The 193,232-nt window shown below is 66.6% G+C and carries 186 protein-coding genes, 3 tRNA genes and 4 pseudogenes (1 of these 193 only partly in view); 92 read left to right on the forward strand and 101 right to left on the reverse strand.

Going from position 1 to position 193,232, the window contains the following annotated elements:
* Together AAHH99_RS05160 and AAHH99_RS05165 are read right to left on the reverse strand one after the other, a co-directional pair.
* Window positions 1-417 carry the start of a DUF4344 domain-containing metallopeptidase gene (locus tag AAHH99_RS05160; protein ID WP_418767875.1) on the reverse strand. The gene continues 471 nt to the left of window position 1, outside the view, so 417 of the gene's 888 nt are visible here — the first part of the coding sequence; its start codon is at window positions 415-417; its stop codon lies off the left edge, out of view.
* A gap of 200 nt (window positions 418-617) precedes the next feature.
* Window positions 618-1,271, reverse strand: a complete 654-nt coding sequence (locus AAHH99_RS05165; protein ID WP_418767704.1) for an SDR family oxidoreductase — start codon at window positions 1,269-1,271, stop codon at window positions 618-620.
* Between the two features lie 68 nt (window positions 1,272-1,339).
* Here AAHH99_RS05165 and AAHH99_RS05170 point away from each other — a divergent pair, with 68 nt between their 5' ends.
* Together AAHH99_RS05170 and AAHH99_RS05175 are read left to right on the forward strand one after the other, a co-directional pair.
* Window positions 1,340-1,678, forward strand: a complete 339-nt coding sequence (locus AAHH99_RS05170; RefSeq protein ID WP_418767705.1) for an ArsR/SmtB family transcription factor — start codon at window positions 1,340-1,342, stop codon at window positions 1,676-1,678.
* 44 nt (window positions 1,679-1,722) lie between these two features.
* Entirely contained in the window at window positions 1,723-2,217 is a 495-nt protein-coding gene (locus AAHH99_RS05175) for an SRPBCC family protein (protein ID WP_064394920.1), read from the forward strand.
* Window positions 2,218-2,240: 23 nt separating this feature from the next.
* On the opposite strand, the gene AAHH99_RS05180 is transcribed toward AAHH99_RS05175, so the two are convergent.
* Window positions 2,241-3,596, reverse strand: a complete 1,356-nt coding sequence (locus AAHH99_RS05180) for an acetamidase/formamidase family protein (protein ID WP_418767706.1) — start codon at window positions 3,594-3,596, stop codon at window positions 2,241-2,243.
* 186 nt (window positions 3,597-3,782) lie between these two features.
* Between AAHH99_RS05180 and AAHH99_RS05185 the strand changes: the two genes are divergently transcribed.
* The 3 genes from AAHH99_RS05185 (at window position 3,783) to AAHH99_RS05195 (ending at window position 5,408) form a co-directional block, all read left to right on the forward strand.
* Window positions 3,783-4,118 (forward strand): hypothetical protein, encoded by a 336-nt coding sequence (locus AAHH99_RS05185; RefSeq protein WP_418767707.1) that lies wholly within the window; start codon window positions 3,783-3,785, stop codon window positions 4,116-4,118.
* Between the two features lie 227 nt (window positions 4,119-4,345).
* The gene (locus AAHH99_RS05190; protein ID WP_418767708.1) at window positions 4,346-5,020 is read left to right on the forward strand and encodes a LuxR C-terminal-related transcriptional regulator; all 675 of its coding nucleotides are present in this window, start codon (window positions 4,346-4,348) and stop codon (window positions 5,018-5,020) included.
* 154 nt (window positions 5,021-5,174) lie between these two features.
* Window positions 5,175-5,408, forward strand: a complete 234-nt coding sequence (locus AAHH99_RS05195; RefSeq protein ID WP_418767709.1) for a hypothetical protein — start codon at window positions 5,175-5,177, stop codon at window positions 5,406-5,408.
* A gap of 12 nt (window positions 5,409-5,420) precedes the next feature.
* Here the strand turns inward: AAHH99_RS05195 and AAHH99_RS05200 are convergent, their stop codons facing one another.
* A complete protein-coding gene (locus AAHH99_RS05200; protein WP_418767710.1) occupies window positions 5,421-5,900 on the reverse strand; it encodes a hypothetical protein in 480 nt (159 codons plus the stop codon).
* 148 nt (window positions 5,901-6,048) lie between these two features.
* On the opposite strand from AAHH99_RS05200, the gene AAHH99_RS05205 reads away from it, so the two are divergent.
* Window positions 6,049-7,575 carry a hypothetical protein gene (locus AAHH99_RS05205; RefSeq protein WP_418767711.1) on the forward strand — a complete coding sequence of 509 codons (1,527 nt, stop codon included), beginning with the start codon at window positions 6,049-6,051 and terminating at the stop codon, window positions 7,573-7,575.
* 5 nt (window positions 7,576-7,580) lie between these two features.
* On the opposite strand, the gene cynS is transcribed toward AAHH99_RS05205, so the two are convergent.
* Window positions 7,581-8,030, reverse strand: a complete 450-nt coding sequence (gene cynS / locus AAHH99_RS05210; protein WP_418767712.1) for a cyanase — start codon at window positions 8,028-8,030, stop codon at window positions 7,581-7,583.
* Between the two features lie 92 nt (window positions 8,031-8,122).
* On the opposite strand from cynS, the gene AAHH99_RS05215 reads away from it, so the two are divergent.
* From AAHH99_RS05215 to AAHH99_RS05230, 4 genes are all read left to right on the forward strand, one after another.
* On the forward strand, window positions 8,123-9,484 hold the full coding sequence (locus AAHH99_RS05215) for an NAD(P)/FAD-dependent oxidoreductase (protein ID WP_418767713.1): 1,362 nt from the start codon (window positions 8,123-8,125) through the stop codon (window positions 9,482-9,484).
* A 111-nt stretch (window positions 9,485-9,595) separates the two neighbouring features.
* Complete coding sequence (locus tag AAHH99_RS05220) at window positions 9,596-10,210, forward strand: hypothetical protein (protein ID WP_418767714.1); 615 nt, start codon at window positions 9,596-9,598, stop codon at window positions 10,208-10,210.
* Window positions 10,207-10,764, forward strand: coding sequence for a hypothetical protein (locus AAHH99_RS05225; RefSeq protein ID WP_418767715.1), 558 nt, complete (start codon window positions 10,207-10,209; stop codon window positions 10,762-10,764). Before AAHH99_RS05220 ends, AAHH99_RS05225 begins: the two co-directional genes overlap by 4 nt.
* A complete protein-coding gene (locus tag AAHH99_RS05230; RefSeq protein WP_418767716.1) occupies window positions 10,761-11,276 on the forward strand; it encodes a hypothetical protein in 516 nt (171 codons plus the stop codon). Before AAHH99_RS05225 ends, AAHH99_RS05230 begins: the two co-directional genes overlap by 4 nt.
* Here AAHH99_RS05230 and AAHH99_RS05235 read toward each other — a convergent pair.
* Entirely contained in the window at window positions 11,233-12,549 is a 1,317-nt protein-coding gene (locus AAHH99_RS05235; RefSeq protein WP_418767717.1) for a hypothetical protein, read from the reverse strand. The two genes, AAHH99_RS05230 and AAHH99_RS05235, sit on opposite strands and share 44 nt — an antisense overlap.
* A gap of 176 nt (window positions 12,550-12,725) precedes the next feature.
* Here AAHH99_RS05235 and AAHH99_RS05240 point away from each other — a divergent pair, with 176 nt between their 5' ends.
* On the forward strand, window positions 12,726-13,406 hold the full coding sequence (locus tag AAHH99_RS05240; protein WP_418767876.1) for a TetR/AcrR family transcriptional regulator: 681 nt from the start codon (window positions 12,726-12,728) through the stop codon (window positions 13,404-13,406).
* The gene (locus tag AAHH99_RS05245; RefSeq protein WP_418767718.1) at window positions 13,403-14,341 is read left to right on the forward strand and encodes a R2-like ligand-binding oxidase; all 939 of its coding nucleotides are present in this window, start codon (window positions 13,403-13,405) and stop codon (window positions 14,339-14,341) included. The genes AAHH99_RS05240 and AAHH99_RS05245 overlap by 4 nt, the downstream gene beginning before the upstream one ends.
* Before the next feature lie 17 nt (window positions 14,342-14,358).
* On the opposite strand, the gene AAHH99_RS05250 is transcribed toward AAHH99_RS05245, so the two are convergent.
* Both AAHH99_RS05250 and AAHH99_RS05255 read right to left on the reverse strand, forming a co-directional pair.
* Window positions 14,359-14,973: a YdcF family protein gene (locus AAHH99_RS05250; RefSeq protein ID WP_418767719.1), complete on the reverse strand. Its 615-nt coding sequence runs from the start codon at window positions 14,971-14,973 to the stop codon at window positions 14,359-14,361.
* Window positions 14,974-15,217: 244 nt separating this feature from the next.
* A complete protein-coding gene (locus tag AAHH99_RS05255; protein ID WP_418767720.1) occupies window positions 15,218-15,877 on the reverse strand; it encodes a hypothetical protein in 660 nt (219 codons plus the stop codon).
* Window positions 15,878-16,319: 442 nt separating this feature from the next.
* Between AAHH99_RS05255 and AAHH99_RS05260 the strand changes: the two genes are divergently transcribed.
* From AAHH99_RS05260 to AAHH99_RS05270, 3 genes are all read left to right on the forward strand, one after another.
* Window positions 16,320-16,817: a hypothetical protein gene (locus tag AAHH99_RS05260; RefSeq protein WP_418767721.1), complete on the forward strand. Its 498-nt coding sequence runs from the start codon at window positions 16,320-16,322 to the stop codon at window positions 16,815-16,817.
* 158 nt (window positions 16,818-16,975) lie between these two features.
* A complete protein-coding gene (locus AAHH99_RS05265) occupies window positions 16,976-18,517 on the forward strand; it encodes an alpha/beta fold hydrolase (RefSeq protein ID WP_418767722.1) in 1,542 nt (513 codons plus the stop codon).
* Window positions 18,514-20,061, forward strand: coding sequence for a serine hydrolase domain-containing protein (locus AAHH99_RS05270; RefSeq protein WP_418767723.1), 1,548 nt, complete (start codon window positions 18,514-18,516; stop codon window positions 20,059-20,061). The genes AAHH99_RS05265 and AAHH99_RS05270 overlap by 4 nt, the downstream gene beginning before the upstream one ends.
* A gap of 341 nt (window positions 20,062-20,402) precedes the next feature.
* Here AAHH99_RS05270 and AAHH99_RS05275 read toward each other — a convergent pair whose 3' ends face one another.
* The 3 genes from AAHH99_RS05275 to AAHH99_RS05285 form a co-directional block, all read right to left on the reverse strand.
* A complete protein-coding gene (locus tag AAHH99_RS05275; protein ID WP_418767724.1) occupies window positions 20,403-21,248 on the reverse strand; it encodes a class I SAM-dependent methyltransferase in 846 nt (281 codons plus the stop codon).
* Window positions 21,249-21,300: 52 nt separating this feature from the next.
* The gene (locus tag AAHH99_RS05280) at window positions 21,301-23,106 is read right to left on the reverse strand and encodes a response regulator transcription factor (RefSeq protein ID WP_418767725.1); all 1,806 of its coding nucleotides are present in this window, start codon (window positions 23,104-23,106) and stop codon (window positions 21,301-21,303) included.
* Between the two features lie 18 nt (window positions 23,107-23,124).
* Window positions 23,125-23,198: transfer RNA gene (locus tag AAHH99_RS05285), tRNA-Leu, on the reverse strand.
* A 125-nt stretch (window positions 23,199-23,323) separates the two neighbouring features.
* On the opposite strand from AAHH99_RS05285, the gene AAHH99_RS05290 reads away from it, so the two are divergent.
* Complete coding sequence (locus tag AAHH99_RS05290; RefSeq protein WP_418767726.1) at window positions 23,324-23,668, forward strand: hypothetical protein; 345 nt, start codon at window positions 23,324-23,326, stop codon at window positions 23,666-23,668.
* Here the strand turns inward: AAHH99_RS05290 and AAHH99_RS05295 are convergent.
* The 4 genes from AAHH99_RS05295 to AAHH99_RS05310 all read right to left on the reverse strand — a co-directional run bounded on the left by AAHH99_RS05295 (window position 23,652) and on the right by AAHH99_RS05310 (window position 27,783).
* Complete coding sequence (locus tag AAHH99_RS05295; protein WP_418767727.1) at window positions 23,652-23,849, reverse strand: hypothetical protein; 198 nt, start codon at window positions 23,847-23,849, stop codon at window positions 23,652-23,654. The genes AAHH99_RS05290 and AAHH99_RS05295 overlap by 17 nt on opposite strands.
* A 10-nt stretch (window positions 23,850-23,859) precedes the next feature.
* Window positions 23,860-25,455 carry a phytoene desaturase family protein gene (locus AAHH99_RS05300; RefSeq protein ID WP_418767728.1) on the reverse strand — a complete coding sequence of 532 codons (1,596 nt, stop codon included), beginning with the start codon at window positions 25,453-25,455 and terminating at the stop codon, window positions 23,860-23,862.
* Window positions 25,452-26,228, reverse strand: coding sequence for an SDR family NAD(P)-dependent oxidoreductase (locus tag AAHH99_RS05305; protein ID WP_418767729.1), 777 nt, complete (start codon window positions 26,226-26,228; stop codon window positions 25,452-25,454). Before AAHH99_RS05305 ends, AAHH99_RS05300 begins: the two co-directional genes overlap by 4 nt.
* Before the next feature lie 97 nt (window positions 26,229-26,325).
* A complete protein-coding gene (locus AAHH99_RS05310; protein ID WP_418767730.1) occupies window positions 26,326-27,783 on the reverse strand; it encodes a DUF222 domain-containing protein in 1,458 nt (485 codons plus the stop codon).
* Between the two features lie 181 nt (window positions 27,784-27,964).
* Between AAHH99_RS05310 and AAHH99_RS05315 the strand changes: the two genes are divergently transcribed.
* Entirely contained in the window at window positions 27,965-30,478 is a 2,514-nt protein-coding gene (locus AAHH99_RS05315) for an ATP-binding protein (RefSeq protein ID WP_418767731.1), read from the forward strand.
* Here the strand turns inward: AAHH99_RS05315 and AAHH99_RS05320 are convergent.
* The gene (locus AAHH99_RS05320) at window positions 30,475-31,338 is read right to left on the reverse strand and encodes an alpha/beta fold hydrolase (RefSeq protein WP_418767732.1); all 864 of its coding nucleotides are present in this window, start codon (window positions 31,336-31,338) and stop codon (window positions 30,475-30,477) included. The genes AAHH99_RS05315 and AAHH99_RS05320 overlap by 4 nt on opposite strands.
* 40 nt (window positions 31,339-31,378) lie before the next feature.
* On the opposite strand from AAHH99_RS05320, the gene AAHH99_RS05325 reads away from it, so the two are divergent.
* The 8 genes and pseudogenes from AAHH99_RS05325 to narI all read left to right on the forward strand — a co-directional run.
* A complete protein-coding gene (locus AAHH99_RS05325) occupies window positions 31,379-33,247 on the forward strand; it encodes a propionyl-CoA synthetase (RefSeq protein WP_418767733.1) in 1,869 nt (622 codons plus the stop codon).
* Between the two features lie 343 nt (window positions 33,248-33,590).
* Window positions 33,591-34,073: a DUF4383 domain-containing protein gene (locus tag AAHH99_RS05330; RefSeq protein ID WP_418767734.1), complete on the forward strand. Its 483-nt coding sequence runs from the start codon at window positions 33,591-33,593 to the stop codon at window positions 34,071-34,073.
* 88 nt (window positions 34,074-34,161) lie between these two features.
* A complete protein-coding gene (locus AAHH99_RS05335; RefSeq protein WP_418767735.1) occupies window positions 34,162-34,584 on the forward strand; it encodes a DUF4383 domain-containing protein in 423 nt (140 codons plus the stop codon).
* An 88-nt stretch (window positions 34,585-34,672) separates the two neighbouring features.
* Window positions 34,673-35,893 carry a nitrate/nitrite transporter gene (locus tag AAHH99_RS05340; RefSeq protein ID WP_418767736.1) on the forward strand — a complete coding sequence of 407 codons (1,221 nt, stop codon included), beginning with the start codon at window positions 34,673-34,675 and terminating at the stop codon, window positions 35,891-35,893.
* Entirely contained in the window at window positions 35,890-39,585 is a 3,696-nt protein-coding gene (locus tag AAHH99_RS05345) for a nitrate reductase subunit alpha (RefSeq protein WP_418767737.1), read from the forward strand. Before AAHH99_RS05340 ends, AAHH99_RS05345 begins: the two co-directional genes overlap by 4 nt.
* A complete protein-coding gene (narH, locus tag AAHH99_RS05350; protein WP_418767738.1) occupies window positions 39,582-41,249 on the forward strand; it encodes a nitrate reductase subunit beta in 1,668 nt (555 codons plus the stop codon). Before AAHH99_RS05345 ends, narH begins: the two co-directional genes overlap by 4 nt.
* Complete coding sequence (gene narJ, locus AAHH99_RS05355) at window positions 41,246-41,899, forward strand: nitrate reductase molybdenum cofactor assembly chaperone (protein WP_418767739.1); 654 nt, start codon at window positions 41,246-41,248, stop codon at window positions 41,897-41,899. Before narH ends, narJ begins: the two co-directional genes overlap by 4 nt.
* Window positions 41,898-42,632, forward strand: a pseudogene (narI, locus tag AAHH99_RS05360) (respiratory nitrate reductase subunit gamma); the annotation flags it as partial. The gene narJ and the pseudogene narI, both read left to right, overlap by 2 nt.
* Window positions 42,633-42,650: 18 nt before the next feature.
* Here the strand turns inward: narI and AAHH99_RS05365 are convergent.
* Entirely contained in the window at window positions 42,651-43,319 is a 669-nt protein-coding gene (locus AAHH99_RS05365; RefSeq protein WP_418767740.1) for a helix-turn-helix transcriptional regulator, read from the reverse strand.
* 92 nt (window positions 43,320-43,411) lie between these two features.
* Here AAHH99_RS05365 and AAHH99_RS05370 point away from each other — a divergent pair, with 92 nt between their 5' ends.
* From AAHH99_RS05370 to dosR, 6 genes are all read left to right on the forward strand, one after another.
* Window positions 43,412-43,864 (forward strand): DoxX family protein, encoded by a 453-nt coding sequence (locus AAHH99_RS05370; RefSeq protein ID WP_418767741.1) that lies wholly within the window; start codon window positions 43,412-43,414, stop codon window positions 43,862-43,864.
* A 169-nt stretch (window positions 43,865-44,033) separates the two neighbouring features.
* Window positions 44,034-44,372, forward strand: coding sequence for a ferredoxin (gene fdxA / locus AAHH99_RS05375; RefSeq protein WP_418767742.1), 339 nt, complete (start codon window positions 44,034-44,036; stop codon window positions 44,370-44,372).
* Window positions 44,373-44,452: 80 nt separating this feature from the next.
* On the forward strand, window positions 44,453-45,862 hold the full coding sequence (locus AAHH99_RS05380; RefSeq protein ID WP_418767743.1) for a WS/DGAT/MGAT family O-acyltransferase: 1,410 nt from the start codon (window positions 44,453-44,455) through the stop codon (window positions 45,860-45,862).
* Window positions 45,863-45,867: 5 nt separating this feature from the next.
* Window positions 45,868-46,320, forward strand: coding sequence for a pyridoxamine 5'-phosphate oxidase family protein (locus AAHH99_RS05385; RefSeq protein ID WP_064419068.1), 453 nt, complete (start codon window positions 45,868-45,870; stop codon window positions 46,318-46,320).
* 16 nt (window positions 46,321-46,336) lie between these two features.
* Window positions 46,337-47,305 carry an Acg family FMN-binding oxidoreductase gene (locus AAHH99_RS05390; RefSeq protein ID WP_418767744.1) on the forward strand — a complete coding sequence of 323 codons (969 nt, stop codon included), beginning with the start codon at window positions 46,337-46,339 and terminating at the stop codon, window positions 47,303-47,305.
* Window positions 47,306-47,327: 22 nt separating this feature from the next.
* Window positions 47,328-47,966 (forward strand): hypoxia response regulator transcription factor DosR/DevR, encoded by a 639-nt coding sequence (gene dosR / locus AAHH99_RS05395; RefSeq protein WP_418767745.1) that lies wholly within the window; start codon window positions 47,328-47,330, stop codon window positions 47,964-47,966.
* Here dosR and AAHH99_RS05400 read toward each other — a convergent pair.
* The 10 genes from AAHH99_RS05400 to AAHH99_RS05445 all read right to left on the reverse strand — a co-directional run bounded on the left by AAHH99_RS05400 (window position 47,963) and on the right by AAHH99_RS05445 (window position 59,795).
* A complete protein-coding gene (locus tag AAHH99_RS05400; RefSeq protein WP_418767746.1) occupies window positions 47,963-48,940 on the reverse strand; it encodes an Acg family FMN-binding oxidoreductase in 978 nt (325 codons plus the stop codon). The two genes, dosR and AAHH99_RS05400, sit on opposite strands and share 4 nt — an antisense overlap.
* 106 nt (window positions 48,941-49,046) lie before the next feature.
* Window positions 49,047-49,988, reverse strand: a complete 942-nt coding sequence (locus AAHH99_RS05405; protein WP_418767747.1) for an exopolyphosphatase — start codon at window positions 49,986-49,988, stop codon at window positions 49,047-49,049.
* Window positions 49,981-50,478, reverse strand: a complete 498-nt coding sequence (locus AAHH99_RS05410) for a DUF501 domain-containing protein (protein ID WP_418767748.1) — start codon at window positions 50,476-50,478, stop codon at window positions 49,981-49,983. The genes AAHH99_RS05405 and AAHH99_RS05410 overlap by 8 nt, the downstream gene beginning before the upstream one ends.
* The gene (locus AAHH99_RS05415; RefSeq protein ID WP_418767749.1) at window positions 50,471-51,178 is read right to left on the reverse strand and encodes an FtsB family cell division protein; all 708 of its coding nucleotides are present in this window, start codon (window positions 51,176-51,178) and stop codon (window positions 50,471-50,473) included. Before AAHH99_RS05415 ends, AAHH99_RS05410 begins: the two co-directional genes overlap by 8 nt.
* Before the next feature lie 14 nt (window positions 51,179-51,192).
* Window positions 51,193-52,482 carry a phosphopyruvate hydratase gene (gene eno, locus AAHH99_RS05420; RefSeq protein ID WP_064426978.1) on the reverse strand — a complete coding sequence of 430 codons (1,290 nt, stop codon included), beginning with the start codon at window positions 52,480-52,482 and terminating at the stop codon, window positions 51,193-51,195.
* 85 nt (window positions 52,483-52,567) lie between these two features.
* A complete protein-coding gene (locus AAHH99_RS05425) occupies window positions 52,568-53,299 on the reverse strand; it encodes a lytic transglycosylase domain-containing protein (RefSeq protein WP_418767750.1) in 732 nt (243 codons plus the stop codon).
* A 103-nt stretch (window positions 53,300-53,402) separates the two neighbouring features.
* Complete coding sequence (locus AAHH99_RS05430) at window positions 53,403-54,473, reverse strand: nucleoside triphosphate pyrophosphohydrolase (RefSeq protein WP_418767751.1); 1,071 nt, start codon at window positions 54,471-54,473, stop codon at window positions 53,403-53,405.
* Between the two features lie 167 nt (window positions 54,474-54,640).
* Window positions 54,641-55,210: a hypothetical protein gene (locus tag AAHH99_RS05435; protein ID WP_418767752.1), complete on the reverse strand. Its 570-nt coding sequence runs from the start codon at window positions 55,208-55,210 to the stop codon at window positions 54,641-54,643.
* A 258-nt stretch (window positions 55,211-55,468) separates the two neighbouring features.
* Window positions 55,469-59,113 carry a transcription-repair coupling factor gene (mfd, locus tag AAHH99_RS05440; protein ID WP_418767753.1) on the reverse strand — a complete coding sequence of 1,215 codons (3,645 nt, stop codon included), beginning with the start codon at window positions 59,111-59,113 and terminating at the stop codon, window positions 55,469-55,471.
* A gap of 76 nt (window positions 59,114-59,189) precedes the next feature.
* The gene (locus AAHH99_RS05445; protein ID WP_064401528.1) at window positions 59,190-59,795 is read right to left on the reverse strand and encodes a TetR/AcrR family transcriptional regulator; all 606 of its coding nucleotides are present in this window, start codon (window positions 59,793-59,795) and stop codon (window positions 59,190-59,192) included.
* Between the two features lie 159 nt (window positions 59,796-59,954).
* Between AAHH99_RS05445 and AAHH99_RS05450 the strand changes: the two genes are divergently transcribed.
* The 8 genes from AAHH99_RS05450 to pth all read left to right on the forward strand — a co-directional run bounded on the left by AAHH99_RS05450 (window position 59,955) and on the right by pth (window position 66,061).
* A tRNA-Gln gene (locus tag AAHH99_RS05450) sits at window positions 59,955-60,026 on the forward strand.
* A gap of 84 nt (window positions 60,027-60,110) precedes the next feature.
* Complete coding sequence (glmU, locus tag AAHH99_RS05455; RefSeq protein ID WP_418767754.1) at window positions 60,111-61,589, forward strand: bifunctional UDP-N-acetylglucosamine diphosphorylase/glucosamine-1-phosphate N-acetyltransferase GlmU; 1,479 nt, start codon at window positions 60,111-60,113, stop codon at window positions 61,587-61,589.
* A 98-nt stretch (window positions 61,590-61,687) separates the two neighbouring features.
* Complete coding sequence (locus AAHH99_RS05460) at window positions 61,688-62,668, forward strand: ribose-phosphate diphosphokinase (protein WP_418767755.1); 981 nt, start codon at window positions 61,688-61,690, stop codon at window positions 62,666-62,668.
* On the forward strand, window positions 62,669-63,010 hold the full coding sequence (gene arsC / locus AAHH99_RS05465) for an arsenate reductase (glutaredoxin) (protein WP_094293034.1): 342 nt from the start codon (window positions 62,669-62,671) through the stop codon (window positions 63,008-63,010). It begins immediately after the preceding gene.
* A gap of 32 nt (window positions 63,011-63,042) precedes the next feature.
* Window positions 63,043-63,690: an LpqN/LpqT family lipoprotein gene (locus AAHH99_RS05470; RefSeq protein WP_418767756.1), complete on the forward strand. Its 648-nt coding sequence runs from the start codon at window positions 63,043-63,045 to the stop codon at window positions 63,688-63,690.
* A 95-nt stretch (window positions 63,691-63,785) separates the two neighbouring features.
* Window positions 63,786-64,658, forward strand: coding sequence for an oxidoreductase (locus tag AAHH99_RS05475; protein WP_418767757.1), 873 nt, complete (start codon window positions 63,786-63,788; stop codon window positions 64,656-64,658).
* A gap of 140 nt (window positions 64,659-64,798) precedes the next feature.
* Window positions 64,799-65,476 (forward strand): 50S ribosomal protein L25/general stress protein Ctc, encoded by a 678-nt coding sequence (locus AAHH99_RS05480; protein ID WP_418767758.1) that lies wholly within the window; start codon window positions 64,799-64,801, stop codon window positions 65,474-65,476.
* A 6-nt stretch (window positions 65,477-65,482) separates the two neighbouring features.
* A complete protein-coding gene (gene pth / locus AAHH99_RS05485) occupies window positions 65,483-66,061 on the forward strand; it encodes an aminoacyl-tRNA hydrolase (protein ID WP_418767759.1) in 579 nt (192 codons plus the stop codon).
* Window positions 66,062-66,063: 2 nt separating this feature from the next.
* Here the strand turns inward: pth and AAHH99_RS05490 are convergent, their stop codons facing one another.
* The 4 genes from AAHH99_RS05490 to AAHH99_RS05505 are packed head-to-tail and all read right to left on the reverse strand — an operon-like array spanning window position 66,064 to window position 70,035.
* A complete protein-coding gene (locus AAHH99_RS05490; RefSeq protein ID WP_418767760.1) occupies window positions 66,064-66,786 on the reverse strand; it encodes a cutinase family protein in 723 nt (240 codons plus the stop codon).
* A 57-nt stretch (window positions 66,787-66,843) separates the two neighbouring features.
* Window positions 66,844-67,872 (reverse strand): epoxyqueuosine reductase, encoded by a 1,029-nt coding sequence (locus AAHH99_RS05495; RefSeq protein WP_418767761.1) that lies wholly within the window; start codon window positions 67,870-67,872, stop codon window positions 66,844-66,846.
* Between the two features lie 60 nt (window positions 67,873-67,932).
* A complete protein-coding gene (locus AAHH99_RS05500) occupies window positions 67,933-69,096 on the reverse strand; it encodes a hypothetical protein (RefSeq protein WP_418767762.1) in 1,164 nt (387 codons plus the stop codon).
* A 6-nt stretch (window positions 69,097-69,102) separates the two neighbouring features.
* Complete coding sequence (locus AAHH99_RS05505; RefSeq protein WP_418767763.1) at window positions 69,103-70,035, reverse strand: metal-dependent hydrolase; 933 nt, start codon at window positions 70,033-70,035, stop codon at window positions 69,103-69,105.
* A gap of 122 nt (window positions 70,036-70,157) precedes the next feature.
* On the opposite strand from AAHH99_RS05505, the gene AAHH99_RS05510 reads away from it, so the two are divergent.
* On the forward strand, window positions 70,158-70,727 hold the full coding sequence (locus AAHH99_RS05510; RefSeq protein ID WP_418767764.1) for a TetR/AcrR family transcriptional regulator: 570 nt from the start codon (window positions 70,158-70,160) through the stop codon (window positions 70,725-70,727).
* Here AAHH99_RS05510 and AAHH99_RS05515 read toward each other — a convergent pair.
* Window positions 70,702-71,544 (reverse strand): alpha/beta fold hydrolase, encoded by an 843-nt coding sequence (locus AAHH99_RS05515; protein WP_418767765.1) that lies wholly within the window; start codon window positions 71,542-71,544, stop codon window positions 70,702-70,704. The genes AAHH99_RS05510 and AAHH99_RS05515 overlap by 26 nt on opposite strands.
* 82 nt (window positions 71,545-71,626) lie before the next feature.
* Here AAHH99_RS05515 and AAHH99_RS05520 point away from each other — a divergent pair, with 82 nt between their 5' ends.
* The gene (locus AAHH99_RS05520; RefSeq protein ID WP_418767766.1) at window positions 71,627-72,676 is read left to right on the forward strand and encodes a phosphotransferase family protein; all 1,050 of its coding nucleotides are present in this window, start codon (window positions 71,627-71,629) and stop codon (window positions 72,674-72,676) included.
* On the opposite strand, the gene AAHH99_RS05525 is transcribed toward AAHH99_RS05520, so the two are convergent.
* From AAHH99_RS05525 to AAHH99_RS05540, 4 genes are all read right to left on the reverse strand, one after another.
* Complete coding sequence (locus AAHH99_RS05525) at window positions 72,673-73,536, reverse strand: ABC transporter permease (protein ID WP_418767767.1); 864 nt, start codon at window positions 73,534-73,536, stop codon at window positions 72,673-72,675. The genes AAHH99_RS05520 and AAHH99_RS05525 overlap by 4 nt on opposite strands.
* Entirely contained in the window at window positions 73,533-74,477 is a 945-nt protein-coding gene (locus AAHH99_RS05530) for an ATP-binding cassette domain-containing protein (protein WP_418767768.1), read from the reverse strand. The genes AAHH99_RS05525 and AAHH99_RS05530 overlap by 4 nt, the downstream gene beginning before the upstream one ends.
* A 114-nt stretch (window positions 74,478-74,591) precedes the next feature.
* Window positions 74,592-76,226, reverse strand: coding sequence for a fatty acyl-AMP ligase (locus AAHH99_RS05535; RefSeq protein ID WP_418767769.1), 1,635 nt, complete (start codon window positions 76,224-76,226; stop codon window positions 74,592-74,594).
* A gap of 339 nt (window positions 76,227-76,565) precedes the next feature.
* On the reverse strand, window positions 76,566-77,540 hold the full coding sequence (locus AAHH99_RS05540; RefSeq protein WP_418767770.1) for a 4-(cytidine 5'-diphospho)-2-C-methyl-D-erythritol kinase: 975 nt from the start codon (window positions 77,538-77,540) through the stop codon (window positions 76,566-76,568).
* An 80-nt stretch (window positions 77,541-77,620) separates the two neighbouring features.
* Between AAHH99_RS05540 and AAHH99_RS05545 the strand changes: the two genes are divergently transcribed.
* Window positions 77,621-78,418 (forward strand): serine/threonine-protein kinase, encoded by a 798-nt coding sequence (locus AAHH99_RS05545; protein ID WP_418767771.1) that lies wholly within the window; start codon window positions 77,621-77,623, stop codon window positions 78,416-78,418.
* Here AAHH99_RS05545 and rsmA read toward each other — a convergent pair.
* The 3 genes from rsmA to AAHH99_RS05560 all read right to left on the reverse strand — a co-directional run bounded on the left by rsmA (window position 78,405) and on the right by AAHH99_RS05560 (window position 81,376).
* The gene (rsmA, locus tag AAHH99_RS05550; protein WP_094293049.1) at window positions 78,405-79,313 is read right to left on the reverse strand and encodes a 16S rRNA (adenine(1518)-N(6)/adenine(1519)-N(6))-dimethyltransferase RsmA; all 909 of its coding nucleotides are present in this window, start codon (window positions 79,311-79,313) and stop codon (window positions 78,405-78,407) included. The two genes, AAHH99_RS05545 and rsmA, sit on opposite strands and share 14 nt — an antisense overlap.
* Window positions 79,310-80,437 carry a transglycosylase family protein gene (locus AAHH99_RS05555; protein WP_418767772.1) on the reverse strand — a complete coding sequence of 376 codons (1,128 nt, stop codon included), beginning with the start codon at window positions 80,435-80,437 and terminating at the stop codon, window positions 79,310-79,312. Before AAHH99_RS05555 ends, rsmA begins: the two co-directional genes overlap by 4 nt.
* 90 nt (window positions 80,438-80,527) lie before the next feature.
* On the reverse strand, window positions 80,528-81,376 hold the full coding sequence (locus AAHH99_RS05560) for a TatD family hydrolase (RefSeq protein ID WP_418767773.1): 849 nt from the start codon (window positions 81,374-81,376) through the stop codon (window positions 80,528-80,530).
* 24 nt (window positions 81,377-81,400) lie between these two features.
* Here AAHH99_RS05560 and metG point away from each other — a divergent pair, with 24 nt between their 5' ends.
* From metG to AAHH99_RS05595, 7 genes are all read left to right on the forward strand, one after another.
* The gene (metG, locus tag AAHH99_RS05565; protein WP_418767774.1) at window positions 81,401-82,984 is read left to right on the forward strand and encodes a methionine--tRNA ligase; all 1,584 of its coding nucleotides are present in this window, start codon (window positions 81,401-81,403) and stop codon (window positions 82,982-82,984) included.
* A gap of 8 nt (window positions 82,985-82,992) precedes the next feature.
* The gene (gdhA, locus tag AAHH99_RS05570) at window positions 82,993-84,342 is read left to right on the forward strand and encodes an NADP-specific glutamate dehydrogenase (protein ID WP_418767775.1); all 1,350 of its coding nucleotides are present in this window, start codon (window positions 82,993-82,995) and stop codon (window positions 84,340-84,342) included.
* A gap of 61 nt (window positions 84,343-84,403) precedes the next feature.
* Entirely contained in the window at window positions 84,404-85,618 is a 1,215-nt protein-coding gene (locus AAHH99_RS05575; RefSeq protein WP_418767776.1) for an NAD(P)/FAD-dependent oxidoreductase, read from the forward strand.
* Window positions 85,615-86,520 carry an RNA polymerase sigma-70 factor gene (locus tag AAHH99_RS05580; RefSeq protein WP_418767777.1) on the forward strand — a complete coding sequence of 302 codons (906 nt, stop codon included), beginning with the start codon at window positions 85,615-85,617 and terminating at the stop codon, window positions 86,518-86,520. The genes AAHH99_RS05575 and AAHH99_RS05580 overlap by 4 nt, the downstream gene beginning before the upstream one ends.
* A 128-nt stretch (window positions 86,521-86,648) precedes the next feature.
* Window positions 86,649-87,836, forward strand: a complete 1,188-nt coding sequence (locus tag AAHH99_RS05585; protein ID WP_418767778.1) for an NAD(P)/FAD-dependent oxidoreductase — start codon at window positions 86,649-86,651, stop codon at window positions 87,834-87,836.
* A complete protein-coding gene (locus AAHH99_RS05590) occupies window positions 87,833-88,735 on the forward strand; it encodes an RNA polymerase sigma-70 factor (RefSeq protein ID WP_418767779.1) in 903 nt (300 codons plus the stop codon). The genes AAHH99_RS05585 and AAHH99_RS05590 overlap by 4 nt, the downstream gene beginning before the upstream one ends.
* A 12-nt stretch (window positions 88,736-88,747) precedes the next feature.
* Window positions 88,748-90,001 (forward strand): aminodeoxychorismate synthase component I, encoded by a 1,254-nt coding sequence (locus AAHH99_RS05595; protein ID WP_418767780.1) that lies wholly within the window; start codon window positions 88,748-88,750, stop codon window positions 89,999-90,001.
* On the opposite strand, the gene rsmI is transcribed toward AAHH99_RS05595, so the two are convergent.
* Entirely contained in the window at window positions 89,957-90,793 is an 837-nt protein-coding gene (gene rsmI, locus AAHH99_RS05600; RefSeq protein ID WP_418767781.1) for a 16S rRNA (cytidine(1402)-2'-O)-methyltransferase, read from the reverse strand. The two genes, AAHH99_RS05595 and rsmI, sit on opposite strands and share 45 nt — an antisense overlap.
* 23 nt (window positions 90,794-90,816) lie before the next feature.
* Here rsmI and AAHH99_RS05605 point away from each other — a divergent pair, with 23 nt between their 5' ends.
* Window positions 90,817-92,358, forward strand: a complete 1,542-nt coding sequence (locus tag AAHH99_RS05605) for a dolichyl-phosphate-mannose--protein mannosyltransferase (protein WP_418767782.1) — start codon at window positions 90,817-90,819, stop codon at window positions 92,356-92,358.
* Between the two features lie 145 nt (window positions 92,359-92,503).
* On the forward strand, window positions 92,504-93,328 hold the full coding sequence (locus tag AAHH99_RS05610; protein ID WP_418767783.1) for a hypothetical protein: 825 nt from the start codon (window positions 92,504-92,506) through the stop codon (window positions 93,326-93,328).
* A 1-nt stretch (window position 93,329) separates the two neighbouring features.
* Here the strand turns inward: AAHH99_RS05610 and arcA are convergent, their stop codons facing one another.
* On the reverse strand, window positions 93,330-94,541 hold the full coding sequence (gene arcA / locus AAHH99_RS05615) for an arginine deiminase (protein WP_418767877.1): 1,212 nt from the start codon (window positions 94,539-94,541) through the stop codon (window positions 93,330-93,332).
* A gap of 37 nt (window positions 94,542-94,578) precedes the next feature.
* Between arcA and soxR the strand changes: the two genes are divergently transcribed.
* On the forward strand, window positions 94,579-95,013 hold the full coding sequence (gene soxR, locus AAHH99_RS05620; protein ID WP_064399538.1) for a redox-sensitive transcriptional activator SoxR: 435 nt from the start codon (window positions 94,579-94,581) through the stop codon (window positions 95,011-95,013).
* A gap of 33 nt (window positions 95,014-95,046) precedes the next feature.
* Window positions 95,047-95,643: an alpha-ketoglutarate-dependent dioxygenase AlkB gene (locus AAHH99_RS05625; protein WP_418767784.1), complete on the forward strand. Its 597-nt coding sequence runs from the start codon at window positions 95,047-95,049 to the stop codon at window positions 95,641-95,643.
* Here the strand turns inward: AAHH99_RS05625 and AAHH99_RS05630 are convergent.
* Both AAHH99_RS05630 and AAHH99_RS05635 read right to left on the reverse strand, forming a co-directional pair.
* On the reverse strand, window positions 95,640-96,302 hold the full coding sequence (locus tag AAHH99_RS05630; protein ID WP_418767785.1) for a DUF5642 family protein: 663 nt from the start codon (window positions 96,300-96,302) through the stop codon (window positions 95,640-95,642). The two genes, AAHH99_RS05625 and AAHH99_RS05630, sit on opposite strands and share 4 nt — an antisense overlap.
* Before the next feature lie 29 nt (window positions 96,303-96,331).
* A complete protein-coding gene (locus AAHH99_RS05635) occupies window positions 96,332-97,024 on the reverse strand; it encodes a DUF5642 family protein (RefSeq protein WP_418767786.1) in 693 nt (230 codons plus the stop codon).
* A 24-nt stretch (window positions 97,025-97,048) separates the two neighbouring features.
* Here AAHH99_RS05635 and AAHH99_RS05640 point away from each other — a divergent pair, with 24 nt between their 5' ends.
* Window positions 97,049-97,360, forward strand: a complete 312-nt coding sequence (locus AAHH99_RS05640; protein WP_068194682.1) for a hypothetical protein — start codon at window positions 97,049-97,051, stop codon at window positions 97,358-97,360.
* 5 nt (window positions 97,361-97,365) lie between these two features.
* On the opposite strand, the gene AAHH99_RS05645 is transcribed toward AAHH99_RS05640, so the two are convergent.
* Window positions 97,366-99,141: a PE-PPE domain-containing protein gene (locus AAHH99_RS05645; RefSeq protein WP_418767787.1), complete on the reverse strand. Its 1,776-nt coding sequence runs from the start codon at window positions 99,139-99,141 to the stop codon at window positions 97,366-97,368.
* 187 nt (window positions 99,142-99,328) lie between these two features.
* On the opposite strand from AAHH99_RS05645, the gene AAHH99_RS05650 reads away from it, so the two are divergent.
* On the forward strand, window positions 99,329-100,033 hold the full coding sequence (locus AAHH99_RS05650; RefSeq protein WP_418767788.1) for an LpqN/LpqT family lipoprotein: 705 nt from the start codon (window positions 99,329-99,331) through the stop codon (window positions 100,031-100,033).
* Window position 100,034: 1 nt separating this feature from the next.
* On the opposite strand, the gene AAHH99_RS05655 is transcribed toward AAHH99_RS05650, so the two are convergent.
* Together AAHH99_RS05655 and AAHH99_RS05660 are read right to left on the reverse strand one after the other, a co-directional pair.
* A complete protein-coding gene (locus AAHH99_RS05655; protein ID WP_418767789.1) occupies window positions 100,035-100,853 on the reverse strand; it encodes a shikimate 5-dehydrogenase in 819 nt (272 codons plus the stop codon).
* Complete coding sequence (locus AAHH99_RS05660; protein ID WP_418767790.1) at window positions 100,853-101,851, reverse strand: GNAT family N-acetyltransferase; 999 nt, start codon at window positions 101,849-101,851, stop codon at window positions 100,853-100,855. Before AAHH99_RS05660 ends, AAHH99_RS05655 begins: the two co-directional genes overlap by 1 nt.
* A gap of 353 nt (window positions 101,852-102,204) precedes the next feature.
* Here AAHH99_RS05660 and AAHH99_RS05665 point away from each other — a divergent pair, with 353 nt between their 5' ends.
* Both AAHH99_RS05665 and AAHH99_RS05670 read left to right on the forward strand, forming a co-directional pair.
* A complete protein-coding gene (locus AAHH99_RS05665; RefSeq protein WP_418767791.1) occupies window positions 102,205-102,825 on the forward strand; it encodes a superoxide dismutase in 621 nt (206 codons plus the stop codon).
* A gap of 54 nt (window positions 102,826-102,879) precedes the next feature.
* A complete protein-coding gene (locus tag AAHH99_RS05670) occupies window positions 102,880-103,680 on the forward strand; it encodes an SDR family oxidoreductase (protein ID WP_418767792.1) in 801 nt (266 codons plus the stop codon).
* Window positions 103,681-103,831: 151 nt separating this feature from the next.
* Here AAHH99_RS05670 and AAHH99_RS05675 read toward each other — a convergent pair whose 3' ends face one another.
* Window positions 103,832-104,176: an ArsR/SmtB family transcription factor gene (locus AAHH99_RS05675; RefSeq protein ID WP_418767793.1), complete on the reverse strand. Its 345-nt coding sequence runs from the start codon at window positions 104,174-104,176 to the stop codon at window positions 103,832-103,834.
* Between the two features lie 97 nt (window positions 104,177-104,273).
* Here AAHH99_RS05675 and AAHH99_RS05680 point away from each other — a divergent pair, with 97 nt between their 5' ends.
* On the forward strand, window positions 104,274-106,265 hold the full coding sequence (locus tag AAHH99_RS05680; RefSeq protein ID WP_418767794.1) for a heavy metal translocating P-type ATPase: 1,992 nt from the start codon (window positions 104,274-104,276) through the stop codon (window positions 106,263-106,265).
* A gap of 244 nt (window positions 106,266-106,509) precedes the next feature.
* Entirely contained in the window at window positions 106,510-106,836 is a 327-nt protein-coding gene (locus tag AAHH99_RS05685) for a hypothetical protein (protein ID WP_418767795.1), read from the forward strand.
* Window positions 106,837-106,904: 68 nt separating this feature from the next.
* Here AAHH99_RS05685 and AAHH99_RS05690 read toward each other — a convergent pair.
* The 5 genes from AAHH99_RS05690 to AAHH99_RS05710 all read right to left on the reverse strand — a co-directional run bounded on the left by AAHH99_RS05690 (window position 106,905) and on the right by AAHH99_RS05710 (window position 111,166).
* A tRNA-Ala gene (locus AAHH99_RS05690) sits at window positions 106,905-106,980 on the reverse strand.
* Between the two features lie 72 nt (window positions 106,981-107,052).
* Window positions 107,053-108,066, reverse strand: coding sequence for a gephyrin-like molybdotransferase receptor GlpR (gene glpR, locus AAHH99_RS05695; RefSeq protein ID WP_418767796.1), 1,014 nt, complete (start codon window positions 108,064-108,066; stop codon window positions 107,053-107,055).
* Between the two features lie 223 nt (window positions 108,067-108,289).
* Window positions 108,290-108,943 (reverse strand): GNAT family N-acetyltransferase, encoded by a 654-nt coding sequence (locus tag AAHH99_RS05700; protein ID WP_418767797.1) that lies wholly within the window; start codon window positions 108,941-108,943, stop codon window positions 108,290-108,292.
* A 17-nt stretch (window positions 108,944-108,960) separates the two neighbouring features.
* The gene (gene glp / locus AAHH99_RS05705) at window positions 108,961-110,226 is read right to left on the reverse strand and encodes a gephyrin-like molybdotransferase Glp (protein ID WP_066841608.1); all 1,266 of its coding nucleotides are present in this window, start codon (window positions 110,224-110,226) and stop codon (window positions 108,961-108,963) included.
* A 28-nt stretch (window positions 110,227-110,254) separates the two neighbouring features.
* Window positions 110,255-111,166, reverse strand: coding sequence for a UTP--glucose-1-phosphate uridylyltransferase (locus AAHH99_RS05710; protein ID WP_066841607.1), 912 nt, complete (start codon window positions 111,164-111,166; stop codon window positions 110,255-110,257).
* 76 nt (window positions 111,167-111,242) lie between these two features.
* On the opposite strand from AAHH99_RS05710, the gene AAHH99_RS05715 reads away from it, so the two are divergent.
* From AAHH99_RS05715 to mscL, 4 genes are all read left to right on the forward strand, one after another.
* Entirely contained in the window at window positions 111,243-111,857 is a 615-nt protein-coding gene (locus tag AAHH99_RS05715; protein WP_418767798.1) for a 5-formyltetrahydrofolate cyclo-ligase, read from the forward strand.
* Window positions 111,858-111,916: 59 nt separating this feature from the next.
* Entirely contained in the window at window positions 111,917-112,273 is a 357-nt protein-coding gene (locus tag AAHH99_RS05720) for an FmdB family zinc ribbon protein (RefSeq protein ID WP_418767799.1), read from the forward strand.
* Between the two features lie 69 nt (window positions 112,274-112,342).
* Window positions 112,343-112,993 carry an SAF domain-containing protein gene (locus tag AAHH99_RS05725; protein WP_418767800.1) on the forward strand — a complete coding sequence of 217 codons (651 nt, stop codon included), beginning with the start codon at window positions 112,343-112,345 and terminating at the stop codon, window positions 112,991-112,993.
* A gap of 111 nt (window positions 112,994-113,104) precedes the next feature.
* The gene (gene mscL, locus AAHH99_RS05730) at window positions 113,105-113,563 is read left to right on the forward strand and encodes a large-conductance mechanosensitive channel protein MscL (RefSeq protein WP_418767878.1); all 459 of its coding nucleotides are present in this window, start codon (window positions 113,105-113,107) and stop codon (window positions 113,561-113,563) included.
* 61 nt (window positions 113,564-113,624) lie between these two features.
* Here mscL and AAHH99_RS05735 read toward each other — a convergent pair whose 3' ends face one another.
* The 8 genes from AAHH99_RS05735 to rpmF all read right to left on the reverse strand — a co-directional run bounded on the left by AAHH99_RS05735 (window position 113,625) and on the right by rpmF (window position 120,550).
* Window positions 113,625-114,269: an MspA family porin gene (locus AAHH99_RS05735; protein WP_418767801.1), complete on the reverse strand. Its 645-nt coding sequence runs from the start codon at window positions 114,267-114,269 to the stop codon at window positions 113,625-113,627.
* A 527-nt stretch (window positions 114,270-114,796) separates the two neighbouring features.
* Window positions 114,797-115,441, reverse strand: coding sequence for an MspA family porin (locus AAHH99_RS05740; RefSeq protein ID WP_418767802.1), 645 nt, complete (start codon window positions 115,439-115,441; stop codon window positions 114,797-114,799).
* A gap of 371 nt (window positions 115,442-115,812) precedes the next feature.
* Entirely contained in the window at window positions 115,813-115,983 is a 171-nt protein-coding gene (locus AAHH99_RS05745) for a hypothetical protein (protein WP_418767803.1), read from the reverse strand.
* Between the two features lie 41 nt (window positions 115,984-116,024).
* Window positions 116,025-116,570, reverse strand: a complete 546-nt coding sequence (locus AAHH99_RS05750) for a MogA/MoaB family molybdenum cofactor biosynthesis protein (RefSeq protein WP_094286979.1) — start codon at window positions 116,568-116,570, stop codon at window positions 116,025-116,027.
* A gap of 23 nt (window positions 116,571-116,593) precedes the next feature.
* Window positions 116,594-117,964, reverse strand: coding sequence for a trypsin-like peptidase domain-containing protein (locus AAHH99_RS05755; protein ID WP_418767804.1), 1,371 nt, complete (start codon window positions 117,962-117,964; stop codon window positions 116,594-116,596).
* Between the two features lie 185 nt (window positions 117,965-118,149).
* Window positions 118,150-119,619 carry an ATP-binding protein gene (locus AAHH99_RS05760; protein WP_418767805.1) on the reverse strand — a complete coding sequence of 490 codons (1,470 nt, stop codon included), beginning with the start codon at window positions 119,617-119,619 and terminating at the stop codon, window positions 118,150-118,152.
* Entirely contained in the window at window positions 119,619-120,305 is a 687-nt protein-coding gene (locus tag AAHH99_RS05765; RefSeq protein ID WP_418767806.1) for a response regulator transcription factor, read from the reverse strand. The genes AAHH99_RS05760 and AAHH99_RS05765 overlap by 1 nt, the downstream gene beginning before the upstream one ends.
* 71 nt (window positions 120,306-120,376) lie before the next feature.
* On the reverse strand, window positions 120,377-120,550 hold the full coding sequence (gene rpmF, locus AAHH99_RS05770) for a 50S ribosomal protein L32 (protein WP_064350598.1): 174 nt from the start codon (window positions 120,548-120,550) through the stop codon (window positions 120,377-120,379).
* Window positions 120,551-120,750: 200 nt separating this feature from the next.
* Here rpmF and AAHH99_RS05775 point away from each other — a divergent pair, with 200 nt between their 5' ends.
* From AAHH99_RS05775 to AAHH99_RS05800, 6 genes are all read left to right on the forward strand, one after another.
* A complete protein-coding gene (locus AAHH99_RS05775; protein WP_418767879.1) occupies window positions 120,751-122,508 on the forward strand; it encodes an acyclic terpene utilization AtuA family protein in 1,758 nt (585 codons plus the stop codon).
* Window positions 122,505-123,653, forward strand: coding sequence for an acyl-CoA dehydrogenase family protein (locus AAHH99_RS05780; protein ID WP_418767807.1), 1,149 nt, complete (start codon window positions 122,505-122,507; stop codon window positions 123,651-123,653). The genes AAHH99_RS05775 and AAHH99_RS05780 overlap by 4 nt, the downstream gene beginning before the upstream one ends.
* Window positions 123,650-125,245, forward strand: coding sequence for an acyl-CoA carboxylase subunit beta (locus AAHH99_RS05785; RefSeq protein WP_418767808.1), 1,596 nt, complete (start codon window positions 123,650-123,652; stop codon window positions 125,243-125,245). The genes AAHH99_RS05780 and AAHH99_RS05785 overlap by 4 nt, the downstream gene beginning before the upstream one ends.
* 91 nt (window positions 125,246-125,336) lie before the next feature.
* Entirely contained in the window at window positions 125,337-127,274 is a 1,938-nt protein-coding gene (locus tag AAHH99_RS05790; protein ID WP_418767809.1) for an acetyl/propionyl/methylcrotonyl-CoA carboxylase subunit alpha, read from the forward strand.
* The gene (locus tag AAHH99_RS05795) at window positions 127,256-128,431 is read left to right on the forward strand and encodes an acyl-CoA dehydrogenase family protein (protein WP_418767880.1); all 1,176 of its coding nucleotides are present in this window, start codon (window positions 127,256-127,258) and stop codon (window positions 128,429-128,431) included. Before AAHH99_RS05790 ends, AAHH99_RS05795 begins: the two co-directional genes overlap by 19 nt.
* On the forward strand, window positions 128,431-129,210 hold the full coding sequence (locus tag AAHH99_RS05800) for an enoyl-CoA hydratase family protein (RefSeq protein WP_418767810.1): 780 nt from the start codon (window positions 128,431-128,433) through the stop codon (window positions 129,208-129,210). The genes AAHH99_RS05795 and AAHH99_RS05800 overlap by 1 nt, the downstream gene beginning before the upstream one ends.
* On the opposite strand, the gene AAHH99_RS05805 is transcribed toward AAHH99_RS05800, so the two are convergent.
* Entirely contained in the window at window positions 129,207-130,175 is a 969-nt protein-coding gene (locus AAHH99_RS05805; RefSeq protein WP_418767811.1) for an HTTM domain-containing protein, read from the reverse strand. The genes AAHH99_RS05800 and AAHH99_RS05805 overlap by 4 nt on opposite strands.
* Complete coding sequence (locus tag AAHH99_RS05810) at window positions 130,172-130,747, reverse strand: hypothetical protein (protein ID WP_418767812.1); 576 nt, start codon at window positions 130,745-130,747, stop codon at window positions 130,172-130,174. Before AAHH99_RS05810 ends, AAHH99_RS05805 begins: the two co-directional genes overlap by 4 nt.
* 119 nt (window positions 130,748-130,866) lie before the next feature.
* Between AAHH99_RS05810 and AAHH99_RS05815 the strand changes: the two genes are divergently transcribed.
* Complete coding sequence (locus AAHH99_RS05815) at window positions 130,867-131,628, forward strand: SDR family oxidoreductase (protein ID WP_418767813.1); 762 nt, start codon at window positions 130,867-130,869, stop codon at window positions 131,626-131,628.
* A gap of 93 nt (window positions 131,629-131,721) precedes the next feature.
* Window positions 131,722-132,303: a DUF1707 SHOCT-like domain-containing protein gene (locus AAHH99_RS05820; RefSeq protein WP_064399507.1), complete on the forward strand. Its 582-nt coding sequence runs from the start codon at window positions 131,722-131,724 to the stop codon at window positions 132,301-132,303.
* A 12-nt stretch (window positions 132,304-132,315) separates the two neighbouring features.
* Here AAHH99_RS05820 and AAHH99_RS05825 read toward each other — a convergent pair whose 3' ends face one another.
* The 8 genes from AAHH99_RS05825 to sfnG form a co-directional block, all read right to left on the reverse strand.
* A complete protein-coding gene (locus AAHH99_RS05825; RefSeq protein ID WP_418767814.1) occupies window positions 132,316-134,304 on the reverse strand; it encodes a VWA domain-containing protein in 1,989 nt (662 codons plus the stop codon).
* A gap of 48 nt (window positions 134,305-134,352) precedes the next feature.
* Complete coding sequence (locus AAHH99_RS05830; RefSeq protein ID WP_418767815.1) at window positions 134,353-135,735, reverse strand: sigma 54-interacting transcriptional regulator; 1,383 nt, start codon at window positions 135,733-135,735, stop codon at window positions 134,353-134,355.
* Between the two features lie 92 nt (window positions 135,736-135,827).
* A complete protein-coding gene (locus AAHH99_RS05835) occupies window positions 135,828-136,487 on the reverse strand; it encodes a hypothetical protein (RefSeq protein ID WP_418767816.1) in 660 nt (219 codons plus the stop codon).
* A 51-nt stretch (window positions 136,488-136,538) separates the two neighbouring features.
* Complete coding sequence (purH, locus tag AAHH99_RS05840; RefSeq protein ID WP_418767817.1) at window positions 136,539-138,104, reverse strand: bifunctional phosphoribosylaminoimidazolecarboxamide formyltransferase/IMP cyclohydrolase; 1,566 nt, start codon at window positions 138,102-138,104, stop codon at window positions 136,539-136,541.
* Window positions 138,101-138,730: a phosphoribosylglycinamide formyltransferase gene (gene purN / locus AAHH99_RS05845; RefSeq protein ID WP_418767818.1), complete on the reverse strand. Its 630-nt coding sequence runs from the start codon at window positions 138,728-138,730 to the stop codon at window positions 138,101-138,103. Before purN ends, purH begins: the two co-directional genes overlap by 4 nt.
* 10 nt (window positions 138,731-138,740) lie before the next feature.
* Window positions 138,741-140,183, reverse strand: a complete 1,443-nt coding sequence (locus tag AAHH99_RS05850; protein WP_418767819.1) for a DUF6350 family protein — start codon at window positions 140,181-140,183, stop codon at window positions 138,741-138,743.
* Between the two features lie 71 nt (window positions 140,184-140,254).
* Window positions 140,255-141,136, reverse strand: a complete 882-nt coding sequence (locus tag AAHH99_RS05855; RefSeq protein WP_418767820.1) for a DUF5336 domain-containing protein — start codon at window positions 141,134-141,136, stop codon at window positions 140,255-140,257.
* Between the two features lie 51 nt (window positions 141,137-141,187).
* A complete protein-coding gene (sfnG, locus tag AAHH99_RS05860) occupies window positions 141,188-142,318 on the reverse strand; it encodes a dimethylsulfone monooxygenase SfnG (protein ID WP_418767821.1) in 1,131 nt (376 codons plus the stop codon).
* 104 nt (window positions 142,319-142,422) lie between these two features.
* Between sfnG and AAHH99_RS05865 the strand changes: the two genes are divergently transcribed.
* Window positions 142,423-143,271, forward strand: a complete 849-nt coding sequence (locus AAHH99_RS05865; protein ID WP_418767822.1) for an LLM class F420-dependent oxidoreductase — start codon at window positions 142,423-142,425, stop codon at window positions 143,269-143,271.
* On the opposite strand, the gene modA is transcribed toward AAHH99_RS05865, so the two are convergent.
* The 4 genes from modA to sucC form a co-directional block, all read right to left on the reverse strand.
* Complete coding sequence (gene modA, locus AAHH99_RS05870) at window positions 143,272-144,015, reverse strand: molybdate ABC transporter substrate-binding protein (protein ID WP_418767823.1); 744 nt, start codon at window positions 144,013-144,015, stop codon at window positions 143,272-143,274.
* A gap of 19 nt (window positions 144,016-144,034) precedes the next feature.
* A complete protein-coding gene (locus tag AAHH99_RS05875; protein WP_418767824.1) occupies window positions 144,035-145,573 on the reverse strand; it encodes an acetyl-CoA acetyltransferase in 1,539 nt (512 codons plus the stop codon).
* A gap of 202 nt (window positions 145,574-145,775) precedes the next feature.
* Window positions 145,776-146,678 carry a succinate--CoA ligase subunit alpha gene (sucD, locus tag AAHH99_RS05880; protein WP_418767825.1) on the reverse strand — a complete coding sequence of 301 codons (903 nt, stop codon included), beginning with the start codon at window positions 146,676-146,678 and terminating at the stop codon, window positions 145,776-145,778.
* Between the two features lie 12 nt (window positions 146,679-146,690).
* On the reverse strand, window positions 146,691-147,854 hold the full coding sequence (gene sucC, locus AAHH99_RS05885; RefSeq protein WP_418767826.1) for an ADP-forming succinate--CoA ligase subunit beta: 1,164 nt from the start codon (window positions 147,852-147,854) through the stop codon (window positions 146,691-146,693).
* A gap of 283 nt (window positions 147,855-148,137) precedes the next feature.
* On the opposite strand from sucC, the gene AAHH99_RS05890 reads away from it, so the two are divergent.
* Both AAHH99_RS05890 and AAHH99_RS05895 read left to right on the forward strand, forming a co-directional pair.
* Window positions 148,138-149,202, forward strand: a complete 1,065-nt coding sequence (locus tag AAHH99_RS05890; protein WP_418767827.1) for a M23 family metallopeptidase — start codon at window positions 148,138-148,140, stop codon at window positions 149,200-149,202.
* A 9-nt stretch (window positions 149,203-149,211) separates the two neighbouring features.
* Window positions 149,212-149,862 carry a hypothetical protein gene (locus AAHH99_RS05895; RefSeq protein WP_418767828.1) on the forward strand — a complete coding sequence of 217 codons (651 nt, stop codon included), beginning with the start codon at window positions 149,212-149,214 and terminating at the stop codon, window positions 149,860-149,862.
* Here AAHH99_RS05895 and AAHH99_RS05900 read toward each other — a convergent pair.
* Together AAHH99_RS05900 and pcrA are read right to left on the reverse strand one after the other, a co-directional pair.
* A complete protein-coding gene (locus AAHH99_RS05900) occupies window positions 149,859-150,269 on the reverse strand; it encodes a RidA family protein (RefSeq protein ID WP_418767829.1) in 411 nt (136 codons plus the stop codon). The two genes, AAHH99_RS05895 and AAHH99_RS05900, sit on opposite strands and share 4 nt — an antisense overlap.
* Window positions 150,270-150,302: 33 nt before the next feature.
* Window positions 150,303-152,642 (reverse strand): DNA helicase PcrA, encoded by a 2,340-nt coding sequence (pcrA, locus tag AAHH99_RS05905; RefSeq protein WP_418767881.1) that lies wholly within the window; start codon window positions 152,640-152,642, stop codon window positions 150,303-150,305.
* Between the two features lie 247 nt (window positions 152,643-152,889).
* Here pcrA and AAHH99_RS05910 point away from each other — a divergent pair, with 247 nt between their 5' ends.
* Window positions 152,890-153,165 (forward strand): chorismate mutase, encoded by a 276-nt coding sequence (locus AAHH99_RS05910; protein WP_269845533.1) that lies wholly within the window; start codon window positions 152,890-152,892, stop codon window positions 153,163-153,165.
* Window positions 153,166-153,228: 63 nt separating this feature from the next.
* Here the strand turns inward: AAHH99_RS05910 and AAHH99_RS05915 are convergent, their stop codons facing one another.
* Together AAHH99_RS05915 and AAHH99_RS05920 are read right to left on the reverse strand one after the other, a co-directional pair.
* Complete coding sequence (locus AAHH99_RS05915; RefSeq protein ID WP_418767830.1) at window positions 153,229-155,229, reverse strand: acyltransferase family protein; 2,001 nt, start codon at window positions 155,227-155,229, stop codon at window positions 153,229-153,231.
* 58 nt (window positions 155,230-155,287) lie between these two features.
* Window positions 155,288-156,736: an NAD-dependent succinate-semialdehyde dehydrogenase gene (locus AAHH99_RS05920; protein WP_418767831.1), complete on the reverse strand. Its 1,449-nt coding sequence runs from the start codon at window positions 156,734-156,736 to the stop codon at window positions 155,288-155,290.
* A gap of 48 nt (window positions 156,737-156,784) precedes the next feature.
* Here AAHH99_RS05920 and pgi point away from each other — a divergent pair, with 48 nt between their 5' ends.
* Entirely contained in the window at window positions 156,785-158,452 is a 1,668-nt protein-coding gene (gene pgi, locus AAHH99_RS05925; RefSeq protein ID WP_418767832.1) for a glucose-6-phosphate isomerase, read from the forward strand.
* A gap of 1 nt (window position 158,453) precedes the next feature.
* On the opposite strand, the gene AAHH99_RS05930 is transcribed toward pgi, so the two are convergent.
* The 6 genes from AAHH99_RS05930 to AAHH99_RS05955 all read right to left on the reverse strand — a co-directional run bounded on the left by AAHH99_RS05930 (window position 158,454) and on the right by AAHH99_RS05955 (window position 162,177).
* Window positions 158,454-158,825: a hypothetical protein gene (locus tag AAHH99_RS05930; protein ID WP_418767833.1), complete on the reverse strand. Its 372-nt coding sequence runs from the start codon at window positions 158,823-158,825 to the stop codon at window positions 158,454-158,456.
* Window positions 158,826-158,879: 54 nt separating this feature from the next.
* Window positions 158,880-159,425, reverse strand: coding sequence for a hypothetical protein (locus AAHH99_RS05935; protein WP_418767834.1), 546 nt, complete (start codon window positions 159,423-159,425; stop codon window positions 158,880-158,882).
* Window positions 159,400-159,711 (reverse strand): helix-turn-helix transcriptional regulator, encoded by a 312-nt coding sequence (locus tag AAHH99_RS05940; protein WP_418767835.1) that lies wholly within the window; start codon window positions 159,709-159,711, stop codon window positions 159,400-159,402. The genes AAHH99_RS05935 and AAHH99_RS05940 overlap by 26 nt, the downstream gene beginning before the upstream one ends.
* Before the next feature lie 219 nt (window positions 159,712-159,930).
* Window positions 159,931-160,308 carry a hypothetical protein gene (locus tag AAHH99_RS05945; protein WP_418767836.1) on the reverse strand — a complete coding sequence of 126 codons (378 nt, stop codon included), beginning with the start codon at window positions 160,306-160,308 and terminating at the stop codon, window positions 159,931-159,933.
* A 68-nt stretch (window positions 160,309-160,376) separates the two neighbouring features.
* Entirely contained in the window at window positions 160,377-161,366 is a 990-nt protein-coding gene (locus tag AAHH99_RS05950) for an SDR family NAD(P)-dependent oxidoreductase (RefSeq protein ID WP_418767837.1), read from the reverse strand.
* 61 nt (window positions 161,367-161,427) lie between these two features.
* Window positions 161,428-162,177: an SDR family oxidoreductase gene (locus AAHH99_RS05955; protein WP_418767838.1), complete on the reverse strand. Its 750-nt coding sequence runs from the start codon at window positions 162,175-162,177 to the stop codon at window positions 161,428-161,430.
* Window positions 162,178-162,218: 41 nt separating this feature from the next.
* Here AAHH99_RS05955 and AAHH99_RS05960 point away from each other — a divergent pair, with 41 nt between their 5' ends.
* Entirely contained in the window at window positions 162,219-162,785 is a 567-nt protein-coding gene (locus AAHH99_RS05960; RefSeq protein ID WP_418767839.1) for a chorismate mutase, read from the forward strand.
* Here the strand turns inward: AAHH99_RS05960 and AAHH99_RS05965 are convergent.
* The 3 genes and pseudogenes from AAHH99_RS05965 to AAHH99_RS05975 all read right to left on the reverse strand — a co-directional run bounded on the left by AAHH99_RS05965 (window position 162,778) and on the right by AAHH99_RS05975 (window position 164,065).
* Window positions 162,778-163,236 (reverse strand): zinc finger domain-containing protein, encoded by a 459-nt coding sequence (locus tag AAHH99_RS05965; RefSeq protein ID WP_231984675.1) that lies wholly within the window; start codon window positions 163,234-163,236, stop codon window positions 162,778-162,780. The two genes, AAHH99_RS05960 and AAHH99_RS05965, sit on opposite strands and share 8 nt — an antisense overlap.
* 177 nt (window positions 163,237-163,413) lie before the next feature.
* Window positions 163,414-163,656, reverse strand: a pseudogene (locus tag AAHH99_RS05970) (DNA-formamidopyrimidine glycosylase family protein); the annotation flags it as partial.
* A 16-nt stretch (window positions 163,657-163,672) separates the two neighbouring features.
* Entirely contained in the window at window positions 163,673-164,065 is a 393-nt protein-coding gene (locus AAHH99_RS05975; RefSeq protein ID WP_418767840.1) for a phage holin family protein, read from the reverse strand.
* A gap of 40 nt (window positions 164,066-164,105) precedes the next feature.
* On the opposite strand from AAHH99_RS05975, the gene AAHH99_RS05980 reads away from it, so the two are divergent.
* Window positions 164,106-164,588, forward strand: a complete 483-nt coding sequence (locus AAHH99_RS05980) for a nucleoside deaminase (protein WP_418767841.1) — start codon at window positions 164,106-164,108, stop codon at window positions 164,586-164,588.
* A 39-nt stretch (window positions 164,589-164,627) separates the two neighbouring features.
* On the opposite strand, the gene cobF is transcribed toward AAHH99_RS05980, so the two are convergent.
* Both cobF and AAHH99_RS05990 read right to left on the reverse strand, forming a co-directional pair.
* Window positions 164,628-165,392, reverse strand: coding sequence for a precorrin-6A synthase (deacetylating) (gene cobF, locus AAHH99_RS05985; protein ID WP_418767842.1), 765 nt, complete (start codon window positions 165,390-165,392; stop codon window positions 164,628-164,630).
* Window positions 165,393-165,408: 16 nt separating this feature from the next.
* The gene (locus AAHH99_RS05990) at window positions 165,409-166,470 is read right to left on the reverse strand and encodes a YihY/virulence factor BrkB family protein (protein ID WP_418767843.1); all 1,062 of its coding nucleotides are present in this window, start codon (window positions 166,468-166,470) and stop codon (window positions 165,409-165,411) included.
* Window positions 166,471-166,574: 104 nt separating this feature from the next.
* Here AAHH99_RS05990 and AAHH99_RS05995 point away from each other — a divergent pair.
* Together AAHH99_RS05995 and AAHH99_RS06000 are read left to right on the forward strand one after the other, a co-directional pair.
* Window positions 166,575-167,483, forward strand: a pseudogene (locus AAHH99_RS05995) (AurF N-oxygenase family protein).
* Window positions 167,480-167,752 (forward strand): DUF4873 domain-containing protein, encoded by a 273-nt coding sequence (locus AAHH99_RS06000; protein WP_418767844.1) that lies wholly within the window; start codon window positions 167,480-167,482, stop codon window positions 167,750-167,752. The pseudogene AAHH99_RS05995 and the gene AAHH99_RS06000 overlap by 4 nt, the downstream one beginning before the upstream one ends.
* On the opposite strand, the gene AAHH99_RS06005 is transcribed toward AAHH99_RS06000, so the two are convergent.
* Both AAHH99_RS06005 and AAHH99_RS06010 read right to left on the reverse strand, forming a co-directional pair.
* The gene (locus tag AAHH99_RS06005) at window positions 167,749-169,521 is read right to left on the reverse strand and encodes a thiamine pyrophosphate-requiring protein (RefSeq protein ID WP_418767845.1); all 1,773 of its coding nucleotides are present in this window, start codon (window positions 169,519-169,521) and stop codon (window positions 167,749-167,751) included. The genes AAHH99_RS06000 and AAHH99_RS06005 overlap by 4 nt on opposite strands.
* A gap of 6 nt (window positions 169,522-169,527) precedes the next feature.
* Window positions 169,528-169,794: a DUF4235 domain-containing protein gene (locus tag AAHH99_RS06010; RefSeq protein ID WP_064399482.1), complete on the reverse strand. Its 267-nt coding sequence runs from the start codon at window positions 169,792-169,794 to the stop codon at window positions 169,528-169,530.
* A gap of 65 nt (window positions 169,795-169,859) precedes the next feature.
* Between AAHH99_RS06010 and AAHH99_RS06015 the strand changes: the two genes are divergently transcribed.
* The gene (locus AAHH99_RS06015; protein WP_418767846.1) at window positions 169,860-170,726 is read left to right on the forward strand and encodes a TIGR03619 family F420-dependent LLM class oxidoreductase; all 867 of its coding nucleotides are present in this window, start codon (window positions 169,860-169,862) and stop codon (window positions 170,724-170,726) included.
* A gap of 38 nt (window positions 170,727-170,764) precedes the next feature.
* Complete coding sequence (locus AAHH99_RS06020; protein ID WP_418767847.1) at window positions 170,765-171,514, forward strand: STAS domain-containing protein; 750 nt, start codon at window positions 170,765-170,767, stop codon at window positions 171,512-171,514.
* Here the strand turns inward: AAHH99_RS06020 and AAHH99_RS06025 are convergent.
* On the reverse strand, window positions 171,464-172,525 hold the full coding sequence (locus AAHH99_RS06025; RefSeq protein WP_418767882.1) for an AraC family transcriptional regulator: 1,062 nt from the start codon (window positions 172,523-172,525) through the stop codon (window positions 171,464-171,466). The two genes, AAHH99_RS06020 and AAHH99_RS06025, sit on opposite strands and share 51 nt — an antisense overlap.
* A 249-nt stretch (window positions 172,526-172,774) precedes the next feature.
* Here AAHH99_RS06025 and AAHH99_RS06030 point away from each other — a divergent pair, with 249 nt between their 5' ends.
* Both AAHH99_RS06030 and AAHH99_RS06035 read left to right on the forward strand, forming a co-directional pair.
* Window positions 172,775-173,779, forward strand: a complete 1,005-nt coding sequence (locus AAHH99_RS06030) for a hypothetical protein (RefSeq protein ID WP_418767848.1) — start codon at window positions 172,775-172,777, stop codon at window positions 173,777-173,779.
* A gap of 57 nt (window positions 173,780-173,836) precedes the next feature.
* On the forward strand, window positions 173,837-174,448 hold the full coding sequence (locus tag AAHH99_RS06035; RefSeq protein WP_418767849.1) for an FHA domain-containing protein: 612 nt from the start codon (window positions 173,837-173,839) through the stop codon (window positions 174,446-174,448).
* Here AAHH99_RS06035 and AAHH99_RS06040 read toward each other — a convergent pair.
* On the reverse strand, window positions 174,441-175,253 hold the full coding sequence (locus AAHH99_RS06040; protein ID WP_418767850.1) for a Kelch repeat-containing protein: 813 nt from the start codon (window positions 175,251-175,253) through the stop codon (window positions 174,441-174,443). The two genes, AAHH99_RS06035 and AAHH99_RS06040, sit on opposite strands and share 8 nt — an antisense overlap.
* A gap of 33 nt (window positions 175,254-175,286) precedes the next feature.
* Entirely contained in the window at window positions 175,287-177,440 is a 2,154-nt protein-coding gene (locus tag AAHH99_RS06045; RefSeq protein ID WP_418767851.1) for a protein kinase domain-containing protein, read from the reverse strand.
* Window positions 177,441-177,636: 196 nt separating this feature from the next.
* Between AAHH99_RS06045 and AAHH99_RS06050 the strand changes: the two genes are divergently transcribed.
* Entirely contained in the window at window positions 177,637-178,284 is a 648-nt protein-coding gene (locus AAHH99_RS06050; RefSeq protein ID WP_418767852.1) for a glyoxalase, read from the forward strand.
* Between the two features lie 35 nt (window positions 178,285-178,319).
* The gene (rnhA, locus tag AAHH99_RS06055) at window positions 178,320-178,778 is read left to right on the forward strand and encodes a ribonuclease HI (RefSeq protein WP_418767853.1); all 459 of its coding nucleotides are present in this window, start codon (window positions 178,320-178,322) and stop codon (window positions 178,776-178,778) included.
* On the opposite strand, the gene AAHH99_RS06060 is transcribed toward rnhA, so the two are convergent.
* Window positions 178,765-181,041, reverse strand: coding sequence for an ATP-dependent DNA ligase (locus tag AAHH99_RS06060; protein ID WP_418767854.1), 2,277 nt, complete (start codon window positions 181,039-181,041; stop codon window positions 178,765-178,767). The genes rnhA and AAHH99_RS06060 overlap by 14 nt on opposite strands.
* Before the next feature lie 34 nt (window positions 181,042-181,075).
* On the opposite strand from AAHH99_RS06060, the gene AAHH99_RS06065 reads away from it, so the two are divergent.
* Together AAHH99_RS06065 and AAHH99_RS06070 are read left to right on the forward strand one after the other, a co-directional pair.
* Window positions 181,076-181,303 (forward strand): hypothetical protein, encoded by a 228-nt coding sequence (locus AAHH99_RS06065; protein ID WP_418767855.1) that lies wholly within the window; start codon window positions 181,076-181,078, stop codon window positions 181,301-181,303.
* A gap of 136 nt (window positions 181,304-181,439) precedes the next feature.
* Window positions 181,440-182,306: a hypothetical protein gene (locus AAHH99_RS06070; protein WP_418767856.1), complete on the forward strand. Its 867-nt coding sequence runs from the start codon at window positions 181,440-181,442 to the stop codon at window positions 182,304-182,306.
* A 50-nt stretch (window positions 182,307-182,356) separates the two neighbouring features.
* Here AAHH99_RS06070 and AAHH99_RS06075 read toward each other — a convergent pair whose 3' ends face one another.
* From AAHH99_RS06075 to AAHH99_RS06095, 5 genes are read right to left on the reverse strand one after another with little or no spacing between them, the layout of a single operon-like run.
* Window positions 182,357-183,436 carry an ABC transporter ATP-binding protein gene (locus AAHH99_RS06075; protein ID WP_418767857.1) on the reverse strand — a complete coding sequence of 360 codons (1,080 nt, stop codon included), beginning with the start codon at window positions 183,434-183,436 and terminating at the stop codon, window positions 182,357-182,359.
* Between the two features lie 37 nt (window positions 183,437-183,473).
* Window positions 183,474-184,343: a carbohydrate ABC transporter permease gene (locus tag AAHH99_RS06080; protein WP_418767858.1), complete on the reverse strand. Its 870-nt coding sequence runs from the start codon at window positions 184,341-184,343 to the stop codon at window positions 183,474-183,476.
* Window position 184,344: 1 nt separating this feature from the next.
* Window positions 184,345-185,319: a carbohydrate ABC transporter permease gene (locus AAHH99_RS06085; RefSeq protein ID WP_418767859.1), complete on the reverse strand. Its 975-nt coding sequence runs from the start codon at window positions 185,317-185,319 to the stop codon at window positions 184,345-184,347.
* Complete coding sequence (locus tag AAHH99_RS06090; protein ID WP_418767883.1) at window positions 185,319-186,671, reverse strand: ABC transporter substrate-binding protein; 1,353 nt, start codon at window positions 186,669-186,671, stop codon at window positions 185,319-185,321. The genes AAHH99_RS06085 and AAHH99_RS06090 overlap by 1 nt, the downstream gene beginning before the upstream one ends.
* A gap of 25 nt (window positions 186,672-186,696) precedes the next feature.
* A complete protein-coding gene (locus tag AAHH99_RS06095) occupies window positions 186,697-187,701 on the reverse strand; it encodes a sugar-binding transcriptional regulator (RefSeq protein ID WP_418767884.1) in 1,005 nt (334 codons plus the stop codon).
* A 106-nt stretch (window positions 187,702-187,807) separates the two neighbouring features.
* Here AAHH99_RS06095 and AAHH99_RS06100 point away from each other — a divergent pair, with 106 nt between their 5' ends.
* From AAHH99_RS06100 to AAHH99_RS06115, 4 genes are read left to right on the forward strand one after another with little or no spacing between them, the layout of a single operon-like run.
* The gene (locus AAHH99_RS06100) at window positions 187,808-188,809 is read left to right on the forward strand and encodes an NAD(P)-dependent alcohol dehydrogenase (RefSeq protein WP_418767885.1); all 1,002 of its coding nucleotides are present in this window, start codon (window positions 187,808-187,810) and stop codon (window positions 188,807-188,809) included.
* Window positions 188,806-190,227 carry a mannitol dehydrogenase family protein gene (locus AAHH99_RS06105; protein ID WP_418767860.1) on the forward strand — a complete coding sequence of 474 codons (1,422 nt, stop codon included), beginning with the start codon at window positions 188,806-188,808 and terminating at the stop codon, window positions 190,225-190,227. The genes AAHH99_RS06100 and AAHH99_RS06105 overlap by 4 nt, the downstream gene beginning before the upstream one ends.
* Window positions 190,224-191,165 (forward strand): carbohydrate kinase family protein, encoded by a 942-nt coding sequence (locus AAHH99_RS06110; protein WP_418767861.1) that lies wholly within the window; start codon window positions 190,224-190,226, stop codon window positions 191,163-191,165. The genes AAHH99_RS06105 and AAHH99_RS06110 overlap by 4 nt, the downstream gene beginning before the upstream one ends.
* Window positions 191,165-192,106, forward strand: coding sequence for a Ku protein (locus AAHH99_RS06115; protein WP_418767862.1), 942 nt, complete (start codon window positions 191,165-191,167; stop codon window positions 192,104-192,106). Before AAHH99_RS06110 ends, AAHH99_RS06115 begins: the two co-directional genes overlap by 1 nt.
* A gap of 577 nt (window positions 192,107-192,683) precedes the next feature.
* On the opposite strand, the pseudogene AAHH99_RS06120 reads toward AAHH99_RS06115, so the two are convergent.
* Window positions 192,684-193,232: pseudogene (locus tag AAHH99_RS06120) on the reverse strand (NAD(P)H-dependent flavin oxidoreductase); the annotation flags it as partial.

Raw genomic sequence — 193,232 nt, forward strand, 5'->3', positions numbered from 1 at the left:
TCGCTGCGCCCAGTCCACATCCTCATAACACAGGGTGATGGTGTTGTCGTCGGCACTCCAGAAGGCGTTGGGCTCGCCGCACTGCGAGCCGCGCAGCGAAATGTTGTGGGGCAGCTTGAGCGTCTCGTTGATGTCATTGGCGAGGGCTTCGAGCAGTTGATCGTTCTGCATGATGTTGCGCCCATTGGTCGCTTCGGGGGTGGTGGCCATGTCATAGAAGACGACCATCTCGCCGTCGGCGGGCGCGTTGGGGTCCGGTGGAGGGTCTGGGTTCTGCGCAGCCGGGGACCCTTGGGAAGTAGACGATTTCGGCGCGTCGTGGGTGTCGGCCGCCTCTCCTCCCGAGCTTCCGCATCCCGCCGCCAACACTCCTGCGGCAACGAGAGCCAGAACTCGTGACGGCGTCGCCCAGCGCACGGGCTCTCGTGTTGGTTCGTGTGTGGTCAAGCGCTGTGTCCTTCCCGGGGCCGCTCGGCGTGCGACGGTTGCGCCGATCGTATGACCGCAGCGCCGGGAATGGGGGCCAGTCGGCCGCAGCGGTGTCGGCTCACCGGTGAACTTTGCCGTCGCGCAGTTGACTGGGCGAGCGGAATTGCAGCCTTATGGGTAGGAGGTGCTCAGGCGAGGCGCGACAGCGCTTCGGCGATCGGGACATCGCCGTTGTTGAACTCGACCGTGCGCCCGACGGTGGTGTCATCTGCCAGGCAGGCAGCGGCGACCAGCGCAACGTCTTCGCGGGAGACTTCGCCACCGACGGCCTCGGAACCGACGGCGATCCGGCCGGTGGATGGTTCCAGGGTGAGGCGGCCCGGACCCAGTATCGTCCAGCGCAGACCGCTGGCCCGAAGATGCGCATCGGCAGCGGCCTTCGCCTCGGCATAGTGGAAGAACGAGTTGTTCTTGGGCACACCGTGATCGGGGCTTGCACCGAAGTACGACACCATGATGAACCTGGCCACCCCCGCACGTTCGGCGGCATCGATGATGCGGATGGCGGCATCGCGATCCACTGCATAGGTGCGAGTCGGGTTGCCGCCGCCGGCGCCGGCGGTAAACACCACGGCGTCATGCCCCTCGACGATTCCGGTGAGGGCGTCGACGTCCAGCGCCTCGATATCGCCCACCAGTGGCTGGGCCCCGGTCACCATCACCTCTTCTGAGTGATCCGGGTTGCGAAACACCGAGGTCACCTCGTCTCCGCGCTCACTGAGGATCCGCGACAGGTGCAGGGCCACGTTGCCGTGGCCACCGAAGATCAAGATGCGAGCCATACAGCCAAGGTAGCCTTCTGCAACATATTCCTTGACAGGAATACGTCGTGGGCCCTAGCTTTGAACCCGTGCAGTCGACGGTCTTCGGAGCTCTTGCCGAGCCAAGCCGCCTGAAAATCGTCGAATTGTTGCGTGCTGGGCCGCTTTCGGTCGGCGAGATCGCCGAGGCACTCGAAATTCGCCAGCCGCAGGTCAGTAAGCACCTTCGGGTGTTGGGTGATTCGGGGATAGTCGCCGGCCGACCCATGGCTCGGCGGCGGATCTACCACCTGGAGGCCGCACCGTTCGAGGAGATCGGCCGCTGGGCCGAATCGTTCGCACAGCTCTGGGAGACCCGCCTCGACTCGTTGGGCAGATATCTCGAGTCCATCACCGAAGGCACTGAGGACCGGGCCGATGACGACTGACCGCTGCACCGCCTGACCGCCGATCGACATAAGGAGGATTCGCCATGCTGATGCAGATGTTCAAGAAGACCAAGAAGCTGAACCTCGAACGCTCGTACCGCGCTCCTATCGAAACCGTCTGGCAGGCTTGGACGGACCCCAACATGGTGCGGGAGTGGTGGGGTCCGGAGAAGACGTTCGTGCCGGAATGTGAGATCGACCTCGTGGTCGGCGGAAAGATTTACATCGTCATGGAAGCGGGCGAGGCGATGGGCAAGTACCAGGGCACACGCTGGCCGATGAGCGGCACGTTCACCCGCATCGAGGAACGCGCGCGCCTGACGTATGACGCGCGATCGTGGACCGAGGGCGAAGAAGAGGGGTCCACGATCGAGCACGTCAACGACGTCATCCTCAGCGAGAAAGACGGGATGACGGTCGTCGCGCTGAACGTCACGATCACCAACATCGGCGCGAAGGCCAAGATGGCCGCATTCGGCATGAAGTGGGGTTACAAGGCTCAGCTGGACAAGCTCGACAAGTACCTGTCACGACGGTGATGCGCGCCGCCACGGCGTCCGTCTCACACCGCGAAGTGCGATTTGTAGATCTGGCCATGCACGCCCACGGTTCGGTCGACTACTTGGGAGACAACGAAATCGGATGCGGCCGAGAGGTAGGCGTAGGCGGTGCCGCGGTCCATCCCCTGGTCGTTCTGCAGGAAGTCCAGGGCGTTGACCACCGCCCGCCGCATCGCGATGTTCAGATCGCTGCTGCTGCCTCCGATTGCCCCATCGGGGTCGGATAGTCCTATTGGCACCCACGCGGACTCGGTTTCGGCGAACGGATAGTGATATGCGACCGATGGCGCATCTCCTGATCCCGGCTTACAGACCGTCAAGCGGTAGGTGCCGCGCAGAGAGCCCTCCATCGCGGTGAGCGCTACTTCACCGTCCCCCATGGCCATGTGGGGATCACCGGCGTAGAAGAGGGCTCCCTCCGCGAAAACAGGAAGGTACAGCGTGGAGCCCTCACCCAGCAGCCGGATGTCGATATTGCCGCCCCCGACGGTTGGGGGAATCGAATTCGCGGTCGGCGCGGTGATATCCCGGTCCTGGGAGAAGGCGACACCCATCAGGCCCATGAAGGGTGACAGCGGGAACCGCACGCGCGCGTCACCGTAGGACATGACGCCGTGGCCGTCCTCCACGGCGGTGAAAGTGGAGACATTGCCGTACTCGACCGGGTTCGCGTTGGGCCTGTGATCGGTGGCCACGGGCGGCATAACTTCCTCGACACTGATGCCGTCCGGGGCGGATCCGTCGGCCTTGCGAGCGAGCGCACCTTTACCGTGCCGACTCGAGACCACGCCATAGGGCACCCGCGGAATGGCCTGTAGCGTCTCGATTTTCAGCACATCGCCGGGCTGAGCGCCTTCGACGAACACCGGACCGGTCACCACATGCGGGCCGTCCTTGTCGAAGTCGCGCGGTGTGCGGTTGTATTCGGATGCGACCGCAATGGCATCCTGCAGGACATCTGATTCGTTGACTCCCTTGCCGCCGAAGTATTCGACCGGATCGCGGCCCTGATCCTCGAGGATGCCCTCATGGGAGACGGTGTCCACAGTGATCGTCTGCTCCGAACGCATCCGTATCGCCGGCGCGGCATGCACGGTCGGCACATAACCCCACAGCACCTGGTCGGGTGTCGAACGCAGATAGTGGTCGCCGGCGATATCACCGTGGTCGGGTTGGAGGATCTCGAAGCGTCCGGTCGTGGCGCCGGTCGCTGCGGGAGTTTTACCCGTCGCACAGGCGGCCGCGACGGCGGTGATGCCCGTCCCGGCCCCCACCGCTGCCACCGCGCGAACGAAATCGCGACGCCCGATCCCTCTGGTGAGGGTTTCGGCAGCGGCTTCGGCGAACGACTCGTTCATTTGGATGACTCCGGGGTTGTCGGTCGCCCGAAGCTACCCATCCGGTGTTGCGTCGATGTTGCCGTCACGTTCGAAGCCGTTGACGTCCAGAGGCGGAGGCGGCTCGATCCCGACTCAGCCGAAACGAAACCACCCGATCGCGAACGGTCTAACGTCACAGACATCGTGGGTGCAAGGAGGTGTCCGATGCGCGGTCAGCGTTTCATAGTCTCGGTGGCGGGCGTGGTGACTGCGGCGACCATCGGGGCCTCGGCTGTCGCGCACGCCTCCCCTCCTCCCCCGAGTCCGGATCAGGCCAGTGCGGAGTGGACGATCACCGACGGCTATCTCATAAAGCAGATCGGATGCACGCCGGATACACCGGGCGACCCGGTCTCGATCTCATGGGATCCGCCGGGCTTCGTCCCGGCCGTCGGCGGGACAGGAATGATCCACGATGCCAATCCCGCCCTCGGTGGGCAGTTCTCGGCTCGCTGGATTCCTACGCCCGGCTTCTGGGACGTCGAGTACCAGTTCTGCTGAGCCGTCTCGGCTCGCATGGCGACAACAGGTCGGTGCCCGTCAACGAACCGGACCTCCACCCTTGGACGTCTTTTCGCGTTTCAAGCATCACAGTTATGGGCAGACGTCGGAATGACGCGCGGACTTATGAGTTCGATTTAGCTCAAACCGAACTCGCGGTCGGCGCAGCAGTGCTTTCATACGCAAACAACTGACAGGGCGTCTGCACGACATAGGGGGTCTGCGGCATGCCACCGCCGGACGACGAGGAGCGTTCGACATCGGTCGTGGTCGTCGGCAATCAACGAGTCGTGTACGCGGGCATCGAGGCGTGGTTGAGGCGCAGCCAGCCGCACACCAAGATCGTCGGACATTTCACCAGCCCCTCGGAGTTCGTCGCGGCATATGGGACGCCCACTCCAGGGCTGACGGTGTTGTTCGACCTGCCCTGTGACGGCGGTGGACCGGACCTCGATGCGCTCCGCCAGATCTGTGATGCCGGCCATCGCGTCGTCGTCTACACCTGTTCGGTCAACGACGAAGTCGTCGCCGCGACGCTCGAGGCGGGGGCCATCAGCTGTATCGCCAAACACGAACCCGAACACGTCCTGGCGGCCGCCATCGATGCCGCCCACAACAGCCGTCCGCACGTCGCCCCGAGGTCGACCCCGACGCTGCACAGCGGGCGGCGCAAGGCCCGGCCGCAGTTGACTCACCGAGAGCAGCAGGTACTCATCGCGTGGTTTCAGACTGAGAACAAGAACGCGGTCGCCGAGCGGTTGTACATCGAGCCCTCCACCGTCGCGACTCATCTGCAAAGGGTCCGGGCGAAGTATGCGGCGGTCGGACGGCCCGCGCCGACCAAGGCGGCTCTTGTTGCTCGAGCGATCCAGGACGAGATCCTCAGCGTCGACGACCTCTGAGTCCGAGCACACTCGCCGTCCTCTGAACAGATGAACTAATAACCATTTGCTGGCAGTCGGATAACGGTTCCGTCAATATTTCCCCGAGCCGCGGTCCGATCGGCGCTACGCCGGCGAACAGTGCGCGGTCGTCGGATCCATTCAACGGGAGGGCATGAGCATGAAGAAGATGATCGCCGCGGGGGCGCTGGCGTTTGGAGGGTTGTTCACCCTCGGTGTCGGTATGGCGCACGCTGATGAGGTTCAGGTGGAGGGCGGCTACTCCACGCTGGATGCCTGCCAGGTCGATGGGCCCAATGTCGAGATTGCCCAGGGTGATGCCAACTACGGGCACTGGGATTGCCGGCAGGGCGGCGATGGCCTGTGGTACGTCTGGCTGAGCAGCTGATGCTCGGCCAGGTCAGCGGTCCGACGGAGGTGTCGGACCGCTCGTGAATTCGGCAAGGGTGGCGTTACGGGTCGGGGCCGTTGCCTTCTCGCTCGGTGTGGCGGGGTTGGTCGGCACCTGCGGTATGGGCACAGCGGTCGCCGACGACGGAGGACAGTCGTCGGCGAGTTCCTCGGCGGGGGCGTCAAGCTCATCCGGGGCGGGCAGTTCCTCATCGGGATCGGCGAGCGCGTCGACGGGGTCGACGGACACCTCGGCGAGTTCGTCGGGTACGTCGTCGTCGACCGGTGACGCCGATGCGAAGTCGACGGAGGCTTCCTCGACAGCGACCGTCTCGGGGACAAAGCCCAGGACAACTGTGGGTTCGGGGCGGTCGACGACCAAGCCCGACCCCGATGCCTCCGAGACACGGTCGACGAGGAACACGACAACCGAGTCCTTGGACTCCTCGGCTAAGCGGTCGGTGACCGAGTCGGCCACTGCGGCGAACACCGCTCAGACCGCCTCGACGCCGGCCACATCGCCTGTCGGTGAGGTCGACACCAGTACGCCCGTGGTGGTTGACACGTCAGCCCCACCAGCCGATCCGATCGTTGAGGCCCCCATCGAGCGGGAGCAAACAAAGAATCGATCCGACCGTGTGGGCACCGACTCCTCGGTCACCGCGCTCAAGCCCACCGCGACCACTGTCGGTGCGGCGGGCGCGACCCGGCCCGACACCACTATCAGCGCTCGGTCCCTTGCACACGTAACCGACTCCGCGACAACTGAAGTCACAGCATCGGGTGAGACCACCGGTGTTCAGAGCCTCGCCGAAGCCAGCACGGGCACACTGGTGATCGAGGCGCCGCTGGTGCCCTCGGGTACCGACAACCACAGCACTGTGGTGGCCGACGCCCCCGATCACGGCCCCTCGACAGCGCCCATCGATATCGTGTCAGGCCTGCTGTCAGCGGTCGGTGTCGGCTCACCGCTGTCCACCCTCGACGGCCCAGTGCAGCCACTGCCGGGCGTGATACTGATGGGCTCATTGGATCTGGTGCGCCGCGACCTGGAGCGGATGAGCGATGACCAGTTGGCCATCGACACCCACCACCTCATCAACACCCTGACAACCGAAACCCCCTCCGAGGAACTGCTTCTCGACGCCGCGACTACCACGACAAGCTCTGACTCCGAACACCCCTCATGGTCGGTACCAGACGAACTGACCGTCGAACCCACCGCAGCCGAACGAGCCGCAGCCTTCCACAAAGCCCAAGCCGAACGCGCAGAAGCGTTCGCTGCGGCCCAAGAAGCCCGCACCGACGCGTTCAACGAGCAGATCGGCGCGATAGTCGCTCAAAATACGCTGGGAGCGATCGTCGCCACCGCGGCCCATGTCGTTACCGAGATCGCCTACGTTGGCGTACAGGTGGTGACCGAATTCGTCCACTACGCCGTATACGCAGTCACCGAACTCATCCACGGGCTTACGGACTGGTTCAGGGCCCCAGCCGTCTTCACCGGCCTCTACGGCGACCCGGAAACGAATGCGCAGTATTGGCAGAAGCAGTCGGCCGAGAACTGCGTCTTGATGGCCACGGCCGCAGTCGTCGGCCAACTCACCGGAACCATGCCGACGGAAGTGGACATCGCCCGCATAGCAGGCGAAACCCCAAGTGTGGTCAACCCGGAACGGGCTATGTACTTGGGCCTGCACACAGAAGATCGTGTTCACATCAAAGATGCCATCGCGCTACTGGACACCGAGTACGGCATCACTGCCACCCTCACCTCCTACGAGAAGACGGAGGGCAACCTGGCACTGAGAGCGTTGGCGTTCGCGCTCGAGGACCCGAAGAAGGCCGTGATGGTCGGCGTTCAGGGCGCAACCGTCTGGAATGCTGTCGAAGGCGAACCGCTGCCCGGCATCGAATCCGCGGATCATCAGGTGGCCGTCACCGGAATCGACTTCGACGAAAGAGTCGTCTACCTCAGTGACAGCGCATTCCCCGATCAAGGGAGGAAGCTGAAAGTTCCGCTGGACGCCTTCATGAGGGCATGGCAGACCGACAACTACGAGACAGTCGTCGCGCAGCTCAAACAGCCGAACACGACGGCGTCCGAACCCGGTTCCCCCCGGATTTCCAGTCCCGACTCCGGGGTGCTTCTAGAAGTGGCGTAGCGGCGTCACCAGCGATAGTCGAGGAACTTCCCGTCGAACGTGACCACCACGCGGTCTCCGTCGGGGTCCTCGCGGCGCCGGACGTCGACCTTGAAGTTGATCGCGCTCATGATGCCGTCGCCGAACTCCTCGTGGATGAGTTCCTTGATCGCCGGTCCGTATACGGTGAGTGCTTCCTGGAACCGATAGATGGTCGGATCGGACAGAAGCGCCGGGTCGATACCGCGGGCGGGTTGGAGCTGCAAGCTCTCGCCCACCGCGGCGTCGAGATCGAGCAGGGCGCAAACCCGTTCGGCCTGTGCTTCCGACATCGGATGTTGACCGAGCAGCGCGGCGACACACCACACGCGCGGCGCATCCAAAGCATCTGCGATCTCGGTCCAGCTCACGTTCTTTCGGGTCTTGGCGGCGACCACCAGTGCCGCTGCGTCGGACTTGGTCATGATCGGGGTCATGCGCTGACCTTATTCGCCTCGGGGCCGCCGGTGGTGTCACCGCCGTCCGGCGGGCTTCGGACGGCGCAGAGCTGGGTAATACCGTTGCGATGATGAGTTCGCAACGACCCAGGGCTTTGATCATCGGCGGCGGATTCGGTGGTTTGTTCTGTGCTCGTCGACTGGCCAAAGCCGATGTCGACATCACCTTGCTCGACCGCTCCGCCGACCACCTGTTCCAACCGCTGCTCTACCAGTGCGCGACCGGCAAGCTGAGCATCGGCCACATCAGCCGTCCGTTGCGCGAGGAGTTCGCCCGATACGACAACATCAAGCCCCTGCTGGGCGAGGCGATCGCACTCGACCCGTCCGCGCGCACCGTCACCGCACTACGGCCCGACGAGACGACGTTCGTCGTCGAGTACGACGTCCTCATCCTGGCGGCCGGTATGCGGCAGTCGTACCTGGGCAATGAGGAGTTCGCGCACTGGGCGCCGGGTATGAAAACGCTCGATGACGCGCTGGAGATCAGGCAGCGCATCCTCACCGCGTTCGAAATTGCCGAGACCCTGCCGCCTGGGCCGGAGCGGACGGACTGGCTGACCTTCGCCGTCGCCGGAGGCGGTCCGACCGGAGTGGAACTGGCCGGTCAAATCCGGGAGATGGCGACCCGCACGCTCACCAACGAATTCCACAGCATTCAGCCGCAAGAGGCGCGGGTGCTGCTGTTCGACGGCGGCCAGCGTGTCCTGAAGAAGTTCGCGCCCGGCCTGTCGGCGAAGGCCACCGCGACCTTGGCGGAGCTCGGCGTCGAGATGCACTTCGGTGTGCACGTGACCGACGTACGGCGGGACGGCGTCACCGTCACCCCGAAGAACGGCGGGCCCGACAGGCAATTCTCGACGCGCACCGTGCTGTGGACCGCAGGCGTCGAAGCCGTACCGTTCGCCCGTCATGTTGCCGAAATCCTCGGAGCGCCCACCGATCGCGCCGGCCGCATACAGGTCGAGCCGGACCTGAGCGTCGCGGGACACCCCGAGATCTTCGTCGTCGGCGATCTCGCCGGACGTGACAAGCTGCCTGGCGTCGCGGAGAACGCGATGCAGGGCGGCCTGCACGCGGCGGCCTGTATCCGCCGTGATCTCGCCGGGCGACCGCGCCGCCCGTACCGCTACCGCGATTTGGGATCGGCGGCCTACATCAGCCATGGCAACGCGCTGCTTCAAGTGAGGCGCATCCGGGTGTCGGGATATCTCGGCTGGGTCGCGTGGGGCCTGATTCATATCGCGTTCCTCACCGGTGTGCGCAACCGCATCAGCACGGTTGCCACCTGGCTGGCCTCGATCGCACGTGCCGGCCGCTATCACCGGGCCTTCATGCTGGGCGCAGCGGATCGTCCCGAACAGCGCTACACGTATTCGACGTGGGACCTTCCAGAACCCGCACCGCCGCATCACCGCGCTTACCGTTCATGACCGTCGGCCCGGACGACGGGTGAGTGATCCGCCGATGTCTTCCTGGGGATGTGACGGCAGCGTGGGAGAGGAACTGCGCGGCAACTGCGGTTGCGATTAGCATCCACCAACGTGGGTGGCGAACCTCCGGTCCCCGTGACGCGGACGCATCGAGTCGCGCAGAGGTTGTCCCGGTTGAACGTCGCACAGGTCAGACGGGCTGCGCTTCTGCTGATTCTGGTGGCCACCGCCGCGTTCGGCGGCCTCGAAACCGTCGACAAGAAAGTCACCCCGTTCAAGGTCGCCGAGGAGTTCAGCGACGGCCAGTTCACGATCACGGTCGAGCGGGCGAGGTTCGTTCGCGAACTCAAGGGTGGGTTGGCCACCATCGGCGCTGCTGAACCCGGCAAGGTCTACCTGGGCGTCGTGGCGACAGTCGACAACACCGGCACCGTGCCGGGAGGCCTCCGCGATCTCCTCGACCTACAGGGTCTGCCCGGCAAGGAGATCTTCGGGACCTTCCGCTTGCGCGACGGTTCTGCGATTCAGAGTCTCGGACCGGGACTCACCGAGCAGTTGGCATTCACTTGGCAGGTACCGGAATTCAGCGCACATTCGGTTCAGGAGGTGACGATCCGGGTGTGGAAGAAGACGTTCACGCAGTTGATGGTCACCTACGGCGGCAAGGAATGGATCGACACCGATAACTACGGTCAGGTCGTCGTTCCGGTCCAGGGGCTGCCGTGAATCCGCGCACGCGTCGGGCGCTGACGGTGATCGCGACAGTCGTCGTGATCGCGGCGGCCGCGGTGGTGTGGCAGAACCTGCCGACACCGCCGGACATCACCGGACCGTTCGACGTGTACGGCGAGGCGGGACAGCGTGCCGCCGGCCGCGACGTCGCGGCTACCGTCACCGATGTTCGTATCTCTTCGCAAGTGGATTCGGTTGCACCCGCAGGCGTTTGGGTGGTCGTCGACGCGACCCTGGAGGCACCGGTCACCACCGAACTACCCCGCAGTGACCTGATCGTCGGGCCGAACACGTACACACCCACCGATAGGTTTTTCCTCAAAACCCTCCGGGGGAACGTCAGGCCCGGTATCGCGCAACGCGGGTCGTGGGTGTTCGACGTCGCGCCGGCCCTGGTCGAGTCCGGCTCATCGGCACCGATCACGCTGCGGGTGTGGACGGGTTACGACGAGCAACTGGACTCGCGCCTTGTCATCGATGTTCCGCTCGCAGACGCCCACCGAGTACAAACCCTGAGGCTCGAGGCTCCCGTGGAACGTGCGTCATGAGGAGATGGCTGTCGCCGCTGTGGGTGCGAAACCTGATCGGTGCCGTCGTCATGGTGGCGGCGCTCGGCGTCATCATCGCGACCACACTGAGCGATCAGTGGGCCACTTACCGCCACACGGTTGTTCCGGACGTTGTGGTGGCTAAGGGTGAGTCCGGCGACGCCGGCGGATACACCTGGGAGGTCGACTCGGTGAGGCACTTGAACCGCAAGCCTTCCCGGTTCGGTCCGCAGCTACCCGAGGGCGCCGTGTTGACGGTGGTGACGGTGGACATGTCGGGTCCGGCACGCGAGAACCCCGAAACCTGCAGCGCTGTCATCACCGACGGTCAGCAGCGGTGGGCATCGGAGAAGGCGGGCGGTTTGGGGCCGACCCCACCCGATGGTGTGGGGATCAGGTGTGAGAAGCCCGGACCGGTGCAGTTCTCGTTCGTCCTGCCGCAGGACGCGGTGCCCGACGCGCTCGATGTCACGAGTGCTGACGGTCGGCTTCTGGCACGGATGATGTTGTAGGTTCCTGCTTTTCGAGCTGCTCAAGGCAGTACGCCACCGTGGATGCGATCAGGCAAATGCGAAGGGGTTCGATGATCAGGTGCGAGCCGAGCGCGATCGTTTCGGCGAAGCCGTACCAGAAGGGCAACGGATGCGGACCGAGAATCCATGCCACGAACCGGAATAGGTAGCCATTGCCCATCTCGGGCCGATAGAAAGACCCGGACATGTCGAGCCACGCCAGACCGAGATAGCCCAACACGTACAGCGACAGGGCGAACACTCCCCCATAGAGGATGAGCCGTGCCGAATCAACGATGGTGCTGTAGTTGCCCAGCTTGGAGAGCAGCCAGGAGCGCACCTTTTGGCCCAGCGTCTCGGGCACGTCCCAACCGCGCTCTTTGAGCATCTTGCGCCGCTCTGCCGCGCTGTTGATCACCCTGTCGGCGCGACTGCCCACAACGCGGCGAGCCGCGCGGCGCCAGTCGGGCATGGATACGCCGTAGACGATCCCGGCGACGGCTAGCCAGAGAAGCGGGATCGTGGCTCCACCGAACGCCGTCCGCAGCACCGCCATCAGGCCGTCCCACAGGGCTTCCAACGGTGCGAAGTGCGAGAACAGTGCGGCTCGCGTGTCGTTGAACCACACCACGATCCGGCGCTCGGAGATCCAGCCCATCGGGTTGATGAGAAAGCCGACGCCCTCGCTGGCAGCGAAGCTCAACGTAAGGAAAACCCACAGCGCGTCGACGTAGACGCGGACGGCGATCATCCACCCCGGCAGCTTGTCCTTGAGCTTGCTGAGCACATAACGCACGACCAGCGCCGAGACGATGATCACCCACGTGGTCGTGCCGACGGGCAGTTGATCGGGATGAAGCTCGGTCGGCTCGGTGGATGTCAACGCTTCGGTGACAGAGTGGGTGACGCGATAGTCGAGGGCCACCGTTTCGAACTCGATCCAGTCCTCTGCGAACAGCTTCCACGCCAGGTAGATCGCGAAGAACGGCACGATGATGTTGGCGAACACGTCGACGCTGCGGGCAGATCGCCGCGGCAGCGCCGCCAGCGCGGGGATGGCCGAGCGCAGCACCAAGAACATCGCGACGTACGAACCGAGGCGCGCCATCCCGGCGAACGGCATGATCAGCGCGGCCCAGACGTCGTTGTCCCAACCGGCCCAGGCCGCCAGCTCGATGGCGCCGCGGCGACCCAGCCAACCCAGCAGGTACAGCGCCGCCAATTGAGGGAAATAGCGCCACCATAGGTCGAACGGCCGCAACACGGAGCGCACCGCCACATCCTAGGGCGGCGACGATAGCGGCGACGGGCTGACGAGCTGATCCACCAGCCACCAGCGCATTTAACACGGTCGTATGTCGTCCCAGCACTGAACTATGAGCCGGCCAGCCCCTTGACTGTGACGCCACTCACAGTAATATGACCAGTGGTCATCGCTGGGAGGTGTGGATGCCGACTGTGACATGGGCTCGGGTCGACCCGAGCCGGCGGGCCGCTGTGATCGAAGCGGCGGAGGCGGAGTTCGGGGCGCATGGCTACTCGCAGGGCAGCCTGAACGTCATCGCACGCCGCGCGGGTGTGGCGAAGGGCAGCCTGTTTCAGTACTTCGCCGACAAGCGCGATCTGTACGCCTACATCGCAGATCTCGGCAGCCAGCGCGTGCGGTCGTACATCGAAGATCGAATCCGAGAGCTGGACCCGAGCCGGCCCTTCTTCGAGTTCTTCACCGATCTGCTCGATACCTGGGTGGCCTATTTCGCCGAGCACCCGCAGGACCGTGCCCTGCATGCCGCATCGAACTTCGAGATCGACACAGAGGCACGGGTTTCCGTGCACACCGTCATCCATCGCCACTATCTGGAGGTTCTGCGGCCACTGGTGCGCGATGCGCATGCGCGCGGCGACCTGCGCGCCGATTGCGATACCGACGCTCTGTTGTCGTTGCTGCTGATGATCTTTCCCCACATGGCGCTGGCCCCCTATGTGCGCGGCATGGATCCGGTTCTCGGGCTCGACGACCCCACGCCTGATCAGCCGGCACTCGCAGTGCGCAGGCTCGTATCCGTTCTGGCGCAAGCATTCTCCAGCAACAGCCCAGCCCGAAAGACGACCAAGGAGGTCCAACAATGACACGAAAGAACTCAGCGTCACTCGACGCCGGTGGATTCAACTGGGATAGCCTCCCGTTGAAGTTGTTCGCAGGGGGCAATGCGAAGTTCTGGAATCCCGCCGATATCGACTTCTCCCGTGACCGGGAGGACTGGGAGTCTCTGACCGAACTCGAGCGGGATTACGCCGCACGGCTGTGTGCGCAGTTCATCGCCGGCGAAGAAGCCGTCACCCAAGACATCCAGCCGTTCATGGCCGCGATGCGGGCCGAAGGCCGTTTGGGCGACGAGATGTATCTGACCCAGTTCGCGTTCGAGGAAGCCAAGCACACCCAGGTGTTTCGGATGTGGCTGGACGCCGTCGGGCTGACCGACGACCTCCACCATTACCTCGATGACCTTCCGTCGTACCGGCGAATCTTCTATGACGAACTGCCGAGTTCGCTGGAGGCGTTGAACGCCGACCCGTCCCCCGCCGCGCAGGTTCGCGCATCGGCGACCTACAACCACGTCATCGAAGGCATGATGGCGTTGACGGGATACTATGCGTGGCACCGTATTTGCGTGGACCGCGGCATCCTGCCCGGCATGCAGGAGTTGGTGCGGCGCATCGCCGACGACGAGCGGCGCCACATGGCCTGGGGTACCTTCACCTGTCGACGCCACGTCGCCGCCGATGACTCGAACTGGACAGTGTTCGAGGAGCGGATGAATGAACTCATCCCCCTGGTGCTGCAGAACGCCGATGACGGGTCAACCCTCTACGACGAGATTCCGTTCGGATTGGAAGCGGGCGAGATGAAGCAGTACGCGAGCGATAAGGGAATGCGGCGATTCGGCACCATCAGCAGCGCCCGGGGCCGCCCAGTCGGGGAGATCGACCTGGACTACTCACCGCTGACGCTGGAGGACACCTTCGCCGACGAGGACAGCAAGGCGCTGGCCGCCTCGGCGTAAACCGTGCGCGTTGCTCGTCATTGGCGCGTCATGAAGTACTGCACGCTGTGGTACACCTCGCGCAGCAACATCGGGATCTGCGTCTGGAGGCTCTTGTAGCGGCTACTGGGCGTCGGTGAAGGGTGCGCGTCAAGGCCCAAGTCGGTGGCGATACGGGTGGCACGGCGCATATGCAGCGGATCGCTGACGATGAGCACTCGGCTCACACCATGTTCGGCGAGCAGCGGCCGGGCGAAAGCGAAGTTCTGCTTGGTGGTGCGCGATCTGTTCTCGATGAGCAGACGGTCCGCCGGGATCCCGGCGGCGATCAGCCAGTCGCGGCCCGCCTCGGATTCGGAGAGCGTGTCTCCTTGTCCGACACCGCCCGTCAGGACGATCCAATCGACCTGGCCTGATTCGTACAGCGTGGCCGCGTGCCGCAGCCGCTCCTCGAGCACGGGCGAGGGCTCGTCGTCGTCGACTGCCGCGCCCAGGACGATGGCCGCATCCGCCGGCGCCGCGTCCGACCGCGCGCTGAAAGCGGCGACAGAGATGGCGAGACTGGAGACACCTGCCATAAGCAGGGCCGAAGCGAGTGCGATTCGTCGCAGACTTCCGACGACTCTGCGTCGGATCGGCCCGACTGATCGCACCAGGCCACGATACTGGCGGTCGTCACCGCGGGGTCGCGTCGCCGATGAATCCGCTGCTGCGTGCGGAGTAGTCGCCGTGGCGCGTCGCACAGGTCGCTCCGTTCCATGTGCTGAGAAGAACGCGAACAGAAGCTGGCACCCGACCGCCGTCACCGCGGGGTCCGATCTATAAACGGAGCAAGGGCAGGTGTTCCACTGGAAGCACCTGCCCTTACCCGCTCAACTCACTTGCTTGTCGTGCACCTCACTCGTCAATCACCTCGTAGCAGGCGGGTCCGCAGTTGGGGTCGTAATCGGGAGGGTTGGGGTAGATGCTTCCGGACGGGTAGACCATGCCGATTTCGTTCGGATTCGACGCGGAATCCTGAGTCGGGTGAGCGGTCTGCGGATCGTCAGCGGCCGGTGGTACGAGCTTGACGCCGGGAATCACGTGGGCGTGGACTACGTCGTCACCCCTCGCCGAGGCCGCGTCGGCACTCGGAGCGGACGACTCAGCGTGCGGCGCGGACGACTCAGCGTGCGGCGCGGCGGCCGGTGGTACGAGCTCGACACCGGGAATCAGGTGGGCGTGGACTACGTCGTCACCCGCCGGCGAGGCTGCATCGGCGTGTGGCGCCGACGACTCAGCGTGCGGCGCCGACGACTCAGCGTGCGGCGCCGACGACTCAGCGTGCGGCGCCGACGACTCAGCGTGCGGCACGGAGACCGAGCCGGCGTGAGCCCCGGAGGATGTCGTGGAGTGCGCCGACCCGGAGTCCTGGGCGGGCGCCGCGGACGCGGCGCCGGCCATGCCGAGGGCAGCTAGCCCCAGGGCCCCCGCGATGGCGGCAGCGGTGGCGAACTTCCTGACCGCGCCCAAGGTGACGACGGTCCCTGCGGGCTTGGTGAACGGGGTGTTGCTCATCGGATTTTCCTTTCGTGGAGCCACGGACTTCGTGGTTGAAAAGAGAATCGGGCGTCGCCCTCAATGGATCCTCAATGCGTCCACTGGTGCGTCTCGCCCGCATGAGTCACGGCTTTCGGTCCGTCACCTGGAGAGGCGACCGACCCCCGCGGGTCGGCATTCAACGCGACATTTACGAACATCTGGCCTGGGCCCGCAGGGTTGCAGCGAATAACGTGAAGGACAGCGTCGGCGCGATTCCACTACGACATCACCGGTCGACGAGTCTGCGTCGGATCGGCCCGACCAACCACGCCACGCCACGCCACGATATTGGTGGGATAAGTCCTTGTGTCACACAACATCTGACTCAATATCCAGAGAAACAACTCTGACAACGATAGGCGTCGTTGGCCGCGTCGATCCAGCGCCGAGGCGTGATTGCGGCTTACGCTTGCAGCTTGTGAGGTTGGAGTCCAGCACACTGGCCGCGTTTCTCACCGGCACCATCATGACGACTCTCTTGCTGGCTGCCCAAGCCGGTGGTAACCCCGTGCAGGAGATCGCATGGATTCTCCTCGGTGTGGCGTTGAGCCTGCTGACCCGGGCGTACGGGTTGCATGTCTCGAGCCACGAGGAGGCCGGAGGCGCACAGTACATCACCGGCTTTCTGCGAAATGTGGCCAGTGGGTGGCCCGTCGTGGCGGCAGCCCTGCCCACTTTGGCCGTGCTGCTGCTCGCTGCAGCGTTCGACTGGCCCGACGATCGGGAGCATCCCGACGGTGGAGTCACCATCGGTTACACCACGGTCGCACTCAACCTCAACGTGGTGTTGTTGTTCTTCTGGGGCGTGATAGCGGCTCGCCAGGCCAGTCTTTCCCGGGCATGGACGGTGGTCATCGGCTTTCTGAATGCGGGAATGGGCTGGCTCGTCGTCGCCGTCAACCTCACGCTGAAATGACGGACGATGGTAGGCCGCGTCTCAGCGGAGCCCTTGGCGAGTTCGGCATATTTCTATGACCTGCGCTCGGTTCGTGTGTCAAGATTTCTGCCGTGACGTGGGCGGGACCGTTTCCACCAGTTGACGGTTGGGCGCCCACCGCGCGTCCGGTGCGCCGGATGGGGTTTGTGCTAACGCTCATCGTCGTCGTGGTGTGCGCCGCGTGCGGCAACTCGAGCTCGCCGCCCGCTGGTACGCCGTCGGCGACAACGCCGACAACGGTGGAACATCCTCCTGCGCAATTCGTAGCCGGGCCCTGCGCCGAAACACCGCAACCGGTACCCGAGTTGGAAGGTGCCCGGTGCGGGGAGTTGGTGGTGCCCGAAGATCGCACCAAGGCCGGCGGGCGCACGCTCCGACTGGCGGTGGCGATCATTCCCTCGGAGACGCAGCCACCCGCACCGGATCCGATTGTGTTCCTCACTGGGGGCCCCGGCGGTGACGCGGTCGCGGATCCGCCGATTCCGAACGATGTGGGCATCAACCGTAACCGGGATCTGATCCTGTTGTCGCAGCGGGGGACTCACTCGTCAAAGCCGGCGCTGACCTGCCCGGAGATCGATCTGTTCTACGCGCGCCGGGTCGGGTTGGTCTACGACGCGGACTCCACCGGCGATCAGTACGTGCAGGCGGTCCGAGCGTGCCGCGACCGCCTGGCCCCGGAGGTCGACTTTGCGGCGTTCAACTCCACCGAAAGCGCTTATGACCTCGCGGACCTGCGGACAGTGTTGGGTATCGACCAATGGAATGTGTTTTCGCATTCGTATGGCACCGATCTCGCGCTGATCTACATGCGGCACGACGCCGACGGGATCCGGTCGGTGACCCTCGACGGGGTGGCACCACCCTCGGCCGCCACCCCCGGGTGGACCTGGAGCAGCGCCAAAGAGGCGTTCGACAACATGACCAATGCATGCGCGGCACAGCCCGCATGTCAGGCGCGTTATCCCAACCTCGCCGAGTCGTTCATCAGACTGGTCAATCAGCTCGAAGAGCGTCCAGTCACAACCACGGTCGCCATCCCGTCGGTCGGAGACACCGAAGTCGTACTCGACGGTGGCGCGCTGCTGAACTGGTTCGTCCCGCTGGCCACCCACTTTCCAGAGGAGTTTCCGGCCGCGATCGACGAACTGGCCCGAAACAATCCCAGGCGGATCGCCGAGCTGTACGCCGAAGTGTGGGCCAATCCCGAGCGGGTCGGGACCATGGGCTGGGGCCTGACCTTGAGCGTGTGGTGCCGTGAATGGGTCCCGTTCGAATCGGCCGAGGATCAACTCGAGAAAGCAAAGCGGGCCTTTCCTGAGTTTCCCGAGTCGGTTCGCGCCCAAGCGCCGCAACTGCCTTTCCTGCGCGACGCCTGCGCCGCCTGGGATGTGCCCAAGGCGCCCGATGAGATCCGGGCGGTCACCGAAAGTGCGATCCCGACGCTCGTCCTGTCGGGCAGTTACGACGGACAGACCGGGCCTCAGTGGGGTGAGTATGTGGCGCAACAACTCTCGCAATCCCACGTCGTAACGGTGCCCGGTGTCGCCCATGGCGTGTACACGAATGACTGCGGGGCGAAGGTGATCGCGTCGTTCTACGACAACCCGGAGCGACCGGACACGAGTTGTGTCGGCGCGACACAACCACCGCCGTACGAGATCATCCCGCCACCATGACGACAGCGTCGAATGTCGTGGGGATATCCCGTCGTGGCCTGCTGGGCGGAGCCGTCGCCGGGGCCGCTGCGCTGGCGCTGTCCGCGTGTTCTTCGAGCCCTTCATCAGAACCCACGACGACCTCCGCGTCCGACGTGTCAACGGGATTCGACGAACTCGACGCCAAGATCGAAGAGGGCATGAAGGCCTATGCGATACCGGGCGTGGCAGTCGGCGTCCTGGCAGGCGGCCAGGAGTACATAAAGGGCTACGGTGTCACCAATGTCGACCATCCGGTGCCGGTCGACGGCGATACGGTGTTCCGCATCGGTTCGACCACAAAGACTTTCACCGGTACGACGCTGATGCGGCTGGTTGATCAGGACAAAGTGGACCTCGACGCCCCGGTCCGCCGCTATCTTCCTGACTTCGCGGTGGCGGACCCATCTGCCAGCGCCGCCGTCACCGTGCGCCAGCTTCTCAACCACACATCGGGATGGTTGGGCGACGATCTGCAGGACTTCGGCCGTGGTGATGACGCGTTGTCGCGTTATGTCGCGTCGATGTCCCGGTTACCGCAACTGACACCGCCGGGAGCCGTATTCGCCTACAACAACGCCGGATTGGTCGTGGCAGGGCGGATCATCGAGGTCGTCACCGGGTCGACCTACGAGGCGGCGGTACAGAACCTACTGCTCGATCCGCTCGAGTTGAGGCACACCCGGTACTTCTCGGACCAGATCATCGGCTTCAATATCGCCGCATCCCACAACGTGGTTGACGCTAAACCCGTTGTCGACAACGGCTTCTGGGAGTTCCCGCGCAGCTGCAACCCGACCGGATCATTGATATCCAGCGTGCGGGATCAGTTGCGTTACGCGCGGTTTCACCTCGGTGACGGTACCGCTCCCAACGGCACTCGGCTGCTGAGCCAACAAGCACTTGTCGCGATGCGCTCCAACCCCGGCGCCGGCGGCACGCTGCAGGTCGAGCTCACCGGGATGGGGGTGGCCTGGATGCTGCGCCCCTCAGCAGAGAACGAGACGATCGTGCAGCACGGCGGCGCCTGGCAAGGCCAAAGGTCGGGCTTCTTCATGGTGCCCAGCCGAAACTTCGCGATGACCTTGCTCACCAACTCCGAGGGTGGGGCGCAGCTCACGACCGATCTGTTCGCCGATGATTGGGCGCTGCGCCGGTTTGCGAGGATCACCAATACGCCAGCGGAACCGCAAACCTTGAGCGCGGCAGACCTCGCGCCCTACGAAGGGCGATACGTGACGGAGCAGATCACCGAATCCGGCAGCCTCGAAAGGGTTGTCATCGAGTTCGAGGGCAGGGATGGCCGTCTGCACGGCACCATGAAAGACCTGGCCGATCCCAGCACGCACCCCGATGAGGATGCCGACACCAGCGCACATCTGGGCTTCGCCTTCTACCGGCCGGACTATGGACTCGACCTGGGCCCAGACGGCCAACTCCTGGGCACCCGTTCCAATTTCGTCCGCGACCCGAACGGAAACGTCGCCTGGTTGCGCATGCACGGCCGCCTTTACCGACGGCAATGATTTGACGAACAGCGGTCTACCGCGAGCCGCTTATCGTTGGCCTATCGGCAGCGTCCGCAAGCCTAAGGCGGTCGCGTAATCGAACCGCCACCTGTACTCGATTGAGTCCTGGCGATCCGTTTTCTCACGATGGTCGCAGCATCGGATATCGTTGTGCCGCTTGGCTTTTAGGCATAAGCGGCCGACGGAAGCCGGAGGGAGTACGCCTTGGGGGCGCCGTGCACGGGTCGAACGGGTAGGCGAACAGTCGTCGATGTAATACCGATGGCAGTCACGATTGGTAAGGCCGACGATGAAGGCTTGCTCGATCAGGGGACGTCATGTGAAATTGCTTGAAGGTGCTAATTTTCAGCAGTTGCGACGACGATCGGCTGCTCGACGACCATGCCGCCGCGATCGATGAAGTCTTGCCAGCGTGCAACGACCTCATTTTCAAGTTGTTGTCTGCGGTCGGCGCCCGCCGACATGACGAGCCCTGCGATAGGTGTGACTTGAAGGTACTGCCACAGGAATTCGGCCGGCGGTGGTAGCCGCAACGTCTCCGTCATGGTTTTGACGGTCACGTCTTGGAAGTGGGCGACTTCCAACAGCTGGCGCAGTTGGGTCTCGCTCAGGGAGAAGACCGAACGTAGGAATCCGGATAGGTCAGGGTTGATGTGACGACCAAGGGCGTCCACCATGATCTCGAAAAAGCGCGGCATGGTTCCCGGCGCGTTGATCGCGACGCGGCCACCCGGCGACAGCACGCGCCGCATCTCACGGGCGGCTGCGGGCCGGTCGGGAAAGAACATCAGCCCGAGCTGACACAACACCAGATCGTAGGACTCATCGGCGAGCGGAAGAGCTTCAGCGCTTCCCTCCCGCCACTCGATCACGGCACCGGACGGTGCGGCGGTTGTGCGGGCAACCTCCAGCATTCCGGGGTTGAGGTCCACTCCGACGACTTTCCCTGTGGTCCCGACCCGTTCGGCGGCCAGGCGGGTGACGACGCCGGTCCCGCATGCGATGTCGACGACGTATTCACCCGGCTCGGGTGCCGCCACCTCGATGAGATCGCCGGCGAGCGGCGCGGGAATGAGCGGGACGAAGTCGCGTGCGTAATTCTCGGCTTCCGTCCGCCGGAGGTCACGGTAATCAACCTGTTGAGACATGGTTGAACGATATGAATCAGACCGCCGTCGGCGCATCGACCGAATTCACCATATCGGCGCGGTGCGAGTGGTCAGTTCTAACCACCCGTTAGACGAGATGTTGCTCGTACGCGTAGGCGGTGGCGGCTGCCCGAGATGACAAGCCGAGCTTAGCGAAGATGTTCTGCAGGTGACGTGCGACCGTGTGCTCGCTGAGTACGAGGCTCGCGCCGATCTCTCGGTTGGTCTTGCCCGCGGCGACAAGCCGTAACACCTCACATTCGCGCGGGGTGAGGCCCCCCGCCGACCGCCCCTGGGTCCCGATGACCTCGGCCAGACGTTCCGTGTCGGGCACTGCGCCGAGCCGGCTAAAGCCATCATGCGCGGCGTCGAACTCCAGTGCCGCTGCGTCGAAGTCGCTCAGCTCTCGGCAGGCGAGCCCGGTCTGAACCCGCGTCCGGGCGGCTTCGTAGGGCATTGCCAAGTCCCGCCAACCCGCAGATGCCCGGCGCAGGGCAGCAAGGGCCGCGGGGGCGTCGCCCTCGGCGAGCAGCGTCGACCCGTCGGCGTGAGCTTCGATGGCGTGCAGGAACGGCGCGTCGATGGCTTCGGCGATCTCGGCAAGTTCGTCGGCGCTCGCTCGCGCTGCCGGAACGTCACCGACCGCGAGCATGATGTCGACGTGCGCAGCCAATATTGCCGGCCGACCGAAACGATCGGGGCTTAGGTCTACCGCGCGACGAATCGCGGCAATCGCGGCATGGACGTGCCCTTCGGCCAGTCGCAGGAGGGCCAATCCAGGCAACGGCTCTCGACCGAACTGATGGGCTTGCCGGTAGGCGATTTCAGCGTCGTCGAACTCTCCACGCAGCCGGTGCAGCTCCGCTCGCTGGTAAGCCGCCAATCCTAAGGAAGGGTGCGCAGCGGGTCGCGACAAGTGCTCGCAAGCGATGCGGGCGGCCGTCGTCGCCTCGGGCCATTCGCCGTGGATCTGCAGGATCTGCGAGCGATGCACCAGACATTGACCCCGGTATGGAACGAGGTCAGGCTGGGCGTCACACCAATCGCTCAGCGCCATGGTCCACTCGGTCGCGCGCCCCAGGTCGAACACACCCATACACGTCTCGATGACGCCGCAATAGACGATGCCGGCGGGGATGGGCGACACCTCCCCCGCGGTGACGCTCACCATCGCTTCATCGAGCAGTGCCACGCCGCGAGCCGTTTCGCCCTGGGTGACCGATGCCTGGCCTTGACCCAGCCAGGCGAGAGCCGCCAAGTCGCGATCACCGAACCGTGCGGCGATCCTGCCGGCCTCAACGAACATCTCGTACGCTCCCGCGGAATCCCCACCCGTCCACGCCCCAAGGCCTGCGGAAGTGAGTAAGTACCCGCGCGCGGCGCAGATTAACTCGCGGTCCTCCACCAGCCGACCCACTCGTGCCAGCCAACCGCTGCCGCGCGCGGTGTTGCCTTGGAGCAACTGCGTTAGCGCCAACCAGAACCCGCATTCGGCGGCTCGGCCCGGATCGCCGGCAGCCAAGCACGCGGAGTAAGCCCTCTCCCAGGTCCGCACGCTCTCGTCGTCCTTACCGATCAAGTAGGTGGCAGTCGCCAGGCGCTCAAGATCGTCAGCATCGAGTGGTTCATCCGCGTCGGAGAGACACTCGTAGACTTCGGTCCACGCCTGGCGTTCAAAGGCGCTCGAAGCTGTGTTCATCGCGGCCATGAAGAAAGTCTGGCGGATACCGGCGGGTTTGCGCGACGGCGTGCTAACGGCTTGCGCTTCCCGGTGTCGCTGGCAGCCCCGCAAGTTAGCGGCTTCGCCGACCTCGCCGCCGCGACCTCGCCGCCGGCCGGGGTAGCCTCGGGTGAGGGAGAAATGCGAGCCGATCCGGTAGGCGCGAAATCGCATCTACCAGCATCTTCTCTGTGCCCCCAGTCGGACTCGAACCGACACTGGGCGGATTTTAAGTCCGCTGCCTCTGCCAATTGGGCTATGGGGGCCGCCGCCGTGCTGCACCGATGAGCACGGTACCGCGCGCGATCGTCGTGCAGCCGGACCTGGCACACGTGATGCGCGATCAAGATAATGTCGGCGTGTAGGTCGTTCCACTAGGAAAGGCACGAGGATGTCAGCGCTGACGAGATTCCGCATCGGACGACGGCTCACAATCGCCGGTGGATTCGCGGTCGCGACGATGGCCCCGATGCTTGCGGCCGTCATCGCTACCTCGCCCGGCGTCCCCAGTCACCTCGCGGCCTGCCCCGCCGGCGAGGACAGCGACCTCTACAGCGGGACGTGCGTGCCTTATCTGGTTCCGAACACCGCCTCAGCAGTCAACAACGCCTGCCCGCCCGGGGTCAGCGGCGCCGAATGCACCGGGTCCACCGGTAATCAGGTGCCACCCCACCCACAGCCTGGGCCGTCGCCCGAGTTGCAGGAACTGGAAGACGTCGTCACGCCGGGCTACTAGCCGCGCGCACGTCCAGTAGGTCGTTGTCCCGCACGGCGTCGACGTCCAGCGTCCGGTACCCGTAGAGGTCGAACAGCACGGTGATCCGGTCCGCGGTCATCGCCTCGAGTCGTTCTGGCCGCAGTGTCTGCCATCCGAGCACTTTCTTCGCGACGTCGCGCAACCGGTCCCCGTCACTCACATGGCGCGGCTCATCGCGTCATCAGCGACAGGATCGCGCGGTTGAGCTGTCGGCGCGGCCAACCCAGTCTCCCGGCGGCGGCCAGTGCGGCATGTGCGGCGTTGCCGCCGCACACACCGTGCACTCCCCCGCCCGGGGACGCGCCCGCGCTGCCGAGGAAGACGTTCTCGACCGGCGTCTCCGCGCCGCCAAAACCCGGAAACGGCCGAAAGATCAACTGCTGGAACAGTTGTGATGTCCCGCCGTTCACCGAACCGGCATGCAGGTTCGCGTCGCTGGCCTCCAGGTCCGACGGCCGCTGAATCGTCTTGCCGACGATGTGGTCGCTGAACCCGGGCGCATGCTTCTCCAACACGACGTCCACCGCCGCCGACAACTGATCGGCGGAGGCGTCGTCGGCGACGCCTCGCGGCAGATGCGTGTACGCCCAGGCGCTTTCGGTGCCTACTAGCGACCGGCTCGGATCGGCGGTGGTCATCTGCCCGAACAGCAGGAACGGATGCAGCGGCACGGTGCCGGTGTTGAGGTCGGCCATCCACCGGATCAGGCCGTCGTGGTCGGCGCCGAGATGTACCGTGCCCGCATCGTTCAGACTCTGCGAACGCCACGGAATCGGCGCGTCGAGGGCGTAGTTGATCTTCAACACCGGTGTGTCCCAGACGAACCGGTCGATGCTCTGCAGCACCGATTCGGGGAGAGCGTCGGCCGGCAGCAGGTCGCGGTACAGCATCGGCGCCGAGGTATCGGCGATCACCGCCCGACGCACCCGCACGGTCTCGCCGCCGGAGGTGTGAACGGACACCGCGCGTCGGCCTCGGACGTCGATCCGGTCGACCTGTTGTCCGCACTGGATGCGGGCTCCCGCAGACGTCGCCCGGTTCACCAGCGCTGCGGTCAGTTGGCCGGCGCCGCCGACCGGAACCGGAAAGCCGCCGTCCTGAGCCATCATGATCAGCATGTATCCCATGACGCCGCTGCCCGGCGCGTCGATGGGCACATCGGCGTGCATTGCGTTGCCCAGCAACAAGAGTCGCGCGGCCTCGCCCTCGAACAGCTTCTCAGCCATCACGCCTGCGGGGAGAAGCATCAGATGCGCCAACCGAAGCGCCTCGGCGGTGCCCAGCTCACGCAGTAGACCGACCGCTCCACGCACCGGCGGGAACGGCGCGAACAACGTCTCCACCAGCGGTTCCTTGATGCGCTGCCACTGGGCGAACAAGTCGCGCCAACGCTCGCCGTCACCGGCCGTGCGACGGTCGAGATCCTCTGCGGTGCGGTCGAGATCGCGCCAAATCAGCGGAGCGTCTTCGTCATCGGCCGAGCTCGCATGGCCGACGACCGCGGGTGAATGCGACCAGCGCAGGCCGTGCTCCTCGAGGTGCAGCGCTTGGAGAGCCGGGGAGGTCACCGACAGCGGGTAGAACGCGCTGTACAGGTCGCTGACATAGCCGGGGAACAGTTCGGCGCTCTTGACCGCGCCGCCGGGCTGTTCCTGCGCTTCCAGAACCAGTACGTCCCAACCCTCGTCGGCCAGCATGGCTGCGGCGACCAAACCGTTGTGGCCGGCTCCGATCACCACAGCATCGGCGGAGCCCGACACGCTCACCTCGAGATCAGCCTGTTGGAGGCGGCCTTCACCGAGTCGGGCAGGAACCGGTTCATCAGGCCGAGCCCTTTCGAAAGTGGTGATGAGGCAACGATTTTCTTCCTTCCCTCCATCAGCGCGTCGTACCCCTGTCTCGCGACCTTGTGAGCGTCGTCCTTTGGCATGCGTCCCACCAAGGTGTCGAGCATGCCGACCCGGCGGAAGAAGTTGGTGTCGGTCGGGCCGGGCATCAGCGAGGTGATGACGACGTCGGTGTCGCGCAACTCGTCCTGCAGCGCTTCGGCGAACGACTGCACAAACGATTTCGAGGCGTTGTAGATGGTCTGATACGAGCCGGGCATCATCGCCACGATCGACGACGTGAACAGCAGCTTGCCCGAGTTGGCGCTGACCATGTCAGCGAGCACCAGCTTGGCCAGCTGCGTGGTTCCCCGGACATTGAGATCGATGATGTTGAAATCCTCTTCCAGCCCCCGGTCGACGAATCGGCCGCCGCCACCGGTGCCTGCGTTGAGGGCGGCCGCATCCAACCGGCGCCCGTTCTCCGTCGCGCTGGCGTAGAGCCGATCGACTTCGTCCTCTTTGCGGAGATCGACCTGAACGGCGCGGACATCTGTGCCCGCCGCCGTGAGTTTGTCGGCGCTGGCGTGGATGCCGTCATCGTCCGCGGCCACGATGAGGTCGTAGCCGTCATCTGCGAACAGCTTCGCCAACTCGAAACCGATACCGCTCGAAGCGCCCGTCACAAGCGCGAGTGGTCGTCCTTGAGCCATGGTGGCGGGCTACCCGACGGAGCTTGTGCCAAACGCGCGCGGACATGCCGCCGACGTCAGCCGGTGTCGGGGTTATCGCCGCGCAAGAATGCGGTCGTCAGCCGGCGCGGTCATCACCGCGACGGTCATCGCGGTCGTCGCTGTCGGGACAGTCTGCGCTGTCGCCGCTGCTGTCGTCATCGCCGTCGTCGGGGATGAGGTAGCGGTTGGGGTGGTGATAGTTATTGATGCGGGCTTGGCCGGTGTCGAGTTGGGGTGGGGGAAGCCATGCGGTGCGCCCGTCTTTGCGTTTGTAGGTGCGCCAGCCGCCGGGTTTGACCCGCCGGTTGTCGGGCCCGCAGGCCAGGGTGAGCTCGTCGATGTTGGTCTGGCCGTTAGCGGCCCAGTCGTTGTCCCCGTGATGGGCCTGGCAGTGGTAAGCCGGAGCGGTGCAGCCGGGTCGGGTGCAGCCGCCATCGCGGGCGAACAGCGCCAGCCGCTGGGCCTTGGACGCTAAACGGTTAGCCCGCCCCAAGTACAGAATTTCTTCGGTGTGGTCATCAAAGACCGCCAGATACTGATGCGCCGAGGAGGCCTGTTTGATCACCTCGCTCATCGGCAGCAGCGACCCTCCGCCGGTGAGCCCGTGGCCGGTGCCCGATTCGAGCTCTTTGAGCTTGGCGGTGATCAACAGCGTGGCCGGCAACCCGTTCTGGCTGCCCAACTGCCCCGAGGCCAACAACGCCCGACACATCGCCCCCAGCGCGTCGTGGTTGCGCTGCCCGACGCTGCGCCGATCAGCGGCCACCGTCTCCGCCGACGGGTCCGCCTCCGCACCTACCGACCCCTCGGCGGCCGGGGTTTGGCCGTCGGGGTGGCAGCGTCCCGGAGCCGCCCACACCGCCAGCACCGCCTCCAACGCCGCCCGGGTGGCCGGATCAAGCAGTCCGCGCAGCTCACTCATCCCATCAAGGCGCTGCCGGCCCAGCCGCAACCAGCGCTGCGCTGCGCGCAACTCCTCGGAGAAGTCCCCGTCGGGGTTCAAATAGGCCGCCAGCCGCTGGGCGGCCGCGCGCAATTCCTCAGGCGTGTGTTTGGTCGCCAGCTGCGCCAGTTGCGCTTCGGCGGCCTCGCGCACGTCAAACGGCGTCGAGGCCGGCACCTGGTGATCAAAGAACCGCCGGATCACCCGCACATGCTCCGCACCCACCAGGCCCTTCTCCACAGCCGCGGCGGTGTGGGCCAGCACCGGTTCGAGTGTCTCGCCGGTCATGGCCTGGCGCGGCCCCAACGCCTGAGCCTCGGCCACCCGCCGATGCGCCTCAGCCTTGGAAATGCGCAACAACACCGCCAACGCCCCGGCCACGCTGCGCTCCCCCAACTCCTCGATCGGCGCACGACCCAGCCCGGCCACCATGCTGTGGCTGACTGCCGCTTGGCGCCGGGTGAAGCTCTCCCACTGCGCTGTCAGTGCCAATTGCTCAGAAGTGGTCAAGGCGTCGAACGACTCGGCGACCAACGCGGACAGCTGGTCGGCCATCCCCGCGATCACTTCGCTCATATGTTCGAATCCCACATTGCAACGTTAACCCCGCTCACCGACAAACCAGGCCTACTTGTGACTACTGAAACCAAAGAGACACAAGTGATTTCGCACAACACTTTGAGCCGAAGGGCCAGCGAGCACAGTGCCGCGACCACTCAGCGACGACAAGGAGGGTTTGAGCCACGCACGGCACAACGTAAATTGAATAGCGATGGGAATACTGGGACGAAAGACCGGGGACCTGCGCGTCTACCTCGGCGCGGCGCCCGGTGTCGGCAAGACCTACTCCATGCTCGCCGAGGCGCACCGCCGCCTCGAGCGCGGAACCGACGTGGTTGCCGCCGTGGTCGACACACACGGTCGACGCAAGGTCGGCCAGCAGCTCGCGGGCATCGAGGTGATTCCTCCGCGCGTCGTCGAGGACTCCAGCAGGCCTGGCACGCAATACCAGGAAATCGACGTCACCGCGATCATGCAACGGCGACCCAAGGTCGTGCTTGTCGACGACTTCGCCCACAACAACGCAACGGGCAGCAAGAACAAGAAGCGTTGGCAGGACGTGGAAGAACTGCTCAACGCCGGCATCACGGTGATCACCACGGTCAACGTCCAGAACCTGGAGAGCGTTTCGGACCTGGCCGCCCAGATCACCGGGGTCGAGGAACCCGACCGCATCCCCGACGAGGTGGTGCGCGCCGCCGATCAGATCGAGTTGGTCGACATCACGCCGGAAGCGTTGCGGCGCAGGCTCGCTCACGGCAACGTGTACCCGCCGGAGCGCATCGATGCCGCACTGTCGAACTACTTCCGACCCGAAAACCTCACGGCGCTGCGGCAATTGACCCTGCTGTGGCTCGCCGATCAGGTCGACGCGGCGCTGGCCAAGTACCGCTCCGACAAGAAGATCAGCGACCGATGGGCACCCCGCGAACGTGTGGTGGTGGCGGTAACGGGCGGCCCCGAATCCGAGGTCCTGGTGCGCCGGGCGTCGCGCATCGCCTCCCGTTCGGGCGCCGACCTCAGAGTCGTGCACATCGTCGACGGCGGCGGCCTTACGGCCATCTCGGATCAGCAGAAGAAGGCGGTGCGGGAACTGGCCGCCAGCCTGGGCGCCACCATGCACACCGTGGTCGGCGACGACGTCGCCTCCACGTTGATCGCCTATGCGCACGACATCAACGCGACACAGTTGGTGGTCGGAACATCCCGACGCTCGCGGCTGTCGCGCATGTTCGACGAGGGCATCAGCGAGGCCGTCGTCCAGCAGGCCGGTGGGCTGGACGTGCACATGGTCAGCCACGACCAGGCCAGCACCGGCATCTCGTGGTCTCGGCTCTCACCTCGTCAGCGCCAGCTCACGTCATGGCTTGCCGCTATCGCGATCCCGGTCGCGGTCTGCGCGCTGACATTGCTGCTGCCGGAGGGGTTCCTGCGCATCGGCGGCCCGGGCGCGCTGTTCTTCATCGGGGTGCTGGGCACAGCGATGATCGGCGGGCTCGCCCCGGCCGTGACGGCCGCCGCGCTGTCCGGAGCACTGATCACCTACTTCCTGGTGGCTCCGACGAATGCGTTCTCCGTGCACGACAGCGACGGCTTCGTCGCGACGGTGGTGCTGCTGCTCATGTCCGTCGCCGTCGCCGCCCTCGTCGACCGGACCTCGAGACGGGCGCGTGAAGCGCGGCGGGCCAGTCAGGAAGCCACGCTGCTGGCGCTGTTCGCCGACGGCGTGCTGAACGAAGCGGACCTCGACAGCCTGCTGGAGCGGGTCCGCGAAACGTACTCCCAGCGCGCCGTGAGCATCGTGAGAAGCAAGACCGGCGAACTGCTCGCCCACACCGGCACCGACCCCTGCACCGACGTCGACGACGCCGACACACCCGTCGAGATCGGCGACGACGAGTACTGGATGCTGTTGTCCGGACCGGCGTTGACGACGCGCGACCGCCGCGTCCTCAACGGCGTCGGCAAGCAGGCCGTCAACCTGGTCAGGCAACGTGAGTTGGCCGAGGCGAACAAGGCCGAGGTCGTCGGTCAAGCCGACAAACTGCAGCACGCGCTGCTCACAGCGGTCAGCCACGACCTGCGCACTCCGCTGGCGGCAGCCAGGGCGGCGACTTCCCGGATCCGCAACAGCGACGTCGACTTCTCCGCCGACAACACCTCCGAACTCCTGGTCACGGTGGAGGAGTCCGTCGATCAGCTGACCACATTGGTGGCAAACCTGCTGGACTCGGCACGCCTGGCCGCCGGCGCGGTTCGACCGCAGATGGCGCGCGTCGAACTGGAGCACGTCGTCCAACGTGCGCTGCTCGGAATCCGCGCGGACACAGACGAAATCACCCGACCGGGCAGTGAACGGGTGAAGGTGGAGATCGACTGCGACGCGGCCCTGGCCGACCACGAACTGCTCGAGCGCGTCCTGGCCAACCTGATCGACAACTCGCTGCGCTACGCCGACGGCAGCCTGGTGCGGGTGACCGCGGGCCAGGTGGGCGACCGTGTGCTCATCGCGGTCGTCGACGAGGGACCGGGTATTCCGCGAGGCAGCGAAGAGCAGGTGTTTGCCCCGTTCCAGCGGCTCAGCGACGACGACTCGATCGGCATCGGAATCGGCCTGTCGGTCGCGTCGGGATTCGTCGAGGCGATGGGCGGAACGATCTCGGCTTCCGACACCCCCGGCGGGGGCCTGACCGTCGAGATCGACCTGCCCGCCGCGGCGGACTAGGTCCGGGCCGTCTCCTCTGCCAGGGCGATCAGCGCCGCGCGCACCAGATCGGGTCGCTCGTCGACGATGAAGTGACTGGCGTCGACCATCTCCAGTCGGTAGTCGTCGGCGTTGGCGGTCTCCTCCGCTGCCAGAGATGGATGGACAGCCGCGTCATGGCGCCCGAACAGACACCGGATCGGCACGGTGGCGCGCGGCGGCTTCGGCCCGCGGCCGGCGGCCGGTAACTCGCGGAGCAGGAAGCTTCGGTACGTGTCGCGCGCGGCGCGGGCCACTACCGGATCTCGAAATCGATCGGCGTACACCCGCGCGGTCTCAGGGTCCAACTGCGAGCCGGCCTTGAACAGCAGGTCGAGGAAGCCCGTGTGCCGCAGCACCGCAACGCCGAACGTGGCAAGCGGCACCTGGTACCAGAACCGCCACAGCTGTGGTGCGACGACGCGCGGGCCCACCCACGGGTGGGCCATGTTCATCGCCAGGTATCCGTCGAAACGCTCCGGCGCTGTCAACACCATGCGGTACCCGACGTACGCGCCCCAGTCGTGGCCCACCAGCAAGACCCGGTCCAGACACAGCGCGTCGAGCAGTGCCAGTACGTCGGCGGCGACGTCGTCCTTGGCCCACCGGTGCGGCGGCGGTCCCGACCAGCCATAGCCGGGCAGGTCCGGCGCGATGATTCGCAGCCCTGCGGGTGGGTTGCCCAAGAGGTCGCGGTACACCCAATGGTGTTGCGGCCACCCGTGCAGCGCGACGACCGGGCGCCCGTCGGCGGGGCCGGCCTCGGTGACGTGGAAGCGCACACCGCGGGCGGTGACGTGAGAACGGCGCACCCCTTCGATCGGCGGAGGAGCAGAGGCCATAACGCGACTATAGGAACTGCCGTCGCGCTACCGTGCCGGTATGGCCGCATACCGAGCGCTGTTCGACGCCAGCATCGCTGATCCAGAAGGATTCTGGGCCGATGCGGCACGCGCGGTGACGTGGATCCGCGAGCCGAAACACATCCTCGACGACTCCAACCCGCCGTTCTACCGGTGGTTCGCCGACGGTGAGCTGAACACGTGCGCCAACGCGCTCGACAGACACGTCGACGACGGCCGAGGTGATCAGCCCGCGCTGATCTACGACTCACCTGTCACCGGGACGCAACGCACCTATACCTTCCGCGAATTACGCGACGAGACAGCGAAATTCGCCGGGGGGCTGCGCGGTCTGGGGGTCGAGAAGGGTGACCGCGTGGTGATTTACATGCCGATGATCCCCGAGGCGGTGATCGCGATGCTGGCGTGTGCGCGCCTGGGGGCGATCCACTCGGTCGTGTTCGGCGGGTTCGCCGCGCACGAACTCGCGGCGCGCATCGACGACGCGCAACCGAAAGTCGTCGTCTCCGCGTCCTGCGGTATCGAACCGTCCCGCATCGTCGCCTACAAGCCGATGCTGGACGCCGCACTCGAGATGTCCGAGCACCCGCCGCACAACTGCGTCATCGTGCAGCGCGACCGGCAGCGCTGCGAGTTGGCGCCGGACCGCGACCTCGACTGGGAGGACGTCGCAGCCGCGGCGGCCGTCGACCCCGTGCCGGTGGCCGCGACCGATCCGCTCTACGTGCTCTACACCTCCGGGACCACGGGTAAGCCCAAAGGCATCGTCCGCGACAACGGCGGGCATGCGGTGGCGCTGCTCTGGAGCATGCGCAACGTATACGACATCGAACCCGGCGAAGTCTTCTGGGCCGCATCCGATGTCGGCTGGGTGGTCGGCCACTCCTACATCGTGTACGGACCGCTGCTGCTGGGCGCCACGACCGTGCTCTACGAGGGCAAGCCGATCGGCACGCCCGATCCGGGCGCGTTCTGGCGGGTAGCGTCCGAGCACGGGGTCAAGGCACTGTTCACCGCGCCGACGGCGGTGCGCGCGATCCGCAAGGAGGACCCCGACGGCACGCACATCGGCCGCTACGACCTTTCGAAGATGAAGTACTTCTTCCAGGCCGGTGAGCGACTCGACCCGGACACCTACGAGTGGTCGGCGCAGAAACTCGGCGTCCCGGTCGTCGACCACTGGTGGCAGACGGAAACCGGCTGGGCGATCGCCGCCAACCCGATGGGTCTGGAACCCATGCCGATCAAACCCGGATCCCCGACCGTTCCGATGCCCGGCTACGACGTCAGGATCCTGCACGTCGACGGCTCGCCTTGCGCTGCCAACGAGGAAGGCGACATCTGCATCCGGCTTCCGCTTCCGCCGGGCACTCTGCCCACCCTGTGGGGCGACGACGACCGGTACAAGGCCTCGTACCTGTCCGAGCATCCCGGTTACTACCTCACCGGCGATGGCGGCTATCTCGATGAGGACGGCTACCTCTTCGTGATGGGCCGCATCGACGACGTCATCAACGTCGCCGGACACCGGTTGTCGACGGGATCCATCGAGGCCGTGCTGGCCACTCATCCGGCGGTCGCCGAATGCGCGGTCATCGGCGTGCGTGACGAGATCAAGGGCCAGGTGCCGCGCGGCTTCGTCGTCCTGCAGCAGGGGGCCTCGGCCGCGGGGCTGGCCGAGGAACTCATCGAGTCGGTGCGCGAGAATATCGGCGCCGTAGCGTGTTTCAAACTCGTCGACGTCGTGCCCGCGCTGCCCAAGACCAGGTCCGGAAAGATCCTGCGCAAGACGATGCGGGGCATCGCCCACGGCCGCGAGGAGCCGTTGCCGTCGACCATCGAAGACCCAGCGGTGATCGAAGCGCTCAAGCCGATCCTGAAGAACTGAGCCGCCCCGACCCCGCTCGGATCGGCCTATATTCGTTGGTGAGTCCGTGCCCGCCCGACGCACGCGGCTCACAACAAAGGAGTTGATTCGCGATGCGTACATCTGCGGTCAAGGCCAAGAGCGGCTGTACCTGCCACTGCCACAAGTGCGATCAAGGTCATCACTGCGGGAACCCGCCTAACTGCTACATCAAGAAGTAGTCCGGCACCGGACGTGATCGGTCCAGGCGAGACCACAAGAGCCTGAGCCGCGGCTTCGGCCGTGCCGATCTCGTTACGCGCGTCCACGTTTGCGCCGCCTTTCCGAGGGTAGCCCTGCGCTCACTCGAAGAAAGGAACTCATCATGGTCAGCAGCCACCCACCGGGCCCGACCACCGCCTCCCGGTACGGCTCACATGTCCAGAAGGCTGCCCTTGCCGTCGGCGCAGTGTTCCTGCTGGTCGGCATCTTGGGCTTCGTCCCGGGAATCACGACGAACTACGACACGATGACATTCGCGGGCCACCACTCCGGGGCCATGCTGCTCGGGATCTTCAACGTCTCGATCCTGCACAACATCGTGCACCTGCTGTTCGGCGTGGCCGGTGTGCTGATGGCGCGAACGTTCGATGCGGCCCGCATCTACTTGATCGGCGGCGGAGTCATCTACCTGCTGCTCTTCCTGTACGGCGTGGTCATCGACCATGACAGCTCGGCGAACTTCGTGCCGTTGAACACCGCCGACAACGGGCTTCATCTGTTCCTCGGGGTCGCAATGATCGCGCTGGGCGTGCTGCTGTCACGCCGCCGCGACGCCAACACCGCGTTGAACCGGAACACGCGGTAGCGTCCACGCCGCCTCGCGCCGGTTAGCGACGGCCCCCGGCGGGTATCACCTGCGAGTCCGTCAATAACCCTGTGGACGGAGGCGAGGGATGGCAAGACCACCGAAGTACATGGCCGTGCAGGCGGCGGCGATGATCGTCGGTGTCGCCCTGATCCTCCTCGGCGCCCTCGGCTTCATCCCTGGCGTGACCCAGGCCTACGACCGGTTGGCGTGGGCCGACCACCGATCCGGCGCGAGCCTGCTCGGCATGATGTCGGTGTCCGGACTGAGCAACGTGGCCAACCTGGTGATCGGAGCACTGGGGCTTGTGATGGCACGCACCTACGCGGCCGCGCGCGCATACTTCCTCGGCGCCGGGTTGGCCTACTTCGCGCTGTTCGCGTACGGATACGCTGTCGCCAACGCGTTTGACTGGATGTGGTTCGGTCTGGGTGTCGTCATGTCGATTCTCGGGCTGACACTCGCCGGTCAGCACGACCCAACCAAGCGCCGCAGACGAATTCGCGCCTAGACCGAAGATTGCACAGCCTGTACTACATCGTGTAGCAGTTTTACCCGAAAGCCACGCGGGCGCCTTTGACACGTGGTTGTCTGGGTGAGTGAGTACGGCGACCACGCCGGACACCGGCGCGCGGCGGGGCATCAACTTAGCGCTGGCCACCTGGGTCTCGGCCATCAACTTCTGGGCATGGAACATGATCGGCCCGCTCTCGACGACGTACGCGGGCGATCTGTCGCTGAGCAGCTCCGAGGCCTCGATGCTGGTGGCCACACCGATCCTGGTGGGCGCGCTCGGGCGGATCGTCGTGGGTTCGCTGACCGACCGGTTCGGCGGGCGCGCATTGTTCATCGCGATCTCTTTGGTCTCGATCATCCCGGTGCTGGCGGTCGGCGCCGCGGGGTCGGCAGGCTCGTATCCGATGCTGCTGGTGTGCGGCTTCTTCCTGGGCATCGCAGGCACGATCTTCGCCGTCGGCATTCCGTTCGCGAACAACTGGTATGACCCCTCGCGCCGTGGATTCGCCACCGGGGTCTTCGGGATGGGCATGGTGGGCACCGCGCTCTCGGCGTTCTTCACGCCCCGGTTCGTCGGCTGGTTCGGCCTCTTCCCCACCCACGTGATCATCGCGGTCGCGTTGGCGATCACCGCGGCGCTGTGCCTGGTGTTGATGCACGACTCACCGACCTTCGCGCCCAACACCGATCGGGTGATGCCCAAGCTGAAGGCAGCGGCCAAACTCCGCGTCACCTGGGAGATGTCGTTCCTGTACGCCATCGTGTTCGGCGGGTTCGTCGCGTTCAGCAACTATCTGCCCACCTACATCAAGACGATCTACCACTTCTCGGCCGTCGACGCCGGCGCGCGCACGGCAGGGTTCGCGCTCGCCGCCGTCCTAGCACGTCCGGTCGGCGGGGCGCTGGCCGACCGGATCGCGCCGAAGTACGTCGTGCTGGGTTCCTTCGCCGGCACCGCGCTGATGGCGCTGATCGCCATACTGCAACCGCCGCCGGACGTGTGGTCGGCCGCCACCTTCATCGCGCTGGCTGTATTCCTCGGTATCGGCACCGGCGGCGTGTTCGCGTGGGTGGCTCGCCGCTCACCTGCGAAGTCCGTCGGCTCCATCACCGGAATCGTCTCGGCCGCAGGTGGTTTAGGCGGATACTTCCCGCCGCTGGTAATGGGCTCGACCTATGACTCGGTCGAGAACGACTACTCGGTCGGTCTGATCCTGCTCGTGGTGACCGCGTTGATCGCGTTCGCCTACACCGCACTGCGGCTGCACGCTCGTGAGCCGCAATCGAAGGAGGCCCCACGGTGACGATCACCCCGCCCCACATCGGCGGCCCGATCGAAGAACTGCTCGAACGCAGCGGCCGATTCTTCACTCCCGGTGAGGCTTCCGACGACGGGCGAACCATCCACCGCCGCGGCGGCCGCGAAGGCGACATCTTCTACCGCGACCGGTGGAGCCACGACAAGGTGGTCCGCTCCACGCACGGCGTCAACTGCACGGGCTCGTGCTCGTGGAAGATCTATGTCAAAGACGGCATCATCACCTGGGAAACCCAGGAGACCGATTACCCGTCGGTGGGACCGGACCGGCCGGAGTACGAGCCTCGCGGCTGTCCGCGCGGTGCGGCGTTCTCCTGGTACACCTACTCGCCGACGCGAGTGCGTTACCCGTACGCGCGTGGCGAACTCGTCCGGATGTACCGCGAGGCGAAGTCGCGTCTGTCGGATCCGGTGTTCGCATGGGCCGATATCCAGAACGACCCCGAACGCCGCAGGCGCTACCAACGGGCAAGAGGCAAAGGCGGTCTGTTGCGGGTCAGTTGGGCCGAGGCGACCGAGATGATCGCCGCGGCCCACATACACGCGATCAAACAGTACGGGCCCGACCGGATTGCGGGGTTCTCCCCCATCCCCGCGATGTCGATGGTCTCCTTCGCCGCGGGTTCGCGGTTCATCGAACTGCTCGGCGGCGTGATGACGTCCTTCTACGATTGGTATGCCGACCTACCCGTGGCTTCCCCGCAGGTCTTCGGTGACCAGACCGACGTACCGGAATCCGGCGACTGGTGGGACGCCTCATATCTGATGATGTGGGGTTCAAACGTGCCGGTCACCCGTACGCCGGACGCGCACTGGATGACCGAGGTGCGCTACCGCGGCACGAAGGTCGTCAGCGTCAGCCCCGACTACGCCGACAACACCAAGTTCGCTGACGAGTGGATGCCATGCGCCGCGGGCACCGACGGTGCGTTGGCCATGGCGATGGGCCACGTCGTGCTCTCGGAATTCTTTGTCAAACAGCGCGTTCCGTTCTTCGTCGACTACGTCCGCAAGTTCACCGACCTGCCGTTCCTGGTCAAGCTCGAAGACCGCGACGGCAGGCTCGTTCCCGGGAAGAACCTGACCGCGGCCGACCTCGGCGGTGAAGCGGCGGCGCAGGAGAATGCGGCCTTCAAACCGGTGCTGCTCGACGGCGCGACCGACTCCGTGGCCGTACCGCAGGGCTCACTGGGATTCCGCTTCGGCGACGACGGCGTCACCAAGTGGAACCTCGAACTGGGTGATCTCGTACCGGCGTTGACGGTGCTGTCCGCGGAGGGCGGGGAGACCGCCGAAGTGGCGTTACCGCGATTCGACACCTTCGACGGCCACGGCGAGACATTGGTCCGCGGCGTGCCGGTGCGACGGGTCGGCGAACACCTGGTGTGCACGGTGTTCGACCTCATGCTTGCGCAGTACGGCGTGGCCCGGCCAGGCCTACCCGGTGACTGGCCGACCGGCTACGACGATCCCAAGCCGTACACCCCCGCCTGGCAGGAGTCGATCACCGGAGTGGCTGCATCACAAGCCATTCGGATCGCCACCGAGTTCGCCCGCAACGCCGAGGAGTCCGGCGGCCGGTCGATGATCATCATGGGCGCCGGAATATGCCAATGGTTCCACGGCGATGCCACCTACCGGGCGGTGCTGGCGTTGGTGTTGCTCACCGGCGCGATGGGTCGCAACGGCGGCGGCTGGGCGCACTATGTCGGGCAGGAGAAGTGCCGCCCGGTCACGGGATGGTCGGCGCTGGCGATGGGCACCGACTGGTCGCGGCCGCCGCGACAGATGCCGGGCACCTCGTACTGGTACGTCCACACCGATCAGTGGCGTTACGACGGCTACCGGGCCGACGCGCTGTCCAGTCCTCTGGGCCGCGGCCGGTTCCGGGACCGCCACACCATGGACGTGCTCGCCGCATCCACAGCCATGGGCTGGAGCCCCTTCTATCCGCAGTTCGACCGCTCGAGCCTCGACGTGGCCGACGAGGCCCGCGCCGCCGGTGAGGACATTTCCACCTACGTCACCGAGAAGCTCGCCGACGGCGGGCTAAAACTGGCCGTCACCGACCCGGACAACCCGTCGAACTGGCCCCGGGTGCTGTCGGTCTGGCGCGCCAACCTGCTGGGCTCGTCGAGTAAGGGCAACGAGTACTTCCTGCGTCATCTGCTCGGCACCGACTCGAACCTTCAGGCCGAGCCGACGCCGGAGGCGGTGCGGCCCAACGATATATCGTGGACCGACGACATACCCGAGGGCAAGCTCGACATGTTGATGTCGATCGACTTCCGAATGACGTCGACGACGTTGCTGTCCGACGTGGTGTTGCCCGCCGCCACCTGGTACGAGAAGCACGACCTGTCCAGCACCGACATGCACCCCTACGTGCACGCGTTCAACCCCGCCGTCGACCCGCCGTGGGAAACCCATTCCGACTTCGAGGCTTTCGGTGCGATCGCCCGGGTGTTCAGCGGGCTCGCGGCCAAACATCTGGGTGTGCGCACCGATGTGGTACTCGGCGCGATGCAGCACGACACTCCCGGCGCGATGGCGTATCCCGGTGGTGTCGAGCAGGATTGGCGCACCGACGGGAGCATCCCGGTACCCGGTAAGACCATGGGACCGATCGCCGTGGTGGAGCGTGACTATCCGGCGATCGCCCAGAAGTGGGCGGCGCTGGGGCCGCTGGTCGAGAAACTTGGGCTGACCACCAAAGGTGTCACCGTCCGACCCGACAAGGAGGTCGATGAACTCGCGGCCAAGTTCGGTGTGATGAGCTCCGGTCGCGCAGAAGGCCGTCCGGCGATCAACACCGCCGAACGGATGGCCGAGGCGATCCTGGCACTGTCCGGCACCAGCAACGGCCGGCTGGCCGTCGAAGGGTTCCACGAATTGGAACGGCGGACCGGGCGTCGACTGGTCCATCTGGCCGGCGGAAGTGAGGAGCGCCGCATCACGTTCGCCGACACCCAGGCGCGGCCGGTTCCGGTGATCACCAGCCCGGAGTGGTCGGGCAGCGAGACCGGTGGGCGCCGCTACGCGCCGTTCACCATCAACATCGAGGAACTCAAACCGTTCCACACGCTGACCGGCCGGATGCACTTCTACCTGGACCACGACTGGCTGGAGGAACTCGGCGAGCAGCTGCCGGTCTACCGTCCGCCGCTGGACATGTCGCGGCTGTTCGGCGAGAACGCGGTGGGTGACCACGACGGTGTGGCGCTGACGGTGCGCTACTTGACCCCGCATTCGAAGTGGTCGATCCACTCGGAGTATCAGGACAACCTGTTCATGTTGTCGCTGTCGCGCGGCGGGCCGACGATGTGGATGAGTCCGGCCGACGCGGCGAAGATATCGGTGCGCGACAACGACTGGGTCGAGGCGGTGAACCGCAACGGTGTGCTGGTGTGCCGTGCGATCGTGTCGCATCGGATGCCCGAGGGCGTGGTGTTCGTCTACCACGTGCAGGAGCGCACCATCGATGTGCCGCTCAGCGAGACCACCGGGAAGCGCGGAGGTATCCACAATTCGCTGACCCGGCTGCTGATCAAGCCGAGCCATCTCGCAGGCGGGTACGCGCAGATGGCGTTCGCGTTCAACTATCTCGGTCCGACCGGCAACCAACGCGACGAGGTGACCGTGGTGCGGCGTCGCAACCAGGAGGTGGTCTACGAATGAGAGTCATGGCGCAGATGGCGATGGTGATGAACCTCGACAAATGCATCGGCTGCCACACCTGCTCGGTCACCTGCAAACAGGCATGGACCAACCGGCCCGGCACCGAGTATGTCTGGTTCAACAACGTCGAAACCCGTCCGGGCCAGGGTTATCCGCGGACCTACGAGGATCAGGAGCGGTGGCGTGGCGGATGGATACGCGACCGCAGGGGTCGGTTGAGGCTGCGCGACGGCGGACGGCTGAGCAAGCTGTTGCGGATTTTCGCCAATCCCAAGATGCCCAGCATCAACGACTACTACGAGCCGTGGACCTACGACTACGAGAACCTGACGAACGCGCCGTTGGGTGAGCACATGCCGGTTGCCCCACCCCGCAGCTTGATCAGCGGTGAACCGATGAAGGTTCAGTGGTCGGCGAACTGGGACGACAACCTCGGCGGCTCACCGGAGATCGTGGCCGGAGATCCGGTGCTGCAGAAGGTGAACGACCAGGTCCGCCTCGAACTCGAGCAGACGTACATGTTCTACCTGCCGCGGATCTGCGAGCACTGCCTGAATCCCTCGTGCGTCGCGTCGTGCCCGTCGGGGGCGCTCTACAAGCGATCCGAGGACGGCATCGTGCTCGTCGACCAGGACCGCTGCCGCGGCTGGCGGATGTGTGTGTCCGGATGTCCCTACAAGAAGGTTTATTTCAACCACAAGACCGGCAAGGCCGAGAAGTGCACGTTCTGCTACCCGCGTATCGAGGTCGGGCTGCCGACGGTGTGCTCGGAGACCTGCGTCGGCCGGTTGCGGTATTTGGGCCTGGTGTTCTACGACGTCGACCGGGTGCTCGAGGCGGCGGCGACCGAGAAGGACACCGACCTCTACGAGGCGCAGAAGTCGATCATCCTGGACCCGCACGATCCCGAGGTCATCGCCGGCGCCCACGCGGAGGGCATTTCCGAGGAGTGGATCGAGGCCGCCCAGCGCTCGCCGGTGTACGCACTGATTCACCGCTATCAGGTTGCGCTGCCACTGCATCCCGAGTACCGGACGATGCCGATGGTCTGGTACATCCCGCCGCTGTCCCCCGTGGTCGACGCGGTCGCCCGCGACGGCCATGACGGTGAGGCGCTCGGAAACCTGTTCGGCGCTTTGGAAGCGCTGCGCATTCCGATCGAGTACCTCGCCGGGCTGTTCACGGCCGGGGACACCGCGGTGGTCGAAGGCGTGCTGCGGCGGCTTGCCGCGATGCGGTCCTACATGCGCGACATCAACCTGGGCCGGGAGACCCAGCCCCACATCCCGCAGGCGGTCGGCATGTCCGAGGAGCAGATCTACGAGATGTACCGGCTGCTGGCACTGGCGAAATACGAAGAGCGCTACGTCATTCCGACCGCCTACGTCGCTGATGCGCACGCCCTCGAGGCGCAGGCGCTCGAAGAACCGGGTTGCTCGCTGTCGTTCGAGGGCGGACCCGGCATGTACGAGTCGGGGCCGTTCGGCGAGGCCAGCGGCGGCCCGGTGCCCGTCGCGGTGGAGAGCTTCCATGCGCTGCACCACCGGCAGACCAGTGAGGGCATCGCGGTCACCGAGTCGCGCCCGTCGCGGGTGAACCTGCTCAACTGGGACGGCAGGGGCGAACCCAGCGGGATCTTTCCCGAGCGGAGCGCCGACCGATGAAACTGCTCAGGAGCAGACGGGAGTCGACCCTCGAGCACCGCCTCGTGTGGCAGGCGGCCGCCTTGCTGTTGACCTATCCGGACGACCAGCAGGCCGAGCGGCTGGCCACCGTCGAGGAACTGCTGGCGCACCTTCCCGCCGCGACCGCAGACCTCCTGGCCAGCACGATCGCGGCGTTGCGCACCAAGGACCCGATGCAAGCACAGGTCGACTATGTGGACACCTTCGACATGCGAAGGCGCACAACGATGTACCTGACGTACTGGACGGCGGGCGACACTCGCAACCGCGGCAACCACATGCTGGCGTTCGCTCGCACCTACCGGGAGGCGGGCGTCAGCCCGCCGGAACGCGAGGCCCCCGACTACCTGCCCGTGGTACTCGAGTTCGCCGCCACCGTTGACCCCGCGGCGGGGCGGCGCCTGCTCGTCGAGCACCGGGCCCCGATCGACCTGCTGTTTGATGCGTTGCAGCAGTCCGAATCCCCGTACGCACACGCCGTGGCCGCCGTCTGCGAAACGCTTCCGGCCCGTAGCGAGCAGGACATCCAACGGGCTCGACGACTGGCCGCCGCCGGACCGCCCGCCGAATCGGTTGGTCTACAACCGTTTACGTTGACCGTGCCGCCACGACGCGCACAAGGAGGTTGACATGTCGGGCTGGGAGATCTTCTGGGACGTGGTGCCCTACGTGACGTTGGCGATCGTCGCGGTCGGAATCTGGTGGCGGTACCGCTACGACAAGTTCGGTTGGACCACCCGTTCGTCGCAACTGTACGAATCACGGCTGTTGCGCATCGGCAGCCCGATGTTCCACTTCGGCATCCTGGTGGTGATCGTCGGACACATCATCGGTCTGGTGATTCCCGAATCATGGACCGACGCAATCGGACTCAGTGATCACGCTTACCACATCCAGGCGATGGTGCTCGGCGCGATAGCCGGCGTCACCACGCTGACGGGTATCGCGCTGCTGGTGTTCCGCCGCCGCACCACCGGGCCGGTCTTCCTCGCCACCACCGCCAACGACAAGGTGATGTACCTGGTCCTGGTGATGGCGATCGTGGCGGGCCTCGCGTGCACCCTGATCGGTGCGACCCCCGTCGGCGCCGAACACGACTACCGGCAGACGGTGTCGCCCTGGTTCCGGTCCATCTGGATGCTGCAACCGCGCGGCGACCTGATGGCCCAGGCGCCGCTGTGGTTCCACATCCACGTGATCATCGCGCTGGTGCTGTTCTGCCTGTGGCCGTTCACGCGGCTGGTCCATGTGTTCAGCGCACCCATCGGCTACCTGTTCCGGCCCTACATCGTCTACCGCAGCCGTGATGTCATCGACAAGGGTGAGCTGGTCGGTTCGCGCCCGCACCGCCGCGGTTGGTGACCTGCGGTCGGGAGCGTGTCAACCCGATGCGCCGTGAACCAGCACGCAGCACCGGCCTTCTGAAGGGTTGAGCTCCGCGCGCGCGTCGGGCGCTGAACTGCCGTCGATCACACCCTCGACGAGCTGGAGGTTCAGCCCGCAGACCACCTCCAGGTGGTCCTTCGCCACCGAGTGAAACGGGCAGTTGCGCAAGGTGATACAGCCGTCGGCATCCGACTGGGGTAGATAACCGCAGTCGCGCAGCGCGACCACCACGTCACCGTCGGCGGCGACCGCGGCCTGGCGCCCGGTTTCGCGGGCGGCCGTGCCCAGGGCCGAGCGCACCGCGCCTCCGGCATCCTGCTCGATCGACGAGACCAGCAGCCGAGCGAGCAGCAGATAGTCGCGCGGTGGAACGCTGACCACGATCTCCTCCGCGGTCCTGGCGTAGAGCTTGGCCGGCCGTCCGGCGCCGGGACCGCCACGGCCGGCGGGGCGCTGATAGCTGACGGCCAGCAACCCACCGTCGGCGAGCTTGTCCAGGTGATACGCCGCCAGGGTGCGGCCGATGCCGACCGCCGCGGCGGCCGCCTCCCTGGAGACCGGCTCGTCGCGCTCAACGACGAACTCGTACAGCCGACGGCGAATCGGATCGTCCAGGCTGGTCAACGCCGCCAAAGAGGCGGGGTCGGCGAACTGCGAGACCACGCCGAAATTCTATCACTAAAAACTCTTGACAAACCGCGGCAAAGGGTGTGCTCTAAAAGACATAGTATTTATTTATAGAAAGGAACGGCGCCATGACCACCTCGAATGCGCCCTCAACCGACCACTCGGCGAGCCCGCTGCTGCGCGTCCGCACCGATTCCGTCTACGCGGCCTACCTCATTCTGCGGATCGGGTTCTCGGTTCTGCCGATCGTGATGGGCCTCGACAAGTTCACCAACGTGCTGACCGACTGGGAGGGTTACCTCGCGCCGTGGATCGTCGACATCAGCCCGCTCACCGCGCACCAGACGATGTTGATCGTCGGCGTGGTCGAGATCGTGGCCGGCATCGCGGTCGCGGTCAAACCGCGATACGCCGCGTACGTCGTCGCCCTCTGGCTCGCGGGCATCATCGTCAACCTGGTCACCTACCCCGGGTTCTACGACGTCGCGTTGCGCGACTTCGGCCTACTGCTGGGCGCGTTGACGCTGGGCCGGCTGGCCTCGGTGTACGACGCGCCGCTGCACACCCGCGCTACGCGTTGAGATACATAACCCGCAGCTGATGGTGAGCGTGGCACGAGCTCGGATGTCCGCCGAGCTCGTGCCCACACTTGATTGCACCGGTTTTGGCCCTGCGCCAGGGACTTTGGTCCTCGAAGCAACATGCCTTCGACCCGCGACGACCGCGGCCGGCCGTTCCTACACTGCGGCCATGACCTATGTGATCAGCAGTGCGTGCGTGGACGTGATGCACAAGTCCTGTGTGCCCGAATGCCCGGTCGATTGCATCTACGAAGGCGCGAGGTCGCTTTACATCAATCCCGACGAGTGCGTGGACTGCGGCGCGTGCAAGCTGGCGTGTGAAGAGGGCGCGATCTATTTCGAGACCGATCTGCCCGACGACGAGCGCGGCCACCTCGCCGATAACGCCGCGTTCTTCACCGAGGTCCTGCCGGGCCGCGATGCGCCCCTGGGTTCGCCGGGTGGCGCCGCAAAACTCGGCGCGGTCGGTGCCGACACACCCCTCGTGGCGGGCATGCCGCCGCGCTGATCACGGCGTCGGACTTGGGCTTGGTGAAGTAGGGACCTAAGGCCCTACTGCCACATCCGCCGGTCGCCGACAGTAAGGGTATGGAGCAGCTCACCACCCTGGACGCCGGATTCCTACACGCCGAAGACTCCGACCCTCACGTGAGCCTTGCGATCGGGGCGATCGCCGTGCTCGCCGGGCCGATGCCCGAATTCGACTCGCTCGTCGCCGATCTCACCGAACGCGTGATGGCCGTCCCGCGCTTCCGGCAGATACTGCGCACCCATCCACTCGACCTCGGCGCACCGGAGTGGGTGGAGGACGCGGGAGTCGACGTCTCCCATCACATCCGTCGGGCGGCGCTGCCCCGGCCCGGCGACGATGCCGCGCTGTTCCGCTGGGCCGCCGAAGTGATGGAGCGGCGACTGGACCGCGAGCGGCCTCTGTGGGAGTGCTGGGTCGTCGACGGCCTGGCCCACAACCGGTGGGCGATTCTGATGAAGATCCACCACTGCATCGCCGACGGGGTCGCGGCCACGCATCTGCTTGCCCATCTGTGCGACGAACAGGGCACCGAGGCGTTCGCGACGGCGCTCAGCGGTGCTCAACCAAAGGCGAAACCCTGGCGCCTGCCGGCTCTTTCGCTCAATCCGGTCGATTGGATGGCATCCGCGTGGCGGACGTCTCGCGACATGACCACCACCGCGACCCAGGCGCTGCACGGGGCCGTCGAGATCGCCGGCGGGCTGCTGCGGCCGGCATCGCCGTCGTCGCTGACCGGTCCGGTGACCGATATGCGACGCTACGCCTCTGTCGAGGTTTCGCTGCCGGAAGTGCACCACATCTGTGAGCGGTTCGACGTCACGGTCAACGATGTCGCGCTGGCTGCGATCACCGACAGCTTCCGCACCATCCTGCTGCGTCGCGGTGAGAACCCCGGGCGCACGTCGCTGCGCACCCTGGTGCCGGTGTCGGTGCGGTCCGCCGATGCGGCGGGCGAACCCGACAACCGGGTATCGGTGATGTTGCCCTACCTCCCCGTCGAGAAGGACGACCCGATCCAGCAGTTGCAAACTGTGCACGCACGACTGGGCAAGTCCAAGGCGAGCGGACAACGCGAGGCCGGAAACCTCTTCGTCACCGCGGCCAACGCGATTCCGTTCCCGCTGACGGCGTGGGCGGTTCGGACCCTGACCCGGCTTCCCCAGCGCGGCATCGTGACACTGGCCACGAATGTGCCCGGCCCCCGCAAGCGGATACGGCTCAAGGGGCGCGAAGTCATTCGGCTGCTGCCGATTCCCCCACTCGCACTTCGGCTGCGAACCGGCATCGCGATCCTCAGCTACGCCGACCACCTCGGGTTCGGCATCATCGGCGATTACGACGCCGCACCCGATGTCAACGAACTCGCCGACGGCATCCAGCGCGCCGTTACCCGACTGGCCGACCTGAGCAACGGACACTGGCGTTGCACACCGGTCGGCACCCTCGCTCTGGTCCAAGGAGGCTGATGACGATGACCAAAGGTCAAGAACTGGAGACCCTCAACCGCAGGCAGTGTCTGGACCTGCTCGGCGGCGTACGGGTGGGCAGGCTGGTTTTCACCGAGGACGCATTGCCCGCGGTGCAGCCGGTGAACTTCCGGCTCTGGCATGACGACGTGGTGATCCGGGTCGCGGGCGGACCGAAGTTGGCGGCCGCGACCGACAACCAGGTCGTGGCCTTCCAGGCCGATGAGCTCGACGCGGACCTGCGGACCGGTTGGAGCGTCACCGTCGTCGGGCACGCCGAACCAATCACCGACGTCGACGAATTGGTGGAGTTGTCAGGAACATTCCTGCAGCCGTGGGTCGACGGTCGCCGGGACCACTTCGTGCGGATCCGCACCGAGAAGATGACCGGCCGCCGGTTTCGTGAACGCGGCCTCCCGCAGTACCGGAGCACCGACCATGATGCCGTCACATCTTGAGACCGCGAGGCCGGCCATGCCCACGACGATCGACATCGAGGTCGTCGTCACCGCGGTCGAGTTGGCGTGCCGGGCCCCGTCCCTGCACAACAGCCAACCGTGGCGATGGGTGATCGGCAAGACCACGATCGAGCTGCATGCCGACCGCTCCCGGGTGATCCGCTCGGCCGACAGCTCGGGGCGTGAAGCCCTGATCGCCTGCGGTGCAGCGCTCGACCACTTTCGCGTCGCGATGGCCGCCGCCGGCTGGGACACCTCGGTCGAGACGTTCCCTGACCCGGACAGGCCCGAGCATCTCGCGTCGGTCCACGTCTGCGCCCCGGCGCCCGTCACACCGAGCGCACGGAACCGCGCCGACGCCATCCTGACCCGCCGCACCGACCGTCTGCCGTTCCGGGCGCCCGACGATACCCTCGACGTCGTGCTGTCGAGCCGACCCGAGGGAACCTTCGTCGACACGCTGCAGGCCCCAACGCATCTCGAGCTGGCCGAGGCGTCCCGGCTCACCGAGTCGCTGCGTTCGCACGACGATCGCTACCACGGCGAATTGCAGTGGTGGACCGCGCCTTTCCGGCTCTCCGAAGGCATTCCGCCCAGCGCACTGGTGTCGGAGTCCGAACGGCGGCGCGTGGGCGTCAACCGGAGCTTCCGGCCCAGCGGTCACCTCGACCGCCGAGGCGGAACCGCGCTCGACGAGGCGGACATCGTCGTGCTGTCGACGCCGGCGGACACCCGCGAGGACGCGTTCACCAGTGGTCAGGCGCTGTCGACGATATTGCTCGACCTCACGGCCGCCGGATTGGCGACCTGCACGATGACACATCTCACCGAAGTGGAGGCCGGACGCGACGCCATCCGCCGGCTGACGGGACGCGACGCGGTCCCCCAGGCCTTGATTCGGGTGGGCAAAGCGCCGACGATCGAAAACACGCCGGCACCGACACCGAGACGGTCGGTGCGGGAAGTGATGGAGATTCGCCGCTGAGGCGCTGATCGGAAGGGCTCACATGGTCACGGTCTTCCTGGTCGACGACCATGAAGTCGTCCGCCGCGGACTGGTCGACCTGCTCGGGTCGGACCCCGAACTCGCGGTGGTCGGCGAGGCTGGATCGGTCGCAGAGGCGATGGTCAGGATCCCCGCGGTCCGGCCCGATGTCGCCGTCCTCGACGTCCGGCTTCCCGACGGCAACGGAATCGAACTGTGCCGCGACCTGCTGTCCGATCTCCCCGACCTGCGCTGCCTGATGTTGACTTCGTACACCTCCGACGAGGCCATGCTCGATGCGATCCTGGCAGGCGCCAGCGGGTTCGTCATCAAGGACATCAAGGGCATGGAGCTCGCGCAGGCGATCAAGGATGTCGGCGCAGGCAGATCGCTTCTCGACAACCGCGCAGCGGCGGCGTTGATGGCAAAGTTGCGCGGCTCGGCCGACCGCAAGGATCCCCTCTCCGGGTTGACCGACCAGGAGCGCACGCTGCTCGGGTTGCTCGGCGAAGGCCTGACCAACAGGCAGATCGCCGCACGGATGTTCCTGGCGGAGAAGACCGTCAAGAACTATGTATCGCGGTTGCTCGCGAAACTCGGTATGGAGCGCCGGACGCAGGCCGCGGTGTTCGTGTCCAAGTTGGACCGCCAGCAAAACTAGTCCAACCACTCCACCACATCGGCAAGCGCGCGCCGCGGCGTGGACGGGAGCGGATCGGCGTTCACCGGCGCCCAACCCACGCGCAACAGCATCTGGGGGTAGCCGTAATCGCCGAAAACGTCCTCCCGCAAGGCTTCCCGGGTCTCGACGATCTCCAGCGGTTCGGTCACCGGACAGCTCGCCAGGCCCAGCGCGGTCGCCGAGAGCAGGACGAGACTGCATGCCTCACCCGCGCGCAGCCGCGCCAACGGCGTGTCGTCCTTGGTTCCCAGCGCCAGCACCGTCGCCGAGTCGTCCTCGGGTGACGCGTCGGGCGGCTGGGCCAGGGCGGGACCGGCGAAGTGCCTGGCAGGTATCGCGGCGTGGGGATCCGACAGCGGGGTGTTCCTGGCAGGCACACCGGCCACCGACGCATGCCGTCCGCTCCATGCGGTCAGCTCGCGCAGATACGCGCCGTCGGCGGCGTGCTCCCGGACCGCTTGCGCCACAACATGTTGCAGCTTGGGCAGCTGTGCGACTTCCCTGAGCATGACGCCGTAACGCGCCGCCCTCGCGCCCATCAAGGCGATGTCGGCCTCCGGGACGGACCAGGAGTTGTAGAGGCGACGGTCGGTGCGGCGCCTCGGGATCGCCGCCGCCAGAACGATGTCGAGTTCGCCTGCCGGCTGAGGGCTCAGCTCGATGGCGGCTAGGTGCTGCGGTTCTGCCGGGTTGGGGAACCGGTGGACCCGGGCGTGCCAGCCCAGCGCCGCCAGCGCGACGACGGCGTGGTGCAGGGCGATCCCACAACTGAGGTGCAGGTCGCGGCTGTCCGGATCGGCATTGGGTAGCCGGCGGTCCAGATCCGCGTACAGGTGCAGGCTTTCGTCGCCCACCCGCCACAGCCACGGCTGCGAGTTGTGGATGGACGGCGCCCTGGTTGCCAGCGACAACGCGGTTCGCACGGTGTCCCGGTCGGGGAAATGAGCGTTCATGGCGGTCCTGCTCTCCTGCGTCAGTGTTCTTGTATCCACAGTGGCCGCAAGGCGGGGTCCGCAGCTAGTGACGAAGGTCCCCGATGCGAGGGGACGAGGTCGGCAGTCAGCCGGCGATCGACAGCGCGATGCCGTCGAGGATGTCGTGCTCGCTGACCGTCAGCTCCTCGATACCCGCCCGCTGTTGCAGCGCGGCCGCCAGCTCTTCGACGATGATCGCCCCGCCGCCGATGACGTCGACGCGGCCCTCGTGCATCGGCCCCAGCTGCGCGCGTTGGGCTCGCGGCATCGCGATCAGCTCCTCGCACACGTTCAGCAGTTCGCCGAACCGAACGCGGGACAGGTGAATGGCATCCGAGTCGTAGACGGGCATCTTCTGCGCCAGCGCCGACAGCGTGGTCATGGTGCCTGCCACGCCCACCCAGGTGCGGGCCTGTTCGACGGGCACCGCCCGAAACGCCTCGTGCAGCCCCTCTCGCACCACGTCACGCGCCGCGGTGATCTCCTCTGCGGTCGGCGGGTCCGAGTGCAGGCAGCGTTCGGTGAGCCGGACACATCCGATGTCGGCCGAATAGCCTGCGGTCATCTCGTCGCTACCGAGCACCACTTCGGTCGATCCGCCGCCCAAGTCGACGACCACGAAAGGCGCTGCCGCCGAATCCAATTCGCCGACTGCACCGTTGAACGACAACGCGGCCTCCTCGGCGCCGGTGATCACCTCGGCGACCGCACCGGGCACGACGGCACCCAGCACCTCGGCCGTCATCGCGAAGAAGACCTCGCGGTTGGCGGCATCCCTGGTCGCCGAGGTCGCCACCATCCGGACGTCGTCGACGCCGTGGTGGCGCATCAGCTCGGCGTAGTCGGCCAACGCCGACTCCGTGCGCGACAGTGCCTCCGGCGCGAATTGTCCTGTGGCGTCGACACCTTGACCCAATCGGACGATGCGCATCTCGCGGTGCACGTCGGCCAACTTGCCATCGACCTGGTCGGCGATCAGCAGGCGGATGGAGTTGGTACCGCAGTCAATCGCACCGACCCTACTCATGGGCCCACCTTTCCGGATCGATGATGCCTTCCATCGCGGGATCGTCGGCCAGCGCCGCAAGCGCTTCATCGCCGAACGGATTGAGGCCCGGGCCCTTCGCCAGCGAGTGGGCGATCAGCACGTGCAGGCACTTGACCCGGTCCGGCATGCCGCCACCGGAGAACGTCGTCCCGAGAGGTTCGATCGCATCGCGCTCGGCGAGATAGGACTCGTGCGCCTTGCGGTACGCCCGCGCCAGATCCGCGTCGATCTGCAGCCGCTCGGTCATCTCTCGCATCATGCCCGACGATTCCAGCCTGCTCGCGGCGGCGGTCAACACCGGGTGGGTGAGGTAGTACAACGTCGGAAACGGCGTGCCGTCAGGCAGTTTCGGCGCGGTCTTGACGACGCCGGGCTCACCGTTTGGACACCGGTAGGCGATCTGGAGAACACCGCGCGGCGCGCGTCCGAGCTGGCGCTCGACGGCGTCGAGGTCTGCGGGGTCAACCACCGGGAGCGGGCGGGGCGGGAGTCGGCGGTGGGGGCGCACCGGGTGTGGTCGGTGGCGCTCCGGGCATTGGACCGGGTGTGATCCCATGCGGCTCATCGGCGATCGTGTGCCACAGCGCGGTGTACCACGGCTGACCGCGGTTGACGGCTTCTGGTTCCTGATCGGGTGTGCCGGGCACCACCGCGCCCGGAGGCAGCTGCACCTGATACGGAATCTCACCGGGCATCACGAAACCGAGCCGTTCGCGGGCCTGGGCGGCGATGAACACCGGGTCGGACAGCTTCACCTTCTGCTGTTCGAGCTCGGCGATCTGGGCCCGCAGTTGCTGTTCGGTCGCTCTGAGTTGCTTCATCTCCGTGCGCTGTGCGAAATAGGTGCGGACCGGCCCGGCGATCGTCAGCGTCAGCACGCACACCACCACCGCGAGGATGGCCGCGCGCCGGGCCGCGGACCCGAACCGTTGCTCGGACTGTTGCTCGGCCGATTCCGCGATGGCGCGCCGGATGACGACGCCGGTTTCCTGGGATTTGGTCGGGGCATCGGCCGCTGCCTCGGTCGCGGGCCGCGAGTCGGTGGTACGTGCCTCGCGGCGTGCGGCGACCCGCGGACGACCCTTCCCCGCACCGCCTGCCTTGCCCGACTTCCCGGGTCGGGAGGTCGGTGACCGGCGCTTGGGGTCGGGCCGTTTCGCTTCGGGCACGGGCCGTTACCGGGCTATCTGGCTTCCATGGCGAACCGCGGGAAGGCGAGGTCGCCGGCGTAGCGGGCGGCGTCGCCGAGGTTCTCCTCGATGCGCAGCAGCTGGTTGTACTTGGCGACGCGCTCACTGCGGGCCGGCGCGCCGGTCTTGATCTGGCCGCTGCCCACCGCAACCGAGAGGTCCGCGATCGTGGTGTCCTCGGTCTCGCCGCTGCGGTGGCTCATCATCGTGCGGTAGCCGCTGTTGTGGGCGAGCGCCACCGCATCGAGCGTCTCGGTCAGCGTGCCGATCTGGTTCACCTTCACCAAGAGCGCGTTGGCGGCGCCCTTTTGGATGCCGTCCTCGAGTCGCTCCGGGTTGGTGACGAACAGGTCGTCGCCGACGAGCTGCACGCGGTCCCCGATGGCCGACGTCAGCGCGACCCAGCCGTCCCAGTCGTCTTCGGAGAGCGGGTCCTCGATCGACACCAGCGGATAGGCGTCGAGCAGACCCGCGTAGAAGGTGCCCATCTGCTCGGCGGTGCGCACCTCGTTCTCGAACTTGTAGCCCTGCCCGTCGGCGTAGAACTCGGTCGCGGCCACGTCGAGGGCGAGCGCGACGTCCGAGCCCGCCTTGAACCCGGCGGAGTCGATGGCCGACAGGATCAGGTCGAGCGCGGCCGTCGTGCCCGCCACGTCGGGAGCGAATCCGCCTTCGTCGCCGAGACCGGTCGCCAGGCCCTGGGCCTTGAGCACCGACTTCAGCGAGTGGTAGACCTCCGCACCCCAGCGCAGCGCCTCCTTGAACGACGCCGCACCGATCGGCGCGACCATGAACTCCTGCACGTCGACTCCGGTGTCGGCGTGTGCGCCGCCGTTGAGGATGTTCATCATCGGCACCGGGAGGATGTGGGCGTTCGGGCCGCCGAGGTAGCGGAACAGATCGAGGTCGGCCGCATGGGCCGCCGCCCTGGCCACGGCCAGCGAAGCGCCCAGGATCGCGTTGGCGCCGAGCCGTGATTTGTCGGGTGTGCCGTCGAGGTCGAGCAGCGCCTGGTCGACGAGGCGCTGGTCGTCGGCCTGCAGCCCGATGATGGCCGGGGCGATCTCGTCGAGCACGGCCTCGACCGCCTTCTCGACGCCCTTCCCGCCGTACCGTGAGCCGCCGTCGCGGAGTTCGACGGCTTCGTGCTCACCCGTCGAGGCGCCCGACGGCACGGCGGCGCGGGCGAACGACCCGTCGCCCAGCAGGACCTCAACCTCGACCGTCGGGTTTCCCCGGGAGTCGAGGATCTCTCGGGCTCCGACCTGATCGATAGTGGGCACTGGCGTCTCCTTGGTGTCCTCGGTGGGGGCGAGATGTTTTCGCGTCAACCGACGAGCCTAGAGCCTTCCTGTTCGGCAGGCGTGTCTAGAGGGGGTGCCCGTTGGCGTAAGCAGTCGCCCAGTCCCGCACCGTCCGCGCGTACTGGTCGGAATGGTTGTAGGCGCGCAACGCGTTCATCCATCCGCGCGGGGTGGCCAGGTCCTTGCCGGTCCAGCACAGGTAGCCCGCTGCCGACAGCGCGGCGTCGTCCATGTTGTCGGCGCTGACCTGCCCGTCGTTGTTGGCGTCGACGCCGTAGTGGCCCCACGTCTCAGGGATGAACTGCATCGGGCCCATCGCGCGGGCATGCTTCGAGTCGCCGTCATGGCTGATCGCGGAGTCGTCGAAGATCTCGAGGTTGCCGTTGGTGCCGTCGAGCCACACCCCCCGAATGGGTGGTTCGACGTCGCCGTTCGCGCCGATCACCGCGCCGCGGTAGGTGCCGTGATGGCTTTCCACCTGGCCGATCCCGGCCAGCGTCGTCCAGGCCAGCTTGCAGTCCGGGTTCTCCACCTCCGCCACCCGGGCCGCATAGGCGTACGCCTCGAGCGCGGCGACCGGGATACCCAGCTTGGGAGCGCGTTCGGCCGCCCATTCGTGAAGCTGATCGGCGGGTCGACCCTTGGCGTAGGTGTCGATCTGAGGCACCGGGTCGCCCGGTGGCGGCGGCACGCCCTCAGGGATGGGCGTCCCGAGCTGCCACGAGCAGCTAGAAGCCAAGAGCAGCGCCGTCGCTCCTAGAACGGCGACAGCACGCAGCCAACGCACCGGCGACACCAAACTCCCTCAACCAACTTCGGTCGCTGCCCATGGTCCCACGTGTTCGGGACGTCGCGGCTCAGCGTCGGGAGCGATTCGGGTGCACAAATTCTTCACGGGGTCAGGACGCCGAATCGGCCACTTCGGCCTCAGCAGCCTCATCTGCCACCTCTGCCTCTGTGGTCTCATCGGCGTCGTCGTTGGTCTCATCTGGTTCCATCGCGTCGGCCTCGCCGTCTGTTTCGTCCCCGCGGTCGGACGGCCAGTGCGCGCGCCACTCGGCTTCGGTCACGGCGCCGAGCGAGCTGGCGTCGAGCTCCTCGGGCACATCGTCACCGCGACGGTCGACGGCGATCGCCCGCTCCGCGCGTCGCACCGTATCCATGAACTCCAAAACAGCCGAACGCAAAGCGTTCTCGGCATCGCTGCCCACCGCCACCGTCACCGACGTGACCGCGTGGGGAATCAGGTCCGCAGGCAGTCCAGCGGCGCTCACGCGCTCAATCACCTTCTGCGCCAACGCCAAAGCGGGCTGAGCGGTCGGCACGTCGTCCATCGCGGAATGCGCCCGCTTCGCCTTCTTCTCCAGCGCCTTGCGCTCCTCCCACTGGGCGAGCTGGTCGTCCAGCGAGATCGGCTCCCCGGCGAGCACCGCGGGTACGCGGTTGCCCAGCTTGCGTACCAGCGCATCGGCGACGTCGTCGATGCCGAACGAGTTATGTGGTGCTTCTTCGGCGATGCGGGCGTGAAAAAGCACCTGTAGCAACACGTCTCCGAGTTCGTCGCGCAGCGCGTGAGCGTCACCGCTGTGCACGGCGTCGAACACCTCGTAGGTTTCCTCGAGCAGGTAGCGGCGAAGCGAGTCGTGCGTCTGTTCGCTCTCCCACGGCCCTGAGGTGCGCAGTTTGTCCATCATCGCGACGGCGTCGACAAGGCGTTCGCCCGGAGCGGCCTCGGGCGCAGAGATCACCCTGTCCCCGGCCGCCAACCGCGCCTTGACCGCGGGGTGCTCGGGGTCCGAGGACAGCAGCACCGGCGCATCCTCACCCTCGTAGGCGGGCCGCGCCGAGGGCAACGACCAGGGCACCTTGATCGGCATCTCCTCGGTGTACTGGACGTCGCCGGCCAGCAGGTCGATCGCGTCGATCGGGATCAGGGACGGGCGCCGGGGGTCAACCAAAACGACGGTCATCGGGTTACACCCCCTCACGCCTTCTGATGGATCCGCTGATCTCGGTTATACCAACACCTCGTCGAACGCCGAAGTCGGCGAACCTGGCTGCCCGCTTTCGAGCGCCCCCGACCGGCGATGGCCGCCCTGCCGGGCGGCAGGACGGCCATCGTGTCCGTATCGGATGCTCAGGACACCGGCTCGAACGGCTCATCCGGGAGGACCCAGTGACCCGGCTTCTCATCAAAGAACGGGTTGACGATCCCCTTCACATCCGGAAGCTTCTTCAGCTGCCCGGGCGGAATTCCGTAGAACGGATTGGGAACCCCGTTGATGAACGGCGAGTTCTTCAGCTGCCCCGGCGGGATGTGCCCGTGCGGGAGCTTGAAGTAGTCGTCCACCTCAGGGAACTGCACCTCAGGCAGCTCCACATCGGGAGCGTTCACCCGCGGAACATCCACATCGGGCAGGTTCACCCGCGGAACATTCACATCGGGAACGTTCACGCTCGGAACGTTCACATCCGGCACGTTGACGCTCGGAACGTTCACATCGGGCGCATTCACACCAGGAACGTTCACATCGGGCACATTCACACCAGGAACGTTCACATCCGGCACATTGACCTCGGGAACCGGGATCGGAGGCGGCTGCGGCAGGTCCGGTTGGGCCTGCGCGAGCCCCGCGCTCAAACCGAGCGCGCCGAGCCCGAGTGCACCGGTCATCGTGGTGGTCACAGCCATCTTCTTGAGATTCATGTTGAACTCCTTCGCCTTGCGTCACCGCGACGCGCACCAACCAGGTCGGTGCGATCGCGTGATGTTCGGTTTAGGAAATTGCTTGACCACCTGTGTCAGGTGATCGACGCCCCCGGATTGGACGACTTCCCTCGGTTCAGAAGGCAAGCAACACCTTGACCCCCCGACGTGTATGTCGGATCAAGCCGCCGCGGCGTTATCAGCGGTGGCCGATTCGAATTGGTCCAGCTACCCGCGAAACTGCGGATGACCAGGCGGTCAGATGGTCGAATTCGGGCTCGAAATAATGTCGACGCTGCCCTGCGGTTTGCCGTCCAGCGCCAAGATCAGGTCGGCGACCATCTGCACCAGTTCGAGGTCGCGGATACGCGGTGCGCCGATACCGTTGCCGGCACGCGGTATCGGCACCTGCACCGTCGATGTGGTCGCTCGGTAGCCGGCGCTCGGATACATCCGCTTGAGCCGCAGTTGTTGGGAGTCCATCAGCTGCAGCGGCGAGAGCCGCACCGTCGACTCCGACACCGAGCTGACCTCGGTAACGCCGTACGCCTTCAGCAGCAAGCGCAGCCGCGCGACGGCCACCAGGCGCCGCGCGGGCTCCGGCAGCGGGCCGTACCGGTCGACGAGCTCTTCGACGACCGCGTCCACCGCCTCCTGATCCGGGGCCGCGGCCAGCCGGCGGTAGCCCTCCAGGCGCAGCCGGTCGCTGCCGATGTAATCGGGAGGCAGGTGCGCGTCGACGGGCAGATCGATCCGCACGTCCTTCGGTTCTTCTGGTGCGGCAACGGTCTTGCCGTCCGCAGCCGCACGATAGGCCTCGACGGCTTCACCCACCAGGCGCACGTAGAGGTCAAAGCCGACACCGGCGACGTGTCCGGACTGTTCGGCACCGAGCACGTTGCCCGCGCCGCGAATCTCCAAATCCTTCATGGCCACCGCCATGCCCGCGCCGAGGTCGTTGTTCTGCGCGATGGTGGCCAACCGGTCGTAGGCGGTCTCGGTGAGCGGAACCTCCGGCGGATACAGGAAATACGCGTAGCCGCGTTCACGGCTACGACCGACCCGGCCCCTGAGCTGATGCAACTGGGACAGGCCGAAGGTGTCGGCGCGCTCGACGATCAACGTATTGGCGTTGGAGATGTCCAGGCCGGTCTCGACGATCGTCGTGCAGACCAGAATGTCGTATTCGCGATTCCAGAAACCCTCGACTGTGCGCTCGAGCTGTTCCTCGGGCATCTGGCCGTGCGCGACGACCACGCGCGCCTCGGGCACCAGTGCCGAAACTCGCGCGGCCGCTTGGTCGATGGTCCTGACCCGGTTGTGGATGTAGAACGCCTGCCCGTCGCGCAACAGTTCGCGGCGCAGCGCGGCGGCGATCTGTTTGTCGTCGTGGGGCCCGACATATGTCAGGACCGGGTAGCGCTCCTCGGGCGGGGTGAGGATCGTCGACATCTCCCGGATGCCTGCGAGGCTCATCTCCAGCGTGCGCGGGATCGGGGTGGCGCTCATGGTCAGCACGTCGACGTGGGTGCGCATCGACTTGATGTGTTCTTTGTGCTCGACGCCGAAACGCTGTTCCTCGTCGACCACGATCAGGCCGAGGTCCTTCCACGTCACACCCGTCTGCAACAGGCGATGCGTACCGATCACGATGTCGACGCTGCCGTCCTTCATGCCCTCGAGCACCGCGCGCGATTCGGCCGGGTCGGTGAACCGCGACAAGCCCTTGACGGTGACCGGGAACCCCGCCATCCGTTCGGAGAAGGTCTGCAGATGCTGGTCGGCCAGCAGCGTCGTCGGCACCAGCACCGCGACCTGCTTACCGTCCTGCACCGCCTTGAACGCCGCCCGCACCGCGATCTCGGTCTTGCCGTAGCCGACGTCGCCGCAGATCACTCGGTCCATAGGGATGGGCTTTTCCATGTCCGCCTTGACCTCGGTGATCGCGGTCAGCTGATCGACGGTCTCGGTGAAGCCGAACGCGTCCTCCATCTCGGCCTGCCACGGGCTGTCGGGGCCGAACGCGTGGCCGGGCGAGGCCTGCCGCTTGGCGTACAGCGACACCAGTTCGGCGGCGATCTCGCGAACTGCGCGGCGCGCCTTGGTCTTTGTGTTGGTCCAGTCGCTGCCGCCCAACCGCGACAGCGTCGGCGATTCCCCGCCGACGTAGCGGGACAACTGGTCCAACGAGTCCATCGGCACGTACAGCTTGTCGGTGCCGCCACCCCGTTTCGAGGACGCATATTCGAGCACCAGGTACTCGCGGCGGGCGCCGCCGACGACGCGCTCGGTCATCTCGACGAACCGGCCGATGCCGTGTTGGTCGTGCACCACGAGGTCGCCTGCGGTGAGCGCCAGCGGATCAACGACGTTGCGCCGCTTGGCGGCCAGTCGTTTGCCCTCGGTGGCGGTGGCGCGGTTGCCGGTGAGGTCGGTCTCGCTGATGATCACCAGATTCGCGCCCGGAATCACCACACCGTCGTGCAGTGGGCCCTTGAGCACGCCGACGACGCCGTCCTTGAGCGAGCCACCGAGCTCCAAAAGTCCTGCCGGAACATCGGATTCGGCGAGCTGCTCGACGACGCGCTGCGCGGTGCCCGCGCCGGGCGTGACGACCGCGGCGCAACCACCCGTCGCGACGTGGGCGCGCAGCATGGCGAAGATCTCGCCGATGCTCGCTTGCGAACCGCGTGCCGACGGGGCGGGCCGGATGTCGACCTCCAAACCCGATTCGTCGGACAGCTGGCTCAACGTCCACCAGGGATGGCCGCCCTCGCGGGCCGCGGCGCGCGCATCGTCGAGTTCGACGAATCCCGATGCGCCGAGCGACTCGAGATCGATCGGTACCGTGTTTTCGCCACCGCCAAGCGCTGCAGCCGACCAGGACGCCTCCAGGAACTCGCGGCCCGTCTTGATCAGATCGGCGGCCCGGGTGCGGACCTTCTCCGGATCGCAGATCAACAGCGGCATGCCGTCGGGCAGCAGATCCGACAACGTCGACAGCGCGTCGGGACGCAACAGCGGGAGCAGGGCCTCCATCCCGTCGACCGGGATGCCCTCGGACAGCTTGGCCAGCATGTCGGGCACGGTGCCGGGCAGCGTGTTCTCGTGAACGGGGTGCTCGCGGGCCAATTCGACGGCGCGCTCGCGGACGTCGTCGGTCAGCAGCACCTCACGGCACGGAACGGCGATGACCGTTTCGATGTCGATCTCGGTGATCGACCGCTGGTCGGCGACCGCGAACATCCGTATCTCGGACACCTCGTCGCCCCAGAACTCGATGCGCACCGGATGCTCGTAGGTCGGTGGGAACAGGTCGAGAATGCCGCCGCGCACCGCGAACTCGCCGCGCTTTGAAACCATGTCGACGCGGGTGTAGGCGAGTTCGACCAGCCGGGCGATCAGACCGTCGAACTCCGCCTCGACGCCCACGCTCAAGGTCACCGGTTCGACGTCGGCCACGTCAGGCACCATCGGCTGCAGCAGCGACCGCACGGTGGTGACCACCACTTGCAGCGGGGGTCCGAGACGCGTGTCGCCGGGATGGGTCAGCTTGCGCAGCAACATGAGCCGCGCGCCCACGGTGTCGACTCCCGGGGACAGCCTCTCGTGCGGCAGCGTCTCCCACGAAGGGAACATCGCGACGGTTTCACCGAACACCCCACGCAGTTCGGCGGTCAGATCGTCGGCCTCACGCCCGGTGGCGGTCACGACGACCAGCGGAGAGGTGTGCGCGATCGCGGACGCGACGAACACCCGGGCGGCGGCCGGGCCGACGATGGCGAGATCGGCGGGCTTGTCGGCGGCGCGGCGCGAGATCTCGGCGAGGGAGGGATCTCGTAGGGCCAGTTCGACGAGCCCGGCGATCGGGGTTGGGACGGACAGGGTCCCCGATGCGGTCATGATGCTTCCATCGTAGGCACGCGCCGAAAGGCTTGCCGCGACGAGGGTTTGCGCGGATCCGTTGACGAGATCTACGTCACTCGTCGAGCAACAGCGGATCGTTCTCCAGATGCATCAGCCCGTTCCAGCACAGGTTGACCAGATGCGCTGCGACAACCTCTTTCTTGGGCTCGCGCACGTCGAGCCACCACTGCGCGGTCATCGACACCGAGCCGACCAACGCCTGGGCGTAGAGCGGCGCCATCTCCGGGTCCAGTCCGCGGCGGGAGAAGTCGCCGGCCAGGATCGAGGACACCTGGTTGACGGCCTCGTTGAGCAGCGTCGAATAGGTGCTGCCTGAGGTGATCGACGCCGGGGAGTCACGAATCAGGATGCGGAAGCCGTCGGTGCGCTCGTCGACGTAGGTCAGCAGGGCGAGTGCGACCCGTTCGATGCGCAGCCGCGAGCGGTTGTTGGTCATCCGGGTCAGCGACGAGGTGATCCCGTCGAGCAACGCCGACATCTCGCGGTCGACGACCACCGCGTACAGGCCCTCTTTGCCGCCGAAGTGCTCGTAGACGACGGGCTTGGAGACGTTCGCGCGCTGGGCGATCTCCTCGATCGAGGTGCCCTCGTAGCCGCGCTCGGCGAAGAGCTTGCGCGCGACCTCGATGAGCTGGTGGCGCCGCTCGGCGCCCGTCATCCGCGCCCGCGGTGCCCTGACCTCCTTGTCGAGTGCTGCCACGGTTACCAGGTTAGATGCAGATGTAGTGGTCGGGCGGCGATCAGGCGGCGGGGCGCCTGCCGTCGGGAACAAACGAAGAGGGGTCCGGCGATTGGACTAGCATCACGAGTTGTCCGATCCGTCGTGGTGTAATCGGCAGCACCTCTGATTTTGGTTCAGATAGTTCAGGTTCGAGTCCTGGCGACGGAGCAATTTGGCCGCGACTGTGCGCTTACATGCGGCGTGACCGGCGTGTCGCGTATGAAACCGCACATCCGATAGGCAGGAGACCGGATGACGGCAGCCCCTGAAACCGCGGTGGTCGTGCTCGCGGGCGGTGCCGGAACCCGAATGCGGTCCGACACCCCGAAGGTGCTGCACACCCTGGCGGGTCGCAGCATGCTCGCCCACGCCCTGCACGCGGTGGCCAAGGCGGCCCCGCAGCACCTGGTCGTCGTGGTCGGCAAGGACCGGGACCGGGTGACGCCCGAGGTCGAGCGGCTGGCCGCCGAGCTCGGGCGCCCGATCGACACCGCAACTCAAGAGCAGCAGCTCGGTACCGGACACGCCGTGCACTGCGGTTTGGCGGCACTGCCGGTCGACTTCGCAGGCACGGTGGTGGTGACCTCGGGTGACGTGCCGCTACTCGACGCCGACACGCTGGCCGACCTGATCAGCACACACGACACCCGGCCCACCGCCGCGACCGTGTTGACCACCACGCTGCCCGACCCGACGGGGTACGGCCGCATCCTGCGCACACAGGACGGCGAAGTGATGGGCATCGTCGAGCAGGCCGACGCCACCCCCGAACAGCGGGCCATCACCGAGATAAACGCCGGGGTGTACGCGTTCGACGCCGTCGCGCTGCGGTCCGCGCTGGGCCGGTTGAGCTCGGACAACGCCCAGCAGGAGCAGTATCTGACGGACGTCGTCTCGATCGTGCGCTCCGACGGGCTCGTCGTGCGGGCCAAGCACGTCGACGACTCGATGCTGGTGGCCGGGGTCAACGATCGCGTGCAGCTGGCCGAGCTGGGCACCGAGCTGAACCGCCGCATCGTGGCCACGCACCAGCGGGCCGGGGTCACCGTGGTCGATCCCGCCACGACGTGGATCGACGTCGACGTGACCATCGGCCGCGACACCATCGTCAAGCCTGGCACCCAACTGCTCGGAGGCACCCGCATCGGCGGGCGGTGCGAGGTCGGGCCCGACACGACCTTGGCCGACGTCACGGTGGGTGACGGCGCGACGGTGTGCCGTACGCACGCCAGCTCGTCGGTGATCGGCGACGGCGCGACGGTCGGACCGTTCACCTACCTGCGGCCGGGCACCGTGCTGGGCGCCGACGGCAAGCTCGGCGCGTTCGTCGAGACCAAGAACTCGACCATCGGCACCGGCACCAAGGTGCCGCATCTGACGTACGTCGGCGACGCCGACATCGGCGAGCACAGCAACATCGGGGCGTCCAGCGTTTTCGTCAACTACGACGGCGAGACCAAGAGCCGCACGACGATCGGCTCACACGTCCGGACCGGGTCGGACACGATGTTCGTCGCCCCGGTCACCGTCGGCGACGGCGCCTACACCGGGGCGGGGACCGTCGTGCGCGACGACGTGCCGCCCGGTGCGCTGGCCGTGTCGGCGGGGCCGCAGCGCAACATCGAGGGCTGGGTGACGCGCAAACGGCCGGGGTCGGCGGCGGCGCGGGCCGCGCAACAGGCATCGGCCGACGAGGACGGGTCGGCTACGGACAACGCTGAATCCCGATGAGCCGCCCCGGCCGTTCACGATCTGGCCACCCGGACACGGCCGGCGCGTCAAGCTACGTAGGATTAGCCGGTATCGATCCCCGACCTTGAGGGCGCACTGTGGGCACCGAGTGGACCGACAATCGCAAAAATTTGATGCTGTTCTCGGGTCGGGCGCACCCCGAACTCGCTGAACAGGTCGCCAAGGAACTCGACGTACCCGTGACGGCGCAGACCGCGCGGGACTTCGCCAACGGCGAGATCTTCGTCCGGTTCGACGAATCCGTCCGCGGCTGCGACGCCTTCGTGCTGCAGAGCCATCCGGCGCCACTGAACCAGCACCTGATGGAACAGCTGATCATGATCGACGCGCTCAAGCGCGGCAGCGCCAAGCGGATCACCGCGATCCTTCCGTTCTATCCGTACGCACGGCAGGACAAGAAGCACCGCGGGCGCGAACCGATCTCGGCGCGGTTGGTTGCCGACCTGCTCAAGACCGCGGGCGCCGACCGGATCGTCACCGTTGACCTGCACACCGACCAGATCCAGGGCTTCTTCGACGGACCGGTCGACCACATGCGGGCGCAGAAGCTGCTCACCGGGTACATCGCCGAGCATTACTCCCACCACGACATGGTGGTCGTCTCCCCCGACTCCGGCCGGGTTCGCGTCGCCGAGAAGTGGGCGGACTCCCTCGGAGGCGTCCCGCTGGCGTTCATCCACAAGACGCGCGACCCACTCAAACCCAACGAGGTGGTGTCCAACCGCGTCGTCGGCGACGTGCGGGGCAAGACCTGTGTGCTGACCGACGACATGATCGACACCGGCGGCACCATCGCCGGTGCGGTCAAGCTGCTCAAGCAGGACGGCGCCGGCGACGTGATCATCGCGGCGACACACGGTGTGCTGTCGGATCCGGCCCGCGAGCGGTTGGCCGATTCGGGCGCCTGCGAGGTGATCGTCACCAACACGCTGCCGATCGGCGAGGACAAGCACTTCGCGCAGTTGACCGTGCTCTCTATCGCCCCGCTGCTGGCGAACACGATCCGCGCGGTGTTCGACAACGGCTCGGTGACAAGTCTTTTCGACGGGTCGGCATAGATGTCGTCGACGATTTACCACAACCCCAAGTGCTCGACCTCGCGCAAGACGCTCGATCTGCTGCGCGAGAACGGGATCGAGCCTGAGATCGTGCAGTACTTGAAGACCCCGCCGACCCGCGCCGAGCTGGAGAAGATGATCTCCGACGCCGGTATCGACGTGCGCACCGCCGTGCGTAAGCGTGAATCCCTCTACGGCGAACTGGGTTTGGCGGACGCCTCGGACGACGAGCTCCTCGACGCGATGGCCGCCAACCCGATCCTGATCGAGCGGCCGTTCGTCGTCACGCCGAAGGGCACCCGGTTGGCCCGGCCGATCGACGCGGTGCGCGAGATTCTGTGAGCCGTCGAGGCTTTCGAGCTCTCGCCGCTGCGGTGACGGTCGTCGGTGCGATCACCGCTGTGTCCGGCTGCGGCACCGAACCGCCCAACTATCAGTCGGTGTGGTCGACCTCCTCGTCGCCGCCGTCGACCACCGCCAACCCCGATGACAAGCCGGTGCCCGTCGCGGCGTTCCTGGAACAGGCCGGTGTGACCGGGCAGCCCGTGTTCCCCGAGAAGCTCACCGATCTGACGGTTTCGTATCCGACGCCTGCCGGGTGGGAGCCGTACTTCAACACCAACTTCGCGCCGGGAACCAGGGTGATCGCCAAGGGCGAGACGTACCCGATCGCGATGCTGGTTGTGATGAAGTTGACCGGCGACTTCGATCCCCGCGAGGCGATCAAGCACGGCTACGTCGATGCCGAGATGTCGCAGAACTTCAAGCGCCTCAACGCGTCCATGGACGACTTCAAGGGCTTCCCGTCGGCGATGATCGAGGGCAGCTACGACCTCAACGGCACCCGGATGCACAGCTACAACCGCATCGTCATCGCGACCGGCGCACCGCCCGCCAATCAGCGCTATCTCGTCCAGTTCACGGTGACGAGTTTCGCCCAGAAAGCCGCCGAAGAGGCCCCCGACATCGAGAAGATCATCAGCGGCTTCAACGTCGCGGTCCCCAAACCACCACCGAAGTAGCCCCAGTTTTTGCGCGAAATGGCATTCCAGCAGCGAAAGTGCGAGTGGAGACCTGCTGGAATGCCATTTCGCGGTACGTCACTAGGGTGGTCGCCATGAGCGACTGGACCGCCGCGGATCTGCCCTCCTTCACCGGACGCACCGTCATCGTCACCGGCGCCAACAGCGGCATCGGCTTGATCACGGCGCGCGAACTGGCCGGAGCAGGCGCCAAGGTCATCCTCGCCGTGCGCAATACCGCCAAGGGTGACGAGGCCGCGGCGACGATCACCGGGGACGTCGAGGTCCGCAAGCTTGACCTGCAGGACCTGACATCCGTGCGCGCGTTCGCCGACGGTATCGACGCCGTAGACGTGCTGGTCAACAACGCCGGCATTATGGCCGTCCCGTACGCGTTGACGGCCGACGGCTTCGAGAGCCAGATCGGCACCAACCATCTCGGCCACTTCGCCCTGACCAACCTGCTGCTGCCCAAGATCAGCGATCGCGTCGTGACGGTGTCCTCGGTCATGCACATCTTCGGCCGGATCAACCTCAAGGACCTCAATTGGAAGGCCCGGCCTTACCTGGCGTGGCCGGCTTACGGTCAGTCCAAGCTCGCGAACCTGCTGTTCACGAAGGATCTGCAGCGTCGACTCGACGAGGTGGGCTCGCCGATCCGGGCGATCGCCGCGCATCCGGGCTACTCCGCCACGAACCTGCAGGGCCAGACCGGCAACCCGATCGGGACGCGCTTCTGGCTCGCCGCCAACCGGGTGTTCGCCACCGAGCCCGACTTCGGTGCCCGCCAGACCCTGTACGCGGTGGCCGAGGATCTGCCGGGCGACACATTCGTCGGCCCGCGCTTCGGCAGCCGCGGTCCGACCGGGCCGACGGGCTTCCGCAGCCCGCCGGCTCGCGACGGCCGGATGGCGACGGCACTGTGGGAGCTCTCCGAGCAGCTCACTGAGACCGCGTTCCCGCTCTGATTTGGGGCGCAGGACCGTTTCCGGCTACCCTGGCCGGTGATCACGGCGAGGGTGGCCGCGCCAGCGGAGGCCACCGTTATCGACGCGAACCTTGTGGTTGAGCCCCGCCGTGCTGAGCACACGACAGGAGCACCCACATCATGGCGAAGAACGCCCCCAACAACCTGACCGCGGCGGTCCGCACCGAGACCGGCAAGGGCGCATCGCGCCGCGCCCGCCGCAACGGCAAGGTGCCCGCGGTCCTCTACGGTCACGGCACCGATCCGCAGCACCTCGAACTCGACGGCCGTGACTTCGCGGCCGTGCTCCGCAACTCGGGCACCAACGCGGTGCTCACCCTCGATATCAACGGCAAGGAGCAGCTCGCGCTGACCAGGGCTCTCGATATCCACCCGATCCGCCGCACCATCACGCACGCGGATCTGCTCGTCGTGCGCCGTGGCGAGAAGGTCGTCGTCGAGATCAACGTCGTCATCGAGGGTGACGCGGTGCCCGGAACCCTGGTCACCCAGGAGACCAACACGATCGAGGTCGAAGCCGACGTGCAGTCGATTCCGGAGAACGTCGTCGTCTCGGTCGAAGGCGTCGAGGCGGGCACGCAGTTCACGGCGGGCTCACTCGAGCTGCCGTCGGGTGTCACGCTGGTGACCGACCCCGATTCGCTCGTGGTCAACGTCGTCGTCGCGCCGACGGCCGAGGAGCTCGAGGCCGAGGGCGGCGGTGAGACGCCGGAGGAGGCTGAAGCCGAGGTCGCCGAGGTCGCCGACGAGGGCGAGGGCGACTCCGCCGAGGCGGCTCCCGCCGAAGAATCCGAGTAGTCCGGCATGGCCGAACCACTACTCGTGGTCGGCCTGGGCAATCCGGGACCGCAATACGCCACGACGCGGCACAACCTCGGGTTCCTCGTCGCCGACATCCTCGCCGATCGCATCGGCTCGGGATTCAAGGTGCACAAGAAGTCCGGCGCCGAGGTGGTCACCGGCCGCCTCGCCGGACGCTCGGTGGTGCTGGCCAAACCGCGTACCTACATGAACGAGTCGGGTCGGCAGGTCGGACCGCTGGCCAAGTTCTACTCGGTGCCACCGGCCGACATCGTCGTGATCCACGACGAGCTCGACATCGACTTCGGCCGGATCCGGCTGAAGTTCGGTGGCGGCGTGGCCGGGCACAACGGTCTACGATCGGTGGCTTCGTCGTTGGGCAGCAACGACTTTCAGCGCGTCCGGATCGGCATCGGTAGGCCGCCCGGCCGCACCGAAGGCGCGAATTTCGTGTTGAGCACCTTCACCTCCGCGGAGTGGAAGGACGTCCCGACGATCTGCGAGCAGGCCGCCGACGCCACCGAGATTCTAGTGGCACAGGGCGTGGAGCCGGCGCAGAACATCGTGCACGCCTGGGGCTGACGTCAGCCTCCGGTGTGGCCGGACAGCGTGGTGATCGGCGCGGCGGCGCCGAGGCGGTCGGCGGTGAACTGCGCCGCCTGCGCAGTGAGTCCTGACTCGACGTAGAGGCTGTGCGCCGCGACGTCGTTTCCGTTGGAGCACACCGGATCCGCGCCGTTGCACAGGTCGATGGTCTTGGCCCCGTACGCCGGGCTCAGCGCGGTGAGCGGACCGCCGAGCAGGCGGATGGAGGGATTGCCGAACACCGCGACCGCGGCGACGCGGTCGGCGACCGTGGCGGGCATCGGCTGGGTGAAGCCGAGTGTCGGCGTGTTCGCCAGGGCGATGGCGTCGATCACGGCGGCACCCTGTGAGTACCCACCAAGCACGATCCTGGTGTCCGGGCAGGTGGCGGCGATGTTCTGGACGAACAGGCTGGCGTCGTTGGCACCCTCGGCGGCGCGCAGGAGGTCCCGTGTCGCGGGATAGTTGACCGCGTAGACGGCAACGGACTTGTCGCCCACGAGCGGTCGCAACGTGTCGACGAATGCCTGGCCGACGCGGCCGACGCCCGCCGGTTCCCCGGTGCCGCGAGCGAACACCACTTGCACATCGGGACACTCCCCGGTGGGCGCCGCAGCGGCCGGTGCTGCCGACATCACGAGCGGAGCACCCAGCGCCGCACCCGAGATGAATACTGCCGCAACCATGATCATCAGCCGACGCAGCGGCAGTCTCGTCTTCATGCATGGCCAAACGCCCAGTCGACGACGATGTATTCCGCGCGCGGCCGGCGGCCTGCGTCACACCCCCCGGATGCCGCTGCCGACGACCTTCACGTGTTTGTGGGGAAACCGGCGTTCAGCGTGCTCTTTGGCCGCGGAGTCGGGCAGCACGTAGAGCGTTTCCTTCTTCTCCTGCAGCGGCCGCAACACCAGGTCCATGAACCCCTTGCGGTCATCGAGATACGGTTCGATGACATCCTCGCCCGCCGGGCACACCGCCAGGCAGTATGCGGCCTTGTAGTTGGCCTTGAACGACAGGCTCTGCCACATCGAGGCGTTCTCCGAATCGCTCACGCGGGAGCGGAAATCGGCGCCGTCCTCGCTGTCGGCGACGGTCTGCACCCAGTCGGTGAAACCGCCCATGAACTCGCGATAGTTGTGTACCGAGCAGGCGAGGAAGTCGAAATCACCGTCTTTCTTGATCGCGCCGACCGGGCATGCCGCGACGCACAGCTTGCACTCCAGGCACGGTGAATAGTCCAGCGGCTCACCGTAACTCGAAACAGGTGCAGCGAGAAGAATTGTGCCGAGCAGGATGAAGTTCCCGAACTTCGGATGGATGACGTTGCGATGGATGCCCATCACGCCCAAGCCCGAAGCCACGGCGATGGGCTTGTGCGCGACCACCCAGATGCGGCCGGGGTACCGGTCCATCTCCATCGGGAACGACATCGACGGATTGATCGCCCGGTATCCCGCGTCCTGAAGCACCCGCGTGATGCGGTGGGCGGCCTCGTTCATGATCTCGCCACTGCGGTGGAACTCCTGGTTGGCCACACTGCGGGCCGCCGAGCGGACGTTGTCGCGGTTCATCCGCACCACGAGCGCGATGTAGCTGCGGACGCCGGGCAGGGCCGCGTCGGCGTGCTCACGCTCAGCGGCCAGGTCCGGGTTGTCGACGCTGACGAATGCGACGTCGTCGACCCCGGCCTCCAGGCATACCCGGCGGAGCCAGTCGGCATCGACGATGCCCGGCGTCGTCGCCTTTCGCGAGCGCACCTTGCGCACGGTGGGGTGGTCGTCCAGTCGGCCGGCTTTGTGCACCATGCTAGGTATAGTACATAATACTCAGATGGGTGCGCCCAGAGGCGTCACGCTCGTTTGGATTCAGAGGAACGAGTTCTCGGCGGTGAGCCCTCGCTCCGGGAACTCCCCCAGCGCGAACGTCTCGGCGTTGCCGAGCCCGGAACCGCCACCCACCGGATCCTCCACGCGGACCAGCAGATCCCGCAGCTGATGCAGCTTGCGCGCGTTCTCCGCGGTGTCGCAGTCGGTCACGTGGTAACCCTCCACACGCAGATCGCCCACCCACTGGCCGTAGACCCAGTCGTTCCAGCCGTAGTAGCCAGCCGTGCCGAGGTGAAAGCCCGTCGGTCCGGCCGCGGTGATCGTCAGCGGTCGCCGGGACCCGTCGGAGTCGATCAACGTGACCGTGCCATGGGTCAGTCGCCGGTTCTCGTCGTTGAAGTGCAGATCCTGCTCCACCGAGACAAACCGGTGCGATGTCCCGTCGTCGTTCTGTTGCTCTGCCTGACAACGGATCTCGAGGAAGCCGTCGCCGCGCTCCTCCTGATACATCACGAACAGCGAGTACGCCGACCCGTCGGGGCGCGTCAGCGTCATCGGCAGCCAGGTCATGAACATTTGCTTGATCTTGCGCCCGCCACGAGGCAGGCCGGGGATGGGTTTGCCGACCCCGGGACGCAGGCCCCAAGAATGGTCGCGCACCGAAATCCACTCGTCGGGCCCGATCTCGGTGCGGCGGCCATCGACCTCGACCCACCCCGATGCCACACCGATCTGGTGGTAGCGCAACACATTATGGGTCACGCGGTAGCCGTCGGGGCTGCGGTCGGGCCACGGGTCCTCCAGCGCCGCGTCGAAGCTGCCCCGCATGACGACGTCGAAGGAGATCGGTGCGTGTTCGGTGGCCTCCAGGCTGACCTGAATCGACCGCAGCGGTTCGAGCACGCGATAGCGGATGGGCCCGACGGCGGTCGAGGAGGGATCGGCCGACAGGCGGCGCCCGCCGCGCACGGTCCACTGCTCGGTGCCGCGGCAGACCCCGGCCGCACCGTCGAACACTCCACGGTTGGTGTACTTTCCGATGCCGAGCACGACCTGCAGCGAGTTGTCCCGCGCATGCGCGAGCGACCAGATCTTCTCCGTCCATGACGGATCCGACTGGCTGACCGTTGCGAACGTGTCGACGATCTGGTGGGTGAGCGACTCGTCTTCGGGTACCAGACCGCCGTAGTTCGTCGTCAACAAGCGATGTCACCTTCCCGTGGTGCCCGACGACCGGGCGAACGTGGTCATGTCTGCGCCGTTGTCGTAGGCGTGCATCCAGGTCTGCGCCCACGTGGGCAGCGGCTGATCGGCCGGATTGTGGTACGGCGTCTGCGAAAGCGCCAGCCGCCACACCATTTTCGCCAGGTCGGCGGTCGGTACCGGCTGGAAGATCGTGGGCGCTCCCCCGCGGTCGCGTCGGCTGCGCACGAGGGGGAGCCGGTGTTTGAGCTCACCGGTCAGAAAGTCGCCGGACAGCAACTCGCGGGTGGAGACGGCGCGATCCTCGATCGGGACGACCTCGTCGAACACCGTCGCGATCGCGTCGGCTATGGCGGCGACATGGCTGAACGTCCGCTTGATGTGCTTGACGCGCGACCACGGGTGGGGGTTGACGTGATTGCACAGGATCAGCCCCGAACTGCGGTGCTCGATCTCCTCGACGAAGTGCCACATCATCAGCGAGGCGACCCGGACATCGCCGCCGCCGAACAGCGGATCACGGTGGTCGAGAATCACTTTGAACAGCGGGGTGAACGTGGCTTCCAGGTTGGCGATGTAGGCGAGGTGGAAGGCGACCGGCTCATCCCTCAGCAGCTTGTCGTAGGCCGCGCAGGCGTCGGCGTAGCACTGCTCGAGGTCGGGGTAGCGGTCGATCAGCGCGAGCATGTGCTTGCGATGCGCGGCCGCATGCTGGGCTTCCTGCTTGAGGAACCCCTCGGCTTCCTCCGCGACGCGGGGGCTTTCGGCCAACCGGTCCGCGGCCATCCGCACCGCGCTGACGATGTAGCGCTCGAAGGGCACCGCGATGAACGTGAACGTGTTGCAGAACAATCCGAAATTCGGGTTGGCCGGCTGCCACATGAACGGCACTGAGGCGTCGAACTCCCATCCGATCTTGCGGACGATGAGGTCGGTCACCGTTGCTCTCCTCCGCACCGGACGCGACATCGCTAGAGTCCGGTGACTCGCCCGTTAATAGGGCGCTCGGGCTTGATGTAGCGTAAGTGTGACATTTGAACCCACAGATGTAAAGGTTGGTCATGGCCCGTACCGAGGATGCCGAGCAGTCGCGGCGGCGCATCCTCGCGGCCACTTTCGTCGTGCTGGCCCGGGACGGTCGGCGAAAGTTGCAGCTGTCCGATGTCGCCGCCGAAGCAGGCGTCTCGCGCCCGACGCTGTACCGCCACTTCGGTTCGAAGGAGGGGTTGCTCGAGGCGTTCGGCCTCTACGAGCAGGACAACTTCGACGCGGGGATCGCGAGCGCGATGACGGGCCTCGTGGGTCCCGACCGCCTCGACGCGGCGTTGCGCTTCATCGTCGAGTTCCAGAGCACCTACTCACTCGGATCGCTGGCCGATGTGGAACCCGAACACGTACTTGCGCAGATGAGGCGGGTGTTGCCGATCATGCACGAGCGGATCGCGCGGATCATCCCCGGCGACAACAAGGACGTCGCCGCGGCGGCCGTGGTTCGCATCGCGGTGTGCCACTACCTGCTCGGAGGAGGCAGCGCCGAAAGCTTCCTCGCCGAACTGCGCCACGCCGCCGGCCTCGACGCCGTGCGCAACGGCCGTTCGGCGCCGCTCAGTCGGCGTCCAGCCAGTCGATGATCGTTGCCGCGATCAGCTCGGGCTGTTCGAGGTGCAGGAAGTGCCCCACGCCGTCGATGACTTCGTACGACGACCCCGCGGTCGGCAGGTACTCGTCCAGGCCACCGAGCAGCTCAGCGCCTATCGCGCCGTCGTTCCGTCCGTGCAGGTAGAGCGTCGGGACCGGGGGCGGCACCATCGTCGCCGCGGTCTCCTCTACGGCTTCGGGGTCGCCGAACTCGGGATTGAAGGATGCACGGTACGGACCGACGACGTCGGCGATGTTCTCCGCGGTGAGATGCCTGCGCAGTTCGGCGATGTCCTCGGCGCAGTCGTATCCCGGTGACCAGTCCGACCACAGAGACTCCCAGAACCCGGGCGCGAGCAGCGTCGCCTCGGCCAATCCGACCTGCTGGATGAACCAGATGTAGAACGACCGTTTGAGTTGGGGGTAGGTGAACAGGCCGGTCGCCAGGGCCCCGATCGGCGGTACGGCGAGCGCCACGTAGCGCGCGAACATTGGGGACGGGTCCGCGACCACGCCGTAGCCGGCCTGCGCACCCCAGTCGTGACCGATCAGCACCGCGCGGTCGTCGGCCCCGCTCGCCTGGACGACCTGTCGCACATGACGTACATAGGTGCCCACGCTGACCCGGCGCCCGATCGGCGCGTCGTATCCGGGGAGCCACGGTGCGACGACGCGATAACCGTGGCCGACCAGACGGGGCCCGAGGTGGCGCCATGTGAACGGGGTGTCGGGGAAACCGTGAACCAGGACCGCGAGCGGCCGGTCGTAGTCGTCGATGTCGCCGAAGGTGACGACTTGCGGTCGGGTCACTTCGCGAGCGTATTACATACGAACCACCGGATGTAACAGGTTGTTTCTTTACATCGCAGCGCCCGCGTGTAAGCCTTCTTGCATGGCGGGCATCGCTCTGGTCAGACGCGACCTGGAGGCCACCCGCGCGAGGCTGCGGGACTGGTTCGCCAGTCGGCACGCCGACGAGGTGGTGGTATCCGAACTGCGGCCGGCAAACCGGGCCTCGGGTTGGTCGAGCGAAACTCTGGTGTTCGACGTCGAGATCGGCGGACGGCCCAGCGAGCACGTCATCCGGATACCGCCGGCGGGCGGCGGGATCTTTCCCGACTACGACCTGGACGCGCAGTCGGCGACGCAGGAGCTTCTCCACGAGCACGGTGTCGCGACACCGTCACCGATCGTCTACGAGCCCGACGCGTCGTGGATCGGTTCGAAATTCCTTGTAATGCCCCGGATCGTCGGCCACACACCGTCGGACACCAGCTATGCGACGCGGGGTTGGCTGCACGGCTCCGGCGTGAGCGTGCAACGCCGAGTGCACGACTCGTTCCTGGAGACGTTGGCGCGCCTGCATCGGGTGCCGCCCGAGCAGGCCCCGTGGCTGGCCCGACCCGAGGGAGTCGGCGTCAGCGCCGAGCTCGAGTGGTGGCGCGAGTACGTCAGGTGGGGCACTGATGACCAGATTCCCGACGTCATCGCCGAGGCGTTCGACTGGCTGACCCACCGCACGCCGTCTGCCACAACAGATTTGAGCATCTGCTGGGGTGATGCGCGGTTGTCCAACGCCATCTTCGACGATTCCGGAGAACTCGTCGGCGCGTTGGACTGGGAGCAGGCCTGCATCTGCCCGGCCGAAGCCGATATCGCGTGGTGGCTGGCCACCCGCAAGCAGATGCTCGAGGTCAACGGATTGGACCTCGACCCCGAACTCGAAGGCTTCGACAGCCGCGCTTCGGTTATCGGACGCTACGAGGAGATGCTCGGAAGGCCACTGCGCGATCTCGACTGGTACGAGATATTCGCGATGGTCCGCATGGGCTGTTGCATCCTGCGGACGCAGGTGCTGTTGCGCGCGACCGGACAGTCGGAGCACTTCCTCACCCGGGCGCCGATCCTGCCCGCATGGACGGTGGCGACGATTCGCGCCTAGCTGCCGGTGCGGCGGGCGTAGGCGCGCAGGGCGAACGGCGCGAAGACCGCCGTCAGCAGCAGAGACCAGAGGATGGTGGCCAGCACCGGATGGTGCAGCGGCAGCTGCGCACTGTCGGGCGCGGGTCCGCCGTTGCCCCATAGTTCGCGCATCGCCTGAGCCAGCGACGACACCGGGTTCCACTCGGCGATGACCCGCAGCCAGTGAGGCATCGGCTCCGTCGGGACAAATGTGTTGGCCAGGAACGTGATCGGGAACAAGACGGTGAACATCACCCCATTGACGGCCTCGACCGTGCGCAGCAGCGACCCGATCAAGATGCCGAACCAGATCATGCCGAAACCGAAGACCAGGACCAGGGCGAAGGCCAGCACCGCCTCGGCGACGCTGCCGCGGATGCGCCACCCGATCGCCAGGCCCGTGAGGGCCATCACCACCACACCCAGCGACGAGTGGATCAAGCTGGCGATGCTGCGCCCGATGAGCACCGACGACCGGGAGATCGGCAGCGACCGGAACCGGTCGATGATGCCCTTCTCGACATCGGCGGTGATGCCGGATGCCACGACGAACGCCGAGAACACGATGGTCTGCGCCTGGATGCCGGGCAGCAGGAACTCGCGGTAGTTGGTCCCGCCCGGGTTGGGTATCGACGCTCCGAACACGAACGCGAACAGCAGGACGAACATGATGGGCTGCGCGGTGACGTCGCTCAACATCTCGGGCATGCGTTTGGTGTGGATCATGTTGCGCTTGACCATGATCCAGGACTGCTGGGCGATGTTCGGGGTCCGCAGCGCGACCCGTCGTCTCTGGGTCCGCGGTGGTGGCGCGACCGTCGTGATGTCCTCGGTGGTCATGTACCGTCCTCCTCTTCGCTGCGGTGACCGGTCAGCGAGAGGAAGACGTCGTCGAGGCTGGGTCGCGACAACCCGATGTCGTTATCCCGCAGCATGCCCGCGACGCGGATCATGTCGTCGAGGCCCTCGGCGGCCGCGGTCAATTCGCGTGCGCCTGCGTTGACGAACACTTCGCTACCGTCCGCGGCGAGCAGCGCCTCGGCCGCGGAGAGGTCCTCGGCGTTCGTCACGGTGACGACCAGGCTGGCGTTGCCTGCCTGCTGTTTGAGCGCAAGCGGCGAACCCTCGGCGATGATGCGCCCCTTGTCGATCACCAGGATGTTGTCGGCGAGCTGATCGGCCTCTTCGAGGTACTGCGTAGTCAGCAGCAGCGTGGTGCCCTGCTCGACGAGACCTCTTAGCGCGTCCCATAATTCGCTGCGGCTGCGAGGATCCAGGCCGGTGGTCGGCTCGTCGAGGAACAACACCGGCGGCGAGGCGAGCAGGCTCACCGCGAGATCGAGCCGGCGACGCATGCCGCCCGAGTACGACTTCACCACGCGATCGGCGGCGTCAGCGATCGAAAACTGTTCCAGCAGTTGATCACCCAGCCTGGTGAGGTCCTTTTTGCGGATGCCGTAGAGCCCGCCGATCATCCGGATGTTCTCGCGGCCGGTGAGCAGCTCGTCGAGGGTGGCGACCTGCCCGGTCAGGCCCATGTTGCGGCGCACCTGATTGGGTTCGCGGATGACGTCGTAGCCGGCGACGCGGGCGGTGCCGCTGGTCGGTGCGGTCAACGTCGTCATCATCCGCACGGTGGTGGTCTTGCCGGCGCCGTTGGGGCCCAGCAGCCCGAGCACCGTACCGGGGGGAACGGTGAAGCTGACACCGTCGACGGCCGGTTCGCCGTCGCCGAAGCGCTTCACAAGATCGATTGCCTCGATGGCGGGAGCGGAAGGCATGACACCGAACGTATCGCCATTCACGGACAGCTCATTACGTGGCGAGCGACCGCAAAATGCAGGCGCTACGCGGCGTGTCGGGGTGCAAACACGGTCACTCGCGCACCTGGGGGACTAGGTGACGAGCGAGACGGAGTTGCTGCGGCGCAGCTTGCCCGACGGCGTCTTCGGGATGGTGCCGGGTCCGAGCACGACGACGTTGCGCGGACGCACGTCGACCTCGCCGACGACCTCATGGGCGACCTGCTGCTCGATCCGGCGCACCTCGACGGGATCCTGCCAGGCGTTGGACTCCACGGCGACGGCGAACGTCTCGCGCGAGTGGCCCGCGTCGAGGCGCACGGCGACGGCGCATCCCGGTCGGACCCCCTCGACACGGCATGCGGCGCGCTCGATGTCGGTCGGATAGATGTTGCGGCCGGCCATGATGATGACGTCCTTGACTCGGCCGCACACGACGATGTTGCCTTCGTCGGTGATGTAGCCGAGGTCGCCGGTGTCGTACCAGCCGTGCTCGTCCTGCGCCGGGATGAATCCGCCCATGGTGATGTAGCCGGGGGTCAGGGATTCACCGCGAAGCTCGATGACGCCGACGCCGCGCGGCGGCATCACGTTGCCCTGCTCGTCGATGACGCGGGCCTCGAGGTCGCGCAGCAGCGGTCCCAGCGAGGCCAGCCGGCGGGTGTTGCCCTTGGTCGCGGGCACGGCGCGGCGCAGCGCGGCCAGCAGATCGGCGTCGACCTCGTCGACCACCAGACCTGCGCCGCACGGAGAGAACGACACCGCGAGCGTGGTCTCGGCCATGCCGTAGGCGGGCAGGATGGCGTCGGGCTTCAGGCCGAACGGCTTGCCGGCGTCCAGCAGGTCCTCGACGTCGGCGGGCTCGACGGGCTCGGCGCCCGACAGCGCGAACCGCAGCGTGGACAGGTCGAACTCACCCGGCTTGGCCTGGCGGCGCAACCGCTTGGCGAACAACGCATACGCAAAGTTCGGCGCCGCGGTCATCGTGCCCTTGTACTTGTCGATGAGCTTGGCCCACAGCAGGGTGTCGCGCAGGAAGTCCAGCGGGGTGACCTTGACCAGTTCCGCGCCGAAGTACATCGGGATGGTCAGGAAGCCGACCATGCCCATGTCGTGGAAGCACGGCAGCCAGCTGACCATGACGTCCTTCTCGACGTCGTACTCGGCGCCGATGAACATCGCCTCGGCGTTGGAGTAGATGTTGCGGTGCGTGATCTGGACCGCCTTGGGCGAGCCCGTGGAGCCGGAGGTCAGCTGCATCAGCGCGAGATCGTCCTCGCCGACGTCGATCGGGTCGATCGGTTCGGAGGCCATCAGGTCCGACACGGTGAGCACAGTGATGCCCTGCTCCTGCAGCACCGGGATGGCGACCATGAACGGTTCGGAGACGATGACGGCCTTGGCCTCGATCATCCGCACGACGTTCATCGTGTCCTCGGCCCAGACCGCGAGGTCGGTGCGCGGGGTGGGCTGGTGCAGCATGGTCAGGCTGGCGCCGCGCATCCACAGACCCTGAGCGGTCGGGGCGATCTCCACGGGGAAGCCGGCCAGCACGCCGACCGCGTCGCCGAGGCCGATACCGGCCTTTTCGAGACCACCGGCGACGCAGCGGGCGCGCTCGTGCACCTCGCCCCAGGTGTGGCGGACGGGTTCGTACGGTTCACCGGTGACCATGCCCGTCGTCACGGTGCGGGCGTTGCGGTACATCTTCTCGGTGAATCGGCTCACGACACCCTCCTCGGTTCCTGGAGCCGCTGCGCCTGCGGCATGGGGCTCAGCGCAAAAATCCTCGTCATATGCTCCGCCCGATCAGAGACGCGGCCGCGAAGGCGCGCATACGAGTCGGGAGCGGTTTCGTCTCGAATTGGTGATGCACCGAGCCTTCGCCATATCCGACGAGGCGCCCACCGAGGTCTCCGGCGGGAAAGAAAGTCGTGTCCGATGCATGACAGCTAATCTTCACCATCGGTCATCTTATGCAACTCTTAAGTAGCCACCAAACTCTCGCGATTATTGAGGTCTGGGTCACACCCTCTCGTGACCAAACTGTTCCCCGGCGACACGAGGTCACGCCGACGTCGACGGCGTCGGCACCACCCGCGCGCCCTGAATGGGGCCGCTGGCCACTCGCACGGTCCGACACACTCCCGCGCCCGCCAATTGCGCGCCGACGTCGACCGCTTGGCCCGCCGAGGCGCACAGAAAAGCGCACGTCGGCCCCGACCCGGACACGATGCCTGCCAAGGCTCCGGCCTCGGTGCCCGCGCGCAGTGTGCGGCGCAACCCCGGATCGAGGCTCAGCGCGGCGGGCTGCAGGTCGTTGCCGAGCAGCGGGGCGAGTTGAGCCGGATCGCCGGAGGCCAGCGCGGCCAGCACCGGTTCGGCGTCCTCGAGCCGCGGCGGTGGCTCGCGATCCGGCCCCGCCGAGTCGCGCAGCCGGTCGATCTCGGCGAACACCGCCGGGGTCGACAACCCGCCGTCGGCAAAGGCCAGCACCCAGTGAAATGTCGTGCGCGCCAGCACCGTCGCCAGCTCCTCACCGCGCCCGGTGCCCAACGCTGTCCCTCCGTGCAGAGCGAACGGCACGTCGCTGCCCAGTCGGGCAGCCAGCGCATGCAGATCGCGCCGCGGCACCCCCAACTCCCACAGCGTGTTCATCGCGACCAGTACCGCCGCCGCATCAGCGCTGCCGCCGGCCATACCACCGGCGACGGGGATGGATTTGTCGATCGAGATCGCCACATCCGGTGCCCGCCCCACGTGTTCGGCCATCAACTCCGCCGCCTGCCACGCGAGGTTGCGCTCGTCGGCTGGCAGCGATTCGGCCCCTTCACCGGACACTTCCAGCGTCAGCATGTCGGCGTTGCTGACGGTGATCTCGTCGAGCAGCGAGACGGCGTGGAACACGGTGGTGAGCTCGTGGTAGCCGTCGTCGCGGCGGTCACCCACCTCCAGATAGAGGTTGACCTTGCCAGGCACTCGCACGGTGACCGACCCCGTCGGCACCCACTCGGAGGCGGTGTTCCCGTTCCAGCCCGGCACGGCACGACACTATCGAAAGGAGTCGCCGGCCAGTCGTCCTGTCGGCGGGTCGGCGCCGTCGGCGGCACTAGTGTGAGCTCGTGCTGTCCGCCGGTGACCGGTTCGACGACTACGTGGTCGACGAGGTCCTCGGCCACGGCGGATCGGCCACGGTCTACCGGGTACACCCCGCGCACAACCCGCGGCGGGTGGCCGCGTTGAAGGTCCTCGACGAACACGCTCGCGATCGAGCGCACGTGGCCCGGCTGCGGCGTGAGTTCGAATTCGCCAACCGGCTCGACCACCCCCACATCGTCACCGTGTACGAGCGGGGCCCGGGATGGCTGACGATGCAGTACGTCGCGGGCGGCGGAGTGCAGAACCTGCCGACGATGCCCGAGCGCCTCGGCGCCCTCGGCCAGATCGCCGACGCGCTGGACTACATGCACAACCGCGCGATCGTGCACTGCGACGTCAAACCCGCCAACATCCTGGTCGAGCCCGAGCGCCCGCACGCCGTGCTGATCGACTTCGGGGTGGCGGTCGAGATCACCGACGGCATCGGCCGCCGCCCGACACAGGTGGAGGCCTCGCTGCCGTACTCGGCACCGGAGCTGATCGCGGGTCGGGCGCCGACAGAAGCCGCCGACGAATACGCGCTGGCCTGCACGGCGGTCGAACTGATCACCGGGTCACCGCCGTTTCGGGAGGAGTCCCGAGTCGGGCTGGTCGAGGCGCACCTGCATCGCCCGCCACCACGATTCTCAGCTGAATTCGACTGGCTGCCACGCACCTTCGACTCGATCGTGGCCAAAGCCCTGGCGAAGGCACCAGCCGACCGCTACCGGTCCTGCCGGGAGTTCGTCGCGCTGATCACCCGTGCCGTCAGCGGACGCTGATCGAACCCTTGGTTTCCCGAACCACCGGCTTGTCGACCTCTTCTGACCGTTGCAGCAGCCGGACGAAGTCGGCGATCGACAGGGTCTCCCCGCGGCGTGAGGGATCGATGCTGGCGGCGAGCAACCTGCGCGCCGACTCGTTACCCGAACCCGCCCATTCGGCGAACGCGTTGCGCGCCGTCTTGCGCCGTTGGGCGAACCCGATGTCGATCAGCTCGAACACCTGCTCACGGAAGCTCTCGTCGGTCGGCCACGGCGACGTCTCGTAGCGCTCGATGCCGACCAGGCCCGAGTACACCCGGGGGATCGGCCAGAACACCGTCGGCGACACCATGCCGTGCCGCCGGACCTTGCCGAAGAAGCGCACCTTGGCACTCGGCACGCCGTAATCCTTGCCGCCCGGTTCGGCCGCGAGCCGCTCGGCCACCTCGGCCTGCACCATCACCATCACGGTGCGGATCGAGGGGAATTCCGCCATCAGATGAAGCAGCGCCGGCACGGCGATGTTGTACGGCAGGTTGGCGACCAGGGCCGTGGGCTCCTCGTCGAGTTCCTCGCGCCGCAATCCGAGGATGTCGCGGTTGAGCACGGTGAGCCGGTTGATCTCGCTGTGCGAATGCTCGGCGATGGTGGTCGGCAGTTGCCGGGCCAGCACCGGGTCGATCTCGACGGCGGTCACCCGCGCGCCGCGGTCGAGCAACGCCAGCGTCAGCGAGCCCAGACCGGGCCCGACCTCGAGAACATGGTCGTGCTTGTGGACACCGGACGCCGAAACGATTCGCCGTACGGTGTTGGCGTCATGGACGAAGTTCTGGCCAAACGATTTGCGCGGCCGAAAGTCGATCGCCTTCGCCAGTTGTCGTATCTCGGTCCGCCCGAGTAGTCGAATGGTCAGCGCGCACCAATCCTCCCGCTACAAGTCGGCCACGCGCCCCACCCTTGTCGCGCCCGAGTGACTTCAGCAATCGCGATTTGTTCTTCTCTTGTCGCCAAATCGGCTCTCGCAGCATAGCGCAGACCGCCGTTGCGCTCCCATGTGTTTTGGTCGAATTGAACGCCGCCGTAATATCCGTTGCCGGTGTTGATCGCCCAATTACCTCCGGCTTCGCACCGGGCAAGGGCGTCCCAGGTCGATCCGTTGGACACCGGCGGCACCTCGGTACCGGGTTTGGTTCCCACCCGCACGACCCCTTCACGGGCCGGCGTTACAACGACATTGGCTACTGGCAACCTGCCGGTCTCCACACCGTTGAGTTTCGCCACGGCAAAGATCACGTCCTGTGTGCCCGGCATCCCCGGGTCTTCGACGACCTCGCGGCTCTGGTTCAGCGTCGGGTCCTCGATGCGCTTGAGTACGGGCGGCAGCGGCACACGCTCGGCGATCTTGTCGATCCTGTTACGCGTCACCTGCACGTGCATGCCGTCGGTGACGGGGGCCGATGCGGCCGGAACCACGGCGTCACGCTGCTCGAGCGGGGCGCCCGCCTCGGCGAGCAGACCCGCGACGTTGGGGGCGGCCAGGGTGACGCTGCGCGTCGTTCCGCCGTCGTCGATGTGCACGGTCTTGGGACTGACCACAGGCAGCGACATTCCTGCCAGCGGAACTCGGCTGGCGCGCGACGCGGCCGCGGGCGCCTTGTCGGTCATCTCCAGCTGGGCGAGAGCCTCGTCGACCGTCGACGCGGTCGTCCACACCTGCTTGCTGTCCTCGCCGTCCAGCGAGAGCTGAAGCGGACGGCTGCGGCGCAGCACGATGGTGTCGGCCTGGTTCACGGGCTGATCGGCGGCCGGGAACAGGTCGTCGCGGTCGCCGACGTCGAACCCGTTCTCCTCGACCACGTCGATCACGCGCGACTTCATGGTCGCCACCGTCGTCGACGACCCGTCGACGGTCAGCGTGACGGTCTTGTGCGCAGCTATCGCGTAACCGCCCGCGAAGGTGAGTGCGAGCAACGTCGCACCGACCAGCAGACGAAGTAGCGGTGAACGCGCCTCGTGGAGCTTTGTGAAAGTGTTCAAAACGTCGTATATCCCCGACTATCGGACGGAGCTCCGCGCCCTCGCGGTGCTTCGCTTTCGGTCACAGCACGGTAACGGAGAGGCCTCGAGTCAGCAACTCGCGAGGCCGTACGCGCGTTCGGCTGCGGTGGTGGTTTCGCGTGCGACGGCCTCCGCCGGCTTACCGACGATCTCCGCCACCGCCCGCACAGTGTAGGGAAGGCAGTACGGCTCGTTGGGCGCGCCGCGGTACGGGTGGGGCGTAAGGAACGGCGCGTCGGTCTCGACCAGCATTTGCCCGGGCGGGATCAGTTGTGCGGCTTCGCGCAGGGCTATGGCGTTCTTGAAGCTGACGGTGCCCGACAGGCTCAGTAGCCAGCCCTGGTCGATGCACCGACGCGCCATCTCCGGTCCCGAGGAAAAGCAGTGGAAGATCACGGTGTCGGGGGCGCCTTCGGCGGCCAGCACGTCGAGCACCTGGTCGTCGGCCTCGCGGTTGTGGATCATCAGCGGCTTACCGGTCCGCTTGGCCAGGTCGATGTGCCAGGCGAAAGCGTCCCGCTGGCTGTCCGGTTCCGCACAGCCTTCCAGCTTGCCCGGCCAGTACAGGTCGAGGCCGGTCTCGCCGATCGCGACGACGCGGGGGTGCCCGGCCAGCCGCTCCACGACGGCCTTTGCGTCGTCGGTCAGGGCGTTGGCCCGCGTTGGATGCAGGGCGACGGCGGCGTAGACCCGATCGTCGGCGTCGGCGGCCTCGGTGGCCCAGCGCGCGGAGTCGAGGTCGTCGGCGATGGTGACGACCGCCCGGACGCCGACCGCTGCCGCGCGGTCGACGATCGCGGTGACGTCGGCCGCGTCCGACGCACCGCATGCGTCGAGATGGGTGTGCGCGTCGATCAGCGGGCTCAGCGGATCCGGGGCGGGGGGCCGTTCCCTTCTGCCTGAGCGCTTCACGTTCACCGCCACACCATAAGCTGAGTTGAAATGACTACTGCTGTCCCCGGGGCGCAAGCGCCAAGCCCAGGCGCGCCCTTCTACATCACCACCGCGATCGCCTACCCCAACGGCGATCCGCACGTCGGCCACGCCTACGAGTACATCGCCACCGACGCCATCGCCCGGTTCAAGCGGCTGGACGGATACGACGTGCGATACCTGACCGGTACCGACGTGCACGGGCTGAAGATGGCCGAGGCGGCGAGAACGCTGGGCATCCCCACCGCCGACCTGGCGCGGCAGAACTCCGATGTGTTCGAGCGCCTGCAGGAGAAGTTGAACATCTCCTTCGACCGGTTCATCCGCACCTCGGACGCCGACCACTTCGAGGCCTCGAAGGAGATCTGGCGCCGGATGAACGACGCCGGTGACATCTACCTCGACTCCTACAAGGGTTGGTACTCGGTACGCGACGAACGGTTCTTCACAGACGCCGAGACCAACGTCGCCGCCGACGGCGTGCGGGTCGCTGTGGAGACCGGCGCGCCCGTGACGTGGACCGAAGAGCAGACGTACTTTTTCCGGCTGTCGGCCTACACGGACCGCTTGCTGGAGCACTACCGGGCGCACCCGGAGTTCATCGAGCCCGAAGTGCGGCGCAACGAGGTCGTCAGCTTCGTTTCCGGCGGGCTCAGAGACCTGTCGATCTCGCGCACCACCTTCGACTGGGGCGTGCCGGTGCCCGACCATCCAGACCACGTCATGTACGTGTGGGTGGACGCGTTGACCAACTACCTGACCGGTGTCGGCTTCCCCGACACATCGTCGGAAGCGTTCAAACGGTACTGGCCGGCCGATCTGCACATGATCGGCAAGGACATCATCCGCTTCCACACCGTCTACTGGCCTGCGTTCCTGATGTCGGCGCGAATCGAGTTGCCGCGCAGGGTTTTCGCGCACGGTTTCGTGCTCAACCGCGGCGAGAAGATGAGCAAGTCGGTGGGCAACATCATCGACCCGGTGAACCTCGTCGACACGTTCGGACTCGACCAGGTGCGCTATTTCTTCCTCCGTGAGGTGCCGTTCGGTCAGGACGGCAGCTACAGCGAGGACGCGATCATCGGCCGCATCAACGCCGACCTGGCCAACGAGTTGGGCAACCTGGCGCAGCGCTCGCTGTCGATGGTGGCCAGGAACCTCGACGGGATCGTCCCCGAGCCAGGGGACCTCACCGCCGACGACGCGGCGCTGCTCGAATCGGCCGACGCGCTGACCGACCGGGTGCGTGGCCATTACGACGCCGTCGCGATGCACCTGGCACTCGAGGCGATCTGGTCGGTCCTCGGCGCGGCGAACAGGTACTTCTCGGCCCAGGAACCGTGGGTGCTGCGCAAGTCCGAGGCGGCGCAGGATCAGCGTCGGTTCGGCACAGTGCTATACACGACGCTCGAGGTCGTGCGGATCGCCGCGCTGCTGACGCAGCCCGTGATGCCCGACTCGTCGGCCAAGCTGCTCGATCTGCTCGGGCAGAACCCCGACGAACGAACCTTCGCCGCTATCAGCACCCGGCTGAAGCCAGGCACCGCCCTACCGGCCCCGACCGGTGTGTTCCCCCGCTACCAGGCTGAGTGATTCGAAAAGTGAACGGACTACACGAGAAACTGCACGACCTCTACGAAGAGGTCGCCAAACGCAACGCAGGCGAGACCGAATTCCATCAATCCGTCTATGAGGTCCTCAACAGCCTCGGACCGGTGGTGGAGAAGCACCCCGAATACGTCGACTCCGAGGTCATCCGGCGGCTGTGCGAACCCGAACGCCAGATCATCTTCCGGGTGCCCTGGGTGGACGACCGCGGCACCGTGCAGATCAACCGCGGCTTTCGCGTCGAGTTCAACTCCGCGCTGGGGCCGTTCAAGGGCGGCCTGCGGTTCCATCCGTCGGTCTACCTCGGAATCGTCAAATTCCTGGGCTTCGAACAGATTTTCAAGAACTCGCTGACCGGCATGCCGATCGGCGGCGGCAAGGGCGGCGCCGACTTCGACCCCAAGGGCCGCTCCGACAGCGAGATCATGCGGTTCTGTCAGTCGTTCATGACCGAGTTGTACCGCCACCTCGGTGAGTACACCGACGTACCCGCCGGTGACGCCGGCGTGGGCACGCGCGAAATCGGTTACCTGTTCGGGCAATACAAGCGGATCACCAACCGCTACGAGTCGGGCACCCTCACGGGCAAGGGACTGACGTGGGGTGGATCCCAAGTCCGCACCGAGGCCACGGGGTACGGGACGGTCTTCTTCGTCAACGAGATCCTCAAGGCCAACAACGACACGTTCGAGGGCAAGCGCGCCGTGGTGTCCGGTTCGGGCAATGTGGCGATCTATGCGATCGAGAAGATCCAGGAACTGGGCGGCACCGTGGTCGCGTGTTCGGATTCGAGCGGCTACGTCGTCGACGAGAAGGGCATCGACCTCGACATTCTCAAGGAGATCAAGGAGGTGCGCCGCGGCCGGATCGCCGACTACGTCGAGATGCGGGGCGGCACAGCGGAGTTCGTCGCCGACCGCAACGTGTGGGATGTTCCGTGTGAGATCGCGATGCCGTGCGCCACGCAGAACGAGATCAACGGCGACGAAGCGCTGGCACTGATCGAGAACGGGTGCCGCGTCGTCGCCGAAGGCGCGAACATGCCGTGCTCGCCAACCGCGCTCAAGCACTTCGCCAACGCGGGTGTGACGTTCGCACCGGGCAAGGCGGCCAACGCCGGTGGCGTCGCCACCAGTGCGTTAGAGATGCAACAGAACGCCTCGCGGGACTCGTGGACGTTCGTCGAAACCGAACAGCGCCTAGAGCAGATCATGCGCCGAATCCACAACCGCTGCCTGGTCACAGCCGAGGAGTACGGCCAGCCCGGCAACTACGTAGCCGGCGCGAACATCGCGGGGTTCATCCGGGTCGCAGACGCGATGCTGGCACTGGGTCTGGTCTGACAACGTATGTGACGCGCGTCACAAACTGTCACGCCCCGCGCTTCGCCGGTGTCTAGAGGGCATGACTGATTTCATCGCACGCACAGACAAAATCCATTCCTCCGCCCACACCCGCGTCGTCGTCCTCGGCGGCGGCTACTCCGGAATCCTGGCGGCCAACCACCTGCGGACGCGCGACGACGTCGAAGTCACGGTGGTCAACCCCAGGCCGAAGTTCGTCGAACGGATTCGGCTCCACCAGCTCGTCGCCGCCGGTTACGACGCCGGAGTCGACTACGGCACGCTGCTCGGCGAAGGCATCCGGCTCGTCGTCGACACCGCGACGCGCATCGACACCGCCGCGCGCACCGTGCGCCTGGCGTCCGGGCGCGAGCTCGACTACGACTACGTCATCTACGCCGTCGGCAGCACCGGCACGGTGCCGCAAACCATCCCCGGTGCGGCCGAGTTCGCTTACCCGATAGCAGAATTCGAGCAGGCGCAGCGGCTGCGTGCCGCGCTGGAGCAGTTGCATCCCACAGCACCGGTCACCGTCGTGGGGGCAGGCCTGACGGGCATCGAGACCGCTTCAGAACTCGCCGAGCAGGGCCGCAACGTGACGCTGGTCTGCGGCGGGCGCCTGGGACCGTCGCTGTCCGAACCTGGCCGACGCTCCACCGCCAAGGCGCTTGCCAAGCTCGGCGTGACGGTCATGGAGGCCGACGTGGTCACCGAGGTACGTGCTGACGCGGTGGTTTTCGCCGACGGAGCGGTGCGACCGAGCGCAATCACCGTCTGGACCGCCGGGTTCGGTGTTCCTGAACTGGCGACAGCGAGCGGACTGCGTACCGACGAGATCGGTCGCCTCATTACCGACGAGAGCCTGACGAGCGTGGACGACGCGCGTATCGTCGCGGCCGGTGACTGTGCGGCTCCGTCAGATCAGCCGCTGCGGATGTGCTGTGCCACGGCAACGCAACTCGCTCCGCAGGCGGCGAACACCGTGCTGAGCCGCATCGCGGGGACCACGCCCGCCGCATTCGAGTACGCGTACGCCGGGTCCTGCATCAGCCTGGGGCGCCGCACCGCGACGCTGCAGTTCACCCGCAAGGACGACACCACGGTGGACGTCTACCTCGCGGGGCGGGCCGTCGCCAGGTTCAAAGAGGCGGTCTGCAAGGGCACCATATGGGCGATGCGCCGCTCGGCCCGCAAGCCGGCCTGGACGTTCTGGCTCAAGGGCGGCCCCCGTCCCCAGCAGCCGGCTCCCGTTGCGAAGGTGGTCACGAAGAGGTGACCACCACACCGGGAGACCATGCCGAGCGGTTCACCGTTCTGCGGCCGCTGTTGTTCACGATCGCCTACGAGATCCTGGGCAGCACAACCGAATCCGACGATGTGCTGCAGGACAGCTATCTCCGCTGGGCCGACGTCGATCTGAGCACCGTGCGCGACACGAAGTCGTATCTGGCGCAGTTGGTGACCCGCGAGGCGCTCAACGCGCTGCGCACCAGGTCGCGTCGTCGCGAGGAGTACGTCGGTCCGTGGCTACCGGAGCCGCTGCTACTCGAGTCACGCGACGCGTCCTCTGATGTCGTGTTGGCCGAATCGGTCTCGATGGCGATGCTGGTGCTGCTCGAGACGCTGACCCCCGACGAGCGCGCGGTGTTCGTGCTGCGTGAGGTGTTCGGTTTCGAGTACGACGAGATCGCGGGGGCGGTGGGCAGATCCGCGTCGGCCGTGCGCCAGATGGCGCACCGCGCCCGTGAACACGTCCACGCGCGGCGCAACCGCTTCGGCCCGGTGGACCAGCAGCGAACCGAACAGATCACCGAACAGTTCCTGGCCGCGGCGGCCACCGGTGACATCGAGGGACTGATGTCGCTGTTGTCGCCCGGCGTCACCTGGACCGCGGACCACGGCGGCAAGGCCACCGCCATCCGCAGGCCCGTCGTCGGCGCCCGCCGGGTGGCCGCGCTCATGGCGCGGCTGTTCGAGGTGGCCAAGGAGACACCGGAGATCCGTTTCGAGACGGCCGTCTACAACAGTGCGCCCGCCGTCGTCGTCTACACCGGCGACCACCTCGAGGGATTGTTCGTGTTCGAGGTGATCGAGGACAAGATCACGAACCTGTACGCGATGCGCAACCCGGACAAGCTGGTGGGCATCACGACCCCCCGCAGCATCAGCCGGCAGTGACCTGTGCCACATTCGCCTTCGAGATGTCACACTGCGGAGATGCCCGGTGTCTCGAGGTCAGACCGGCTCTGAGCCGAACCGCCACCCCCGGCGGATCACGGCAGGCCGGATGACCCGAGGAGATCAACATGACCGAACACAACAGCAGAGTCGCTGCCGCCGTAGTTGTAATCGGTGGCGGCTACGCCGGCGTGATGGCCGCCAATCGGCTCGCCCCGCACGCCCGCGTAACGCTGGTGAACCCGCGCGCCGAATTCGTCGAGCGGATCCGCCTGCACCAGTTGGTCACCGGCAACGACGACGCCGTCGCCGACTACTCGGCCGTGCTGTCGCCCGCCGTGCGGATCGTGGTCGACGGAGCCCACCGGATCGACACGGCCGCCCGCACCGTCACGCTGAACTCGGGCGGGTCGTTGCCGTACGACTATCTGGTGTACGCCGTCGGCAGCACGGGCACCATTCCGGCGGCGGTACCGGGAGCCGCCGAATTCGCCTACCCGATCAGTGAATTGGAGCAGGCGCAGCGGCTGACAGCGCGGATGGCCGATGTTCCGCAGTCGGCGCCAGTTGTCGTGGTCGGCGGCGGGTTGACCGGGATCGAGACCGCGGCCGAGCTGGCCGAGGCCGGACGCCCCGTCACGCTGGTGACCGACGTGCTTGGGCCTTCATTGGCGGCCAGCGGACGCCGATCGGTGGCCAAGCGATTGGCCAAGTTGGACGTCGTCGTCGTCGAGGGCAGCGCCGTCGCGGAGGTCAAGGCCGACCGGGTGGTGGTGGCCGACGGGCGCGAGGTGCCGAGCGCGGTGACGGTGTGGACCGCCGGATTCGGCGTGCCGGGTCTGGCCGCCGCCAGCGGCCTGGCCACCGACGAGCTCGGTCGGCTCCTCACCGACGAAACACTGACCAGCGTCGACGACGTGCGCATCGTGGGTGCCGGGGATGCGGCGTCACCGTCGGACGTGCCGTGGCGCATGAGCTGCCAGGCCGCCCTCCCGCTCGGCGCGCAAGCCGCGAACACGGTGCTGGCGCGGCTCGCCGGACAGGACCCGGCTGCGGTGAACCACGCGATGGCCGGGCAGTGCATCAGCCTGGGCCGCAAGGCAGGCACGTTCCAGTTCGCCGACGTCGACGACACCCCACGTCGCTGGTACATCGGTGGCCGCACCGGTGCCCTGGTCAAAGAGCAGGTGTGCCGCTTGACGCTGAAGTGGATCCGCGGCGAGGCCGACAAGCCGGGCTCCTACACCTGGAAGACGAACCCGCATCGCGAGCACGTGGTGGTGTCGGCACAGAGCGAAAAGCCGGCGATCCGATGAGCGACACGGGTGACGAACACGCCGAACGGTTCACGGTGCTGCGCCCGCTACTGTTCACGATCGCTTACGAGATCACCGGCAGCGCAACCGAAGCCGACGACGTGCTGCAGGAGAGTTACCTGCGCTGGGCCGAGGTGGACCTCGCCAAGGTGCACGACACCAAGGCCTACCTCGCCCAGCTCGTCACCCGCCAGTCACTCAACGCGCTGCGGGCACAGTCGCGGCGGCGCGAGGAGTACGTCGGCCCGTGGCTGCCCGAACCGCTGCTGCTCGACGCACATGACCCGTCGTCGGATGTCGTTCTCGCCGAGTCGGTCTCGATGGCGATGCTGGTCGTATTGGAGACCCTGAGCCCGGACGAGCGCGCGGTGTTCGTGTTGCGCGAGGTGTTCGGTTTCGGACATGACGAGATCGCCGAGGCTGTCGGCAAGTCGGCTGCCGCCGTGCGGCAGATGGCGCACCGGGCCCGCGAACACGTGCAGTCGCGGCGGAAGCGGTTCGAGCCCGTCGATCCCAAGGTGTCCATGGAGATCACGGAGCGGTTCTTCGCGGCCGCGTCCTCCGGTGATGTCGATGCGCTGCTCGAGATGCTGACCGATGACGTCCAGTGGACCGCCGACTCCGCAGGCAAGGTCAGCGCGGCGAGGCGACCGGTGGTCGGCGCCGACAAGGTCGCCAAGGTCCTCATCGGGCTGGTGCGGGTCGCCGGCGAGGCCGGCCGGGTGGAAGCGGCGATGTACAACAATGCGCCCGCGCTCAAGCTCTACCTGGGCGACCACTTCGAGGGGCTCATAAACTTCGAGATCACCGACGGCCGGATCTCGCACTTCTACGTGATGCGCAACCCCGACAAGTTGACCGGGGTGGAGATCCCGCGGGAAGTCACGCGGAGCATCTGACAAGCTGAGCCGGTGCGGATCGACCTGCTCGGCGACCTCGGCAGTGCCCAAGCGGTTCTGCGCGCCGTCGGATATGCCGCGGCCGATCACGGGCTGGCGCCGCCTGCCGCCGTGATCGGCGAGTGGTTCGGTTCGGGCGCGGTCATCGCGCCGACGCTCGATGTCGCGCCGGTCGACGCGTCGCGTGTCTTCGACGTTCCCTGCGCATCGGGCCATGGGGAGGCGGTCGGGGGCGGCTGGTTCGGCTTTCTGTCGTATCCGGATGCGGCGGCCGACGGTTTCGGCCCACGGATCCCCGAGGCCGCTGGCGGCTGGTCCGACTGCGTGCTGCGCCAGGGCGGTGATGGGCAGTGGTGGTTCGAAAGCCTTTCTGACGCAATGCTTCCGGACTGGGTGGCCGAGGCGCTGCGGGTGCCGGTCGAGCCGCGGCCGGCGCACGTCGACTGGGGTGAAGCCGATCGCGGTGCGCACCGCCGGGGGATGCTGGACTGCCTCGACGCGATCGCCGCCGGGGAGGTCTACCAGGCGTGCGTATGCACGCAGTTCCGCGGCCGAGTCGAGGGCTCACCACTCGACTTCTTCGCCGACGCCGTGCACCGCACGTCACCCGCGCGTGCCGCGTACATCGCGGGGAGCTGGGGGGCGGTGGCGTCGTTGTCGCCGGAGCTGTTCCTGCGCAGGCGCGGTGAGCACATCGCATCGAGCCCGATCAAGGGCACACTGCCGCGTTCGGCCGATCCGGACGCGCTGCGCTCCTCGGTCAAGGATGTCGCCGAGAACATCATGATCGTCGACCTCGTGCGCAACGACCTGGGCCGCGTCGCCGATGTCGGCAGCGTCAACGTGCCCGAACTGTTGGTGGTGGAGCCGGCGCCCGGCGTGTGGCATCTGGTGTCGACGGTGTCCGCACGCGTGCCGGTCGACGTGCCGATGTCGACGGTGCTCGAGGCGACGTTCCCACCGGCGTCGGTGACCGGGACACCGAAGGCGCGGGCACGTCAGCTGCTCGAGGAGTGGGAACCGGTCAGGCGGGGAATCTATTGCGGCACAGTCGGGCTGGCGTCTCCGGTGGCGGGGTGCGAACTCAACGTGGCGATCCGGACGGTGGAGTTCGACGCGTCGGGGAATGCCGTGCTGGGTGTCGGCGGCGGTATCACCGCGGACTCGGATCCGGACCGCGAGTGGGAGGAGTGCCTGCACAAGGCGGCACCGATCATCACCTCAGGTACGCGACCGCAGTACCGCGTCGTAGAGCTCACGCCGTGACGGCGAGCCCGGGTTCGCCGCGACCACGTCGGCGCAGGCGTCCTTGACCCGTGCGCCGTCGTCGACCAACTTGCGGACCGCGGCCACCAGGCTCTCGAGGTCCGCTTTCGGGACGGCGCCGGCCAGCACGACGGTGATCTCGCCGAGCACCCCGTCGAGGGCCCAGTCGGCGAGCTCGTCCAGCCGGCCCCGGACGATCTCCTCGTGCGTCTTTGTCAGCTCCCGGCACACCACCGCGCGCCGGTCCGGCCCGAGCACCTCGACCGCGTCGGCGAGCGTGCCGGCCAGCCGGCGGGGCGACTCGAAGAACACACAGGTGCGCTGCTCGGTGGCCAACGTCGTCAGCCACGTCTTGCGGGCGGTCTGCTTGCGGGGCGCGAACCCCTCGAAGCAGAACCTCTCGGCCGGTAGCCCCGAGACCGCCAGCGCCGTCGTCACCGCCGATGGGCCCGGCAGGCACGTGACCGGGAGCCCTGCCTCGATGCACGCCGTCACCAGGCGATAGCCGGGGTCGCTGATCAACGGCATCCCGGCGTCGCTGACCATCAGCACCGTCGCGCCCGCCCGGATCCCGTCCAGCAGGCCCGCGATCCGCGACGCCTCGTTCTGGTCGTAGAGGCTGACCACCTTCGCGGTCAGCTTCACCTCCAGCGACTGGGCCAGCGTGCGGACCCGGCGGGTGTCCTCGGCTGCGATGACGTCGGCGCTGCCCAGCGCGCCGACCAGCCGCGCCGAGGCGTCGGAGGGCTGGCCCAGCGGCGTGGCGCCGATGAGCAGTCGTCCGGGGCTCATGCCGACAGCCTACGATCGCTCTCGTGACCGCCCCCGCCACCAAAGCGCCGCGCGCGGTCCCGGTCATCAGCCCCGCGCCGCAGGTGCCCGCCGCGGATTTCGGCCCGGTCGACCGGCTGCAGGGCTGGGTGATGACCGCCGTCATCGCCGCGCTGGCCGCTGTGACGCGGTTCCTCAATCTCGGATCGCCGACCGACGCCGGCACGCCGGTCTTCGACGAGAAGCACTACGCGCCGCAGGCCTGGCAGATGCTGCACAACCACGGCGTCGAGGACAACCCGGGCTACGGCCTGGTGGTGCACCCGCCGCTCGGGAAGCAGTTGATCGCGATCGGCGAGGCGCTGTTCGGATACAACGGGCTGGGCTGGCGGTTCTCCGGCGCCGTGTGCGGCGTGATCGTCGTGATCCTGGTCGCGCGGATCACGCGACGCATCAGCCGTTCGACGTTGGTGGGTGGCATCGCGGGGCTGCTGGTGATCGCCGACGGGGTCAGCTTCGTCGCATCGCGGACCGCGCTGCTCGACGGGTTCCTGGTTACGTTCGTGGTGGCCGCGTTCGGGTGCCTCATCGTCGACCGGGACCAGGTGCGCGAGCGCATGCATATCGCGCTGTTGGAGGGCCGCATCGGCGAGACGGTGTGGGGGCCGAGGCTCGGGGTCCGGTGGTGGCGGTTCGGCGCGGGGGTTCTGCTCGGATTGGCCTGCGCCACAAAGTGGTCGGGCGTGTACTTCATCGCGTTCTTCGGCGTCATGACCATGGTCTTCGACATTCTCGCGCGGCGTCAGTACCGCGTCCCGCGACCGTGGCTGGGCGCATTCCGTCGCGATCTGGGGCCGTCGCTGTACGCGCTGGTGCTCATCCCGTTCGGTGTGTACCTCGCGTCGTACACGCCGTGGTTCGCCTCGGAGACGGCCATCAACCGCCATGAAGTCGGGCAGTCGATCGGCCAGGACAGCGTGTTGCCGATTCCCGACGCGTTGCGCTCGCTGTGGCACTACACGCATGCCGCGTACCGGTTTCACTCCGGCTTGACCAACGCCGACGGAAACCATCACCCGTGGGAATCGAAGCCGTGGACGTGGCCGATGTCGTTGCGCCCGGTGCTCTATGCGATCGACAACCAGGACGTGCCCGGGTGCGGGGCGCAGTCGTGTGTGAAGGCCGTGATGCTGGTCGGCACGCCCGCGATGTGGTTCCTGGCGGTACCGGTGCTGGGCTGGGCGGTGTGGCGGGCATTCGTCAAGCGCGACTGGCGTTATGGCGTCGCGCTGGTGGGCTACAGCGCGGGCTTCCTGCCGTGGTTCGCCGGTATCGACCGTCAGATGTACTTCTTTTACGCCGCGACGATGGCGCCGTTCCTGGTGATGATGATCGCGCTGATTCTCGGCGACATCTTGCACAAGCCGAACCAGAACGCCGAACGCCGAACGCTCGGGCTGATCGCGGTGAGTTGTTATATCGCACTCGTGCTGACGAACTTCGCATGGATGTACCCGATCCTGACCGGCATCCCGATATCGCAGAACACCTGGAACATGCAGATCTGGCTGCCGTCCTGGCGTTAGCCGTCGCTGCGCGCTGGCCGGACGCCTCCTGTTCTCGCCCTAGCAACGAGACTGCACTGAGGGCTGTTGATCGCCGACCACAACCCTGTGTGCAAACTCGACGCTAGGACCGCGACCTGTCGGTCCTACCGGACACCATGACGGCATGGAGGACGTCTTCGTCGGCAGCACCGCACTGGCGAGCGGCAAGCTGACCCGTGGACAGCTGCGGTGGAACTACCGCGCCATGTTCCCGGACGTGTACGTCAGCAAGGCCGCAGCACCGCAGTTGGCACAGCGGACGCTCGGAGTCCACCTCTGGTCGAAAGGGCGAGCCGTGATCACGGGCGTCGCCGCGGCGGCCCTGCATGGTGCGCGTGTCGACGACAGAGGAAAAGATGTCGAGTTGATCGGGCGCAGAAGCCGATCGCCACGGGGCATCACGGTGCGTAACGAAGGTATCGAGGCCGACGAGATCACCCAGATCGCCGGTATGTCCGTGGCCACCGTCGAGCGGACCGCACTCGACCTCGGACGACATTTCCCCCAGAACCGATCCGTGACCTTCCTCGATGCACTGGCCCGCGCGACAGGCGTAGCGACCTCGGACGTAGAACCGCTGTTCGAGCGCTATCGCGACACTCGACGACTGAGCTCTTCGCGAGATGCGTTGGCACTCATGGACGGCGGATCGCAGTCACCACAAGAGACCGCGGTTCGGCTGGCCATCAGAGCTGCGGGTCTTCCACCACCGAGAACAGATTTCACGATCACCGACGGTGACGACAGTCTGCGAATCGCAATGGGTTACGCCGCACCGAAGGTCGGAGTCGCGTTCGGTGTCGATCGCTCAGTCGCAGCGGCACAAATGGGGTGGGAAGTCATCGATGCGCTCAACGCCAATGCGAAGGCGACCGCGGTGCTCGTCCGGATGGCGGTAGTCGAGCGTGGATATCCGGTGTGGAGGTGGCCGCAACTGGCGCGTGCTTAGCTCAGAGCGGGTCGCGGCCGGCCGGGCACGACATACACCGCGGGCCGCCGCGGCCGGTGCCCAGTTCAGAGGCCTGGATCGGCAGCACCTCGATGCCCGCATCCGCCAACCGCGCATTGGTTTCGACGTTGCGCTCGTAGGCGACCACCACACCCGGCGCGAGGGCCAGCGTGTTGTTGCCGTCGTCCCACTGCTCACGCTCGGCCGTCACCGGGTCCAACCCCGTAGCGATGACGCGTAACCGGTCGATACCCATCGCCGTCGCGGCGGCGTCGACGAACGGCACCTCGTCGTCGATGCGCACTCCGCCGTTCCCGTCACGATGAATCGTGAACGCCGACAACGAGTCCACGACCGGCGGATACATCACCACCGCGTCGACGTCCACCATCGTGCACACCGTGTCGAGGTGCATCTGCGCTCGCGACTGCGCGATCGGCACCGCGAGCACCGTGTGGGCCAGGTCGTCGTCGAATAGGCTGCGCGCCAACGCTTCCGCACCCGCCGGTGTGGTCCGCTCCCCCACACCGACCGCCACCACGCCAGGCGCGAGCAGCAGCACATCTCCTCCCTCGACCGGCGCCGACCGCGATTCGTAGGCCCGTCGAACACCGAGGAATCGCGGGTGATGCGCGTAAATCACATCGGTCAACGAGGTCTCGCGCACCCGCGCCGGTAGCGCCAGCGAGGTGATCGCCACTCTCGGGCCAATCCAGAACGACGAATCGCGAGTGAACAACAGATTCGGCAGCGGATCGATGACGAAGTCACCCCCGTGATGCATCCGCCGCACCAGCGACAGCTCCGCACCCGAGAGCGGCAACTCATTGAACGTCATACCCGCCATCAGCACATGGGCCAGCGGTGCGGGCTCCAGCGCGCGGAGATACGACGAAAGTTCCTGCGCCAGCGGCAGACCCAGCCGTCGTGGATCGACCGCCGCAGCGATCCCGTGCATCCGCGCCGCACCACTGTGCGACAACGCCTCGGTCAGCAGATCGGCGAGGAGCATCACCTCGACGCCCCGCTCGACCAACAAAGCGGCGAACGCGTCGTGTTCGGCCTGAGCCCTGGCCACCCAGGGCAGCCCGTCGAACAACAGCGCATCGTTGTTGCGCGGCGTCAACCGCTGCAACTCGGCGCCGGGCCGGTGCAGGATGGCCGCAGTCAGCCGACCCACCTCAGAGTCGCAGCCCAACGTCACATCTAGCACCGTAACCCGCAACCCCACCTCAACTATGGTTGATGTTATGGAGTTGATTCACGAGCTGACTCCCGGCGAGATGTCCGCTCGCAGCGGTGTTGCGGTTTCGGCACTGCACTTCTACGAGCGCGAAGGCCTCATCCACAGCAGACGCACCTCGGGCAACCAGCGCCGCTATGCCCGAGAGACCTTGCGCCGTGTCGCGTTCATCCGGATGTCACAGCGGCTCGGAATCCCCTTGTCCCGCATACGAGAAGCACTGGCCACCCTGCCCGACGACAGGGTGCCGACGAGTAAGGACTGGGCCAGGCTGTCGGCGGGCTGGCGCCAAGACCTCGACGACCGCATCCTGCACCTGCAACGCCTGCGCGACAATCTGACCGGCTGTATCGGCTGTGGCTGCCTGAGCCTGAAGACGTGCGCGTTGACCAACCCCGGAGACGTCCTCGCCGAACAAGGACCTGGCGCGGTGCGGCTCTGACGCATCGAACGCTTGTGCGATAGAATCGCGGCCATGGAGCTGGCTCTGCAGAGCTCGCTGTTCGAGCACGCCGAACGCCGCCATCTCGGCAACGGGGCCTGGATCGACTTTCGATCCGGGTGGTTGGAGGATGCCGACTCGCTGTTCACCGAGCTGTCCGAGGTCGTCCCGTGGCGCGCGGAGCGCCGACCGATGTACGACCGCGTCGTCGACGTTCCGCGCCTGGTCAGCTTCCACAACCTGGTCGATGACCCGCCGCCGCATCCACGCCTCAAACAACTCCGTCGTCGCCTCAACGACGCCTACGCGGGTGAACTCGGCGAGCCGTTCACCACCGCGGGGCTGTGCCTGTACCGCGACGGCAACGACAGCGTCGCCTGGCACGGCGACACCGTCGGTCGCAGCAACACCGAGGACACCATGGTCGCGATCATCGGACTCGGCGCGACCAGAACGTTCGCGCTGCGGCCACGTGGCGGGGGCAAGTCGCTACGGCTGCAGCATGCGCATGGCGACCTGCTCGTGATGGGCGGGACGTGTCAGCGCACGTGGGAGCACGCCATCCCCAAGACGACGCGCCCCGTGGGCGTCCGGATCAGCATCCAATTCCGTCCGCACGACGTGCGCTAGGCCCTGACCGCGTTCACCGCCGCGACCAGCAGGTCGCGAGCGCGCTGCGTGTCGACCTTCGCGACGGGTTTGTCTGGCAGCACCAACGGGTTCGCGGTGACGATCACCAGGAACGGTCCGAAGCTGGCGAGGTAGTTGTAGAGCTCGCCGGTGCGAGGCTTACCGTCCACTGTCGTCTGCACCACGCGGTGAGTTCCCAGCGTCTGTGCACCCTCGATCTGGGGCGCCTCGACGACCTCGACCAGCCCGCGCATCGCACCACCCGCGAACCCGACCTTGCGACAGTTCTCGGCCGGCGCATTGACCGACGCCGTTTCGGACGTCTCGACGGCGATCGTGATGAACCGGTTGCCATCGCCTTCAGCCGTCGTCGCCGCCATATTGCCCTTGGCGCCCGCCGGCACCATCTGCTGGTTGGCGAACGACGCACAGTCGGCTGGCTCGAACTTCACGCCCTTGGGCAGTTCCTGGCGTGCCAACAACCGCGAGTCGATACCGGTCGGGCCGACGTCGGTGACCTTGAAGCCGGGGCCGAAGCTGGTCCGCACATCCTTGACGCGCCCGATGTCGGCGCGCGACAGGTCGTCGCTCGGTTCTGCGTTCGCACATGCGGTGAGCGCAGCGGCACACGCCACCGCGACCATCGCCCTCTTCGACATCGCCGCACAATGTACCGGGCAACGACGGCTCAGCCCCGTAACGCGGACACCGTTTCGGTCAACAGGTGGGCGGCGAAATCCGAACCGAGTTGGGGATTGGGCGAACCGGGGTCGGTGACGACGGCGACGAAGGCGACATGGTCACCCAGGTAGGCCGTGACGGTCTGGGCGTGCGACAGCGTTTCAGTGCCGCCTTCGACGACGGTTGCGCTCGACGTCGCCATCGCGATGGTCGAGGCCCCGTCGGCGGGTGGGGCGGGTTCGAGGGTGACGGTCCCGGTGGTGCGTCCGCCCGAAATGGTCCAGCGCCCGCACTCGTCGATCACCGCCGGGTCGAGCTCCCCCGGCGCGGCAGCGACGACGGCGTACACGATGCCACCGGGCCCCGACGCCGACCAGCCGTCGCTGCGCGTTGCGCCCGCGGCAGGGTCGCCCAGCGCGGCACACCGTTCGGGGGCGGTGGTCCATTGCGCACCGTATCCCCACGCGGTGATCGGGCCGACGGGGCCGACGAGGTCGGTCACCTCGTATCCGGCCGGCAGCACACTGCGCGCCCGATCGATTCTCGCCGGGTTGATCTCCGCGGGCTCCTCGGACGACGACTGGTCGGAAAGAGACGAACCGGGATCGGTTCCGCACGCGCTCACGCAGATCATCAGCACCGCGGCCGCAGCGACGACGCAACGATCGGCGGCCCTTCGGCGATCAACAAGTGGGGACATCGACCCTCATGATTGGAGGCTGTCATGGGTGCTCTTCGGAGTGTGGCAGCAACAGCAGCGGCGGCGGGCGCCATTCTGGTCACCGCGGGTGTTGCCGCCGCACAACCGGTGCAACCGGGTGACGCGCCGCGCACGATCGCCGAGTTGGAGGACCAAGGCTACGACGTCGTCATCGACCGGGTCGGCAGTGGCCCGATCAACGAGTGCATCGTCACCAGCGTGCGCAACCCACAGGAAGTCACCCAGACGTTCGCGGTCGGCAAGGGTGAAGACCGCGAGTTCATCACGGTCGTGGTGAGCAGGTCAATCACCGTCTCGCTCAACTGCTCCCGCTGAGTGCGTCAGGCAGCGGCGCCCTCTGCGTCGGACTCGCCGCCTGTCTCACCGCCGGCAGGCGTGCTGTCCTTGGGCTCCGAACCCGTCTCGGTCGAGCTGGCCTCGTTGCGATCCGGTCGACTCGCCGGCGAGGGGCCCAGCCGAAACGGTTTGTCGAACGAGATAGGTCCGCGCAGCTTCGGCAACTTCGGCAGCTTGGGAAGCGCAGGCTTGAACCCCAACCCTGGCGTCTTGCCGGTGACGGCGCCGTTTCCGGGCGTCCCGGCGCCCGTACTGTCGACGCCCTCCTCGACCACCACTTGCTCGCGGAGGTTCGTCGTCGCACCTTCGTCGCCCGACGGCGTCGAGTTCTCGACGACCTGAATCGTCGCGGCTTCCACCGGAGGCTGGCCGAGTTGGTCACTCGAGGGTCCGGCGTCACCGGCGACGGACGCTGGGCCGTCGGTGACGACGGTCTGTTCGCTACGGTCAGCGTCTCCTGCGTGCGCCCACGACATCCTCGTCACGGCGTTGTCTTCGACCGTCGTCGTAGTGCTGTCTTCTGCTGGGTGCGTGGGCAATTCGGGTCCGCCGACACCGAAGGGGCTGGTGGTCTCCTCGGTGCCCAGCGGGCGGTCCCCGGAGACCTCCTCGATCGCGTCGTCGAGGCCCGTCGGAATGGACTTCACCAGATTGATCGCCGTGGTGATCGGGTTCCGGAACGGCAGCAAGCCGACCTTCGTCGCGACACCCGGGTTCACGTCGCGGGCATAGGCTCCCTCGATCAGCACCCGAAGCGGTGCATCCAGCGCCGTCAGGACCGGAGACGGCACAAATGCTTCGAACGGCATCAGGATCGGCAGCCGTTCGGCCGGATACAGGTAGTAGTCGGTGTCGCCGTAAGAGCCTTGGTAGACGGCATCGTCGAAGTTTTCGTTCTGAAGATCGCCGTGCAGGTAGTAATAACTGGCCAGTGAGTTGGCGATGGCCAACACGTTGGTGAGGCTGGCGGGTGCGTCGCCTCCGAGAAGGTCGTACTGGGCTGCGGCGTCGACCGTCGGCATACAGGGCCCCTGATCGCAGCTGTCCGTGGGTGTTGCGCCGTAGAAGGTGATGCCGATGATCGGGATCGTGAGACCTTCCGGGCCGCGCGCAAGGATGCCGCCGTTGGGACGCATCGGATTGGCCAGCAAGAAGAACGAGGTCTCGGGCGCCGCGCCCTCAGGATCCTCCGGATCTCTCGGATCAGCAATCAGTTCCCTCTTGACCAGCGAAGCCACCACCGCACTCTGCGAATAGCCGAGAATGACGTAATCCTCATACGCGGACGGGGCCGCGGCCGTTGGCTCTTCAGAGTCGAATTCGTAACTCGCGTCTTCGTTGTAGACGCAGTCCGAGTTCCCGCGAACACACCCCTCCAGGCTCTCCACACCTTCGGTGACCGAAGCGTCGAAGGTCTTGCTGCCGAACACCGGGAAGAACGCCGCGGGGTAGACGACCGCGTAGACGTCGCCGTCGACCTCGTCGATGGGCGGGACGTCGGGACTGGTCGTTTCCGTGCCCGACGCTGCGTTGATGAACCCGTTGACCGCGTTTCTCAAGTAGTCGCTGATGTACGCGGGGTTATCGGGTGGCGAGGTCAACGGGTGTTCCGTACCGCCCATGATCAACGCGCTCGCCGCCAGTTGAACCGCGGTCGCGGTCGTCCACGCCACCGCCACGGCGATCGCTGCGACCACCGCCAGAACCATCGCCCCCAGCGAACGCAATGTTGTCTTCAGTCGAGCACTCCGACCCCGCATCGCGTCTCCCTCTCCCCCATCGCCGCTGTCACGCAGAAACGTCTCACAGCTAACCATGTCGGAACGCCGTAGCAAAATATTGTTCCGAACGGCAAGACATGTGTAACCGCTGTTACGCGCGTTTTCTACTGCAAACGCCGAATGGCGGCCGTAGGCTACGGCGCAGACCAGACCGATGGAGGAGCAAATGGGCACGTCTACGAGGGCCGGCGTCATCGCGGTCGCGGCAGTGGCACTCGGCCTTGGCCTTGCCGGCTGCAGCTCGGATACCGAGGGTGAGGCGACGTCCGAGACGACGACCTCAGAGGAAACCACCACCTCGGAAACCAGTGCCTCGCCCGCACCTCCCCCGTCACCGCAGGCCCAGGGCGCCAATTACACGATCGTCGACTACATCCGCGAGAACGACATCACGGAGACCCCGGTCCAGCGCGGCGACCCCGCTTCGCCGACCATCGAACTGCCGATTCCGCCCGGGTGGAGTGACGCCGGACCACGCAAGCCCCAATGGGCTTATGCCGCAATAGTTTCCGATGACCCGGCCATGGCACAAGACCCCCCGACCATCATCGCGCTGGTGTCGAAACTGACCGGCAACGTCGACCCGGCTAAGATCCTCGAGTTCGCGCCCGGCGAGATCATGAACCTACCCGGATACGAAGGCGCACAGGAAGGCTCACCGTCCACGCTCTCCGATTTCGATGCGGTGCAGATCGGCGGCACGTACACCAAAGACGGTGTCCTGCGGGCAATCGCCCAGAAGACCGTCGTGATCCCCGGCCAAGACGGACTGTATGTCCTGCAACTCAACGCCGACGGTCGCGAGGACCAGATGATGGCCCTGATGGACGCGACGTCGGTCATCGACGAACAGACCAAGATCACGCCCTGACTCAGGAGCGCGAGACCGCCGACGCGGCCATCACCTGATCGGGCGTCGGCCGAACCCCGGTGTAACGCTCGAACTGCTCGGCGGCCTGCAGCGCGATCACCTCAGCGCCGGTGATCACGCCGACGCCCGCCTCGCGCGCGGTCTTGATGAGCGGTGTCTCCGACGGCATCGCGACGACATCGAAGACGGTGTGCGCGTTGACGATGGCCTTTTCGCCGAACGCCGTCCCGTTGGCCTCGGGACCACCGGCCATCCCCACAGGGGTGACGTTGACCAGTACGTCCGCGGTGCGCGCACCGACATCGGCGAGGTAGTCGTAGCCGAGCCGGTCGGCGAGCCAACGGCCGGTCTCGGGATTCCTGGCCACTATGGTGCCGCGGTCGAATCCGGCGTCGCGGAACGCGGTCCCGACCGCACTGGCCATCCCGCCGCTGCCGTACACGAGCACGGACTGCGACGGCTGCAACCCGTGTTCAGCGATGAGCCCCTGCACTGCAAGGTAATCGGTGTTCGACGCGGTGAGCCGACCGTCGTCGTTGACGATCGTGTTGACGGCGCCAATGGAGCGAGCCGACTGCTCGATGCCGTCGACCAGCTCCAGCACATCCTGCTTGAACGGCATCGACACCGAACACCCGCGGATGCCCAACGCCCGCACTCCCCCGATCGCCGCGGCGATATCCGTCGTGGTGAAAGCCTTGTAGATGAAGTCGAGGCCGAGCAGGTCGTACAGGTAGTTGTGGAACCGGGTGCCGATGTTGCTCGGCCGACCCGCCAACGAGATGCACAGCCTGGTGTCCTTGGACAGCGGAACGCGCATCAGCCGACCGCCCGCACGACCTGAGTGGCCATATCGCGGATCTGCTTGGTCAGGTCCGCCGAGAACGGCGGATCGGTCGGGCGCGGCACGTCGATGGTCGTGGTGACCACCCCGATGTCGTCTCGCTGCCAGTGTGCGCCGTGACGGGTGAGGATCGTACGCATGGGATAGTTGTCGGTGAGCACGCGTGCGGTGAAATGTTTGACACCAAGGCCTTTCGCGGCGATCGCGAGCGCTCCCATGAGAAACGATCCGATACCTTTGTTCTGGTATGCATCCGCGACGATGAAGGCGACCTCGGCGACGGCCGGATCCGCTTCGTCGCGAACGAGCCGCGCGTCTGCGACCACCGATCCGTCGGGACCGTCGGTCATCACCCACACGAAGTGGTGTTCGTAGTCGACCTCGAACAGGTAGCGCATCAACGACCTGCTCGGAACGAGCATCGATTGGAAACGCCGGTACAGCGTCTCGCTGGAGAATTCGACCGGACCTTTGGACGTCCGCTCATTGTCGCCCGGCAGCACCGGCCGCAAGAACAACTCCGTCCCGTCGCGCATCCGGACCAATACGGGGCTGACGTATGCGGCGAGGCGTTGTCGGGCAGTGCTCAGCAGCCGGTCGAGCATGCCGGGGATCTCGAGCAGGATCGCGAACGCCTCGCGCCCCCCGACCCAACCGCGCACCGGTTCGGTGGCGATCACCGTCGCGGTGCGGGTGGTGTCCCGCAGCAACGCGATCTCGCCGACGATCATGCCCGGCGTCAGCCGCGCGACGGTGTCGTGACCGTCGTCGCCGACGTGCGTGACCTCGGCAGCGCCGGAGCCGATCAACAAGAAGGACAACGCGAGTTCGCCCTGGTGCATGAGCACCTGGCCGGAGGCGGCTTTCAGAGGCGTCAGCTGGGCCGCGAGCGGCACGAGATCCTCGGCCCGATAGCCACGAAAGATTTCCAGCGCAGTGAGTTCGTCGGCGCGAACGCCGGTCAGGCCGGCCACCTCACGAGGCTACGGGCTGCTCGTCGCCACGAGCAAGGTACCGAGCGGGCCACGTCAACGGCGCCGGCCGCGCGGCAATCACCGAATCGATCGACCAGCAAATCGTAGGGGTTGGCGCGGGTCGGCCGCGGCGCTCCGCCACCCGTCGGAAGACAAGTCGCTACATGATGTGCTGCATCGATGTACTCGGCGGCCGCCCGCAACCGCCAAGTTAGCACAACATCTGAACACCTAGACAGATATTGGGCGTCCCGCATAGGCTGCGCGGAGTTCTTCTGCGCCACGCCGAGGCCAACCGTGGATTCTCGACCAGCGCGGGTACACAGCGTCGACCCCCTCCAGAAAGGAAGTTCATGGCCGAGTACACACTGCCTGACCTTGACTACGACTACGGCGCACTGGAACCGCACATCTCGGGCCAGATCAACGAGATTCATCACAGCAAGCACCACGCCACCTACGTGAAGGGCGTCAACGACGCAGTCGCCAAACTCGAAGAGGCCCGCGCCAATGGCGACCATGCGGCGATCTTCCTCAATGAGAAGAACCTCGCGTTCCACCTCGGCGGACACGTCAACCACACGATCTGGTGGAAGAACCTCTCACCCAACGGTGGTGACAAGCCGACCGGCGAGCTGGCTGCCGCGATCGACGACCAGTTCGGGTCGTTCGACAAGTTCCAGGCACAGTTCGCCGCCGCGGCCAACGGCTTGCAGGGCTCCGGCTGGGGTGTGCTCGGCTACGACACCCTGGGTCAACGGTTGCTCACCTTCCAGCTGTACGACCAGCAGGCCAACGTGCCGCTGGGCATCATCCCTCTGCTGCAGGTCGACATGTGGGAGCACGCGTACTACTTGCAGTACAAGAACGTGAAGGCCGATTACGTCAAGGCGTTCTGGAACGTGGTGAACTGGGAGGACGTCCAGAACCGGTTCGCCGCGGCCACCAGCAAGACATCCGGGCTCATCTTCTAGTCTCTAGCGGGGCGGCCCCGCGCGCCGCCACGGCGATGATGGAGGCGCTTGCCGATGAGTGACGGTCAGTTCAGCACGCATACAGAACTTTTCGACCTCACCGGCAAGCGCGCCGTCGTCACCGGTGGCACGAGCGGCATCGGGGTGATGATGAGCCGCGGGCTGCTGCAGGCCGGCGCCAGCGTGGTGATCAGCTCGCGAAAGGCCGACGCATGCGAACGCGCGCAGGCCGAACTGTCCCGCTTCGGACAGGTGCGCGCGATACCCGCCGACCTCTCACGGCACGACGAGTGCCTGCGGCTTGCCGACGAGGTGACCGGCGGCGGCGAGCCGGTGCACATCCTCGTCAACAACGCGGGTGCCACGTGGGGCGAGCCACTGGAGAGCTTCCCCGATTCCGCGTGGGACAAAATCCTCAACGTCAACGTCAAGTCGCCGTTCTGGCTCGTTCAAGCGCTCCTGCCCGCGCTTCGTGCCGCCGGCACCGCGGACGATCCGGCCCGGATCATCAACCTCGGCAGCGTCGACGGCATCCGGGTGCCCGAGCTGCCGACGTACTCCTACAGCGCCAGCAAGGCGGCTGTTCATCAGCTCACCCGTGTGCTCGCCCGCGAACTGGGGCCGCAGCACATCACGGTCAATGCCGTTGCGCCAGGCGCGTTCCCGTCGAAGATGATGGCCGCGACCTTGGATGCGTTCGGCGACGAGATCGCGGCGTCGGCGCCGTTGCGACGGATCGGACGCGACGACGACATGGCCGGGATCGCGGTCTACCTCGCCAGTCGCGCCGGAGCGTTTCTCACCGGGGCGATCATCCCCGTCGACGGCGGACTGGCCACGACTGCGAGCAAGTGACTCGAGGCGACGGGCAGCGAGGCAGAGCTGTCTGCTCAACAAAGAGGTTGACCCCGCTGACCGCCTCGCGGGGGACACCGGTGCAACCCTCACCGATCGCCACCCACTGCCGCGAACTGTGCCCCGCTTCGCGGAGCGGTAAACAGCGAATCTAAGCGGTGCTGTCCGTCGCGCCGAGGCGTAAATGTTCGATGTGATAGACCGCCTCGTCAAGGAGCTGCGCAACGTGGTTGTCGTAGAGCCGATACACGACGCTGCGCCCCTTCCGGTCACCCGCAACCAGTCCAAGTGCGCGTAGCAGTCGGAGCTGATGGGATACCGCCGGCTGCTCCATTGCAACTGCGTTGGATAACTCCCCCACCGAGCAGGGGGACTGGCGCAACCGGGTGAGGATCATCAGACGGTTCGGCGAAGCGAGGGCTTGCAACGTCTCGGCGATCTTGCCGGCCGATGATGCGTCGAGCATGGCTGGTGGCGTTACCCTGCCGTGGCCCATGCCGCCAATTGAAGCACGGGTTCTTCGACGGAGTCGATACATGTAGAGTTCTACATGTTTATATGTGCCAATGAATCGTCTACGAACAGAGGGGCCGATGGCCACGACGGCCACACCAAAAGAACTCGCCTCCGACGCTCGAACGACGCAGTTCAACGTGGCGGGTATGTGGTCGGTGAGTTCGGTGAGGTGGGCCGCCGCTGCCCTCGTCTTGTTCTTGGCGGGCCTGGCGGCCGACCTGACAGAAGCACCTACGTGGCTGCCATGGACGGCATACTTGGCTTGCTATCTCACCGGTGGGTGGTCGCCTGCGTGGGAAGGCGTCCAAGCATTACGGGCCCGCACACTCGATGTCGATCTGCTCATGGTGGTCGCGGCCGTTGGCGCGGCGAGCATCGGTCAGATCTTCGATGGGGCCCTGCTGATCGTCATCTTCGCCATCTCCGGAGCGTTGGAAGACGCGGCGACCAAACGCACAGAGGATTCGGTCAAGGGTTTGCTCGATCTCACACCGGACCGTGCTGTCCGCATCGACTCCGACGGTCTCGAAGAAGCGGTGAACGCGGAGAACCTTCGGGTCGGTGACGTCGTGAGTGTGCGTCCTGGTGAACGTCTCCCCGCCGACGGTGTGGTTGTCGTCGGCGCATCCGATGTCGACCAGTCATCGGTCACGGGTGAACCGCTGCCGGTGAGCAAGTCGGTCGATGACGAAGTGTTCGCAGGCACCCTCAACCAGGCGGGCACACTGCGCATTCGGGTCACCAAGGACCCCTCCGACACCGTCGTCGCTCGCATCGTTGCCCTCGTCGCCGAAGCGTCCGCCACCAAGGCCAAGACGCAGCTGTTCATCGAAAAGATCGAACGGCGCTACTCGATCGGAGTTGTCGTCGCGACCCTCGCCGTGTTCGCGATCCCCTTGCTACTCGGTGCCGATCTACGGTCCACCCTGCTTCGGGCGATGACGTTCATGATCGTCGCGTCGCCGTGCGCCGTGGTATTGGCGACCATGCCGCCTCTCCTGTCGGCCATCGCCACCGCCGGAAGAAACGGCGTGCTCGTCAAATCGACGGTCGCATTGGAACACCTTGCCGATGTCACCCAGGTCGCCATCGACAAGACCGGCACATTGACCGCGGGCACACCGCAACTCACCAGCGTCACCCCCATCGACGGTCGCTACACCGAGGACGACGTACTGCGGATCGCAGCCGGCGCAGAGCAGTTCAGCGAACATCTCGTCGGTCGCGCCATCGTTCGAGCCGCCCGGACCCGCGGCCTCAGACCGCCGGACGCCACCGACTTTCTGGCTCTACCCGGGCGCGGCGTGCGCGCCCACGTCGCGGGCCAGACGATCGAAGTCGGCAGCGGGCGATCACTTTCCGCCATCACACCAGTCGTCGACCATGAGCGTCGGGGAACCACCGCCGTCATGGTCGCCGTCGACGGCCGCACCATAGGGGTTCTCGGCTTGGACGACACCGTGCGGCGGGGCGCCGAGGAAGTCGTGCGGGACATCGCCAGGCTCACATCGAGGCCGCCAGTCCTTTTGACCGGCGATGCGCAGCGCGTGGCTGAACAGTTGGCCACCAGCGTGGGCGTCGCCGATGTGCGCGCCGAGCTGCTACCCGATGACAAGGTCGCCACTGTGCGGCGACTGCAGCGCAACGGCGAGCGCGTCCTGTTCGTGGGCGACGGCATCAACGACGCGCCTGCCATGGCGGCAGCACACAGCTCGATAGCCATGGGACGTAACGGCGCAGACCTCACGGTGGAGACCGCCGACGTCGTCACCATCCGAGACGAGCTCGCGACGATCCCGACTGTCGTGGCGTTGGCGCGTCGGGCGCGCCGTGTCGTCATCGCCAACCTCGCCATCGCAGGGACGTTCATCGTCGTGCTCGTTTTATGGGATGTGTTCGGCAATCTTCCGCTGCCGCTCGGCGTGGCGGGCCACGAGGGCTCGACGATCATCGTCGCACTGAACGGGCTGCGGCTGCTGAGCAATCGCGCCTGGCGGAAGTCCGCGCGGCACGTGCACGTGCCCACGTCGATCGACAAGCCAGACCACTTCACTCAGCAACTACATTGACGTGATCAATCGCTGTGGAGCCGAGGGAACCGAACCCCGGTGTTCTCTCGCAAAACGCTGCTGACCAGCAGCCGACGTTTTCGCAGGTGGTCCCGTGTTTCGCTAAGTGCTGTCTCGTCGTCGTGAATTGTCTCGACGAAGTCAACGGCGCCACTCACGGCCGTGGCCAGGATTGCGGGATTCAGCTAACATTTCGGTGAAGTCAGTCGAGATAGCTGACAGCGCAATCAAGGGGAGGAACCACATGCGCGGAATTGCCATCATCGTCGGGGGGCTCGCGGTCGGGGGGCTGCTCGCGGCGGCGCCGGCAGACGCCGAGTCCGGCCAAGTGAGCTGCTCACCGTGCGACCGCACCACCAGCAGCGCGACCAGCCCCAGCGGCGGCGGGACACTGCCCGAGCAGTGGATCCAGCACGCGGGTGAGCTCGGCCAGTCATGGGCGAACCTGCCCGCCCGCTACGCGCAACTGCCGGGCGAGATCGTTTCGAATATCGCCAGCATCCCAGGCCAGATCGCACGAAACTACGACGCCGACCCGAACAACGACACGGCCGACGACCCTGCTGAGTAGAACGCAAAAAATCAGACGTCGAGGGCTTCGGCCCTTCTGAACACCGGTCCGATTCGCGATGTGAACTCTGGTGGAGCTAAGGGGAATCGAACCCCTGACCTACTCGATGCGAACGAGTCGCGCTACCAACTGCGCCATAGCCCCTGATACCGGTAGCAGGCTACCAGTCACCGGACGGCCGCCGAAAACCGACAGCCCCGATGTCCTGCGGCGGGCTTACTGTCCCGCAGCCCGCGGTAGGTCGAAGTGCCGCGCGAACGGCGCGTAGTCCAGATGCTCGAAGATCGGATCCTCGTCGTCGATCTCCAGCACCACCGAACCCGGCCGCCGCAAGCGCGCAGGCACCACGTCGAACTCGCGGTCATCGGTATTCTCGACGCCCAGCCGCGAGCGGGCGATGCGCTGCGCACGCCTGCGACGCAGCCGCTCCTCGATCCGGGTCTGCCGCCGCAGGTAGCCCAGGTACAACACGGTCAAACCGCTGACCGCGCCGCACAGCCACCACAATGTCGGGCTCAGCGTGAACGCCGCAGCGGCCGACGCCACCGACAGCACGCCGAGCGTCGTCAACATCCGCTTGCGGAACCGGTACTTGCGCTCGCTGACCGCGGCCGCGGTCTTGGACTCGTGCCTGCGCCGGCGCGCCTCGGACAACGAGTCGGCCATCCGCAGGTCCGCTTCGGACGGCGCCTCCAAGCCGGACGAGTCGTCGACGGTTTCGTACTCGTCGTCGGCGTCGGCGTCGATGTCCTCGGGCTCAACTTGCTCTTCGACGGCTGCCTCATCGACGGCCTCATCCGTCGGCTCGTCAAATTGCAGTGTCAACTCTTCTTTTTCGGCTTCCGGGCGGTCAGACACCCCGACGGGCAGGGCACCGGAGTCTTCGCCGATGACATCGACGTCGAGGTAGTCGGGTTCCGTCTTCTCCTCGACGGCGACCGCGGCGGCTCGCACCACCGCGCGACTGCTGACGGATTCGGGTTCGGCTTGGATCTCCTCGTCGAGCTCTTCTTCGGACGGGCGCCAGTCCGGATCGCTGGCATGGCCGGCCGCCGGACCGCGTCGTTTCAGGAGCCGCGCGTTGCGGCCGCTGTTGAGCACGCGCGTCGACAGCGCGACATCACTGGTCCGGCGCACGGTGTCGCGCTTGCTGATCAGCATCGGCACGAGAACGAAGAGCCAGAGAACGACGAGAGATATCCACAGAAGGGACTGGGGGATGCTTGGCATGTCGCCTGCTCCTTTCCCCTAAAGGCTAGGTCTGTGACCTGCGCATCCGTGGGCGGCGCGCCGAAGCAATTACACACCTGTAATTCAAAGCTGACAAGCACCAACAGTCACAAATGTCACATTTGTAACAGCGGAGGCGTTCGGCGGACCGCGAGATCGACCCCAGGGTCACGGTTTTGCTGACCGCACCGCCCGGCGTAGATCTCGCGAGGACCCTGCTCACCTAAGCCCACTCGGCGCGTCCCTGCCGCACCAGCGTGGCGGCCGCGGAACCGGTGACCTCTTCGATTGTGATCGCCACCAGCAGGTGGTCGCGCCAGGCACCGTCGACATCGAGATACCGGCGCAGCAGCCCTTCCTCCCGAAAGCCGACCTTCGTCAAAACCGCACGGCTAGCTGCGTTTTCCGGACGCACCGTCGCTTCGACCCGGTGCAGTCCGACCGGACCGAAACAATGGTCGACCCCCAACGCCAAGGCCGCTGTCGCGACCCCGCCGCCGTTCACCGCCTTGGCCACCCAGTACCCGATCCAGGCCGATCGCAGTGCCCCGTAGGTGACGTTGCCGATCGTGAGCTGCCCGCAGAACTGGTCGTCCAACTCGATCACGAAGGGCACCATCCGGCCCTTGCGCGCCTCGGACCGCAGGCCCGAACACACCGAGGGCCACGACGTGATCGCGTGTCGCGTCTCCCAGTCCACACCGGCCGCCGGTTCCCACGGTTCCAAGTGCGCGCGGTCGGCCAGCCGGATGCGGCTCCATTGCGCGCCGTCCCGCAGCCGGACCGGACGCAACCGCACCACGCCGGCCGCCACACGCAGCGGACCCGCAGACATCGGCCAACCCGGATGTACCGAACTCGACCGCCACAGGTTCACATCGACACCCGCGGGGATCAGCCGCGTTGTGCCAGGAAAGCGACGTCAACGATCTCGCCGGTACGAACCGATTCGGCTTCGGTGGGCACGATGACGAGACAGTTCGCCTCGGCCAGTGTGGCCAGCAAGTGCGACGCACCGGGTGCACCGCCGAGCGCCTGGACGAGGTATTCACCGGTGTCCTGATCCCGCATGAGTTGACCGCGCAGATATCCCGTCCGGCCGGCGACCGACTCGATCGGCGACAACGCGCGGGCCTGCACGATGCGGCGGTGCGCATGCCGCTTGCCCAGCGACAACCGGATCAGTGGACGCACCATGACCTCGAACACCACCAGCGCACTGACCGGGTTGGCGGGCAACAGGAACACCGGAACGCCGTCGCGGCCCAGTTGGCCGAACCCCTGGACCGAGCCGGGGTGCATGGCGATACGGGTCACCTCCATCTCCCCGAGCTCGGCGAGCACCGAACGCACCCCCTCGGCGGCCGCCCCGCCGACCGCCCCGGCGATGACGACCACTTCGGCGCGATTGAGCTGACCCTCGACGACTTCGCGCAGTCGCTTGGGGTCGGTGTCGACGATGCCGACCCTGTTTACCTCGGCGCCCGCGTCACGCCCCGCGGCGGCCAGCGCGTAGGAGTTCACGTCGTACACCTGACCGTTGCCCGGTGTGCGGGAGATGTCGACGAGTTCACCGCCCACGCACATGACGGACAACCGCGGCCGCGGATGCACCAGGACCCGTTCCCTGCCGACCGCGGCCAGCAGTCCGACCTGCGCCGCGCCGATGATCGTTCCCGACCGCACCGCGACGTCGCCCGGTTGGACATCGTCGCCCGTTCGCCGGACATATGCGCCCGAGCGCACGCCACGCAGCACCCTCACCCGCGCATCGCCGCCGTCGGTCCAGCGCAGCGGCAGCACCGCGTCGGCCAACGTCGGCATCGGCGCGCCGGTCTGGACCCGCGCGGCCTGACGCGGCTGCAGTCTGCTCGGGGTCCGGGCGCCGGCCTCGATCAGTCCCATCACCGGCAGGCTCACTTCGCCGTCGGTCGGCTCTTCCCCGTCTGCCGCGTCACCGGCCTCGCCGACGCCGAGCACGTCGACGCTGCGGACCGCGTACCCGTCGATCGCGGCCTGATCGAATCCGGGCAGCGGACGCTCGGTGACCACTTCCTCGGCGCACATCAAGCCCTGCGCCTCGGCTATCGCCACCCGTACCGGCCGCGGCGCCACCGCCGCAGCCGCAACGCGTGCCTGCTGTTCTTCGACCGAACGCACTGCACCCCTATCTATGCGTCGGGGCTCATCAGCAGTCGATCAGCCCCAATCGCTCCACCAACCACCGCCGGAGTTCCGGCCCGTAGTCATCGCGCTTCAACGCAAAGTCAACCGCAGCCTTGAGGTAGCCTCCGGGATTTCCGAGGTCGTGTCGAGAGCCACGGTGCACGACGACATGCACCGGGTGCCCCTCGTTGATGAGCAACGCGACGGCGTCGGTCAGCTGGATCTCACCGCCCGCCCCGCGCGGAACGCGCCGCAGCGCATCGAAGATGGCCCGGTCGAGGACGTATCGACCGGCCGCGGCGTACGGCGACGGGGCGTCCTCGGCCTTCGGCTTCTCGTACATCCCCTTCACGCGCAACACGTTCGGGTTGTTCGTGTCGGAGACGGGTTCGACGTCGAAGACGCCGTAAGCGCTGATCTCGTCGCGTGGCACTTCGATCGCACACAGCACCGAACCACCGCGTTTGGCCCGCACCTTCGACATGGTCTCCAGCACGCCGGTCGGCAACACGAGGTCGTCGGGCAGCAACACCGCGATCGCGTCCTCTTCGGGGCTCAGCTTCGGTTCCACGCAGCTGACCGCGTGGCCAAGGCCCAGCGGCTCGGCCTGCACCACCGACTCGACCTTGATGAGGGCCGGTGCGCGACGCACCTTCTCCAGCATCGACTTCTTGCCGCGGGCCTCCAAAGTGCCTTCGAGCACGAGGTCGTCGACGAAGTGCGCGACGACCCCGTCCTTGCCTTCGGACGTGATGATGATCAGCCGTTCCGCGCCCGCCTCGGCCGCTTCCGCGGCGACGAGTTCGATGCCCGGTGTGTCGACGACCGGGAGCAGTTCCTTGGGGACCGTTTTGGTGGCCGGCAGGAACCGAGTGCCCAGGCCAGCCGCAGGAACCACCGCCGTGTGGGGGATCGAGACCAGAGGCCGTGTCATCGTTCACACACTAACGTCCATGGGCAGGTTGAACGTTGCGAGGTCGGGCGTGTTGAGACCGATTGGGGAAGATGACGTGAGCGCGACCAAGGCGGAGCTACGGGCCTCGATTCTGGTGGCTCGCCGGGCCCTGCCCGCGCACGAGCACGACACCGAGGCATACGCGTTGACCGAGCATGTCTCGGCACTCGTCTCGACCGAAACGACTGTCTGCGCCTACGTTCCGGTTGGCTCCGAGCCCGGCTCCCCCGAGATGATTGACGCCCTTCACCGGCACGGCGTGCGGGTGCTGTTGCCGGTCGCCCGGTACGACGTCGCGGGTATCCCGCAGCCGTTGCAGTGGGGCGAGTACGTGCCCGGCGAATTGACCGAGGGGCGGTTCGGCCTTCGGGAACCCGTAGGGCCGCAGCTCGAACCGGAGACCATCTCGCTTGCCGCGACATTATTCATTCCCGCGCTCGCGGTCGATCGCGGCGGTGTGCGGTTGGGCCGCGGTGCCGGCTTCTACGACCGGTCGCTGCGGTTGGCGTCGCGGTCGGCGCGGCTCGTGGCGGTCGTGCGCGACGACGAACTCGTCGACCGGCTGCCCGCCGAACCGCACGACGTGTCGATGACCCACGCGCTGACACCGCGGCGCGGGCTGGTGGCCCTCGGCCGGGCGGCAGGGCCGGGAATGACGCACGCCACGTAGCGGTTCTAGCACTTGAGTCGGTAGAGTGCTAACAGATCTGACCACCAGGGAGGGGTCCCGTGCCTACGTATTCCTATGCGTGCACCGAGTGCGGCGACAAGTTCGACGCAGTCCAGGCGTTCAGCGACGCCTCGTTGACCACGTGCAAAAAGTGCAACGGCCGGCTGCGCAAGCTGTTCGGGAACGTGGGCGTGGTGTTCAAGGGCAGCGGCTTCTACCGCACCGACAGCCGTGAATCGGCCAAGAGCTCGTCGAACGGCTCGAGCACCAATGGGTCCAGCTCCTCGGAGTCGAGTTCCTCGGAATCGAGTTCTTCGTCGGAGAAGAAGTCGTCGGACACGTCGGCGAGCACCGGCTCGTCGAGCAGCTCATCGAACTCGTCCAGCTCACCCGCCGCGGCCGCCGCGTCGACCTGACGCTCGAAGTTATCCACAGGACGGCGGGTACCTCGCCCACCCTCCCGATGCGCTGCCTAACTTGGCCGCATGGGGGACTCACTCAACCCGTCGCCGCTGCACCGGATCACCGCGATCCTGCGGCCCGATTGGACACGCACGGTTCTGGCCCGCCGCATCGCCGCTGGCACACTGGTGATGCTCGCCGCCGTCGCCGCGGTGCGCCCCGACCCCGATGACCAGCACGTCGACGCCGTCGTCGCCGCGCGCGACCTGAGTCCGGGAAGCGAACTGACCGCCGCCGACATTCGTCACGAAAAGCTCGACGCCGCAACGGTTCCCGACGGTATTCAGACGGATACCGCCGCGGTCGTCGGCGCCACACTGGCCGGCCCCGTCCGCCGCGGCGAAGCGCTCACCGATGTCCGCCTGTTGACGCCCAGACTCGCAGAAGCTGCGGCAGGCCCGACAGCACGCATCGTGCCGCTGTCGCTCGACGAGACGGCGGTGCTCGATCTGATCCGCCCGGGCGACGTGGTCGACGTGTTGGCGGCCAGCGGAGAATCCGACACCCGTCCGCGGGTGGTGGCGAGCGACGCGATCGTGGTGTTGGTCTCCGAAAAGCCCTCGGGGACAGGCGCGGGCGCCGATCGCGTGGTTCTGGTGGCGCTGCCCGCCCACGCCGCCAACGAGGTGGCCGCCGCGACTTTGGTGGAGACGGTGACGCTCACCCTGCACTGAAGGCGGGGCCGCTAGTACCCACCACACGGGGTATTCCTGCCCTGTCCGGTGGCAACGCGGCTAACGTGCGTAGCTGTCGACCACATACCAGGCAGGGAGGAAATGAGACAAATGTTGAAGGGCTTCAAAGATTTCCTCGCCAGAGGCAACATCGTCGACCTCTCGGTCGCGGTGGTCATCGGTACGGCGTTCACGGGACTGGTCACCAAGTTCACCGACAGCATCATCGAGCCGCTGATCAGCCGCATCGGCGCGGGTGGTGAATCCGACTACGGCATTCTGCGCATCGGCATCGGCGGGGGCCAGACGATCGACTTGAATGTTCTGCTGTCCGCCGCGATCAACTTCATCCTGGTTGCGGCCGTCGTGTACTTCCTCGTCGTGCTGCCCTACAACCGGCTGCGCAAGAAGGGCGAAGTCGAGCAGGCCCAGGACACCGAGCTGACCCTGCTCACCGAGATCCGCAACATCCTCGCCGAGACCAACGGATCCTCCGGCGCACACAGCGCAGCCCCCGGGACCGGCCCCGACCCCGACACCGCGAAGACCACGAGCGCCGACAAAACCTGATCTGTACGGAACAGCCCCCGGAGAGTTCCGGGGGCTGTTCTGTTGCTCGGGAGAGCGTTTGTCAGTTCATGTTCCACGGCTCGCCGTAGGTGGTGACGCTGTCGCCGGCCGACGAGATCAGTCGAGCGAACGGGCGCAACAACACACCACCGGCAGCGCCGGTGACCGTGCCGTGCGCGTTGGACACCGCCACACCGCCGTTGGCGCCGGCCACATCCACCGAGAAGGTCGCGACCTCCTGGATGCCCGGGCCGTTACCGAGATCGGCGCTGATCGACACACCCGGGAACAGGTTCGGGGTGGTCAAGAACCCTGCGCTCGGGTCGAGGTTCGGTGGCGCCTGGTCGAGCAGGATGTTGGGAGTGGTGTAGCTGAAGTTGATGCCCACGCCCAGCGACCAGGGGAAGCCGATCTGATAGCCCAGCTCCAACGTGCCCTCGAACTCATCGGCACCCGGGCCGGCCACGATGTACTTCGCGCGGCCACTGTGGAACCACTCACGAGTCAGCCGGTTGCGGTCAAGAGGAAACACACCGTTGAGGAAGGTGTCCCACTGCTGAATGGTCAGCGTCCGGTCCTTGCCGTCGACCAGACTCAACTCATTGTCCAGGCCTGCGTGAGAGGTGCCCGTGCTCACGAACAACGACGCGACGGCTCCAGCGATCGCCAAAACCAGCGCCATCAGCACCCGACTGAATACCTTCATGTTCTCCCTAGCTAGTCGATGCGGACCCCCTGTGGACCCGCAACTTGGTGTCAGCCGTAGCTGGCGCTAGCGCCGCACGACGCATGAGTGGCGTTTGAGCAAATGAGAGAGCCCATACACTGCTCTTACGCGCTTTGCTCATCCGTTGACACGAGGAACATAACGGCGCCGACGGAAACCGGCAACGCGAGCACGCGGGTTACCGGCACCGTCCAAGCGCGGCCCAATTTGGTCCATGCCGCGAATAAGCCTTGCCACGAGCGGATTCCGCACCCATCCCGCGGGTATCGTGGGACGTCAAGCTCGCTGTTTCGGCTGCGCCGTCCATCGCGACGTGTGCTGCGGCACATCGGCCCTCTACGCACGGCGCGATCACAGTTTCTTCGCTGTAACCCACTGTGATCAAGATCACGAGCAAAGTGATTTTGCTGTTTACCTAATGGCAATGTCCGGTTCCGTCGGCAGTCAGAAACAAGACAGCCCCCGGAGAGTTCCGGGGGCTGTTCTGTTGCTCGGGAGAGCGTTTGTCAGTTCATGTTCCACGGCTCGCCGTAGGTGGTGACGCTGTCGCCGGCCGACGAGATCAGTCGAGCGAATGGGCGCAACAACACACCACCGGCAGCGCCGGTGACCGTGCCGTGCGCGTTGGACACCGCCACACCGCCGTTGGCACCGGCCACATCCACCGAGAAGGTCGCGACCTCCTGGATGCCCGGGCCGTTACCGAGATCGGCGCTGATCGACGCCCCGGGGAACAGGTTCGGGGTGGTCAAGAACCCTGCGCTCGGGTCAAGGTTCGGTGGCGCCTGGTCGAGCAGAACGTTCGGGGTGGTGTAGCTGAAGTTGATGCCCACGCCCAGCGACCAGGGGAAGCCGATCTGATAGCCCAGCTCCAACGTGCCCTCGAACTCATCGGCACCCGGGCCGGCCACGATGTACTTCGCGCGGCCACTGTGGAACCACTCACGAGTCAGCCGGTTGCGGTCAAGAGGAAACACACCGTTGAGGAAGGTGTCCCACTGCTGAATGGTCAGCGTCCGGTCCTTGCCGTCGACCAGACTCAACTCATTGTCCAGGCCTGCGTGAGAGGTGCCCGTGCTCACGAACAACGACGCGACGGCTCCAGCGATCGCCAAAACCAGCGCCATCAGCACCCGACTGAATACCTTCATAATCTCCCTAGTTATGTCGGCGGTCAGCCTACGGCTCACCGTGCTCTGCAGTTGGCGCCTGGCACACCTCTAGTCCCAGCGGCGCGAAGCCCCTGCGACCAGATGAGAGATCTCACTTGTCGCTGTTATGTGCTGTTCATCGTGTGTGACACGAGGAACATAACGGTCGGGCACGAACCCGGCAACGGGAGATCGCTGTACGAGTGCGGGACGTTACCGGACCTGCCGGTTTGCCGGGGAGGCAGCCGGGGTACCCGCCGTCGGCCGGTCACCTGCGCGTAACGTGAACCAATCGGTCGGGTCGGGAAGAGAACACCGCCGCTGCGCTTGAAATTGCGACAAGGCTGGGCGCGCGGTATCGGCTTGATGAGTCAATTGTGATGCGGCGGACGATTTTCCCGCATCCAACGCTCGCGCTCGGCATCGTCGTCGGCCGTCGGGGCGTCGTGCTCATCGCCCGAAATTCTCGGGATGACCTCGCCGAAAACGTCATCGATTGATTCGCGCTCGGGCTTCGGCCGCTCACCCACAGTGACGTCCAATTGTGATTAGAATCACACTTCTGAACTTACGGCGCGTGGAATCAGATGTCGAGGCTCGACAGCTGGCCGATGATCTGGACCGCGAGCGGATTGAGGGTCGCCATGCCGTCGCGGACCGCCGCGCGGGAACCGGCAAGGTTGACCACGAGCGTGCTTCCCGAGATGCCGGCGAGGCCACGGGAAACGCCTGCGTCGATCATCCCCGCCGACAACCCCGAGGCGCGTAGGGCCTCCGAGATGCCGAGCAGTTCACGGTCGAGGATGTCGCGGGTGGCTTCTGGCGTCACGTCGCGAGGGGTGACGCCCGTGCCGCCGACCGACACCACGAGGTCCACCCCGCCGATCACCGCGGTGTTGAGAGCGTTGCGAATCTCGACCTCGTCGGACGACACGACGACGACCCCGTCGACGACGAACCCGGCCTCAGTGAGCAGTTCGGTGACCAGCGGACCGCTGTGATCTTCCTCGTCGCCGTGTGCGGTGCGGTCGTCGACCACGACGACCAGTGCTCGGCCCACCAACTCCCCTGGCTGCTCCATGACTGCAACCGTATATGCGGCCCGCGACAGCGGCGCGGCCACTCTCAGGGTGCTCACGTCGGTCGGCGTCATCACTGCTGTGCCTTACCCAGCGTGACCTGGACCGACTTCGGCTTGCCCGACGGGTCGAGATACGACAGCGTGACCTTGTCCCCAGGGGCCCTGGACCGGATGGCGGCGACTAGCGCATCGGCGCTGCTGATCACCCGGTCGTCGACCTTGGTGACCACGACCCCGCTGGGCAGCCCCGCCGCGGCAGCAGCTCCACCGTCGGTCACCTCGACGATCCGAGCGCCGTCGATGGACGCGTCGTTACCGACCTGCACGCCCAGCGAGGCGTGCGCCGCGGTGCCGTTCTTGATCAATTCGTCGGCGATCCTCTTGGCCTGGTCCACCGGGATCGCGAAGCCGAGGCCGATCGAACCGCTCTGCGCTTGAGGCCCGGCGTCGGCGCCCAGTGTGGCGATGGCGGAGTTGACGCCGATCAGCTCACCGTTCATGTTGACCAGCGCGCCACCGGAGTTGCCGGGGTTGATCGCCGCATCGGTCTGGATCGCGTCCAGGACGGTGTTCTGATTCCGAGCGTCACCGCTGGCGGCGACCGGACGGTTCATTGCGCTGATGATCCCGGTCGTGACGGTGCCCTCGAGGCCGAGCGGTGAACCGACGGCGACCACGTCCTGACCCACCTGCAGGTTGGCCGACGAACCGATGGTGATGGGAGTGAGGTCGGAGACGCCCTGAGCCTTCACCACGGCGATGTCGCTACTCGGATCGGTGCCGATGACGGTGAACGGGGCGCTGCGACCGTTGGAGAAGGTCACCTTGGTCTGGGCCCCGCCCGGGCCCGCCGAGGGGGCACTGGGACCACCGGGACCGCCCTGGGCCGCCGACACCACATGGTTGTTCGTCAGGATCAATCCGTCGGTGGACAGGATGATGCCCGAGCCCTCTTCGGATGCCCGCCCCATGTCCGTCTCGAGCTTGACGACGCTCGGAACCACCTTCGCCGCGACTTGCTCCACCGAACCCACCGGCAGGCTGGCAGCGGGCACGCTGGGCGCCGCGCCGCCGATCGACGACGATGCCGAGGGCCGCTCAGGCTGTGCCAGCAGCGCCACCCCGCCGCCGATGCCGGCCGACACGACCGCCACGGCGAGCGCTCCCGCCGTCAATGCCCCTGCGCGAGAACGCTTTTGCGGCGGCTGACCTGGCAGCGGCTGAGCCGCCCCGCGGTAGGGATCGTAAGGCGAACGGAACTGCTGCTGGGTCGGATGCTGGTGAGCCACCTGCTGCTGCGTCGCGTAACGCCAGTCGTAGGGCTGCTGCTGGTACGGGCCGGGGCGCTGGGCGCCACCAGGGTAGCCGGGCGCCCCGTGCTCAGCGCCCATCGGCCGGCGACCGGGCGGCGGGGGCGGCGAATACCTCGGGTGGTTCGTCATGTCGCTCGGGCTCTTCCTTTTCCGTCGTTCTTGCCATGTTCCGAACAAATGGACAACGTTTGACTCAGGTCAACAGTGCCCCGCCGGGCTGAGAATCCACTTAGAGAACATTCGGTTGATACCCAAACTCCGTTCCCCCATTCCCGCCGCTGTCAATCATCGTTGACATCGGTCCCCGCGCCGGGCTACTCGGCAGGGGCGTGTCGGGGAACGACCCACTCGGCGGCGTGATCATGCGCGGGCCGCCCCGGCAGTACAACGTGCATCGATGTACCGGGTGGTTGCCCGCCTGCAACGGTGTCGTCGATCCGCAGCGAACCGCCGTGTTTAAGCACGACCTGCTTCACAATCGCCAATCCGAGGCCCGAGCCCGACATCGACCGGGCCGTTGTGGACCGGTAGAACCGCTCGAACACGAGCGGACGCTCCTGGGGAGGAATGCCGGGGCCGTAGTCGGAGACCACCAACTCGGCGTTCATCGCGTCGATCTGCATCAGCCGGACCGTCACCAGGCCGCCGGGAGGGCTCCATTTCGCGGCATTGTCGAGCAGATTGAGCACGGCGCGCGCCAAGCCGGCCGAGTCGCCGTAGACCAGCCACGGTGTAGTCGTCGCCTCGAACTCGATGTCGTTGCGGCGGCGGCGAACTCGTTCCAGCGACCGGTCCACGATCTCGGCGACATCAACCGTCTCGTGCACGGTGACACCCGCGTCGTCGCGCGTCAGATCCACCAGATCACCAACCAGCGTGGACAATTCCTCGATCTGGGCGATCACGTCGGCCCGCAGTTCGGCCATCTCGTCCTCCGGCAACCGCGGCGCGCCGGGTGCCATCGACGCCATCAACAGTTCGACGTTCGTGCGCAATGATGTCAGCGGGGTGCGCAGCTCATGGCCCGCATCGGTCACGAGTCGGGCCTGGCGTTCGCGCGACTCGGCCAGCGCGCGCAACATCATGTTGAACGCCTCGGTGAGACGGGCGAGTTCGTCGCTGCCGAACACCGGTATAGGCCGCAGGTCATCGGTGCGCGCCACGCGCTCGGCGGCCTGGGTCAACCGCGCCACAGGACGCAGGCCCGCACGCGCGACGGCGCCACCCGCGATCGCGGCCACCGCAACCCCGATTCCGCCAACGATGATCAGCACCGTGCTCAACCGTCGCAGCAGCGCGGTGGTGGGGACCATGCTCTTGGAGATCAACAGCGAGCTGTCGTTCGACAGATGCATCGCGAGCACCCGCTGATGATCGACGGTGCGCAGCGACATGATCAGATCCCCTCGCAGAACGGCCTTTTCGGGCTCACCCAGCGGCAACGTCTGACCCTGTTGATTGGCCGTGAAGATCGCTCGGCCGGGGATCACCAGCATCGCGTTGACGTCCGAGTACGCGGTGCCCTCGATGGCCTTACTCGGATCGGCTTGCAGCGAGCCGCTTTCCATGAGCAACCGCGCCCGGTTGCGCAGTTGGTTGTCGACGTCGTCGTACAACGCGCGCGACACCACCGCCCAGACCGCCACCGTGGTCAGGACAACGACCATCGCCACCATCGACATCGCCAGCAGCATCACGCGCCACCGCAGCGACACCGAACTGGTTCTCGACGGCGGTCGAGGCGATTCGGATTGGGGCACAGCCCCGTAACTCGGAACGGACATCAGGGAGGTGTTTCGCGCAGCACATAACCCACCCCACGCACGGTGTGGATCAGTCGCGGCTCTCCTTCGGCTTCGGTCTTGCGGCGCAGGTAACCGACGTACACCTCGAGGGCGTTACCGGACGTCGGAAAGTCGAAGCCCCAGACCTCTTCGAGGATGCGACTGCGCGTCAGCACCCGGCGCGGATTGGCGATCAGCATCTCGAGAAGCGCGAATTCGGTGCGGGTCAGACTGATCTGGCGTTGACCCCTGGCCACCTCGCGGGTGACAGGATCGAGCGTCAGATCGGAGAAGGTCATCGCCGCCGACTCCACGCCGTCGTCGGGACCCGTGCGGCGCAACAACGCCCGCATCCGCGCCAACAACTCTTCGAGCGCGAACGGCTTGGGCAGGTAGTCGTCGGCTCCCGCGTCGAGACCGGCCACCCGCTCGGAGACCGAGTCGCGCGCCGTCAGCACAAGGATTGGCAGGTCGTCACCAGTGCTGCGGAGCTGACGGCACACCTCGAGGCCGTCCAGGCGCGGCATCATCACATCGAGCACCAGGGCATCGGGCCGATCGCTGGCGATTCGTTCCAGCGCTTCGAGGCCGTCCCCGGCCAGTTCTACTGAGTATCCGTTGAACGAAAGCGAACGGCGCAGCGACTCGCGCACCGCGCGATCGTCGTCGACGACAAGTATGCGCACAGCCACAGTGTCAACCCCCTGTCTGAGAGTGACCTGAGAGGCGCGCCGGACCCGGTGCGTCCGACGCCGCGCTAGCGGCGGTCGAGGTCGATCAGGCCGAGGCGGGCGGCCTTGAGCAGCCGCCGCGGCACCTTGTGCTGCTGACCGGCGACGTTGACGCCCACGAGTTCCGTGCGCTTGGCCTTCCACTGCGCGCGCCGGCTACGGGTGTTCGCGCGCGACATCCTGCGCTTGGGCACAGCCATGGTCGAGATCTCCTCTTGAAGGGGTAAGTCTGGCGCCGCGCGCGCGGTGAGGCGCCGGCAAGTGTCTTTCAGGATAGCCAACGACCTGCGTAGCCTCCAAAACAGCGGAAAGTCGATGGCCCGAACCTTGACGCGGTACCGCTGGTCATCGTTAACCTACCGGTTGGTTGGCAGCGGCCGCGACGAAGGGAGCCCGCGTGATCTCTGCACGTGGTCCGGTCCGGATCGGCAACTGTTCGGGGTTCTACGGCGACCGGCTCGCGGCCATGCGCGAAATGCTCACCGGCGGCGATCTCGACTACCTGACCGGCGATTATCTCGCCGAGCTGACGATGCTGATCCTGGCGCGCGACCGCGCCAAGTCGGCCGACCGCGGCTATGCCAAGACGTTTGTCACCCAACTCGAGGAGTGCCTCGGCCTGGCGCTCGACCGGGGTGTGCGCATCGTCACCAACGCCGGCGGGCTCAACCCCGCCGGGCTCGCCGACGCGGTGCGGGCGCTCGCGGACCGGTTGGGATTGACGGTCAACGTGGCACACGTCGAGGGTGACGACCTGCTCGGGCGCGCGGACGAGTTCGGCTTCGGCTCGGTCCTGGCGGCCAACTCGGTTCTGGCAGCCAATGCTTACCTGGGCGCCTGGGGCATCGCCGAGTGCCTCGACTCCGGTGCCGACGTGGTGGTGACAGGGCGGGTGACCGACGCATCGCTGACCGTCGGGCCGGCCGCCGCGCACCACGGCTGGGGTCGCACCGACTACGACCGGCTCGCCGGCGCGGTCGCGGCCGGCCATGTCATCGAATGCGGTGCCCAGGCCACCGGCGGCAACTACGCGTTCTTCGCCCGCGACTTTCCCGATCTGGGCGCTTTGACCCGGCCGGGGTTTCCGCTCGCCGAGATCCACTCGGACGGTTCATCAATCATCACCAAACACCCGGGCACCGACGGTGCGGTCACCGTCGACACCGTCACGGCGCAACTGCTGTACGAGATCGGCGGGGCGCGCTACGCCAATCCCGACGCGACGCTGCGCGTCGACAGCATCGAGCTGTCCGGCGACGGACCGGACCGGGTGCGGATCTCCGGTGTGCGCGGTGAGCCGCCGCCGCCCACGCTGAAGGTCTCGCTCAACAGCATCGGCGGATTCCGCAACGAGATGACGCTCGTCCTGACGGGCCTCGACATCGAGGCCAAGGCGGAATTGGTGCGGCGCCAACTCGAGGCGGCCCTGACGGTCAAACCGGCCCAGCTCGAGTGGACCCTGGCGCGCACCGACCACCTCGACGCCGACACAGAAGAGGCCGCCAGCGCCCTGTTGCGCTGCGTGGTCCGCGACCCCGACCCCGAAAATGTGGGCCGTCAATTCTCCTCCGCGGCAGTCGAACTCGCGTTGGCGAGCTATCCCGGCTTCCACGCCACCAGCCCGCCCTCTCAGGGGCAGGTCTACGGCGTGTTCAAGCCGGCCTACGTCCCGGCCACCGAAGTGCCCCACGTCGCCGTGCACGCCGACGGTTCTCGTGTCGAGATTGCGCCCGCGGGCGAAACTCTGGATCTGGCGCACGTGCCGCCGGCCGCCCGCTGCGAACCGATTCCATTCGGCGAGACGAGACGCGCACCGCTCGGCCTCATCGCGGGCGCCCGCAGCGGGGACAAGGGCGGCAGCGCGAACATCGGCGTATGGGTGAGGACCGACCGGCAGTGGCGATGGCTCTCGCACATGCTGACCATCGACAAGTTGCGCGAACTCCTGCCCGAGACAGCTGATCTGCCGGTCTCGCGCTACGTGCTGCCCAATCTCCGCGCGGTCAACTTCGTCATCGAAGACATCCTCGGCGAGGGTGTCGCCTACCAGGCCCGGTTCGATCCGCAGGCGAAGGGGCTCGGCGAATGGCTGCGCAGCAGGGTCGTCGACATCCCTGTCGAATTGGGTGAAGCCACTTTAGAGGAGTTGATGCCGTGAGCATGTGGCACACCCCCGAACGCGAACAACTCCGCAAGACCGTGCGGGCATTCGCCGAACGCGAGGTGCTCCCCCACGTCGACGAGTGGGAACGCGACGGCGAGCTGCCCCGCGGCCTGCACCTCAAGGCCGGCGAGACCGGCCTGTTGGGCGCGGCTTTCCCCGAGGGTGTCGGCGGGGGCGGCGGCGACGGGGTCGACGCCGTGGTGATCTGCGAGGAGATGCACTACGCCGGCTCGCCCGGCGGGGTGTTCGCCTCGCTGTTCACCTCGGGGATTGCGGTGCCGCACATGATCGCTTCGGGCGACGAGCAGTTGATCGACACCTATGTGCGGCCCACTCTGCGCGGTGAGAAGATCGGCAGCCTCGCGATCACCGAACCGGGCGGCGGCTCGGACGTCGGGCACCTGACCACCCGCGCAGATCGCGACGGCGAGGACTACATCATCAACGGCGCCAAGACGTACATCACGTCGGGTGTGCGCGCCGACTACGTCGTGACCGCGGTGCGTACCGGCGGGCCTGGCGCGGCTGGAATCTCGTTGCTCGTGGTGGACAAGGAGACACCGGGGTTTGTCGTCACTCGCAAGCTCGACAAGATGGGCTGGCGCTCCTCGGATACCGCAGAACTGTCCTACACCGATGTTCGGGTCCCCGCCGCCAACCTCGTCGGCGCAAAGAACTCGGGCTTCCTGCAAATCGCGGCGGCGTTCGTCTCCGAACGGGTCGGACTCGCCGCGCAGGCCTACGCCGGCGCGCAACGCTGCCTCGACCTGACCGTCGAGTGGTGCCGCAACCGGGAAACCTTCGGCCGCCCGCTGATCTCACGACAGCAAGTCCAGAACACACTGGCCGAGATGGCGCGGCGGATCGACGTGGCACGGGTGTACACCCGACACGTTGTCGAACGGCAGATCCATGGTGAGACCAACCTGATCGCCGAAGTGTGCTTCGCCAAGAACACCGCAGTCGAGGCCGGCGAATGGGTGGCCAACCAGGCCGTCCAGCTCTTCGGCGGCATGGGCTACATGGCCGAATCCGAGGTCGAACGTCAGTACCGCGACATGCGGATCCTCGGGATCGGCGGCGGCACAACCGAAATACTCACCTCCCTGGCCGCCAAGACGTTGGGATTCCAGTCGTGACCGCTCTTCGCTCCACGCTCGACGCCGCGTCGCCCACGTTCGGTGAGGCGGCGGCCGCGATGACCGCCAAGATCGCCGAGCTCGACACCGAACACGCCAAAGCGCTGGCCGGCGGAGGCGAGAAGTACGTGCAGCGGCACCACGACCGCGGCAAGCTGACCGCCCGCGAGCGCATCGAGCTGCTGATCGACCCCGACTCACCGTTTCTGGAGCTGAGCCCGCTCGCCGCGTGGGGCACCGACTTCACCGTCGGTGCCAGCGTGGTGACCGGCATCGGTGCGGTCGAGGGCGTCGAATGCCTGCTCGTCGCAAACGATCCCACCGTCAAGGGCGGCACCAGCAACCCGTGGACGTTGAAGAAGATCCTGCGCGCCAACCAGATTGCGTTGCAGAACCGGCTGCCGCTGATCTCCCTCGTGGAGTCCGGCGGGGCGGACCTGCCGACGCAGAAGGAGATCTTCATCCCCGGCGGGCAGATGTTCCGCGACCTGACCAGGTTGTCCGCAGCCGGCATTCCGACCATCGCTCTGGTGTTCGGCAACTCGACCGCAGGCGGCGCCTACATTCCCGGCATGTCCGACCACGTCGTGATGATCAAGGAGCGGTCCAAGGTGTTCCTGGCCGGTCCGCCGTTGGTGAAGATGGCCACCGGCGAAGAAGCCGACGACGAGTCTCTGGGTGGAGCCGAGATGCACGCCCGCACATCGGGCCTGGCCGACTACTTCGCGCTCGACGAGGCCGATGCCATCCGCATCGGACGCCGCATCGTCGCCCGGCTGAACTGGCACAAGCGAGGCCCGAAGCCCGTACCGGCCGTCGAACCTCTCTATGACGCCGAAGAACTGGTCGGCATCGTCCCCGCGGATCTGCGCATCCCGTTCGATCCGCGCGACGTGATCGCGCGCGTCGTCGACGGGTCGGAATTCGACGAGTTCAAACCGATGTACGGCTCGTCTCTGGTGACGGGGTGGGCGAGGCTCTACGGTCACCCGATCGGCATACTGGCCAACGCGCGCGGCGTCCTGTTCAGCGAGGAGTCGCAGAAGGCCACCCAGTTCATCCAGCTGGCGAACCGCTCGAACACCCCACTGTTGTTCCTGCACAACACGACCGGGTATATGGTCGGCCGCAAGTACGAGGAAGGCGGCATGATCAAACACGGCTCGATGATGATCAACGCCGTTTCGAACTCGACCGTGCCCCACATCTCGCTGCTGATCGGAGCCTCGTACGGCGCGGGTCACTACGGAATGTGCGGCCGCGCGTACGACCCGCGGTTCCTGTTCGCCTGGCCCAGCGCCAAATCCGCGGTGATGGGCGGAACACAGCTGGCGGGAGTGCTGTCGATAGTCAGCCGCGCAGCCGCCGAGGCTCGTGGTCAGGCCGTGGACGAGGACGCCGATGCCGCGCTGCGGGCCGCGGTGGAGGCGCAGATCGACGCCGAGTCGCTTCCGATGTTCCTGTCGGGAAGACTCTACGACGACGGGGTGATCGATCCCCGCGATACCCGCACCGTCCTCGGAATATGCCTGTCCGCCATTGCCAACGGCCCGATCGAGGGGACGTCGAACTTCGGCGTCTTCCGGATGTGAGCGCGATGTCCTCTTCCCCCGAAACTGAACATATGCGCGATTTCTCCCGCATTTCTCGATCACATCTTCAGACTCGGCGCGGGAGACGCATATGATCACTCGAGTTCTGGTCGCCAACCGCGGTGAGATCGCCCGTCGGGTGTTCGCGACATGCAGGAGGCTCGGCATCGGCACGGTCGCCGTCTACACCGACCCCGACGAGCACTCCCCGCATGTCGGCGAAGCCGACGCGCGGGTACGCCTGAGCGGCCGCACCGGATACCTCGACGCCGATCAGCTGATCGCCGCGGCTCGTGCGGCGGGCGCCGACGCCGTACATCCGGGATACGGATTCTTATCGGAGAACGCCGAGTTCGCACGCGCCGTTGGCGATGCGGGTCTGACGTGGATCGGGCCGCCTCCCGCGGCGGTCGCCGCGATGGGCAGCAAGATCGAGGCGAAAAAGATGATGGCGGCCGCGGGCGTCCCTGTACTCGACGAGCTGGACCCCGACGCCGTGACCTCCGGCCAATTGCCCGTCTTGATCAAAGCCTCGGCGGGCGGCGGCGGCCGCGGAATGCGCGTCGTGCGTGAGCTGTCGGAATTGCCGGGCCAAGTCGAAGCCGCCCGTAGGGAGGCGGCATCCGCTTTCGGCGACCCGACGGTGTTCTGCGAGCGCTACCTGGCCAGCGGGCACCATGTCGAGGTTCAGGTGCTCGCCGACGAACACGGCACCGTCTGGGCGGTCGGCGAACGCGAATGCTCGATCCAGCGACGCCATCAGAAGATCATCGAAGAGGCGCCCTCGCCGCTCGTCGAGCGCACACCGGGTATGCGCGCCAAGCTCTTCGATTCCGCGCGGCTGGCCGCGACCGCGATCGGCTACACCGGAGCGGGCACTGTGGAGTTCATGGCCGACGCGTCCGGCGACTTCTACTTCCTTGAGATGAACACCCGGCTCCAGGTCGAACACCCAGTGACCGAAGAGACCACCGGCCTGGATCTGGTTGCGCTGCAACTGCTTGTCGCCGACGGGGACAGGCTCGACGCCGAGCCGCCGCCATCACGGGGCCACGCCATCGAGGCCCGTCTCTACGCCGAGGATCCGGCGAAAGGCTGGCAGCCGCAGGCAGGCACCGTGCACCGGTTCGAGGTCCCCACCCACGTCCGGGTGGATTCCGGGGTCGTCGACGGTTCGGTGGTGTCGATCTTCTATGACCCGATGTTGGCCAAGGTGATCTCTTTTGCGCCCCACCGTCGCCAGGCGGCCATTGTTCTCGCCGATGCGCTGTCGCGCAGTCGCATTCACGGGGTGCGCACCAACCGCGATCTGCTGGTCAACGTGCTGCGCCATCCGGCGTTCCTCGACGGTGCCACCGACACCGCGTTCTTCGACACCCACGGACTGGGGGCATTGTCGGCACCGCTCACCGACGACCGCACGGGCGCGTTATCAGCCCTGGCCGCCGCCCTGGCCGATGCGGCCGAAAACCGCAGCGCTGCGACGGCATTCGCGGCCGCCCCCAGCGGTTGGCGCAATCTGGCGTCGGGCTACCAGATCAAGCGGTACGCGGACACCGGCGGCACCGAGCACGACGTCCGGTACCGGTTCACCCGTTCGGGTCTCGAGTTGCCCGACCACAACGACGTGTCGCTCCTTTCGGCATCACCGACGCGGATCGTGTTGACCGTGGCGGGCGTGGACCGACCGTTCGAGGTGGCACGCTACGGCCAGGACGTATTCGTCGACTCACCCTCGGGCCCGGTTCATCTCACCACCAGACCGCGGTTCGGGGACCCCGACGACGCCCTCGCACACGGCTCGTTGTTGGCGCCGATGCCCGGTTCGGTGCTGCGCGTCGGCGCCGTGGCCGGCGACACCGTCACCGCAGGCCAACCGCTGGTGTGGTTGGAAGCCATGAAGATGGAGCACACCGTCACCGCACCCAGCGACGGCGTGCTCGCCGAACTCAACGTCGAACCCGGTCAACAAGTCGATGTCGGCTTCGTCATCGCCCGAGTCGTCGCCCGATCCGAAGGAGAACAGTGAGCAGTTTCGTCGAGACCGAAGAGCAGCAGGCGTTACGCAAGTCGGTCGCCGCGATGGCCGCGAACTTCGGCCAGGACTACTACCTGGAGAAGGCGCGCGCCGACGAACACACCGACGAGTTATGGTCGGAGGCAGGCAAACTCGGTTTCATCGGGGTGAACCTGCCCGAAGAGTACGGTGGCGGTGGCGCAGGCATGTATGAGCTGTCGATCGTGATGGAGGAGATGTCAGCGGCAGGCTGCCCGCTGTTGCTGATGGTCGTTTCGCCGGCGATCAACGGCACCATCATCGCCAAGTTCGGCACCGACGACCAGAAGAAGCGCTGGCTGCCCGGCATCGCCGACGGGTCCATCACGATGGCGTTCGCGATCACCGAACCCGATGCGGGCTCCAACAGCCACCGCATCACGACCACCGCGCGCCGCGACGGTGACGACTGGATCCTGTCGGGGCAGAAGGTGTACATCTCCGGTGTCGATCAAGCGCAGGCCGTGCTCGTCGTCGGCCGCACCGAAGACCACAAAACCGGGAACCTGAAACCAGCGTTGTTCATCGTTCCGACCGACACAAAAGGGTTGAGCGCGACGAAGATCGAGATGGAACTGGTCAGCCCGGAGAACCAGTTCCAGCTCTTCCTCGACGAGGTTCGGCTGCCCGCCGACGCGTTGGTCGGCTCCGAGGACGCCGCGATCGCGCAGCTGTTCGCCGGTTTGAACCCCGAGCGGATCATGGGCGCCGCGAGCGCGGTCGGCATGGGCCGGTTCGCGATCAACAAAGCCGTCGACTACGTCAAGACCCGTCAGGTCTGGAAGACACCGATCGGCGCGCACCAGGGGCTGTCACACCCGTTGGCGCAGAACCATATCGAGATCGAACTGGCGAAGCTCATGATGCAGAAGGCGGCGTCGCTGTACGACGCGGGAGACGACGTCGCCGCCGCCGAGGCGGCGAACATGGCCAAGTACGCCGCAGGTGAGGCCTCGGTGCGCGCGGTCGATCAAGCGGTGCAGTCGATGGGCGGCAACGGGCTGACCAAGGAGTACGGCATCGCCGCCGCCGTCACGGCGTCAAAGCTCGCCCGCATCGCGCCGGTCAGCCGGGAGATGATCCTCAACTTCGTCGCGCAGACCTCGCTCGGACTGCCCCGGTCCTACTGATGGACACGCTCGTCAGGTACGCAGTCGACGGGCCGGTCGCTCGGCTGACGCTCGACTCGCCCGCCAATCGCAACGCATTGTCCACCGCACTGGTCGAACAGCTGCACCAGGCCTTCACCGACGCGGTCACCGATCCCGACGTGCGCGTCGTCGTGCTCGGCCACACCGGCGGAACGTTCTGCGCGGGAGCCGATCTGAGCGAGGCAGCTGGCCGCGACCCGAGCGACCTGGCCGTCGACCGCGCCCGCGAGATGACCCGGCTGCTGCGCCGCATCCTCGAGCTGCCGGTCCCGGTGGTCGGCGCCATCGACGGGCATGTCCGCGCCGGCGGCCTGGGCCTGGTGGGCGCATGTGACATCGTGGTGGCCGGTCGCCAAAGCACGTTCGCGCTGACCGAGGCTCGCATCGGTGTCGCGCCGTCAATCATCTCGCTCACCCTGCTGCCCAGGATGACCAGCCGCGCGGCGAGCCGCTACTTCGTCACAGGAGAGAAATTCCACGCCGCGGAGGCGGCCGAGATGGGACTGATCACGATCGCATCCGACGATGTGGATGCCAACATCACCGACCTGACCTCCGCGATCGGCAAGGCGTCACCGCAGGGGTTGGCGACCTCGAAGGCGTTGGTCACAGCGCCCATCCTGGAATCCTTCGACCGTCGCGCCGAAGAGCTCACCGCGCAGAGCGCCCAGTTGTTCGTCTCCGAGGAGGCCCGCGAAGGCATGCTCGCTTTCCTCGAGAAGCGCCAGCCACGGTGGATCAGCTCCGCCGAGTCCTAGGGCACCGCTGACTGTTCGGACGGCGGCGGTCGCGGCTGATCTGACAAGCGGTTGTCGCGCTTGGCTTTCCATCGCGTCGGCAGGCGCTCGATCGCCACGCCCGGAACGAACGCCAGATACAGCACGAACATCGCGACGCTGAAGAACGCGACGTTCAGGTTGACCATGATCGTCAAGTGCATCACCACGCCCGCCGCCAGCACCCAGTACCGCCAGCGCCTGCTCCAGACGAGGATCGCCAGCGCCAGTTCCATCAACAGAGTGCCCCACGCGATGAGGTTCACCAGAATCGCGTTGGCGGCCAACCACTCAGGAGCAGGCAACAGCGCCCACCGGCCGTCGGTCCCCCATGCGTAGAAGACCGCTGAGCCCTCCACCCAGCTCTTGTTCGCCAGCTTCGCCTGGACGGTCGCCAGGTAGATGATCGACAGCTGGATTTGCAGCAGCCGGACCGGCCATACCGCCCTGGTCTGCGCAGACCAGAACGCACCGACGAGCCGTCGCTGGTCCAACGACAACGCCGCACCGCACGACGAAAGCGCCAGAACCAGGGCGGTGACCGTGAGAATGGACTCCCCGGCGTTGAAGTAATGCTCACCGCGTCGCAGGAACGACTGCAGCAGAACGAAAACGAGGACCGCCGCTACGCGGCTGTGCCAACCGACCGTCATCGCGATCGCGGCCACCAGCAGCACCACCCACCCGGCGAGCAGGGCGTTGTCGCCCGGCCATATCTGGAAGACGCTCCATTGGAAGTTCACCCGGGGATGCTCGGGCTCCACGCCTTGACTTCCGAAGACGCCGAGAAGATCGGGGATCAGCGTCAGGCACCAGGTGACGATGACGAGGCCGAACCCGATCCGCACGAGACCCAGCGGGTAGGCGGGCTGAGCGGTGAAGAAGAAGCCGTTCCAGCGGTCGGCGGCGGAACCCCATGCCGACCGGACCCGATCCCCCGCGGTCATCGCGCGCCCGCCAGATCCTCTTGGTAGAGGACTTTCGAGGCGACGGGGCGCCGGGTCTCGGCCGACTCCTCACCCGGCGCTGTCAACGTCTCGGTGCGCAGCAGCATCGTGACGCCGACGGCCTCGTCGTTCGGCCGACTCACCTCGCGGACCACCCAGTGGGCCAGCTGCCGCCGGAAGTCGGCGTCCAAAAGCGCGGCATATCTGAGCAGCAGCCAACGGTCCCACCACCCGACGCCGCTGGCGCCGGGCTCGAAGGTCCACACCCGGGTCTGACCATCGGCGAAGCGCACCTGCACCTCGACGGTGTCTTGGCGCCTGCTCGGGTTGGCATACATCGCCCAACTCTGGTCGAGCGCGGCTGGCACCGCGATCGGCTCGACGACGGGCAGCAGCTCACGCTTGATCGGCGAGTCGGGCAGGTTGCACACGACTCCGACGAACACGAAGACCACGATGGCCACGCTGATGACCACCCTGCCCAGCCGTGAGCTCTCGAACCGCTGTTGCAGAGTGTGAAAGCCGCCAAGCGGAGGCCTACGGTCCTGCTGCTCCTGCTGGTCTGGCGTCACCGGTTCTCGCCTCTCGTCGGGAACACCCTAATTCACCGTGCGATTCTCGCCGTGGCACCGCGTCAGCGCAGAACTCGGCGTTCCCGAAGGGCTTGACCAGGGGCATAGTGTGAGGGCTGATGTCACGTACGGTTCTCGTCACCGGGGCAACGGGCACACTTGGCCACCGCGTGGTACCGGAGGCGATCGACGCGGGCCACGATGTTCGGGCGCTGAGCCGCAAAAGCCATGTGGGATACACCGGCGTGCACTGGGCTCGGGCCGACCTGCTGACGGGTACGGGCCTGGACGCGGCGGTCGACGGTATCGAGGTCGTGGTCAACTGCGCGACGCAACCGATCGGCGACAAGGACGTCACAGCGATGCGCAACCTCGTCACATCGGCCCGCCGGGCCGGCGTTGCGCACATCGTGCACGTGTCGATCGCCGGCATCGACCGCATTCCGCTGCCGTACTACCGCACGAAGCTGCGCGCCGAACAGGTCCTCGAAGCGTCCGGGGTGGGCCACACCGTGCTGCGGGCGACACAGTTCCACGACCTGATCCGCGCGATCTTCGCGCTGCAGCGGTACTCCCCCGTGATGTGCGCGTTTCGCGGGGTGCGGTTTCAGCCGATCGACACCGCCGACGTCGCGGCTCGGCTGGTGGAACTGGTCGGCACCGAACCGGCGCGTCGGGCACCGGACGTCGGTGGGCCCGAGGTGCACACCCACACGGAGTTGGCGCGCATGTATCTCGAAGCCACGGCGAGCCGGCGCCGGACCCTTGCGGTGCCCGTGCCTGGACGAATCGGAAAGGAATTGCGGTCGGGCGCCAACCTGGTTCCGCAGAACCGGATGGGCGCTCTCGGGTTCGCCGAATTTCTTGCAGCCGGGAATTAAGTTCGCCCATCTAGATTCTTCGCCCTCGCGAGTCAGGGCACAGTTTGGCCTACTTGCTTGCATGTGCCACGGTTCGTCGTACGCTCGTATCCGATGAGCAATCCAGCGTCGCGGAGCGGTCCGATGCGTGCTGCTGACACCGATCGAATTCAGGTGGCACAGCTGCTCACTGATGCCGCCGCCCAGGGCCGACTTCAACTCAACGAGTACGAGGACCGCCTGACCAGGGCATATGCCGCGCAGACGTACGACGAGCTGGACCGTTTGTCGGCTGACCTGCCCGGCGCGATCACCCGGGGGCGCAGCGGCGGCCCGTGCCGGCCTGCGCCGTCGACGATGCTGCTGGCCATCATGAGCGGCTTCGAGCGCCGCGGTCGCTGGAACGTGCCGAGGCGGATGACCACGTTCGCCCTCTTCGGCGGCGGCGTGGTGGATTTGCGGTACGCCGACTTCACCTCACCGGAGGTGGAGATCCACTCCTACTCGATCTTCGGTGGCCAGACGATCCTGGTGCCGCCGGAGGTCAACGTCGACCTGCGTGGCGTCGGCGTGATGGGCACCTTCGACCGGTCCGTGGAGGGTGAGGGCTCACCCGGCGCGCCGTGCGTGTGCATCCGCGGCTTCTCCCTGTGGGGCCGAGTCGGCGTAAAGCGTAAGAAGCGCAAGGCCGCCTGATCCCACCGGCGCTCAGCGTCGTCGGCGAGACCTCAGATAGTCGCCGACGACCGCGGCGCCCAGCCCGTCGAGGTCGGGCACCACCACGCGGCCCTCCACCCGCCGCGCCACCTGGTCGATGAACCGGGCCAGCCCCGGATCGTTGCCCAGCCGGAAGATCGTCACCTGCGCGCCGAGCGCGGCCACCTCGTCGAAGCCCTTGACCGTGTGGGCGATCGTCCTCGGATGCGGCGGGTAGTCGAAGAACACAGCAGAAGAGCGGTCGTCGTTCGCACCGCGCTCCAGGTGTGCGGTCGGCTCCCCGTCGGTGACGACGAGCACCACCGGCTGGGCGTTGGAGTGACGACGTAGATGGCGCGCGGCCAACGAGAGCGCATGGTGCAGGTTGGTGCCCTGCTCGTACACGCCCTCCAGGCCGGTGAGCTCGGCGGCCGTCACGGTTCGGGCATAGCGTCCGAACGCGATGATCTGTAACGCGTCCGACCGGAACCGCGTGCTGACGAGATGGTTGAGCGCCAGCGCGGTGCGCTTCATCGGCAGCCATCGGTTCTCCATCACCATGGAGAACGACGTGTCGACCAGCAGCGCCACCGCCGCCTGGGTGCGCGTCTCGGTTTCGGAGATCTCGACGTCCTCGACCGTGATCTGAATGGGTGCGCTCGGGCTCCGTTCCGGATTCCCGGCTTGCCGCAGCACCGCGTTTGTGAGTGTGCGCGTCACATTCCACGGCTCGGTGTCGCCGAAAGCCCACGGCCGGGTCGCGCCCGTCAGCTCGCCGGCCGCGCCCGCCCTGCGGGTGTCTCGCTCACCGTGCCTACCCGAAAGCTGTTGCGCCACATCGCGCAGTGCCGTCTGCCCGAGCTGGCGCATCGCCTTGGGCGACAGCCGCCACTGGCCATCGGACCCGCGGTCCAGGAACCCTTGGTCCATCAGCGCCCGTTCCAGCTCAGCCAGCGTGCGCGCATCGACGGCGGCGTCCTCACCCAGCTGGCGGGCCAACATGTCGAGGTCGACGTCCTCCATCGTGGCGCCGGCATAACTCTGCGACAGCGCCTCGGCCAACTGCTCGAGTTCGGCGATGTCGGCCATCGCCTGAGCGCCCTCACCCATGCCGAGCGGGTTGTCCCCGGAGAAGTTCGACGAACCGCCCCAGTCCTCCCCGGGCCGGGCCGCCTGCAGATGGGAGTCGAGGCGGTTCAGCGCGTTCATCAGCGACGGGGAACCGAATGCCTGTTGCGCCAACGCATCCAGCTCCGCGCGCTGCTCGGCGCTCAGGCTGTTGCGGAAGCGCTGGGCGGCCGCCGCACGTTGGGCCAGCGAATCCAACAGTTCGTCGACGTTGCGCGGGTTCTCAGGGAAGAACTCGCCGTGCTTGTTCATGAAGTCGTCGAAGTCTTTTTGGGAGTCCTCGCCTTTGGCGTGCTTGTCCAGCAACTCGTTGAGGTCGTCGAGCATCTCGTTGACCCGCTGCCGGTCTTCGTCGGTGGCGTTCTCCAGCGCCTGCTTCATACCCGCGAACCGCTGGTCGAGCATCTCGCGGCCGAGCAGATCCTTGATCTGCTCGTACTTCTCGCGCCCCTCGGGGCTTCGCCATTCGTAGTCCGACAGCTCCTGGACGGCCTTGGCGGGCGACGGCGGCAGCGACTCGATGCGCATCTCGTTGAACCGCGCGTCGTCGTCGAGGGCACGCGCCAGTTCCTTGCGCTCGGCGAGGACCGCCTCGTCGAGGAGCTTTTTGACCTCGGCCAGGGTGCCGTCGAGGTTGTTGCGCGCCAACAACTCCCGGCGACGACGGTTGGCTTCGGCGGCGAGTTTGTCGGCGCCGCGCATGTTCTTGGTGCCGCGCCGCAACATCTCCGACAGCGCCCGCCGCGGCGAACTGCCCTCCATCACGTCCTGGCCGATCTGCTCGAGTGCCTCGCGCAGATCGATCGGGGGCGCCAGCGGGTCGGGCCCGCCGGTGTATCGCGAATACCGCGAACTCTTGCTCACCGGCCGCACTCCTCAACGCAGCTCGTCCCTCGCTGCTTGATCGTCGTACGGCGACGTCTAGCCATAGGTCGTTTCGCCCTCGTCCGACACCTTGTCTATCCGCTTGGCCAGATACAGCGCCTCGAGTGCCAGCTCCACCGCGGCCGCTCGCTGCCCGTCGGACTTCGCGTCGAGCCGCTTCTGGATCTCAGCGATCGCGGGCACCTCCGGCACCGCGGCCAGCACCTCGCGCGCCGAGACCCGCTCACCAGTGGTGACGGCCGAGCCGTTCTCGATCGCGACCACCAGCGGTCCGACGTCGATGCCACCGAGCAGCCGCTGCGCGGTGTCCGCGGTGGCCCGCCGCAGCAGGTGCTCGAGCACCGCCTGCTCGCGACCCTCCTCGCCGGACTCGAACTCGAGCTTGCCGCGCAGCACGTCGACGACCGAGCCCAGGTCGACCACGCGGGCCACCGGCTCCTGTTCCCCCAGCACCGCCGACCGGTGACGCGCGGCCGCGGCGACGGTCTCGGCCGCGGCGATCGCGAAGCGCGCGGAAACCCCTGAGCGCTGGTCGATCGACCGCGACTCGCGCAGATAACGGGCGAACCGTGCCAAGACCTGGATCAGGTACTCGGGCACCTCGGCGGCCAGGTGCGCCTCTTGGGTGATGACGCCGACCTCCGCGTCGAGCTCCAGCGGGTAGTGCGTGCGGATCTCGGCGCCGAACCGGTCCTTGAGCGGGGTGATGATCCGGCCGCGGTTGGTGTAGTCCTCCGGGTTGGCGCTGGCGACCACGAGGACGTCGAGCGGCAACCGCAACGTGTACCCGCGAACCTGGATGTCGCGCTCCTCCATCACGTTGAGCATCGACACCTGGATGCGCTCGGCGAGGTCGGGCAGCTCGTTGATCGCGACGATGCCCCGGTGCGCCCTCGGGATCAACCCGAATGCGATGGTCTCCGGATCGCCGAGGCTGCGGCCCTCCGCGACCTTGATCGGGTCGATGTCGCCGACCAGGTCGGCCACGCTGGTGTCGGGGGTGGCCAGCTTCTCGGTGTAGCGCTCGCTGCGGTGCCGCCACGCGATCGGCAGGTCGTCGCCCGAGTCCGCCGCGCGCCGGATGGACTCGGGGGTGATCGGGTCGTACGGATGCTCGCCCAGCTCCGACCCGGCGATCACCGGGGTCCATTCGTCGAGCAGACCCGTCAGCGCGCGCAGCAGCCGGGTCTTGCCCTGACCGCGTTCGCCGAGAAGCACCACGTCGTGGCCTGCGATCAGCGCCCGCTCGAGCTGCGGAATGACGGTGTCCTCGAAGCCGAGGATGCCCGGCCACGCGTCGCGTCCCTGCGCCAGAGCGGCCAGCAGGTTGTCCCGGATTTCTTGCTTGACGCCCCGCTCGCGATGGCCGGAGGCCCTCAGCTCGCCGACGGTGCGGGGTAGATCTTGGGGTTGAGTCACCACTCCAAGCTACGACTTGTCTCGCGAGCGTGCGGGTTTCCCATGCCTGCGAGGCTCGCATCCGCCCAATTCGGTACGCTCGCCGCGTCGACTCAGCCCGCAGACGGCGGCAGAAGTTGGAACCCGTCGAGGATCGTCTGGCTGTCCCGCTGATACGTCGGGTCCTCGGGGACCAGCGTCTGGACGGTCACGCTGACAGCGAAAGTCCGTCCTTCGGTGCGCATCACCGCGCCGAGGGCGACGGCCGGATGCGGGGCGACGTTGCCCATCACCGGCATCTGGTAGTCGAACATCCTGGCGGGCAGCCCGCACACCGTGCCCTCGGTCTCGCGAACGTCCGTGGCGCCGATGCCCGACTCGAGCGCGTCACGCATGTTGGTGAAAATCAGGCCCGCATCCTGCACACCGGGCGCGCTTTCGAGCGTCACCACGACGTTCGGCGTGAACCCCTGCGCGGTCAGGTCATCGTTGCGCATGGCGAAGCGGATCAGTTCCGAATCCATCATCGTGGTCCGCTCCCACCCCGGCGGCGTCGGAATCCTCATCACCGGCTCGTTGTCGTTCTTGGCCGGGATCGTCGTCAATGGGTCGTCGACGGCCTCGCATTGCGACGAGCCGAGTCCGCCGGGATCGGCCGCCGCCGACAGGTCCTCACCCGCGACAGCGCGTGCGTCGTCGACGGTCCGCGTGCAGGAGACCAGCACAAAGATCGCCAGCAGCAGGGCGGCGGCGTTGCGCGACGCAGTGAACATGCTGTGCAACATAGCCACCTCCCGCCGTCTTCGGCCCAGATCAACCAGACATCAGTGCGCGAAGTGACGTGCACCGGTGAGGTAGAGCGAGATACCCGCTCTGGCAGCGGCTTCGGTGACCTGCTCGTCGCGCACGGAACCGCCCGGGTGGACGATCGCCTTGACGCCGCCTTCGGTCAGCACCTCCAGCCCGTCGGGGAACGGGAAGAACGCGTCGGAGGCGGCGACCGCGCCGCGTACCCGGTCGCCGGCCCGCTGCACCGCGAGGCGGGCCGCATCGACTCGGTTCACCTGACCCATGCCGACGCCGACGGTGGCGCCGTCCGCAGCGACGACGATCGCGTTCGACTTGACCGCCCGGCACACCCGCCACGCGAACATCAGGTCCGCCAATGTCGCGGGATCGGCGGGCTCGCCGGTGGCCAGGGTCCAAGTGAGCGGGTCGTCGCCGCCAGCGGTGAACTCGTCGCGCTGCTGTACCAGCAAGCCACCGCTGACCTGGCGGAACTCGGTGCCCCCCGGCTGCGGTTCGGAGGCCACCAACACCCGGATGTTCTTCTTACGGGTGAGCACGTCCACCGCGCCTGCTTCGTAAGCGGGCGCGATGATCACCTCGGTGAAGATGTCGGCCACGGTCTCGGCCATCTCGACCGACACCGCGGTGTTGGCCGCGATCACACCGCCGAACGCCGACAGCGGATCGCATTCGTGAGCTTTGCGGTGTGCGTCGGCCACCGACTGCGACGAGATCGCGATACCGCACGGGTTGGCGTGTTTGATGATCGCCACGCAGATCTCGGGGTGGTCGAAGGCGGCCCGCCAGGCAGCGTCGGCGTCGGTGTAGTTGTTGTAGGACATCTCCTTGCCGTGCAACTGCTCGGCCTGCGCCAGGCCCGGCCACCCGGCGTCGTCGCGGTAGAGCGCGGCCTGCTGATGGGGGTTCTCGCCGTAACGCAGCACGGCGCTGCGCCGCCACGTGCCGCCCACCCACGCGGGCAGCTTCTGAGCCGGCTCCTCCGGCGCGAGCACGGCACCCATCCAGGAGGCGACGGCGACGTCATATTCGGCCGTGTGCCGAAATGCCAGAGACGCCAGAATTTTTCGTTCGGCCAGCGTGAACCCGCCGGAGCGCACCGCGGCGAGCACACCGTCGTAGCCCAGCGGGTCGACAACCACCGCGACGCTGGGGTGGTTCTTCGCGGCGGCCCGAACCATCGACGGGCCGCCGATGTCGATCTGCTCGACGCATTCGTCGATGCTCGCGCCGGAGGCCACGGTCTCGGCGAAGGGGTAGAGGTTGACCACGACGAGTTCGAAGGCCTCGACACCGAGATCGGCCAGGGCCGAGACGTGTTCGGGCTTGCGCTGGTCGGCGAGCAGTCCGGCGTGCACACGCGGATGCAGGGTCTTGACCCGCCCGTCGAGCACCTCGGGGAAGCCGGTGACCTCTTCCACGGGTGTCACCGGAACATCTGCGGCGGCAATGGTTTTCGCGGTCGACCCGGTGGACACGATGCTGACCCCGGCTTCGTGCAACCCGCGGGCCAGCTCGGCGAGGCCGGTCTTGTCGTAGACGCTGATCAGCGCCCGCCTGATCGGCCGCTTGCCCTCGGTCATCCCAATGTCGCCTTTCGTCCCGTCCAGGTCACACCGCGGACAGCCACCGCGGCCAGTATCTCGGCCAGAAGTCGCCGTTCGACGACCTTGATCCGTTCGTGCAGTGTCGCCTCGTCGTCGTCGTCGAGGATGGGCACCGCCTCCTGCGCCAACACCGGGCCCGTGTCGGTTCCCGCGTCGACCAGATGCACGCTGCAGCCGGTCACCTTGACGCCGTAGGCAAGCGCATCGGCCACCGCGTGCGCGCCGGGAAAGGCGGGCAGCAGCGCCGGATGTGTGTTGATGATGTGGCCCATGAACCGCGAGAGAAAATGCGGCCCAAGGATTTTCATGAACCCAGCGGAGACGATCAGGTCGGGCTCGTATGCGGCGGTGGCTTCGGTGAGCGCGGCGTCCCACGCCGTCCGGTCCGGGTAGTCGCGCAGTCGCACGGTGAAGGACGGAACCGAGGCGGCCGCCGCGATGTCGACGGCAGCGCAGTCGCGGTCCACACCGACGGCGACGATCGATGCGGGGTATTCGCCCGCGGTGGCGTCCAGCAGCGACTGCAGCAGCGACCCGGTCCCCGACGCCAGCACGACGACCCGCGCAGGAACCTTCGGCGGTACGCGGAGGGGTTGCTGCACGCCTGGCAGCCTAATGGGTGCCGGGCGGACCGTCGTCGTCCGCCATGAAGTGCTCTTCGGGGTCCTCGACGATGTCGCTCGCGGTGTCGTTCGGCAGGTCCGCGGGGGTCTCGGCCTGGTCGGCGGCTCCGGTGCCCGCCGGATCTGCAGGTTCGGCTTCGAGGGCCTCGTCGCCGACGACCTCGGGCCCGGGTTCCGGTTCGGCGTCGTCGGATTCCGGCTCGGGTTCGGGCTCGGCGGCTACATCAGCCCCCACGTCCGGGTCCGGGTCGACGTCGGGGCCTGCGTCGACCACCGCCTTGGGCGCTCGCGGCCTGCGGGCCACGCCGCCGGCCATCACCACCGTCAACGCGCCGATGCCGGCGAACCACAGGAACACCGCGGGCCCGAAGGTCGTCTGGTCGACGCCGACGTCGCCGAAGTTGCCCAGCCGCCCACCACCGGCATAGCCGAGCAGCGCCATGGTGAGTGCGGCCAGCGCCGACGCGACGAGCAGTTTGCCCATCGCCGGGCCCAGCGGAAGCGGGCGTCGCGCGCACTGCTGCCCGACCGCCACCGCCGAGGCCGCCGCGACGATGAGCAACGCCACCCATACCGGGCCCAGCGGCGGCGAGGGGACCGCGGCCAGCACCGGAAGCGCCGGAATGTCGCCGCCGAAGACGGTGAAGGAGCTGAAGGTGGCGAGCCCGACGTGCGCGCTCGACCCGACCGCCACCGCGGCCGTTCCGACCAGCACGTTCGGGATGTAGAGCGCCGACAGCACGGTCAGGCTGAACTGTCCGAACATCGAGTCGGTGATCGAGTAGAGCTCGTCCATCGTCGACCAGTGCACAACCAGCGAACCCGCCATCACCACACCCGACAGGCCGACGAGCGCCAGCACACCCGCGACCGCGGCGCGGACCGCGTCCGGCAGCCAGGCGGGCAGCGAAGCACGGCCCGAGGTCGGGGCCATCAGCCGCGCGCCGATGCGGGACCCGACGCCGACCACCGCACCGATCGCATGTACGGCCAGCACGCCGCCGAAGGCGCGCAACGCGTGCGGGGTCTGCAGTTCGGTGAGCACCGAAGCCGCGTCGTGGACGACCGCCAACGCGATCGCTGCGATCAGCAGCGGGCCGCCCAATGCCGAGGCCACAACCCAACGCGTCACGAACCACGAGGCGTTCGGACTGGTCGCCGCCGCGGTCGTGCGCGCCGTGCCCCACACCATCGCCAGCGCGGGCATCAGCGGCAACACCCCGAGCTCGGCGCCGCCGATGGACACCGGCACCAGGTGCACGCCGAGCCACATGCTCGCGGTCGCGCCGAGGGCGCCGGTCATGTCGCTGTTGGCGATCAGCAGTTGCAGCAACACGATCGCCGCGATGACGACAAGCGCCACCAACGACGGCCCGAACGCGACCCGAAGCAGCTCACGCGCCTGGCGTGCGCCGACTGGCCGTTGATCCACTGGTTGAGCCGCTCCTCAGTCAGGCTGCCGTGCGGCGGTGACGCACGCGCGGCTCAGACTACTGGCTCACCTCAGGAAGGCGGCGGACCCGACTGCGAGGAAGACGACGGTTGCTCCGGGGTCTGCGTCGACGGTGAGGATGTCTGCGAAGACGACGGCGACGGCGGTTGACCGTACGCGGGGAACCCGGTCGGCGGTGTCGCCGGACCCTGTTGGCCCTGTTGACCCTGGGGATGGCCTTGTTGCTGGGCTGCGGGGTAGCCGCCGGTCGACGGACCGCCCGGATAGCCGCCCGGGTACGTCGACGGGTATCCCGGCCGCTGCTGCGGTCCGCCGTGATGCTGCTGGCCCTGGTGACCGTAGTACGGGCCCGGTGCGCCGTACTGCTGATGCCCGTAGGACTGGTCGTACTTCGGACGCGGCGCCGGCGGAGTGATGACGCCCGACTCGAACAGCAGCGCCGCCACCGCGATGATCGCCTGGAACAGCGAGAACGCGATGATCAGGTAAAGGCCCCAATCGATCGCGGCACCGCTGGGCCGGTTGATCACCTCGGCGATGATCAGGAGGAACGCCGCGACCGCCAGCACTGCGTACACCGACGTGTGGACGCCCTGCCTCGGCAGGAGCGCCGTTCCGGCGAGCAGGCCCGCGACGAGTGACGCCGCGACGGCGAGCACCAGACCGAACGAGCTTCCGCTGATGGTGCCCAGGCCCGGAAAATCCGACGCGGAGATCGTGAACAGGGGCGCAAAGCTCGCGAGGTACACCGCCAGCCCCAACAGCGCCACGGCGGCGGCCAAGTAGAGAGGCAGCTTGCTCGCGACGTCGGAAGCCGGGGATGAGCTCTCCGGCGTTCTGCCGAACTGCTGCGTCGGCGCGGAGAACTGGGTGGTCGGCTGATGTGCTTGCGGGTATCCCGGGCTACCGGGTGGTCCTTGGGGGTACGACATGGCCTCTCCTGTGCTCGGGCGGGCTTCGAAACCACGCTAGCGCACAGCGCGTCATGCAGAGACCAGCACCGGTTCGCCCACGGTGTCCTGTTCGGTCTGTTCGATTTCGCGGACCAGCGGCAACACCCTTGCGCCGAAGTATTCGATCTCCTCCTGGAAGTGCAGGAAGCCGCCGAGGATCAGGTCGACTCCGCGTTTGCGGTACGCCGCAATACGTTCGGCGATCTGCTCGGGTGTGCCGATCAGCTGCGTGCGGAAGCCATCGTTGTACTGCACCAAGTCCTCGAACGTCGAATCCGCCCACATGCCGCGCTGATCCGCGGTCGAGTTGCCCGCCTGTTGGACCGCGGCGCGGAATCCCTCCACCGCGGGTCTGTTGGCCTTGGCAACGATCTCTTTGAGCGTCTCCTTCGCCTCTTTCTCGGTGTCGCGGGCGATGATGAAGCCGTTGAGCCCGAACCGCACCTCGCGGCCGGTCGTGCGGGCGTGGCCGCGGACGTCGACGATCTGTTCGCTCACCCCGTCGTAGTCCTTGCCGTTGGAGAAGTACCAGTCTGCATACAGACCACCGTTTCGCCGCGCGGCCGTGGAGTTACCGCCTTGGAAAAGTTCGGGATTGGGCCGCTCGGGGGTGTTGAGCGGTTTGGGTTTGAGCGTGAAGTCGTGGATGCGGTAGAAGTCGCCGCGGAAGTCAACGTCGTCCTCGGTCCAGATCTTGCGCAGCACCTGCAGGAACTCCGCGCTGCGCCGGTAGCGCTCGTCGTGCTCGAGCCACGGCTCACCGAGGTGGGTGAACTCGTCTTTGAACCATCCCGACACCACGTTGACCGCGAACCGGCCGCCGCTGAGGTGATCGGCGGTGGCGCCGAGCTTGGCCAGCACCGCGGGCTGCCACAGCCCCGGATGCACCGCGGCGATCACCTTCAGTTTCTGGGTGGCCAGCAGCAGCGCCAGTGAGAAGCTGGTCGACTCGTGCTGGTACTCCGCGCCATAACTCGCCTCATAGCGGACCTGGCTCAATGCGTACTCGAACCCGTTGTCCTCGGCCGTCCGCGCCAACTTGACGTTGTAGTCGTATTTCCAGTCGGTGCGCTGCTCGATATCGCTGGTCACCAGTCCGCCGCTGACGTTGGGCACCCAGTAGGCGAACTTCACGTGATCGGCGATGCGTTCGGTCGTCATGGTCTGCCATGACAACAGTGACCTGTTCGCCCGTCGCCGGTATCGCTCGTGGTGAGCCAAACCCGTGCTTGCCCCCCAGACTGAAACACGTTCTAATTCTGGACATGGATTACGGGCTCGTGCTGTTCACCAGCGACCGCGGGATCACCCCCGCGGCGGCGGCCAAGCTGGCCGATGACCACGGTTTCACCACCTTCTACGTGCCCGAACACACGCACATTCCGATCAAGCGGCAGGCTGCGCATCCGACGACCGGCGACGAGTCGCTGCCCGACGACCGCTACATGCGCACGCTCGATCCCTGGGTCAGCCTCGGCACCGCGGCTGCGGTGACCTCGCGGGTCCGGTTGTCGACCGCTGTGGCGCTGCCGGTGGAGCACGACCCGATCACGTTGGCGAAGTCGATCGCCTCGCTCGACCACCTATCCGGTGGCCGGGTCAGCCTCGGGGTCGGCTTCGGCTGGAACACCGACGAACTCGCCGACCATAACGTGCCGCCCGGTCGCCGACGCACCATGCTGCGCGAATACCTCGAAGCGATGCGGGCACTGTGGACCCAGGAGGAAGCCTCGTACGAAGGCGAGTTCGTCAACTTCGGGCCCAGCTGGGCATGGCCCAAACCGATTCAACCGCACATCCCCGTCCTCGTCGGAGCGGCGGGCACCGAGAAGAACTTCAAGTGGATCGCTCGGTCCGCCGACGGCTGGATCACCACACCGCGCGACTTCGACATCGACGAGCCGGTCAAGCTGCTGCAGGACACCTGGGCGGCCGCGGGCCGCGACGGAGCACCGCAGATCGTCGCCCTCGACTTCAAACCCGACCCCGAAAAGCTTGCCCGCTGGGCCGATCTCGGGGTCACCGAAGTGCTGTTCGGCCTTCCCGACAAGTCCGAAGACGACGTCGCCGCGTACGTCGAACGGCTCGCGGGCAAGCTGTCCGCCCTTGTCTGATCAGGGTTTACCGAAGCCCGCCGAGCCGAGCACCCGCTGTCCCGCGTCGCTGGTCACCGCATCGACGAATGTCAGGGCGAGGTCGCGCTGCGACGAGTCTTCCAGCGTCGCTATGGGATAGACGTTGACGACATCGGCGGCCTCGGGTACGGACACCGTGGCGACACGTGCACCGGCGTCTCGGGCATCGGTGACATAAACGATTCCGGCGTCGGCCTGACCGCTCGTCACCTTGTTCAGCACGTCGGTCACCGAGGACTCCTCGCTGACTGGCGACAGGTCGACTCCCGCAGCCACTTCGACCCTCCGTGTCGCCGACCCGCACGGGACCTGAGGGGCACAGACCACGACGTTGATCCCGGGCCGAGTGAGATCACGTATCGTCCTGACCTCCTTGGGATTTCCCGCCGCTATCACGATCACCATGGTGTTGGACGCGAAGTTCACCGGGTCACCGGCAAGCAATCCGGCGTCAGCGACCTTGTCCATGTTCACGGTGTCGGCGGAGGCAAACACGTCGGCTCGCGCACCCTGCATCAACTGCGTGGCGAGGTCGGAGGAACCGGCGAAGGAGAACTCCACCCGAGTGCCTGGGTGGTCTTTTTCGAACTGCGCACCGATCTCGGTGAACGCTGTGCTCAGCGAGGCCGCGGCGAACACCATAAGCGAATCGCGTTCGGACCCTTGCCCGCATCCGGTGGCCAGGGTCAGGAGCAGCGCGGCCAGAAGCGAGAGGGGCTTCACGACTGCTCCTCCCTTGTGGTCAGGCCAGGCTGGCGCGGTTGATCTTCTCCGCCGGACGCACCGTGATCGCCGCACCGAGCGGATCTCCGTCCGACATCAACGCGACGAGATCCTCCTCCTCGGAGATGGCCAAGAACCGCGAGTTGTCCGATTCGAGTCTGCCGATGATGATCCCGGTGCGGACCGGCCAGTCGTAGCGAACGGAGTAGGTCTCGATCGTCGCGCGACCGTCGGGCCGCTCGACCACCGGAACCTTCGGCAGTGCCGCGACATCCGCGTCGAGGTTCTCGCTGTCGTTCGTCCGCCAGTCGGTCGGCAGCGTCGAATAGACGCCGACCGAATACTTGCTCATCGTGCCGCCGTTGGCTCCCACGAAGCCGAAACGTCCGGGCTGATCGCGCATTTGGGTGACGGTCTCGGCGATGGCGTGCAGCGAGTAGCTGTTCCCCGGGCCGCCGAAGTACGGCAGGCCGCCGGTCACCGTCAGGCCCCGCGGGTCCTCGCCGTCGATGCCGAGCGCCTCGCAGGCGACGTATACCGGGAAGGGAAAGCAGCTGTACAGGTCGAAGGTGGCGATGTCGTCGACACCGATCTGGGCCACCCGCAGGGCTTCTCGCACGGCGTGCACGGTCGCGGGGCTGGCGCCGAGGTCGACGCGGTCCAGCAGGTCCTGCTCGGTCAGGTCCGAATGCCCGTGCAGGTACACCCATTTCTCCTCGGGCACCCCGAGTCGGCGTGCGGCCGACACCGACATCATGATCGCGGCGGCGCCCTGGTTGACCTGATCGCGGGCCACCAGGAGGCGGGGGTAGGGGTCGCAGATCATCCGGTTGTCGTCGGTGACGGTGACGATCTCCTGCACTGACCGTTCGACCGGTGACGACGAAAACGGGTTCTTCGCAGCGATTTTCGACAACGGCGCGAACAGTTCGGCCATCTGCCTGCGGTATTCGGAAACGCCGAGTCCCAAGCGGCTACGACGCGCGTTGTCCAGCAGCCCGTACTGCACTGCGGCACCGGTCAATCCGTGGGATGCGGTGTACTCGGTGAAGTACTTGTGGATCTGGTGCCCGCGGTCCTCGAGTTGCCCCTCAACGTGTTCGGTGAAGTCGGGCTTGGCCTGTCCTTGTTCGGCGGCGCGGCGCCAGTAGCGAGCCGTCGAACCCGGTTCCGAGCCGATCACCATCGCCACGTCGAACTCACCCGCCGCGATGGCACTGCCCGCCTCGGTGACGAGCTTCTGCGGCCCCTGCCCGCCGACCGGCTCGAGCACGACACGGGCCGGATCGCCGCCGACGCGCCCCATCACCGACCGCGGATAGTTGTTCGACTTGCCCAGCGTCGCGGGCATCGGCCCGGAGATCTCGAACTGGCGCAGCGCATACACCGTCTCGATGGCCTGTGCGGCCGCCGTGGCGTCGAGCCCGGTGTCGGCGAGCGCGGCCCGCACCGCCTCGGTCGCAAGGTCGACCGCCGACATGCCCCGATAGCCGGGATCGTCGATGCGCTCGGTGAACTGCCCGACGCCGACGATGACCGGGGTCCGGGAATCGACCATTACAGACCTCCTGAGAACTGTTAGTTCGTCAGGCTAATCGAGCAGGAGAACGTGTTCCTAATCCTGCGGCACACTTCACACCCCGCGCAGGCCCTACCGCAAGCGCGAGCGACCGCTTTTGCACACCAGACTGCGGCGTGTCGCGCACAAACACGGTCGCTCGCGCCAAAGAGTAGAGCGCGCGCAAAGCGTGGAGCGCGCGTTACAGGCTCTGCAGGATCTCCCGGGCCAGGTTGGCGGTCTCCGACGGTGTCTTGCCGACCTTCACGCCCGCGGCCTCCAGCGCTTCCTTCTTCGCGGCGGCGGTGCCCGAAGAACCCGACACGATGGCGCCCGCGTGACCCATCGTCTTGCCCTCCGGCGCGGTGAACCCCGCGACGTAGCCGACGACGGGCTTGCTGACGTTCTCCTTGATGTAATCGGCCGCGCGCTCTTCTGCGTCACCGCCGATCTCACCGATCATCACGATCACCTTGGTGTCGGGGTCCTTCTCGAAGGCCTCGATCGCGTCGATGTGCGTGGTGCCGATGACAGGGTCGCCGCCGATGCCGATGGCGGTCGAGAACCCGAAATCGCGCAGTTCGAACATCATCTGATAGGTCAGCGTGCCGGACTTCGACACCAGGCCGACCGGGCCCGGACCGGTGATGTTGGCAGGCGTGATCCCGGCCAGCGCCTCGCTGGGCGTGATGATGCCCGGGCAGTTGGGACCGATGATGCGGGTCTTCTGCCCTTTCTCCACGTTGTAAGCCCACGCGTATGCGGTGTCCTGCACCGGGATTCCCTCGGTGATGACGACCAGCAGCGGGATCTCCGCGTCGATGGCTTCGATGATCGCGTCCTTGGCGAACTTCGGCGGCACGAACACCACCGACACGTCGGCGCCGGTTTCCTTCATCGCCTCGGCGACAGAGCCGAACACCGGCAACTCGACGTCCTTGCCGTCCTTGTCGACGTGCGAGACGGTCGTGCCGGCCTTGCGTGCGTTGACACCGCCGACCAGCTGCGTGCCGGCCTTGAGCATCAGCGCGGTGTGCTTGGTACCTTCGCCGCCGGTGATGCCCTGGACGATGACCTTGGAGTCCTTGTTCAAAAAGATCGACATGAGGTGCGTCCCTTACTTGTTCGCCAGCTCGGCGGCTTTGTCGGCTCCGGAGTCCATGGTGTCGGCCTGGATCACCAATGGGTGATTGGCCTCGGCCAGGATGCGGCGACCCTCTTCGACGTTGTTGCCGTCGAGACGGACGATGAGCGGCTTGTTGGCCTCGTCGCCGAGGATCTTCAGCGCGTTAACGATGCCGTTGGCGACGGCGTCACACGAGGTGATGCCGCCGAACACGTTGACGAACACGCTCTTGACCTGTTCGTCGTTGAGGATGACGTCCAGACCCGCGGCCATCACCTCGGCCGAGGCGCCGCCGCCGATGTCGAGGAAGTTGGCCGGCTTCACGCCGCCGTGCTTCTCCCCGGCGTAGGCGGTGACGTCCAGCGTTGACATCACCAGGCCCGCGCCGTTGCCGATGATGCCCACCGACCCGTCGAGCTTGACGTAGTTGAGGTCGTGCTCCTTGGCCTTGAGCTCCAGCGGATCGGTGGCGTCGCGGTCCTCGAACTCGGAGTGCTCGGGATGCCGGAAGTCGGCGTTGCCGTCGAGCGTGACCTTGCCGTCCAGCGCCAGGATCTGGTCGTCAGGAGTGCGCACCAGCGGGTTCACCTCGACCAGCGTCGCGTCTTCGCCGACGAACACCTCCCAGAGCTTGGCGATCGTCACCGCGGCGGCGTCGAGCACCTCCTCGGGCAGATGGCCCTTCTTGGCGATCTCACGGGCGAACGCCTCGTCGACGCCCTTGGTCGCGTCGACGGGGACCCTGGCCAGCCGGTCCGGCTTGGTGGCTGCGACCTCTTCGATCTCCACGCCGCCTTCGACCGAGCACATCGCGAGGTAGGTGCGGTTGGCGCGGTCGAGCAGGAAGGAGATGTAGTACTCCTCGGCGATGTCGCTGGCCTCGGAGACCAGCAGTTTCTTGACGATGTGGCCCTTGATGTCCAGGCCGAGGATGTTCTGGGCGTGGGTGAACGCGTCGTCGGCGGTGGCCGCGTACTTCACGCCGCCCGCCTTACCGCGGCCGCCGGTCTTGACCTGCGCCTTGACCATCACCGGCTTGCCGATCTCCTCGGCGATCGCCTTGGCGTCCTCGGCGGTGTCGGTCACTCGACCGGGCGTGGTGGGCACGTTGTGCTTGGCGAAGAGCTCTTTCGCCTGGTATTCGAAGAGGTCCATTGGCTGTGGAACGTCCCTGTCTCTAGCGCGTCGATTGCGGAGTTGTTGGGCCGAAGGCTCCGTGGAACTTTATCCACACGCCCAGAACGCGTTGGCACCGCCCACCGGTCATGTGGTAGATCTCACCAGCTCGGCTCAGTGATACAAATCACAATCCTCCGCGGAATAGGCTCTCGGCTTGCAGCCGCCGTCGCGAGTTGGTTAACGTGCCTCTGGTCTCGATAACGCTTTGGTCACGACAGGCAATCCCGACAGGCTTCTCGACAGGCAAGGACACCCCAGGTTGGCTTCGCACCGTTCGTCCGGATCTCATCGCAGATCGTCGACGAACCGGCAAATCAGCCGCCGTGCAAGCGAATCCCCTGCCGAAGTCACCGACATCATCCCGTTCAACGAATTCGGCGATCTCGCTGACATCGACTTCCGCGAGAACAGTGCGTTCGACCGCGAAGCCCAGGTCATCCACGCCCCCGAGCTCGATGACCTGACCGCCACCGACGACCTCGTTCCGCTGCGTCTCGCCGTGCCCTCGGAGTTCCAATCCGGGTCACAGTCCGGTCCGAGGCACGCGCGCCGCTCGCACGCCTACCGCGACAGCCACACCGACACCAGCGATGGCATGGACGCGACCGATGTCATCCGGATCGGCAGCCGCACGCCTGCGCACCGCAAGCAGGAAGTTCCCGTCAAGGGCCGGCTGATGGTGGCCGCGATGGCCGTCGGCGCCACCGCCGCGGGCGCCTACTCGATGGCCAATGCGGCCCACGAGAAGTCCTCGGAGGCCGTCCTGGCCGTCGACCAGTCCGCGATGGCCAACCCGGTGAGCGAGACGTCAGGCGGTATGCAGGTGGTCGCCGTGACACCGGCCGCCAGCTCGGCAATGCACACCGAGGAGATCCAGAAGGCGGCCGCGTTCGCCCAGGAGCGCGCCGAGCGCGAAGCCCGGCTGCAGCGGCCGATGTTCGTGACGCCAACCACCGGCGTGTGGACGTCGGGCTTCGGTTACCGCTGGGGCGCCCTGCACGGCGGCATCGACATCGCGAACTCGATCGGCACGCCGGTGCTCGCCGCCTCCGACGGCGTGGTCATCTCGGCCGGGCCGTATGCCGGTTACGGCAACATGGTCAAGGTCCGGCACTCCGACGGCACGGTGACGCTCTACGGTCACCTCAGCTCGTGGTCGGTGAGTGTCGGTCAGCGAGTCTGGGCAGGTGACCAGATCGCCAAGATGGGCAACACCGGCAACTCGACGGGCCCGCACCTGCACTTCGAGGTGCACCTGAACGGCACCGACCGTGTCGACCCCGTGGGCTGGTTGGCCAAACGCGGCCTGTCTTTCGGCAACTAGTCTGGCTGAGTGGCCAGCGACGACGATTCCGATCTGACACGCCAATCACCCCAATCCCCGTCGAGCGCGGAAACGGGCATCATCCGTCGTCACCCTTCCGGTGAGATTCCGACCGGCCAGGACCCGCAGACCAGCATCATCCGGCGCCATCCGACCGGCTCGATCCCGATCGCCGGCCCGCCTACGCAGATGGCGGACGGAGGCGCCACACAGCTGTCCGACCGCGCCGCACCCGAGACGGCCTACATTCCGCGCGCACGACCGGTCGCTGTCTCACCGACGGGATCGCCGCCGGCCAACCCGAAGACCGCGATCGCCACCGCGGTCGCCAGCATCCTGACCGGCTGGGCCACCGCAGTCATCGCCACCGACCTGATCACCGGTTGGTGGCGCACCGACCAACTGTTCTGCATCGCGGTCGGCTTCCTGACCGCGATCTCGGGGGCCGCCCTCATCGCCGGGCTGATCGGACTGCTGTTGCGGCGTTGGGTGAGCCGGCTGCTGGTCATGGTGGGGTCGATGGTGGCCCTGCTGATTTTCTCGAGCCTGTTCGTGGCCGGGGCCAAGCTACCGGCCGTGGTGTACGCGATCCCGGTGCTACCACTGGCGAGCATCGTGCTGGCCGCGCTGCCCGCCACCGGCCGCTGGGAAAGGTCCTAGCCGTCGACGACTGCAGCAATCGCCTCGATCTCGACGAGTTGATCCTCGTAGCCGAGGACAGTCACTCCGAACAAGGTGCTCGGCACGTCGTGGTCCCCGAACGCGTCGCGTACCACTTCCCATGCGGTGACCAGATCACGCTGTTCGGCGGAGGCGACCAGTACGCGGGTGCTGATCACGTCCTGCAGCGTGGCGCCGGCCTCGGCGAGCGCGCGCGTCATGGTCTCGACACAGGCCGCTGCCTGCCCCGCGTAATCGCCGACGGCCGCGGTCGAACCGTCGTCGTTGAGGGGACAGGCCCCTGCCAGAAAGATCAACCGCGCATCGGAGGGGGCCGTTGCGGCATAGGCGTACTCGGCTACATCGGACAGGGTGGACGAGCGGATCAACCGCACAGACGTCGCCATAGAACGATCTTGACCGATCCGATCCGAGTTGCGCTACAGCTTTGTGATCGGCGCGTGGTTGTGCATGAGCTTGACCCGACCTGAGCTGCCGAAGTCGATCAGCGACATCGCCGACTCGCCCACGCCGCTCACCTCCTCCACGCGGCCCAACCCGTACTTGTCGTGCGTGACCCGGTCGCCGGGCTCGAGCACCAACAATGGGCGCTTTCCCGCACCCGACCGCGTCGGCGACGGGCGCGGTGTCCCGAAGCGTCCCGCACCGCTGACGGGAGCGCTCAGCGACGACCGTCCCCTCTCAGGATCGGTGCGCCGCCAATCGATCAGGTGTTGCGGAATCTCCTTGAGGAAGCGCGATTCCGGGTTCAACATCGGTTGGCCCCATGACGAGCGGACCTTGGCTCGGCTCAGGTAGAGCCGCTGACGGGCACGCGTGATACCGACGTAGGCTAGCCGGCGCTCCTCGGACAGCTCGGCGGGATCGCCCAGCGCCCGCATGTGCGGGAACATGCCGTCCTCCCACCCGGTCACGAAGACGACCGGGAACTCGAGGCCCTTGGCGGTGTGCAGCGTCATCATCGTCACGACACCGGCGCCGTGCTCGGGAAGCTCGTCGGCGTCGGCCACCAGTGAGACCCGTTCCAGGAACTGGGCCAGCACACCGGTATCGGGGATGTCCTCGTCCAGCTGCTCGTCATCGGCGAGCGCCTGCGCGTTAGCCAGGTCGGTGCTGAATTCGTGTGCGACGCTGACTAACTCGTTGAGGTTGTCCAGCCGCGCGAGATCCTGCGGATCGCTCGACGATTCGAGTTCGGCGCGATACCCGGTGCGGTCGAGCACCGCCTCGACCAACTCGCCGAGTTCACCGTCGAGGCGGCCGCGCAGATCGTCGAGCATCTCCACGAACGTCGAGATGCACTTCTCCGCACGGGTGTTGAGCATCGGCACCTTGCCCTCGGCGGCTGCCTGCAGGGCGTCGTTGAAGCTCAGGCCGGTGTTCTCGGCGTACACCGCGACGCATGCCTCGGCGCGGTCGCCGATGCCGCGACGCGGAGTGTTCAGGATCCGGCGCATGCTCACCGAGTCGCCTGGGTTGTCCAGCACCCGCAGGTACGCGACGATGTCGCGGATCTCCCGGCGCTCGTAGAAGCGCACGCCGCCAACAACTTTGTACGGAATACCCGCGCGGATGAACACCTCTTCGAGTGCGCGCGAGGAGTTGTTGGTGCGGTAAAACACCGCGACATCTGAGTAACTACCACCGTCGTCGACAAGCGCGTCGATCTCCTGGGCGACGAATCGCGCTTCGTCGTGCTCGTTGTCGGCGACGTAGCCGACGATCAGCTCGCCCTCCCCCTCGTCGGTCCACAGCCGCTTCTCGCGGCGGCCGGCGTTGCGGGAGATCACCGCGTTCGCGGCGTTGAGGATGTTCTGCGTGGAGCGGTAATTCTGTTCCAGCAGAATGGTTGTCGCGTTCGGGTAGTCGCGTTCGAAATCCTCGATGTTGCGGATCGTCGCACCGCGAAACGCGTAGATCGACTGGTCGGCGTCGCCCACCACGCACAGTTCGGCCGGAGGCACCCCGGCTGGATCATCTTGCGAGGCGGCCGTTCCCACCAGTTCGCGCACCAACACGTACTGCGCGTGGTTGGTGTCCTGGTACTCGTCGACCAGGATGTGCCGGAACCGGCGCCGGTAGTACTGCGCGATCTGCGGGAAGGTCTGCAACACGGCGACCGTCTCACCGATCAGGTCGTCGAAGTCGAGCGCGTTGGCCGCGCGCAGGCGGCGCTGGTACTCGGCGTACACCTCGGCGATGATGCCGGGCAACTCCTCGCCGGCCTCTGAGGCCTCGGCCGCCGCCTGCTCGGGGCCGACCAACTCGTTCTTGTGGTTGGAGATGGCATTGGACAGCAGCCGCGGCGAATACCGCTTGGTGTCCAGCCCCATGTCCTTGCCGATCATCAGCAGCAGGCGACGCGAGTCATCGGCGTCGTAAATCGAGAAGTTCGAATTGAGGCCCTTGATCAGGGAGGCCTGGTTGCGCAGGATGCGCACGCAGGTGGAGTGAAACGTCGACACCCACATCGCGCGGGCGCGGGGCCCCACCAGGCCCACCACCCGCTCGCGCATCTCGGCGGCGGCCTTGTTGGTGAACGTGATCGCCAGCACCTGCCCGACACCGACGTCACGGGCGGCCAGCAGATAGGCGATCCGGCGGGTGAGTACAGCGGTCTTGCCGGAGCCGGCACCTGCGACGATGAGCAGCGGCGAGCCCTCGTGCAGGACGGCCTGGCGCTGCTGCGGGTTGAGCCCTTCGAGCAGTTGATCGGATTCAGTGGCACCGTTGGGTGCGATCAGGTTCGGTGCGCTCATGTCGGTATCGAACTTACCGCTGTGCAGGGACACGACCGCGGTCGAACCGCGCATCGACTCAGCGGTCGAACCGCGCATCAACTCAGCGGTCGAACCGCGCATCGACTCAGCGGTCTAACCGCCACCTGGCTTTGCGCTGGCACAGCGTTTGGTGGCACACTTTGTCCCGTGCTCAGCAAACAGCGATTCAGCTACGGGTACCGATCCGCGGCACCCGTGGTCTAGCTGTTGCCGAGAGCTCCGCGAGGTGGTGAAACGCATGACGACCGAAACCGAGACTGTGCCCGATATCGATGACCTGCGCCGGGAGATCGACCGACTGGACGCCGAGATTCTCGCGGCCGTGAAGCGCCGCACCGAGGTGTCGAAGTTGATCGGTCAGGCCAGGATGGCCTCCGGTGGCACGCGCCTCGTGCACAGCCGCGAGATGAAGGTCATCGAGCGCTACAGCGAACTCGGCCCCGACGGCAAAGACCTCGCGATGCTGTTGCTGCGACTGGGCCGCGGTCGCCTCGGCCACTGACCTCCGGGTGATTTCGGTGCAGTTGGTTACGGTGAGCGCGACTGCCGACACCGGAATCGCCGGTCAACGCAGCGAGTCGGTGAGCCACGGCGTCAACCACTCGACCGCTTCCGGCGTGGGATGCACGCCGTCGCTGCGGATGCGGATGCCGTCGATCCAGTTGGTGTAACCGCCGTTCGGGCCGAGCTTGCGGTTCAGGTCGAGCACGGTGACATTCGAGCGGTACTTGACGGCGCTGCGCAGCAATGCGTTCCAGTCGTCGACCCGATCGGGATCGTCCTCCGGGTACAGGCTTCCGTCGCGCTTCTCGGCGCGACGGTTGTAGGGCTCGGTCGTGACGACGACGCGAGCGCCGGTCGAGGACAGGATGTCGAGCGCGCGGTTGAGTTCGGCGCGCAGGTAGGCGTCATACGTCGGCTCGCCGATGTGGGTCCACCGGCCTTCGTTCATCCGGTCGACGACTTCCCACCGGCCCACGATCAACAGCACCACGTCGGGCCGGTCGTGCTTGACCCGCTCCGACCACCTGCTCGGCCACGTGTCGCAGGCGGGCTTCTGGTTCAGCGTCTGGCCGACGTAGCGGTACGGTCCGCCGCGCGCGACACCGCATCCGATCGTCGTGTAGTCGGTGAATCTCAGACCCGGTGTCTCCGGCAGGTAGCGCATCAACGTCCAGGCCACCGAGTCGCCGAACACCGCGACAGTTCTGGTGTTCGGATCGCGGGCGGCGCTTCGCTCCACGGGGATCGGCACCTCCGGCGCCACCAGCGCCGCGGAGTCGATGCTCGGGTCCTCAATCGGCGGTCCTGACGGCACGCCGACCGGCAGCACGGTCATCGTGATCACCGCGGCGGTGGCGGCCGTCGCACCGGCCAACGGCAGCATCGGCACGATCACCGGCCGCCAACGCCGGATGGGCTGTTCGAGCAACCACCACGACAGCGCCGCAACCGCCAGCGTCGCCGCACAACGCAGCGCGAACAGCGGCCAGCCGGACCATCCGGTGCGTTCGCCGTTGATCGCCAGGAAGATCGGCCAGTGCCACAGGTAGACGCCGTAGGAGATCGCGCCCAACCACACCAGCGGCCGCCATGCCAGCACCCGCGCGACCGGTCCTTCCTGATCCATCGCCGCCGTACCGATCACGCAGGCGGCGGCGAGCGCGACGACGATCAGCAGGCCGTTACGGAAGTCACCGGCGCTGCCGGTCGCCATGTGCACCGCGAACCCCAGGACGACGACACCGAGAACCGACACCGCGCGGGCGACCCCACGCAGCCATCGGGTCCTGATCACCGGCCCGGCCAGCGTCACAGTGGTCCAGTCCCGCACCAGTAGGGCGGCCGCCGCCGCGCCGACGAGCAGTGCCTGAGCGCGGGTGTCGGTGCCGAAGTAGATCCGGTTCAGCGTCCCGTCGTCGACGAAGACGATTGCCGCTGCCGCCGAGGCGATCGCCCCCGCGGTGGCGACACCCAGAACCGCCCATCGCAGATGGGTCGGGTCCCGACGACAGAAGACGAACGCGACGGCGATCAGCAGCAGCGGCCAGAGCAGGTAGTACTGCTCCTCGACCCCCAGCGACCAGGTGTGCTGCAGCGGCGAGGGTGGTGCGCCCTGGGAGAAGTAGTCGGTGCGCTGGGCGACGAACGCCCAGTTGGCCACCCAGAAGAAGGACGCGACGGCGTCATCGCGCAGATTCGCGACCGCCTCCGTCGAGAAGAACTCGCGGGCGGCCACCACCGCGAGCACCATCACAAGAAGTGCAGGCAGCAGTCTGCGGGCGCGACGTATCCAGAAGTCGCGCAGCCGGATTCGACCGGTGCGCGCGTACTCGTCGAGCAGCAGCGAGGTGATCAGGAAGCCGCTGAGCACGAAGAACACGTCGACGCCGAGGAAGCCGCCGTCGACGCCGGGAATGCCGCCGTGGTCGGCGAGCACGAGTGCGACGGCGACGGCGCGGATGCCGTCGAGGGCGGGGATCTCGCCACGCCGACGCGCACGCGAGGAGGGATGTACTGACAGCGGGCGGCGATCAGCGGGCGCGACGGAGCGACGCGCATTCACTTGCGAAATCTTGCCCGTGCGAGGCGACCTGCCGCGGCAGGCGCGGCGGCGTGTCGAACTACTTCGTCAGCGCGATGTATTTCACCTCGAGGTACTCCTCGATGCCCTCGAAACCGCCCTCGCGCCCGAAGCCGGACTCCTTGACGCCGCCGAACGGCGCGGCCGGGTCGGAGACAACACCGCGGTTGATGCCGACTATGCCGGACTCGAGGCCTTCGGCGACGCGCAGCGCGCGGTCCAGCGACTGGGTGTAGATGTAGGCGGCCAGCCCGTACTCGGTGTCGTTGGCCGCGGCGACGCCCTCCTCCTCGGTGTCGAAACCGGTGATCGGGGCGACGGGACCGAACACCTCCTCCTTGAGAATGCGGGCATCGGCGGGCACGTCGGCCAGCACCGTGGCCGGGTAGAAGCTGCCGGGACCGCCAGGAGCGACGCCGCCGACCGCGACGGTCGCGCCCCGCGACACCGCGTCGGACACCAAATCCTCGACGGTGGCGACCTGCTTGGCGTTGATCAGCGGCCCGAGTGTGGCCGACTCGTCGATGCCCTTGCCGAGGGTGAACTCGCTCATCCGCTTGACCAGCTTGTCGGTGAACTCCGCGCGCACCGAGTTCGCGACGTGGAAGCGGTTGGCCGCCGTGCACGCCTCGCCGCCGTTGCGCATCTTGGCCAGGATGGCGCCTTCGACGGCGGCGTCGACGTCGGCGTCGTCGAACACCACGAACGGGGCGTTGCCGCCCAGTTCCATCGACGTGCGCAGCAGTTTGTCGGCCGACTGTTTGACCAGCGTTTTGCCCACCCCGGTCGAACCGGTGAAGGTCAGCTTGCGCAGCCGGCCGTCGTCGATCAGCGCGGCGGTGACGTCGCCGGCGTTCTTCGTCGGCAGCACCGACAGCACGCCCTTGGGCAGACCCGCCTCGTCCATCAGCTTGGCCAGCAACAGCATCGTCAGCGGCGTGTCCTGCGCGGGCTTGACGATCATCGTGCACCCGGCGGCGAACGCCGGGCCGATCTTGCGGGTGCCCATCGCCAGCGGGAAGTTCCACGGCGTGATCGCATAGCAGGGCCCGACCGGTTGCTTGGTGACAAGGACACGTCCGCTGCCCGCGGGGCTCTGGGTGTAACGGCCCGCGACGCGCACCGCCTCCTCGGCGAACCAGCGGAAGAACTCGGCGCCGTAGGTGACCTCGCCCATGCTCTCGCGCAGCACCTTGCCCATCTCCAGGGTCATCAGCGTCGCGATGTCCTCGGCGCGTTCGGTGATCTTCTCGAACACCGCGCGCAGGATCTCGCCGCGTTCGCGCGGGGCGGTGGCCGCCCACTCGCCCTGCACGGCGCAGGCGGCGTCGAGCGCGGCGATCGCATCGTCGGCGGTCGCGTTGGCGACGGAGGCGATCACCGAGTCGTCGGACGGGTCGAGCACATCGAAGGTGGACGAGCCCTCGCGTTCCTCACCACCGATCCACAGTCCGGTGGGCACTGACGACAGCAGCTTCGCGGTATCCATAACTCTTCTGTACACCTTTGGCCATTTCGCCGCACTAGGGTCATGTTCATGAGTGCCCACTCCGACCAGATACCCGATATCACCGCGACTCCGGCGTGGCAGGCGTTGCAGCGGCATCATGGCGAGATCGGAGCGAAGCACCTGCGCGAGTTGTTCGCCGAGGATCCCTCCCGCGGCACCGAGCTGGCCACGACCGTCGGCGACCTCTACATCGACTACAGCAAGCATCGGGTCACGCGCGAGACGCTGAACCTGCTGGTGGACCTGGCCCGCGCCGCACGCTTGGAGCAGAAGCGGGACGCGATGTTCTCTGGCGTGCACATCAACACCTCCGAGGACCGCGCCGTCCTGCATACCGCCTTGCGGTTGCCGCGCGGCTCCCAACTGGTCGTCGACGGGCGCAACGTCGTCGCCGACGTACACGAGGTGCTCGACAAGATGGGCGACTTCACCGACCGGTTGCGCAGCGGCGAGTGGACCGGCGCGACGGGCGAGGCGATCAAGACCGTCGTCAACATCGGCATCGGCGGGTCGGACCTCGGACCGGCGATGGTCACCCTCGCGTTACGGCACTACGCCGACGCCGGCATCTCGGCGCGGTTCGTCTCCAACGTCGACCCGGCCGATCTGGTGGCCACGCTCAACGGACTCGACCCAGCGACAACGCTTTTCGTCGTCGCGTCAAAGACGTTCTCGACGCTCGAGACGTTGACCAACGCGACCGCAGCGCGTCGCTGGCTGACCGATGCGCTCGGAAACGCCGCGGTATCACGGCATTTCGTGGCGGTGTCGACGAACAAGAAGCTGGTCGACGATTTCGGCATCAACACCGAGAACATGTTCGGATTCTGGGACTGGGTCGGCGGCCGATATTCGGTCGACAGCGCGATCGGCTTGAGCGTGATGGCGGTGATCGGCCGCGAGCGGTTCGCCGAGTTCCTGTCCGGGTTCCACATCGTCGACGGGCACTTCCGGACCGCACCGCTGGAATCCAACGTGCCTGCGCTGCTCGGGCTGATCGGGCTCTGGTACAACGAGTTCTACGGCGCGGAAACCCGTGCGGTGCTGCCGTATTCGAATGACCTGGCCCGCTTCGCCGCCTATCTGCAACAGCTGACGATGGAGTCGAACGGCAAGTCGGTGCGCGCCGACGGTACGCCGGTCACCACGAGCACCGGTGAGATCTTCTGGGGCGAGCCGGGAACGAACGGCCAGCACGCATTCTATCAACTGCTGCATCAGGGCACGCGTCTGGTACCTGCCGACTTCATCGCGTTCTCGCAGCCCACCGACGACCTGCCTACCGCAGATGGCGGGGGCAGCATGCACGACCTGTTGATGAGCAACTTCTTCGCCCAGACCCAGGTGCTCGCATTCGGCAAGACCGCCGATGAGATCGCCGCCGAAGGCACTCCGCCGGATGTGGTGCCGCACAAGGTGATGCCGGGTAACCGACCCAGCACGTCGATCCTCGCGACCCAGTTGACCCCATCGGCGCTCGGACAGTTGATCGCACTGTACGAGCACCAGGTGTTCACCGAGGGAGTCGTCTGGGGTATCGACTCGTTCGATCAGTGGGGTGTCGAACTCGGCAAGACGCAGGCCAAGGCGTTGCTAGGAGTCATCACCGCCGACGACTCCCCCGCCGAACAATCCGACTCCTCAACCGACGCGTTGGTGCGCCGGTACCGCACCGAGCGCGGCCGATCCGCCTGACTCAGCGTGCGGCGCGGGCCTTCACGAACGAGCGCACACCGGCGATCAGGTACACCAACAGCAGAACGAACATGATGGTGCTCGTGATGACGGCCGCGGGTCGCTCGGCCGTGCCCGCGAACACCTCGCCAAGACCGAACACGTTGCGAAGCGCACCGAGCGCGGCGAGCAGCGCGATCACCAGGGCGGCGTGCATGGCAATCTTCCGGGCTTGATCGGAGCGACGCCCGATCAGGGCGGCGATGAGCAGCAGGATGCCGACGAATGCCGGGATCAGCGCGGTCACGCTGACCGCACCGCTGGCGATGTACGCGATCACCCCTGTCGCGACGAGCAGTCCTGAAGTCCAGGTGGTCAGGGCGAGCATCGGCATCCTTTCTACGGTTGTCGCCGACGACTCTACCGACGCAGGGATTCTCAACGCGGTTCAGGCGTCGGGGTCCGGCCGGGTCCAGCCCAGGATCATCGCCGGCGCGCAACCACCGAACACCAGCACGGCCAACGACATCAGCGCGCCCGAGTAGGCCACGTCGGTGTCGGTGTCCTGCAGATAGATCGACGCGACGAGCAGATACCCGATCGGGACCAGCATCAGGTACTGGGTGATCGCCAGACCGATCGAGCGGGCACTGTTGCGCTGCTGCACCTCGTATTCGTCGAGTGCCGCCTCCGGGGCGTCGCCCTGCCTGCCGGACACGATCTGCAGCATCGTCCACAGCGGGAGGAAGACGACGCACACCCCCAGCCAGAGCAGGGGTGCCCACTGCAGTCCGAATGCGCTCAAGAGGCTCACCGCGAACAGGGATGCGAACGTGATGGCCAAACCCACGACGAGAAGCCGCCGCCGAGACTGCGTGCGCCAGCCGGGAAGCAGATTCGCGTACGTGCGCTCTCTTTTGAGGAACCGCCGGGTGCGGGATTCCTGGTAGCGGTCGAGCAACGTCTGGTCAGCCTGCCGGGTCGACGGGGACATCTCGGTCTCCTCCTTGCGATCGGGTGCTCGTGCGGTAGAGCTCGGTGGACAACGGGGTGAACTCCGTTCGGGAGAACACCGCCTCGACGGGGAGACCGAAGACTTCGCAGATCCGGAACGCCAGGTCCAGGCTCGGATAGTGGTCACCACGTTCGAGCGCGCCGACCGTCTGTGGGTTCACGTCGATCAGCGCCGCGAGCTCGGCTCGGGTCATCCGACGCTCTGCGCGCAGGACACCGATGCGGTTGTGGATGGGGAGCGTTTTGCCCCTTTTCACCGGACTCACACAACACAGTGTTAGGAAAACACAACGAAGAGTCAATACTTTAGAACGCTACTAGTCGCGGGGGTGCGGATTCGTACGTGACACGCCCGGCGGATTCAAGCGGCGGATGAATCCGCACGGTCGGCGTTGGAGCCCGGGTCCCTACAGAAAGCAACGCGGCGCACGCTCAGCGAGGAGCGTGCGCCGCGTGGCCGGGCGCTGGATAGAGCTAACTAGGGGTTATGGGGCAGGGATGTTGATGCAGCCCACGTTCGGCAGGCAGCCGCTCGCGCCACCGGGGCCAGCTGTTCCGCCGGGTCCGTTCGGAGCCAGCGACCCGCTTGCGCCGCCGGGTCCGGCCGTACCGCCGGGGCCACCGGGGATCACCCCGGCGGCACCGCCACCATCAGCGGTGCCTTGGGGGCCACCGGGGACGTTCACGTCCGCACCGCCACCGGGAGAGGCGTCGATGTTGCCGGTCACCGCACACGGGGTGCCGTCGGCATTGAGACACGGAGGGGGCGCCGGCTGCGCACCGGCCACCGGCGCGACGGCGAAGGCAACTGCCGCGGCGCCCGAGAACAACAGGGGCATCATCTTCGTCAGTTTCACGTTCATGTCCTGAGGGCTACCACGTCAGCGACTTACTGAAACCTTCAAACCATCTCCGCCGGATGAGGGACCGGTCACAGCCTTCCGACTTGCCTCAACCCGGAAACGGTGTCCGACAGCGTTTCCTGCGGGTCGCGGTACGAGATCCCCAGTTCGGTCTCGCTGGGCGAATCGTCAGACGACGGCATCTGCGTGTAGTACTGCATCGCCGCCGCGGTGACCGGAGCGTCGAAGGGCAGGAGCGGTCCCACCACGTCCACCACCCTTCCGATGTTGCGCAACAACGTATCCGGCACCGGATACACCCGCAGCGACGTGTTCGCCGCCTTCCCGATCATCGTCGCCAGGTCGGCGATCGGAACTCGCTTGCCGCCGGCCATGTATCGGCGTGGTCCCTTGCCCGACTCGAGTAACGCCGCATGCAACGCGGCCAAATCTCGAACGTCGACCACGATCCACGCGGCACCGCGGCCCGGCACCCCACGCATCTGAACCGCCGCTTGAACACCTTCTGCCGCTTCACCGAACTGGTTGCCCGCCGGCGGCCCCAGCACCATGCCCGGGTACGTGATGCTCACCGGCTTACCCGCATCTTGGAGGCCTCGCGCGTACTTCTCCACTTCGGCTTTCGACTTCCCGTAGCCGTCGGAGCCTCCCACGACCGGAAGGTCGGCATGGAGAACCCTGCAGTCGGGGTCGAACAAGGCCGTGAAGCTGGAGACGTGAATGATCGGGTCGAGGCCGCGCTCCGCGGCCATACCGAGCACGTTGTGGGCACCGTCGAGGTTGGTCCGCAGCATCTTGTCGGCCTGCCTGGGGTCGACTGAAACCATTGCCGCCGAGTGGATTACGGCGTCGCAACCATCCATCGCCGCGGCGGTCGACTCGGCGTCGGCGATGTCGCCGACGGCGTAGTCGTCGGTCGCGGCGCCGATCTCCGCGGCGCTCGTCTTGAGCCGGGCCGGATCGCGGACCAGAAACCTCACCTGGTGACCCGCGTCGGCCACCGCTTTCGCCGTCCACGCCCCGACAAAGCCGGTACCCCCGGTCAACAGCACCCTCATAGAACCTCCTCTAGGAACTAGCGCTGCGGGTTCCCCCAAGCGCCAGGCTCTACACGGAGGCTTACGCGAACGGCTTCGTCAGTTGCGGAGGCAGTACCCGCAGGACTCGGACCAGCGGGGCCCACGGCCACCACGGAACCGCCGCGCGCCCACTTTCGCGTTCGATCACGGCGACCATTGCCCGCACCCCGGTTTCGTTGTCCACCATCAACGTCGTCGACTGCGATTTCGCCGTCATCTCGGACTCGATGTAACCGGGTTCGAGCACCGTGACCTTGATGGGCCCGCGCGCGTACTCTGCGCGCAGGGACTCCCCGAGCGACGACACGCCGGCCTTGCTCGCGGCGTAGGCGGCCTTGACGCCGGGCACGCCCTTGTTTCCGAGAACCGACGAAACCAGCACCAGGTGTCCACCACCGGCCTTCTTGAACATCTCGAGTGTGGTCTCGATCTGGACAAGCGCCGCAACGAGATTCGTTTCGATGGTGGCTTTGTTCGCCCACAGTCTGCCCGAGCCCAGCGGCGCACCCTTGCCCACGCCGGCATTGACGATGACGCGGTCGATGCCGCCGAGTTCGTCGCTGAGCTCGGCGAACACCTTGGGCACCTGCTCGTGATCGTTGACGTCGAGGGCGGCGACCGCGACGTTGATCCCGCGATGCCACTCGAGCAGCTCGGCTTTGAGCGCATCGAGTCGATCGATGCGCCGGGCACACAACGCCAGGTCACGACCCTTCGCGGCGAATGCGCGGGCCATCCCGGCGCCCAGCCCCGAGCTCGCACCGGTGATCAATATCTTCTGCCGAGTCACCCCGACAGACTAAGCGAGGGAATCGCCGTCAGAATGACCGCATGATTCTTCTGCGGAGCGCTACATTCCTGCTCGTGGCCCTGTTCGTCGCACTCTCCCAGGGAGTCGCCGCCGGCCAACCCGGTTCTGGGCTCTACCGGCTGGTCGACACCGCTGCGCAGCGCCTGGCGACGGCCGACGATGTCGCGGCCGCCAAATGGATCAACGGCGGGCCGATCACGGACCGGCAGCGCGCCGATGCTGTCCTGGATGCCGTCGCCGCCGACGCCTCCGCACGCGGCATCGACCAGGGGTACGTGCGCGCGGTCTTCACCGACCAGATCGACGCCACCGAGGGTGTGGAGTACACCCGCTTCGGTCAGTGGAAGTTCGACCCCGCCTCCGCCCCCAGCACCGCACCCGACCTGAACGAGACACGTTCGCAGATCGACGAGTTCAACAGGGTCATGGTCGACGAGATTGCGCAGCAGTGGAATTCGCTGCACGCACCGAACTGCATGTTCGAGCTCAACAGCGCCATCGGGGCCGTTGCCGATGCCCGCAGGCTCGACCCGCTCTACCGGCACGCGTTGTCAGCGGCCACCCGGTCGTACTGCAAGCTCACTTGAGCAGCCGCGACAACCGTCGATCGGCGAGCACCTTGCCGCCCGTCTGGCACGTCGGACAGTACTGAAAAGACTTGTCGGCGAACGACACTTCGCGGACGGTGTCGCCGCAGACCGGACACGGCAGACCGGTTCTGGCGTGCACCCGCAGGCCGGACCGCTTCTCGCCCTTGAGCGTCGCGGCCTGCTGGCCCACCGAGCGGGTCACCGCATCGGAGAGCACACCGATCATCGCGTCGTGCAACGCCGACAGCTGTGCGTCGGTCAGCTTGGCCGCCGTCGCGAACGGGGAGATCCGCGCAACGTGCAGGATCTCGTCGCTGTAGGCGTTGCCGATGCCCGCGATGACCTTCTGGTCGGTGATCACCGTCTTGATCCGACCGCTGTTGCCCGCGAGCAACCCGGCGAGGTCGTCGGGCCCCAGCGACAGCGCGTCGGGACCCAGCGTGGCGATGCCGGGAACCTTTGCCGGATCGTCGACCACCCACACCGCGAGCCGTTTCTGCGTGCCGGCCTCGGTGAGGTCGAAACCAGTCGAAGCCTCGCCAGAGGCCTCACCGGCGGGCTTGAGGTGTACGCGCATCGCGATCGGCCCCTTGCCCGGCTTCAGCGGAGCCGCGGCCAGCTTTTCCGACCATCGCAACCACCCGGCGCGCGACAGATGGGTGATCAGGTACAGATCGCCGACCTTCAGACCGAGATATTTGCCCCACCGGTCGGCGCCGGTGACGGTCTGACCGTGCAGCGCGGTGATCGGCGGGTCGAAGGTCTTGAGCACCGAGAACGCCGACACGTCGACGCGTCCCACCGTCTGACCGACGGCATGGCGGCGCAGGTGGTCGGCGAGTGCTTCGACTTCGGGGAGTTCGGGCATGGTTCCAGTGTGCCGGTCAACCGCGTCGCACGGCACCGCCGGTGACCAGCGACAGCAGCCAACTCACGATCGACAGCACGATCGCGGCCCAGATCGCCGTCCACCAGAAGTCGTCGATGTAGAGCCCCCAGTGCGTCGTGTGCTCGGTGATCCACGACGTGATCCACAACATCAACGCGTTGATGACGATGTGGATCAGCCCGAGAGTCAGGATGTAGAGCGGGATGGAGATGATCTGCACGATCGGCTTGATGATCGCGTTGACCAGACCGAAGACCACCGCGACGACGAAGATGATGCCGATTTCCTGCAGTTGCGATTCGGCCCCCACGAATCTGATCCCGGGAACGAGGAGCGTCACCACCCACAGCGCGATGCCGGTCAAAGCGGCCCGCAACAGGAACGACATCGCATTAGCCTAAACCAGGCGACGAACCGAAGGGGCAGCCGTGGATTTCGTACAACGGACCGTGGATCTGGCACGACGAAACGTCGAGGAGGGCGGTCGGCCGTTCGCGACCGTCATCGCCAGGAACGGCGAGGTGCTGGCCGAGAGCGCCAATCAGGTTGCCCAGACGCATGATCCGACCGCACACGCCGAGATTCTGGCGATCCGGAAGGCGTGCACGAAACTCGGCACCGAGCAGCTGACCGGCGCTACCATCTACGTTCTCGCCCACCCGTGCCCGATGTGCCTGGGGTCGTTGTACTACTGCTCCCCCGACGAAGTCGTCTTCCTGACCACTCGCGACGACTACGCCCGCTACTACGTCGATGATCGAAAGTACTTCGAGCTCAACACCTTCTACGACGAATTCGCCAAGTACTGGGACGAACGGCGGCTGCCGATGCGCTATCAGCCCGAAGACGCCGCGATCGATGTCTACCGGTTGTGGATGCAGCGCAACGACCCCGAGCACCGGGGCGAGTGAGGGCGTGACTGGTTGATCCCACGTACCTGGTGCGTGCAATCAACCCGTTAACCGTGCCGAACGCAGCAGATAGGTGTCCATGAGCCAGCCGTGACGCTCCCGCGCACCGGCGCGCACCCGGGCGATCTCCTCGCCGACGTCGCCGACGGTGCCGGCCATCAGCAACTCGTCGGGTGTGCCGAGATAGGCGCCCCACCAGATGCGGGTGTCGGGCGGGCACGTCAGGAACGAACAATCGGCGTCGAGCATCACCACCGCGCTTCCGATCAGCCCACGGTCGCGCAGTTGTCTGCCGGTGGTGATCAGCACCGGTTCGCCGACGTCGTTGAGCGGGATGCGATGTCGCGCGGTGAGCGCCTGGATCGCGGTGATGCCGGGGATGACGTCGTAGTCGATGTCGACGTGAGTCGCGACGGTGTCGAGGATGCGCAGTGTGCTGTCGTAGAGCGACGGGTCCCCCCACGCCAGGAAGCCGCCAACGCCGTCGGGCGCGAGTTCGGACTCGATGGCGTCGGCCCACACCCGCGCTCGCGCGGCGTGCCAGTCGGCCACCGCTTGCCGGTACGCCGGGCCGTCCGGGACGTCTCTGACCCGCGGCGGGTCGGACAGCTCGACGAAGCGGTATCCGGGCTCGCGGATGAAGCGTTGGCAGATGTGTCGCCGCAGCGCCACCAGGTCGCCCTTCGCCGATCCCTTGTCCATGGCGAAGAACACCTGCGTGTCGTTGAGCGCGGTCACCGCCTGCGCCGTGACGTGGTCGGGGTCGCCCGCGCCGATGCCGATGACGTGAATTCGACGGGTCACGCCCGCGAGTATGCCTTCAGTGTTTGCCGCCGCGTGAAAGGCGTAGCCGCCTGGCCCGCTTGGCATCCTCATTCTCTGCGGCCTCTTGCTTGCGGATGTTGCGATCGTCCTTCGGCGGTAGCTGCAATTCGTGCTCGGCGGGAAGACCGGCCTGCAGCTGACGCCCGCGCTCGAGCTCGGCGTCCACTTCCGCTCCGAACAGCAACGCGAGGTTGGTGATCCACAACCACAACAGGAACACGATGACACCGGCCAGCGCGCCGTAGGTCTTGTTGTAGCTGCCGAAGTTGGCCACGTAGAGCCCGAACCCCAAGGAGGCGATGAGCCACACGACGATCGCGACCGCGGCACCGCCGCTGATCCAGCGGAACTTGGGTTGCTCGACGTTGGGGGTGACGTAGTACAGGATTGCGACCGCCAGCACGACGAAGAGCAGGATCAGCGGCCACCGGACCACATTCCAGGCCGTGACCGCCGTTTCGCCCAACCCGATCGCATCACCGATCGCCCGGGCCACCGGTCCGCTGATCGCGAGCATGAACACTACTGCGGCCGCTATCACCAGACCGGCCAGCGTCAGCAGCAGCTGCACCGGTCGCAGCTTCCACACCGGCCGGCCCTCGTCGATCTCGTAGATGCGGTTCATCGCGCGACCGAAGGCGCCGATGTAACCCGATGCCGTCCACAACGCGCCAACGATGCCGGCGACCAGCGCGAAGCCGGCCGTCGGCGAGTTGACGAGTTGCTCGATCGTCGGCCGCAGGGTGTCCAACGCCGACGCCGGCGCCACATCCGAGGCGATGTCGAGCAACGCGTCCACCGTGCGCCTGCCCTGCCCGAACACGCCCAGCAGCGACACCATGACCACCAGCGCGGGGAAGATCGACAGCACCGCGTAGTACGTCAGCGCCGCGGCCAGATCCGTGCACTCGTCGCTTTGGAACTCTTTGACCGCCTTGCGCATCGCGTACAAGAGCGACGGCCGGGTGAGGTCGGTCGGTGACTCGGGTTTTCGGGGGTCATCCGGATCAGGAGCCTGGACGCCTTCGTCGTCTCCGTCGGCCTCGTCGGTTCGCATACCACTCGGTACCCCTGCCCCGCACCGCCAAACGCCAGTGGTACCGCAAGTATGCGGTACCGCGGGTATTGACATGTGTCGCGCACGTCCCTACCTTCCTAGCTATGGGTACGCCGGTCACAGCATCCCGTCCGACACGCGAAAACATCGCGGAACGCCTGCTCAAAGGCTCCGCCAAGAAGTCCTACGCACCCGCCGTCGACATCGACTGGGACGCACCGCTTGACCCCGACAAATTCTTCCTGCCGCCGCCGAGCGTGACCCTCTACGGCACGCCGCTGTGGGACACGATGACCCGCGAGCAGCAGATCGAGTTGTCCCGTCAGGAATTGGTCAACATCCTGTCGGCGGGTATCTGGTTCGAGAACATCCTCAATCAGGCACTCCTGCGCGACCTGATGCACCGGGATGTGAGGGCGGCGTCGACGCACTACTCGCTGACCGAACTCGGTGACGAGACACGGCATATGGTCATGTTCGGCAAAGTGATCCAGCGGCTCGGCGCCGAGCCGGTGCAGCCCCGCCGGTGGCAGCGTGCCGTCATCAACGCACTCCCGTTGCTGTTCCGCGGACCGATCCTGTGGGGTGCCGCACTGGTCGGCGAGGAGATCTTCGACGCGCTGCAGCGCCAGATCCTCGAGGATCCCGAATTGCAGCCAATCGTCCAGCGGCTCATGCGCATCCACGTGACCGAGGAGGCGCGCCACATCCAGTACGCGCGCGACGGGCTGCGTCGCACCAGGCCGCACATGGGCTTCACCCAGCGATTCGTGATGAGCAACCTGCACGGCGTCGGAGGACCGTTCTACCGCTACCTGCTGACCATCCCCGCCCCGTAGCGGCGCATGGGTCTCGACGCCCATGCTGCCCGCCAGATGGCATTGGCCAACAAGCACCATCGAAGTCGCAAAGAAGCCGGTTTCGCACCGCTGGCGTCGTTCTTCGAAGAGATCGATCTGATGGGGCCGATCGCCCGCCGGATGTGGCGCCGTAGCGGATTTCTGCCGCAGTGACCGACCTGTACGACGGGGTCGCGGCCGTACGGATGCACGACATGGATCATCGCGTGCGGGTGCGCCTGACCGGCCACCTCGACCCTGTCGACGGCCGATACCACTGGCGCGGAATGGTTTTCGATCTGGCATCCGAGATGCGGCTGCCCCGGGCCGTGCGCATCTCGATCGCCGACTGCACTGCCGAGGGCCAGTTGACCGAGGTGACGCCGTGGGGCACGCACTGTGTTGCGGGCGTCGGCGCACCGCCCTACCCGCTGAACGGCTAGGTCGACTCCGACGAGCGCTGCGCGGCGACCCGTTCCCGCGTCATGTCACCGTCCGCCTCGCCTTCGAGTGCGCCATACACCTTGTCCGCCTTGGCTTGGGTCATCAACGGCGGAAGCAACGGCGTCTTCGGGTCGACGAGAGCCTCGATCACGGTCGGCCGGTCGGCTTCGAACGCGGTGCGCCACGCCGCGGCCGCCTGCGCGGACTCGACCACCCGCACGCCCTTCAGCCCGAGCATCTCGGCGTAGTCGGCATAGGGAAATGGCGGGACGTCCTGCGAGGCGGGAAAGCGCGCGTCGCCCTCCATTTCCCGTTGCTCCCAGGAGACTTCGGTCAGATCCTGGTTGTGCAGGACCAGAATCACGAACCGCGGATCGGCCCAACCCCGCCACCGGTCGGCGATCGTGATGAGTTCGAGCAGCCCGCTCATCTGCATGGCACCGTCACCGACCAGGGCAACGACCGGGCGCTCCGGTGCATCGAGCTTGGCCGCTATCCCGTACGGCAGCGCACATCCCATCGACGCCAGGTAGCCGGACACGTGCGCGGGCACCCCGGGCGGCAACCGCAGGTGACGGGCATACCAGTACGTCGCAGAGCCGACGTCGACGGCGACACGGGCGTTGCCCGGTATGTGCTCGGACAGCGTACGCACGACGAATTCCGGGTTCGCCGAATCGGATCGAGCCTCGGCGCGTTCCTCGGACTCCTGCAGCCAGTCCTCCTTCCAGCCCTCTACCTGGTGCTGCCACTGGCGGTCGGTCTTGCGGCGGATCAGGGGAGCCAGCCGCGACAACGTATCCGCCGCATCGCCGGTCAACGCCACATCGACCGGATACTTCGCGCCCACGACCCGGGGCTCGATGTCGATCTGCACCGCGCGAGCCTGACCGGGCGCCGGATAGAACTCCGTCCACGGGTCGTTGCTTCCGACGATCAGCAAGGTGGCGCAGTTGGCCATCAGCTGTGCACTCGCCGTCGTGCCCAGGTGTCCCATCACCCCGGTGTGCCACGGCGCCGACTCGTCGAGGACCGGCTTGCCGAGCAGCGATGTCGTCACGCCCGCACCGAGCAGATCGACGAGCCCGGTGAGTTCGTCCTCGACACCCATCGCGCCGCGACCCACCAGTAGGGCTATCTTCTCGCCGTCATTCAGCAGATCGGCGGCACGGCCCAGCTCGGCGTCGCGCGCCACGACGCGTGCGCTGGTGTACACCGCCGCTGACGGGACCACACCGTGACTGTGCTCCAACTCCTCAGGCATCTCCGCCTTCTGGACGTCGTGCGGCACGATCAGGCACGTCGGCGTGGACGTCGCCAGTGCCGTGCGCATGGCGTTGTCCACCGCCATGGGCATCTGCTGCGGCGCGAACACGGTTTGGACGTACTGCGCGCATACGTCCTTGAACAACGCGTGCAGGTCGACCTCTTGCAGATAGCCGCTGCCCAGCGCCGTCGACACCACTTGCCCGACGATCGCCACCACCGGACGACGGTCCAGCTTCGCGTCATACAGGCCGGCGAGCAGATGGATCGCGCCGGGACCCTGGGTGGCCAGGCAGACGCCGACCCCGCCGGAGTACTTGGCATGGCCGCACGCCGCGAAAGCCGCGAGTTCTTCATGCCGTGATGAGACGAACTCCGGATCACCGGCCCGCGCCAGCGCACCGAGCAAGGTGTTCACGCCGTCTCCGGCGTAACCGAAGACCCGCGTCGTCCCCCACGCGCGCAACCGTGCCACCATCGCGTCCGCGACGAGCTCGGTCACTGACGATTACTCGGGGTTCTCGTTGGTCAGCGCCTGGAAGCTCTTCGCCTGGCCGCGCGCCAGCGCCGCGCGCACCACGCCCACGAGCAAGCCCTGTATCGCGGCGGCGATGAACACCTCCCGCGTCGATCGGCTGAGGTCCTCCGGATCCGGCTCTTCGTCGTCCGGGTGCATCCGTTGCCAGATCTCGGTGAAGATTTTGCCGGCGATGAGTCCGCCCGCGACGGCGCTCATCATCGAGAGGGGTTTGTACATAGCTTTGGCCGCACTCACGGCGTCCAGATTCCCGATGAGCCAATACCTAAACCAAGAACTAGAACACGTTCTAGTATTTCCGGGTGCGGTTCACCTATGCCGAAGCGATGACCGATCCGACGTACTACATTCCGCTGGCTGCGGCCGCGGAGGCGGCGGGCTATCACGCGATGACGATCGCCGACAGCGTCGCCTATCCGTTCGAGTCGGATTCGACGTACCCGTACACCCAAGATGGCAGCCGCGAATTCCTCGACGGCAAGGCGTTCATCGAGGCGTTCGTGCTCGCAGGCGCGCTGAGCGCGGTCACCACGAGACTGCGGTTCAACTTCTTCGTCCTCAAACTGCCGATCCGGCCGCCGGCGCTGGTCGCCAAACAGGCCGGCTCGCTGGCGGCGCTGTTCGGGAACCGTCTCGGCCTGGGCGTCGGCACCAGCCCGTGGCCCGAGGATTACGAGCTGATGGACGTGCCGTTCGCCAGGCGCGGCAAGCGCATGGACGAGTGCATCGAGATCATCAGGGGCCTGACCACCGGCGAGTACTTCGAGTTCCACGGCGAGTTCTACGACATCCCCAAAACGAAGATGACGCCCGCGCCCACCGAGCCGATCCCGATTCTCATCGGCGGGCACGCCGACGCAGCGCTCAAGCGGGCCGCGCGCAACGACGGCTGGATGCACGGTGGCGGCGACGCCGAGGAGCTGGACCGACTCCTCAACCGGCTCAGGCAGTTTCGCGAAGAGGAAGGCCGTACCGGGCAGTTCGAGATTCACGTGATCTCCGCCGACGCGTACACGCCCGACGGCATCAAACGACTCGAGGACAAAGGTGTCACCGACGTCATCGTCGGGTTCCGGATCCCCTACATCACGGGGCCCGACACAGAACCGCTCGACACCAAGATCCGTCACCTGGAGAAGTTCGCCGAGAAGGTCATCGCCAAGCTCTGATCGATTTGCGCACCGCCGAAGCGGGTAATCGACTCGCAATGCAGGGCGTCGAAGTGTCAACAGTTCCTTACGGTTCGGCAGTCGTCTTGAGGCCTCGCGGCGTGCTGGACGGCAGCACGTATCGCTCGCTGCGCGATCAGATCATCCAAACAGCGCTCGACGAACCGCAGGCAGTCTTGGTCGACATCGCCGGTATCGACGTTCCAGCCGCTTCTGCCTGGGCGGTGTTCAGCAGCGCCCGACGGCACGTCGACCGGTGGCCCGGCGTGCCCGTGGTGCTGCTGTGTGGGGATACGGCGACGCGTGCTGCCATCGACGACGCCGGCGTCTCCCGCCACGTACCGGTCTTCGCCTGCGCTGGGTCCGCCATCGACCGGATCAATGCGACCAGCACGCCTCGACTTCGCAGGCGGGCACGCGCCGAACTGCCCGCCGCACTACCCAGCCTTCAGCGAGCCAGGGAACTGACCGCAGAGTGGCTGACGACCTGGTCCCGCACCGAGATGATCTCGACGGTGAAGGTCGTGGTCACGACATTGGTGGAAAACGTCCTGCAACACACGGACAGCGACCCCGGCGTGCGGGTGGAGTGCAGCGGTCAATCGGTGGCCGTCGCCGTCAACGACACAAGCCGCGCCCCCGCCACGCTGAGGGAAGCGGCCACAGCCACGGGACGGCCCTCCGGGTTGCGGATCGTCGCGGCGCTCTGTCGCAGTTGGGGGAACGCGCCGACGACGTCAGGCAAGACGGTGTGGGCGGTGATCGGACCGGAGAACGTGACGCCGTGAACTGCTGCTGCTCAGCGTGATGTGCGGGCTCTGCCCGTACGTTTGTCGGTACAGCACCGCGAAACGACCCGTGTGCGCGAACCCCCACCGGGCCGCAATCTCGGTGACGGTGGCCCCTTGCCGTCCTGCCAGTAGTTCCCGGTGCGCGTAGTTCAACCGAGCCCTACGCAGGTACTGAAGGGGTGTGGTGGCGAGGTGGCGCCTGAACATGTACTGCACCGCCCGGGGCGTGACGTGGACGGCTTCGGCGATATCGGTCAGGCCGACGTCCCTCTGCACATTCGCGTCGATGAACTCGATCGCACGACGAAGCAGAACCGGCTGGTGATCTGTGTGGTCGTGTGAGCACGACCGAGGAACCCGCGCTGAGTTCGGAAACGTGGACAGCGTCACCGCGGCCAGCAGGCGCGTGACGTGGCCGAGGACCAACGGTGTCGCCAGCGCGTCATCGGCGAGCACGTTTTCTTTGACGTACACAACCGTGTTCTGCCACAGCCGCGCTGCGGCGGCGCCATCCGGGGTCAAACGGAAGAAGCGGATCGGACCCTCGACCTCACCGAAAGACATGCCGTTGACTACGCCGACCACTAGCGAAGGATTCAACACGACCGCGGTCGCCCGCAGATCGTCGGAACATGCCACAAATGGCAGATAAGGCTGCGATAGCAGCGCGACGTCATCCTTCGCGGCGCGGCACTCGAAGCCCTCACAGGCGCTGCTCACCCGCCCACCGGTTGGCCAGACGGCGACGACCTTGTTCGGTGCGTCGGCCCGGACCTCCAGGTGTCCAGCGACATAAACGTCGTCGATCGTCAATGGACCGACGGAGACGCGTGCGTGGCTTAGCAGGACACCTGTGGACGAAGACCAAGATTGGCTAGATAGCTGCAGGCTGGCGCCGAAGGCGTCGCCAAGGTACTGGCTCGCGGTTGCGGGATCGATGATTTCGGTATGTGACCGTACGAGTGTGGGCGCGCCGGCGGCATCGGTTGTCGTCATTTTCAAGATCACCTTCAACGGGTGATGCACGTGAAGGGCTTCTGGCTGTACCCCCGGAACCTCCGACCCTACTCCTCTTTTCGTTTCTCGGATTCTGCGGACGAAAAGCGCAACCCCTTCGGTGCGGCTGCGAGTTCTGTCGCCTTACTCGGCGGATAGGAAAACCTTCCCCACTCGGAAAAAACTCTGACGCTCAGACGATTCCGGACATCAAGGCCTCCCCGCGACGATGAACTCGTCCCTCCGAGCCAAGGAAGCCCCATGACCGCGACAGCACAGACCGCAACCACCCGTCCCGACGAAACGGTGCGGCTGGGCCCCGGCGATCTGCCGGTGCGGCCCCGGCCCGTACCCGTCGCTCGCCCCGAGGCCAAGACGACGCGGTTGCGTCCCGTCGCTGCGCCGACGAAGCCGCGGCCGAAGGCCGTCAGCGCCTTCGACGGCAAGACGGTCCGGCTGCGTGCACTGGAACTGCCGGTCGTCGGCAAGGTCACCAGCACCGTGCGGCAGCGGTACCTGGGCCTGAGCAAGGTCAAGAAGCCGCCGACCAAGTGGGACATCGCGCGGCTCTCTCTGGTGATGCTGCTGGCTTCGATGCCGATCCTGGGCATCTCGGTCGACGTGTTCGGCCTGGTCCCCCAGAACGTCACGTCGGTGGTCGTGATCGCGCTGTGCGCGGTGCTGGGTGCGCTCATCGCGTTCGCCCCGCACCGGATCGACATGATCGTGGGCCGCGGGCTGATCGCCGGCATGGTGGCCTGCATCGTCTACGACGCGGCCCGGTTGTTCGCCGTGCACGTCCTGGGATTGATGGGTGACTTCATTCCCGTGATGGGATCCTTCGTCACCGGGGAACCGGATACCGTGGGCAGCGCGGCCGTCGGTTACGTGTGGCGCTACATCGGCGACGGTGGAGGGCTGGGCGTCGCGTTCTTCGTCGTCGCGTTCGCGTTGGGCATCGACCGGTGGAAGAACGTCTACGCGGTGCTGGCCTCGGTCGCCTTCGCGGTGTTCCCGACCTGGGCCGGGTTGATGGCGACAGTCGCGCTGGCCCCGCGCGGCGAGGAGATGATGTTCCCCCTGAACGTCGCGACGGTGACGATCACGCTGGTCGGACACCTGATTTTCGGGTTGGTGCTGGGGTTGGCCTTCCTCAAGGCGCCGCGGGGACGCGAACGCAGCGAATGGCCCTGGCCGCCGCTGTTCGAGTCGGCCCAAGCCAAGCGGGTCATCCGCGCCTACAAGAGGTTCACCCACCGGCCGTGAGCGTTCGTCGACCAGGAACCTCCTATCTGGGCCAGAATTGCCTGGATAGGAGGTCCCATGTCGTCCCACCTGGAAATCTCGAAACCCTCGGGGCGGGAGCTGGTGCCGCTGAGCGGTCAGCGGGTGACGCTCGGTAAGGCCTCCACCAACGCGGTGTCACTCGAGCACGACGAGACCGTCTCAAGGTTGCACGCGGTTCTGGAGAATCTCGGATTCGCTTGGTCCATAAGGGATCTCGGAAGCCGCAACGGCACCTACCTCAACGGCGAGCGGATCAGCGCAGAACGTGTGTTGCGCTCGGGCGACGAGGTGCGTCTCGGCAAGTCGCGGTTGGTCTTCTGGGAGGTGAAAGACAGCGGGGACGGCAAGCTCGACGAGGAGACGGTGACCGCCCAGGCGGTCGAACCGCCGCCCCGGCTGACCCGCCGCGAACTCGACGTCCTCGTGGTGTTGTGCAGGCCCCTGGTCTCCGACGATCCGTTCCCCGAACCCGCATCCGTGCGCCGAATGGCGGGTGAGCTGTTCGTCACCGAGGCCGCGGTCAAACAGCATCTGCAGAACCTCTACGACAAGTTCGCCATCCCCGCCGAAGGCGATCGCCGGGTCCGGCTGGCCAACGAGGCGCTGCGGCGCGGCGCCGTCACCCTCGCACAACTGCGCGCTACGTGAAGTCGAGTGCCTCCACGGTCGCGACCGGTCCCTCGTGGGTCGGCCGGTCGGCGCCGCCGATGCAGTACAGCGTCGAACCGACGGCGGCCACCACCTGGCCGTGCACCGGAGTCCCGATGGGCGCCACCGTCGTCCACGTCCCGTTGGCGATGTCGTACATCTCGACCGTCGACAGCACGCGCGTCGGCTCCTCTCCGCCCACCGCGACGATCCGGCCGTCGATGTAGGCGGCGCCGAAGCTTCCGCGGGCAGTCGGCATGTCTGTCAGCTTCTCCCACTCTCCCGTCGACGGATCGAACCGCTCGAAGGCGGCGGTGTTCTCGTCCGCGCTCAGCGAGCGCCCGCCCACGGCGTAGACATAGCGGTCATCGGACACCGCGGCCAGATGCTCACGCGCGGTGGGCATGTCGGCGGCCTGAGTCCAGGATTCACCGTCGAACACTTCCGTCGGCACGACGAGTTGTTTGTCGCTCTGCCCGCCGACGACCACCAGCTTGTCGCCGACGACGGCCGCCGCCGCGCCGGCGCGGCCGTGCTGCAGAGCGGGAAGTTCGGTCCACTTGCCGTCGCGCAGTGCGAACACCTTGTCCGAGGGCTCCCCGATGTTGTCGGTGGCGCCTCCGAGGACGACGACCTCCCCCTTGTAGGTGGCGGCTGTCGCGTGGTGTAGGCCGATCGGCAGCGACGGCGCAGGCTGCCAATCCTCCGTCTGCGCGTCGAAAGTCTCGACGGTGTCGAGGGTCTCGCCCTCACGGATACCGCCTGCAATCCAGATCTTGTCGTCGAGCACCGTCCACGCCATCATCAGCCGCGCCGTTGGAGCATCCGGGAGCGCCCGCTACTGGGCTGCCGGTTGCGGTTGGCGCGCGGGAAGTTTCAGCGTCTCCGCCGACGAGGTGATCTTGCCGTCGCCGGCGCCCGTCGAGCCGCCGATGGCGTAAACGCGATTGCCCACCGCAGCCACCGCCATACCGTGGCGCGCGGTGCCCATGTCCTGCAGACCGGACCACGTCGTCGTCGACAGATCGAATGCGAGCACACTCTTGAGCGCTCGCCCTCCGGAGGTGCCGCCCACCACCACCAACCGGTCGTCGGTGGCCGCGACGCCGAAATCGCTTCGCGCTTCGGAGAGTCCGGGCAGAGTCGTCCAGGTGCCGGCGGCGGGGCCGTACGCTTCGACAGTCGCCACGTCTGCAGTTCCCGTGGTGCCGCCGATCGTGTACACCAGTTTGTCGTCGGACGCCGCGCTCAACATCTGACGCGGGGTCCGGATGGGCGCGCCGAGTTTCCAGGAGGTGCCGTCGAAGACCTCCGTGGTGTTCAGCAGCTTGCCCGCGGCGTCCACTCCGCCGGTGACGACGATCCGATCACCGACCACGGCGGCGGCCGCGGCGGCCCGCGGTTGTAGCAGCGGCGGCAGTTCCGTCCAGCGACTGTTTACGACGCGCCACACCCGATCGGTCGCGATCTTCGCGTCGGCCCCTTCCGTGCGCCATCCGCCGAGCACGACCGGGTTCTCCCGCCATGTCACCGCCATCGCGCGCTGCACGGGGACGGGCAGGTCCTCGCCACTTTTCCAGCTGTCGATCGCGGGGTCGTAGCCCTCGTGCCTGCCGCTAACGCGGCCATCGGCGCCGAGGCCGCCGAAGACCCAGATGGTGCCGTCGGCCTGGGTGGCGGCCACCGCGTCGCGGGCGACGCGCGCGTCGGCGATCGGCCGCCAGGCCGGTTGTGCCTCAGCGACCTGCGTTGCGGGAGCAGCGGTTTGGCCGCCACCGGAGTCGCGCGTCGAGGCAATCACGAGGACTCCGCTGACCACCAGCAGCAGTACCCCCACGATCGCGCCCGAGACGATCAGGACCCGTTTACGGTTCCGCCGTCTCGGCGAAGCGGCCTCCGCTGACTCGGGCCGCACCCCCGGCGGCGTCTGCCAGGGCAGGCTCGTCTGACTGATGGACGCGGTGTGGGCGAACATTCCCGGCTCTGTCAAGGGCCCGGCGGGTTCGCCGGACCGGGCGGGCCGCCGCGGCGGGGGCAGCGGCTCGGGTTGCGCGGATACGGACGGCTCGACGAGGTCCGAGATCTGCACCGCCTGCGTGCCTTCCGGCTGCTCCGGTGGGGTGCTCGGCTCGCCGAGCGCCATCACGTCGGCGGTCAACCCGTTGTTCCGCTGCGCCAACTGCAGTTCGTGACCGAAGTCCGCGGCGGACGCGTAGCGGTCGGCGGGCTCGCGGGCCATCGCCTTCTCCACCACGGCGCACACGTCGGCGGGGATGCCCTGAGGGCGCAGGTCCGGTATGGGCGTCGAGGTGATGCGCAGGTAATGCGCGATGAGATCCTCGTCGTTCTTGCGCTCGTGCGGCGGCTTGCCCGCGATGAGCGCGTAGATCGAGGCGCCGAGCGAGTAGACGTCGGCCTCGACGGTCGGTGGGTTGCCCTCGAGAACCTCTGGGGCGGTGTAGGACAGCGTGCCGGTGAAGAAGCCGGTGACCGTCTTGTACCCGCCGGCGATGCGGGCGGTCCCGAAGTCGCTCAGCTGTGGTTCGCCGTAATCGTTGAAGAGCACGTTGGCGGGTTTGATGTCGCGGTGCAGGGTTCCGGTACGGTGCGCGGTTTCCAGTGCGCCGCAGAGCTTCACGCCGATGCGCAGGGCCTCGGGCCAGGCGATGCGGCCCTCGCGCCGCAGCCGTTCCGCGAGCGATCCCTCGCGGTGGTACGGCATCACGATGAACGGCCTGTTGCTCTCGGTCACGCCGACCTGCAGGATGTTCACGATGTTCGGGTGCCCAGAGAGCGCACCCATGGCGTAGCCCTCGCGCAGGAACCGTTCCCGGTCGTCGTCGTCGAGATCGGACGCGAGCGCCTTGATCGCGACGCTCCGCGCCAGCGACTGTTGATAACAGCGGTAGACGACGCCGCCACCACCCCGGCCGATCTCGACCGCGTCGGTGAATCCGGCCGCCGCCAATTCAGTCGCTATTCCACCGGCCATGTGCCACCGCCCTCCGGTGAACTGCGGGTCGTTCGCTCTCAACGTACCGAGCAAGCGCGCGTTGGACGCGCGATTCCACAGTTCCGGGGGAAGTTCATACTGTGGGGTACGGGCGGCAAAGGCTCGGCGGATTGCGGTGGGTGAACTACGTCGCGCGGTGTCGCTCCCCGGCCGGCGCGAAGGCCATACTCGAGCGGTGACATCAGGCGCCGTCAGGGTCGACGAGATCGAGGTTGCCGATCCGGCGGACGCATGGGGTCGGGCGGGTTTCACGATCGACGACGACGTGGTCTGCCGGGTCGGCGGCGTTCGCATCCGGCTTGTCGGCCCCGAGCGCGGTCGCGGCATCGTCGGGTGGTCGTTGTGCGGCTTACCGCCGGACGCCGTGCTCTCCGACGTCGACGGCATCCCGACGTCGAGGTCCAGCGCCGCCGGTGCAACGCCCGCCGAGCACCCGAACGGCGTGACCGCCATCGACCACGTCGTGCTGCTGTCACCCGATCTGGATCGGACCGTTCAGGCGCTCACCGCAATCGGTGTAGCCCCGCGACGAGAACGCGACGGTGAACTCGGCGGCCGGTCGATCCGCCAGATCTTCTTCCGGTTCGGCGAGGTGATCGTCGAGGTCGTCGGCTCACCGGGCACCACAAGCGAAGCTCCGTCGACGCTATGGGGCATCACCTACGTCGTCGCCGACATCGACGCGACCGCGGCATACTTTGGGGGGCGCACGGGGCCGGTCAAGGACGCTGTACAGCCCGGGCGCCGGATCACCACGCTGCGGCATCAGGAGTTCGGGATGTCGGTCCGGACGGCGTTGATCTCGCCGTCCGCGCGTCGCTGAGCCGTCCACTTGATGACGACGCTTATCCTCGGCGGGTGAGTAAGGAGCCGGTCGTCATCCACACCGACGGCGGCTGCCGGCCCAATCCGGGTCCCGGCGGCTGGGGCGCTGTGCTGCGTCAGCGGGCGCACGTCCGCGAGATGTGCGGCGGCGAGGCGCAGACGAGTAACAACCGGATGGAGTTGACGGCGCCGATCATGGCGCTCGAGGCGCTCACCCGGCCCGTAGTCGTGCATCTGTACACCGACAGCACCTATGTCCGTAACGGCATCACCAAGTGGGTGCTCGGCTGGGAGCGCAACGGCTGGCTGACCGCCGCCAAGCAACCGGTGAAGAACGTCGACCTCTGGACGAGGCTGCAATTGGCTTGCGCGCCACATCAAGTCGAGTGGATCTGGGTGAAGGGCCATTCAGGGGTCGCCGACAACGAGTTGGCCGACCAGTTGGCGACGCGGGGGATGCAGGAAGCGCTGCGGGCGCCTACTCCCAGGTGACCTCGTCGGGCTCCTTGTCGGGTCGTAACCCACGCCAACTCGGTTGGCGCAGACGGTTATCCGAGGTGCGTTCGCTGTAGCGGACCTCACCGACGAGTTCAGGCCGCACGAACGTCACACCCTTCGCATCCTGGCGCGGCAGCCGTTCGTCGAACGGGCTCTCGTCGGTCTCCAGCGGTTCGAGGGTCTTCTTGAGTTCGGCGAGCGCCTTGTCGGTGAAACCGGTGCCGACGCGACCCACGAACTCCAGGCCCCCGTCGGCCGGAATGCCGAGCATCAGCGACCCGATGCCGCTCGATCGTCCGCCCTCGCCCCGCCGCCAGCCGGCGATCACGACTTCCTGTGTGTTCCAGACCTTGTCCTTGATCCACGACGACGACCGCCGCCCCGGCTGGTAGGTCGAGTCGCGTTTCTTGGCGACCACGCCCTCCCACCGTTTCTTGCGGGCGTACTCCATCGCCTCGGGGCCGTCGCCGGGCAACGGATCCGGGACGATCAGGCCGCCACCCTCGGCCAGTGCCTCGAGTATCTTGCGACGGTCGGAGTATTTCGCGCGCAACAGCGATCGGCCGTCGAGGTACAGGATGTCGAACGCCCAGAACTCCACGCGGGTCGACCGGGCACGGTTCTGCATCTCGGAGAAGCTCGGCACGCCGGACTCGTCGAGCGCGACCGCCTCACCGTCGATGATGACGTGGTGATCGGCGAGATCGGCTGCCACCGCCTCGAATTGGGGAAACTCGGCGGTGACGTCTCGGCCACGCCGGGAGCGCACCGTGAGCCTGCCGTGATCCGCGTCGATGATCACGCGGTAGCCGTCCCACTTACCCTCGAACGCCCACTGGCTCGCCTTGAGCTTGGCGACCGAGCCTTCCGTTGACAGCATCGGCGCGAGATCACCTGCTTGCGGGCGCTTCTGGTCCTTCATACGGTGCGCGAGCCAGTTTTTGCCGTCGGTCTGGATCAGCGCATAGCGGCCGTCGATCTTCTTGCCGCGCAGGTTGATGATGACCTCCCCGCCCTCCGCGGCGCTGTCGGGTGGTACGTCGTTGAACTTCTCTGCCTCGTAGGTGCCGGTGTCCCAGATGATCATCTTGCCGCCGCCGTACTCGCCCTTGGGGATCTCGCCGTGGAAGGTGAGGTACTCCAACGGGTGGTCCTCGGTGTGGACGGCGAGGTGGTTGACCGACGGGGTGTCGGGCAGGTTCTTCGGCACCGCCCAGCTCACCAGCACGCCGTCGCGTTCGAGCCTCAGGTCATAGTGCAGCCGTCGGGCGTGGTGTTCCTGGATGACGAACTTGTCGTTGTTCCCCGTCTCCGGCGGCTTGTTCGGAACCGGCTCAGGGGTTTTGGACGCGTCACGCATGCTGCGATAGGTGGTCAGGCGATCCGGTACCGGTACCGCCTCGTCGAGCGGTGCGAGCAGGTCACCCATCTCCTGCACCCGGTCGAGCACCTCGTCGAAGTTGAGGTGCCGCAACTTCGGATCCTCGATCTCGTCCCAGGTGCGTGGTGCGGCGACCGTCGGATGTTCGCGTCCGCGAAGCGAATACGGTGCGATCGTGGTTTTGGCGCCGTTGTTCTGGCTCCAGTCGACGAAAACCTTGCCGGTGCGCACGCTCTTGGTCATCGTCGCGGTCACGCGTTTGGGCATCGTCTTCTCGAGCTGTTGCGCGACCCGCCGCGCAAGAACCGATGCGCCCTGCGAACTGATCGGTTCTTCGAGCGGGACGTACAGGTGCAACCCCTTGCTACCGCTGGTGAGCGGGAAGGTGGTCAACCCGATGTCGGTGATGAGGTCGCGCACCTCGTGGGCGACCTCGCAGAGCTGGCGGAAGGACACCCCCTCGCCGGGGTCGAGGTCGAAGACGATTCGGGTCGCGGGGCCGGGCGTCGGTGGCCCGTCGTCCTGGCTGACGAATCGCCACTGCGGGACGTGCACTTCGAGCGATGCCTGCTGCGCGATCCACGCCAGACCCTCGGCGGTGTCGATCAGCGGATAGGTCGTCGTCCCCGAGCGGTGCGTGACCGACGCGCGGTCCAACCAGTCCGGCGCCGACGAGGCGAGTTGCTTCTCGAAGAACGACGGCTCCTCGACACCGTTGGGCCAGCGCTTGCGGGTCACGGCGCGGCCCGTGATATGCGGGATCATCGCCTCGGCGATACCGACGTAATAGTCGAAGACCTCCGCTTTGGTGGTGCCCGTCGCCGGGTACAGCACCTTGTCCGGGTTGGTCAGCTTCACCCGGCCGAATCGATCCACAGTGTGAACGTATACCCGCTGCTACGTTGGATCCGTGGCGAGAATCTTCGCGGCGGTGCTGGTCGCGGTGGCTGCGCTGTTGGCGGCACCGCACGCCGCGGCAGATCCGCAGGATCTCGTCCCCTACTGCTCGGGCGACCAGACACCGATCGACGACAATTGCCGGCCGCCGGCGCACCAGGAGTTCACCCACTCGCCCAGTGGGCTCGACCCGAATCTGCCCAGCGGCCTTGACCCAGGGGACGCGGCGGTCGTCGGCTAGCGGGTAGGCCCGAATGCCACGGCCGCTAGCCGCCGAATTCTGCGTCAGGGTCGCGATTCCGCGTTATCCACAGCCCTGCCGCAGAAATGGACGACGGGGTACGCGTTCTGTCGGCCGTCCCGTCCACGATCCGGTCATGCGGCAACCGTTTCTCGGCAGCGAGGCGATCAGCGATGGCCGACTCACGCGAGGGCAACTGCGCTGGAACCACTCCGCCGTCCTGCCGCGGGTCTACCGCCCAAACGACGCTGAACGCAATGTCCACTCCAATGCCGTTGCGGCCTGGTTGTGGACCGGTCGCAGGGGCGTGATCGCGGGGCGGGCCGCGGCAGCGCTCCACGGCGCAAAGTGGGTGGATGCGTCGACGCCGATCGAGGTGATCACCGCCCACACCCGCCCGCGCGAAGGCGTCATCGTCCACGAAGAACGCTTGGCGCCCGACGAGATCACCTACTTCGGGGAGATTCCCGTGACGACCCCCGCTCGGACCGCGTGGGATCTGGCTCGCCACCTTCCGCGCGACAAGGCCGTCGCGCATCTGGACGCCCTGGCCGCCGCCACGGGGGTGTCCGCCGATGATGCCTTGGTGCTGAGCGACCGATATCGGGGCGCACGCGGAGTTCGTCGTGCCCGGACGGCGCTCTGCTTGATGGACGCCGGCGCGCAATCGCCCGAGGAAACCCGCCTTCGCCTTTTGCTCATCGACGCCGGATTGCCTACCCCGCGGACGCAGATCAGGCTTAGCGACGGGTACGAGGAGGCGTTTCTCGACATGGGGTACGACGAGCCGATGGTCGGATTGGACTACGACGGGGTTCACCACAGCGAGAACCGACGGCAATACGTGTATGACGTGGGTCGTGCCGCGTTCGTCGATCGCCAAGGCTGGATCGACATCCACGTGCTCAAGGAACACAGCCGGCGATACATCTTGCATCGCGTCTTCGACGCGTTCACCCGCCGCGGTTGGACCCCGCCGAAATCTGCAAGAGGGTCGCGGTGAGGCGAAAATCGCAACCCTGGTGCAGAATTCGGCGGCACTGAAAGCCGAAATCAGTCGATGCGCTCGCCGGTCTCCGGGTGGAACAGGTGCACAGAACCTTCCGGATGCCTGCGCAGCCGCACCGTCTCGGCGAGTTTGGGCGCCGTGCGCGGATTGCAGCGCGCGACCAGCTCGACTCCCGAACCCGCGTGCGTGTAGAGGTAGGCCTCGCTGCCGAGGTCCTCGACCAGGTCGACGACGACTTCCACCCCGCCGGTGTCGGTGAGCTCCAGCTGTTCGGGCCGGATGCCGAGCGTGACCTCCGAGAGGCCCGCGTCGCTCAACTTCGAAAGTCGCTCGCGTTCGAGCGGCAGCGTCGTGTCGCCGATGCGGACGCCGTCGGGCGCGATCGGCAACGTCACCAGATTCATGGCGGGTGAGCCGATGAAACCGGCGACGAACGCGTTGGCCGGCCTGTCGTAGAGCTCGTTCGGCGCGGCGAACTGCTGCAGCTTGCCGAACCGCAGGACCGCAACCCTGTCCCCCATCGTCATGGCCTCGATCTGGTCGTGGGTGACGTAGACCGTCGTGGTGCCGAGCCGTCGCTGCAGCGCGGCGATCTGAGTGCGGGTCTGCACCCGCAGCTTCGCGTCGAGGTTCGACAGCGGCTCGTCCATGCAGAACACCTGCGGCTCGCGCACGATGGCGCGGCCCATCGCCACGCGCTGCCGCTGCCCGCCGGACAGCTTGGCGGGCTTGCGGTCGAGGAACTCCGTGAGGTCCAGGATCTTCGCCGCCTCCTCGACCTTCTTGCGCCGCTCGTCGCGAGAGACCCCACGCAGTTTCAGCGCGAAACCCATGTTCTCGGCGACGGTCTTGTTCGGGTACAGCGCGTAGTTCTGGAACACCATCGCGATGTCGCGATCCTTGGACGGCACACCGGTCATGTCGCGGCCGCCGATCTCGATTGTGCCCTCGTCGATGTCCTCCAGGCCGGCCAGCATCCGCAGGGCGGTGCTCTTGCCCGACCCGGAAGGTCCGACCAGCACGACGAATTCGCCGTCGGAGATGTCGAGGTCGAGTGAATCGACCGCGAGCTTGTCCGAGCCTTCGTAGACGCAGGAGGCGTTGCGGTACGTGATTGTTGCCATTGGTATCTCCGTGTCTTTCGTGATCGGGTCTGAAGGGTTACTTGATCGCGCCGAAGGACAGTCCGCGCACCAGCTTGTTCTGGGCGATCCAGCCGCACAGGATCACCGGCAGCGCGGCCATGGTCGCGGCCGCCGCCAACACGGCCCAGTACTGGCCCTCACCAGCGATGAAGCCGACGAGGTACACGGGCATGGTCTGGGCGTTCACCGCGGTCAGGTTCACCGCGAAGAAGAACTCGTTCCAGGCGAAGATCACGCAGATCAACGCCGTCGCAGCGATACCCGGCGACACCAGGGGCAGGATCACCTCGCGCACCGACCGCCACAGGCTGGCGCCGTCCAGGCTGGCCGCCTCCAACAGTTCGCCGGGCACCTCGAGGAAGAACGACCGCATCATCCACACCGCGATCGGCAGGTTCATCGCCGTGTAGAGCACGATCAACGCCCAGATGTTGTCCAGCAGCCCGATATTGGACACGATCACGTACAGCGGCAGGATCACCGCGACGACGGGCAGCATCTTGGTACTCATGAAGAAGAACAGCGCATCCTGGGTCTTGCGGACGGGTCGCAGCGACAACGCGAATGCGGCAGGGACCCCAAGCACGAGCACGAGCAGCGTTGAAATCCCGGTCGCGAACAGCGAATTCAGCATCGCGGGCCCGATGCCCTGGTCGAAGACGGCAGAATACTGATCCAGCGTCGGGGAGAAGAACAGCTTCGGCGGACTGGTGGCGGCGTCGGCCTCCTGCTTGAACGACGTCAACACCATCCAGAAGACCGGAAAGAAGAACCCGATCCCGACCAGCCACGCCACCAGCCCCCACGGACTGAACGTGCGGGACTTCTTCTTCCTCTTCGCCACGGATTGCGGTGTGGCTGCGGTTTTCTCGACCGTGGTAGTCATGTCAGGCCGCCTCTTCCTTCCCGGTGAACGACTTGAAGATCAATCGCAGCGCGAAGCTGGCGATGATGATCGTGAAGACGACCACCACCACTCCCATGGCCGCTGCCTGGCCGATGTCGAAGCCGAGGAACGCGCGCTGATAGATGTAGAACGGCAGGTTCGCGCTCGCGATGCCCGGCCCGCCCTGCGTCATCATGTAGATGGCATCGAAGGTGTTGACCAGGAAGATCGCCCCGAGCACGACTCCCAACTCGATGAATCGCCGAAGGTGCGGAAGCGTCAACTCCCGGAAGAGTTGGAAGGCGTTCGCACCGTCGACTCGACCGGCCTCCAGGATGTCGCGCGGCATCGACTGGAGACCGGCGAGGATCAGCAGCATCATGAACGGCGTCCACTGCCAGATCAGCATCACCATCACCATCGCCAGCGGAAACTGCCCGATCCAGTCCATCCGGTCGATCCCGACCAGCGACAGCAGCCAGTTCAGAATGCCGTTGTTCGGATCGAGGATCGTCGTCTTCCAGATCAGCGCGGCCGCAACGGGTGTGACGAGGAACGGCGTGATCAGCAACGTCCGCACGATCCCGCGACCCAGGAACGCCCGGTCGAGCAGCAATGCCAGGAGCAGACCGAAGAACGCGGAGATCAGCACCACCCCGACGATCAGCACCACGGTGTTGAGCGCGACGGTCCAGAACTGACTGTCCTTGGCCACCGTGACGTAGTTCTGCAAGCCGATGAACTCACGGGACCCAGGACGAACCAGGTTCCACGACAGCGTCGAGTAGTAGAGGGTGAACAGGAACGGAACCTGCGTGACGACGATCATGAAGATCAGCGCCGGCAACAGCGGGCCCCGCCTGCGCCAGGCTTCGGCGCGGCTCACCCCGGTTTCCTTCGCATCCCGGATCCTGCGAACCCGTTCTGCCACCGCCGTTTCGCTGGCGCCGGCCGTGGTATCGGCGGTTACGGTCATCACTTCTCCTGATATGTCTTGCCGACGACCTCGGCGTACTGCTGCGCTTGGTCGAGCGCCTCGTTGACCGTCTTCTGACCGGCGATCGCGGCGCTGATCTGTTGGCTGACCCTGGTGCCCAGATCCTGGAACTCAGGTATCGCGACGAACTGGATTCCGGTGTACGGGACCGGTTGCACAGTGGGCTTGTTCGGGTTGGCGTTCTGGATCGAACGCAACGTCAACGGTCCGTAGGACCGCGAGATCTTCTCGTACTCCGGCAGTTCGGTGTAAGTGGATGTCCGACTGCCCGGTGGGACCCTCGCCCATCCGAGCTTCTCCCCCACCAGCTTCATATAGTCCTTGCTCGTCATCCACGAGATGAACTTCCACGCACCGTCGGGGTTCTTGGCCGATTTCGGAATGCCCAGCGCCCAGGTGTAGAGCCAGCCCGAGTTGGGTTTCTCGGCGATCGGGGCTGGCAGATATCCGATCTTGCCGACCAGCTCCGGGTACTCCTGCGGGTCTTCGAGGACCGACACCGCCGACGTGGCGTCGTACCACATGGCGGTCTGGCCTTGGCCGAACAGGTTCGCGCACTCCTGGAAACCGGTGGAGGCCGCGCCCAGTTCTCCGGAGCGCTTGACCAGGTCGACGTAGAAGTTCACCGCCTTGCGCACCTCGGGGCTGTTCAACTGTGCGTTCCACTGCTCGTCGAACCAACGCCCGCCGAACGTGTTGATCACGGTGTTCAGTGGCGCGAGCACCTCACCCCATCCCGGCTTTCCGCGAAGGCAGATTCCCGCGCGGTCACCGGACTTCAGGGTGTCGGCCCACTGCGCGACCTGCTGCCAGGTCGGCTGGTAGTCCGGTGACTGGTCGACCTCGATGCCGGCCTGTTCGAACAGGTCCTTGCGGTACATCAGAAACGACGACTCGCCGTAGAACGGGACGGCGTACATGTCGCCGTCGTACGACAGCGACTCGCGTAGCGACGAGATGAAGTCCTCCTCGTCGTACCCCGGTGTCTGCGCGGCGTATTCGGAGAGGTTCTGCAGCCAGCCGTCCTCCGCCCACTGCGGGGTCTCGAAGTTGCTGATCATCACGACGTCGAACTCGCTTCCGCCCATCGCGGTCGACATGGTGATCTTGGCGCGAGCCTGGTTCTCCGAGAGCGTGACGAACTTGAGCTTCGTGCCGGGATTGGCCGCCTCGAACTCCGACGACAGATCCCTGGCGTCGGTCATCTGCGAGTTCGACACCATGGCGACGGTGACCTGGTTGTCCGAGGCGCCCAGGCTGCCCGCTCCCGAACACCCGGTGGCCAGCACGACCCCGGACGCCGCGGCCACCGCGGCGAACCGCTTCATCATTGTCGGTTTCACCTGCGTCGTCTCCTCACTGCGCCAACAACCAACGCGCACAATCGATGTCACACACCAGCAGCCGGGCCAACCTGCCCCGCAGGGCGGCCAGAGTGGCGTCGTACTTCGCGGCGCCACTGGAGATCAGCAGCGTCTTATCGCAATTGCGGATGTCTTCGAGCGGCACCGACACCGCGCGCTGCTGGAGTTCGGTGTCGACGGGCGCGCCGTCCGCGTCGAAGAACCGGCCGCCGATCTCACCCACCGCGCCGAGCGACTCCAACTCGTCGAGCATGCGGGTGTCGAGGAAGCTGCCTTCGAACAGCGTGGTCGACGTCGATACCGCGCCGACACCGAAAAGCATCATGTCCGCGTGCCGTCCCGCCTCCAACGTGCGGGAGATAACCGAATCGCTGCGCATCGACGCCACCGTCGACGGGTCGGCATACAGGGGCGCGGGCAGTCGTAACGTGCTCGCGCGCAACGTTTCCCCGCAGCGGCTCAAGATGAACTCGGTACCGGTCTGATACGCCGCGGTCGACATGGCGCCGTCGAGCTGCACCACCGCGCGGCAGCTCGCCACCCCGGGAACCAACGCGTTGGCCGCCGCGACCTGCTCAGGCCCCCAGGTGAACCCGAGTACGTCGTCGGGCGAGAGACGCCGCATCAGCAGTGCCGCCGCGGCGCGGCCCACGCTGGCGAATGCGACGGGCCGGCCGGGTGCGCCGATGTCGACGCCGTCGCCGGCGACCACTACTTCCGTCAGCCCGTGGCGCCGCTCGAGTTCGCGCTCCTCCTCGGCGTGCAGGTCCTCACTCAGCCCGGCGGGCACGGCGATCTCGATGCGGACCAGACCCCGGGCTTTTGCGCGGGCGATCAATCGACCCGCCGTCGGGCGCGAGACGCCCAAGCGGGTGGCGATCTCGGCCTGGGTCAACCCGTCGAGGTAGTACATCGTCGCCGCCCGCAGGGCCAGGCGGACGTCCTGCGTCGGCACTGCGGCCCCGGCGAGGTCCCCGGTCGACGTCGATGCGGTCACCACCCTGCCCTCCCCGGACTGTGAACATCTGCTCATGGGTGCGATTAGATGCTCATCACGGTAACATGGTGATGTGACGCACACAACACTCTCGCCGGACAGTCGGATGCGGGCGGCCGTGCTCGTCGAACCCGGGCGGATCGAAATGCAGGAACGGCCGGTACCCCGACCCGCCCCCGGTGACGTGCTCATACAAGTCTCGTCGGTGGGTGTCTGCGGATCGGACACGCACTACTACCGGCACGGGCGAGTGGGCGGATTCGTCGTCGAGACGCCGTTGATCCTCGGCCACGAGGCCGCGGGCACGATCGTCGACGTCGGCGACAACGTCGATCCGTCGCGCATCGGCGAACGGGTGTCGATCGAACCGCAGCGCCCCGACCCGCGCAGCGACGAAACCCGCCGCGGGCACTACAACCTGTGTCCGCACATGCAGTTCTTCGCAACCCCGCCGGTCGACGGGGCGCTGTGTGAGTACGTGACGATCGGCGCAGAATTCGCCCACCGCGTGCCGGACTCAATCTCCGATGAGGCCGCCGCGTTGTGCGAGCCGCTCTCCGTCGGCATCGCCGCCGTCCGCAAGGCCGGTGTCGACGGGCGTTCGCGGGTGTTGGTCACCGGGGCAGGCCCGATCGGCATCGTGGTGATCCAACTCGCGCGGGCCTACGGTGCGACGGACATCCTCGTCAGCGATCCCGACGAGGCCCGTCGGCAACGGGCGATCTCGTTCGGGGCCACCGAGGTTCTGGACCCGACGACCCAGCCGATAGGCGATTTCGGGGTGGACGGGTACATCGACGCCTCGGGCGCGCCGACGGCCGTGGCCGACGGCATTCGCGCGGTGCGACCGGCCGGCCGGGTGGTGTTGGTCGGCTCGGGTGCGGAGTCGATGGAGCTGCCCACGCAGGTGATCCAGAACCGTGAGCTGGTGCTGACGGGCGTCTTCCGCTACGCCCACACCTGGCCGACGGCGATCGCGCTCGTCGAATCCGGTCAGGTCGATCTCGACGCGATGGTGACCGCCCGCTTCCCCTTGGAGCGCACCGCCGAAGCCCTCGACTCCGACCGCACGCCGGGTAGCGTGAAGTCGGTGGTGACGGTGTCATGAGACTCGACGACTCCACGCTCACACAGCTTCCCACCGACAAGCCGACCTACGACCGATCCCAAATATCGGTCGGCATAGTGCATTTCGGAGTTGGCGGCTTTCACCGGGCGCATCAAGCGATGTACGTCGACCGACTACTGGAGGTGGGGCTGGCCAAGGAGTGGGGCATCGCCGGTGTCGGGGTGATGCCTGCCGACCGAAGGATGGCCGACGTGATGGCCGCCCAGGACGGCCTGTACACCCTGCTGCTGGAGAGGCCCGACGGTACCCGCGAGGCGCGGGTGATCGGTTCGATCGTCGACTATCGCTACGCGCCCGACGACCCGGAGTCGGTGATCGAACTGTTGGCCGCGCCGAGCACGCGGATCGTCTCGCTCACCATCACCGAGGGCGGCTACAACATCGACAACCTCGGTGACGGCGTGAACGTCTTCGTCCTGGTGGCCGAGGCGCTCGCGCGCAGGCGAGACCGCGGCATCACCACCCCGACGATCGTGTCGTGCGACAACATCGAGGGCAATGGCGACGTCGCCCGCCATGCGTTCACCACCTACGCCGAACGCGTGTATCCCGGCCTCGGCGAGTGGATCGGCACGCACACCAAGTTCCCCAACTCGATGGTGGACCGCATCACTCCGGTGACCACACCTGACGTGGTCGACGTCGTAGCAACCGAGTTCGGTATCGACGATGCATGGCCGGTGGTGGCCGAACCCTTCACGTCGTGGGTGCTCGAGGACGACTTCGCGAACGGACGACCACCGTTGGAGGACGTGGACGTGCTGATGGTCGACGACGTCACCCCGTACGAGCTGATGAAGCTGCGTCTGCTCAACGCCGGCCATCAAAGCCTCTGCTACTTCGCTTATCTCGCCGGTTACCGGTTGGTGCACGACGCCGCAGGCGACCCGCTGTTCGCCGACTTCCTGCTGGCGTACATGGACGACGAGGCCACACCGACGCTCAAACCCGTGCCCGGCATCGACCTGCCCGACTACAAGCGCACGCTGATCGAGCGGTTCGCCAACCCGGGCGTCAAGGACACCATCGCCCGGCTGTGTTACGGCTCGTCGGACCGCATTCCGAAATGGCTGCTGCCCGTCGTCCGCGAGAACCTCAGAACGGGTGCACCGATCCGGTTGTCGGCCGCGACGGTCGCCAGCTGGGCGCGCTACGCCGAAGGCGTCGACGAACAGGACCAGCCGATCGACGTGCAGGACCAGCTCGCCGACGTCCTGGTGCCGCTGGCGAGGGCTCAGCGCGACAATCCGACCGCATTCATCGAAAACACCGACCTCTTCGGCGATCTCGCTACCGACCAGCGATTCGTCGACGCATACGTCTGGGCGCTGAACTCGCTGCACCGCGACGGCGCGCGGGCAACGCTGGAAGCGTTGATGCGCGGAGACGACGCATGAGCACCGATCGTGCGCTGGTGATCGGCGAGGCGTTGATCGACATCGTCGAGCGTGGCGGCGAGATCACCGGTGAACACGTCGGCGGCAGTCCACTCAACGTCGCGGTCGGGCTGGGCCGACTGGGCCGTGGCGTCGACTTCCTGACACACATCGGCGACGACGAACGCGGACGGCGCATCGTCGACCATGCCGAAGCATCCGGGGTGCAACTGGTCTCGGGAAGTACGGGCGCGGCGAGGACGCCGACCGCATTGGCCACGCTCGACGAGCATGGTTCGGCGCAGTACGAGTTCGACATAAAATGGCAACTGACCGGCACCCCGGAGGTCGGGCCGCCCCTGATGGTGCACACGGGTTCGATCGCGGCGGTGCTCGAGCCCGGATGCCGTGCCACCGCAGCACTGGTCGACACCTATCACCCCTCGGCCACCGTGACGTTCGATCCGAATGTGCGGCCCGCGCTGATCGAGGATGCCGATGCCGCGCGCGCCCGCATCGACCGGTTCATCGAGCGCTGCGACGTGGTGAAGGCCAGCGACGAGGACATGCGGTGGCTCGACCCGGGCCGCACCCCCGAGCAGATCGCGGAGACATGGTTGTCGTTGGGCCCGTCGATCGTCGTGGTGACGCTGGGCGGGCAGGGGTCGTTCGCGCTGTGTGCGCAGGGCCTGGTCCGGGTGCCGGCGTTCGAGGTCGACGTCGTCGACACCGTGGGCGCCGGTGATGCGTACATGAGCGGTCTTATCGACGCGCTGTGGACGTCGGGGCTGCTGGGCGCTCAGCGGCGGCGTGACCTGGCGCGAATCAGCACGGCGGACCTGACGGGCGTCGTGCGCACCGCCGCGATGTCGTCGGCGCTGACGGTCGCCCGCGCCGGTGCCGACCTGCCTGGTCGCGGTAGCCGCGATGCGGCCCTGGAATCAGCCATACTGGGTTGATGCGTTCCATATGGAAGGGTTCGATCGCGTTCGGCCTGGTGAACGTGCCGGTCAAGGTCTACAGCGCGCAACAGGACCACGACGTGAAATTCCACCAGGTGCACGCGAAGGACAACGGGCGCATCCGGTACAGGCGCGTCTGCGAGATTGACGGTGAGGAAGTCGAGTATCGCGACATCGCCCGGGCGTACGAATCAGACGACGGGCAGACCGTGATCATCACCGACGAGGACATCGCGACGCTCCCCGAGGAACGCAGCCGCGAGATCGAGGTGCTGGAATTCGTTCCTGCTTCCGACATCGATCCGATGATGTATGACCGCAGCTACTTCCTCGAGCCCGAGGGCAAGTCATCGAAGTCGTATGTGCTGTTGACCAAGACGCTCAAGGAGACCGACCGGGTCGCGATCGTGCACTTCGCGTTGCGTAACAAGACGCGACTCGCGGCGCTTCGGGTTCAGGACTTCAGCAAGCGCGACGTCATGGTGATCCAGACGCTGTTGTGGCCCGACGAGATCCGCGATCCCGACTTCCCGGTACTGGACAAGGAAGTCGACATCAAGCCGGCCGAGCTGAAGATGGCCACCCAGGTCGTCGACTCCATGACCGACGACTTCAATCCCGACCGCTACCACGACGAGTACCAGGAACATCTGCGTGAGCTGATCCAGGCGAAACTCGAAGGCGGCGAAGCGTTCACCACCGAGGAGCAGCCGCAGGAACTCGACGAGACCGAGGATGTTTCCGATCTGCTGGCCAAGCTCGAAGCCAGCGTGAAGGCGCGACGCGAAGGCCGGGGCGGGTCAAAGGGTTCCGACGACGACAAGCCGGCCAAGAAGGCGCCCGCGAAGAAGGCCGCAAAGAAGACGCCCGCCAAGAAGGCCGCAAAGAAGTCGCCGGCGAAGAAATCTGCCGCTAAGAAGACCGCCGCGAAGAAGTAGCCCACTATCGCGGCATGCCTTAAAAGGGCGGTGGTTCGTCGTCGCGCGCGAGTGCTTCGGCGAGCAGTTGGTGTTGGCGTTGCTCTTCGGCGATCAGTTCGCTGCGTCGCCGTCGTTCGGTGTCGATGCGTTCACGGCGCACCTGTTCGCGGGTTTGCCTGCGGCGCGGCATCATCGCCATCCGCTCGGCGCTGTCGCTCGGTGGCGGTTCCCCGACTTCGAGCACTCCGGTGGGTTGGCGCAGCACCGGGAACATGCTCGCCCCGTGGGGTTCGGATCGGTACAGGTGTCCGGTCGGGGCGGTGAGAACGACTGTACCGTCAGGCAATTGTTCTTCCCGCCAGCCACCGCTGCCGCTGTAGAACGTCTTGATCAGGTGATGAATGCGGCAGTAGTGCTTGGTGTTCAACGGATGCGTCGGGCCGTAGGGCCACGGCACCGTATGGTCCACATCGCAGCCCCACACCGGTTTGTCACATCCAGGCCAGCGACACGTCACGTCGCGCCACTGCAAGAACTCAGTCAACCTGGCGCCGGGACGATACCCGGCGCGCGCAGCGTCATCGGCCGAGGGCACGATCACCGGCTTGAGTTCAGCGTTGCGCGCCAGCTCACGCACCGACTCGGTGTTGCGCAGCGGCCGGAAGATCAGCTCCGTGTCGAGCTCGGTGCCCGCAACGATCGCCTCCTTGACGTTCTGGTGGATCGCCGATTCGACGGTGCACATGAACCGCGATCCCATGTTGATGCCGTCGGCGCCCAGCGCGAGCGCGGCCACCAGGCCACGGGCGTCGGCGAATCCGCCGGAGGCGATCATGGGGATGTCGATCTTGGTCGACGCCGCAGGGATCAGCACCAGGCCCGGGATGTCGTCCTCGCCGGGATGGCCCGCGCACTCGAAACCGTCGATGCTGATGCCGTCGACGCCGAGGCTCTGCGCCTTGACCGCATGCCGCACCGAGGTGCACTTGTGCAGTACCTTGATCCCGTTCTCGTGGAACATCGGCAGATGCGGCGCCGGGTTCGAACCCGCGGTCTCGACGATCTTGATGCCCGAGTCGACGATCACCTGCCGGTACTCGTCATATGGCGGCGGGTTGATCGTCGGCAGGATCGTCAGGTTGAC

The sequence above is a fragment of the Mycobacterium neumannii genome, assembly GCF_048452905.1.
GTDB lineage: Bacteria > Actinomycetota > Actinomycetes > Mycobacteriales > Mycobacteriaceae > Mycobacterium > Mycobacterium neumannii_B.

Excerpts from the sequence above, each read along its gene's own strand:
- AAHH99_RS05875 (WP_418767824.1), bottom strand. The coding sequence starts at position 145,573 with ATGGTCGATTCCCGGACCCCGGTCATCGTCGGCGTCGGGCAGTTCACC.
- AAHH99_RS05675 (WP_418767793.1), bottom strand. The coding sequence starts at position 104,176 with ATGGGCCACGGCAGGGTAACGCCACCAGCCATGCTCGACGCATCATCG.
- arsC (WP_094293034.1), top strand. The coding sequence starts at position 62,669 with ATGTCGTCGACGATTTACCACAACCCCAAGTGCTCGACCTCGCGCAAG.
- AAHH99_RS05685 (WP_418767795.1), top strand. The coding sequence starts at position 106,510 with ATGCGCGGAATTGCCATCATCGTCGGGGGGCTCGCGGTCGGGGGGCTG.
- AAHH99_RS05530 (WP_418767768.1), bottom strand. The coding sequence starts at position 74,477 with ATGCCTTCCGCTCCCGCCATCGAGGCAATCGATCTTGTGAAGCGCTTC.
- soxR (WP_064399538.1), top strand. The coding sequence starts at position 94,579 with ATGGAGTTGATTCACGAGCTGACTCCCGGCGAGATGTCCGCTCGCAGC.
- AAHH99_RS05480 (WP_418767758.1), top strand. The coding sequence starts at position 64,799 with ATGGCGAAGAACGCCCCCAACAACCTGACCGCGGCGGTCCGCACCGAG.
- AAHH99_RS05305 (WP_418767729.1), bottom strand. The coding sequence starts at position 26,228 with ATGGCTCAAGGACGACCACTCGCGCTTGTGACGGGCGCTTCGAGCGGT.
- AAHH99_RS05240 (WP_418767876.1), top strand. The coding sequence starts at position 12,726 with ATGCCGACTGTGACATGGGCTCGGGTCGACCCGAGCCGGCGGGCCGCT.
- dosR (WP_418767745.1), top strand. The coding sequence starts at position 47,328 with ATGGTCACGGTCTTCCTGGTCGACGACCATGAAGTCGTCCGCCGCGGA.
- fdxA (WP_418767742.1), top strand. The coding sequence starts at position 44,034 with ATGACCTATGTGATCAGCAGTGCGTGCGTGGACGTGATGCACAAGTCC.
- AAHH99_RS06090 (WP_418767883.1), bottom strand. The coding sequence starts at position 186,671 with ATGATGAAGCGGTTCGCCGCGGTGGCCGCGGCGTCCGGGGTCGTGCTG.
- AAHH99_RS05320 (WP_418767732.1), bottom strand. The coding sequence starts at position 31,338 with ATGGCCTCTGCTCCTCCGCCGATCGAAGGGGTGCGCCGTTCTCACGTC.
- AAHH99_RS05490 (WP_418767760.1), bottom strand. The coding sequence starts at position 66,786 with ATGAAGACGAGACTGCCGCTGCGTCGGCTGATGATCATGGTTGCGGCA.
- AAHH99_RS05670 (WP_418767792.1), top strand. The coding sequence starts at position 102,880 with ATGAGTGACGGTCAGTTCAGCACGCATACAGAACTTTTCGACCTCACC.
- AAHH99_RS05175 (WP_064394920.1), top strand. The coding sequence starts at position 1,723 with ATGCTGATGCAGATGTTCAAGAAGACCAAGAAGCTGAACCTCGAACGC.
- AAHH99_RS05445 (WP_064401528.1), bottom strand. The coding sequence starts at position 59,795 with ATGACGGGCGCCGAGCGGCGCCACCAGCTCATCGAGGTCGCGCGCAAG.
- AAHH99_RS05315 (WP_418767731.1), top strand. The coding sequence starts at position 27,965 with ATGGGAATACTGGGACGAAAGACCGGGGACCTGCGCGTCTACCTCGGC.
- AAHH99_RS05920 (WP_418767831.1), bottom strand. The coding sequence starts at position 156,736 with ATGGATACCGCGAAGCTGCTGTCGTCAGTGCCCACCGGACTGTGGATC.
- AAHH99_RS05950 (WP_418767837.1), bottom strand. The coding sequence starts at position 161,366 with ATGAGGGTGCTGTTGACCGGGGGTACCGGCTTTGTCGGGGCGTGGACG.
- AAHH99_RS05290 (WP_418767726.1), top strand. The coding sequence starts at position 23,324 with ATGTCAGCGCTGACGAGATTCCGCATCGGACGACGGCTCACAATCGCC.
- AAHH99_RS06070 (WP_418767856.1), top strand. The coding sequence starts at position 181,440 with ATGCGGCAACCGTTTCTCGGCAGCGAGGCGATCAGCGATGGCCGACTC.
- AAHH99_RS05665 (WP_418767791.1), top strand. The coding sequence starts at position 102,205 with ATGGCCGAGTACACACTGCCTGACCTTGACTACGACTACGGCGCACTG.
- AAHH99_RS06075 (WP_418767857.1), bottom strand. The coding sequence starts at position 183,436 with ATGGCAACAATCACGTACCGCAACGCCTCCTGCGTCTACGAAGGCTCG.
- glmU (WP_418767754.1), top strand. The coding sequence starts at position 60,111 with ATGACGGCAGCCCCTGAAACCGCGGTGGTCGTGCTCGCGGGCGGTGCC.
- AAHH99_RS05820 (WP_064399507.1), top strand. The coding sequence starts at position 131,722 with ATGAGCAATCCAGCGTCGCGGAGCGGTCCGATGCGTGCTGCTGACACC.
- AAHH99_RS05275 (WP_418767724.1), bottom strand. The coding sequence starts at position 21,248 with ATGCGCCGACGGCGGTCTGATTCATATCGTTCAACCATGTCTCAACAG.
- AAHH99_RS05265 (WP_418767722.1), top strand. The coding sequence starts at position 16,976 with ATGGGGTTTGTGCTAACGCTCATCGTCGTCGTGGTGTGCGCCGCGTGC.
- rsmI (WP_418767781.1), bottom strand. The coding sequence starts at position 90,793 with ATGAGCCCCGGACGACTGCTCATCGGCGCCACGCCGCTGGGCCAGCCC.
- AAHH99_RS05185 (WP_418767707.1), top strand. The coding sequence starts at position 3,783 with ATGCGCGGTCAGCGTTTCATAGTCTCGGTGGCGGGCGTGGTGACTGCG.
- AAHH99_RS05180 (WP_418767706.1), bottom strand. The coding sequence starts at position 3,596 with ATGAACGAGTCGTTCGCCGAAGCCGCTGCCGAAACCCTCACCAGAGGG.
- mfd (WP_418767753.1), bottom strand. The coding sequence starts at position 59,113 with ATGACCGCATCGGGGACCCTGTCCGTCCCAACCCCGATCGCCGGGCTC.
- AAHH99_RS06100 (WP_418767885.1), top strand. The coding sequence starts at position 187,808 with ATGCGGGCGGCCGTGCTCGTCGAACCCGGGCGGATCGAAATGCAGGAA.
- AAHH99_RS05930 (WP_418767833.1), bottom strand. The coding sequence starts at position 158,825 with ATGCCGATGCTCGCCCTGACCACCTGGACTTCAGGACTGCTCGTCGCG.
- rpmF (WP_064350598.1), bottom strand. The coding sequence starts at position 120,550 with ATGGCTGTGCCCAAGCGCAGGATGTCGCGCGCGAACACCCGTAGCCGG.
- sucD (WP_418767825.1), bottom strand. The coding sequence starts at position 146,678 with ATGTCGATCTTTTTGAACAAGGACTCCAAGGTCATCGTCCAGGGCATC.
- AAHH99_RS05520 (WP_418767766.1), top strand. The coding sequence starts at position 71,627 with ATGGCGGGCATCGCTCTGGTCAGACGCGACCTGGAGGCCACCCGCGCG.
- purH (WP_418767817.1), bottom strand. The coding sequence starts at position 138,104 with ATGACCGAGGGCAAGCGGCCGATCAGGCGGGCGCTGATCAGCGTCTAC.
- AAHH99_RS05630 (WP_418767785.1), bottom strand. The coding sequence starts at position 96,302 with ATGTCGAAGAGGGCGATGGTCGCGGTGGCGTGTGCCGCTGCGCTCACC.
- AAHH99_RS05390 (WP_418767744.1), top strand. The coding sequence starts at position 46,337 with ATGCCCACGACGATCGACATCGAGGTCGTCGTCACCGCGGTCGAGTTG.
- AAHH99_RS06045 (WP_418767851.1), bottom strand. The coding sequence starts at position 177,440 with ATGGCCGGTGGAATAGCGACTGAATTGGCGGCGGCCGGATTCACCGAC.
- AAHH99_RS06115 (WP_418767862.1), top strand. The coding sequence starts at position 191,165 with ATGCGTTCCATATGGAAGGGTTCGATCGCGTTCGGCCTGGTGAACGTG.
- AAHH99_RS05640 (WP_068194682.1), top strand. The coding sequence starts at position 97,049 with ATGGGTGCTCTTCGGAGTGTGGCAGCAACAGCAGCGGCGGCGGGCGCC.
- AAHH99_RS05680 (WP_418767794.1), top strand. The coding sequence starts at position 104,274 with ATGGCCACGACGGCCACACCAAAAGAACTCGCCTCCGACGCTCGAACG.
- AAHH99_RS05645 (WP_418767787.1), bottom strand. The coding sequence starts at position 99,141 with ATGCGGGGTCGGAGTGCTCGACTGAAGACAACATTGCGTTCGCTGGGG.
- AAHH99_RS05325 (WP_418767733.1), top strand. The coding sequence starts at position 31,379 with ATGGCCGCATACCGAGCGCTGTTCGACGCCAGCATCGCTGATCCAGAA.
- narH (WP_418767738.1), top strand. The coding sequence starts at position 39,582 with ATGAGAGTCATGGCGCAGATGGCGATGGTGATGAACCTCGACAAATGC.
- AAHH99_RS05195 (WP_418767709.1), top strand. The coding sequence starts at position 5,175 with ATGAGCATGAAGAAGATGATCGCCGCGGGGGCGCTGGCGTTTGGAGGG.
- AAHH99_RS05590 (WP_418767779.1), top strand. The coding sequence starts at position 87,833 with ATGAGCGACACGGGTGACGAACACGCCGAACGGTTCACGGTGCTGCGC.
- sucC (WP_418767826.1), bottom strand. The coding sequence starts at position 147,854 with ATGGACCTCTTCGAATACCAGGCGAAAGAGCTCTTCGCCAAGCACAAC.
- mscL (WP_418767878.1), top strand. The coding sequence starts at position 113,105 with ATGTTGAAGGGCTTCAAAGATTTCCTCGCCAGAGGCAACATCGTCGAC.
- AAHH99_RS06020 (WP_418767847.1), top strand. The coding sequence starts at position 170,765 with ATGCAGGGCGTCGAAGTGTCAACAGTTCCTTACGGTTCGGCAGTCGTC.
- AAHH99_RS05190 (WP_418767708.1), top strand. The coding sequence starts at position 4,346 with ATGCCACCGCCGGACGACGAGGAGCGTTCGACATCGGTCGTGGTCGTC.
- AAHH99_RS05575 (WP_418767776.1), top strand. The coding sequence starts at position 84,404 with ATGACTGATTTCATCGCACGCACAGACAAAATCCATTCCTCCGCCCAC.
- metG (WP_418767774.1), top strand. The coding sequence starts at position 81,401 with ATGACTACTGCTGTCCCCGGGGCGCAAGCGCCAAGCCCAGGCGCGCCC.
- AAHH99_RS05625 (WP_418767784.1), top strand. The coding sequence starts at position 95,047 with ATGGAGCTGGCTCTGCAGAGCTCGCTGTTCGAGCACGCCGAACGCCGC.
- cynS (WP_418767712.1), bottom strand. The coding sequence starts at position 8,030 with ATGACCCCGATCATGACCAAGTCCGACGCAGCGGCACTGGTGGTCGCC.
- AAHH99_RS05835 (WP_418767816.1), bottom strand. The coding sequence starts at position 136,487 with ATGTTCACTGCGTCGCGCAACGCCGCCGCCCTGCTGCTGGCGATCTTT.
- AAHH99_RS06040 (WP_418767850.1), bottom strand. The coding sequence starts at position 175,253 with ATGATGGCGTGGACGGTGCTCGACGACAAGATCTGGATTGCAGGCGGT.
- AAHH99_RS05635 (WP_418767786.1), bottom strand. The coding sequence starts at position 97,024 with ATGTCCCCACTTGTTGATCGCCGAAGGGCCGCCGATCGTTGCGTCGTC.
- AAHH99_RS05280 (WP_418767725.1), bottom strand. The coding sequence starts at position 23,106 with ATGCGATTTCGCGCCTACCGGATCGGCTCGCATTTCTCCCTCACCCGA.
- AAHH99_RS05245 (WP_418767718.1), top strand. The coding sequence starts at position 13,403 with ATGACACGAAAGAACTCAGCGTCACTCGACGCCGGTGGATTCAACTGG.
- AAHH99_RS05935 (WP_418767834.1), bottom strand. The coding sequence starts at position 159,425 with ATGTCCCCGTCGACCCGGCAGGCTGACCAGACGTTGCTCGACCGCTAC.
- AAHH99_RS05165 (WP_418767704.1), bottom strand. The coding sequence starts at position 1,271 with ATGGCTCGCATCTTGATCTTCGGTGGCCACGGCAACGTGGCCCTGCAC.
- AAHH99_RS05755 (WP_418767804.1), bottom strand. The coding sequence starts at position 117,964 with ATGACGAACCACCCGAGGTATTCGCCGCCCCCGCCGCCCGGTCGCCGG.
- AAHH99_RS05255 (WP_418767720.1), bottom strand. The coding sequence starts at position 15,877 with ATGAGCAACACCCCGTTCACCAAGCCCGCAGGGACCGTCGTCACCTTG.
- AAHH99_RS05900 (WP_418767829.1), bottom strand. The coding sequence starts at position 150,269 with ATGGCGACGTCTGTGCGGTTGATCCGCTCGTCCACCCTGTCCGATGTA.
- AAHH99_RS05495 (WP_418767761.1), bottom strand. The coding sequence starts at position 67,872 with ATGGTGCACAAAGCCGGCCGACTGGACGACCACCCCACCGTGCGCAAG.
- AAHH99_RS05725 (WP_418767800.1), top strand. The coding sequence starts at position 112,343 with ATGGGGGACTCACTCAACCCGTCGCCGCTGCACCGGATCACCGCGATC.
- AAHH99_RS05525 (WP_418767767.1), bottom strand. The coding sequence starts at position 73,536 with ATGACCACCGAGGACATCACGACGGTCGCGCCACCACCGCGGACCCAG.
- AAHH99_RS06030 (WP_418767848.1), top strand. The coding sequence starts at position 172,775 with ATGACCGCGACAGCACAGACCGCAACCACCCGTCCCGACGAAACGGTG.
- pth (WP_418767759.1), top strand. The coding sequence starts at position 65,483 with ATGGCCGAACCACTACTCGTGGTCGGCCTGGGCAATCCGGGACCGCAA.
- AAHH99_RS05740 (WP_418767802.1), bottom strand. The coding sequence starts at position 115,441 with ATGAAGGTATTCAGTCGGGTGCTGATGGCGCTGGTTTTGGCGATCGCT.
- AAHH99_RS05610 (WP_418767783.1), top strand. The coding sequence starts at position 92,504 with ATGGAGGACGTCTTCGTCGGCAGCACCGCACTGGCGAGCGGCAAGCTG.
- AAHH99_RS05805 (WP_418767811.1), bottom strand. The coding sequence starts at position 130,175 with ATGACCGCGGGGGATCGGGTCCGGTCGGCATGGGGTTCCGCCGCCGAC.
- pcrA (WP_418767881.1), bottom strand. The coding sequence starts at position 152,642 with ATGAGCGCACCGAACCTGATCGCACCCAACGGTGCCACTGAATCCGAT.
- AAHH99_RS05475 (WP_418767757.1), top strand. The coding sequence starts at position 63,786 with ATGAGCGACTGGACCGCCGCGGATCTGCCCTCCTTCACCGGACGCACC.
- AAHH99_RS05975 (WP_418767840.1), bottom strand. The coding sequence starts at position 164,065 with ATGTCGTTCCTGTTGCGGGCCGCTTTGACCGGCATCGCGCTGTGGGTG.
- AAHH99_RS05735 (WP_418767801.1), bottom strand. The coding sequence starts at position 114,269 with ATGAAGGTATTCAGTCGGGTGCTGATGGCGCTGGTTTTGGCGATCGCT.
- AAHH99_RS05435 (WP_418767752.1), bottom strand. The coding sequence starts at position 55,210 with ATGAATCTCAAGAAGATGGCTGTGACCACCACGATGACCGGTGCACTC.
- AAHH99_RS05800 (WP_418767810.1), top strand. The coding sequence starts at position 128,431 with ATGGACACGCTCGTCAGGTACGCAGTCGACGGGCCGGTCGCTCGGCTG.
- AAHH99_RS05430 (WP_418767751.1), bottom strand. The coding sequence starts at position 54,473 with ATGACCGTCGTTTTGGTTGACCCCCGGCGCCCGTCCCTGATCCCGATC.
- AAHH99_RS05960 (WP_418767839.1), top strand. The coding sequence starts at position 162,219 with ATGATTCTTCTGCGGAGCGCTACATTCCTGCTCGTGGCCCTGTTCGTC.
- AAHH99_RS05335 (WP_418767735.1), top strand. The coding sequence starts at position 34,162 with ATGGCAAGACCACCGAAGTACATGGCCGTGCAGGCGGCGGCGATGATC.
- AAHH99_RS06085 (WP_418767859.1), bottom strand. The coding sequence starts at position 185,319 with ATGACCGTAACCGCCGATACCACGGCCGGCGCCAGCGAAACGGCGGTG.
- AAHH99_RS05655 (WP_418767789.1), bottom strand. The coding sequence starts at position 100,853 with ATGCGCGTTCCGCTGTCCAAGGACACCAGGCTGTGCATCTCGTTGGCG.
- AAHH99_RS05270 (WP_418767723.1), top strand. The coding sequence starts at position 18,514 with ATGACGACAGCGTCGAATGTCGTGGGGATATCCCGTCGTGGCCTGCTG.
- AAHH99_RS05990 (WP_418767843.1), bottom strand. The coding sequence starts at position 166,470 with ATGCGAACCGACGAGGCCGACGGAGACGACGAAGGCGTCCAGGCTCCT.
- AAHH99_RS05400 (WP_418767746.1), bottom strand. The coding sequence starts at position 48,940 with ATGAACGCTCATTTCCCCGACCGGGACACCGTGCGAACCGCGTTGTCG.
- glpR (WP_418767796.1), bottom strand. The coding sequence starts at position 108,066 with ATGCCAAGCATCCCCCAGTCCCTTCTGTGGATATCTCTCGTCGTTCTC.
- AAHH99_RS06080 (WP_418767858.1), bottom strand. The coding sequence starts at position 184,343 with ATGACTACCACGGTCGAGAAAACCGCAGCCACACCGCAATCCGTGGCG.
- pgi (WP_418767832.1), top strand. The coding sequence starts at position 156,785 with ATGAGTGCCCACTCCGACCAGATACCCGATATCACCGCGACTCCGGCG.
- AAHH99_RS05650 (WP_418767788.1), top strand. The coding sequence starts at position 99,329 with ATGGGCACGTCTACGAGGGCCGGCGTCATCGCGGTCGCGGCAGTGGCA.
- AAHH99_RS05330 (WP_418767734.1), top strand. The coding sequence starts at position 33,591 with ATGGTCAGCAGCCACCCACCGGGCCCGACCACCGCCTCCCGGTACGGC.
- AAHH99_RS05790 (WP_418767809.1), top strand. The coding sequence starts at position 125,337 with ATGATCACTCGAGTTCTGGTCGCCAACCGCGGTGAGATCGCCCGTCGG.
- AAHH99_RS06110 (WP_418767861.1), top strand. The coding sequence starts at position 190,224 with ATGAGCACCGATCGTGCGCTGGTGATCGGCGAGGCGTTGATCGACATC.
- AAHH99_RS05215 (WP_418767713.1), top strand. The coding sequence starts at position 8,123 with ATGAGTTCGCAACGACCCAGGGCTTTGATCATCGGCGGCGGATTCGGT.
- AAHH99_RS06105 (WP_418767860.1), top strand. The coding sequence starts at position 188,806 with ATGAGACTCGACGACTCCACGCTCACACAGCTTCCCACCGACAAGCCG.
- AAHH99_RS05585 (WP_418767778.1), top strand. The coding sequence starts at position 86,649 with ATGACCGAACACAACAGCAGAGTCGCTGCCGCCGTAGTTGTAATCGGT.
- AAHH99_RS05760 (WP_418767805.1), bottom strand. The coding sequence starts at position 119,619 with ATGTCCGTTCCGAGTTACGGGGCTGTGCCCCAATCCGAATCGCCTCGA.
- AAHH99_RS05710 (WP_066841607.1), bottom strand. The coding sequence starts at position 111,166 with ATGACACGGCCTCTGGTCTCGATCCCCCACACGGCGGTGGTTCCTGCG.
- narJ (WP_418767739.1), top strand. The coding sequence starts at position 41,246 with ATGAAACTGCTCAGGAGCAGACGGGAGTCGACCCTCGAGCACCGCCTC.
- AAHH99_RS05230 (WP_418767716.1), top strand. The coding sequence starts at position 10,761 with ATGAGGAGATGGCTGTCGCCGCTGTGGGTGCGAAACCTGATCGGTGCC.
- AAHH99_RS05370 (WP_418767741.1), top strand. The coding sequence starts at position 43,412 with ATGACCACCTCGAATGCGCCCTCAACCGACCACTCGGCGAGCCCGCTG.
- AAHH99_RS05385 (WP_064419068.1), top strand. The coding sequence starts at position 45,868 with ATGACCAAAGGTCAAGAACTGGAGACCCTCAACCGCAGGCAGTGTCTG.
- AAHH99_RS06035 (WP_418767849.1), top strand. The coding sequence starts at position 173,837 with ATGTCGTCCCACCTGGAAATCTCGAAACCCTCGGGGCGGGAGCTGGTG.
- AAHH99_RS05510 (WP_418767764.1), top strand. The coding sequence starts at position 70,158 with ATGGCCCGTACCGAGGATGCCGAGCAGTCGCGGCGGCGCATCCTCGCG.
- AAHH99_RS05855 (WP_418767820.1), bottom strand. The coding sequence starts at position 141,136 with ATGTCGTACCCCCAAGGACCACCCGGTAGCCCGGGATACCCGCAAGCA.
- AAHH99_RS05380 (WP_418767743.1), top strand. The coding sequence starts at position 44,453 with ATGGAGCAGCTCACCACCCTGGACGCCGGATTCCTACACGCCGAAGAC.
- AAHH99_RS05945 (WP_418767836.1), bottom strand. The coding sequence starts at position 160,308 with ATGAACGTGAAACTGACGAAGATGATGCCCCTGTTGTTCTCGGGCGCC.
- AAHH99_RS05815 (WP_418767813.1), top strand. The coding sequence starts at position 130,867 with ATGTCACGTACGGTTCTCGTCACCGGGGCAACGGGCACACTTGGCCAC.
- AAHH99_RS05865 (WP_418767822.1), top strand. The coding sequence starts at position 142,423 with ATGGATTACGGGCTCGTGCTGTTCACCAGCGACCGCGGGATCACCCCC.
- AAHH99_RS05405 (WP_418767747.1), bottom strand. The coding sequence starts at position 49,988 with ATGAGTAGGGTCGGTGCGATTGACTGCGGTACCAACTCCATCCGCCTG.
- sfnG (WP_418767821.1), bottom strand. The coding sequence starts at position 142,318 with ATGACGACCGAACGCATCGCCGATCACGTGAAGTTCGCCTACTGGGTG.